216 protein-coding genes and 5 tRNA genes (2 of these 221 cut by a window edge) are annotated in these 220,690 nt (G+C 66.5%); 105 read left to right on the top strand and 116 right to left on the bottom strand.

The window, feature by feature from the left end; genetic code table 11:
- Positions 1-599, top strand: partial view of a PEP-CTERM sorting domain-containing protein gene (locus ACZ1J6_RS16645; RefSeq protein WP_314465003.1) — the 3' portion only. Its footprint begins 307 nt before the window's first position; only the last 599 of its 906 coding nucleotides appear in the window; the start codon falls outside the window, past its left edge; its stop codon occupies positions 597-599.
- 232 nt (positions 600-831) lie between these two features.
- Here ACZ1J6_RS16645 and acnA read toward each other — a convergent pair whose 3' ends face one another.
- The gene (gene acnA / locus ACZ1J6_RS16640) at positions 832-3,504 is read right to left on the bottom strand and encodes an aconitate hydratase AcnA (RefSeq protein ID WP_132264729.1); all 2,673 of its coding nucleotides are present in this window, start codon (positions 3,502-3,504) and stop codon (positions 832-834) included.
- Between the two features lie 143 nt (positions 3,505-3,647).
- Entirely contained in the window at positions 3,648-4,610 is a 963-nt protein-coding gene (locus ACZ1J6_RS16635; RefSeq protein WP_465127552.1) for a DMT family transporter, read from the bottom strand.
- 189 nt (positions 4,611-4,799) lie between these two features.
- Here ACZ1J6_RS16635 and ACZ1J6_RS16630 point away from each other — a divergent pair, with 189 nt between their 5' ends.
- The 3 genes from ACZ1J6_RS16630 to ACZ1J6_RS16620 all read left to right on the top strand — a co-directional run bounded on the left by ACZ1J6_RS16630 (position 4,800) and on the right by ACZ1J6_RS16620 (position 7,338).
- A complete protein-coding gene (locus ACZ1J6_RS16630) occupies positions 4,800-6,323 on the top strand; it encodes a L,D-transpeptidase family protein (protein ID WP_465127551.1) in 1,524 nt (507 codons plus the stop codon).
- Positions 6,324-6,467: 144 nt separating this feature from the next.
- Positions 6,468-6,833: a hypothetical protein gene (locus tag ACZ1J6_RS16625; protein WP_465127550.1), complete on the top strand. Its 366-nt coding sequence runs from the start codon at positions 6,468-6,470 to the stop codon at positions 6,831-6,833.
- 205 nt (positions 6,834-7,038) lie between these two features.
- Positions 7,039-7,338 carry a hypothetical protein gene (locus tag ACZ1J6_RS16620; RefSeq protein ID WP_465127549.1) on the top strand — a complete coding sequence of 100 codons (300 nt, stop codon included), beginning with the start codon at positions 7,039-7,041 and terminating at the stop codon, positions 7,336-7,338.
- 93 nt (positions 7,339-7,431) lie between these two features.
- On the opposite strand, the gene ACZ1J6_RS16615 is transcribed toward ACZ1J6_RS16620, so the two are convergent.
- Both ACZ1J6_RS16615 and recQ read right to left on the bottom strand, forming a co-directional pair.
- On the bottom strand, positions 7,432-7,887 hold the full coding sequence (locus ACZ1J6_RS16615; protein WP_208324870.1) for a YaiI/YqxD family protein: 456 nt from the start codon (positions 7,885-7,887) through the stop codon (positions 7,432-7,434).
- 77 nt (positions 7,888-7,964) lie between these two features.
- Entirely contained in the window at positions 7,965-9,770 is a 1,806-nt protein-coding gene (gene recQ / locus ACZ1J6_RS16610; RefSeq protein ID WP_207912876.1) for a DNA helicase RecQ, read from the bottom strand.
- Between the two features lie 138 nt (positions 9,771-9,908).
- Here recQ and ACZ1J6_RS16605 point away from each other — a divergent pair, with 138 nt between their 5' ends.
- Positions 9,909-10,823 (top strand): SDR family NAD(P)-dependent oxidoreductase, encoded by a 915-nt coding sequence (locus tag ACZ1J6_RS16605; protein ID WP_314464992.1) that lies wholly within the window; start codon positions 9,909-9,911, stop codon positions 10,821-10,823.
- A 13-nt stretch (positions 10,824-10,836) separates the two neighbouring features.
- Here ACZ1J6_RS16605 and ACZ1J6_RS16600 read toward each other — a convergent pair whose 3' ends face one another.
- From ACZ1J6_RS16600 to ACZ1J6_RS16575, 6 genes are all read right to left on the bottom strand, one after another.
- Complete coding sequence (locus tag ACZ1J6_RS16600) at positions 10,837-12,030, bottom strand: cation:proton antiporter (RefSeq protein ID WP_465127548.1); 1,194 nt, start codon at positions 12,028-12,030, stop codon at positions 10,837-10,839.
- A 253-nt stretch (positions 12,031-12,283) separates the two neighbouring features.
- Positions 12,284-14,971 (bottom strand): methionine synthase, encoded by a 2,688-nt coding sequence (metH, locus tag ACZ1J6_RS16595; protein ID WP_465127547.1) that lies wholly within the window; start codon positions 14,969-14,971, stop codon positions 12,284-12,286.
- A 36-nt stretch (positions 14,972-15,007) separates the two neighbouring features.
- A complete protein-coding gene (locus tag ACZ1J6_RS16590; protein ID WP_132264743.1) occupies positions 15,008-15,535 on the bottom strand; it encodes a GNAT family N-acetyltransferase in 528 nt (175 codons plus the stop codon).
- A gap of 4 nt (positions 15,536-15,539) precedes the next feature.
- Positions 15,540-16,586, bottom strand: coding sequence for a homocysteine S-methyltransferase family protein (locus tag ACZ1J6_RS16585; protein ID WP_465127546.1), 1,047 nt, complete (start codon positions 16,584-16,586; stop codon positions 15,540-15,542).
- Positions 16,587-16,700: 114 nt separating this feature from the next.
- Entirely contained in the window at positions 16,701-17,603 is a 903-nt protein-coding gene (metF, locus tag ACZ1J6_RS16580) for a methylenetetrahydrofolate reductase [NAD(P)H] (RefSeq protein WP_134094668.1), read from the bottom strand.
- Entirely contained in the window at positions 17,600-18,604 is a 1,005-nt protein-coding gene (locus tag ACZ1J6_RS16575) for an ArsR/SmtB family transcription factor (RefSeq protein WP_465127545.1), read from the bottom strand. The genes metF and ACZ1J6_RS16575 overlap by 4 nt, the downstream gene beginning before the upstream one ends.
- Positions 18,605-18,772: 168 nt before the next feature.
- Between ACZ1J6_RS16575 and ACZ1J6_RS16570 the strand changes: the two genes are divergently transcribed.
- Positions 18,773-18,946, top strand: coding sequence for a hypothetical protein (locus ACZ1J6_RS16570; protein WP_021232409.1), 174 nt, complete (start codon positions 18,773-18,775; stop codon positions 18,944-18,946).
- A gap of 312 nt (positions 18,947-19,258) precedes the next feature.
- Here ACZ1J6_RS16570 and ACZ1J6_RS16565 read toward each other — a convergent pair whose 3' ends face one another.
- Complete coding sequence (locus tag ACZ1J6_RS16565; RefSeq protein ID WP_132264751.1) at positions 19,259-19,501, bottom strand: hypothetical protein; 243 nt, start codon at positions 19,499-19,501, stop codon at positions 19,259-19,261.
- Positions 19,502-19,793: 292 nt separating this feature from the next.
- Between ACZ1J6_RS16565 and ACZ1J6_RS16560 the strand changes: the two genes are divergently transcribed.
- The 3 genes from ACZ1J6_RS16560 (at position 19,794) to ACZ1J6_RS16550 (ending at position 22,631) form a co-directional block, all read left to right on the top strand.
- Positions 19,794-19,869: transfer RNA gene (locus tag ACZ1J6_RS16560), tRNA-Ala, on the top strand.
- A 198-nt stretch (positions 19,870-20,067) separates the two neighbouring features.
- Positions 20,068-21,249 (top strand): benzoate/H(+) symporter BenE family transporter, encoded by a 1,182-nt coding sequence (locus tag ACZ1J6_RS16555; RefSeq protein ID WP_465127544.1) that lies wholly within the window; start codon positions 20,068-20,070, stop codon positions 21,247-21,249.
- A gap of 32 nt (positions 21,250-21,281) precedes the next feature.
- Complete coding sequence (locus ACZ1J6_RS16550) at positions 21,282-22,631, top strand: glutamate--tRNA ligase (protein ID WP_465127543.1); 1,350 nt, start codon at positions 21,282-21,284, stop codon at positions 22,629-22,631.
- 85 nt (positions 22,632-22,716) lie between these two features.
- On the opposite strand, the gene ACZ1J6_RS16545 is transcribed toward ACZ1J6_RS16550, so the two are convergent.
- The 3 genes from ACZ1J6_RS16545 to ACZ1J6_RS16535 form a co-directional block, all read right to left on the bottom strand.
- Positions 22,717-23,499, bottom strand: coding sequence for a 3-hydroxybutyrate dehydrogenase (locus ACZ1J6_RS16545; RefSeq protein WP_314464977.1), 783 nt, complete (start codon positions 23,497-23,499; stop codon positions 22,717-22,719).
- Positions 23,500-23,503: 4 nt separating this feature from the next.
- A complete protein-coding gene (locus ACZ1J6_RS16540) occupies positions 23,504-24,694 on the bottom strand; it encodes a patatin-like phospholipase family protein (RefSeq protein WP_431566790.1) in 1,191 nt (396 codons plus the stop codon).
- A 105-nt stretch (positions 24,695-24,799) separates the two neighbouring features.
- Positions 24,800-27,550, bottom strand: coding sequence for a [protein-PII] uridylyltransferase (locus tag ACZ1J6_RS16535; protein WP_132264761.1), 2,751 nt, complete (start codon positions 27,548-27,550; stop codon positions 24,800-24,802).
- Positions 27,551-27,782: 232 nt separating this feature from the next.
- Between ACZ1J6_RS16535 and lgt the strand changes: the two genes are divergently transcribed.
- The 3 genes from lgt to ACZ1J6_RS16520 all read left to right on the top strand — a co-directional run bounded on the left by lgt (position 27,783) and on the right by ACZ1J6_RS16520 (position 30,438).
- Entirely contained in the window at positions 27,783-28,682 is a 900-nt protein-coding gene (gene lgt, locus ACZ1J6_RS16530; RefSeq protein WP_132264763.1) for a prolipoprotein diacylglyceryl transferase, read from the top strand.
- 10 nt (positions 28,683-28,692) lie between these two features.
- The gene (locus ACZ1J6_RS16525; RefSeq protein WP_465127542.1) at positions 28,693-29,760 is read left to right on the top strand and encodes a class I SAM-dependent methyltransferase; all 1,068 of its coding nucleotides are present in this window, start codon (positions 28,693-28,695) and stop codon (positions 29,758-29,760) included.
- Positions 29,761-29,880: 120 nt separating this feature from the next.
- Entirely contained in the window at positions 29,881-30,438 is a 558-nt protein-coding gene (locus ACZ1J6_RS16520; RefSeq protein ID WP_465127541.1) for a DUF2306 domain-containing protein, read from the top strand.
- Positions 30,439-30,502: 64 nt separating this feature from the next.
- Here ACZ1J6_RS16520 and ACZ1J6_RS16515 read toward each other — a convergent pair whose 3' ends face one another.
- The 10 genes from ACZ1J6_RS16515 to ACZ1J6_RS16470 form a co-directional block, all read right to left on the bottom strand.
- Complete coding sequence (locus ACZ1J6_RS16515) at positions 30,503-32,290, bottom strand: bifunctional metallophosphatase/5'-nucleotidase (RefSeq protein WP_465127540.1); 1,788 nt, start codon at positions 32,288-32,290, stop codon at positions 30,503-30,505.
- A 62-nt stretch (positions 32,291-32,352) separates the two neighbouring features.
- On the bottom strand, positions 32,353-32,763 hold the full coding sequence (locus ACZ1J6_RS16510; RefSeq protein WP_134094659.1) for a metallopeptidase family protein: 411 nt from the start codon (positions 32,761-32,763) through the stop codon (positions 32,353-32,355).
- Positions 32,764-32,770: 7 nt separating this feature from the next.
- Positions 32,771-34,714, bottom strand: coding sequence for a M1 family metallopeptidase (locus ACZ1J6_RS16505; protein ID WP_465127539.1), 1,944 nt, complete (start codon positions 34,712-34,714; stop codon positions 32,771-32,773).
- A gap of 74 nt (positions 34,715-34,788) precedes the next feature.
- Positions 34,789-35,358 carry a fasciclin domain-containing protein gene (locus ACZ1J6_RS16500; protein ID WP_465127538.1) on the bottom strand — a complete coding sequence of 190 codons (570 nt, stop codon included), beginning with the start codon at positions 35,356-35,358 and terminating at the stop codon, positions 34,789-34,791.
- Between the two features lie 21 nt (positions 35,359-35,379).
- Complete coding sequence (locus tag ACZ1J6_RS16495) at positions 35,380-36,657, bottom strand: hypothetical protein (RefSeq protein WP_465127537.1); 1,278 nt, start codon at positions 36,655-36,657, stop codon at positions 35,380-35,382.
- A gap of 302 nt (positions 36,658-36,959) precedes the next feature.
- A complete protein-coding gene (gene glnA, locus ACZ1J6_RS16490) occupies positions 36,960-38,369 on the bottom strand; it encodes a type I glutamate--ammonia ligase (protein ID WP_132264777.1) in 1,410 nt (469 codons plus the stop codon).
- Between the two features lie 248 nt (positions 38,370-38,617).
- The gene (locus tag ACZ1J6_RS16485; RefSeq protein WP_008832116.1) at positions 38,618-38,956 is read right to left on the bottom strand and encodes a P-II family nitrogen regulator; all 339 of its coding nucleotides are present in this window, start codon (positions 38,954-38,956) and stop codon (positions 38,618-38,620) included.
- A gap of 561 nt (positions 38,957-39,517) precedes the next feature.
- Positions 39,518-40,441 (bottom strand): N-acetyl-gamma-glutamyl-phosphate reductase, encoded by a 924-nt coding sequence (gene argC, locus ACZ1J6_RS16480; protein ID WP_465127536.1) that lies wholly within the window; start codon positions 40,439-40,441, stop codon positions 39,518-39,520.
- Positions 40,441-40,740 (bottom strand): SH3 domain-containing protein, encoded by a 300-nt coding sequence (locus ACZ1J6_RS16475; RefSeq protein ID WP_134094654.1) that lies wholly within the window; start codon positions 40,738-40,740, stop codon positions 40,441-40,443. The genes argC and ACZ1J6_RS16475 overlap by 1 nt, the downstream gene beginning before the upstream one ends.
- A gap of 117 nt (positions 40,741-40,857) precedes the next feature.
- Positions 40,858-42,279 (bottom strand): leucyl aminopeptidase family protein, encoded by a 1,422-nt coding sequence (locus ACZ1J6_RS16470; RefSeq protein WP_465127535.1) that lies wholly within the window; start codon positions 42,277-42,279, stop codon positions 40,858-40,860.
- A gap of 48 nt (positions 42,280-42,327) precedes the next feature.
- Between ACZ1J6_RS16470 and ACZ1J6_RS16465 the strand changes: the two genes are divergently transcribed.
- The 3 genes from ACZ1J6_RS16465 (at position 42,328) to ACZ1J6_RS16455 (ending at position 45,225) form a co-directional block, all read left to right on the top strand.
- Entirely contained in the window at positions 42,328-43,182 is an 855-nt protein-coding gene (locus ACZ1J6_RS16465) for a DUF4163 domain-containing protein (protein WP_314464950.1), read from the top strand.
- 74 nt (positions 43,183-43,256) lie between these two features.
- On the top strand, positions 43,257-44,087 hold the full coding sequence (gene map / locus ACZ1J6_RS16460) for a type I methionyl aminopeptidase (protein WP_465127534.1): 831 nt from the start codon (positions 43,257-43,259) through the stop codon (positions 44,085-44,087).
- An 88-nt stretch (positions 44,088-44,175) separates the two neighbouring features.
- On the top strand, positions 44,176-45,225 hold the full coding sequence (locus tag ACZ1J6_RS16455; RefSeq protein ID WP_465127533.1) for a hypothetical protein: 1,050 nt from the start codon (positions 44,176-44,178) through the stop codon (positions 45,223-45,225).
- 60 nt (positions 45,226-45,285) lie between these two features.
- Here ACZ1J6_RS16455 and ACZ1J6_RS16450 read toward each other — a convergent pair whose 3' ends face one another.
- The 4 genes from ACZ1J6_RS16450 to lptB all read right to left on the bottom strand — a co-directional run bounded on the left by ACZ1J6_RS16450 (position 45,286) and on the right by lptB (position 50,140).
- Positions 45,286-46,653: a glycosyltransferase gene (locus ACZ1J6_RS16450; protein WP_465127532.1), complete on the bottom strand. Its 1,368-nt coding sequence runs from the start codon at positions 46,651-46,653 to the stop codon at positions 45,286-45,288.
- 260 nt (positions 46,654-46,913) lie between these two features.
- Complete coding sequence (locus ACZ1J6_RS16445) at positions 46,914-47,612, bottom strand: energy transducer TonB (protein ID WP_442044994.1); 699 nt, start codon at positions 47,610-47,612, stop codon at positions 46,914-46,916.
- A 177-nt stretch (positions 47,613-47,789) separates the two neighbouring features.
- Positions 47,790-49,271, bottom strand: a complete 1,482-nt coding sequence (rpoN, locus tag ACZ1J6_RS16440; RefSeq protein WP_465127531.1) for an RNA polymerase factor sigma-54 — start codon at positions 49,269-49,271, stop codon at positions 47,790-47,792.
- 56 nt (positions 49,272-49,327) lie between these two features.
- The gene (gene lptB / locus ACZ1J6_RS16435; protein WP_243654152.1) at positions 49,328-50,140 is read right to left on the bottom strand and encodes an LPS export ABC transporter ATP-binding protein; all 813 of its coding nucleotides are present in this window, start codon (positions 50,138-50,140) and stop codon (positions 49,328-49,330) included.
- Positions 50,141-50,349: 209 nt separating this feature from the next.
- On the opposite strand from lptB, the gene ACZ1J6_RS16430 reads away from it, so the two are divergent.
- Together ACZ1J6_RS16430 and ACZ1J6_RS16425 are read left to right on the top strand one after the other, a co-directional pair.
- The gene (locus tag ACZ1J6_RS16430; RefSeq protein WP_314464939.1) at positions 50,350-50,850 is read left to right on the top strand and encodes a hypothetical protein; all 501 of its coding nucleotides are present in this window, start codon (positions 50,350-50,352) and stop codon (positions 50,848-50,850) included.
- A gap of 104 nt (positions 50,851-50,954) precedes the next feature.
- Complete coding sequence (locus ACZ1J6_RS16425; protein ID WP_465127530.1) at positions 50,955-52,301, top strand: TldD/PmbA family protein; 1,347 nt, start codon at positions 50,955-50,957, stop codon at positions 52,299-52,301.
- 75 nt (positions 52,302-52,376) lie between these two features.
- Here ACZ1J6_RS16425 and ACZ1J6_RS16420 read toward each other — a convergent pair whose 3' ends face one another.
- From ACZ1J6_RS16420 to ACZ1J6_RS16395, 6 genes are all read right to left on the bottom strand, one after another.
- Entirely contained in the window at positions 52,377-54,770 is a 2,394-nt protein-coding gene (locus ACZ1J6_RS16420) for a mechanosensitive ion channel family protein (protein ID WP_465127529.1), read from the bottom strand.
- A 73-nt stretch (positions 54,771-54,843) separates the two neighbouring features.
- Positions 54,844-55,347: an META domain-containing protein gene (locus ACZ1J6_RS16415; RefSeq protein WP_166675275.1), complete on the bottom strand. Its 504-nt coding sequence runs from the start codon at positions 55,345-55,347 to the stop codon at positions 54,844-54,846.
- A gap of 25 nt (positions 55,348-55,372) precedes the next feature.
- Entirely contained in the window at positions 55,373-55,504 is a 132-nt protein-coding gene (locus ACZ1J6_RS16410) for a hypothetical protein (protein ID WP_465127528.1), read from the bottom strand.
- Between the two features lie 185 nt (positions 55,505-55,689).
- Entirely contained in the window at positions 55,690-58,140 is a 2,451-nt protein-coding gene (locus ACZ1J6_RS16405) for an outer membrane protein assembly factor BamB family protein (RefSeq protein ID WP_465127527.1), read from the bottom strand.
- Positions 58,141-58,376: 236 nt separating this feature from the next.
- Positions 58,377-58,604, bottom strand: coding sequence for a DUF2171 domain-containing protein (locus tag ACZ1J6_RS16400; RefSeq protein WP_132264803.1), 228 nt, complete (start codon positions 58,602-58,604; stop codon positions 58,377-58,379).
- A gap of 141 nt (positions 58,605-58,745) precedes the next feature.
- Positions 58,746-59,006, bottom strand: coding sequence for a DUF2171 domain-containing protein (locus ACZ1J6_RS16395; RefSeq protein WP_132264805.1), 261 nt, complete (start codon positions 59,004-59,006; stop codon positions 58,746-58,748).
- 330 nt (positions 59,007-59,336) lie between these two features.
- On the opposite strand from ACZ1J6_RS16395, the gene ACZ1J6_RS16390 reads away from it, so the two are divergent.
- Positions 59,337-60,389 carry a ribonucleotide-diphosphate reductase subunit beta gene (locus tag ACZ1J6_RS16390; protein WP_132264807.1) on the top strand — a complete coding sequence of 351 codons (1,053 nt, stop codon included), beginning with the start codon at positions 59,337-59,339 and terminating at the stop codon, positions 60,387-60,389.
- Between the two features lie 87 nt (positions 60,390-60,476).
- Here ACZ1J6_RS16390 and ACZ1J6_RS16385 read toward each other — a convergent pair whose 3' ends face one another.
- The 5 genes from ACZ1J6_RS16385 to ACZ1J6_RS16365 all read right to left on the bottom strand — a co-directional run bounded on the left by ACZ1J6_RS16385 (position 60,477) and on the right by ACZ1J6_RS16365 (position 62,964).
- The gene (locus ACZ1J6_RS16385) at positions 60,477-60,992 is read right to left on the bottom strand and encodes a thermonuclease family protein (protein WP_243654155.1); all 516 of its coding nucleotides are present in this window, start codon (positions 60,990-60,992) and stop codon (positions 60,477-60,479) included.
- 16 nt (positions 60,993-61,008) lie between these two features.
- Positions 61,009-61,356, bottom strand: coding sequence for a hypothetical protein (locus tag ACZ1J6_RS16380; RefSeq protein WP_132264811.1), 348 nt, complete (start codon positions 61,354-61,356; stop codon positions 61,009-61,011).
- Between the two features lie 85 nt (positions 61,357-61,441).
- Positions 61,442-61,840, bottom strand: coding sequence for a DUF4870 family protein (locus ACZ1J6_RS16375; RefSeq protein WP_465127526.1), 399 nt, complete (start codon positions 61,838-61,840; stop codon positions 61,442-61,444).
- A gap of 167 nt (positions 61,841-62,007) precedes the next feature.
- A complete protein-coding gene (locus ACZ1J6_RS16370; RefSeq protein ID WP_132264813.1) occupies positions 62,008-62,220 on the bottom strand; it encodes a zinc-finger domain-containing protein in 213 nt (70 codons plus the stop codon).
- 174 nt (positions 62,221-62,394) lie between these two features.
- Positions 62,395-62,964: an FMN-dependent NADH-azoreductase gene (locus ACZ1J6_RS16365; RefSeq protein ID WP_134094643.1), complete on the bottom strand. Its 570-nt coding sequence runs from the start codon at positions 62,962-62,964 to the stop codon at positions 62,395-62,397.
- A gap of 120 nt (positions 62,965-63,084) precedes the next feature.
- On the opposite strand from ACZ1J6_RS16365, the gene ACZ1J6_RS16360 reads away from it, so the two are divergent.
- From ACZ1J6_RS16360 to ACZ1J6_RS16345, 4 genes are all read left to right on the top strand, one after another.
- Positions 63,085-63,510 carry a winged helix-turn-helix transcriptional regulator gene (locus tag ACZ1J6_RS16360; RefSeq protein WP_465127525.1) on the top strand — a complete coding sequence of 142 codons (426 nt, stop codon included), beginning with the start codon at positions 63,085-63,087 and terminating at the stop codon, positions 63,508-63,510.
- A 32-nt stretch (positions 63,511-63,542) separates the two neighbouring features.
- Positions 63,543-63,791 carry a hypothetical protein gene (locus ACZ1J6_RS16355; protein WP_465127524.1) on the top strand — a complete coding sequence of 83 codons (249 nt, stop codon included), beginning with the start codon at positions 63,543-63,545 and terminating at the stop codon, positions 63,789-63,791.
- A gap of 82 nt (positions 63,792-63,873) precedes the next feature.
- Complete coding sequence (locus ACZ1J6_RS16350; RefSeq protein WP_465128257.1) at positions 63,874-64,821, top strand: ABC transporter ATP-binding protein; 948 nt, start codon at positions 63,874-63,876, stop codon at positions 64,819-64,821.
- Between the two features lie 37 nt (positions 64,822-64,858).
- Positions 64,859-65,191: a DMT family transporter gene (locus tag ACZ1J6_RS16345; protein ID WP_465128256.1), complete on the top strand. Its 333-nt coding sequence runs from the start codon at positions 64,859-64,861 to the stop codon at positions 65,189-65,191.
- Positions 65,192-65,193: 2 nt separating this feature from the next.
- Here the strand turns inward: ACZ1J6_RS16345 and ACZ1J6_RS16340 are convergent, their stop codons facing one another.
- Positions 65,194-65,376, bottom strand: coding sequence for a hypothetical protein (locus ACZ1J6_RS16340; RefSeq protein ID WP_134094639.1), 183 nt, complete (start codon positions 65,374-65,376; stop codon positions 65,194-65,196).
- 257 nt (positions 65,377-65,633) lie between these two features.
- Between ACZ1J6_RS16340 and nadB the strand changes: the two genes are divergently transcribed.
- The gene (gene nadB / locus ACZ1J6_RS16335; protein ID WP_132264823.1) at positions 65,634-67,262 is read left to right on the top strand and encodes an L-aspartate oxidase; all 1,629 of its coding nucleotides are present in this window, start codon (positions 65,634-65,636) and stop codon (positions 67,260-67,262) included.
- Positions 67,263-67,386: 124 nt separating this feature from the next.
- Here the strand turns inward: nadB and ACZ1J6_RS16330 are convergent, their stop codons facing one another.
- Complete coding sequence (locus ACZ1J6_RS16330) at positions 67,387-68,859, bottom strand: helicase HerA domain-containing protein (RefSeq protein WP_465127523.1); 1,473 nt, start codon at positions 68,857-68,859, stop codon at positions 67,387-67,389.
- Between the two features lie 180 nt (positions 68,860-69,039).
- On the opposite strand from ACZ1J6_RS16330, the gene ACZ1J6_RS16325 reads away from it, so the two are divergent.
- Entirely contained in the window at positions 69,040-69,912 is an 873-nt protein-coding gene (locus tag ACZ1J6_RS16325) for an NTP transferase domain-containing protein (protein ID WP_134094637.1), read from the top strand.
- Between the two features lie 188 nt (positions 69,913-70,100).
- On the opposite strand, the gene ACZ1J6_RS16320 is transcribed toward ACZ1J6_RS16325, so the two are convergent.
- Both ACZ1J6_RS16320 and ACZ1J6_RS16315 read right to left on the bottom strand, forming a co-directional pair.
- Positions 70,101-70,187: transfer RNA gene (locus tag ACZ1J6_RS16320), tRNA-Leu, on the bottom strand.
- Between the two features lie 226 nt (positions 70,188-70,413).
- The gene (locus tag ACZ1J6_RS16315) at positions 70,414-71,358 is read right to left on the bottom strand and encodes an MJ0042-type zinc finger domain-containing protein (protein WP_465127522.1); all 945 of its coding nucleotides are present in this window, start codon (positions 71,356-71,358) and stop codon (positions 70,414-70,416) included.
- 186 nt (positions 71,359-71,544) lie between these two features.
- Here ACZ1J6_RS16315 and ftsE point away from each other — a divergent pair, with 186 nt between their 5' ends.
- From ftsE to ACZ1J6_RS16295, 4 genes are all read left to right on the top strand, one after another.
- Positions 71,545-72,258: a cell division ATP-binding protein FtsE gene (gene ftsE / locus ACZ1J6_RS16310; protein WP_132264831.1), complete on the top strand. Its 714-nt coding sequence runs from the start codon at positions 71,545-71,547 to the stop codon at positions 72,256-72,258.
- Between the two features lie 125 nt (positions 72,259-72,383).
- A complete protein-coding gene (locus ACZ1J6_RS16305) occupies positions 72,384-73,232 on the top strand; it encodes a cell division protein FtsX (RefSeq protein ID WP_243654178.1) in 849 nt (282 codons plus the stop codon).
- Between the two features lie 26 nt (positions 73,233-73,258).
- Positions 73,259-73,810: a YdcF family protein gene (locus ACZ1J6_RS16300; RefSeq protein ID WP_132264833.1), complete on the top strand. Its 552-nt coding sequence runs from the start codon at positions 73,259-73,261 to the stop codon at positions 73,808-73,810.
- On the top strand, positions 73,810-74,505 hold the full coding sequence (locus tag ACZ1J6_RS16295; protein WP_132264834.1) for a lysophospholipid acyltransferase family protein: 696 nt from the start codon (positions 73,810-73,812) through the stop codon (positions 74,503-74,505). Before ACZ1J6_RS16300 ends, ACZ1J6_RS16295 begins: the two co-directional genes overlap by 1 nt.
- A gap of 3 nt (positions 74,506-74,508) precedes the next feature.
- Here ACZ1J6_RS16295 and ACZ1J6_RS16290 read toward each other — a convergent pair whose 3' ends face one another.
- The 3 genes from ACZ1J6_RS16290 to hisC form a co-directional block, all read right to left on the bottom strand.
- Complete coding sequence (locus ACZ1J6_RS16290; RefSeq protein WP_132264836.1) at positions 74,509-75,288, bottom strand: transglutaminase-like domain-containing protein; 780 nt, start codon at positions 75,286-75,288, stop codon at positions 74,509-74,511.
- Between the two features lie 142 nt (positions 75,289-75,430).
- Complete coding sequence (locus ACZ1J6_RS16285) at positions 75,431-76,354, bottom strand: prephenate/arogenate dehydrogenase family protein (RefSeq protein WP_465127521.1); 924 nt, start codon at positions 76,352-76,354, stop codon at positions 75,431-75,433.
- Positions 76,351-77,466: a histidinol-phosphate transaminase gene (gene hisC / locus ACZ1J6_RS16280; protein ID WP_465127520.1), complete on the bottom strand. Its 1,116-nt coding sequence runs from the start codon at positions 77,464-77,466 to the stop codon at positions 76,351-76,353. The genes ACZ1J6_RS16285 and hisC overlap by 4 nt, the downstream gene beginning before the upstream one ends.
- 261 nt (positions 77,467-77,727) lie before the next feature.
- On the opposite strand from hisC, the gene metX reads away from it, so the two are divergent.
- The 3 genes from metX to metW are packed head-to-tail and all read left to right on the top strand — an operon-like array spanning position 77,728 to position 79,876.
- Complete coding sequence (metX, locus tag ACZ1J6_RS16275) at positions 77,728-78,849, top strand: homoserine O-acetyltransferase MetX (protein WP_465127519.1); 1,122 nt, start codon at positions 77,728-77,730, stop codon at positions 78,847-78,849.
- Entirely contained in the window at positions 78,846-79,292 is a 447-nt protein-coding gene (locus ACZ1J6_RS16270) for a GNAT family N-acetyltransferase (protein WP_465127518.1), read from the top strand. Before metX ends, ACZ1J6_RS16270 begins: the two co-directional genes overlap by 4 nt.
- Positions 79,289-79,876 carry a methionine biosynthesis protein MetW gene (gene metW / locus ACZ1J6_RS16265; RefSeq protein WP_465127517.1) on the top strand — a complete coding sequence of 196 codons (588 nt, stop codon included), beginning with the start codon at positions 79,289-79,291 and terminating at the stop codon, positions 79,874-79,876. Before ACZ1J6_RS16270 ends, metW begins: the two co-directional genes overlap by 4 nt.
- A 69-nt stretch (positions 79,877-79,945) precedes the next feature.
- On the opposite strand, the gene ACZ1J6_RS16260 is transcribed toward metW, so the two are convergent.
- Positions 79,946-80,335, bottom strand: coding sequence for a VOC family protein (locus ACZ1J6_RS16260; protein ID WP_465127516.1), 390 nt, complete (start codon positions 80,333-80,335; stop codon positions 79,946-79,948).
- A 286-nt stretch (positions 80,336-80,621) separates the two neighbouring features.
- On the opposite strand from ACZ1J6_RS16260, the gene ACZ1J6_RS16255 reads away from it, so the two are divergent.
- Positions 80,622-81,293 (top strand): glutathione S-transferase family protein, encoded by a 672-nt coding sequence (locus tag ACZ1J6_RS16255; RefSeq protein ID WP_132264847.1) that lies wholly within the window; start codon positions 80,622-80,624, stop codon positions 81,291-81,293.
- Between the two features lie 55 nt (positions 81,294-81,348).
- Here the strand turns inward: ACZ1J6_RS16255 and ACZ1J6_RS16250 are convergent, their stop codons facing one another.
- From ACZ1J6_RS16250 to uvrB, 4 genes are all read right to left on the bottom strand, one after another.
- Complete coding sequence (locus ACZ1J6_RS16250; protein ID WP_465127515.1) at positions 81,349-82,851, bottom strand: S10 family peptidase; 1,503 nt, start codon at positions 82,849-82,851, stop codon at positions 81,349-81,351.
- A gap of 204 nt (positions 82,852-83,055) precedes the next feature.
- Positions 83,056-84,525, bottom strand: a complete 1,470-nt coding sequence (locus ACZ1J6_RS16245; protein WP_465127514.1) for an acetyl-CoA hydrolase/transferase family protein — start codon at positions 84,523-84,525, stop codon at positions 83,056-83,058.
- A gap of 180 nt (positions 84,526-84,705) precedes the next feature.
- Positions 84,706-85,815, bottom strand: a complete 1,110-nt coding sequence (locus ACZ1J6_RS16240; protein WP_465127513.1) for a helix-turn-helix transcriptional regulator — start codon at positions 85,813-85,815, stop codon at positions 84,706-84,708.
- Between the two features lie 349 nt (positions 85,816-86,164).
- Positions 86,165-88,351 (bottom strand): excinuclease ABC subunit UvrB, encoded by a 2,187-nt coding sequence (uvrB, locus tag ACZ1J6_RS16235; protein WP_132264852.1) that lies wholly within the window; start codon positions 88,349-88,351, stop codon positions 86,165-86,167.
- A 163-nt stretch (positions 88,352-88,514) separates the two neighbouring features.
- On the opposite strand from uvrB, the gene ACZ1J6_RS16230 reads away from it, so the two are divergent.
- Entirely contained in the window at positions 88,515-89,129 is a 615-nt protein-coding gene (locus ACZ1J6_RS16230; RefSeq protein WP_465127512.1) for a DUF3617 domain-containing protein, read from the top strand.
- 77 nt (positions 89,130-89,206) lie between these two features.
- Positions 89,207-89,932 (top strand): esterase/lipase family protein, encoded by a 726-nt coding sequence (locus ACZ1J6_RS16225; RefSeq protein ID WP_132265334.1) that lies wholly within the window; start codon positions 89,207-89,209, stop codon positions 89,930-89,932.
- Between the two features lie 44 nt (positions 89,933-89,976).
- On the opposite strand, the gene ACZ1J6_RS16220 is transcribed toward ACZ1J6_RS16225, so the two are convergent.
- The 3 genes from ACZ1J6_RS16220 to ACZ1J6_RS16210 form a co-directional block, all read right to left on the bottom strand.
- Entirely contained in the window at positions 89,977-90,861 is an 885-nt protein-coding gene (locus ACZ1J6_RS16220) for an EamA family transporter (protein ID WP_465127511.1), read from the bottom strand.
- Positions 90,862-90,946: 85 nt separating this feature from the next.
- Entirely contained in the window at positions 90,947-91,894 is a 948-nt protein-coding gene (locus ACZ1J6_RS16215; RefSeq protein WP_465127510.1) for a hypothetical protein, read from the bottom strand.
- Between the two features lie 15 nt (positions 91,895-91,909).
- Positions 91,910-93,418: a YifB family Mg chelatase-like AAA ATPase gene (locus ACZ1J6_RS16210; protein WP_465127509.1), complete on the bottom strand. Its 1,509-nt coding sequence runs from the start codon at positions 93,416-93,418 to the stop codon at positions 91,910-91,912.
- A 163-nt stretch (positions 93,419-93,581) separates the two neighbouring features.
- Between ACZ1J6_RS16210 and ACZ1J6_RS16205 the strand changes: the two genes are divergently transcribed.
- Both ACZ1J6_RS16205 and ACZ1J6_RS16200 read left to right on the top strand, forming a co-directional pair.
- The gene (locus ACZ1J6_RS16205) at positions 93,582-94,406 is read left to right on the top strand and encodes an alpha/beta hydrolase (RefSeq protein ID WP_465127508.1); all 825 of its coding nucleotides are present in this window, start codon (positions 93,582-93,584) and stop codon (positions 94,404-94,406) included.
- Between the two features lie 78 nt (positions 94,407-94,484).
- Positions 94,485-95,702, top strand: coding sequence for an acyltransferase family protein (locus ACZ1J6_RS16200; RefSeq protein WP_465127507.1), 1,218 nt, complete (start codon positions 94,485-94,487; stop codon positions 95,700-95,702).
- A 62-nt stretch (positions 95,703-95,764) separates the two neighbouring features.
- On the opposite strand, the gene ACZ1J6_RS16195 is transcribed toward ACZ1J6_RS16200, so the two are convergent.
- Positions 95,765-96,007, bottom strand: a complete 243-nt coding sequence (locus ACZ1J6_RS16195) for a hypothetical protein (protein ID WP_243654159.1) — start codon at positions 96,005-96,007, stop codon at positions 95,765-95,767.
- 310 nt (positions 96,008-96,317) lie between these two features.
- On the opposite strand from ACZ1J6_RS16195, the gene rpmH reads away from it, so the two are divergent.
- From rpmH to ACZ1J6_RS16155, 8 genes are all read left to right on the top strand, one after another.
- Positions 96,318-96,452 (top strand): 50S ribosomal protein L34, encoded by a 135-nt coding sequence (rpmH, locus tag ACZ1J6_RS16190; RefSeq protein ID WP_086494189.1) that lies wholly within the window; start codon positions 96,318-96,320, stop codon positions 96,450-96,452.
- 214 nt (positions 96,453-96,666) lie between these two features.
- Positions 96,667-97,152: a ribonuclease P protein component gene (rnpA, locus tag ACZ1J6_RS16185; RefSeq protein WP_134094618.1), complete on the top strand. Its 486-nt coding sequence runs from the start codon at positions 96,667-96,669 to the stop codon at positions 97,150-97,152.
- Positions 97,149-97,394 carry a membrane protein insertion efficiency factor YidD gene (gene yidD / locus ACZ1J6_RS16180; RefSeq protein WP_465127506.1) on the top strand — a complete coding sequence of 82 codons (246 nt, stop codon included), beginning with the start codon at positions 97,149-97,151 and terminating at the stop codon, positions 97,392-97,394. Before rnpA ends, yidD begins: the two co-directional genes overlap by 4 nt.
- 58 nt (positions 97,395-97,452) lie before the next feature.
- A complete protein-coding gene (yidC, locus tag ACZ1J6_RS16175; protein ID WP_465127505.1) occupies positions 97,453-99,219 on the top strand; it encodes a membrane protein insertase YidC in 1,767 nt (588 codons plus the stop codon).
- Positions 99,220-99,226: 7 nt separating this feature from the next.
- Positions 99,227-99,868: a ribosome biogenesis GTP-binding protein YihA/YsxC gene (gene yihA, locus ACZ1J6_RS16170; RefSeq protein ID WP_132264866.1), complete on the top strand. Its 642-nt coding sequence runs from the start codon at positions 99,227-99,229 to the stop codon at positions 99,866-99,868.
- 334 nt (positions 99,869-100,202) lie between these two features.
- Positions 100,203-101,354: a DUF47 family protein gene (locus ACZ1J6_RS16165; protein ID WP_132264867.1), complete on the top strand. Its 1,152-nt coding sequence runs from the start codon at positions 100,203-100,205 to the stop codon at positions 101,352-101,354.
- A gap of 16 nt (positions 101,355-101,370) precedes the next feature.
- Complete coding sequence (locus ACZ1J6_RS16160) at positions 101,371-102,372, top strand: inorganic phosphate transporter (RefSeq protein WP_132264869.1); 1,002 nt, start codon at positions 101,371-101,373, stop codon at positions 102,370-102,372.
- Between the two features lie 261 nt (positions 102,373-102,633).
- Entirely contained in the window at positions 102,634-103,296 is a 663-nt protein-coding gene (locus tag ACZ1J6_RS16155; RefSeq protein ID WP_132264871.1) for a glutathione S-transferase family protein, read from the top strand.
- A gap of 15 nt (positions 103,297-103,311) precedes the next feature.
- Here the strand turns inward: ACZ1J6_RS16155 and ACZ1J6_RS16150 are convergent, their stop codons facing one another.
- The gene (locus tag ACZ1J6_RS16150; protein ID WP_132264873.1) at positions 103,312-103,776 is read right to left on the bottom strand and encodes a cupin domain-containing protein; all 465 of its coding nucleotides are present in this window, start codon (positions 103,774-103,776) and stop codon (positions 103,312-103,314) included.
- A 68-nt stretch (positions 103,777-103,844) separates the two neighbouring features.
- Here ACZ1J6_RS16150 and dapE point away from each other — a divergent pair, with 68 nt between their 5' ends.
- On the top strand, positions 103,845-104,993 hold the full coding sequence (gene dapE, locus ACZ1J6_RS16145) for a succinyl-diaminopimelate desuccinylase (RefSeq protein WP_465127504.1): 1,149 nt from the start codon (positions 103,845-103,847) through the stop codon (positions 104,991-104,993).
- Between the two features lie 116 nt (positions 104,994-105,109).
- Positions 105,110-106,429, top strand: a complete 1,320-nt coding sequence (locus ACZ1J6_RS16140; protein WP_314464865.1) for a dicarboxylate/amino acid:cation symporter — start codon at positions 105,110-105,112, stop codon at positions 106,427-106,429.
- Between the two features lie 45 nt (positions 106,430-106,474).
- On the opposite strand, the gene ACZ1J6_RS16135 is transcribed toward ACZ1J6_RS16140, so the two are convergent.
- Genes ACZ1J6_RS16135 through dapB form a run of 3 tightly spaced genes read right to left on the bottom strand, consistent with a single transcriptional unit; the run spans position 106,475 to position 108,284 of the window.
- A complete protein-coding gene (locus ACZ1J6_RS16135; RefSeq protein ID WP_465127503.1) occupies positions 106,475-106,885 on the bottom strand; it encodes a hypothetical protein in 411 nt (136 codons plus the stop codon).
- Between the two features lie 14 nt (positions 106,886-106,899).
- Positions 106,900-107,559 (bottom strand): endonuclease III, encoded by a 660-nt coding sequence (gene nth, locus ACZ1J6_RS16130; RefSeq protein WP_314464863.1) that lies wholly within the window; start codon positions 107,557-107,559, stop codon positions 106,900-106,902.
- Complete coding sequence (gene dapB / locus ACZ1J6_RS16125) at positions 107,556-108,284, bottom strand: 4-hydroxy-tetrahydrodipicolinate reductase (RefSeq protein ID WP_132264881.1); 729 nt, start codon at positions 108,282-108,284, stop codon at positions 107,556-107,558. The genes nth and dapB overlap by 4 nt, the downstream gene beginning before the upstream one ends.
- Before the next feature lie 36 nt (positions 108,285-108,320).
- On the opposite strand from dapB, the gene ACZ1J6_RS16120 reads away from it, so the two are divergent.
- Together ACZ1J6_RS16120 and ACZ1J6_RS16115 are read left to right on the top strand one after the other, a co-directional pair.
- Positions 108,321-109,022 carry an NAD-dependent deacylase gene (locus tag ACZ1J6_RS16120; RefSeq protein WP_314465129.1) on the top strand — a complete coding sequence of 234 codons (702 nt, stop codon included), beginning with the start codon at positions 108,321-108,323 and terminating at the stop codon, positions 109,020-109,022.
- Positions 109,019-109,357 carry a GFA family protein gene (locus tag ACZ1J6_RS16115; RefSeq protein WP_208324868.1) on the top strand — a complete coding sequence of 113 codons (339 nt, stop codon included), beginning with the start codon at positions 109,019-109,021 and terminating at the stop codon, positions 109,355-109,357. The genes ACZ1J6_RS16120 and ACZ1J6_RS16115 overlap by 4 nt, the downstream gene beginning before the upstream one ends.
- Here the strand turns inward: ACZ1J6_RS16115 and ACZ1J6_RS16110 are convergent.
- The 6 genes from ACZ1J6_RS16110 to mutM form a co-directional block, all read right to left on the bottom strand.
- Complete coding sequence (locus ACZ1J6_RS16110; RefSeq protein ID WP_134094612.1) at positions 109,336-110,133, bottom strand: HesA/MoeB/ThiF family protein; 798 nt, start codon at positions 110,131-110,133, stop codon at positions 109,336-109,338. The two genes, ACZ1J6_RS16115 and ACZ1J6_RS16110, sit on opposite strands and share 22 nt — an antisense overlap.
- On the bottom strand, positions 110,130-110,582 hold the full coding sequence (locus tag ACZ1J6_RS16105) for a DUF983 domain-containing protein (RefSeq protein ID WP_465127502.1): 453 nt from the start codon (positions 110,580-110,582) through the stop codon (positions 110,130-110,132). Before ACZ1J6_RS16105 ends, ACZ1J6_RS16110 begins: the two co-directional genes overlap by 4 nt.
- A gap of 98 nt (positions 110,583-110,680) precedes the next feature.
- Positions 110,681-111,535 (bottom strand): GGDEF domain-containing protein, encoded by an 855-nt coding sequence (locus ACZ1J6_RS16100; protein ID WP_132264887.1) that lies wholly within the window; start codon positions 111,533-111,535, stop codon positions 110,681-110,683.
- Between the two features lie 346 nt (positions 111,536-111,881).
- Positions 111,882-113,315, bottom strand: a complete 1,434-nt coding sequence (gene dnaA, locus ACZ1J6_RS16095; protein WP_132265344.1) for a chromosomal replication initiator protein DnaA — start codon at positions 113,313-113,315, stop codon at positions 111,882-111,884.
- A gap of 921 nt (positions 113,316-114,236) precedes the next feature.
- Positions 114,237-114,500, bottom strand: a complete 264-nt coding sequence (gene rpsT, locus ACZ1J6_RS16090; RefSeq protein WP_132264889.1) for a 30S ribosomal protein S20 — start codon at positions 114,498-114,500, stop codon at positions 114,237-114,239.
- 200 nt (positions 114,501-114,700) lie between these two features.
- Positions 114,701-115,513, bottom strand: coding sequence for a bifunctional DNA-formamidopyrimidine glycosylase/DNA-(apurinic or apyrimidinic site) lyase (gene mutM, locus ACZ1J6_RS16085; RefSeq protein WP_465127501.1), 813 nt, complete (start codon positions 115,511-115,513; stop codon positions 114,701-114,703).
- A gap of 112 nt (positions 115,514-115,625) precedes the next feature.
- Here mutM and ACZ1J6_RS16080 point away from each other — a divergent pair, with 112 nt between their 5' ends.
- The 5 genes from ACZ1J6_RS16080 to dut all read left to right on the top strand — a co-directional run bounded on the left by ACZ1J6_RS16080 (position 115,626) and on the right by dut (position 121,014).
- A complete protein-coding gene (locus tag ACZ1J6_RS16080) occupies positions 115,626-116,570 on the top strand; it encodes a DMT family transporter (protein ID WP_465127500.1) in 945 nt (314 codons plus the stop codon).
- A gap of 110 nt (positions 116,571-116,680) precedes the next feature.
- Positions 116,681-117,412 carry a class I SAM-dependent methyltransferase gene (locus ACZ1J6_RS16075; protein ID WP_134094607.1) on the top strand — a complete coding sequence of 244 codons (732 nt, stop codon included), beginning with the start codon at positions 116,681-116,683 and terminating at the stop codon, positions 117,410-117,412.
- Between the two features lie 8 nt (positions 117,413-117,420).
- On the top strand, positions 117,421-118,986 hold the full coding sequence (gene ubiB, locus ACZ1J6_RS16070) for a 2-polyprenylphenol 6-hydroxylase (RefSeq protein ID WP_431567321.1): 1,566 nt from the start codon (positions 117,421-117,423) through the stop codon (positions 118,984-118,986).
- A gap of 71 nt (positions 118,987-119,057) precedes the next feature.
- Positions 119,058-120,560: a bifunctional phosphopantothenoylcysteine decarboxylase/phosphopantothenate synthase gene (locus tag ACZ1J6_RS16065; protein WP_465127499.1), complete on the top strand. Its 1,503-nt coding sequence runs from the start codon at positions 119,058-119,060 to the stop codon at positions 120,558-120,560.
- Complete coding sequence (gene dut, locus ACZ1J6_RS16060) at positions 120,544-121,014, top strand: dUTP diphosphatase (RefSeq protein WP_132264900.1); 471 nt, start codon at positions 120,544-120,546, stop codon at positions 121,012-121,014. The genes ACZ1J6_RS16065 and dut overlap by 17 nt, the downstream gene beginning before the upstream one ends.
- Positions 121,015-121,174: 160 nt before the next feature.
- Here the strand turns inward: dut and ACZ1J6_RS16055 are convergent, their stop codons facing one another.
- Together ACZ1J6_RS16055 and ACZ1J6_RS16050 are read right to left on the bottom strand one after the other, a co-directional pair.
- On the bottom strand, positions 121,175-121,342 hold the full coding sequence (locus tag ACZ1J6_RS16055) for a hypothetical protein (protein ID WP_243654160.1): 168 nt from the start codon (positions 121,340-121,342) through the stop codon (positions 121,175-121,177).
- Positions 121,343-121,516: 174 nt separating this feature from the next.
- On the bottom strand, positions 121,517-122,203 hold the full coding sequence (locus tag ACZ1J6_RS16050) for a DUF4136 domain-containing protein (protein ID WP_134094604.1): 687 nt from the start codon (positions 122,201-122,203) through the stop codon (positions 121,517-121,519).
- Between the two features lie 203 nt (positions 122,204-122,406).
- Between ACZ1J6_RS16050 and ACZ1J6_RS16045 the strand changes: the two genes are divergently transcribed.
- Positions 122,407-123,087 (top strand): MOSC domain-containing protein, encoded by a 681-nt coding sequence (locus tag ACZ1J6_RS16045; RefSeq protein WP_465127498.1) that lies wholly within the window; start codon positions 122,407-122,409, stop codon positions 123,085-123,087.
- 46 nt (positions 123,088-123,133) lie between these two features.
- On the opposite strand, the gene trpS is transcribed toward ACZ1J6_RS16045, so the two are convergent.
- The 3 genes from trpS to secB all read right to left on the bottom strand — a co-directional run bounded on the left by trpS (position 123,134) and on the right by secB (position 126,695).
- A complete protein-coding gene (gene trpS, locus ACZ1J6_RS16040) occupies positions 123,134-124,165 on the bottom strand; it encodes a tryptophan--tRNA ligase (protein ID WP_132264907.1) in 1,032 nt (343 codons plus the stop codon).
- A 309-nt stretch (positions 124,166-124,474) separates the two neighbouring features.
- Positions 124,475-126,043: a murein biosynthesis integral membrane protein MurJ gene (murJ, locus tag ACZ1J6_RS16035; protein ID WP_465127497.1), complete on the bottom strand. Its 1,569-nt coding sequence runs from the start codon at positions 126,041-126,043 to the stop codon at positions 124,475-124,477.
- A gap of 139 nt (positions 126,044-126,182) precedes the next feature.
- Positions 126,183-126,695: a protein-export chaperone SecB gene (gene secB / locus ACZ1J6_RS16030; protein WP_132264910.1), complete on the bottom strand. Its 513-nt coding sequence runs from the start codon at positions 126,693-126,695 to the stop codon at positions 126,183-126,185.
- Positions 126,696-127,106: 411 nt separating this feature from the next.
- Here secB and ACZ1J6_RS16025 point away from each other — a divergent pair, with 411 nt between their 5' ends.
- The 3 genes from ACZ1J6_RS16025 (at position 127,107) to ACZ1J6_RS16015 (ending at position 129,777) form a co-directional block, all read left to right on the top strand.
- Positions 127,107-127,817, top strand: a complete 711-nt coding sequence (locus tag ACZ1J6_RS16025) for a Tim44/TimA family putative adaptor protein (protein WP_134094601.1) — start codon at positions 127,107-127,109, stop codon at positions 127,815-127,817.
- A gap of 153 nt (positions 127,818-127,970) precedes the next feature.
- Positions 127,971-129,188 carry a murein transglycosylase A gene (gene mltA / locus ACZ1J6_RS16020; protein ID WP_347876955.1) on the top strand — a complete coding sequence of 406 codons (1,218 nt, stop codon included), beginning with the start codon at positions 127,971-127,973 and terminating at the stop codon, positions 129,186-129,188.
- Positions 129,189-129,195: 7 nt separating this feature from the next.
- Positions 129,196-129,777, top strand: a complete 582-nt coding sequence (locus ACZ1J6_RS16015; protein WP_465127496.1) for a Smr/MutS family protein — start codon at positions 129,196-129,198, stop codon at positions 129,775-129,777.
- 60 nt (positions 129,778-129,837) lie between these two features.
- Here the strand turns inward: ACZ1J6_RS16015 and aroC are convergent, their stop codons facing one another.
- Positions 129,838-130,920, bottom strand: coding sequence for a chorismate synthase (gene aroC / locus ACZ1J6_RS16010; protein ID WP_465127495.1), 1,083 nt, complete (start codon positions 130,918-130,920; stop codon positions 129,838-129,840).
- A gap of 200 nt (positions 130,921-131,120) precedes the next feature.
- On the opposite strand from aroC, the gene ACZ1J6_RS16005 reads away from it, so the two are divergent.
- From ACZ1J6_RS16005 to ACZ1J6_RS15990, 4 genes are read left to right on the top strand one after another with little or no spacing between them, the layout of a single operon-like run.
- Positions 131,121-131,426 (top strand): antibiotic biosynthesis monooxygenase family protein, encoded by a 306-nt coding sequence (locus ACZ1J6_RS16005; protein WP_132264919.1) that lies wholly within the window; start codon positions 131,121-131,123, stop codon positions 131,424-131,426.
- A 4-nt stretch (positions 131,427-131,430) separates the two neighbouring features.
- A complete protein-coding gene (locus tag ACZ1J6_RS16000) occupies positions 131,431-131,778 on the top strand; it encodes an arsenate reductase (RefSeq protein WP_465127494.1) in 348 nt (115 codons plus the stop codon).
- 46 nt (positions 131,779-131,824) lie between these two features.
- On the top strand, positions 131,825-132,391 hold the full coding sequence (gene pnuC, locus ACZ1J6_RS15995; protein ID WP_132264923.1) for a nicotinamide riboside transporter PnuC: 567 nt from the start codon (positions 131,825-131,827) through the stop codon (positions 132,389-132,391).
- Positions 132,388-132,891 carry an AAA family ATPase gene (locus ACZ1J6_RS15990; protein WP_465127493.1) on the top strand — a complete coding sequence of 168 codons (504 nt, stop codon included), beginning with the start codon at positions 132,388-132,390 and terminating at the stop codon, positions 132,889-132,891. Before pnuC ends, ACZ1J6_RS15990 begins: the two co-directional genes overlap by 4 nt.
- A 30-nt stretch (positions 132,892-132,921) precedes the next feature.
- On the opposite strand, the gene ubiG is transcribed toward ACZ1J6_RS15990, so the two are convergent.
- Complete coding sequence (ubiG, locus tag ACZ1J6_RS15985; protein ID WP_465127492.1) at positions 132,922-133,671, bottom strand: bifunctional 2-polyprenyl-6-hydroxyphenol methylase/3-demethylubiquinol 3-O-methyltransferase UbiG; 750 nt, start codon at positions 133,669-133,671, stop codon at positions 132,922-132,924.
- Positions 133,672-133,751: 80 nt separating this feature from the next.
- On the opposite strand from ubiG, the gene ACZ1J6_RS15980 reads away from it, so the two are divergent.
- Entirely contained in the window at positions 133,752-135,026 is a 1,275-nt protein-coding gene (locus ACZ1J6_RS15980; RefSeq protein ID WP_132264929.1) for an aspartate kinase, read from the top strand.
- 83 nt (positions 135,027-135,109) lie between these two features.
- Here the strand turns inward: ACZ1J6_RS15980 and ACZ1J6_RS15975 are convergent, their stop codons facing one another.
- Entirely contained in the window at positions 135,110-135,604 is a 495-nt protein-coding gene (locus tag ACZ1J6_RS15975; RefSeq protein WP_465127491.1) for a DUF2239 family protein, read from the bottom strand.
- A 125-nt stretch (positions 135,605-135,729) separates the two neighbouring features.
- Between ACZ1J6_RS15975 and ACZ1J6_RS15970 the strand changes: the two genes are divergently transcribed.
- Positions 135,730-136,056 carry a GIY-YIG nuclease family protein gene (locus ACZ1J6_RS15970; protein WP_442044951.1) on the top strand — a complete coding sequence of 109 codons (327 nt, stop codon included), beginning with the start codon at positions 135,730-135,732 and terminating at the stop codon, positions 136,054-136,056.
- A gap of 111 nt (positions 136,057-136,167) precedes the next feature.
- Here the strand turns inward: ACZ1J6_RS15970 and ACZ1J6_RS15965 are convergent, their stop codons facing one another.
- Complete coding sequence (locus ACZ1J6_RS15965; RefSeq protein ID WP_465127490.1) at positions 136,168-137,463, bottom strand: acetyl-CoA hydrolase/transferase family protein; 1,296 nt, start codon at positions 137,461-137,463, stop codon at positions 136,168-136,170.
- A gap of 217 nt (positions 137,464-137,680) precedes the next feature.
- Entirely contained in the window at positions 137,681-139,225 is a 1,545-nt protein-coding gene (locus ACZ1J6_RS15960) for a catalase (protein WP_465127489.1), read from the bottom strand.
- A 219-nt stretch (positions 139,226-139,444) separates the two neighbouring features.
- Here ACZ1J6_RS15960 and ACZ1J6_RS15955 point away from each other — a divergent pair, with 219 nt between their 5' ends.
- From ACZ1J6_RS15955 to ACZ1J6_RS15935, 5 genes are all read left to right on the top strand, one after another.
- The gene (locus tag ACZ1J6_RS15955) at positions 139,445-140,458 is read left to right on the top strand and encodes an NAD(P)H-dependent flavin oxidoreductase (protein WP_132264938.1); all 1,014 of its coding nucleotides are present in this window, start codon (positions 139,445-139,447) and stop codon (positions 140,456-140,458) included.
- Between the two features lie 11 nt (positions 140,459-140,469).
- Complete coding sequence (gene purU, locus ACZ1J6_RS15950) at positions 140,470-141,324, top strand: formyltetrahydrofolate deformylase (protein ID WP_132264940.1); 855 nt, start codon at positions 140,470-140,472, stop codon at positions 141,322-141,324.
- A 135-nt stretch (positions 141,325-141,459) separates the two neighbouring features.
- Positions 141,460-141,861 carry a VOC family protein gene (locus ACZ1J6_RS15945; RefSeq protein WP_132264942.1) on the top strand — a complete coding sequence of 134 codons (402 nt, stop codon included), beginning with the start codon at positions 141,460-141,462 and terminating at the stop codon, positions 141,859-141,861.
- Positions 141,862-141,959: 98 nt separating this feature from the next.
- Positions 141,960-142,835: a dienelactone hydrolase family protein gene (locus tag ACZ1J6_RS15940; protein WP_465127488.1), complete on the top strand. Its 876-nt coding sequence runs from the start codon at positions 141,960-141,962 to the stop codon at positions 142,833-142,835.
- A 127-nt stretch (positions 142,836-142,962) separates the two neighbouring features.
- Positions 142,963-145,209: a transglycosylase domain-containing protein gene (locus tag ACZ1J6_RS15935; protein ID WP_465127487.1), complete on the top strand. Its 2,247-nt coding sequence runs from the start codon at positions 142,963-142,965 to the stop codon at positions 145,207-145,209.
- Between the two features lie 271 nt (positions 145,210-145,480).
- Here the strand turns inward: ACZ1J6_RS15935 and ACZ1J6_RS15930 are convergent, their stop codons facing one another.
- The 3 genes from ACZ1J6_RS15930 to hflK all read right to left on the bottom strand — a co-directional run bounded on the left by ACZ1J6_RS15930 (position 145,481) and on the right by hflK (position 149,255).
- A complete protein-coding gene (locus ACZ1J6_RS15930; RefSeq protein ID WP_207912900.1) occupies positions 145,481-147,013 on the bottom strand; it encodes a Do family serine endopeptidase in 1,533 nt (510 codons plus the stop codon).
- Between the two features lie 125 nt (positions 147,014-147,138).
- A complete protein-coding gene (gene hflC / locus ACZ1J6_RS15925) occupies positions 147,139-147,978 on the bottom strand; it encodes a protease modulator HflC (RefSeq protein WP_132264948.1) in 840 nt (279 codons plus the stop codon).
- Complete coding sequence (hflK, locus tag ACZ1J6_RS15920; RefSeq protein ID WP_465127486.1) at positions 147,978-149,255, bottom strand: protease modulator HflK; 1,278 nt, start codon at positions 149,253-149,255, stop codon at positions 147,978-147,980. Before hflK ends, hflC begins: the two co-directional genes overlap by 1 nt.
- A gap of 152 nt (positions 149,256-149,407) precedes the next feature.
- Here hflK and ACZ1J6_RS15915 point away from each other — a divergent pair, with 152 nt between their 5' ends.
- From ACZ1J6_RS15915 to ACZ1J6_RS15900, 4 genes are all read left to right on the top strand, one after another.
- Entirely contained in the window at positions 149,408-150,376 is a 969-nt protein-coding gene (locus ACZ1J6_RS15915; protein WP_465127485.1) for an Mrp/NBP35 family ATP-binding protein, read from the top strand.
- The gene (locus ACZ1J6_RS15910) at positions 150,376-152,691 is read left to right on the top strand and encodes a molybdopterin cofactor-binding domain-containing protein (RefSeq protein ID WP_465127484.1); all 2,316 of its coding nucleotides are present in this window, start codon (positions 150,376-150,378) and stop codon (positions 152,689-152,691) included. Before ACZ1J6_RS15915 ends, ACZ1J6_RS15910 begins: the two co-directional genes overlap by 1 nt.
- Complete coding sequence (gene hemH / locus ACZ1J6_RS15905; protein WP_465127483.1) at positions 152,691-153,719, top strand: ferrochelatase; 1,029 nt, start codon at positions 152,691-152,693, stop codon at positions 153,717-153,719. Before ACZ1J6_RS15910 ends, hemH begins: the two co-directional genes overlap by 1 nt.
- 85 nt (positions 153,720-153,804) lie before the next feature.
- Positions 153,805-154,821 (top strand): MarR family transcriptional regulator, encoded by a 1,017-nt coding sequence (locus ACZ1J6_RS15900; RefSeq protein WP_431567306.1) that lies wholly within the window; start codon positions 153,805-153,807, stop codon positions 154,819-154,821.
- A gap of 37 nt (positions 154,822-154,858) precedes the next feature.
- Here the strand turns inward: ACZ1J6_RS15900 and ACZ1J6_RS15895 are convergent.
- The 4 genes from ACZ1J6_RS15895 to ACZ1J6_RS15880 form a co-directional block, all read right to left on the bottom strand.
- Positions 154,859-154,934: transfer RNA gene (locus tag ACZ1J6_RS15895), tRNA-Thr, on the bottom strand.
- A gap of 93 nt (positions 154,935-155,027) precedes the next feature.
- The gene (locus tag ACZ1J6_RS15890; protein ID WP_465127482.1) at positions 155,028-156,788 is read right to left on the bottom strand and encodes a DUF885 domain-containing protein; all 1,761 of its coding nucleotides are present in this window, start codon (positions 156,786-156,788) and stop codon (positions 155,028-155,030) included.
- 69 nt (positions 156,789-156,857) lie between these two features.
- Positions 156,858-157,721, bottom strand: a complete 864-nt coding sequence (locus tag ACZ1J6_RS15885) for a hypothetical protein (protein ID WP_465128255.1) — start codon at positions 157,719-157,721, stop codon at positions 156,858-156,860.
- 65 nt (positions 157,722-157,786) lie between these two features.
- Positions 157,787-159,112, bottom strand: coding sequence for a replication-associated recombination protein A (locus tag ACZ1J6_RS15880; RefSeq protein WP_465127481.1), 1,326 nt, complete (start codon positions 159,110-159,112; stop codon positions 157,787-157,789).
- 90 nt (positions 159,113-159,202) lie between these two features.
- On the opposite strand from ACZ1J6_RS15880, the gene ACZ1J6_RS15875 reads away from it, so the two are divergent.
- Positions 159,203-159,640, top strand: a complete 438-nt coding sequence (locus tag ACZ1J6_RS15875; RefSeq protein ID WP_431567304.1) for a hypothetical protein — start codon at positions 159,203-159,205, stop codon at positions 159,638-159,640.
- A gap of 50 nt (positions 159,641-159,690) precedes the next feature.
- Here ACZ1J6_RS15875 and ACZ1J6_RS15870 read toward each other — a convergent pair whose 3' ends face one another.
- The 3 genes from ACZ1J6_RS15870 to ACZ1J6_RS15860 all read right to left on the bottom strand — a co-directional run bounded on the left by ACZ1J6_RS15870 (position 159,691) and on the right by ACZ1J6_RS15860 (position 162,212).
- Positions 159,691-160,842 (bottom strand): glycosyltransferase family 4 protein, encoded by a 1,152-nt coding sequence (locus tag ACZ1J6_RS15870; RefSeq protein ID WP_132264966.1) that lies wholly within the window; start codon positions 160,840-160,842, stop codon positions 159,691-159,693.
- A gap of 212 nt (positions 160,843-161,054) precedes the next feature.
- Positions 161,055-161,570: a hypothetical protein gene (locus ACZ1J6_RS15865; RefSeq protein ID WP_134095210.1), complete on the bottom strand. Its 516-nt coding sequence runs from the start codon at positions 161,568-161,570 to the stop codon at positions 161,055-161,057.
- Positions 161,571-161,828: 258 nt separating this feature from the next.
- Positions 161,829-162,212: a hypothetical protein gene (locus ACZ1J6_RS15860; protein ID WP_132264970.1), complete on the bottom strand. Its 384-nt coding sequence runs from the start codon at positions 162,210-162,212 to the stop codon at positions 161,829-161,831.
- A 276-nt stretch (positions 162,213-162,488) separates the two neighbouring features.
- On the opposite strand from ACZ1J6_RS15860, the gene ACZ1J6_RS15855 reads away from it, so the two are divergent.
- Positions 162,489-163,364, top strand: coding sequence for an outer membrane protein (locus ACZ1J6_RS15855; protein WP_132264972.1), 876 nt, complete (start codon positions 162,489-162,491; stop codon positions 163,362-163,364).
- A gap of 142 nt (positions 163,365-163,506) precedes the next feature.
- Here the strand turns inward: ACZ1J6_RS15855 and typA are convergent, their stop codons facing one another.
- Positions 163,507-165,336: a translational GTPase TypA gene (gene typA / locus ACZ1J6_RS15850; RefSeq protein WP_132264974.1), complete on the bottom strand. Its 1,830-nt coding sequence runs from the start codon at positions 165,334-165,336 to the stop codon at positions 163,507-163,509.
- Between the two features lie 567 nt (positions 165,337-165,903).
- Here typA and ACZ1J6_RS15845 point away from each other — a divergent pair.
- The gene (locus ACZ1J6_RS15845; RefSeq protein ID WP_314464818.1) at positions 165,904-166,368 is read left to right on the top strand and encodes a DUF805 domain-containing protein; all 465 of its coding nucleotides are present in this window, start codon (positions 165,904-165,906) and stop codon (positions 166,366-166,368) included.
- Between the two features lie 21 nt (positions 166,369-166,389).
- Here the strand turns inward: ACZ1J6_RS15845 and ACZ1J6_RS15840 are convergent, their stop codons facing one another.
- Positions 166,390-168,930, bottom strand: a complete 2,541-nt coding sequence (locus tag ACZ1J6_RS15840; RefSeq protein WP_465127480.1) for an ABC transporter permease — start codon at positions 168,928-168,930, stop codon at positions 166,390-166,392.
- Positions 168,923-169,660, bottom strand: coding sequence for an ABC transporter ATP-binding protein (locus ACZ1J6_RS15835; protein ID WP_465128254.1), 738 nt, complete (start codon positions 169,658-169,660; stop codon positions 168,923-168,925). The genes ACZ1J6_RS15840 and ACZ1J6_RS15835 overlap by 8 nt, the downstream gene beginning before the upstream one ends.
- A gap of 37 nt (positions 169,661-169,697) precedes the next feature.
- Between ACZ1J6_RS15835 and ACZ1J6_RS15830 the strand changes: the two genes are divergently transcribed.
- A complete protein-coding gene (locus tag ACZ1J6_RS15830) occupies positions 169,698-170,408 on the top strand; it encodes an arylesterase (RefSeq protein WP_208324896.1) in 711 nt (236 codons plus the stop codon).
- Positions 170,409-170,465: 57 nt separating this feature from the next.
- Here ACZ1J6_RS15830 and recF read toward each other — a convergent pair whose 3' ends face one another.
- The gene (gene recF / locus ACZ1J6_RS15825) at positions 170,466-171,569 is read right to left on the bottom strand and encodes a DNA replication/repair protein RecF (protein WP_134095213.1); all 1,104 of its coding nucleotides are present in this window, start codon (positions 171,567-171,569) and stop codon (positions 170,466-170,468) included.
- A 67-nt stretch (positions 171,570-171,636) separates the two neighbouring features.
- Positions 171,637-172,491: a queuosine precursor transporter gene (locus ACZ1J6_RS15820; RefSeq protein WP_442046372.1), complete on the bottom strand. Its 855-nt coding sequence runs from the start codon at positions 172,489-172,491 to the stop codon at positions 171,637-171,639.
- Positions 172,492-172,590: 99 nt separating this feature from the next.
- Between ACZ1J6_RS15820 and ACZ1J6_RS15815 the strand changes: the two genes are divergently transcribed.
- From ACZ1J6_RS15815 to ACZ1J6_RS15800, 4 genes are all read left to right on the top strand, one after another.
- Positions 172,591-172,667 (top strand) — tRNA-Arg (locus tag ACZ1J6_RS15815).
- A 129-nt stretch (positions 172,668-172,796) separates the two neighbouring features.
- The gene (locus ACZ1J6_RS15810) at positions 172,797-173,789 is read left to right on the top strand and encodes a bile acid:sodium symporter family protein (protein ID WP_465127479.1); all 993 of its coding nucleotides are present in this window, start codon (positions 172,797-172,799) and stop codon (positions 173,787-173,789) included.
- Between the two features lie 44 nt (positions 173,790-173,833).
- On the top strand, positions 173,834-174,163 hold the full coding sequence (locus ACZ1J6_RS15805) for a PilZ domain-containing protein (protein ID WP_243841130.1): 330 nt from the start codon (positions 173,834-173,836) through the stop codon (positions 174,161-174,163).
- A gap of 188 nt (positions 174,164-174,351) precedes the next feature.
- Complete coding sequence (locus tag ACZ1J6_RS15800) at positions 174,352-175,620, top strand: MFS transporter (RefSeq protein ID WP_132265022.1); 1,269 nt, start codon at positions 174,352-174,354, stop codon at positions 175,618-175,620.
- A gap of 34 nt (positions 175,621-175,654) precedes the next feature.
- Here the strand turns inward: ACZ1J6_RS15800 and ACZ1J6_RS15795 are convergent, their stop codons facing one another.
- The 8 genes from ACZ1J6_RS15795 to ACZ1J6_RS15760 form a co-directional block, all read right to left on the bottom strand.
- Complete coding sequence (locus tag ACZ1J6_RS15795) at positions 175,655-176,449, bottom strand: NUDIX hydrolase (RefSeq protein WP_465127478.1); 795 nt, start codon at positions 176,447-176,449, stop codon at positions 175,655-175,657.
- A 384-nt stretch (positions 176,450-176,833) separates the two neighbouring features.
- Entirely contained in the window at positions 176,834-177,163 is a 330-nt protein-coding gene (gene grxD / locus ACZ1J6_RS15790) for a Grx4 family monothiol glutaredoxin (protein WP_132265026.1), read from the bottom strand.
- A 117-nt stretch (positions 177,164-177,280) separates the two neighbouring features.
- Complete coding sequence (locus ACZ1J6_RS15785) at positions 177,281-177,514, bottom strand: BolA/IbaG family iron-sulfur metabolism protein (protein ID WP_132265028.1); 234 nt, start codon at positions 177,512-177,514, stop codon at positions 177,281-177,283.
- 82 nt (positions 177,515-177,596) lie between these two features.
- Positions 177,597-177,914: a DUF1476 domain-containing protein gene (locus ACZ1J6_RS15780; protein ID WP_132265030.1), complete on the bottom strand. Its 318-nt coding sequence runs from the start codon at positions 177,912-177,914 to the stop codon at positions 177,597-177,599.
- Positions 177,915-178,022: 108 nt separating this feature from the next.
- Positions 178,023-178,622 (bottom strand): 3-isopropylmalate dehydratase small subunit, encoded by a 600-nt coding sequence (gene leuD, locus ACZ1J6_RS15775; protein WP_465127477.1) that lies wholly within the window; start codon positions 178,620-178,622, stop codon positions 178,023-178,025.
- Positions 178,622-178,786 (bottom strand): hypothetical protein, encoded by a 165-nt coding sequence (locus tag ACZ1J6_RS15770; protein ID WP_165921371.1) that lies wholly within the window; start codon positions 178,784-178,786, stop codon positions 178,622-178,624. The genes leuD and ACZ1J6_RS15770 overlap by 1 nt, the downstream gene beginning before the upstream one ends.
- Positions 178,787-178,793: 7 nt before the next feature.
- Positions 178,794-180,227, bottom strand: coding sequence for a 3-isopropylmalate dehydratase large subunit (gene leuC, locus ACZ1J6_RS15765; protein ID WP_314464805.1), 1,434 nt, complete (start codon positions 180,225-180,227; stop codon positions 178,794-178,796).
- A gap of 126 nt (positions 180,228-180,353) precedes the next feature.
- Positions 180,354-180,728, bottom strand: coding sequence for a hypothetical protein (locus tag ACZ1J6_RS15760; protein WP_132265036.1), 375 nt, complete (start codon positions 180,726-180,728; stop codon positions 180,354-180,356).
- A 335-nt stretch (positions 180,729-181,063) separates the two neighbouring features.
- Here ACZ1J6_RS15760 and ACZ1J6_RS15755 point away from each other — a divergent pair, with 335 nt between their 5' ends.
- Positions 181,064-181,579 carry a sterol desaturase family protein gene (locus ACZ1J6_RS15755; protein WP_465127476.1) on the top strand — a complete coding sequence of 172 codons (516 nt, stop codon included), beginning with the start codon at positions 181,064-181,066 and terminating at the stop codon, positions 181,577-181,579.
- Between the two features lie 46 nt (positions 181,580-181,625).
- On the opposite strand, the gene ACZ1J6_RS15750 is transcribed toward ACZ1J6_RS15755, so the two are convergent.
- Together ACZ1J6_RS15750 and ACZ1J6_RS15745 are read right to left on the bottom strand one after the other, a co-directional pair.
- Entirely contained in the window at positions 181,626-181,985 is a 360-nt protein-coding gene (locus ACZ1J6_RS15750) for a YbaN family protein (protein WP_132265040.1), read from the bottom strand.
- Entirely contained in the window at positions 181,982-182,413 is a 432-nt protein-coding gene (locus ACZ1J6_RS15745) for a SufE family protein (protein WP_132265355.1), read from the bottom strand. The genes ACZ1J6_RS15750 and ACZ1J6_RS15745 overlap by 4 nt, the downstream gene beginning before the upstream one ends.
- Before the next feature lie 78 nt (positions 182,414-182,491).
- Between ACZ1J6_RS15745 and ACZ1J6_RS15740 the strand changes: the two genes are divergently transcribed.
- The gene (locus ACZ1J6_RS15740) at positions 182,492-184,540 is read left to right on the top strand and encodes an NAD(+) synthase (RefSeq protein WP_465127475.1); all 2,049 of its coding nucleotides are present in this window, start codon (positions 182,492-182,494) and stop codon (positions 184,538-184,540) included.
- Positions 184,541-184,581: 41 nt separating this feature from the next.
- Here the strand turns inward: ACZ1J6_RS15740 and ACZ1J6_RS15735 are convergent, their stop codons facing one another.
- From ACZ1J6_RS15735 to ACZ1J6_RS15705, 7 genes are all read right to left on the bottom strand, one after another.
- A complete protein-coding gene (locus tag ACZ1J6_RS15735) occupies positions 184,582-184,821 on the bottom strand; it encodes a hypothetical protein (RefSeq protein ID WP_132265044.1) in 240 nt (79 codons plus the stop codon).
- Positions 184,818-185,156 carry a hypothetical protein gene (locus ACZ1J6_RS15730; RefSeq protein ID WP_465127474.1) on the bottom strand — a complete coding sequence of 113 codons (339 nt, stop codon included), beginning with the start codon at positions 185,154-185,156 and terminating at the stop codon, positions 184,818-184,820. The genes ACZ1J6_RS15735 and ACZ1J6_RS15730 overlap by 4 nt, the downstream gene beginning before the upstream one ends.
- A 16-nt stretch (positions 185,157-185,172) precedes the next feature.
- Complete coding sequence (locus tag ACZ1J6_RS15725; protein ID WP_465127473.1) at positions 185,173-185,457, bottom strand: hypothetical protein; 285 nt, start codon at positions 185,455-185,457, stop codon at positions 185,173-185,175.
- Positions 185,454-185,738: a hypothetical protein gene (locus ACZ1J6_RS15720; protein ID WP_132265050.1), complete on the bottom strand. Its 285-nt coding sequence runs from the start codon at positions 185,736-185,738 to the stop codon at positions 185,454-185,456. Before ACZ1J6_RS15720 ends, ACZ1J6_RS15725 begins: the two co-directional genes overlap by 4 nt.
- A gap of 41 nt (positions 185,739-185,779) precedes the next feature.
- Positions 185,780-186,190 (bottom strand): PspC domain-containing protein, encoded by a 411-nt coding sequence (locus tag ACZ1J6_RS15715; protein WP_132265052.1) that lies wholly within the window; start codon positions 186,188-186,190, stop codon positions 185,780-185,782.
- Positions 186,191-186,346: 156 nt separating this feature from the next.
- Positions 186,347-187,246: a phage shock protein PspA gene (gene pspA / locus ACZ1J6_RS15710; protein ID WP_243654164.1), complete on the bottom strand. Its 900-nt coding sequence runs from the start codon at positions 187,244-187,246 to the stop codon at positions 186,347-186,349.
- Positions 187,243-187,452 (bottom strand): hypothetical protein, encoded by a 210-nt coding sequence (locus ACZ1J6_RS15705; RefSeq protein ID WP_442046369.1) that lies wholly within the window; start codon positions 187,450-187,452, stop codon positions 187,243-187,245. Before ACZ1J6_RS15705 ends, pspA begins: the two co-directional genes overlap by 4 nt.
- A 159-nt stretch (positions 187,453-187,611) precedes the next feature.
- Here ACZ1J6_RS15705 and pspF point away from each other — a divergent pair, with 159 nt between their 5' ends.
- From pspF to ACZ1J6_RS15655, 10 genes are all read left to right on the top strand, one after another.
- Positions 187,612-188,694: a phage shock protein operon transcriptional activator gene (gene pspF, locus ACZ1J6_RS15700; RefSeq protein WP_465127472.1), complete on the top strand. Its 1,083-nt coding sequence runs from the start codon at positions 187,612-187,614 to the stop codon at positions 188,692-188,694.
- A 93-nt stretch (positions 188,695-188,787) separates the two neighbouring features.
- Positions 188,788-189,324: a LuxR C-terminal-related transcriptional regulator gene (locus ACZ1J6_RS15695; protein ID WP_132265058.1), complete on the top strand. Its 537-nt coding sequence runs from the start codon at positions 188,788-188,790 to the stop codon at positions 189,322-189,324.
- Positions 189,325-189,417: 93 nt separating this feature from the next.
- The gene (locus tag ACZ1J6_RS15690) at positions 189,418-189,738 is read left to right on the top strand and encodes a hypothetical protein (RefSeq protein ID WP_243654165.1); all 321 of its coding nucleotides are present in this window, start codon (positions 189,418-189,420) and stop codon (positions 189,736-189,738) included.
- 30 nt (positions 189,739-189,768) lie between these two features.
- On the top strand, positions 189,769-190,272 hold the full coding sequence (locus ACZ1J6_RS15685) for a hypothetical protein (protein WP_134095224.1): 504 nt from the start codon (positions 189,769-189,771) through the stop codon (positions 190,270-190,272).
- Positions 190,273-190,301: 29 nt separating this feature from the next.
- On the top strand, positions 190,302-190,619 hold the full coding sequence (locus ACZ1J6_RS15680) for a JAB domain-containing protein (protein ID WP_243654166.1): 318 nt from the start codon (positions 190,302-190,304) through the stop codon (positions 190,617-190,619).
- A gap of 353 nt (positions 190,620-190,972) precedes the next feature.
- Positions 190,973-191,533 carry a ribosome maturation protein RimP gene (gene rimP / locus ACZ1J6_RS15675; RefSeq protein ID WP_132265064.1) on the top strand — a complete coding sequence of 187 codons (561 nt, stop codon included), beginning with the start codon at positions 190,973-190,975 and terminating at the stop codon, positions 191,531-191,533.
- A 3-nt stretch (positions 191,534-191,536) separates the two neighbouring features.
- Positions 191,537-193,156 carry a transcription termination factor NusA gene (gene nusA / locus ACZ1J6_RS15670; protein WP_134095225.1) on the top strand — a complete coding sequence of 540 codons (1,620 nt, stop codon included), beginning with the start codon at positions 191,537-191,539 and terminating at the stop codon, positions 193,154-193,156.
- Positions 193,137-193,865: a DUF448 domain-containing protein gene (locus tag ACZ1J6_RS15665; RefSeq protein WP_132265068.1), complete on the top strand. Its 729-nt coding sequence runs from the start codon at positions 193,137-193,139 to the stop codon at positions 193,863-193,865. The genes nusA and ACZ1J6_RS15665 overlap by 20 nt, the downstream gene beginning before the upstream one ends.
- A 23-nt stretch (positions 193,866-193,888) precedes the next feature.
- The gene (infB, locus tag ACZ1J6_RS15660; RefSeq protein ID WP_465127471.1) at positions 193,889-196,756 is read left to right on the top strand and encodes a translation initiation factor IF-2; all 2,868 of its coding nucleotides are present in this window, start codon (positions 193,889-193,891) and stop codon (positions 196,754-196,756) included.
- 220 nt (positions 196,757-196,976) lie between these two features.
- Positions 196,977-197,507 (top strand): DUF1697 domain-containing protein, encoded by a 531-nt coding sequence (locus tag ACZ1J6_RS15655; protein ID WP_132265072.1) that lies wholly within the window; start codon positions 196,977-196,979, stop codon positions 197,505-197,507.
- 68 nt (positions 197,508-197,575) lie between these two features.
- Here ACZ1J6_RS15655 and ACZ1J6_RS15650 read toward each other — a convergent pair whose 3' ends face one another.
- The gene (locus ACZ1J6_RS15650; protein ID WP_465127470.1) at positions 197,576-197,911 is read right to left on the bottom strand and encodes an RcnB family protein; all 336 of its coding nucleotides are present in this window, start codon (positions 197,909-197,911) and stop codon (positions 197,576-197,578) included.
- A gap of 109 nt (positions 197,912-198,020) precedes the next feature.
- On the opposite strand from ACZ1J6_RS15650, the gene rbfA reads away from it, so the two are divergent.
- Positions 198,021-198,413, top strand: coding sequence for a 30S ribosome-binding factor RbfA (gene rbfA, locus ACZ1J6_RS15645; RefSeq protein WP_132265076.1), 393 nt, complete (start codon positions 198,021-198,023; stop codon positions 198,411-198,413).
- A gap of 9 nt (positions 198,414-198,422) precedes the next feature.
- Here the strand turns inward: rbfA and ACZ1J6_RS15640 are convergent, their stop codons facing one another.
- Positions 198,423-200,024, bottom strand: coding sequence for a DUF1963 domain-containing protein (locus ACZ1J6_RS15640; RefSeq protein ID WP_465127469.1), 1,602 nt, complete (start codon positions 200,022-200,024; stop codon positions 198,423-198,425).
- Between the two features lie 243 nt (positions 200,025-200,267).
- Here ACZ1J6_RS15640 and ACZ1J6_RS15635 point away from each other — a divergent pair, with 243 nt between their 5' ends.
- From ACZ1J6_RS15635 to pnp, 5 genes are all read left to right on the top strand, one after another.
- The gene (locus tag ACZ1J6_RS15635; RefSeq protein WP_132265080.1) at positions 200,268-200,858 is read left to right on the top strand and encodes a thymidine kinase; all 591 of its coding nucleotides are present in this window, start codon (positions 200,268-200,270) and stop codon (positions 200,856-200,858) included.
- A gap of 127 nt (positions 200,859-200,985) precedes the next feature.
- Positions 200,986-201,672 (top strand): site-2 protease family protein, encoded by a 687-nt coding sequence (locus ACZ1J6_RS15630; RefSeq protein WP_465127468.1) that lies wholly within the window; start codon positions 200,986-200,988, stop codon positions 201,670-201,672.
- A gap of 54 nt (positions 201,673-201,726) precedes the next feature.
- Complete coding sequence (gene truB, locus ACZ1J6_RS15625) at positions 201,727-202,659, top strand: tRNA pseudouridine(55) synthase TruB (protein WP_465127467.1); 933 nt, start codon at positions 201,727-201,729, stop codon at positions 202,657-202,659.
- A 6-nt stretch (positions 202,660-202,665) separates the two neighbouring features.
- The gene (gene rpsO / locus ACZ1J6_RS15620) at positions 202,666-202,935 is read left to right on the top strand and encodes a 30S ribosomal protein S15 (protein WP_132265086.1); all 270 of its coding nucleotides are present in this window, start codon (positions 202,666-202,668) and stop codon (positions 202,933-202,935) included.
- Between the two features lie 230 nt (positions 202,936-203,165).
- The gene (gene pnp / locus ACZ1J6_RS15615) at positions 203,166-205,493 is read left to right on the top strand and encodes a polyribonucleotide nucleotidyltransferase (RefSeq protein WP_465127466.1); all 2,328 of its coding nucleotides are present in this window, start codon (positions 203,166-203,168) and stop codon (positions 205,491-205,493) included.
- A 254-nt stretch (positions 205,494-205,747) separates the two neighbouring features.
- Here the strand turns inward: pnp and ACZ1J6_RS15610 are convergent, their stop codons facing one another.
- The 3 genes from ACZ1J6_RS15610 to ACZ1J6_RS15600 form a co-directional block, all read right to left on the bottom strand.
- Positions 205,748-206,989 (bottom strand): sensor domain-containing diguanylate cyclase, encoded by a 1,242-nt coding sequence (locus tag ACZ1J6_RS15610; protein ID WP_431568257.1) that lies wholly within the window; start codon positions 206,987-206,989, stop codon positions 205,748-205,750.
- Positions 206,990-207,272: 283 nt separating this feature from the next.
- Positions 207,273-207,346 (bottom strand) — tRNA-Cys (locus ACZ1J6_RS15605).
- Between the two features lie 72 nt (positions 207,347-207,418).
- Positions 207,419-208,834 carry an RNB domain-containing ribonuclease gene (locus ACZ1J6_RS15600; protein ID WP_465127465.1) on the bottom strand — a complete coding sequence of 472 codons (1,416 nt, stop codon included), beginning with the start codon at positions 208,832-208,834 and terminating at the stop codon, positions 207,419-207,421.
- Between the two features lie 148 nt (positions 208,835-208,982).
- Here ACZ1J6_RS15600 and mobA point away from each other — a divergent pair, with 148 nt between their 5' ends.
- A complete protein-coding gene (gene mobA, locus ACZ1J6_RS15595) occupies positions 208,983-209,519 on the top strand; it encodes a molybdenum cofactor guanylyltransferase (protein ID WP_465127464.1) in 537 nt (178 codons plus the stop codon).
- Positions 209,520-209,546: 27 nt separating this feature from the next.
- On the opposite strand, the gene ACZ1J6_RS15590 is transcribed toward mobA, so the two are convergent.
- The gene (locus tag ACZ1J6_RS15590) at positions 209,547-210,299 is read right to left on the bottom strand and encodes a winged helix-turn-helix domain-containing protein (RefSeq protein ID WP_465127463.1); all 753 of its coding nucleotides are present in this window, start codon (positions 210,297-210,299) and stop codon (positions 209,547-209,549) included.
- A gap of 133 nt (positions 210,300-210,432) precedes the next feature.
- A complete protein-coding gene (locus ACZ1J6_RS15585) occupies positions 210,433-211,632 on the bottom strand; it encodes an LL-diaminopimelate aminotransferase (RefSeq protein WP_134095232.1) in 1,200 nt (399 codons plus the stop codon).
- Between the two features lie 228 nt (positions 211,633-211,860).
- Here ACZ1J6_RS15585 and ACZ1J6_RS15580 point away from each other — a divergent pair, with 228 nt between their 5' ends.
- The 3 genes from ACZ1J6_RS15580 to clpS all read left to right on the top strand — a co-directional run bounded on the left by ACZ1J6_RS15580 (position 211,861) and on the right by clpS (position 215,960).
- The gene (locus ACZ1J6_RS15580) at positions 211,861-213,765 is read left to right on the top strand and encodes a PHA/PHB synthase family protein (protein ID WP_465127462.1); all 1,905 of its coding nucleotides are present in this window, start codon (positions 211,861-211,863) and stop codon (positions 213,763-213,765) included.
- Positions 213,766-214,239: 474 nt separating this feature from the next.
- Positions 214,240-215,337 carry a phasin family protein gene (locus ACZ1J6_RS15575; RefSeq protein ID WP_465127461.1) on the top strand — a complete coding sequence of 366 codons (1,098 nt, stop codon included), beginning with the start codon at positions 214,240-214,242 and terminating at the stop codon, positions 215,335-215,337.
- 167 nt (positions 215,338-215,504) lie between these two features.
- Entirely contained in the window at positions 215,505-215,960 is a 456-nt protein-coding gene (clpS, locus tag ACZ1J6_RS15570; protein ID WP_465127460.1) for an ATP-dependent Clp protease adapter ClpS, read from the top strand.
- Between the two features lie 139 nt (positions 215,961-216,099).
- Here the strand turns inward: clpS and ACZ1J6_RS15565 are convergent, their stop codons facing one another.
- Positions 216,100-216,666, bottom strand: coding sequence for a hypothetical protein (locus ACZ1J6_RS15565; RefSeq protein WP_314464766.1), 567 nt, complete (start codon positions 216,664-216,666; stop codon positions 216,100-216,102).
- A gap of 296 nt (positions 216,667-216,962) precedes the next feature.
- Between ACZ1J6_RS15565 and lptF the strand changes: the two genes are divergently transcribed.
- Both lptF and lptG read left to right on the top strand, forming a co-directional pair.
- A complete protein-coding gene (gene lptF, locus ACZ1J6_RS15560; protein WP_132265104.1) occupies positions 216,963-218,189 on the top strand; it encodes an LPS export ABC transporter permease LptF in 1,227 nt (408 codons plus the stop codon).
- Position 218,190: 1 nt separating this feature from the next.
- Complete coding sequence (gene lptG / locus ACZ1J6_RS15555) at positions 218,191-219,288, top strand: LPS export ABC transporter permease LptG (RefSeq protein WP_314464763.1); 1,098 nt, start codon at positions 218,191-218,193, stop codon at positions 219,286-219,288.
- 93 nt (positions 219,289-219,381) lie between these two features.
- Here the strand turns inward: lptG and ACZ1J6_RS15550 are convergent, their stop codons facing one another.
- Positions 219,382-220,488, bottom strand: coding sequence for a fatty acid desaturase family protein (locus tag ACZ1J6_RS15550; protein WP_465128253.1), 1,107 nt, complete (start codon positions 220,486-220,488; stop codon positions 219,382-219,384).
- 147 nt (positions 220,489-220,635) lie between these two features.
- On the opposite strand from ACZ1J6_RS15550, the gene ACZ1J6_RS15545 reads away from it, so the two are divergent.
- A protein-coding gene (locus tag ACZ1J6_RS15545) for a GNAT family protein (protein ID WP_132265107.1) crosses the window boundary here: on the top strand, positions 220,636-220,690 show its beginning. 1,112 nt of this gene lie beyond the right edge of the window; the window shows 55 of its 1,167 coding nt (coding positions 1-55); its start codon is at positions 220,636-220,638; its stop codon lies off the right edge, out of view.

Raw genomic sequence — 220,690 nt, 5'->3', positions numbered from 1 at the left:
GTGCCCCGGTGGTGGTCGGCGGCGGTGGCGGCGGCTTCGGCGGTTTCGGAGGCGGCTTCTTCGGTGGTTTCTTCGGCGGCGGCGGATCGGGCGGCGGCAACGTCATCATTTCGTCCACCTCCAGCGGCGGCTCCACCTCGGGCTCTTCGTCCACCGGCGGATTGACCACCACCACGACGGGCGGTTCCACCTCGTCCTCCAGCTCGACCGGCGGCCTGACGACCACGACCACCACCGGCGGACTGACCACGACGACCGGGGGCATCACCTCGACGACGACATCGTCCAGCTCGGGCGACGTCTCGACGAGCACCAGCTCTTCCAGCTCGGGCAATGTTTCTACCAGCACCAGTTCGTCCAGCTCGGGCAACGTCTCGACCAGCACAAGCTCGTCCAGCTCCACGTCCTCGTCGTCGAGCAGCTCCAGTTCGACGTCGTCCTCGACCTCCAGCTCTACCTCGACATCCTCGGGCGGCGACAATCCGCCGCCGACCACGCCGCCGACCGACGTTCCCGCCCCGCCGATGCTGATCCTGTTCGGCGCGGCTGCGGCAGCGGTAGTCGGCCGCCAGCGTCTGGTGCGCAAGAAGTCCGGCTGAGGGCAGCCAGCCAGCGCGCCGCGATACGCGGCCAGCTGGAGACGGGGGTGAGCGTCGGGGGGCGCTCACCCCTTTTTCGTGTGCGGACCGGGCGTGTGGAAGCAAGCCGCTTCGCGCGCCGGAAATGCTCTCTGCGGCCTGGCGGGGCGGCCGGACATCTTCTCCCAAAAGAAAACCCCGCCCCGCGCGAACGCGGGACGGGGTTTTTCTCAGCCTTGCGGCTGGCGGCTGTTTAGGCAGCCAGCTTGCGCAGCACGTACTGCAGGATGCCGCCGTTGTTGAAGTATTCCACTTCGTTGGCGGTATCGATGCGGCACAGCGCGGTGAAGGTGAAGGTCGAGCCGTCCGGACGGGTCACTTCCACTTCCACGTCCTGGCGCGGCTTGAGGCTGGCGACGCCCTTGATCGTGAAGGCGTCGTCGCCGGTCAGGCCGAGCGACTGGCGGCTGTCGCCGTCCTTGAACTGAAGCGGAAGCACGCCCATGCCGACCAGGTTCGAGCGGTGGATACGCTCGAAGCTCTCGACGATCACGGCGCGGACGCCCAGCAGGTTGGTGCCCTTGGCCGCCCAGTCGCGCGACGAACCGGTGCCGTACTCTTTGCCGGCCACGACCACCATCGGCGTGCCCTGCTCCTTGTACTTCTGCGCGACGTCGTAGACCGGCAGAACCTCTTCACCGAAGCGGCTCATGCCGCCTTCGATGCCGGGGACCATCTCGTTGCGGATGCGGATGTTGGCGAAAGTGCCGCGCATCATGACTTCGTGGTGGCCACGGCGCGAACCGTAGGAGTTGAAGTCCGCCTTGGCGACCTGGTGCTCCATCAGCCACTGGCCCGCCGGGCTGTCGGCCTTGATCGAGCCGGCCGGCGAGATGTGGTCGGTGGTGATCGAATCGCCGAGGATCAGCAGGGGCTTGGCCTCGATGATGTCGTTCACCGGCGCCGGGGTCATTTCCATGCCCTCGAAGTACGGCGGGTTGGCGACATACGTCGAACCGGCGCGCCACGAGTAGGTGTCCGAACCGACGACGTTGATCGCCTGCCAGTGCTTGTCGCCCTTGTAGACGTCTGCATAGCGGGCCTGGAACATGCCGCGATCGACGCAGGCGTTCATCGTGGTGCTGACTTCGAGGTTGGTCGGCCAGATGTCCTTGAGGAACACGTCCGTGCCGTCCTTGCTCACGCCGATCGGGGTGGTGGTGAAGTCTTCCACCACGGTGCCCTTCAGGGCGTAGGCAACGACCAGCGGCGGCGAGGCCAGGAAGTTGGCGCGCACGTCGGGGCTGACGCGGCCTTCGAAGTTGCGGTTGCCCGAGATCACGGCGCTGGCGACCAGGCCGTTCTCGTTGATCGCCTTCGAGATCGGCTCCGCGAGCGGGCCCGAGTTGCCGATGCAGGTGGTGCAGCCGTAACCGACGAGGTTGAAGCCGATGTTGTCGAGGTGCGACTGGAGACCGGCCTTCTCGAGGTAGTCGGTGACGACCTGCGAACCCGGCGCCAACGAGGTCTTGACCCAGGGCTTGGGCTTCAGGCCCAGTTCGTCGGCCTTCTTGGCGACGAGACCGGCGGCAACCAGCACGCCCGGATTCGAGGTGTTGGTGCAGCTGGTGATGGCGGCGATCATGACGTCGCCGTCACCGATGTCGAAGTCCTTGCCTTCCACGGGAACGCGGGCGGCGGTCTTCTTGTAGGTCTCGGCCATGTCCTTGTTGAACACGTCATCCACGTCGGGAAGCGCGACCCAGTCCTGCGGACGCTTCGGGCCGGCGAGCGAAGGCACCACGGTCGACATGTCGAGTTCGAGGGTCGAGGAGAAGATCGGGTCGGCGGCGGCCGGGTCGATCCAGAAGCCCTGCTCCTTGGCATAGGCTTCGACGAGGGCGATCTGCTCTTCCTCGCGGCCGGTGAGGCGCAGGTAGTCGATCGTCTTGTCGTCGATGCCGAAGAAGCCGCAGGTGGCGCCGTATTCCGGGGCCATGTTGGCAAGCGTCGCACGGTCGGCCAGCGACAGCGAGGCGAGGCCGGGGCCGAAGTATTCGACGAAGCGGCCGACCACGCCGTGCTTGCGCAGCATGGCGGTGCAGGTCAGCACGAGATCGGTGGCGGTCACGCCTTCCTTCAGTTCGCCGGTCAGCTTGAAGCCGACGACTTCGGGGATGAGCATCGAGACCGGCTGGCCGAGCATTGCGGCTTCCGCCTCGATGCCGCCGACGCCCCAGCCCAGCACGCCTAGGCCGTTGACCATGGTGGTGTGGCTGTCAGTGCCGACGCAGGTGTCGGGATAGGCGACCAGCTCACCGTTCTGGTCTTCGCTGGACCACACGGTCTTGGCGATGTTCTCCAGGTTGACCTGGTGGCAGATGCCGGTGCCCGGGGGAACGGCATAGAAGTTGTCGAGCGACTTCGAGCCCCACTTGAGGAAGTCGTAGCGCTCCATGTTGCGCTGGTATTCGATTTCCACGTTCTCTTCGAACGCCTTGGGGTGGCCGAATTCGTCGACCATGACCGAGTGGTCGATCACCAGGTTCACGGGGACCAGCGGGTTGATCTTGCTGGTGTCGCCGCCGAGGGTGGCGATGGCGTCGCGCATCGCGGCCAGGTCGACCACGCAGGGCACGCCGGTGAAGTCCTGAAGCAGAACGCGGGCCGGGCGGTACTGGATTTCCTCGCCCGTGGCAGGGTTCTTCTGCCAGTCGGCAATCGCCTGGATGTCCTTGGTGGCGACGGTGAAGCCGCCGTCTTCGAAGCGCAGGAGGTTCTCGAGAAGGACCTTCATCGAGAAGGGAAGGCGCGAAACGTCGCCGATCTTTTCGGCGGCTTTCTTGAGGGAGTAGTAGGCGATCTGCTTGCCGCCGACTGTCATGGTGCTGCGGGTGCCGAGCGTGTCCTGTCCGACCTGGGTCATTTGGGTATTATCCCCTTCTGTATGGAGCGTGCCACGAGAAGAGCGGCTATTTCGCAACCCACTAGCCCAGGTTCCGAAAATGATCGCCGTGCTGCATCGCGACAAGCGGATTCTTCGGCCCCGCCGATGCGCGCTCGCGGCCCTCAGGTCAAGGGGGGCTTGCGTGGTACCTGGGACTCGACTCTTGCGTTGCGTGCACCTGTCCAGCAGCCGATAACGATCAGTATCGTGCCGGCAACAGTTGCGAGATCAAGGCGCTCTCCGAACATCAGCCAGCCAAGCAGGGCGGCCCAGAAAAAGCCGGTATACTCGATCGGCAGCAGCACTTGCGTCTCGGCGCGGGCATAGCCCCAGGACAGGAACAGCAGCGCGCATGTCGCCAGCACGGCGCCGGCCAGGATCAGCAGCAGGCTGCGGGGATCGGGCATGACCGCAAGCCAGGGCGAAAACACCAGGAAAATCAACGTTACCAGCAGGTTCTGGAACTGCGCGATCTCTACCGGCCTGGCCAGAAGCGCCTGTTTGCGCTGGAGCACCAGGTTCATGGCGTAGAACACGGCCGAGAGCAGGATCGCCGCCGTGCCCGCGATCGCTTCGTCAGAATAGGCGCCCGATCCGAGCCGGCCGGCAGTGATCACCAGCACGCCCAGAATGCCCAGCAGCGAAGCGACGACGGCACGCGGCCGGATCGTCTCGCCCAGGAAAAGCGCTGCGAAATAGAGCGCAATGATCGGGGACACGAAGGAAATGGCGATTCCCTCGGCCATAGGAATTCGTACCAGGCCATAGAAAAAGAGTGCGGCCATGGCCGAAGTGATCGCCGCGCGCAGGGCATGGACCTTCAGCACCGCGCGGGAAGGCAGTGGCCGCCCGGCCGAGAGCCAGAGCGGGAACGTCATGACCGTGCCGAAGAGATTGCGCAGCAGCAGCGCCGTATAGACGCCCACCGCGAGCCCGGCGCCCTTTATCATCGCGTCCATGGCGCTGAACGTGGCGATCCCGGCAATGACGGCCAGCACCGGCAGCGCCGAGTGGCGACCGGCGGGGTGCAGGCCGAGCGGCGAGCCGGGCGAAGACTCTATATCAGGGGCGGCAGGAGCGCTCATCAGGCCCCGGCTCTCGTCTCCCGCGCGGCCCCGCGCAAGCGCCAATGCAAGCAATTCATCGCAGGGACAGGCGAAATCCTTGAAGAAGGCACTATATGGGGGCAAAGCGGCAAGGTCTGCAGCCAGTTATCCTTGGCTGCGTTTCCCTCGATATCATTCCAGCATCACCAAGGGCAGGTTCAGATCACAATGGCGAGTTTCATGAGGTTCGGTTGCAGCGTGCTGGCGGTCATGGCGGCGACGGGTCTTGCAGCGCAGCCGGCTCTGGCCCAGAAGTCGGACGGAAAGACGGATACCAAGACCGCGTCCTCCAAGGCCGATGCGGCGAAGAAGAAGACCGTCTCGGCGCCCACCTCTATTCTGCCGACCACGCAGGCGACCCCCACGCCCACACCAACGCCCAAACCTACGGCGACTGCGAAGCCCGCCGCCAAGACGGCCACGCGCCCGGCAGCGGTGCAGCCGGTGGTCCCGCCTGCCGTGGTTCCCACTGCGATCCCCACGGTTTCGCAGCCGGTGGTGCAGGACGTCGTCGTGGCCGAGCCGGTCATGGCCTGGTCCATGGCGGACGCCAAGGCCCTGCTCGCCACTGTAGAATATATCGGCAAGGAAGGTCTCGTGCCGGCCGACTACCAGCCCTCGGCCTTGCGCGCCGCGATCGCCAAGGGCGAAGGCGACGAGCTTGACGCGCCGGCAAGCCGCGTGTTCGGCTGGCTGATCGAGGATCTGCGCGACGGCCGCACCCCGATGAAGGCCCGCGTGCAGTGGTTTGCGGTAGACCCCGACCAGGACGTGATGCCCACCGCGCAGATCATGGCGCAGTCGCTTTCCGAGCATGATGTGGCCGGCGTGGTGGACAAGCTCGCGCCGACCAACCCCGACTATGCCGCGCTCAAGGCTGATCTCAACGCCACGCCCATGGCCAACAAGGCGCGCCGCGCGCTGATCCAGGCCAACATGGACCGCTGGCGCTGGCTCGCCCGCGACCTGGGCGACGTCTACCTGATGACCAACATTCCGGAATTCCAGCTCCGCCTGGTGGTCAAGAACAAGATCATCCGCAGCTACAAGACCGTGGTCGGCAAGCCCGGCCGCACGGCCACGCCGCAGTTGGCCGAGACGGTGAGCGCAGTGGTCTTCAACCCCACCTGGACCGTGCCGCAATCGATCGTGAAGGGCGAAGGCCTGGGCGCCAAAGTTCTGAACAACCCCGGCTGGGCGCGTTCGGCAGGCTACAAGGCCACCAAGAACGGCGACGGCACGATCACCGTGGTCCAGCAGCCGGGCGCCAACAACTCGCTCGGCCTGATGAAGATCGACATGCCCAACCCCCACGCGATCTACCTGCACGACACCCCGTCGAAGCAGTATTTCAACTCGGACGTTCGCGCCTTCAGCCACGGCTGCATCCGCACCGAGCGCGCCGTGGAACTGGGCATGACCATGGCGATCCTCGGCGCCAAGAAGACCGCCGCCGAAGCCGCCGAGATCTCCCGCTCGGGCGACTATACCAAGGTCGAGATGACGCGGACCTTCCCGGTCTACCTCACCTATTTCACGTATGCCCGCTCGATCGACGGCCAGCTCAAGCCGTTCGACGATCTCTATGCCCGCGACAAGCCGGTGCTCGACAGCTTTGCCGGCCCGCGCCAGCTCAAGACGACCCAGCGTGCCAGCGAGGAAGAGATCATCAAGCTCGACAATCCTCTCTGACCTGCGAAATCCGCGTCGATCGCGGAAAGACGTTCCAGGGCCCCGGTTACCGCGAGAGCGATTGCCGGGGCCTTGCCTCTCTTGGTCCCGGTGGCCACCTAGTCGTCAGGCAACAAGAACCATCCGGGCGCGGAGGACCAGAGCATGAGCGAACAGGCCAGCGAAGAGACCGGCAGCGGCGCCGGCAGTTCCTTGGGCGGCAGCTCCTTGGGTGGCAGCTCCTCGGGTGACGGCGCTCACGGCGATCGTATCGCGGAAGCCACCTCGCGCATTGCCGAGCTGGAAGCCGAACTCGAAGCATCCGGCACCACGACCCGCGAAGCTTCCGAACTCGCACGCGCCAAGGCGTTGCTGCACGCATGGGTGGATAGTGTCGTTGCCGTTGTGGCGACGCCGGGCGTCGGACGGGCCGTCCTGATCCACGACAACGGCACGGAATCGCGCATCGCCTCCCCCGACCTGCCATTCCGCCTGGCCGTGCCGGTTTCCTTCGACGGCCGCGAGGATTAGGCCGTGACCGCATAAGCGGCGCAATCTTGGCGGGCCGTCCGGGTTTGCCCGAAAAGGTCTCTCGCGATGCCGGGAGCCTCTGAACCAACGGGTTATTCCTGCGGCTTACCGCCTGGCGCCGAACCATTTCACCTCAAACCTCGATGGCGCTATTCCTGCGTTCACGACCTTGGACCGGTTCGCGGTTTCCTTGGGGAGGCCGATCATGGTGTGGGATCTGCGGCGGGCGCTGCTTCGCAAGGAAGAGTTCGAATCCGGCCGCCTTACCGATTTCGAATTTCGCGAAACCGTCCGCACCCTCAAGTTGATGGCGCGGGCTTTCGAAACCGATGAAGCGGCGGTGCTGGATGCGCTCGTCGAACACGGATACGAGGCGGCGCTTCGCGGATTTCCCGAAAGGCTGGGCGACGAAGCCCGCGAAGAAGTCTGCCTGCGCCTGCGCAAGGATGCGCGGCAGATGCTGATCCGTGAACGCGGCGATCCCACGCCCTACCGGCTGGGCTAGGCGATCGTTTCCCGGCCTGCGTGCCGTCTGCCCCGCAGCGCGGACCCTGGGCGGGCAGCCGTCTCCCGGTGGTCCGTCATGAGCCCGCGCGGCCTAGAACTGGCGGCGCTGCAATCGCACCAGCGTCTCGTCGAGACTGGAGAGGAAGCGCGATCGGTCGGTCTTGCTGAAGGGCGGCGGGCCTCCCACCACGTCGCCGCCTGCCCTGAGGTCGGCCATGATCGCCCGCGTGGCGATGGCGCTGCCGATCGAGGACGTGGTGAAAGGCTTGCCGTTGGGCGCGACCACTTCGGCGCCGAGCTTGAGGCAGCGGTCGGCCAGCAGGATGTCGGCGGTGATCACGACCGTGCCCGGGCCGGTGTTCTCGACGATCCAGTCGTCAGCGGCGTCGAACGCGTCGCTCACCAGCTTGCGCGAGACCAGCGGGCCTTGCGGAACGCGGATGGGGCTGTTGCTGACGACGACCACCGGCACCTTGTGGCGGGCTGCGACCTTGTAGGTCTCGTCCTTCACCGGGCAGGCGTCGGCATCGATCAATATGCGGATCATGTGGGCCCTTTAGCGCTTTGGGCGGCAAATGGCGACCGGAGCCGTGATCGACCCGGTTCGGCGCGGAACGGGAAGGTTCAGAACTGCCGCAGGACTTCGAGGAAGGCCTCGCCATAGGCTTCCAGCTTGCGGGCGCCGACGCCGCCGATCTCTCCGAGCTGTGCCAGCGACGATGGGCGCGCGGCGGCCATTTCGCGCAAGGTGGCGTCATGGAACACGACATAAGGCGGCACGCCCGCTTCCTGGGCGAGATCGCGGCGCAAGGCGCGCAGGGCATCGAACAGGGGATCGCCGACCGGGTTGGCGCCGCCGTCCGCCGCGCCGCGTCCACCGCGGCGCTTCTTCTCGCGCTTGGGCGGGACGACGATCTGCACCGAAGCCTCACCCTTGAGGATTTCGCGCGCGTCTCCGCCCAGCGAGAGGCCGCCATGTTCGGTCGGCAAGAGGCTGCCGCGGGCCTGGAGTGCGCGGGCCAGCGGCTTGAGCAGTGGCTGCTCTTCCTCGGTGAGAATGCCGAAGACCGAAAGCTGGTCGTGCCCGCGCTGCAGCACACGGTCGTCGCTCGCCCCGGTCAGGACCTTTTCGAGGTGGCCCAGCCCATAGCTCTGGCCGGTGCGATAGACGGCCGAAAGCAGCTTGCGCGCCACTTCCGTCACGTCGATCACGCCTGCCGGCTCCAGGCAATTGTCGCAGTTTCCGCAGGAAGGCGCGGGCGTCTCGCCGAAGTGGCGGAGCAGGACCGCGCGGCGGCATTCGGCGGTTTCGACAAGGCCCGCGAGGGCATCGAGGCGCTGGCGTTCGCTTTGCAGCCGGTGCGGTTCGATCTCGGAGAGGCGCTGGCGGGCGCGGGCGAAATCGTCGGCTCCCCAGAACATCATCGCCACCGAAGGGTCGCCATCGCGCCCGGCGCGGCCGGTTTCCTGGTAATAGGCCTCGATCGACTTCGGAATGCCGGCATGGGCGACGAAGCGCACGTCCGGCTTGTCGATGCCCATGCCGAAGGCGACCGTGGCCACCATGACCATGTCTTCCGAGGCCACGAAGGCGGCCTGGTTGCGGGCGCGCACTTCGGGATCGAGCCCGGCGTGATAGGGCAATACGCGCCGCCCGGTGGCGGAGGCCAGAGTCTCGGCCAGTTGCTCCACGCGGGCGCGGGTGGGGGCGTAGACGATGCCCGGGCCGGGGTTCTCCTCCATCACCGCTTTCAGCTGCCGCATCGCATTGTCGCGCGGGCGGATGGTGTAGCGGATGTTCGGACGGTCGAACCCGGCGACGATCAGCCCTTCTTCGGCAATGCCGAGCTGGGCGAGAATGTCGGTGCGGGTATGATGGTCTGCCGTGGCCGTCAGGGCGAGGCGGGGCACTTGCGGGAAAGCGTCCAGCAGGGGCCGCAGCAGGCGGTAGTCCGGCCGGAAATCGTGGCCCCATTCGGAAACGCAGTGCGCTTCGTCGATGGCGAAGAGAGCGACGCGCGACTGTTCGAGCAGCTCACGGAAATGGGGCTGGCTCGCGCGTTCGGGGGCGATGTAGAGCAGGTCCAGTTCGCCCGCGCGGAAGCGGTCCATGGTGAGGCCGCGATCGGCATCGGCGCTGGTCAGCGTGGCGGCGCGGATGCCGTTGGCAGTGGCCGAGCGCAACTGGTCGTGCATCAGCGCGATCAGCGGCGAAACCACCACGCAAGTGCCCTCCAGCATGACCGCGGGCAACTGATAGGTCAGCGATTTGCCCGCGCCGGTCGGCATCACCGCCAGGGTGGAGCGGCCCGAAAGCGCGCGCGTGACCACCTGTTCCTGCACGCCGCGAAAGGCGTTGAAGCCGAATGTGGCATGGAGCGCTTCGTGCGCGTCAGGCAGGAGATCGGCAAGAGGGTCAGCGTCTGGCACGGGGCGCTTATGGCAGAGCGATGGCAGGTCTGAAAACCGCCGAACCGATGATTTCCTCCGTTTCCGCCCCAATCGCTTGCGGTTTGGCCGCGCGAGTAGTCGAAATGGCGGCAACGAGAAGCGAGAGGAGCGTGAAGCATGGGGTCTGGAGCACAATCAGGGCGCGTGGCGGTGGTGACGGGCGCCAGTTCGGGCATCGGTCTGGAGACGGCAAAGGCGCTGGCGCGGCAGGGTTTCCGGGTGATCGGCGTGGGCCGCGATGCCGGGCGCTGCGCCGAAGCCGCGGCGGCGCTTGCGGCCGAGATCGGCGCCGGCGGCGGCGAAGCGGAGATGCTCCGCGCCGATCTCTCGTTGCTGGCCGACGTGGACCGTCTGGCGGACGAGATCGCCGGCAAGGTCGACCGCGTGGACGTGCTGGTTAACAATGCGGGCGGCATGGCGCGCGAACAGGCCATCACGGCCGAGGGTTTCGAGGCGAACTACGCGGCGAATTTCCTGGGACCTTTCGCCTTGACCGCAAGGCTGCTGCCGCTGCTGCGCCAGGCAGCGGCCAGGAGCGGCGGGGCAGGGGCCGGCAGCGTCCGGATCGTCAACACCGCCTCGGACGGCAGCGAGATGATTCCCGCGATCAATCTGGAAGACCTCCAGAACCTGGACAACTGGAGCCCCGGCGCGGCCTATTGCAGCGGCAAGCTTGCCAATGTGCTGCACGCGCGGGCTTTGGCGCCCCGGCTGGCGAAGGATGGGATCGTCGCGCACTCGGTCCACCCCGGCACGGTGGGCAGCAATTTCTTCTCCCACACGCCGGAGAGCGTCCAGGCCGCCTATGGCGACGCGCCCAAGCTGTCGCCGGCGCAGGGCGCCGATACGGTGATCTGGCTGGCGACGGCGGCAGAACCGGGCGAATCGAGCGGCGATTACTGGTTCGAACGGGCGCGCCGAAAGCCCAATCCCCTGGTCGAGGACGCGGCTTTCGTCGAGGCGTTCTGGCAGGCGGCGGAGAAACTGTCCGGCCGGGAAGGCGTGGGCCAGGTCGTCAACGGCCCGGGGTGAAATCGGCTTCCGGTCAAACGGCCCCGTCCTGCCCCATCCGGGCAAGGCGGGGCTTGACGATGGGCACGGTCAGCATGGTGCTCATGACCGCCATCAGCAGCAGGGCGGTGAACGTCTCGGGCGTGATGATTCGCTTGTCGAGCAGCACGTTGACGAAGATGATCATGATCAGGGCCTTGGTCTGGAGCATCCAGCCGATCACCGTGGCATCGCCCTTCTTCCAGCCCAGCAGGCGCCCGGCCAGATGCACGCCGGCCAGCTTGCCTGCCACCGAGGCCAGCAGGAACAGCAGCGCCGCGCCCATGACCAGCAGGCCGCCCATGCCCCAGTCGGTGCGAAGCCCCGTGCTGAGGAAGAATACCGGCATGACCGTGAGCAGCAGGAATTCGCGGAACAGGTCCAGCTTCTCGCGGCTGAACCAGCGGGCGTCGAGCACGACACCGGCAAGGAAGGCGCCGACCATGAAGTGCAGGCCGGACCAGTCTGCGGCGAAACTGACCAGCGGCAGCCAGATCAGCGACACGAACCACCGGTCCTGCTCGCCCAGGCGCTTGAACAGGGCGCGGACTAGGAACGAGGCCGCCGCGAAAGCGAGAAGGAACAGGCCCTGCCGTCCCACGCGCTCCCAATCGACGAGGATCAGGGCGAGCACGCCCCAGATGGCGATATCGTCCAGGCTGGCATAGCGCAGCAGCCGCTGGCCGAGCGGTTCGCGGAACACGCCCAGCTTTTCCATCAGCAGCACCAGGATCGGCAGCGCCGTGACCGCACAGGCCATGCCCACGCCAAGCACGGCCTGCGGATAAGTGCCCTTCGGCCCGATCCATCCGGGCGTGCGCAGCAGCAGGGCCGCGGCGATCGATCCGAACAGCAGCGGCGTCAGCAAGGCGCAGGCGGCGGTGAGCGTGGTCTCGCCGCGGTGCTTCCAGGCGTCGGACAGATCGAGTTCCACCCCGGCGACGAAGACGAACATCATCACCGCCCACCATGCCACGCCGTTAAGCGCGGTCATGACTTGCGGATTGAAGACGAAGGCATGGAACGCGGGCGCGGCATGGCCGAGCACGCCGGGGCCGAGCAGGATGCCGCCGATGATCTGGACGACGACCAGCGGCGCCCAATGTTCGGTGCGGAGCAGCCGCCATACCAGGTACGGCGCGCCGAGGATGATCGTCAACGCGATCAGATAGATTTCGGTCGTCCCCATCGGGTCCCCATTCCCATGTTTCTTATCGGGGGGATGGATGCCTTGCCCGGTCGGAATGGACAATCGGGACCGCCGGGTTTTTCCGGGAGTTTTCCGGATTGCAATCGAATGAGTGCGTTGCCGGCCGCCCTCACGCCTCATTTCCTGGAGCGTGAGACCCCCTTTTCGTCGGGCGACGAAAAGAAGGTCTCACGCTCATGTAATTCGGGCGATGCCCTACCTCGATGCCTGGCCTCGATGCCCTACCTTGTTGTCAGTCGAGGTTGGGGCGCAGCCAGCGTTCGGCCACGGCAAGGTCCACGTCGCGGCGTTCGGCATAGTCTTCGAGCTGGTCGCGGCCGATGCGGGCCACGCCGAAATACTGGCTTTCCGGGTGGCCGAAGTAGAAGCCCGAGACGGCAGCGGTGGGCAGCATGGCCTGGCTTTCGGTCAGGGTGATGCCTGCATTGTCCTGCGCCTTCAGCAGATCGAACAGCATCGGCTTCAGCGAATGGTCCGGGCAGGCCGGATAGCCGGGCGCCGGGCGGATGCCGCGATATTCCTCGCGGATCAGGGCTTCGTTGGTGAACTGCTCGTCCGGGGCATAGCCCCAGAGCGTCGTGCGGACATGCTGGTGCAGGCGTTCGGCGAAGGCCTCGGCGAAGCGGTCGGCCAGCGCCTTCAGCAGGATGTCCGAATAGTCGTCATGCGCGGCCTGGAAGCGTTCGAGGTGCGGTTCGATGCCGTGGATGCCCACCGCGAAGCCGCCCAGCCAGTCGCCCGCCGGATCGACGAAGTCGGACAGGCAGTAGTTGGCGCGGCCGCGGCTCTTCTTGAACTGCTGGCGCAGGAACGGCAGGCGGACGAAGTCCGGGCCTTCATGGACGCCCTGCTGGATGGCGTCGTAGACGACTTGCGGGTCCATGCCGCCGGCGCCGACGATCACGTCGTCATCCTTGGTCGCGGCGGGCCAGAAGGCGCAGACGCCCTTGGCGGTGAGCCACTTTTCCTCGACGATCTGCGCGAGCATCGCCTTCGCGTCGGCAAACAGGCTGCGGGCGCTTTCGCCCACCACGTCGTCCTCGAGAATGGCAGGATAAGTGCCTGCCAGTTCCCAGGCGCGGAAGAACGGCGTCCAGTCGAACACCTCGACCAGTTCGTCGAGGTCCCAGTCCTCGAAGACATGGAGGCCGGGCTTCACCGGTGCACCCGGCTTCTGCGCGAAGTCGGCGGAGAAGCCGTTGGCGCGGGCGTCGGCGATGGAGAGCAGTTCGCTTTGACCCTTGCCTTCGCGGGCCACGCGGACTTTCTCGTATTCGTCCGCCGTCGCGGTGATGAAGCCGGTGGCCTGGGTGTCGGACAGCAGCTGCGAGGCGACGCCGACCGCGCGGCTGGCGTCGAGCACATGGACGACGGGGCCTTCGTAGGCGGGATCGATGCGCAGGGCGGTGTGGACCTTGGAGGTCGTGGCGCCGCCGATCAGCAGCGGGATGGTCATCCCGGCGCGCTGCATTTCCTCGGCCACGGTCACCATCTCGTCAAGCGAGGGGGTGATGAGGCCCGAGAGGCCGATGATGTCCGCCTCGTGCTCGTTGGCGGCCTCGAGGATCTTGCTCCAGGGCACCATGACGCCAAGGTCGATCACTTCGTAGCCGTTGCACTGAAGCACGACGCCGACGATGTTCTTGCCGATGTCATGGACGTCGCCCTTGACGGTGGCCATGATGATCCGGCCCTTCGCCTTGGTCTTGGCGTCCTTTTCCGCCTCGATGAAGGGGATGAGGTGGGCCACGGCCTTCTTCATGACGCGGGCCGACTTCACGACTTGCGGCAGGAACATCTTGCCCGAGCCGAACAGGTCGCCGACCACGTTCATGCCGCCCATCAGCGGGCCTTCGATGACTTCGATCGGGCGGCCGCCGCGAGCCGCGATCGCGGCGCGGGCTTCCTCGGTATCCTCGACGACATGAGCGTCGATGCCGCGTACCAGCGCGTGTTCGATGCGCTTGACCACGTCCCAGCCGCGCCATTCCTCGGCGGCCTTTTCGGCCACGGCGTCCTTGCCCTTGAAGCTCTCGGCCAGTTCGATCAGCCGTTCGGTGGAGGTCTTGCCATCCTCGCCCACGCCGGGGCGGCGCATCATGATGACGTCTTCGCAAGCCTCGCGCAGGGCGGGGTCGATCTGGTCGTAGACGTCCAGCTGGCCGGCGTTGACGATCGCCATGTCGAGCCCGGCGGGGATCGCGTGATAGAGGAATACCGAGTGCATGGCCCGGCGCACCGTCTCGTTGCCGCGGAACGAGAACGAGAGGTTGGAAAGGCCGCCCGAGAAGTGGACGTGCGGGCAGGCCTTGCGGATTTCGACCACGGCCTCGATGAAGTCCAGCCCGTAGCGGTCATGCTCCTCGATGCCGGTGGCGACCGCGAAGACGTTGGGGTCGAAGATGATGTCCTCGGGCGGGAAGCCGATGCCGGTCAGCAGCTTGTAGGCGCGCGAGCAGATCTCGATCTTGCGCTCGCGGGTGTCGGCCTGGCCGGTCTCATCGAAGGCCATGACCACGACGGCGGCGCCATAATCCATGCACTTGCGAGCCTGGGCCAGGAACGGTTCGACGCCTTCCTTCATCGAGATCGAATTGACGATCGGCTTGCCCGACACGCACTTGAGCCCGGCCTCGATGACTTCCCACTTCGAACTGTCGATCATCACCGGCACGCGGGCGATATCCGGCTCGGCGGCGATCAGCTTGAGGTAGGTGGTCATGGCCTCGACCGCGTCGAGCAGGCCTTCGTCCATGTTGACGTCGATCACCTGCGCGCCGTTGTCCACCTGCTGGCGGGCCACGTCGACGGCGGTGGGATAGTCGCCGGCCATGATGAGCTTCTTGAACTTCGCCGAGCCGGTGACGTTGGTGCGCTCGCCGATGTTGACGAAACGGGCGCCGGAATGAATCGAGGTCATGGTGTGTGGTTCTCGTTGAATCAGTTGGCCAGCGAATCAGTTCGCTAAATTGAGCGCGAGCACGAAATCGTCGTAGGTCTTGCCGCCCACGTCGAAAGTCCGGGTGCCGATCGTTTCGAAGCCGTGCTTGGCGTAGAAGGCGAGGGCGCGGTGATTGTCGTTCTTCACGCCCAGCAGCAGCCGGGAGTGGCTGGTCGCGGCAGCCTCGCGCACGATCCGCATCATGGTGCCGGCCATCATCGAACCCTGGAAGCGCGAGAACAGATAGATGCGCTTGAGTTCGAGGTCGCCTTCACCCGCCAGTTCCAATTCGGGCCGGCAGAGCAGGGCATAGCCGACCGGGGCATGGCCCGGTTCGACTTCGGCCAGCCAGGCCCGCGCGCCATTGGCCAGGTATTTGCGGTAGTTCTCGGCCGAATGCTGCTTGAGGCAATGCGCGACGATGCCCGCGCCGTCGACGAGGCCGGCGAAGCTCTCGAGGAACGTCGCGGCGGCCACGAGGGACAGCGCATCGGCATCGTCGGCGCCCGCCGGGCGAATGCGCCAGATCGGAAATTCGGTCATCCCGTCAGCCGACCATGGTGAAAGGTTCAAGGCCGGCAAGGCGCGTGACCGGGGCCAGGGCGGGCAGCTGGCGCGGGGGCAGGCCCGCCACTTTCCGCGCCATGGCGGCGATGTGGTCCGGCGTGGAGCCGCAGCAGCCGCCCAGCACGTTGACTTGTCCCGCCACGGCCCATTCGCCCACGAAGCCCGCGGTGGTCTCGGGCATTTCGTCGTAGGCACCCAGTTCGTTGGGCAGGCCGGCGTTGGGATAGATCATGATCAGCGTGTCGGCGAGTTCGGACAGCGTCTTCACATGCGGGCGAAGCTGGGTGGCGCCGAACGAGCAGTTGAGCCCGATCGTCACCGGACGGGCATGGCGCACCGCGTGCCAGAAGGCTTCCACCGTATGGCCGGAAAGGTTGCGGCCCGACAGGTCGGTCAGCGTCATGGACATCATGATCGGCACTTCGCGGCCCAGTTCGGCTTCGAGGTGGCGCACGGCCATGATCCCGGCCTTGGCGTTCAGCGTGTCGAACACGGTCTCGATCAGGATGAAGTCCGCGCCGCCTTCCACGAGGGCCGCGGCCTGTTCCTTGTAGACGTCGACCAGCTCGTCCCAGTCGATCTCGCGGTAGCCGGGATCGTTGACGTCGGGGCTGAGCGAGAGCGTCTTGTTCGTCGGCCCGATCGCGCCGGCCACGAAGCGCGGGCGGCCGTCCCTGGCCTGGTACTCGTCGGCCAGGCGGCGGGCGAGCTTGGCCGATTCGACGTTGATCTCGCGCACGAGGTGCTCGGCGCCGTAGTCGGCCTGGCTGATGCGGTTGGCCGAGAAGGTGTTGGTCTCGGCAATGTCGGCCCCGGCCTCGAAATAGGCGCGGTGGATCGATTCCGGCACCTCGGGCTTGGTCAGCGCGAGGATGTCGTTGTTGCCCTTCTGGTCATGGGTAAGGCCGAGGTTGCCGGCATAGTCCGCTTCGCTGAGCTTCCAGCGCTGGATTTCGGTGCCGAAGGCGCCGTCCGTGATGAGGATGCGCTTGGCGGCTTCGGCGAGGAGCTGTTCTCTGGCACTCATGGTTTTCGTCCTTACTCACCCGCACTCGGGGCCGGTTGTTCCGGGTCCGCTTCGGGCCGATCGCGCCTTGCTGCACGAACGGCCCGGAGACAAGTCCGCATGCTCGTCCGCGTTTCAGGCGCCCGGTTTCGGACGCAGGCCGAGGAGCTGGCAGATCGCATAGGCCTGCTCGGCGCGGTTGAGCGTGTAGAAGTGAAGATCGCGCACGCCGCCTTCATAGAGCCTGCGGCACAAGTCGGCAGCGGCGACCGCGGCGACCAGCGCGCGCGGGCCGGGGCGCTCGTCCAGGCCCTCGAACATGGTTTCGAGCCAGCCCGGGATCTCCGTATTTCCCGACATGCGGCGGATCGCGGCGAAGCTCGTCACCGGCATGATGCCGGGCAGGATCGGCGCGGAGATGCCTGCGGCTAGCACTTTGTCGAGGAACCGGAAATAGGCGTCGGTCGAGAAGAAGAACTGTGTGATCGCGCGATTCGCACCGGCATCCAGCTTGCGCTTCAGGTTGTCGAGGTCGGCATCGGCGCTTGCCGCTTCCGGATGGACTTCGGGGTAGGCCGCCACCGAAATGTCGAAATCGTGCCGTGCCTTCAGGCCCGCGACGAGGTCGGCGGCGCCGGCATAGCCTTGCGGGTGCGGGGTGAAGACACCGCCGCTGCTCGGCGGCGGATCGCCGCGCAGGGCAACGATGTGGCGTACGCCGGCTTCCCAGTACTGGTCGGCGATCTCGGCGATCTCGTCCTTGCTCGCGCCCACGCAGGTCAGGTGGGCGGCGGGGACCAGCTGCGTCTCGCGAACCAGCCGGGAAACGGTGGAGTGCGTGCGCTCACGCGTGGAGCCGCCGGCGCCGTAAGTCACCGAGACGAAGCTGGGGTCGAGCGGGGCAAGCTGGGTGATCGCGTCCCAGAGCTGTTCCTCCATCTTCTCCGTCTTGGGCGGGAAGAACTCGAAGGAAACGGAAATGTCGCCCGGCAGGTCCTCGAAAAGCGGGGCTGAGACCGGTCGTTCGGCGAAAGTCATGGGAGTTCGGTCTTTCTGTCTTGAGTCTCGGGGTTCTCGGAGGGTTCGGCAGCGGGCAGGCGCCGCGCCGTCCAGATCTTTACGGTCAGCGCATCGCTGGGCAGCGCCACCGGCGGTTCCGGCGCGAAGCCCGCGTCGGCCAGCAGCGTCTCCATCTGCTCGTCGGCGAAACCGAGGCGGGCGTGGGCGTGGCGCTCGCGCAGATCTTCGCGTTCGTGCGCGGCGAAATCGACCACGGCGATGCGCCCGCCCTCGCGCGTGACGCGGGCGGCTTCGGTCAGGACGATGCCGGGGGCCTGTGCATAGTGGAGCACCTGGTGGAACAGCACGGTGTCGAAACTGGCGGGTACGAAGGGCAGGGCGGTGAAGTCGCCCTGCAGCAATGAAACCTTGTCCGCTGGCAAAGATTGCAACCGTGCACGAGCAATTCGCAACATGTCCGGGCTCTTGTCGAGTGCGGTGACGTGGCCGGCCTTGCCCGCGAGCAGCTCGGCCATGCGCCCGGTGCCGGTGCCGACATCGAGCAGCGCACCCAGCTTCTGGCGTCCGAAAGCGGCGAGCAGTGCCGATTCGACCGGGCCGTCCGCGCCATGAAGCTGGCGCAGCGAATCCCATTCCTTGGCATGGCTGGCGAAGTAGGCCTGGGCGCTGGCCTCGCGGGCCTCGCGAATCGCGGCAAGCTGGCGGCGATCCTCGTTGCAGCGCGCCGAAAAGGCCGGATCGTCGCGTTCGGCAATGGCAAGGAGCTGTGCGGCGGCGGCACCCATCGGCGGCTCGCTTTTTTCCTTCACGGCCGTGCGCAGGAAGACCCAGCTACCTTCCTTGCGGCGCTGGGCGAGGCCCGCGTCGCACAGGATCTTGACGTGGCGGGATACTCTCGGCTGGCTCTGTCCGAGCACTTGCGCCAGCTCTCCGACCGCCAGTTCCATGTGTGCGAGCAGACGCATGATGCGTAACCGCGTCGGCTCGGAAAGAGCCCTCAGAAGGGGGTCGATTTGCATGGTCTGGCATATAAAGATATCTTTATATGTGTGCAAGCCCTAGGATTTCTGCGGATTTCCGGCCCCTTACTTCCCGTTTGCGTTGCACCATTGTCTCGTCTAAAGAATGGCACCGCAGGCTTGCCTGCAAGCGTTGGCCTGTGCGCCAAACAATGCAAGGGGATTCGCATGAAGAAGATTGCTTTTGCCGCGTTCGCGTCGGCTGCCGCTCTGTCGCTCGCTGCTTGCGGTGGCGAAAAGCCCACCGAAGCTGCTACCGAGTCGGTTGAGACCCTGCCCGAGGAAACTCTGGCTGCTACCACCGAAGCGGCTACCGAAGAAGCCACCGCGGCTGCCGAGTAATCGGTTCGGGGGCCGCGCACCGACCTTCTTGGTCTGCCGGCCCCCAGTTGCTTTCCGCCTCTCTTGGAAATCAAGAGGGATCACGGAAAGTCCGTCCGAGACGGAAAAAGCCCTCCCCTCCGGGAGGGTTTTTTATTTGCCCGCACCGCGAAGGCGGGTTTGCCCCGGGCGAGAGGCATTTTGCACAGCATTATTTGCATGGCTGCGCTGCCCGATTCGTGCACGCCTCATTTCCTATCGCCCGATTTTCAGGCCGACGCTCGGGAGCCCGCAGCGAAAAACCCGCCTTGGAAGCTCCCGGCGACATTCAGGTCACGGGCACTTGGTGAACTGACCCTTCTTGGCGCCCGAACTGAAGCGGCACTTGCCGTCCGTGCCCTTGACCACGCCGGGCGTGACTTTGGCGGTGGTGACTTTGGTGGTGGTCTTCTTCGTCGTCACGGTCTTGCAGGGCACGAACTTGCCCTGCGCATCGCGGCAGGAATTGGCTGCCAGTGATGGGGTGGCTGCCAGAACGCCGATTGCCGCGGCGACGGTCATCAACTTGCGAATCATGATCGCTCTCCCTTTCGCACCTTCGCACAATGCCTCTGTACTTGCCTGCGCCGGGCGAGATGTCGCCCGTATGAACCTGGCCATCTGAAGCTTTACGTGCTGCCGGACGGCTGTGCCCGCCCCGCTGCCGGTCGGCGCTTCCGCGCTCTTCGTTTCATGACCATTCGAACAACTTTCGAAACCCGTGAATGTTTCTCTTGTCAGATCGAAAAAGCCGATCTAGAGGGCTGCCTCCCACGCCGCTGCGCGCGGGACCGGATCGCCCGCCCAGGTGCGATCCGCTGAAATGGACGGGGCCTTAGCTCAGCTGGGAGAGCGCCTGCATGGCATGCAGGAGGTCAGCGGTTCGATCCCGCTAGGCTCCACCATTTTCTCGCGACATTCGCGAACTTCCCGATTTATCAGAGAGATGCTGTCAGGCTCATCGCCTGTCCGATGCTCATTGCCTGCTGGCCTGGCGAGAAGCGCGGACGGGGTGCAGGCCATCCCGGTCCGGCAATGGCGCTGCACTGCAGGGCCGGGCCCAAGGTCTTCCCATCCCGGACAAACCTGCCCATAGCACCGTCATGCTTTCCCGTGTTTCTGCGTCATTGCCGCCGCTCGCTTCCTGGACTTCCGCGTTGATCGCCGCCCTGATCGGGTTCGGGGGCACCGTTGCCCTCGTGGTTCAGGCCATGCAGGCGCTGGGAGCCGAGGCCGGGCAGGTCGGCTCGGCGGTGACGGCGCTTTGCCTCGGTATTGCGGTGGCCGGGGCGATTCTCTCGCTGTGGACGCGCATGCCGGTGGTGCTGGCGTGGTCCACGCCGGGTGCGGCCTTGCTGGCCGCGAGCAACGGCGGCGCGGCCTGGCCGGTCGCGATCGGTGCCTTCATGGCGGCGGCGGCGCTGATGTGCCTGCTGGGGCTGGTGCCCGCACTCGGGCGGCTGGCCTCGCGCATCCCCGCCTCGGTGGCGTCGGCCATGCTTGCGGGAGTGCTGCTGCCGTTCTGCCTCCAGCTGTTCCGCACCCTGGAAACCGACGCGCTGCTGGTCGTGGTCCTGCTGCTGGTCTTCGTCATCGCCCGGCAGCGTTTTCCGCTCTATGCCTTGCTGCTGGTGCTCGTCTCGGGCGTGGCAGTCGTACTGACGCGCGGTGATGTTGCCGGATTCGCGCCTCGCTCGCTGATCGGCGGGCTGGAGCCGGTCATGCCCGCTTTCGACCTCAAGGCCGTGGCCAGCATCGGCGTTCCGCTGTTCCTCGTCACACTGGTCTCGCAGAACCTGCCCGGCCTCGTCGTGCTGCGGACCGCCGGTTACGAGCCTCGCCCGCAGCCCCTGCTGCTGGGCACGGGGCTGGCGACGATGCTGCTTGCGCCGTTCGGCGCCCACGGCGTCAACCTGGCGGCCATCACCGCGACGATCTGCACCAGCTCCGATGCTCACCCGGATCAAGCGCGCCGCTGGACGGTGGGGTTGATCTACGCCGGATTCTACCTGGCCCTGGCGCTGTTCTCCGCGCCGCTCGTGCAGTTCTTCCTGACCATGCCCAAGGCCTCCATCGCCGCGTTCACCGGCATTGCCCTGATAGCGCCGCTGTCGGGGGCGATCGAGAACATGCTCATCGAGAAGACCGAGCGCGATGCCGCGATCCTGACTTTCGCGGCGACGGCGTCCGGCGTTTCGCTGCTCGGCATCGGCTCGGCGTTCTGGGGGCTGCTGGCCGGCTTTGCGGCCCTGGCGGCCAAGGCGGTTTTCGCGCGCCGAAATTGACCTCCCGGCCGGCCCGCCGTAACGCGCGGGACATGACCGTAACCCGCTTCGCTCCCTCGCCCACCGGGCACCTCCACGTCGGCAACATCCGCACGGCGCTGCACAACTGGCTGCTGGCACGAAAAGGTGCCGAGGGGCCGGCGGGCGGCCGGTTCCTGCTGCGCATCGACGACACCGACGCCGCGCGCTCGAAGGAGGAATATGTCGAGGGCATCCGCGCCGACTTGTCCTGGCTCGGCATCGCGTGGAGCGGCGAGGAGCGCCAGTCGGCCCGTTTCGCGCTTTACGAGCGGGAATTCGAGAAGCTGAAGGCCGCCGGGCGCGTCTATCCTTGCTGGGAAACGCCGCAGGAACTGGAGCTGAAGCGCAAGGTCCTTCTCGGCCGCGGCCTGCCGCCGATCTACGATCGCGGCGCCCTGGTCTTGTCCGAAGCGGAGAAGGCGGCGCGAATCGCCAGCGGCGACTTGCCGCACTGGCGCTTCCTGCTCGACCGGGACGAACCCATCGTCTGGGAAGATGGCATTCGCGGCCCCCAGAAGTTCGATGCCGCGCAGATGAGCGACCCGGTGATTCGCCGCGCCGACGGTTCCTGGCTCTACATGCTGCCCTCGGCCATCGACGACGTGGACATGGGCGTCACCCAGATCCTGCGCGGCGAGGATCACGTTTCCAACACCGCGGCGCAGGTCCAGATGTTCACCGCGCTCGGCGCGCCGGTCCCCGCTTTTGCGCACGAGGCGCTGCTGGTGGGCACCGAAGGCAAGCTGTCCAAGCGCCTCGGTTCGCTGGGCGTCGCGCATTTCCGGGAAATCGGCATCGAGCCGCAGGCCGTCGTGGCGCTGCTCGGGCGCCTTGGCACCAGCGATCCGGTCGATCCCGCGCTGGATGCGGAGGCACTGGCGGCGGCCTTCGATCTTTCCCGCTTCGGACGCGCGCCCGCCCGTTTCGACGAGGTGGAACTGCAGCGGGTCAATGCCGCCGTGGTCCATGCGCTGCCTTTCGAGGCCGTCTCCGACCGGCTCCCGGATGAAATGGACGCCGGGGCGTGGGAAACGATTCGCCCCAACCTTTCATATGTCCACGAGGCGGCCGACTGGTGGACCGTCGTGATCGGCCCGATCGAGGCGCCCACGCTGGCCGGGGAAGACCGCGCCTATCTGGCCGAGGCCGTCGCCGTACTGTCGAAGCTCGAATGGAGCGACGGGGTGTGGAAGGCGCTGACCGGGGCGCTCAAGGATGCCACCGGGCGCAAGGGCAAGGGGTTGTTCCTGCCGCTGCGCCTGGCGCTGACGGGGATGGAGCATGGACCCGACATGGGCGCGCTCCTGCCGCTGATCGGGCGCGAAGAGGCTCTGGCGCGGCTCAAGGTCGTGGCGGGCTAGAGAAATAAAGAAGGTCTGGGGGATGATCCCCCAGACCCTCGGAATGGGTTCGCCGCGCGCCGCCTGACGCGGTGCGATCCTTGCGTTACTCCATGAACCATCCGTGGCTCGCCACCAGCGACTGCCCGGTGAGCGCGTTGGTCTGGAACCCTGCGAAGAACAGCGCGACTTCGGCGATGTCGTCCACGGTGGTGAATTCGCCGTCGACGGTCTGGCCCAGCATCACCCGGCTGACGACTTCGTCCTCGGAAATGCCGAGTTCCTTGGCCTGTTCGGGGATCTGCTTGTCCACCAGGGGCGTGCGCACGAAGCCGGGGCAGATCACGTTCGAACGGACGCCCTTCTTGCCGCCTTCCTTGGCGATCACGCGCGCCAGGCCGAGCAAGCCGTGCTTGGCGGTGACATAGGCGGATTTCAGCGGGCTTGCTTCCTTCGAATGGACCGAACCCATGAAGATGATCGAGCCGGAATTCTGCGCGTACATGTGCGGCAGCACCGCCTTGGAGGTGAGGAAGGCGCCGTCGAGATGGATGGCCAGCATCTTCTTCCAGTCGGAGAAGGCGAACTGGTCCACCGGATTGACGATCTGGATGCCGGCATTGGAAACCAGCACGTCCACGGTGCCCCAGGCCTCTACCACCTTGGCGACGCCGGCATTCACCTGATCCTCGCTGGTCACGTCCATGGCGACGGCGAGAGCGGCAGTGCCGTACTTGGCTTCGATCTCGTCGGCCGCCTTCTGCGCGGCGTCCATGTTGAGGTCGGCGATCGCCACTTTCCCGCCCTCGGCCGCGTACTTGTGCGCGATGGCATTGCCGATTCCGCTGGCGGCGCCAGTGACGATGCAGGCCTTGTCCTTCAGTTTCATCTACCTACTCCTCGTTGTTCGATCCCTGGGGGTGCCTGGGCCGGCGCTTGCCTGCGAGGTCGAACGTCATGATTTCGTCGGGCTTGAGGCGGCGCCCGGTCCAGCGGCCGTCACGCAGGGAAAAATGCGCGTCCGCCTTGCCGGCTTCCCAGTGCTCGGTCACTGTCATGCGCGAGAACTCGTAGTCCTTCGACATGGTTTCATAGCCGCGCGGGCGGTTGATGAGGTGGAGGACCGCCACCGCGCCGGCGGGGCGGCAGCCCAGCAACTGGCGCAAGTCCGGGTCTTCCTGCAGTTCGGGCGGCAGCTTGTGGCAAAGCCGCTGAGCCGCAGCGCGCATGTCCTGGAGGCGCTTGGACAAGTCCGTGTTCAGGCGCGTGCGGCTGGAGAAGCGGATGTCCTTCTCGCGCTGGGCGATGTCGGCCATGGTCTTGGGCACCGCCCCGCGCGAGGGGAAGAGGTCGACCTGGAACACCGTCATTTCGCAAGGGCTGCGATTGTCGAGCACGTATTGCAGCGGCGTGTTGGAGACGAGGCCGCCGTCCCAGTACCACTCGCCGTCGATCTCCACCGGGGGGAAGCCGGGGGGCAGGGCGCCGCTGGCCATGATATGCTCGGGGCCGATCTTGCGGTCGCTGGCGCCGGATCCCCTGGCATTGTCGAAATAGGCGAAGTTGCCCGTCATCATGTTCACCGCGCCGACCGAGAAGCGGGTCTCGCCGTGGTTGATGCGGTCGAAATCGACGAGGTCGAGCAGGGTCTGCCGCAAGGGGGTGGTGTCGTAGAAGCTGAGACGGCCGATTTCGTCAGGCCATTCCGGCAGAGGCGTGGGAATGCGCGGCGTGAAGAAGCCGGGGACGCCGAACGTCGCGGCCCAGGCGGCCGCAGTCTCGTTGAAGGCGCGGCGGGCGAAGCCATTGCCCACGTCCAGCCGGTAGAGCAGCTCGTGGCTTACCCCGTCCCAGAAGCTGCGCAGTTTGCCGACCCGCTCTTCGGGCGCGTTGCCGGCGATGATCGCCGCGTTGATCGCGCCGATCGAGATGCCGGCTACCCAGTCCGGCGCGTGGCCCTCTGCGGCCAGTGCCTCGTAGACACCGGCCTGGTAGGCCCCGAGAGCGCCCCCGCCCTGCAGGACGAGCACCGACTGCGGGGCGTCGGAAGACGAAGACGAAACGGCAGCGCTTTCGGCATTCATGGGCAGGGTCCTGCGCATGGGGATGTTGCGATGCAACAAGTGGGACCGTTGGGCCGGGCTTTCAATAGTTTATTCGGGGGGGATCTGGTAAGCGTCGCAACCTCGTCACGCCGCCACTTCGCTCAGGCTCCCTTCGCTCGCCGCTTCGAGCAGGCGGCGCTCCAGGGCCTTGATCCGGCTGGATGACGTCAGTTTCTCGCCGAGCAGATCGGTGACGTAGAAGGTATCCGCCGCGCGCTCGCCATACGTGGCGATGTGTGCGGAGTGGACCATGAGCTTCGATTCGAACAGCGCATGGGCCAGCCGGTTGAGCAGCGCCGGACGGTCGCGGGCGTTCACTTCCACCACGGTGAGGCGGTTGGAGGCCTTGTTGTCCACCAGCACGCGCGGGCGCACGTCGAAGGCATCGGCGCGGGGCCGCGCATCGGGACGGGCCACGAGTTGCGGCAGGATCTTGATGCGGTTGGCCAGCGCGTTCTCGATCGAGGAGCGCAGACGGGCGAGCTGGGTCTCTTCCATGAAGGGCCGGCTGAGCGGGTCCTGCACCAGGAAGTTGTCCACCGCGCGGCCGGTGCGCGTCGTGTGGATGCGGGCATCGATGATGTTGCCGCCGGCCAGGTGGATGCCGCCGGCGATGCGGTAGAACAGGCCGGGATGGTCCGAGGCGATGACGGTGACGAGCGTCGCGCCGCGCGCCGGATAGTACTCGGTCGCGATCGAAAGCGGCTCTTCCTGCGAGGCGTGGAACTGCGCCAGGTTCTTGATGATGACGTCTTCGGGTTCGGCGATCCAGTAGGCATCGGCGAACTGGGTGCCGAGTTCGTCGACCAGCGCGGCATTCTCGGCGGCGCTGTCGGCGACGATGGCCTTCTTGGCGGCCACGCGCTTTTCGCGGCCGAACTCGACGTGGCCAAGGCGCAGGCGTTCCTCGGTGGCACCGTAGAGTTCGCCGATGAGCTGGCGCTTCCACGAATTCCAGGTGCCGGGCCCCACCGCGCGAATGTCGACGATGGTGAGGAGCGTCAACTGGCGCAGGCGGTCCACCGATTGCACGAGTTCGACGAAATCGGTGATCGTCTTGGCGTCGGACAAGTCGCGCTTGAAGGCGGTGGCAGACAGGATGAGGTGGTGCAGCACCAGCCAGGACACCAGCTCGGTCTCCTCCTCGTCCAGCCCGAAGCGCGGGCAGAGCTTCAGCGCGATCTCGGCGCCGATCTCGGAGTGGTCGCCGCCGCGGCCCTTGGCGATGTCATGCAGCAGCACCGAGGCATAGAGCGCGCGGCGCGAGCGGACCTTGTGGATGATCTCGTGGCTGAGCGGATGGTCCTGCTTCAGCTCGCCCTTCTCGATGCGGGCGAGCAGCCCGATGGCGCGGATGGTGTGTTCGTCCACCGTGTAGTGGTGGTACATGTCGAACTGCATCTGCGCGTTCACGCGGCCGAATTCGGTGACGAAGCGGCCGAAGACGCCCGCCTCGTTGAACGAGCGCAGCGCCACTTCGGGATTGTTGCGGCTGGTGAGCAGTTCCATGAACAGCTCGTTGGCGCGCGGGTCGCGGCGCACGTCCTCGCGGATGAGGGCGGCATCGCGCGATACCAGGCGCATGGTCTCGGGATGGATCTCCAGGCCTTCGCGATCGGCGATGACGAAGATCTCGATCAGGCGCACGGGATCGGCCTCGAACCAGGTCTCGCCCGGCGCCATGATGCGGCCGCCGAAGACCTTGTAGCCCTTCAGCGTGCGCGGACGGGCGCGGAAGCCCGCCAGCAGCCCGCGCGGCTGGCGCTTGGCGAACTGGTCGTCGAGCTGGGCCAGGAACACGCCGGTGAGGGTGCCGACCATCTTCGCCTGGAGGAAGAACATCTGCATGAACCGCTCGACCGCGCTCTTTCCGGGGCGGTCGGAATAGTTCATCCGCGCCGCGACCTCGCGCTGAAGGTCGAAAGTCAGGCGGTCCTCGGCGCGGCGGGTGATCGTGTGGAGGTGGCAGCGCACCGCCCAGAAGAAGTTCTCGGCCCGGCGGAAGGCGCGGTATTCCTTGTGCGTGAGCAGGCCCACGTCCACCAGTTCGCTGGGGTCGCGCACTTTGTGGATATATTTGCCGATCCAGTAGAGCGTGTGCAGATCGCGCAGGCCCCCCTTGCCCTCCTTCACATTGGGCTCGACCACATAGCGGCTGTCGCCCATGCGCTTGTGGCGTTCCTCGCGCTCGGCCAGCTTCTCGACCACGAACTGGCGCTCGGTCCCGGCGACGACATCCTTCCAGAACCGCGCGCGGACTTCCTCGTAGAGGTCCTGGTCGCCCCAGACGTAGCGGCCTTCCAGCATGGCGGTGCGAATGGTGAGGTCCGAGCGGCTCATGCGGACCATGTCGTCCACCGAGCGGCTGGAATGGCCGATCTTGAGCCCCAGGTCCCAGAGGAAATAAAGCATCGCCTCGATCACCTGCTCGCACCAGGCGGTCTGCTTGATCGGGGTGAGGAAGGCGAGATCGACGTCGGAGTGGGGCGCCATCTCGCCGCGTCCATAGCCGCCCACGGCGATGATCGAGAGGCGTTCGCCCTTGGAGCGGTTCATCGCCGGATAGACGTGCGTGGAGACGTGATCGTGGATCACCCGCAGCAGCTGGTCGACCAGATAGGCCTGCGCTTCGGCCACCTCGTGCCCGGCGGAGGGCTTTTCCACCAGGCGGCGGGCGATTTCGGCCCGGCCCTGCTCCAGCGCCTCGCGCAGGAGTTCGACCACTTGCTTGCGGCCCTTGGCGGCCCCCGGACCGGCAACGACGGCTTCGATGGCCTCGACCAGCGCGCGGCGGTCGATCACGGAACGGGGCGAGGGAATGCGGATTACGCTCATGTCGGGCGATATCTAGACATTCAAGGGCTTGGGGGGAACAGCGACGTGTCGCATCCAGCAGATTTTGCGGCGTCCTGGGGGCGGCGACGCAAAATCCGGCCTACCATCGCCCCGCAGCCTATGCCAGAAGGCGCACAGCACGGGCGCCCAGCATCGCTGCACAAGCACGGGCGCCCAGCACCGCCGAGGCCGTCCGGCCCGGCGACCTTACGAGATTTACGAGGTCGAGCACTTGTCCCTGACAGCACTTGCCGCAGCCGCCGCCGCCGAAGTTCACCAGCCGATCTACTGGGTCAACCTGGGCCTCAAGAACTACCTGTTCCGGATCGGCAGCTTCGAGCTGCGCTGGTATTCGCTGGCCTATCTGGCGGGCATCATGCTCGGCTACTGGCACCTTTCGCGCATGATCAAGGCGCCCGGCGCGCCGCTGGCGCAGCGCCATGCCGACGACCTGTTCTTCTACTGCACGATCGGCATCATCCTGGGCGGCCGCCTGGGCTATGCGACGTTCTACACCGGCGGCGACACCGGCATTCCCAGCCTCTGGTCCGATCCGGGCGCGCTCCTGTCGCTGTGGCACGGCGGCATGAGCTTCCACGGCGGCCTGATCGGCGTGCTGCTGGCGATGGCCTGGGTATCCTGGCGCGGCAAGCTCGATTTCCTGCGAGTGGCGGACTATATCGCGGTCTGCGTGCCGTTCGGCATGATGTTCGGCCGCCTTGCCAACTTCGTGAACGGCGAACTCTGGGGCCGCGTGGTCACTAACCCGAACCTGCCCTGGGCCATGGTCTTCCCCGATGCCGGCCCGCTGCCGCGCCATCCCAGCCAGCTCTATGAAGCCGGCCTGGAAGGCCTGGCGATGATCGTCATCATGCTCACCCTGTTCTGGAAGACGCGGGCACGGTTCCGCCCGGGCCTGCTGGTCGGCGTGTTCACCACCGGCATCGCCTGCGCGCGCTTCACCGTGGAGTTCTTCCGCGAGCCTGACGCCCAGCTTCAGGACTTCGCCGCGCGCACCGGCCTGTCGATGGGCCAGTGGCTGACGATCCCGCTGATCCTGCTCGGCCTGCTGCTGGTCGCCCGCGCCCTGGCGAAGCCGGCGCTGGCGACCGTCCGTCCGGTCACCGCCTGATCCCGGCGCGATGACCGCAGACGATACCGGGGCGAGCGCCGAACCGCTCACGGCCATTTTCCGGCGCCTGATCGGGACTTACGGGCCGCTCTCGCTGCTGCACTACATGGGCGAATCGAACGCCCGGTACTATGCCGACAAGGACCCGCTCGGCACAGCGGGGGACTTCATCACGGCCCCGGAAATCAGCCAGATGTTCGGCGAACTCGTCGGGCTCTGGCTGGCCGACGTCTGGATGCGCGCGGGCAGCCCCGTGCCGGTCCATTATGTCGAGCTGGGTCCGGGCCGCGGCACCCTGGCGCGCGACGCGCTGCGCACGATGAAACGCGTGGGTCTCGATCCGCAGCTGCATTTCGTCGAAAGCTCCCGCGCGCTCAAGGCGCTCCAGGCCCAGGCCGTGCCGCAGGCGCAATGGCACGACGACCTCGGCACCGTTCCCACCGACGCGCCGCTGCTGGTGGTCGGCAACGAATTCCTCGATGCCCTTCCGGTTCGCCAGCTGGTCAGGACGGCCAAGGGCTGGCGCGAACGCATGGTCGACTGGGCGGAGGACCGCTTCCGCCCGGTCGCGGGGGAAAAGCCAATGGACGCCGCGGTTCCGGGCGTGCTGGCCGATGCCGAAGAAGGCACGCTGCTGGAGACATGCCCCGGCGCCGCTGCGGTCATGCAGGAGCTTTCCGGGCGCCTTGCGGCCCAGGGCGGCGCAGCGCTGCTGATCGATTATGGCTATGCCGAGCCGCAGACCGGCTCGACGCTTCAGGCGCTGCGGGCCCATGCCAAGGTCGATCCCTTCACGGCCCCGGGCGAGGCTGACCTTACCTGTCTGGTGGATTTCGCCGTCCTGGCCGAGATCGCGGTGAAAGAGGGCGCGACATGGCAGGGCACCGTGACGCAGGGCGCCTTCCTGCGCGCCTTGGGGATCGATCTGCGCGCCACCAAGCTGGCCGCTGCGGCGCCGTATCATGCCGATACTATTCAAAGGGCGAAGGATCGGCTTATCAGCGATGAGCAGATGGGAAGCCTGTTCAAGGTCATGGGCGTAAGCGGGCCGCAATGGCCGCAAGGCGCCGGATTCTAGAACGCGGCAGTGCTTCGCAGATCCGGCGAAGGGGGATGCCGGGCCGGTGCCTGCCGGGCCCGTCGCTGCCGGGCCCGTCGCGGTGTGAGATCGGAACAGGGGTTCAACAGGGAAACGGTCATGGCAGTGCAGGGGGCAGACATCGGCGAGGCGGCGATTGCGGGGGCAGGGCCTAAGCCTCCCAGAGGCCTGACGCCGCAGGACTTGCGCGGGCCGGACAGGCTGGAACGCGTGCTGGGGCTGCTGGCGCTGGTCATGCTGGGCTTCATCTTCGCTGCTCTGCTGCGCGGCCGGGACGAATGGGCGCGCGTGCCCTCGGTGGTCTGGGTCCATCTGGCCACCATCCTCGTCGCGCTGGTGCTGACGCCGGTGCTGCTGTGGCGCCGCCGGGGAGACGCACGGCACCGCGTCTACGGGTATGTCTGGAGCGGGGCGATGATGCTGACGGCGCTGGACAGCCTTTTCGTGCATTCGGGCGGGCCGGGCCGGTTCAGCCTGATCCACGTCCTTTCCGTGTTCGTGCTGGTCATGGTGCCGGTGCTCGTGCTGGCGGCAAGGCGGCACAACGGCGTCCGTCACCGCCGGACCGTTCGCGGCCTCATCATCGGCGCCCTGCTGATCGCGGGCTTCTTCACCTTCCCGTTCAACCGCCTGCTCGGCCACTGGCTGTTCGGCTGAGAAACGAAAAAGGGAGCAGGCGTGGCCCGCTCCCTCTCGTTTTCCTGGACCCGGCCTCTGCCTCTCAGCGGGCTTCCGGCGTCCGGTCGTCCTCCGGCACCTTGCGCAGCGGCACGGCCGAGAGCCAGTCCTCCAGCGCTTCCAGGTCGATGGCCCCGCGCGTGCGCTCCGTGCCCTGGGCGAAGCCGCTGAAGCCGTCGCCGCCTTCGGCCAGGAAGTTCACCACGCTGACGCGGTAGCTCTTGGCCGGGTCAAGCGGCTTGCCGTCCAGAGTGATGCCGGTGATCCGCGCACCGGAGGGGCGGCGCATGTCGAAGGCCACGCGCATGCCCTGGCTGGGTGCCAGGATCTGCTTGTCGCCGCTATCGTCCAGCCCCTGCTCCAGGGTCGCGCGGATCTGCGCGCCGGTCAGCGACATCGTGACGATCTCGTTGTTGAATGGCTCCACCGCGTAGATCTGGCCGAACGTCACGGTGCCGTCGGCAGCGGGGATCAGCGAGGTGCGGATGCCGAAGGGATTGAGGAAGGCGATCTGCGCGCCGGCCTTGCGGGTGGCGGCAAGCTGCGAATCCGCGATCAGGTTGCCCAGCGCGCCGCCCTTGCCGACGCCGTTTTCCTCTTCCTTGGCGAGCGGGCTGGAAAGGCGGCCGACCGGACGCGCGACCAGATGCAGCGAAGCGTCCTTGTAGCGCTGGATATAAGCGGACACGTCTTCCCGCGGCTGGAACCGGGGGAAGGCGTCGGAATTCGGGACTTCGCCCTTGGCCGACTTATAGGCCGGCGACTGGACGATGAGATTGCTCGCCTGGCGGCCGAGCAGCTTGTGCGTCACCGGATCGAACCGCAGCGTGATGTCGGTCACCAGCTTGCCGTAGACGCCCGCGCTGGTCAGCAGGATCGGGCCGGTCCGGGCATTGGCGCTGTAGTCGCAGACATAGGCCCAATGCGTGTGGCCCGAGACGACCACGTCCACGCCGGGGTTCAGGCGATCGAGGATCGGCTGGATATCGCCGGTCATCTCGTTGCAGCCGTTGGGATCGGGCGTGCCCGCCGTGCGGCCGCCCTGGTGGATCAGCACGACCACGGCATCGGCGCCGGCAGCCTTGAGCTGGCCCGCGGCACGGTTGATGGTATCCGCCTCGTCCGCGAACTTCAGCCCGGCCACCCGGTCGGGCGCGACGAGGGTGGGCACGGACTTGAGCGAGAGGCCGACGAAGCCGACGGTGATCCGGTCCTTGCCTTCTCCGAAAGTCTTCACGCCGGTGGCGGGGAACAGCGGAGACCCGTCGGCCAGGGTGGTGCTGGCGGCCAGGTACTTGTAATTGGCGCCCTTGAACGGCTCAAGCTGGCACGGCTGGAGGCGGGTGTTCTTCTCGCACCCGCCGTTCTGCAGGCGGCGCAGTTCCTGCCAGCCGCGGTCGAATTCATGGTTGCCCACCGCGTTGAATTCCACGCCGACGCGGTTCATCACGCCGACGGCCGGCTCGTCGAGATAGAGCGAGGAGGCGAGCTGCGAGGCGCTGGTGAGGTCACCCGCGGCCACGACGACGTTGTTGGCATGACGGGCCTTGAGCGAATCCACGGCAGAGGCCAGCCAGGCGCCGCCGCCTGCGGGCACCGAGACTTCGTTGCCGTGGCCGTCGGGCGCGTCGACCGACTGGTTCGGCGGTTCGAGCGCGCCGTGGAAATCGTTGATCGCGATCACGCCGACTTCGATCGGCCCGGCCTGCCCGGAGGAGGCTGCCGGAGCGGCGGGCTGGCGGGTTCCGGGCGTGGTGGCGCAGCCGGCGAGCAGGGCGGCCATCAGCGAGGTGGTCAGCAGCGGAAGGCTGCGGGTGAAGGGGAGAGTCATGGCAGCGTCCTATCGGATCGTTTCATGACGGGGCAATGGCTTTTCCTCTCCCGCAGAGCAGATTACGCTTCATCCTCCAGCCCGTGCATGTCCTCGTCCGAAAGGCCGAAATGATGGCCGACTTCATGCACCACCACATGAGTGACGAGGTCTTCCAGCGTCACCCCCGTCTCGCACCATTCGGCCAGCAGCGGTTGCCGGTAGAGCGTGATGCGCGGGCGGAATTCTCCGGCGACCCAGACCGATTCCTCGTCGAGCGGGCGGCCGTGATAGAGGCCGGTCAGTTCCCAGGCGTCCTCCAGCCCCACGGCATGGAGGGTTTCCTCGTCCGCGAATTCCTCGACGTGGACGGTGATGCCTTCGAGGTGCTGGGCGAAGGGCTCGGGAATGCGCGCGAAGGCGGCATGGGCGAGCGCCTCGAACACGGCGGGGCCGGGGGCATTGCCGAAACGGCCCGGGGTGGGAGAAGACATGGCGGGGCTACTCCTGTGCTGCCCCCGCCGCGACGATCCGCGCGATGCCTGCGGCGGTGGAGGGATGGTAGGTCGGCCGGGCTTCCTCGAAGAAGGCGCGCGCCTTCGGCTGGCCCCATTCGTCCTGCTTCATCAGGCCCTTGTAGAGCGGATAGACCAGCAACCCGCGCCCGATCTGCGAAAGGTAGCGGCGCAGGAAGGGGAGGGCAGGATCGTAGCGGTTGGCGATGGCCAGTTCGAACCAGGCCGACTGGATATAGGCATTTCCCGAAGCGGAAAGCCCCAGCGTCTTGTCCAGTTCGGCCAGGCGCGCAGGCGTCTGCCGGCGGTCGATGCCGTTGAGGAAACGCAGCCATTCCTGCGTGGTCCAGCCCTTCGTCTCCACGGCGCTGGCCGGTCCGCCGCCATTGAAGGCCGCCAGCCGCGCGTCGACTTTCGCCAGCGTCTCGCTCCGCACATGGACCGCGTTGTCGGGAAGGCCCGCACCGTAGGACCAGCGGTCGAGCTGGAGCGAGAGTTCCAGCTCCGGCTGGCCCTTCAGCAGGCGTTCGCGCAAGTCGGCGAGGAAGCCCGCGGTGGTCTGGGGCTGGAAGGCGTGGCGGTCGAAATAGGAGGTGAGATAGGCATCCCACTTCGCGCGGCCCACGGTATGCTCGATCATGCGCAGGAAGTTCGAGCCCTTGGTATAGTCCACCTCGCCCGCGCCGGGATCGCCGTGAAGACGAGTGACGGCGCCGGTCTGGCCGCCACCGGCCGCGATTTCGCGGCTCATCACGTCCCAGTCGAGGTCGGCATACGTGGCGGCCTGCTCCTTGCCATAGAGCGACTCCATGATCCGGTTCTCGAAGTAGGTGGTGAAGCCTTCGTTGAGCCAGGAGTCCGACCAGGTCGCATTGGTGACCAGGTTGCCCGACCAGGAATGCGCCAGTTCATGAGCGACGACGTCGGTGTTCGAACGGTCGCCCGTGACGATCGTGGGGGTCAGGAACGTGAGCATGGGATTTTCCATGCCGCCATAGGGGAAGGCTGGGGGCAGCAGCAGCATGTCGTAGCGGCCCCAGCGATACGGGCCGTAGAGCTTGCTGGCGGCGTCGATCATCTTCTCCACATCGACGAATTCCCTGGCCGCCTTGTCCAGCATCGGCGCCTCGGTCCAGACGCCGGAGCGGGGGCCGAGCGCCTTGAACTTCAGGTCGCCCACGGCGAAGGCGATGAGATAGGGCGGCACCGGCTTGTCCATGCGAAAGCGGAAGGCGCGCCGGCCGTCGGGGAGCAGTTCGCCCTTGTCACCCGAGAGCTTTTCCGCGCTCATCACCGCCACGAGATCGCCGGGGACGCGCAAGGTGGCTTCCCAGGTCTGGCGAATGCCGGGGCTGTCCTGCGTCGGCACCCACGAGCGGTTGAGAATGGCCTGGCCCTGGCTGAACAGGAACGGCTTCTTCTTGCCGAAGGTCATTTCCGGCGGCAGCCATTGCAGGGCAGTCGCGCCCGGCATGGAGCGATAGGTTATACGGATCCGGCTGGCCCCGGCGAGTTCGACGGTCAGCGCCGAGCCGATGTCCGCATTGTCCGCGTCCTTGGGGCCGAGCGTCCACTGGAGCGGTTTGCCCGCCTCGTCGGTGATCGCGGAAATATCGAGATCCCGTGCGTCGAGCACGATCCGGGTGGCGCCCGGCGCCGCCAGGATGTCCAGCACGGCGCTGCCGCCCAGCGTCTTCGTCGCGAAATCGACGTCCAGGTCCAGCGCCACATGGGTGACGCGGGCCACTTGCGGCTCGGCATGCGTCCACACGTCCTTCGCCTCGGGCGTGGTGAGGATCGGGGCGGGCGGCGTGCCGGCTCCCGTTACGGTCCCCGACGCCTTCATCGGCGCACCGGCATCCGTGACGGTCTGGGCGAAAGCGGGGGCGGCGGTTCCGGCGAGCAGCGCGGCGACAAGAAGAATACGCATGGCCGCGACTTATGGTCACGCCCATGGCACTGTGCAAGCGAACCTGTCGTGCAAAGGCGCAAAGGCCGAACCTGCTAGAGCTTCTTGAGAACCCCGGTCACGGGAATGGCGATGCTCGATCCCCCGGTTATCGGATCGCCGTCGAAGCTGGCCTGGGTGCCGTCTTCGGCTGAGACGTTGACGATGCCGCCGGCCTGCGTGAAGGTCAAAGTGCCGCCGCCCAAGGTCGAGATCAGGACTTTGCCGTCCTTGCTGGACTTGATGGCGGCGGAGATGTCCTGCGGGGTCATGTAGCCGGTGAGCATGTGGTCCTTGAGCAGCGCCGCCAGTGCGGCGTGATCGTCGGCCTCGGTCAGCTGCTTGCCCGGATCGCCCAGCTTCGCGAAGGCGTCGTCCTCCGGGGCGATCAGGGTGTAGCTGGCCTTTTCCTGGAACACGCCCTCGATGCCGGTTTCCTTGAGCGCTTCGGCCACGGTCTGGAGGCCGGCGGCATTGTCGAGCGCTTGCGGCAGGGTCTCGGACACGGCGGCGGCCGCATCGGCGGTGGCGCTGGCCTGTCCCTCCGGGCTGTTCCGGTCGGAGCAGGCGGCCAGCGAGAGGCCGGCGGCGGCCAGCAGCGTGAGTGCGAGATCGGTCTTGCGCATGAATTCCCCTCCTGACGCCGTTCAGGCGATCAGTTCAATGGCGGCCCGCACCAGGCGTGTGGCGGGTTCGAGTTGGTAGATGTAGCCGTCGCTATATCGATAGAGTGCGTCAGGACCGTCGCGGTACTGGTCGCGGTAGCGGCCGGGGACATTGTAGACGTCGTAGCCGCCCGGCATGGGCTGGCCGATCCGGATCGTCTCACCCAGCAGCAGGGCCGCTATACCGGTGATGGTGGGATCGGCGGCGGCCGCCTCGCCCGCATTCACGCGGTAGATCGTGTTGTCGTAGTAGCGATAGGAGCCTTCGCCGCCGAGACCGTAGTAGAGGGTGTAGTAGCCGGGCAGCGCGACAGGCCGGTAAGTGCCGGGCCATGCGCGGCCCACGGTCAGCGCGCCGCCGAGCAGCGGCGTGTAGCCGACCACGGCGCTGCTTCCGCCGGGGGCGCCGTCACTCGCTCCGCCCAGGCGCAGCAGGTAGCCTTCGCTGTAGCGATAGCGGGTGTCGTCATCGAAATCGCGGGAGAACCAGCGTGGGTCATGCCAGGCCTTTTCCGGCGGGTGCGTGCGGGGTGGCAGGTTGCAGCCCTGGTACTTGCCGGAGATGGCGGCCGGGCAACCCTCGATCGCCTGACCCCTGCCCGGTGCGGTCCAGCTCGCGTCCTGCCGGCCGGTGACCACCTTCACGCGGTCGTTGGTGGGGACGCGGAATTCGTGGCCGCGCCCGTCCCTGTAGCTAACCTGCAGGACATCGCCGCGCGGTGCGGGCGGGGTTAGGCCGGGATCGACGCGGGTTTCATGCGGGCGACCCTCGGGCGAGTCGGCCGGCGGCGTGCTGCCGCGCTCCTTCGGCGGGACCTGAGGCCGATCGGCGCGCCGGGCTTCGGGATCCTGCTGGGCGGGACGGTTCCCCTCTGCCGGCCGATCACCTTGTGTGGACGCACGGCGCTCCCGGTCGCCCCGGTCCTGCTCGCGGCGGGCCGCTTCCTGCTGGCGCTGCTCGCGCTGGGCGGTTTCGCGGTTCTGGGCCTCGGCATGCGGCGGGACGCGGTCGCCGCCCGTCTGACGCTCCGGCTGGGCGCGCCGTGCCTGTTCGGCATGCTGCTGTTCCGAACGCGGCTGGTCGCCCTGGGGACGGCTCTCGCCGGACCGGTCCTGCGCCGCGTGCGCGCTTGCCATGTGGCCGCCTGCGATGCCGATCGCCACGGGGGCGAGCAGGGCGGTTACCCCGGTGACGATCTTGCCGGCGCCTGGCTTGCGGGTACTGGGCTTGCGCGTACTGGGCCTGCGAGTCCTGGGCATCGCTGCTTCTCCTTTGCGGGGGCAACGCGGCGGGATGATAGCTGTTCCTGTCACGATTGTCGCCAAGCGTCGCGGCGGAACGTCGCGCGGCAGGAGCGGGCTGTCCGCCCCCGTTTCGCATTGAGCGCAAAGGTTCTTTTCGTGCGGGGTGAGGCGCGGTCGGTCGAGGGAGCCGGTCTCTGCCTGCTGCGGATGCGCTCGGACGGCCAACGAAAAGGGCGCCCGGATTGCTCCGGGCGCCCCACTCGGCGAACTGATGCTCCTTCCTCCCTTTCCGAAGAAACGGGAGGAAGGAAGCGCGATCAGGCGCTGTAGTACATGTCGAACTCGACGGCCGACGGCGTGGTTTCCCAACGCAGCACTTCCGGCCACTTCAGTTCGAGGTAGGATTCGATCTGGTCCACGGTGAACACGCCGCCTTCGAGAAGGAAGGCATGGTCGGCCTGGAGCGAGTCGAGCGCTTCACGCAGCGAACCGCAGACGGTCGGCACTTCGGCGAGTTCGGCCGGCGGCAGATCGTAGAGGTTCTTGTCCATGGCTTCGCCCGGGTGGATCTTGTTCTTGATCCCGTCGAGGCCGGCCATGAGCAGCGAGGCGTAGCAGAGATAGGGGTTGGCCATCGCGTCGGGGAAGCGGAATTCCACGCGCTTTGCCTTGTCGCCCGCACCGTAAGGGATGCGGCACGAGGCCGAGCGGTTGCGGGCCGAGTAGGCCAGCAGAACCGGGGCTTCGTAGCCCGGCACCAGACGCTTGTAGCTGTTGGTGGTCGGGTTGGTGAAGGCGTTCAGGGCCTTGGCGTGCTTGATGACGCCGCCGATGAAGTACAGGCACATGTCGGAAAGACCGGCATAGCCGTTACCGGCGAACAGCGGGTTGCCCTTGTCCCAGATCGAGATGTGGGTGTGCATGCCCGAGCCGTTGTCCTTCATGATCGGCTTCGGCATGAACGTGGCGGTCTTGCCATAGGCCTGCGCGACCATGTGGACGACGTACTTGTAGATCTGCATGCGGTCGGCGGTGGTGACCAGCGTGCCGAAGGTCAGGCCGAGTTCGTGCTGGGCAGCCGCCACTTCGTGGTGGTGCTTGTCGCAGGGCAGACCCATTTCGAGCATGGTGGTGACCATCTCGCCGCGGATGTCGACGGCCGAGTCGACCGGAGCGACCGGGAAGTAGCCGCCCTTGGCGCGCGGACGGTGGGCCAGGTTGCCCGTGTCGTACGACTTGTCCGAGTTGCCCGGCAGTTCGATGTCGTCCAGCTTGAAGCCGTTGCCTTCGTAGCCGTCGTAGAACTTCACGTCGTCGAACATGAAGAATTCGGCTTCGGGGCCGACATAGACGGTGTCGCCGAAACCGGCCGACTTGACGAAGGCCTCGGCGCGCTTCGCGGTCGAGCGCGGATCGCGGGCGTAGAGATCGCCGGTCGAGGGTTCCACGATGTCGCAGAACAGGATGAGCATCGGGGTGGCCGAGAACGGATCGACATAGACGGCGTCGAGGTCGGGCTTGAGGATCATGTCCGACTCGTTGATGGCCTTCCAGCCTTCGATCGACGAACCGTCGAACATCAGGCCGTCTTCCAGCTCGTCCTCGCCGAGGATCGAAGCGACCATGGTGAGGTGCTGCCACTTGCCCTTGGGGTCGGTGAAACGCAGGTCAACCCACTCGATCTCTTCGTCCTTGATCCTCTTGAGGACGTCCTTTGCACTAGCCATTAGAGTAGTCTCCAGTGATGCTCTTCCGATCCCGAAAGAGGCTTTGGTGTTGCATTGTCCACGGGAAGACCCGGCCCCCGCCGGTTCGTCCCGATCCGGCCCGGAGGATCATTTCGATCCTGCCGAAGCCGGGCAATCGAATTCCGGCACACGCCGGCTTGGATGCGACAGGCGGCGGGAAAGCCCGCCCTTCTGGTCCTGCGCTCTCGAAAATCCTTCGCGGGCGAAGCCTTTTCGCTTCCCGTGATTTACAGGGCGTCGTCGTCCCGCTCGCCGGTGCGGATGCGCACGGCGGTTTCGACCGGCACGACGAAGATCTTGCCGTCACCGATGCGTCCCGTTTGCGCGGCGTCGGCAATGGCTTCCACCACGCGTTCGGCCAGTGCGTCGGGAACGACCACTTCGAGCTTCACCTTGGGCAGGAAGTCGACGACGTATTCGGCGCCGCGATAGAGTTCGGTATGGCCCTTCTGGCGGCCGAAGCCCTTGGCTTCCGTGACGGTGATGCCCGAAACGCCAACTTCGTGCAGTGCTTCCTTCACTTCGTCCAGCTTGAACGGCTTGATGATAGCTTCGATCTTTTTCACGCCTGTGTTGACCCCTGCATGGTCCCGGATCTTTTTCCGAAGACAATTCCGGTCCGGGAACCAGATGCCTCGCGCGCGATTCCCATCAAGAATCGTGCCAATGCGGATGGCCCTCTCGTAGGCCAACTGTGCAGCCGCGAAAAGACCGGAATCGTAGGTTTCGACATCCCAAATGCTCTGAGTCATGCGAGCGGCGCCGGGTTGGCGACATTATGTGTTCAAGTTTCGGGCACGCCCTGCCTCAAAATTGTGCACGGGTGCTGTGGGGGCGAGGGAAGGCTTGCTTCGAACCCGTCACCCCCGTGCTGGCCCATGCCTACCTGCTCTGCGAGTGCAGCACCCACCTTCGTCATTGCGAGCGCAGCGAAGCAATCCAGAGTCGCGCCGCGCCGCCCTGGATTGCTTCGCTGCGCTCGCAATGACGAAGAGCTGGAGGAACGCACGGGCGAACGAATGGGGGAGGGGGGCAGGCGAAAAGCGAGGCCCGTAAGATAACGCAAGAAGGCGCCGGAAACCGCTGGGGCTTCCGGCGCCTTCTTTGCGCGGTCGATGTATTGGGGTTTAGAGTCTCAGCCCGGCGGTCTCGGGGAGGCCCGCCATGAGGTTGAGGTTCTGCACTGCAGCGCCGCTCGCGCCCTTGCCGAGATTGTCAAGCATGGCGACGAGGCGCGCCTGCGATCCGTCCTGCGCGCCGAGCACCCGCAAGGTCAGCGTGTCGACCGGGTCCATCGAGGCGCGCAGCAGCAGTTCGTCGGGCTGGTCGTCGATCACGGAGACGATCGTGCTCTCCGCATAGAAATCGGCCAGGGCGGCGCGAAGATCGGCCGGCGATCCTGCCTTGGGCATGGCGGACAAGTGCAGCGGCACTTCCACCAGCATGCCGCGATGCGCGGGGACGACGGCCGGCGCGAAGATCGGTTCGATCGAGAGGCCGACATGCGCCACCATCTCAGGCACATGCTTGTGGCCGAGCGCCAGGCCGTAGGCGCGGAAGGCCACGTCGCGGTCTTCCTCGAAACGGGCGATCAGTGCCTTGCCGCCGCCGGAATAGCCCGAGACGGCGTGGCAGACGTAAGGCCAGTCGGCAGGCAGCAGCCCCGCCTTCACCAAGGGCGCGACAAGGCCGATGAAGCCGGTCGGGTAGCAGCCCGGATTGCTGACGAAGCGCGCGGCGGCCACGGCGTCGCGGCCGATCACTTCCGGGAAACCGTACGTCCAGTCCGGCGCCACGCGGTGCGCCGAGGACGCATCGATCACGCGGGTGGTCTCATTGCGGATCATGCCCACGGCGGCCTTGGCGGCTTCGTCGGGCAGGCAGAGGATCACGAAGTCAGCCGCGTTCAGCGCTTCGGCGCGGGCCGTGTCGTCCTTGCGGCGCGCTTCATCGAGGACGACCAGTTCGAACTCGGCGCGGCCGGCAAGCCGTTCGGCGATCTCGAGGCCGGTGGTTCCGGCGGCGCCGTCGATGAAGACCGTCTTCGTCATCAGCTATGTGCCTTCAATGCGTCGAGCGCGACATAGCCGACTTGGCCATCTTCGCCCAGCTGGCCCCAGGCCCAGTTGCCCGCCATGTCGAGCACGTTGAACGTGTCGCCCGAGGGCAGGTCGCGAATCGCTTCGGCATCGGCGCGGCTCATCACCCGCAGCACGGCGCCGTCCAGCACCACATGCGGCATCGGCACCGCATAGTGCGGCACGAAGTAGAGACCGGCCAGCTTGATGTGCGCCAGATCGCCGCGCACGGGAAGGCATCCGGGATCCGCGGTCACACTCGGTCCGGTCATGGCCAGCAGTCCATCGATCCGGGGAGGGCGGGTATAGGAATCCTCAGTGGCCAACGCGGGTGCTTCTCCAAATGCAAAGATGCGCGCGCTTAGCGGGGGCATGGCCAAGACGCAAGTTCAGCGGCCCTCGCCGGTGTAGCGCCGCTGCAACATCAGCCACGCCGCCCGCAGACCGAGGGCGTCTCCACCCTTGGGACGGCCGGGCTTGGCGGCGGGGCGCCAGGCGAAAGTGTCGAAGTGGGCCCAGTCCATGCCCTTCGGCACGAAGCGGTCCATGAACAGCGCCGCCGTGCTGGCCCCGGCGAAGCCGCTGGAGCCGGCATTGTTGATGTCGGCAATGTCGGACTTCAGGTATTCGCGGTAGCCATCGTAGAGCGGCAGGCGCCAGCAGGGATCGTCCACGGAAAGCCCGGCATCGAGAATGTCCTGCGCGGTCTTGTCGTCGCGGGCGAACAGGGCGGGCAGGTCCGGGCCGACGGCGACGCGCGCGGCGCCGGTGAGCGTGGCGAAGTCGATCACCAGTTCAGGCTCCTTCTCGCCGGCGCGGGTCAGCGCGTCGCCCAGGATCAGGCGGCCTTCGGCATCGGTATTGCCGATTTCCACGGTGATGCCGGCGCGGCTGCGCAGCACGTCTCCCGGGCGGAAGGAATTGCCGGCGATGGCGTTCTCCACCGCCGGGATCACCAGATGCAGGCGCACCGGCAGGTTCGCGCCCATGATCAGGCGGGCGAGGGCCAAGGCGTGCGCGGCGCCGCCCATGTCCTTCTTCATCAGCAGCATTCCCGCGCCGGGCTTGATGTCGAGGCCCCCCGAATCGAAGCAGACGCCCTTGCCGACGACGGCGATCCTGGGATGCTTGGGGTCGCCCCATTCCAGCTCGATCAGGCGCGGTGCATGGGCACGACCAGCTGCACGCCCGACGGCATGGACCATCGGGTATTCACGCTCCAGCATCTCTCCGCGGGTGATCTTCACCTCCGCACGGAAGGCCTTGGCGAGCGATTCCGCCTCGGTTTCGAGCTGGCCCGGGCCCATGTCCTCGGCCGGGGTATTGACGAGATCGCGGACCAGCTCGATCGCCTCGCCCTCGGCGATCATCGCGTCGATCGCCTTGACCTCGGTGGTCAGGAGAATGCGCGGACCTTCCTCGGACGGCTCGGAGCGGTAGCGATCGAAACGGTATTGCCCGGCGATCCAGCCCAGCGCGGCCTTGCCGATCTCGGCCTTGGCGCCATCGGCGCCAGCGCGGCGATAAGTGCCGGCGGGCAGGACATCGGCCAGCTTCGCCAGGCACCAGGTGGTGAGTCTGGCCGGATCGGATACGCCTGCGGCCACAAGCCAGCCGTCGCCATCGGGAAGGATCGCATGGCTTCCCGCATCGCCCACGAACTTCTGCGCTTCGAGCGCGGCGCGCTGCGAAACCGACAGGCCCTTGATGAATTGTTCCAGTCCATCCTTCTCCCCGTCCTTGGAAACGAGGTGGATGGCGACGGCCTTCTGGCCGCGATCGGGCTGAATCAATGCGTTCTTGTCGGTCATGGTCCCATTCTCTAGCCTTGCTGCGAGCATGAGCCGAGAGGAAAAATGATGCGATCTGGTGCCTGGTGTCTTGTCTCCGCTGCAACTGCGGCCCTGCTGCTGAGCGGCTGCAAAGGCGAAAAGTCCGCTCCTGCCCCGTCGGAAACCGCATCGGCCGGGATTTCGGCCCAGACCGAGAGCGCTACCGAAACGACGACGGAGACCAGCACCGAGGCCGGTGACGTCGTCGTGGGCGGCGGCCGCGCGGAGAAGACCGAGAACGATCTTTACGAATTCTCCTATTCCTATCCCGATGCCGCAGGCGCGATTCCGGGGCTCAAGGCCAATCTCGACCAGCAGCTCGACACGTCCCGCGCGGATCTGGTGAGCAGCGCCAGAGAAGGGCAGGCCGAAGCGAAGAAGAACGACTTCCCTTACCACGCCTACAGCTACGGCGAGGACTGGAAGGTCGTGACCAGCCTGCCGGGGTGGCTCTCGCTGTCCTCGGAATCCTACGTCTATTCGGGCGGCGCTCACGGCATGACCGCTTTCGACGGGCTTCTCTGGGATCGCCATGCCGAAACCGCGCGCAAGCCGATCGACCTCTTCACCAGCAAGGAAGCCCTGTCCAAGGCGCTGCGCACCGCGTTCTGCGCCGCGCTCGACAAGGAGCGCGTCAAGCGCCGCGGCGGCCCGATCGACAAGAGCGACGAGATGTTCTCCGAATGCATCGATCCGGTGGAGCAGGTGGTGATCCTGGGCTCGACCAACCGGCAGACGTTCGACCGCATCGGCCTGCTCGTGCCGCCCTACAATGCCGGCCCTTATGCCGAGGGCAGCTATGAAGTGACGGTGCCGGTGACGGGCGCGGTCATGGCCGCTCTCAAGCCGCAGTACCGATCCAGCTTCTCGGTGGCGAAATAGCAAGGCGGAAAAGGCAATAGCGCGCGCTCACGCGTGATCTCGCATTTTGCGCGCGCAATTGTTATGTAGCCCTCATGACCGAATACCAGACCGTCGAACCCGGAAGCGAAACCGTCCTGCGCGACGGCACCATCAAGCTGCACGGCCCCGAGGGCTTCGAGGGCATGCGCAGGGCCGGCCGCCTTGCCGCCATGATCCTCGACGAGATCGCACCGATGGTGCAGCCGGGCGTGACCACGGCCGCCATCGACGACAAAGTGCGCGAACTTACGCTGGACGGCGGCGCCGTGCCCGCCACCCTGGGCTACCGCGGCTATGCCCATTCGTGCTGCATCTCGATCAACCATGTGGTCTGCCACGGAATTCCCTCCGACAAGGCGATCAAGGACGGCGATATCGTCAATATCGACGTTACGCCGCTGCTGGACGGCTGGCACGGCGACACCAGCCGCATGTACCTGGCGGGCGATGTCTCGCTGAAGGCGCGTCGCCTGGTCGAGGTGACGTACGAATGCCTGATGATCGGCATCGAGCAGGCCCGGCCCGGCAACCGCGTGGGTGACATCGGCGCGGCGATCCAGGCCTATGCCGAGTCGTTCCGCTACGGCGTCGTGCGCGAATTCTGCGGCCACGGCCTCGGCCGCCTGTTCCACGACGCACCCGAAGTCGTGCATGCCGGCCGCCCCGGCACCGGGCCGCTGCTGAAGCCCGGCATGTTCATGACCATCGAACCGATGATCAACCTGGGCAAGCCGCCGGTAAAGCTGCTGTCCGACGGCTGGACGGCAGTGACGCGCGACAAGTCGCTGTCGGCGCAGTTCGAGCATTCGATCGGCATCACCGAAACCGGCTGCGAGATCTTCACCACCAGCCCCCAGGGTCTTCACAAGCCGCCCTACGCCTGACGAGTCATCGCCCCGGCGTACGCGCCCGGGCGTGACCTGACGTCTTCGCCATGACAGCCTCCTTTCCCGACACAGGGAAGGGAGAGCCATGGCCACCGCAGCATTCGATCTTACCGGCGGCGTCCCGGAAGAACGCGAGTTCGTCGTCGCGGAGAAGCCCGATGACGGGCTGCGCGATGCCGTGAACGTGTGGATCGAGGAGGAGAACGGCCTCTTCGCCATGCGGATCGGCGTCGAGGCGGTCGGCAATGCTTGGGACAGGCACGAATTCTGGCTCGACGTTGCCTTTGCCGATGGCCGCCTGCTCTCGAAACGCGGGGACGGAGCGGTTCATGCACCTTACGGTGCCGATGGCCGCCCGACCGTGCGCGGCACCGGCCCCGTCCGCTTCGAATGCGAGGACCCCTTCCGCCGCTGGACCGTCTCCTACCGGGGGCAGGCGGCGGAGACTTCGGCACAGGCCATAATCGACGATCCCGATTTCAAGGAAACCCGCTGGAGCGACCTGGAGATCGCGGCCGAAATGGACATGGCCGCGCCGCCCTGGGTGCCGGGATCGCTCCTGCCCGAAGCGGCCGCAGCGCTTGGCGGCGAGCAGGGCAGCTTCATGAGCCCGCGCTACGAGCAGCTCTTTCGCTGCAGCGGCACGCTCACCGTCGACGGCGTGGCCCGCCCGTTCAAGGGCAACGGGCTGCGCATTCGGCGCACCGGCTTTCGCGCCTTCGCCGGCTTCTGGGGCCATTGCTGGCAATCGGCGGTCTTTCCCGATGGCCGCGCCTTCGGCTTCAATATCTATCCCCCGCGCGAGGACGGCGAGCCGAACTATGCCGAGGGCTGGATCATCGATGCCGACGGTGTCCGCACCCCCGCGCGCCCGGTGGAAGTGCCGTGGCTGCGCCGCTTCGTCACCGGCGGTGAGGATGTGTCCTGCGTGCTCGAAACCGTCGACGGCCGCCGCGTGGCGATCGCGGGCACGACATTCGTCAATGTCCGTTCGCGCGGCGGGTTCGCCAAGCCGGTGGATTGGCCCGCGGACTTCCCGCTCGTCCAGCAGAGCCACGCCTTCTATACGTGGGACGGGCAGAGCACGACCGGCATGATCGAGCGCTCTAGCAAGCCGAGTGTGATGGAGTCGTAGAGACGCATCAAGGCGGCGTGTCGCGGCTCTCGGCCGAGGGTTGCGGCCCCCGGGCTTCGCTCACGGCGGCGCGGCCTGCACTGGCTTGCTCAGAAGCGCGAGGAGCGAGATGCGGTTGAAGAACCACATCCGCTGCAATTCCAGGCCGCTGTATTTCCGCAGGGTATTGGCGAAAGTATAGGGCGTATACCAGACGTTGTGATCGGGGTGGACGGCTTCCAGGAACGTCTCGGTTTCGGCCACGTAGTCGAAATGGCGCGACCGGCACTGGAAGGCGTCAGGCACGGAAATGAGGAAGAGATTGGCGTCCACCGCCGCGATCTCACCGAGGAATGCCTCGACGTCCGCGACATGCTCCATGACTTCGGGAACGAGTACGACATCGTAGCTGTCCGTGACTTGCGCGAAGTCGGTGAACAGCCGTCCTGTCACGAACGGCCGCAGCTGTTCGAGCGCCTCGCCATGGGGATCGAGCCCATCGAGTTGCCGGCAATGCGCTTCAAGCTGGACATGAAGCGAGGTTCGCGGATCGGTAATCGGCCAGTCCGCGCAGCCCACATGCAGCACCCGCTGACCGGCGAGCAGGCTGGCGAGAACCTCCATCCTGCCGAGCGAGGCCAGTTCGGCGCCCACTTGCACGCGCTGCAGGAAGTAAGGGGCGTGGATGCCTTCGAGCGGAGATGCGCGCGGCGGGGGTGATGGCGATGGCGTTGCCGGAGTGGGTGCTGTCACTGCCGGCGCCGATGAAGGCGCCGTTTCCGGGGGCTGCCGGGACTGGCTGGCCATGGCGCCGATGTCGGTCCTGTGCATGTCCTCGTAAGTGCGCAGGGTGGAGCCCCAGAGTTGATGGGCATAGACCGGGTCGCTGCCGCCATACGTCACGCCCGTGAAGTGGCGCGGGATGAACATGTGGCTCGGGTAGATGCGCAGCGGGGTATAGGCGAACTTGCGGTAGCAGTCGGTCAGGCGCTGTGGACCCACGGTTTTCCAGGCCATGTCGCCGATGACCGAGGGGCTGGCAGCGATGTCCTCGACGATTTGCCGCACGAAGCCATTGCCGGCCTCGCATCCGAAATAGCCGGCGGCGATCAGGCCGGGGCGGGCGATTTCGCTTTCCCAGCAGGCGAACGCCTCGCAGTCGAGCAGGGCTTCGTCGAGCGGGCGCAGGCAGATCGAATCGGCATCGAAAACCAGGCCGCCATGTTCGACCAGGATTTCCCAGCGCATCATGTCTGCCACGCCGTTGAGTTCGCGCGGGGCCATCTGCCGCATGTGAGCCGCATTCACCCAGTTCCGCCCGTCCAGTTCGGCATTGCCCCAGAGGCGGAATTGCCAATCGGGATGGGCAGCGCGCCAGGTCTCGATGCAATTGTCGGGGCGACGGGCCTCATCGCCTACCCAGATGAAATGGAAGCTCTTCGGAATCATCAGGCGGCTCCCGGCGGAAGAGGGCGTTCCTGCCGAGAGCTAAAGCGATGCGGTGTATCAAGTCCGAAGGGGGGCTAGGGAATTGTCCCGAGAAGGACCGATCCGGGCCATGAGAGAAGCGGGTCAAGCAAGAAGCGGGCCTGCTCCGCGATATGCGAAGCAGGCCCATCCCCCACCGAGGGCGGGAGCATCAGCCGGAGCGGCACACAAAGTGCGGAAGCGGTGCCGCTCCGGGCGGGTGACCTCTGGGGGTTTCGAGGTCAGTCCCGCGGGATGATCCAGCGGATCGTCCCCAGGTAACTGCCGGAGGCGGCCTGGCCTTCGGCATTGGTGGCCGGTTCGAACCGGGCACGCCTGCTGACGTATTTGCAGGTGGCCTCGTCGAGGCCGGTGAAGCCGCTCGACGCGACGATGGCGCATTGGCTGACGCGCCCGCGCGCATCGATGTCGAGCCTGAAACGGACGCTGCCCTGGTGTTCGGCGCGCAAATCCGCGGTGGGGTAGTCCTGCGTGGTGACCCAGCCCGATGCGGCATTGCTGGGAAGCGCCCCGCGCGGCTGGAACCGGGCCGGGGTCTCGGTTGGCGTGGGCAGCGCCACCGCGACTCTCTCCGTGGGTTCGAAGGAACTGGGCGTGGCCGTGGGCACCGTGGTGGAGACCTGAACCGGATCCTGGGCAGGAAGCTGGATTCGCGGCGTCGGGGCGGTCAGCAGCGGCTGGTCCACGGGCCTATCGGGCTGCGCCTGGGGTTCGGGAGGAGGTGGAACCGGGATAGGTTCCAGCCTGATCTGGGTCGCTTCGGGGTTCTTCGGGGGATCGCTCCTGAGCAGGGTGACCGCGAAACCGTTGACCAGGGCGAGGACGAGCCCACCCTGTATCAAGGCCACGATGCCGCCGGTGAGCGCCTTCTGGCTTCCGTTGGCCAGACTTTTTGTGGAATGTCGATCGACGTAGGACATCGGCAATCCTTTCCATGGGTACACCGCGTTCTTGCGACGTCACGAGCTTGCGGTTGGTCGCAAGTCCGGTGCACTTCATGGAAAGAAGGCTATCACGAATCGAAACAATTCAAATAGAATTATACTAAGCACAACAAGCATTTAACATGTCTTGTTTATCATCTGCTTGCTTAGTTCTTACCGCACCGCAGCAATAGCCTTCTGGCGGCGGCGCTGCACGGAACTGCCCAGCCCGATGGCCTCGCGGTACTTGGCGACGGTGCGGCGGGCCAGTTCGAAGCCTTTGTCCTTCAGCAGGTCCACCAGGGCATCGTCGGACAGGATGGCTTTGGGATCTTCGGCGTCGACAAGACGGCGGATGGCCGCCTTGACCGCTTCGGCCGAGGCGCCTTCGCCGCCGGTGGCGGCGACGCCCGAGGTGAAGAAGAACTTCAGTTCGTAAGTCCCGCGCGGACAGCTGAGATATTTGTTCGAGGTGACGCGGCTGACGGTCGATTCGTGCATGCCGATCGCCTCGGCCACGGTGCGCAAAGTCAGCGGCCTGAGCTGCGATATGCCGCCGCTGAAAAAGCCCTCCTGTTGCTTCACCAGTTCGCTGGCGACTTTCAGGATGGTCTTCTGCCGCTGATCCAGCGCCTTGATCAGCCAGTTCGCATCCGCCAGCTTTTCCGAGAGCCAGGCGCGCGAGCCCTTGTCGGCGCATGTGCCTTTCAATTCCACATAGTAGCTGCGGTTGACGATCAGGCGCGGCAGGCTGGCCCGGTTGACGGCGACATTCCAGCCGCCGTCGCTGCGCGGCGTGACGAGGATATCCGGGGTGACCGCGGCGCTGGGTTCGCCGCCGAAGCGCAGGCCGGGTTTCGGGTCGTAGCCGCGCAGCTCGGACAGCATGTCGGCGAAATCCTCGTCGTCCACGCCGCAGATGCGCTTGAGCCGGGCCAGTTCGCCGCGCGCGAGCAAGTCGAGATTGTCGATCAGCCGCGCCATCAGCGGGTCGAGGCGGTCGGCCTCCCGCGCCTGGAGAGCGATGCATTCGGACAGGGTTCGCGCGCCGACGCCGGTGGGATCGAGCGAATGGACGACGGCCAGTGCCGCCTCCGCCTCGGCCGGATCGACGGCGAGGTCTTCCGCGATTTCCGCGAGCGCGACCGGCAGGTAGCCCGCTTCGTCCAGTTGCCCGATCAGGTAGCGGGCGATCCCGGCCAGCAGAGGGTCGCCGGTGGCAGCGCCGACTTGCGCTTCGAGGTGCTCCACCAGGGTCGCTTCGCCCCGGCCGCGTTCCTCGATGGCGGGCAGTTCCTCGCCGCCGCCGAGGCGCAGGTCGGCGGACCATTCCCCGGTGTCGCGGTCGCGGTCGAGCGCGGAAGCGTCGATATCGAGCGGGCGGTCGTCCTCTCCCCGTCCTTCGCCGATGAGCCGGTCCACCGGCGATTCCTCAAGCGTGGTGCGGCGCGCTTCCTCGGGCACGTCGACGGTTTCGGAGGCCGATGCAGCCGGTTCGCCGCCCACGTCGAGCAGGGGGTTGGCCTCCAGCGTTTCGCCGATGAAGGTTTCCACTTCGAGGTTGGACAGCGCCAGCAGCTTGATCGCTTGCTGGAGCTGCGGGGTCATGACCAGCGACTGGCTTTGCCTGAGGTCCAGGCGCGGTCCCAGGGCCATGGCCTAGCGGGCCTGCGTGAGCGGGCCTTTCGACAGGCATGAGCCTGCCGCGAGGGTCACAGCGTGAAGCCTTCGCCGAGGTAAAGCCGGCGCACGTTTTCGTCCGCCACCAGGGCTTCGGGGCTGCCGGCGAACAGGACCTGGCCGCCGTAGATGATGCAGGCACGGTCGACGATGTCGAGCGTCTCGCGCACGTTGTGGTCCGTGATGAGCACGCCGATGCCGCGCGTCTTGAGATCGCGCACGAGGTCGCGGATGTCGGAGATGGACAGCGGGTCGATGCCGGCGAACGGTTCGTCCAGCAGCATGATCGAGGGCTTGGCCGCCAGCGCGCGCGCGATTTCGCAGCGGCGGCGCTCGCCGCCCGAAAGCGCCATGGCCGGGCTGGAGCGCAGGCGGGTGAGGCCGAATTCGTCGAGCAGGCGTTCCAGCTCGCTGGCGCGGACGTTCTTGTCGGGCTCGTTGAGTTCGAGCACGGCGCCGATGTTCTGTTCCACCGTCAACCCGCGGAAGATGGAGGTTTCCTGCGGCAGGTAACCGAGGCCGAGCACGGCGCGGCGGTACATCGGCAGGCGCGTCACGTCGACGCCGTCCATCAGGATACGGCCCGAATCGGGGCGCACCAGGCCCATGATCGAATAGAAGCAGGTCGTCTTGCCGGCGCCGTTGGGGCCGAGCAGGCCGAGAACCTCTCCCTTGGCGACGGACAGCGAGATGTCGGTAAGCACCGCGCGCTTGTCGTAGCTCTTGGCGATCGAGATCACTTCGAGTCCGCCGGCTTCGGCGACGGTTGGCACGTGGTGGCCTGCACCTTGGCGGTCCGGCCCGGAGTCAGCCGGGTGCGGGGGGAGTTCGGTGGTTCCGGTCATGTTCAGAGCGGTTTACGCATGCCCCCGTTGCTCGGCAAGCGGGCAATTCCCGGATATGGAGGCAAATGGCAGGTTTCCTGCATGGTTCGGCGCATTTGCGGAACCGGGCAAGATTGTTGCGGGTTGTAGGGTAAACTTGAAATCCACGCGCTCAAGTGATCTAGTGGGTTCCAGGATAGATCAAAGGTCGCAGACAAGACGGGACAACCATGATGGACAGGATCGGCAAACAAGATACGGCGCCTCGCACCGGGATCCTGCCCCGGAACCGAACCCTGGATGCGCGCGGTTCCCTGCCCGATCCGCTTGCCGCATCGCGCGGCGGCCATCTTCCCGACAAGCCCGTGGCGCCCGAAGGCGGTTCCCTGCACGACTGGTCGAAAACCGACTGGCGCCGCAAGATGAGCGACAACATCGCCTATGCCCTGCTGGTCTACACCGCATTGCAGATTTTCGTGACGGTGGGCGCGCTCAAGGCCCACGGCGAATCGCTGCTGCCCTATCTTGCGCTGGTGATCCTGGTGGTCGCGATCATTCCGGCCTGCCGCCGGTTCGAGGCGCGCTGGAACCGGCTGGACGACGAGCAGGCCCACGATCCCGCGCTGGGCCCCTATTTCCGCCGCGACCGCATACTCCTGTGGGTGCTGGCGATCGGGCTTCCTTTCGCGATCACCGGGCTGTTCAAGGGCCTTTCCCTGCTGACGGCGTGAACGATCCTCACGCGAGATTTGCGCTCGGCCGCCGCGGAGTTTAGGGCTGCGCTCCCCCTGTGCCGGTATCGCGCCGGTCTCGCAGGGCATGGAGACCCGAAGAGATGCTCAGCCCCCAGGAAGCGCTCGACCGCGCCCAGGACCTCGCCGACCGTGCACGCAAGGCCGGCGCCGATGCCGCCGACGCCGTGTTCGGTGCCAGTTCGTCCGAGGGGATCCAGGTGCGCCTGGGCAATCTGGAAGATGTCGAAAGGTCCGAAAGCGAGCATATTTCCCTGCGCGTCTTCGTCGGCAGGCGTTCGGCCAGCATCGGATCCTCCGATCTTTCCCCCCAGGCGCTCGACGAACTCGCCGCCCGCGCCCTGTCCATGGCCAAGGCAGCGCCCGAAGACGCTTTCGCGGGGCTGGCGCCTGAAGACCTGCTGACCCGCGCGCCCTGGCCCGAACTCGACCTGCTGGACCCGGCCGAGCCCAGCCCGCAGGCGCTGCGCGCCGCCGCGCTGGAGGCGGAGGAAGCCGCCCGCGCGATTGCCGGCGTCTCCAACTCCGATGGCGCCACCGCCAGCGCCGGCAGCGGTGTCTTCGCGCTCGCCACCAGCCATGGTTTTGCCGGCGCCTATGGCTCGACCAGCCACTCGGTCAGCGTGTCGATCGTGGCGGGAGAAGGTTCGGCCAAGCAGCGTGACTATGCCTGGCGCTCGGCACATCACCGCGAGGATCTGCCGCCGCCCACCGAGATCGGCGCGCTGGCCGGCGAACGCGCCGTGGCCCGCCTCAATCCGGGGCGCATGGCCAGCGGGCCGATGCCGGTCGTCTTCGACCCGCGGGTGGGCGGCTCGCTGATCGGTCATCTCACGGGCGCCATTTCCGGCAGCGCCATCGCGCGCCGCTCCAGCTTCCTGCTCGACCGCCTGGAAGAGCAGATCTTCGCGCCGGGCATCGTCCTGGTGGAGGAACCCCACACGCGGCGCGGCCTGCGTTCGCGCCCGTTCGACGGCGAGGGACTGGCCACGCGGACGCGCAACCTGGTGGAAGACGGCCGCCTCACCGGCTGGCTGCTGGACAGCGCCTCGGCCCGCCAGCTCGGCCTTGCGCCGACCGGCCATGCCGCGCGCGGCGGCGGCGGGGCGCCGGGCGTCTCGGTGGGCAACCTGCATCTCCAGCCCGGCACGGCGACGCCGGAAGCGCTGATGGCGGACATCGAGGACGGGGTCTACATCACCGAACTGATCGGCCACGGCGTCAACGGCGTGACCGGCGATTACAGCCGGGGCGCTTCCGGCTTTCGCATCGTCGGCGGTCAGATTGCAGGACCGATCGCGGAGTTCACGGTGGCGGGCAACCTGCTGGCGATGTTCGCGGGCCTCAGCGCCGCCAACGACCTGGAATGGCACCGCGCCATCAACGTGCCGACCTTGCGCGTCGACGGGATGACCATCGCTGGAGATTGAGCGGGCCGCGAGGCGCTTTCCCGGCGCTGCGCGGCACTTGCCCGGCGCTGCGCAGCTGGCGCCCGTCGCGGCGGGCTAGGCGTCCCGATCCTTGCGGATGTGGATTTCGCGCTGGGGGAAGGGCATCTGGATGCCCTCCTTGCCGAACCGCTGGGCAATCGTGAAGCGGAGCTGCGAGGCGATCGCGGAACCATCCGTCGCATCGGGCACGAAGACGAGCAGGCGCAAGTTGACGGCGCTTTCCGCAAAGCCGTCCAGCGTCACCGTGGGCGCGGGCGATTGCAGCACGCCCGCATGGGTGGCGGCGATGTCTAGCAGGACGATGCGCACGTTCTCCAGGTCCGAGCCGTAGGCCACGTTCACCGGCACCACCACGCGGGCCAGAGCCGCGCCCAGGCTCAGGTTCTTGACGCTGCCGGTGATGAGCTGGGAATTGGGTATGATGATCTGGTGGCGGTCGAAGCTCTCCAGATGGGTGGACCGCACCGAGACCTTGCGCACGATGCCCGAGAAATTCCCGACCTCGATCCAGTCACCCTCGCGGATCGGCCGTTCGACCAGCAGGATGATCCCGCTCGTGAAGTTCTCGACAGTGGACTGGAGGCCGAAGCCCAGCCCGACCGAAAGCGCCCCGGCCACGAACGTCAGGCTCGACAGGTCCAGCCCGGTACTGGCGATGGCGAGCACGGTGGCGAGGACGACGCCGACATAGCCGATCATCGTCACGATCGAGGCCTGCGAGCCGCGGTCCAGCCCGAACTGCGGCAGCACCGTCAGGTCCAGCACGCGCTTGAGCCAGCGGGTGATCGCGTAACCGCCCAGGAAAACGAAGAAGAAGGTCAGCACGTCTCCGGCAGAGAGGTTGACGCGGCCGATGGTCACGCCGCTGCGCAGCGCCACGATGCCGTCGCCGATCTCGCGGCTGTTGTAGCCCCAGGTCACGGCCAGCAGCGGCAGCGTGCCGAGCGTGAGCAGCAGTCCCGTCACCATCGGGATGATGTGCAGGGTGCGGTGATAACGCTTGAGCCGGCCCTGGGCGAGCATGTCCAGCACGGCGGAGATCAGGCGGTGGAGGAAGATGGCGATGGCGATGATGGCGATGGAGGCAACGACGTCGGAAAAGATCTCGCGCGCGAGCACGATGTAGCCGATCGCGGCGGCGCTCACGCTGCCGATCACCAGGAGCTTCAGGACACGGCTGAACGGGGCGGCGAAATCGAGGGCATCGCCTACGGTGTGCTTTTCGTGCGCCTCTTCCTGGCGGCCGTCGCGCAGCAGGTTGGCCAGGGTCCAGATCAACCAGCCTCCGCCGATCAGCAGCAGGGCGGAGATCAGGTCGATCACGGTGCCGGAGGCGAAGCCGCCCTGTTCCAGCCCCTCCACCACGGCCTCCAGCGCCATGACGATGCCGATCCAGCGGACGGTCGAAACGCCCTTGTCCACCAGTTCCGGCCGCAATTGCACCAGTCGCAGTTCCGTGAAGGGGGATCGCAGCGTGCTGCGGCCCAGCCAGTGGGCGACGGCGACCATCAGCGCCGCCAGCACCAGCAGCACGCTCAGCGTGACCAGCGCGGGCATGGCCATGAACGGCTTCAGGACGAGGACGAAAGCGCCGATGGTGCAGCCGATGCCGAAGAACAGCACGATCGCGCCGGTCACGTCCTCCAGCACGACGAGAGGCAGGCGGCTTGAAAGCTGCTGGCTGGTGGGAATGCGCTTTTCCAGCGCGCGGCTGCCCGCGCGCAAGGCCCAGGTGGAGGCGAACGGCCCGAGCAGCACCAGCGCTGCGGCGCCCAAGAGGCGGCCGACCAGGCCGCCGAAGCCTTCCCTGGCGTAGGCCCCGGCCACATTGTGAGCCACCAGGCTCATGCCGCGCGACACGTCCCAGGCAAAATCCACCCACAGCCGCGGGTCCAGCACCGAGCGGGCACGCTCGCCCTTGCGCAGGCGTTCGATGGTAGAAATCCGGTTGTCGAGATCGGTCACCAGCGTTGCCGCGCGCGCCTGTGCCTCTCGGGCGCGCAGCACCGGGGCGAGCGCCACGGAGAGCTTTGCGTCCAGTGCCTTGCGCTGCTGGGTAATGGCCGAGGCCTCCGTCTTGCCGGTTTCGGGCAGCGGGCCGAGGGCATTGATCTGGGCCTGGATGATCCGCGCGTCCAGGTTGCTGCGATCGGCCAGTTCGCGCGCCAGGTCGCGGTCGGCGGCCAGACGGTCGCGCAGCAGGTTGAGCTTGTGCACTTCGTCGTAATCGAAGCGGCTGGGGGGCTTGCGCAGGATGGCCTTGGCGCTGGCGGCATCGGCCTCGAAGCCGGCGGTGAGGGCGGGGTCGGAGGCGTCGTCGGCTTTGGGCGGCGGAGGGGGCGCGTCCTTCTGGCGCACGGCGGGGACGGCCGAGGCCAGCACTTCCGGGACGGAAGGGTGCTGCGGCGGCGCGGCACCGACGAGACAGCAGGCTGCGGCCAACGCCATGCAGATGCGCGCCAACCAGGCTCGGCCCTGTCTGCGGTCGGTGCCGAAAGTGCGGGATGTCACGCCGGGCGGCTCAGAGCGGCGCGAGTTCGAAGATGCCGCCATCCATCTTGAGGGCAAGGAACAAGTGGCCGCCGCGCAAAGTATAGCTGGCCACGTCGGGCAGGCGGGCGGCAAGGGTCTGGCCGATGTCCGGCTGCGGGCAGAGTGCGCGCGTGGAGGCGACCGGACCGATCGACAGGGTGCCGCCTTCGCCGCTGGGCGCCGCCGTGTAAGTGGCGCGCCCGCGATTGCAGTCCAGCTGCATCCCCAGCGCGCCGTCGGCGGCGAACTCCAGGGTATAGCTCCGACCCTCCCCCGGCGTACTGGTGCCCTGGGCGTCATCCGAGGACTGGAACTGCACGAGTTTCCAGGAGGTGCCGGCCAGAACGGCGGGGCTGGCAGAAGGCGTGGGGGCCGGGCCTGCAGACGGCGGCGGGGCGCCGTCTGCCGCGCAGCCGGCGAGCGTGGCCAGCCCGGTCGCGAGGGCAAGGGCCAGGGCGGCGGTTGGGGCGGTAACGGCGGTAAACCTGTTCATTGCCTGGCTCCCGGTGCTGTTGCGGTCAGTTGGTAAGGCCGATGTTCCAGCGAATGCCCAGACGGCCGACGAAGCCCTTGTAGTCGCGGGTCGGCACGTTGGAATCGATATGGGTATAGCCTGCAAAGCCATAAAACGAGAAGCGCTTGTCAATCACGTGTTCCAGCCCGCCCGGAACGTCTTGCGGTTCGGGGGCGGCTGTTGATCGGAAACGTCCGTACCGATTCCCGTGTGTGCCAAGGTGCGGGCCACGGAAGAAGGCTCAGGAGAGCAGCGCGCGCCGCTCCGGGGCCTGTCGTCCCGCCGGCAAGAGCCAGGCCCTCCGCCCTTCTATGGCCCCGGCTACCGCGCCTGGGGGCGCGTGCCGGCGAGGGGGAAGCTGCCGAAGGGGCCGTTGGCGTTTTCGCCGCTGAGCTTGCCGTCGCGCACCGTGACGTCGTAGCTCACGGTGATCGGCATGGGCATCGAGGCCTTGCCCTGGAATTTCGCGCGGCCGTCCTTCACGCCCCCCGCGACTTCCACCGTGCCCTGGTCGGCGCTGACTTTGCCCGTCACCACATTGCCCGCCACCTTCAGGACCATGACCGCCTTCTGCGCGCCGACCGGGGTCTGGATCACGATGTTCCAGGTGCCCGCGAAGTCCTGCGGCTTTGCATGGCTGGCTTGCGCGGTCCTGGCCTTGTCCAGCAGCGCCTTCTGCTCGGCCGGGGCGGCCTGGGCCCTGGCGCGCAAGTAGAAGCGCATGGTTTCCAGTTCCTCGTCGGTGAAGGCGGGGAACGGCGGCATGCCGTTCATCTTGAGGGCGCCTTCCTTCACCACCTGCCGGAACGTGGCCGCATCGGTGATGATCGGGGAATAGCGCAGGTCCGGCGCGGCACCGCCGCCCACGGCGTTCCAGCCGTGGCAGACCAGGCAGGCGCGCGTGCCGAACAGCATGGCGCCGGCCTGGGCGCGGGCGAGGTCCGGCTTGAAGTCCGGATCGGTGGGCGGGACGAGGTCCGGCATGACGAAGGGCGGAATCGTGTCCTGGCCGTCCAGCGTGAAAGTGAGGACCCGGCGCGGCAGGCGATAGTCGGTACGGAAGGCGGCATTGCCGGGCGAATTGATCCCCGCGCCGTTGCCCCCGCTGCCGGTGATGACGGTGACGTACTGCCGCCCGTTCATGCGATAGGTGATCGGTGCGCCCACGATCGGGCTTTCGGTCTTGAACGACCAGAGCTGCTTGCCGGTCCTGGCGTCCCGCGCCACGAACCTGCCGTCGATCTGGCCCTGGAACACCAGGCCGCCGGCACTGGCCATGACGCCGCCCGGCCAGTTGCCCGGCAGCTCCACTTCCCAGGCGAGCGACTGCGTGACGGGGTTCCAGGCGCGCAGGAAGCTCTTGTGGCTGCCCGGCAGGTCCACTTCGGGGATCAGCGTCACGCCCATGCCTGCCGTGATCTCGCCGCCGCCCTTCTGGCCGTCGCCGATGAGCGCGCCCTGTTCGATGACCGGGAGATAGACCAGCCCGGTGAGCGGACTGTAGGCCTGCGGCATCCAGGAGTGCGCCCCGGTCGGCCCGGGCCAGAGTTCGAACAGGCCGGGCTTGCCGGCATAGCGGATTCCGGGATTTTCCACCGGGCGTCCGGTCTTGCCGTCGACATGGTCGGCCCAGGTGACCTTGGCGATCTTCTGCGCCGAGATGAACTGGCCGGTCGCGCGGTCGATCACGTAGAAGAACCCGTTCTTCGGCGCCTGCATCAGCACCTTGCGGTCCTTGCCGTCGATCTTCAGCGTGGCCAGCGTCATGTCGGTGGTGGCGGTGCAGTCCCACTGCTCTGCAGGGCAGACCTGGTAGTGCCACTTGTAAGCGCCGGTCTTCACGTCCACCGCCACGATCGAGGCGAGGAACAGGTTGTCCCCGCCGCCGGGGCTGCGCTTCGCCTGATTATAGGGAAAGCCGTTGCCGATGCCGAGGTAGACGAGGCCGAGTTCGGCATCGTAGCTGAAGGCGTTCCAGGCCGTGCCACCGCCGCCGCGGCGGGTGCCGTCGGGGTTTGTCCAGCCGCCGGGCCAGGTCTTGCGCATGACCGCTTCGGCTTTTTCGTTCCCGGGCGTCACCGGGTCTCCCGGCGTGGTGTAGAACCGCCAGGCGAGCTTGCCGGTTCGCGCATCGTAGGCGGAGACGAAGCCGCGCGCCGGGCTGATGTCCGCACCGCCGAAGCCGACGATCACCTTGCCGCCGAACACGCGCGGGGCGCCGTTGGAATTGCGCGGGGAATCGTCCGGGAAGTCGTATGTCTTCCAGACTTCCTTGCCGGTTCTTGCATCAAGGGAGATCACGTAGCCGTCCGTGGTGACAAGGAAGACGTGGCCCGCCCCGTTTTCGCCGGCCTCATAGGCGATGCCCTTGTTGCCCCAGGACATCTGGAGCGCCGAAGTCGCGCGCTCGCGCGTGCCGCCGTCGTATTCCCAGAGCTGCTTGCCGGTCACGGCATCCAGCGCGCGGATGTGGGAGTGGCCGGACGTGAGGAAGACCTTGCCCTCCGCCATGAGCGGCGTGCTGGCGGTATAGCCGGGTTCGAGGTCGAAGTGCCAGGCGAGCTTGAGCCGGCCTACCGTGTCGGTGTCGATCGCATCGAGCGGGGAATAATGGGCTTCGCTGCCGGTGCGGCCCCAGCTCGGCCATTCGTCCGGGTCAGTGACCATGGCCTGTTCGATCGGCTGGGCCGGCTTGTCGCAACTGGTCAGGGCGAGCGGCAGCAGGGCCGCGATCAGGAGCCGCAGCGCGGCAGTGCTTGGGCGTGCAATCACGGCTCTTCCCCCGTTACCTGTTATTCTGGCCCGTCTTCTGTTCTTGTTGCACGGGCTATCAGCCGCGCGCGGGCTTGGGAAGAGTTGCTAGCCTTTGTGTATCATAACTTGCGCGCCCATCGCCCGAGCGAAGAGCGGCGGCAGACGCAGGAACCCCGGCCGTCCGGGGGCGGGAGGCCGGGGTTCCGTCGGGAAGCGGGCGCGCTTCCCTTATCTGTCATCCAGGGACGAAGGCGTCAGTTGGTGCCGGCGCCCATGGGGATCGGCGTGCCTTCCTTCAGGTAGACGCGGTTGTCCTCGATGCGGTCCACGTTGTCGAAAGCGATGAAATGGTGGGCGCCATCGGAACTGTCGGACCGGGTGAGCTTGAGCTGGTCGTCCTTGACCTCGTCGATGGTCCCGACATGCTTGCCGGTATAATCGGTGACTTCCATGTGCTCACGGATGCGAAGCTTCTCGAACATGAGGGGTTCTCCTGTGCGGTTAAGAGTATCTGCCTTTCTAACGGCCCGCTTCGGCGCTTCGTTCCGGCATTTGGTCCCGCAGGCAAAACGGCTCGTGCGAGGCCGCGGCAGGGCGGATCAGGGTTCCCGCGCCCGGCGCGCTCAGGGCTCGGCCCCTAGTCCGAAGGTGGCATCGCCGCGCGGGGAGAGGAGGATCCGGTCGCCGTCGACGCCGTCGATCTCCGACACCGCGATGAAGGACGAGCCTTCGCCTTCCAGCACCACTTCCTGCCCGTCGACATGATCGACCGTGCCGATCGCGCTGCCGTCCGCCGCGATCACCGTCATACCTTTTTTGACGACGCCCGATTCGGTGGGCCAGGAGGTCTGGACGGGGTCGAAGTCCGATGGTGAAGGGGGCATGGCTTATTCCTCCGTGAAGGGCGGGACGGGCTTGTCGATAAGGGAGAAAGCGCTGCAAACCGGCCCGGTTCCACGATTCGCCACTTACCGCTGGCCCACAAGCCCTTGCGTCCCCATATTGGTCAAGGCGCAAGATGTGCCTTTTTGCTGTGCAAACTTTTGCCAACCCGCTCCAAAAACGATCAAATTTGGGTATCGTGGCGGGCATCGGCCCCGGAGCTTGCTCCGGGCCTCCAAGATCATGCGCCGGGAAAGGCGCGAAAGGCCGCATACCGGCCTTTCGAATCGCCCGGCGCCCCATGCGAATCGAACCCCCGGAGTTGTCCGCCCATGTCCCTTCTCGAAGCCCGCAAGACCTACAAGCCCTTCGAATACCCCTGGGCTTACGACTTCTGGAAGACGCAGCAGCAGATCCACTGGCTGCCCGAGGAAGTGCCGCTGGGCGAGGATTGCCGCGACTGGGCGCAGAACATCTCGGAGCATGAGCGCAATTTGCTCACCCAGATCTTCCGCTTCTTCACCCAGGCCGACGTGGAAGTGCAGGACTGCTACCACGAGAAGTACGCGCGCGTCTTCAAGCCGACCGAGATCAAGATGATGCTCACCGCCTTCTCCAACATGGAGACGGTGCACATCGCGGCCTACTCGCACTTGCTCGACACCATCGGCATGCCCGAGAGCGAATACGGCATGTTCCTCGAATACGAGGAGCTGAAGGCGAAGCACGATTACCTGCAGAAGTTCGGCGTCGACAATGACGAGGACATCGCGCGCACGCTGGCCATGTTCGGCGGCTTCACCGAGGGCGTGCAGCTCTTCGCCAGCTTCGCGATGCTGATGAACTTCCCGCGCTTCAACAAGATGAAGGGCATGGGCCAGATCGTTTCGTGGTCCGTGCGCGACGAATCGCTGCACTGCGAAGGCATCACCCGCCTGTTCCACGCCTTCGTGCAGGAGCGTAACTGCCTGACCAAGGCCGTGAAGGACGACATCGCCGACCAGTGCCAGACCACGGTTCGCCTGGAAGACGCCTTCATCGACCTGGCCTTCGAGATGGGTCCGGTCCCCGGCATGACCGCCAAGGACATCAAGAAGTACATCCGCTACATCGCCGACTGGCGCCTCAGCCAGCTGGGCCTGAACCCGATCTACCTGATCGAGGATCACCCGCTGCCCTGGCTCCAGCCGCTGCTGAACGGCGTGGAGCACGCGAACTTCTTCGAAACCCGCTCGACGGAATATTCGAAGGGCGCGACGCGCGGCAACTGGAACGACGTGTGGTCGAACTTCGATTCGCGCCGCAAGGTGAAGGCCAACGACGAAGTGCTCGTGGCCGACGGTACCGAACCCGACATGTTCGGTGCGACCGAAGCGGCCGAATAAGCCGGTTCACAAAGAAACAGGAAAGGGCCCGGGAGCAGCGCTTCCGGGCCCTTTTCCATGCCGGTCCGTTTCCTGGCGGTGTGCCGGTCAGCACCAGCTGCGGCGATGCCCCTGCCACTGCTCCGCCAGGCCTTCCTCCACCAGCGTCGCGCCCAGGCTGCGGCCTTTGCGGGTGACGATGCGCAGGGCGCGGCCGTAGCGGTCCTTGTCGCGGCCATCGCCGCCGGGCTGGAGCGTGAAGGGACCGGCGTTCAGCAGGGCGATCAGGCGGCGCGTCGCTTCCGCGCCGAGTTGCGCCTCGTCCCGGCACTCGGGCGTGCTGGTCTCGGGGGTGTTGATGTCGGCGATGCGGATCTTGGTGCCCTGGTACCAGAAGGTGTCGCCATCGACGACGCAGGTCTTGCGCACCGGACCCGAGCAATGGGCGAAGCGCGCGGTTTCGGTATCGGGCGCGGCGGGAAACAGGCCGCCGCCCAGCGTGGGCGCGCCACTGCGCTGGTCGTGCCAGAGATAGAGCCCGGCCACCAGAACGAGGGGCAGCAGCAGCCAGATCGAAGCCGGGTGCCAGCGCCGGTGCGAGGGCCGGCGGTAAGGTCTTGGCATGGGGGAAGAAGTGTCCTCAGGTTCCGTATTCGCGCGCATCTGGGGCGTCGAATTCGCCCCGGCAAGTGCGAATCAGCCTGTCCAGCTCATGATGGTGGAAAGCGCGCAGGAGACGGAAGCCCAGCGTGCCGTTGCCGCTCCAGCGCACCCGCGCCTCGAACGGCTCCGCGCCATCCGGGGCGATGAGCAGCACTTCGCCGTTCTCGATGGGGTCGGGCAGCAGGTCGGCAGGCATGACGCAGCCGATCCGGCAGCCTTCCTGCGACACTTCCACAAGAAGCCCGGTGCCGATCCGGCGTGACCCACGCAGGATGCTCGCTTCGCGGCGAAGGGCATAGCGCTGATGCGCACGTATTCTGAGCATGTTCACAGGCAGTCGCCCCCCGGCATCCCTTTAAACGATATATGGCGTATCATTCTTATCATTCGGTTACCGACGCCGGCGGCGTTCAGATCCACAAAGTCGATGGATCGGGCATGGGCTCGTGCTTCTGTGCATTGAGCAGGCTCATCACGCTGCGCGCGATCACCAGCACGGCCACGGCCATGAGCACCAGGAAGCCGATCACCACGACCAGGAGCAGCACGCCCAGGACCGAGCCGACCAGGCCGATCCAGAAGGTGTTGATCTGGTACTGGTAATGCGATCGTTCCCAACCACCCCCGGCTTCTCCGCGCCAGACGTAGGCAAGGACGACGCCCACGATCGCCGTGACGCCGGTGATGCAGGACGCCAGATAGAGCAGGCTGATGATCGTCGGGTGATTGAATTCGAAGCCGGGAGTCGTGCCGGGACCCCGTTCGGTATCCGGGCCGGAATTCGCCTTCATGCGGTCCAGGTCGTCCATGGCTTTCCTCCATGCTGTTCCCGGACCGGGATGCTGCCCGGTTTATGACAAGCGTGCAAGACTTGGATTTTCCCGCGTTCCCCGGCTGGGAGGACGCAAGTAGCTGGAAGAGGAAGGCAGGTTCGGGCGCCGGGCCGCCATGGGCCCGGTCGCGCCCGGAATGCGAATCAGGCTGCGCGCTGGTCGGCGGGGCCGTTCTTCAGGACGAAATGGCGGTCGCAATAGCCGCAGTCGACATAGCCCTTCTCGTCGATCTCCAGCCACACGCGCGGGTGGCCGAGGGCGGCGGGCACATAGTTGCCGGCGGCGCGGATGTCGGTGGCCCCGTCGCAGGAAACGCGGTGGGAATCGGTGTAGACGGTTTCGGGCTGCGTGCTCATGGATCGGCCGATTACCAAGCCTTCACGGGAATTTCCAGCGAGTCTTTGCTTGGTGGGCTCATCACTTCCGAATGGCTTGCGGCACCGGCCCGGGTCAAACCCGGGCCGGTGCCGCTCAAAAACGGGCGGGCGCCCGTTTGTGCCCGACCGCGCGGCCGGAAGATGCCTTGGATGTCAGGCCGGGACAGCCAGGGTCCCTGCTTCGGCAAGGGCGTCGGCAAGCGCCTTTTCACGAACGTCGGGGCCGATGGCGATGCCTTCGGCGAGCACGAAGATGGGATCGGTGATGCCGATGAAGCCCAGGACCGCGCGCAGATAGCTCTCGGCATGCTCGACCGCGGCGCCGGGCTGGCCTTCGCCGTAGTAACCGCCGCGCGAAAGGGCGATGTAGACCTTCTTGCCGCCGGCCAGGCCCTGCGGACCTTCGGCAGTGTACTGGAAGGTCTTGCCGGCCACGAGCACGCGGTCGAACCAGGCCTTGAGCTGGCTGGGGATGGTGAAGTTGTACATGCCCGCGCCGATCACGACCACGTCGGCAGCCAGGAATTCGGCCAGCTCAGGCGTGCCTTCAGGATTGCCGAGCACGTCGAGGGTGAGGTGCGGCAGGGCCTCGGCGGCGAGATCGCGGTAGGAAACCTCCAGCGAGGGATCGGCCTTGGTCAGCGAGGCGGTGATCGCGGCCGAAACGGCGCGGCTGACGGAGTTTTCGCCGAGGATGCTGGAATCGAGGTGGAGAAGCTTCATGACGTTTGGCCTTTCTGGAAGGGCAGTCTGGAAAATGGCGTTGGTCTGGAATAATGACTGGCTCTAGCTATGTTGCACTGCGAAGAACGCCAAGAGCGCATTTTTTCAGGACCAGGTACCATGAAGATGACTACCCTTGAGAAGCAGGTTCCCGCTGCGCCGGTCTCCGCCGCCGGGCCGGACATGGTGCATTCCGCCGGCGCCTGCCGGGTGATCGGGGATATCCTCAGCCGGGTGGGGGACAAGTGGTCGATGCTGGTGGTCATGACGCTGCTGGAAGGCGACCGTCATTTCAACGAATTGAAGCGCGCGATCGACGGCATCTCGCAGCAGATGCTCTCGCGCACGTTGCGGGCGCTGGAGCGCGACGGGCTGGTGCTGCGCACCGTTCATCCCAGCGTACCCGTGCGCGTCGAATATGCGCTCAGCGACCTCGGCCGCTCGCTTTCGCTGCCGGTGAAGGAACTGGGAGCCTGGGCCTTCGCCAACCGTCCGGCGATCGAGGCGAGCCGCAACTTCTTCGATAGCCGCAGCGCGGACAGCTGATCCGGGCGCCGAGGGCAGGACAAGGGGGCACCATGGAAGCGTTCGTCGTCCTGGGCACGGCGCTGGTTCTGCTGATCGCCATGCCGGCGCTGATCGGCCGGATGATGCGGCGCGCGCGGCGCAAGCGCAAGGACCGTGCGATCGGCATGGGGTTCGAGGGTGCTTTCGATGTTTTCGATCCTGCCCGGGCCCGCGCCTTGCAGACGATCCGGCAGCACCAGGAAATCGGCGAGGCGGACGAGGGCAACCAGGGCGAACTGATCGACCCGCCCCGGCACTGAGCGGCCGTTTTTCGGAACTTGAAGGGCCGGGGAGCGCATGCCGGGCCTTTACTGGGACGCCGTCCTGCCCCACATGCGGGCCATGACCAGCACGACGTCCGCCGCCATCTCGATCCGCGACCTCAAGAAGCGCTACGCCCCCGCCGGAAGCGGAGAGGGCAAGCTGGCGCTCAAGGGCGTTTCCTTCGACGTTCCGGAAGGCGGGATCTTCGGGCTGCTCGGCCCGAACGGCGCGGGCAAGTCCACGCTGATCAACATCATGGCGGGGCTCGTGCGCAAGACTTCGGGCTCGATCGATATCTGGGGCTTCGATATCGACAGGAACCAGCGCAACGCCAAGCGCTCGATCGGCATCGTCCCGCAGGAAATCGTGTTCGACCCGTTCTTCACGCCGTTCGAAGTGCTGGAGAACCAGGCCGGGCTCTATGGCATCACCAAAGTGCTGCGCCGCTCGGAAGAGCTGCTGCGCGCGGTGCACTTGTCCGACAAGCGCGACGCCTATGCCCGCACGCTTTCGGGGGGCATGAAGCGCCGCCTGCTGATCGCCAAGGCGCTGGTCCATCAGCCGCCGGTTCTGGTTCTCGATGAGCCGACCGCCGGCGTGGACGTGGAACTGCGCCGCCAGCTCTGGGAACTGGTGAGCGAACTCAACCGCGAAGGCGCGACCATCGTGCTCACCACGCATTACCTCGAAGAGGCCGAGGAACTGTGCGACCGGATCGCCATCATCAATCACGGCGAACTGATCGCCAACAGGCCGACCCGCGAACTGGTGGGCATGGCACGCGAGAAGATCCTGGTGCTGACGCTGGACCGCGACGTCTCGGCGCTGCCCAGCCACCCCGGCTTCCTCAAGTGCGAGATGACCGGGGAGCGCGTTCTCCAGATCACTTACGACAAGGACCGCAGCAACGCGGGCGAGATTCTTTCGGCCGTACAGGCGCAGGGCTTCGCCATCATCGACGTGACCACGCGCGAGGCGGACCTGGAGGACGTCTTCGTCAGCCTCACCAGTTCGGTCGCGGCGTGATCGCGCCGCTGGTAGGGTGCTGCCGTCAGGGATCGGCCTGGTGAGCTACCTCTACCTGGCGGTCGCCATCGCCGCCGAAGTGATCGCCACGTCGTTTCTCAAGCAGTCGAACGGGTTCACCCGGCTGGTGCCGACGCTGATCATGGCGGCGGGCTATATGGTGGCGTTCTATTGCCTGTCGCTGGCGCTGCGCGGCATGCCGACCGGCGTGGCCTATGCGATCTGGTCCGGCGCGGGGATCGTGCTGATTGCCGGGATCGCGTGGATATTCCAGGGGCAGAAGCTGGACTTGCCCGCGATCCTGGGCATGGCGCTGATCATTGCCGGGGTGATCGTGATGAACCTTTTTTCCCGGGCCGCAGCGCACTGACCTCAGGCGCGGCCTTCGGGGAATTCCTTCCAGACCCTGTGTGCATGGCGGCGGATCGTCCGGCTGCAGAGGCTGCAGATCGCCGCGTAATGCGTGCCGTCCCAATGCACGGAATCGCGGTCCGGCGCGTGCCGGTCGAAATGGCAGAACATGGTCTGGAGGGGGTGTCGGTAAAAGGCAGTCATCCCGGCATGCTCCCTGCAGAAGCTTCTTGAAGAATGCGGGTCCGAAAAACGCGGGCCCGAAGAAGCTGACCTTGAAGAAGTCGGTCGAGAAACGGTCCGGCTTTCTCTGCGCGGGCCGGTTTGGGGCGACGTTACCCTCTTAATGAATATCCGGCGAGTTTAGAGACTGTAACGCTGCACTGCAACATGATTGCGGGCGGGCTTGGCGGGCAAAGCTAAATATTGCGTGACGCGCCCAGTCCCGGCATGGAGCCGGAATGGTTACGAATATTGATCCCGTCCCCGCGCAAGACCCTTCCCCGTCCGATTGGCCGCAACACGATGTGATCGTGATCGGCTCCGGCGCGGCCGGGCTGACCGCGGCGCTGGAACTTGCCGACAAGCTGAAGGTCCTGGTCCTGGCCAAGGGCGGGCTGACCGGCGGCTCCACGGCCTGGGCGCAAGGCGGGATCGCCGCGGTGCTCGATGCGGGCGATACGTTCGACGAACATATCGAGGATACCATGGTGGCCGGCGCGGGCCTCAACCGGCGCGAAACGGTGGAGTTCGTGATCGAGCGCGCACCCCATGCCATCGAGCGGCTGGTCGAACTGGGCGTGCCGTTCAACACCGAGGGCAGCGAGCTTCACCTCACGCGCGAGGGCGGCCATTCGCATCGCCGTATCGTCCATGTCGCCGATGCTACCGGCTGGGCGGTGCAGAGCGCCTTGCTCAAGGCCGCGGAAGACCATCCCAACATCACGCTGCTGCCCGGGCAGTCGTGCATCGACCTGATCACCGGCCGGCACGAACTGCGCTATTCGGGTTCGGGGCGGGTCTGGGGCGTCTACGCGCTCGACGAGAAATCCGGCCGGGTCGCGGCGCATACCGCCCGCGCGACGATCCTGGCGACAGGCGGCGCGGGACGCGTGTACCAGTTCTCCACGGCGCCGCGCGGGGCCACGGGTGACGGCATCGCCATGGCCTGGCGCGCGGGTGCGCGCGTCTCCAACATGGAGATGATGCAGTTCCACCCCACCTGCCTCTACAATCTGGAGGTCAAGAACTTCCTCATCACCGAGGCCGTGCGCGGGGAGGGCGGGCACCTGCTCCACCCGGTCACCGGCCATCGTTTCATGCCCGACTACGACGAGCGCGCCGAACTGGCCCCGCGCGATGTCGTGGCCCGCGCCATCGACGACCAGATCAAGCGCTCCGGGCTGGACTACGTTCACCTCGATATCAGCCACCAGCCCGAGGAATTCATCCGCGAGCACTTCCCGAACATCTACGAGAAGCTGCTGGGCCTGGGCATCGACATGACGAAGGAGCCGATCCCGGTCGTGCCCGCCCAGCACTACACCTGCGGCGGCGTGCTGATCGACCTTGACGGCAAGACCGACCTGCCGGGGCTCTATGCAGCGGGCGAATGCACCGAAAGCGGGCTTCACGGCGCCAACCGGCTTGCGTCCAATTCGCTGCTCGAATGCTTCGTCTTCGGCGAATCCTGCGCGGCCCATATCCTGGACCACTGGGACGCGTTCGACAGTCCGCCCCCCGTCCGCGCCTGGGACGAAAGCCGGGTGATCGATTCCGACGAGGAAGTCGTCATCAAGCAGAACTGGACGGAAATCCGCCGGTTCATGTGGAACTACGTCGGCATCGTGCGCACCACCAAGCGGCTGGAACGCGCCATGCACCGCATCCAGATGCTCAACGGCGAGGTCGAGGAATATTACCGCCACTTCCGCGTCTCGACCGACCTGATCGAGCTGCGCAACCTGCTTCAGACGGCGGAACTCATCGTCCGCTCGGCGCTGCACCGGCACGAGAGCCGGGGGCTTCACTTCACGCTGGACTATCCCCGGGCCGAGGCCGAGCCACACGATACCGTGCTGGTGCCCTGAAGCGGCAATTCCGGCATGCCATGAACCGCGGGTCAGGACGAGAAAGCGGCGCGGAAACGAGCCGGCCAACGCCGTTTTTCCGCGGAGCAAGGGGCCTGCACCTCCTGCAGGCGGTCCTGGACCTTCAGCCCTCGACGGGTGCCGTCGTGACGCCAAGGTCGGGCAGGCCGACCGAGCGCTTGCCGGAGAAGTCCGTGCGGACCACGATCAGCCCATCCTTCTCCAGATAGTCGAGCAGGCGCGCGACGCGGCGGGGGCTGCTGGTGCCGTAGATCCGGGCCAGGGTCATGTCATCCGGGCAGGGCAACCCGTCCATCGCGGCGCGGGCGATCATGTAGAACGGCGCCAGCGCATCGTCGGGGACGTGCTTGGCAAGGTTCACGAGATCGAACCAGCGCTCGTCGTCGGGATCTGCGATACCGGCCATGGCGGCCGCGAAGCCGCGGCGGAACATTGTGGCGTCCACCCCGCGCACCGAGATGCCCTTCATGCGGCAGCGGATCGTGAAGTCCTGGAACAGCGTGGTCGAGGACTGGAACGTGCATTCCGGGTCCTGGGCCATGGTGTTGAGGATTTCGAGCATCGCCGCGCGGTTTTCCTCGGGCTCGGGTTCCGGGCGTTCGAGGCGCGGGGGCGCCGCGGCGGATGCCGGCTGGCCATGGGCGATCGTTTCGCTCAACGCGTCGACGTCCACTGCCGGGCGCGGTGCCGGGCGGGCGAATTCGGGGCGGTCCGGCTCGACGTGCAGATTGTCGTGCAGCAGTTCGCGCAGCTCGTCGGTCGAGGCGGTGGGCAGCGGCATCAGGCCGGGCGTGACCGACTTCGCGCCGGTCAGCACGGAGCCGATGTTGACCGCCACCGGGCGGCGGCTGATCGCCGGGCCGAGGCCGAGGAACTGGCCGCGTGCGAGGTCGCGGATCGATTCCGCCTGGCGCCGTTCCATGCCCAGCAGGTCGGCCGCGCGTACCATGTCGATGTCGAGGAACGTGCGTCCCATCAAAAAGTTCGAGGCTTCGGCCGCCACGTTCTTGGCCAGCTTGGCGAGACGCTGGGTGGCGATCACGCCGGCCAGCCCGCGCTTGCGTCCGCGGCACATCAGGTTGGTCATGGCCGCCAGGCTGACCCGGCGCGCTTCTTCGGAGACTTCGCCGGCCGCGGCGGGCGCGAACATCTGCGCTTCGTCCACCACCACCAGCGCGGGATACCACTGCTCGCGCGGGGCATCGAACATGGCATTGAGGAATTGCGCCGCGCACTTCATCTGCTGGTCGATTTCCAGCTCGTCCAGCGCCAGGACGACAGAGGCGCGGTGCTCGCGGATGCGCGCGCCGAGGCGGACGATCTCGCTTTCGGCATAAGCGGCGCCGTCGATCACGACATGGCCGAATTCCTCCGCAAGGCTGACGAAGTCGCCTTCCGGGTCGATCACCACCTGCTGCACGACCGAGGCGCTCTCTTCGAGCAGGCGGCGCAGCAGATGCGACTTGCCGGACCCGGAATTGCCCTGCACCAGCAGGCGGGTCGCGAGTAGTTCCTTGATGTCGATCTCGATCGACTCGCCCTGCGGGGTCTGGCCGATCACGATATTGGCGCTCACGTCTGCTGCCTTGGGCAAGCGGGCGGCGAGAGGCAAGCCGAAGCGGGCGCGTTATCCATAGCTTGAACATGCGGCGGCCGATCCGCCTGCGAGAATCGCGGAGTTCTGCGCCCGGCACGCGGCAGGGCGGTGGCCGAAGTCACGGCGCTGTCACAAGTACGGGGCATAGCGTCAGGGATCATGACTCCTCCGGTTTCTCCCGATATCGACGACATCGAACACCCACCCCTCCGCCTGGTCGTCCTGGCCGGTCATGGGCTGGGCCCGGCGGGCGTCGACCCTCTGGCGGAACGCTTCGGAGAGAAGCACCGCTGCCTGATCCCCTTGGCGGGTCGGCCGCTGATCGCCCATGTGCTGCAGACCGCCGCGCAGCATCCGCGCGTCGCCAGCCTGGCCGTCTGCGTCGAGCGTGAGGCGTTCGATCCGATCTGGGACGTGCTCACCCGCCTGCCGGGCAGGGGCACCATTGCGCTGGTCGAAGCGAAAGAGGACATTGCCGAAAGCGTGCGCGCCGCGGCGGAAGACTGGGACGGGCCGCTGCTCGTCACCACGGCCGATCATGCGCTGCTCAGCCCGGAATCGATCGATGCCATGGCCGACATGCTGGAGGGCTGCGACGTGACGTTCGCGCTTGCCCGGCGTGATGCGGTAGAGGCGGCGCATCCCAGCGCCTTGCGCAACTATATCGCGCTGCGCGACGGCGAGTTCGCGACATGCGATCTCTACGGCATGGCGGGGGCCCGCTTCGTCGATGCCGTGGACGTGTTTCGCGGCGCCCGCATCGGCGGACGGGAAAGCGCACGCATCCTGCGGGCGATCGGCCTGGTCGGGCTAGTGATGATCAAGTTGGGCATGGAATCGCTGTCGGGCGCCGTCGTGCGCGCGTCGCGCCGCATGGGCCTGCGGGTGCGCGCCGTCATCATGGCCGACGGCACCCAGGCCATCGATGTCGACAACGACCGGACTTACGCGATCGTGCGCGATCTGCTGGGCGACAGCACGCCTGTCTCTCCCGACGAACTCGGCAAAGGCGTGGCGCGCGCCGTCGCCTGAGGCATCCTGCTGCACTGCGGGCAGCGGCGCCGCGATCTGCTTTCAGAGATGGAAATGGAAGCCTGGACGGGCAGTCCGCCATGTCGGCTGCGGGGCGGGCGAGGCAACGATTCTCAGGAGCCCAAACGACTTTCGGGCCCCCTTGCGGGGGCCCGAAGGCTTTGTCCAATCTTGATCTTCAAGAGTGATGGTGCGGTCAAGAAGACTCGAACTTCCACGGGCTTTCGCCCACAACGACCTCAACGTTGCGCGTCTACCAATTCCGCCATGACCGCTAAATCACCGGGGGGCTTCGAAGCCGCCCCTTGGCAGGAGCGCGCCACTAGCAAAGGGTTCCGAACCCGGCAAGTGGCTTCCGCCAATTATTTTCAAAAAGATCGAATTATTTTGCAGGTCACCGATTTTGTGGCGGATTCGCGTGACCATGCAGAAACGCGCCCAGGCCTTGCGGCCGGGCGCGCTGTAAAGCCGGCAGCGGAGTGCCGACCGATGCTGCGGAAATTATTCGGGCTTCCAGCCGATTTCGGCGGCGGCGGCGGCCTTGGGAATGTCCGTCAGGGCCTCGTTGACGGTGATCGCTTCTCCGGGGGCCAGCTTCCGCTTGGAAGGGACCACTTCCTTTTCGTAGACGATGCGGTCCCGCTTGTCGCGCAGCACCACCAGCAGGGAGGGCACGTTGCGGGCCACGCTGCCGATATTGCTGATCGTTCCGCTGACCGAGAAGAACTCGGTGCCGTCGGGCAGGGGCTTGCGGTCTTGCCGCTTGCGCGGAAAGTCCAGCTGGAGATCGGGCTGGGCCTGCGAAAAGGTCTGGTGCGGGATCGGCAGCCAGTCCGGCAGGCCGCCCCAGGCCACTGCGCCCGTCAGCCCCAGGGCGACGACGGCAAAGAGCGCCGAGCCGAACGTGGCGATCCGCGTCCAGTTGCGGCGCGGGCGGAACGGCGGGGCGAAGTCGAAACTGGAATGGCCCTCGTCCGCATAGTGGACGGCGGTGGTGTCGTCGTAGACCGCGCCGGACTTGCGGGTGCTCCGTTCGCTGTCGCCGGCAACGGCGGCGGGCGGCGATACCGGTTCGGTCTCGCGGGTAGCCTCGCCCTGGGGGCTTGCCGATGTGGGGGCCGGTGCCGGTTCCGGCGCGGCTTGGGCGGCGGTGCGGCCCGGAACGCGGATCGCTTCGCGCGGCGCGGCCGGCTGCACGGGCACGGCGGGAGCTGGCTGCGCGGCGACAGGCGCGGGTTCCCCGTGCCAGGTTTCCGCGGGCGGCTGTTCAACTGGCGGCTGTTCAACCGGCCGTGGTTCGGCGGGGCGGGGCTCTGCCGCGTAAGTCGGCGCGTCCTGAACCGGGGCGGGTTCGGCTGCAGCCTCGGGGCCTTCCTGGAACCAGCTGTGGCGGCACTTGGCGCAGCGTACCGTGCGGCCGTCGATGCCGATCGCGCTGTCCGGCACGGCATATCGTGTAGAGCAAGCTGGGCAGGCAATGATCATGATAACAAGCTAAAGCACGAGTGACTCTCTTACGACAAGGCATCGACCTGTGGGCACAAGCCGGAACGCCCTTTTTTCCACATTCAATGCTCGCTATAGCGCATCGGGTCGCCCGTTCGGACCAGACGCAGCACAGATTATACGAGCATGATCGCCGACGGGGAAATCGTTCATTTCGACAATGTCGGCTTGCGCTACGGTACGGAGCGCGAGGTGCTGTCCGATTTGACCTTCACGCTTTTCGCGGGGCGGTTCTATTTTCTCACCGGGGCGAGCGGCGCGGGGAAGACCTCGCTGCTGCGGCTGCTCTATCTGGCGCAGCGCCCCTCGCGCGGGGCGATCCGCATGTTCGGGACCGACGCCATAACCCTGCCGCGCAGCCGTCTGCCGGGGCTGCGGCGGCGGATCGGCGTGGTGTTTCAGGATTTTCGCCTGATCCCGCATCTCTCGGCCTTCGATAATGTCGCCTTGCCGCTGCGTGTCGCCGGCCATCAGGAGCGCGACATCGGCGGCCCCGTGCGGGACATTCTCGAATGGGTCGGCCTGTCGGACAAGATGGACGCCCGCCCGGCGACGCTTTCCGGCGGTGAGCAGCAACGCGTGGCCATTGCCCGCGCGGTGATCGCGCGCCCGGCGATCCTGGTGGCGGACGAGCCGACCGGCAACGTCGATTCCGAGATGGCGCTCAAGTTGCTGCGCCTGTTCGAGATGCTCAACCGGCAGGGCACGACCGTCGTCGTCGCCACGCACGATCTCGACTTGCTGCGCAAGGTGCCGGACAGCCTGATCATGCGGCTGGACCGCGGGCGCCTGGCCGATCCCACCGGCGCCTTGCGCTATCCCCCACGGCGGCCGTCATGAGCGGGGACGACATCTCCGGGGCGGGTCGGTCCCGCCGAGGGGCCGAACAGGGCGCGGGCTCCCGTTGGCGTTGGGGCTGGCGGCGGCTGGGCGTGCGCGGCGCGGAGCTGATCCCGCAGACGCGCATGTCCGGGCCGATGCCCTGGGTGATCGCGATCATGGTGGCGATGACCGCCATCGCGCTCGCGGCCGGGCTTGCGCTCGGCAATGCGATTTCCTCGGCCCGGGCCGAGATCGAGGGCGGCGTCACCATCCAGGTGATCGAGCCGCGCGACGATATTCGCGCAAGGGAAGCCGCCGCGGCGGTGGAGGCGATCAAGCGCCTGCCGCATGTCGCGGGCCTGCGCCAGGTGCCCCAGGCCGAGCTGGACGCCCTGATCGAACCCTGGCTCGGCACCGGCATTGCCGCTGCCACCGGCGCGGCGATTCCCGTGCCTTCGCTGATCGACGTGCGCCTCAAGGGGCCGGCGACGCCGCAGCAGCTCGGCGCGATCGAACAGGCCATCGCGCGGGTCGCGCCTTCGGCCAAAGTCGATGCCCAATCCACCTGGCTGAAGCCGGTGTTCGACGCGATGGTATCTTTGCAGGTGCTGTCGATCTCGCTGGTCGTGCTGCTCGCCGGCGCCCTGGCCGCGGCGGTGTTGCTGGCAGCGCGCTCGGCGCTGGGCGCCAATCGCGACGTGATCGAGATCGTCCACTTGCTGGGCGGAACGGATACCCAGGTCGCCCGCGTGTTCCAGCGCTCCATCGGCTATGACGCGGCGGGCGGCGGTACCGTGGGACTGGCCCTGGCGATGGTGGTGATCCTTTCGCTGGGCCGTCGTTTCGCGAGTCTCGGCGCCGGGCTGGTGGACAGCGGCGCCCTGGTCTGGAGCGACTGGCTGCTGCTGGCGCTGGTCCCGCTGCTCTCCACCCTGCTCGCAATGCTGACGGCACGCCTGACGGTGCTGCACGCATTGCGCAAGATGCTATAGTCTACGCAAGTCGCTATAGATCGCTCATGTTCCGTCGCACCGCCGCCTTCCTCCTGCTGATCTGGCTTTTCGGGTTCCTCTGGTTCGCGGTGACGCTTCCGGGGCCGCTGGACGATGCCGTGCGCACGGATGCCGTGATCGTGCTGACCGGCAGCAAGGGGCGCATCGAACGGGCGCTGACCGTGCTCGACGCGGGCCGCGCGCCGCGCCTGCTGATCTCCGGGGTCGACCGCGAGGTGAAGCCGCGCGAACTGGCGGCGGAGTTCCGTATCCCGGACCGGCTCATGAAATGCTGCATCACGCTGGGCTACGAAGCCTATGACACGCGCTCGAACGCGGTGGAGGCGGCGAACTGGCTGGCCCGGCGCAAAGCGCGTTCGGTGCGGCTGGTCACGGCCGACTGGCACATGCGCCGCGCCGCTTACGAGCTGGCGCGCGAACTGCCCGACCATATTGCCATTCTCGAGGATGGGGTGCCCTCCCGTCCTAGCCTGAGCACGCTTTTCCTCGAGTACCATAAGTATTTTGGGCGCATGGCACTCGACCTCTGGAACCGGCCCCCCTGGAAAGCCAATTGATGCGCGCTACCCCGCTCGACGTCGTTCGCAGTCTTCTGTTCTACCTGGTGTTCTATCCCGGAACCCTGTTCTTCGTCACCGGAGTGGGGCTGACATCGCTGATCGGCACCGAGCCGATGCGCCGCACGGTGCGCGGCTGGAGCCAGTTCCACCGCCTCTGCTGCCGGTACCTGCTGGGGATACGGCTCAGGATCGAGGGCACGATGCCCGAGGAAGGCGTGCTGGTGGCATTGAAGCACGAGAGCTTCTACGAGGCGATCGACTTGCCCGCGCTGATGAACTTCCCGGCGCCTTTCCCGAAGGCCGAACTCGTCGGCCTGCCCGGCTGGGGCTGGGCGGCGCGAAAGTACGGCGTGGTTTCGGTGGAGCGCGACCAGGGCGCCAAGGCCCTGCGCGCCATGGTCAGTTCCGCGCGCGGCTTCGCGGCGCTGGGGCGGCCGCTGGCGATCTTCCCCGAAGGAACGCGCATTCCCCATGGCGAGCAGGCCCCGCTCCAGTCTGGCTTTGCCGGGCTCTACAAGCTTCTGGCCCTGCCCGTGGTCCCCGTGGCGGTGGACAGCGGGCGGCTCTATCACCGCCTCTGGAAGAAGCCGGGCACGATCGTCATGCGCGTCGGCCAGAGGATCGAGCCGGGCCGCCCGCGCGAGGAAGTGGAAGCGGAAGTCATCACCGCGATCAACGCGCTCAACACCTGACGTTCAGGGAACCTCGCGCACTTCCACCGACTGGGCCTGCAGCGTGACCGGCTCGTAGCTGGTCAGGAAAGCGACGCCGGCGGCGTCCGGCCCGACGCCGATCTTCGCCATGGCTTCCGGCCGGGTCATTCCGGTCGCGTCGACGAGGTGCCAGGCCCCGTCGAGGAACACTTCGGCCACGGCATGAAAGTCCTGCGGCTCCACGCCCAGCCCGTAGACGCTGACGAAGCGCGCGGGGATGGCGCTGGCGCGGCAGAGACTGATCATCAGGTGGGCATAGTCCCGGCAGACGCCTTCGCCCGAATCAAAGCTGTCCGCCGCCGTGGTCAGGGAATTGCTGGAGCCGGGGACGTAGCGCATGTGGCCGCTCACCCAGTCCCGCATGGCCGCGACCCGCTCGCCGCCAGCAAGCGTGCCGAACATGTCGAGCGTGAACTGCAGGAACGTGTCCGAAGGGCAGTAGCGCGAGGGGAGGAGGTAATCCACCGTCTCGCCGGGCAGCAGGTGCGGCGGCATGGCGGGCAGCCCTTCGATCGGCGCGAGATACCGCCGCGGCTCGACGACGGCCTCATAGCGGACGGTCAGCCGGTCGGTGACGTGCAGCCAGATGCGGTCGCCGATCTGGTCATGGCCCGGCAGGCGCGCGAAATGCTCGAAAGGCGGCAGGGTGATATGGGCGCGGTGCACGATCTGCTCGGGCAGCAGCGCCGCCTCCAGCTGGAGGAGAACGTCGGTAGGACCGGCCAGGGAGTAGTCGAGCAGCGCGGAGATAGAGAGCTTCATGAGGCGTCGGAAGTCCCTTGCGCCGGTTGACGCGTCTGAACGAGGAGTGGTGCCTGAACGAAGATTGGGGTCTGAACGGAAATTCGCGTTCGAACCGCATTTCGATCAAAGCGCGAACCGGGCCTTGGCTCCCGCCCGGTCGTCACGTCTTCTGTTCGCCCTCATGGTCGCCGCGGCCGAAGTCGGGGCGGGAATCGTCCTGGCCTTCCTCGATGATCGAGCGGCGGATGGCCCGGGTGTGCGTGAACTGGTCGAACAGGGCCTGCCCGTCGCCCACGCGGATCGCGCGTTGCAGCGCGGTCAGATCCTCGGTGAAGCGCTGGAGCATCGTCAGCACCGCGTCCTTGTTGGACAGGAACACGTCGCGCCACATCGTCGGGTCGGAGGCGGCGATACGCGTGAAATCCCGGAAGCCGCCGGCCGAATACTTGATCACTTCGCCCTGCGTCACGTCCTCCAGGTCGGACGCGGTGCCGACGATGGTATAGGCGATGAGGTGCGGGACATGGCTGGTGACGGCCAGGACGAGATCGTGATGCTCGGGCGTCATGATCTCGACATTGGCGCCCAGCGCTTCCCAGAAGCCGACGAGTTCGCTCAGCTTGACCAGATCGGTCCGCGCCGCGGGGGTGACGATGCACCAGCGGTTGCGGAACAGATGCGCAAAGCCGGCGTCGGGGCCGGAGTTCTCGGTGCCGGCCACGGGGTGCGCGGGGATCACCATATGATCGGGCAGGGCCGTGCCGAGGGCCTTGGAGATGGCCTGCTTGCTGGAGCCGACATCGCTGACCAGCGCGTTGCGCGGCAGGGCTTCGCGCACTTGTTCGGCGGCGATGCCCATGACGCCCGGCGGGACGCAGAAGATCACCAGGTCTGCCTCGGCCACCGCTTCGGCTGCCGTGTCGCAGACTTTCGCAACCAGGCCGCGCTCGGCGGCGCGCTGGCGGTGGGCGGGGCTGAGGTCGTAGCCGGTGGTCGCCACGTCGGGCAGGTATTCCTGCACCGCAAGGCCGATCGATCCGCCCTGCAGGCCCAGGCCGATGATGGCGACGTTCTGGAAACTCATTGCGCGGCTTCCGCCATTTCGCGCAGGGCCTCGGCGATCGTGTCCATGTCCTGCGGCTTGCCGATGGTGAAGCGCAGCGCCTGGGGCAGGCCCTGCCCCGGCAGCCAGCGAACGATATAGCCGCGATCGGCCAGACCCTCGAAAGCGACTTCGGCCGTCAGCGCGCCTTCGAACAGCACCAGCACGAAATTGGCCTGGCTCGGCAGCGGCCGCAACCCGTGGTTGCCCAGGGTGTCGAGCTTCGCGACGAAGCGGGCGCGTTCGTCCCGGTTGTGGATGCGACTGGCCTCGACGAAGGGGGCATCGCCCAGCGCGGCCAGCGCCATGGCCTGTCCGGTGTTGGAGACGTTGAAGGGCCCGCGGATGCGGTTGAGCGTGGCAACGATGCCCGGCGCGCCGGTCGCCCAGCCGATGCGCTCTCCGGCGAGGCCGAAGATCTTGGAGAACGTGCGCGTCACCAGCACGTTGTCATGCGCTTCGGCCAGAGCCAGCGATCCGTCGTCATCCTCGGGTGCGACATATTCGCCGTAGGCCTGGTCGAGCACCAGCAGGACGTCGGCGGGAAGTCCGGCGTGGAGCCGCGTGATCTCGCCGCGGGGCAGGTAGGAGCCGGTGGGATTGTTCGGGTTGGCGACGAAGACCACGCGGGTGCGCTCGGTGACGAGGGCCAGCAGCGCATCGACATCGGTGCCGTAATCGGCATCCGGCGCCACCACCGGCACGGCGCCGCAGCGGCGCGCGGCGATGTCGTAGACCGAAAAACCGTAGCGGACGTAGATCACCTCGTCGCCCGGACCGGCGTAGCCCTGGGCCGCAAGGTTGAGCAGCTCGTCGGAGCCGGTGCCCATGACCACCCGCGCGGCGGCGAGCCCGTGCTTCGCCGCGATCGCTTCGCGCAGGGCGGTGCTGTCGGGATCGGGATAGAGCGCGGGAGCCTGCGCGCGGGCCGCGAGGGCGTCCTCGCTGGTGCCGAGCGGATTCTCGTTGGCCGACAACTTGATCAACGGCCGCCCGTCCTTGCCCTTGGACTTGCCCGGAACATAGGCATGGATCGCCTCGATCCATGGCTTGGGCTGCGGGGCTTGCTTGCTGGTGATCTGGCTATCGGTCATGACGCGCCGGCCTTAGAGCATTTTCAAGTCAGATGGAATCATCTGACGACTCGGAAAATGCGGCAGAGGGGCGCTGCATTTTCAAGTCAAATGTAATCATCTGACGACTCGGAAAATGCAGCAAAGGGACGCTGCATTTTCTGCCCGGATGGACTCCTCCCGTGATCGTCCTGAGGATCAGCCCGCAGGCCAAGAGTTAACCTCACCGGAGCGGGCACGATTGACAGGTCTGCATCGCTCCCCCACCTCCCTTCCTGCACTATGTCTACCAGCACCGACACCAGCCAGTTCCTAGACCTTGCCCAGCCGCTGGCGCTCGACGGCGGCCAGAGCCTTCCCGGCGTGCGCATCGCCTACGAGACGCAGGGCACGCTCAATGCGGCCCGCGACAATGCGATCCTGATCTGCCACGCCCTGACCGGCGACCATCATGTGGTTTCCGACCACCCCAAGACCGGCAAGCCCGGCTGGTGGGTGCGCATGGTCGGGCCGGGCAAGCCGATCGACACCGACCGCTTCTTCGTGATCTGCGCCAATGTCATCGGCTCCTGCATGGGTTCGACCGGGCCGGCCAGCCTGGCCGGGGACGGCAGGCCCTGGGGCATGCGTTTCCCGGTCATCACCATTCGCGACATGGTGCGCGGCCACGTCGCCCTGCTCGATGCCCTTGGGATCGAGAGCCTCCATGCCGTTGTCGGCGGGTCGATGGGCGGGATGCAGGCGCTGAGCCTGGCCTCCAACTTCGCGGACCGCACCCGCGCGGCACTGGTGATCGCCTCCACCGCGCGGCATTCGGCGCAGAACATCGCGTTCCACGAAGTCGGCCGCCAGGCGATCATGGCCGACCCGGAATGGCGCGAGGGGGCCTATTACGAAGCCCGCGAAAATGGCGGAAAGGGCCCCGAAAAGGGCCTCTCCGTGGCGCGCATGGCGGCGCATATCACTTATCTGTCGGAAGCGGGGCTGACCGAGAAGTTCGGCCGCCGCCTGCAGGACCGCGAGGAAAAGACCTTCGGTTTCGACGCCGATTTCCAGATCGAAAGTTACTTGCGCTACCAGGGGCTCGCCTTCACCGACCGTTTCGACGCGAACTCGTACCTCTACATCACCCGCGCCATGGACTATTTCGACCTGGCCGAAGAGCATGGCGGCCTGCTGGCCCATGCCTTTGCCGCGTCGAAGGCGCGCTTCTGCCTGGTCAGCTTCGATACCGACTGGCTCTACCCCACCGCCGATTCCCGCAACGTCGTCCACGCGCTGAACGCGGCGGGGCTGCCGGTGAGCTTCGTCGAGCTTTCGGCGCCCTATGGGCACGATTCCTTCCTGCTGGATGTGCCCGCGCTGGACCGTGTCGTCGAAGGCTTCCTGGGAGAAGGACATTGAACGCGGCGCCGATCGAACTCAGCGACGACGCTGCGCGTCTGGACATAGCGCGCGTCCACGGCTGGCTGGCGTCCAGCTACTGGACGCCCGGAGTCGAGCGTGCGCAAGTCGAGCGCCAGATCGCCGGTTCGCATTGCCTGGGCGCCTATCTCGCCGATGGCACGCAAGTGGGCTTCGCGCGGGTCATTTCCGACCGCGCGAGCTTCGCCTGGCTGGCCGATGTGTGGGTGGACGAAAGCGTGCGCGGACAGGGGCTGGGGCGCCGGATGGTCAATTGGTTCCTCGATAACCCGGACTATGCGGACATTCGCCGCTTCATGCTGGCCACCAAGGACGCGCACGGCGTCTATGCGCGGCTCGGCTTTACCCCGCTGGTGCGGCCGGACCGGTTGATGGAGAAGCTGTCGGGGCCGTTCGCCGCGATCCTGGAGGCGGGTTCGTGAGCCTGCTGCGGCCCGATCTTGCCGTCATCGCCGCCAATGTCGCCCCTGAATCGCGCGTGCTGGACGTGGGCTGCGGCGACGGCACGCTGATGCTGGCCTTGCGCAACAAGGGCTGCGACGCGCGCGGCATGGAACTCGATTCCGCCAATGTCGGCCTTTGCGTGGGCAAGGGCCTCTCGGTGATCCAGGGCGATGCCGACAGGGACCTTGCCTTCTATCCCGACCAGTCGGTGGACTATGCGATCCTGTCGCAGACCCTGCAGACGACCATGCGACCCGACATGGTGCTGGAGGAACTCCTGCGGATCGGCCGCCGCGCCTTTGTCAGCTTTCCGAATTTCGCGCACTGGCGCGTGCGGCTCTCGCTGCTCTGGGGCGGGCGAATGCCGGTGACGCGCCTGCTGCCGGTCGCCTGGTACGAGACGCCGAACATCCACCACCTGACGGTCGACGATTTCCGGGAACTGGTGCGCTCGCGCGGGATCACGGTGGAGGGCGCGTGGTTCCTCTCGGGCGACCAGACCTGCAGTCCGGCAGCGGCCAATTTCCGCGCCGAGCATGCGGTGTTCCTGCTGACGCGCTAGGCCGGGGGGCGTTCCGACGCGCCGGTCCCGGCCGCGGTCACTTCCGCGGCGCGGTTACCGTCGCCCCGGTCAGCCGCCCATCGTCAGCCCGCAGTAGATGCCGAGCTTGTTGCCGTCCGGGTCGCGCATATAGGCGCCGAAGGCATTCCGGGCCTGGGGCTTGGGTTCCGGCTGGCCCTCGCTGGTGCCGCCATTGGCAAGGCCCGCTGCATGCCAGGCGCGGACGGCGTTTTCGTCGGGCGCCTCGAAGATGATCGTTCCGCCATTGGCATGGGTGGCGGGCTGGCCATCGCGGGCGGGGCCGAGGAGAAATTTGAAGCCGTCGAGGTCCCACAGCACGATCGGATATTCGCTGGACGCGGCGCAGGGCGCGACGCCCAGAGCGGCGAACGTCGCATCATAGAAGGCACGGGCCTTGCCGAGATCGTTGGTGCCGAGGCGCAGGCTCTTCAGGATCATCTTCTTCCTCCTCCGGTTGTCGCACCGAGCCGGGTCGGTGCCGCCAGTTGGGCCTTTTTACCCTGAACTGGCCGTCCGGCCGGCCGCGTCACGATGGGCGCGGTGCAGCGAACGCCCAGGGTGTGGATCGCGGCCCGCGCCCGGTCAATCGCGGCTTCTCCGCCGCCACGATGATTGCGGGCGATGCGGCGAAGGCGGGACTTATCCACGCGTTTCGCCCCCCTCTCCGGGCGGGGCCCATGCTTCGGGTGGACGCTCGAGGGCAGGTTTGGCATTCGAAATCGCCATGTGGCACATCTTCCAGTTTCCGCTCTGCCCCTTCAGCCGCAAGGTCCGGCTGCTCATGGCCGAAAAGGGCATCGCCTACGAACTCCAGACCGCGCGTCCCTGGGAAGGCGAGGACCGGCTGTTCGAGATGAACCCGGCAGGCCGCACGCCGGTGGTCAAGGAAACCGAACGCGGCACCGTGGTCGTCGACAGCCGCGCGATCTGCGAATATTTCGAGGAAACCGTCGATCGTAACCCGCAGATCAGCGGCACGGCCGTCCAGCGCGCGGAAATCCGCCGCCTGATCGCGATGTTCGACGAGAATTTCTACAACGACGTGTCCGGCCCGCTGCTGCATGAGCGGATGAAGAAGCGTCTCGTGCTACGCCAGTCGCCGGATGCCAAGATCCTGCGCGAATCGATGAAGCTGGCGCACGACTATCTCGACTACATCGATTACCTGATCGACAACCGCCCCTGGCTGGCCGGCGCGACCATGACGCTGGCGGACCTCGCCGCTGCGGCGCAGATCTCGGTGGCGGATTACCTGGGCGGGCTCGACTGGTCGAGCCACGAACAGGCGCGGGGCTGGTACCTGGTGATGAAGTCGCGCCCCTCGTTCCGGCCGCTGCTGAGCGAGCGCATGGAAGTGATCCAGCCGCCCAGCCACTACGCCGAAGTGGATGCCTGACGCTTTTTGCTACCGTCGTCCCAGTTCAAGTGCGGGACGACGGTAGAATTACCCCTCAGGACGCGGCGCGGTAGCTTTCCAGAATGTCGCGGCGCAGGGCTGCGCCGCTGTCGGTGCGGGAATAGAACATGTGCCCGCCGGGATAGACGTGCAGGCGCACGCGGTCCGGGCGGCCGAACTGCGGCATCTGCGCCATGATTAGCCGCGAGCCGAAGTAGGGGCACGAAAGGTCGTCCCAGCCGTGGACGATGTCGACGGTCATCTTCGGGTCGATGGAGATCGCCTGGCGCAAGTCCTTGACCGGGTTGTCGCTGTCGTCGCGGGTCCAGGCCTCGTTCACTTCGTAGGACAGCGCATTGTAGCGCGCGTCGATCTTCCAGCCGACCTGGCGGGTCACGAAATCGACCATGGCCGAGGTCGTCGGCGCGATCAGCGTGGTCAGCAGCGGGTCGCTGTACTGCGGACGGGCGCTGGCCGGGAAAGGATCGTAAGCGGTGTAGTTGGAATCGTAGACCGACCCCACGAGGCCCTGATCGCGGCGGATCTCGCGCAAATACGTCGCGATGTCGACGCGGCCGTCCATGCGGCGCACCAGCGCGGGGTCGAGGCCGGTCAGTTCCGCGACTTTGGCGGAAAGACGGTCGGTGGCTTCCTTGTCCTGCGGGCCGGCGAGGAAGTCCTGCACGTATTGCGTGCGGATATACTGCTCGACCGGGGCCATGCTCGCCTCGCTCAGGTTGCCTTGGCGCTCGAAGTGGCCGGCGACCATGGCTGGCAGGTTGATCATCCAGGGCAGGGGCGAGAGCGCATCGTCCTCGCCGATGGCCGGCGGATCGAGATAGGGCGAAACCAGCGTCATGCCCGAAATGCCCACGCCCATCTGCGTCTGGAGATTGTAGGCCAGGCGCGGCACGCGGTAGCCGCCGTAGCTTTCGCCGGCGAGATACTTGCGGCTGGTCAGGCGGCCGTTCTGGTTCAGCCAGTCATAGACCACGCGGCTGAGGTACTTGATGTCGTTCTCGGAGGTGTAGAACGCCTTCTTGGTCGCCTCGGCATCTACGCGGCTGCGCGAGAAGCCGGTGCCGATCGGGTCGATGAAGACGAGGTCGGTGAAGTCGAGCCACGAATTGGGATTGTCCCGCAGCACGGCGGGGTCGGACGGCGCATCGCCCTGCGCGCCGAACTGCACGCGCTTCGGGCCGATGGCGCCGAGGTTCAGATAGACCGAGGCCGCGCCGGGGCCACCGTTGAAGGCGAAGGTGACGGGCCGCGCGGTGGGGGCGCCGGGCACGGTATAGGCGGTGTAGACCACCTCGCCGATGGTCTTGCCCTTCTCGTCCTTGATCGGCAGCGCGCCGACGGTGGCGACGTAGTTGACGGTCTTGCCGCCGATCACCGCGCTCTGCTTGATCGACTTGGCCGCGGGCAGCAGCGGGATTTCGTCGCCCTCCGCGTCCTTCTTCGCTTCGGCGCTGTCGGCAGGCTTGTCGGCAGCGAGGGCCGGGACGGAACAGGCGGCGAGCACCATGGCCAGGCAGGCCAGCGAAACTTTGCGCATGGAAGGAACGACCCCTTTTATCGATGCGTCCGAACGGACGTCAGGGGCGATCAGTAGAACCTTGAAATAGTATACGACAAGGGTCCGAGCGGGAAAAAGGTGCCTGGCCCGTCCTGCCTTCCGGAGATCGGGCCATGGGAATGGTCCATCGGAAGGCAGGGCAGGTCAGGCGTTCGGACGGCTCGGGGGTGCCGCCCGAATTCTTCAAGGCAGCATCGAACCCGTATCGATGAAGCGCTGGTGCCAGGACAGCGCCTCGCCCGGCAGCGAGGGCGACTGCAGGCCGTAGGAGCCTTTCAGCGCGCGGGCGTAGTAGTCTTCCAGCAGCGGGCGATAGTCCGGATGCGCGCAGTTGGCGATGATGACATGCGCGCGCTCCTTGGGGCTGAGGCCGCGCAGATCGGCCAGGCCCTGCTCAGTGACGATCACCTGCACGTCCTGGTTGATGTGATCGACGTGGCTGGCCTGCGGCACGATGGCCGAGATCTTGCCGCCCTTGGCGGTGGAGGGGGTCATGAAGATCGAGATATAGGCATTGCGCGCAAAGTCGCCCGAACCGCCGATGCCGTTCTGGATGCGTGAACCCATGACGTGGGTGGAATTGACCGCGCCGTAGATGTCCGCCTCGATCAGGCCGTTCATGGCGATGCAGCCCAGGCGGCGGATCAGTTCGGGGTGGTTCGAGATTTCCTGCGGGCGCAGGATCATCTTGTCGCGGTAGCGGTGCATGTCGGCATTGACGCGCGCGGCGGCCTCCGGACTGAGCGAGAAGGCAGTGGCGGAGGCCATGCGCAGCTTGCCGGAATCGAGCAGGTCCAGCATGCCGTCCTGGATCACTTCGGTATAGGAGGTCAGGCTGTCGAACGGCGAGTCGACCAGGCCGGTCAGCACGGCATTGGCGATATTGCCCACGCCCGACTGGATCGGCAGCAGCGCCGAGGGCAAGCGGCCCAGCTTCACTTCGTGGCTCAGGAATTCCAAAATGTGGCCGGCGATCGCCCTGGCTTTCTCGTCCGGCGGGCTGAACGGCGCGTTGCGGTCCGGCCGGTCGGTTTCGACGACGGCGACGACCTTGGCGGGATCGACCTTGAGGTAAGGCTCGCCGATGCGGTCATCGGGCTTCACCAGCGGGATCGGCACGCGGCTCGGCGGCAGGGCAGTGCCGTAGTAGATGTCGTGCATGCCCTCCAGCGCCTCGTTCTGCCACGAATTCACTTCGAGGATCACCTTGGAAGCGCGGTCCAGCCAGGTCTTGTTGTTGCCGACCGAGGAGGAGGGGATCAGGCTGCCGTCGGCGCGGATGCCCGAGACTTCGATCACCGCCGTGTCGAGCGGACCGAGGAAACCCTGCCAGGCCATCGGCGCCACCTGCGAAAGGTGCATGTCGAAGTAGTTCATCTCGCCCTTGTTGATGCGTTCGCGGGCGATGGGATCGGAGTTGTAGGGCAAGCGGAATTCGATGCCGTCGGCCTTGGCCAGCGCGCCGTCGAGTTCGGGGCCGGTCGATGCGCCGGTCCACATGCGAACCTTGAAAGCGCGGCCGGCGGCGTGCTCGGCCTCGATCTGCGCGGCCAGAGCCAGCGGCACGGCCTTGGGATAGCCCGATCCGGTGAAACCGCTCATGCCCACGGCGGTGCCGCTTTCGATCAGGCGCGCGGCCTCTTCTGCGGGCATGACCTTTGAACGAAGCTCAACACTCTCGATGCGCATGGCAACCTCATCCTTTCTGACTGACCTTTGCTGCGCCAGTCGGCCTCCGGGGGCGGCGAATCCAGTGCAAAGTCCAACCAGACGGTTGCGGCGGATGCATGACAAAATGGCCCTGCGGCCGATGCTCCGCGCCCTTTTCCGGCCTTATCGCGAGGCCATTTCTATCACCGTTCGGGCGATCGCCACCAGTTCCGCCTCGCGGTTGACGCCGCACTTCTGGAAGATGGTGCGCAACTGCGCGACGACGGTCTGGACGCTGACCTTGCGCATCTGCGCCACGGTCTGGCGCGAATGGCCCTGGGCCAGCAACATCACGACTTCCGCTTCGGCCGTGGTCAGGTGCAGCGCCTCGGCCAGTCTCTGCGCAGGGACGTGGCTGGCAGCAAGCGGTGCGCGCAAGGTGACCAGCACCCGCGGGGCGAAGCCGAAGGACCAGTCCTGCCGCGGCAGGGTGCGCACGTCGATGAGAATCAGGCTGTCCTCGCTCCGCAACCACAGATCGGCGGGGCCGGTGTCCAGACCGGTGAGCGCGGCGGCGATCCGGGCCTGGAGCCGCTGGTCGATATCCTGCCGCACCGCATGGAGCGCGGCGGAGCGGACCTGTAGCGTCCAGGGCCCGAGCAGGGCCTGCGCGGCCGATGTCATGCCGCAGACTTTGCCGACTGCGTCGAGCAGGATGGCCGCGCTGCTCATCGATTCGAGGGAGCCCTTCAACAGCGCGGCGCCCTGGTGCTCGATCGCGTCCTGCAGCCGGATCGCATCGAGCACGGTTGGTCCGATCCGGCGGAATACTTCGCGCTGGGCCTCGGTCGTATGCCCTTCGGCCTGGCCATGAAGCGCGGCAAGCCCGAAGAGCACGCCGGGGCGCTGGCTGAGCACCATCTGCACCCCGAATTCGGCATCGTGGCGGCGCACGTAATCGAGGTAGGCCTCGTTCGTCGAAATGGCGCGTGCTGCGGTGTAATGAACTTCCCAGGTCAGTTCGAGCGGCGCGCGCGTGGTGGCGACCCGGTAGTTAACGTCAGGCCGATATCCCCCGATCGTGTCGAATTCCGTCAGGAATGTGGGATTGGCGTCCGTCACCCAATTGAATGCGGCGTGCCGTTCGCCCAGCGCCAGCAATTGCGCGCGGGCCGAGCCGGTGTGGCTGGCGAGCGCTTTCAGCGCCGTGTCCCAGCCATTGGCCTCGAACGGCGCGCGCGCGAAAAGGCCAACCAGATCGTCCGCGCGCGTCTCGTCCCTGTCCCTGCCCACGAATCCGTCATGGAACGGCCGGGCGTGCTTAACAAGTCCTGTTATCGAACGCAGCTTCCGGGCGGCTACCATGAACATGGTATGCCCTTGATCCGAAACGGGTCCACAACCGAATCGCGACCCGAGGGATCGGCGACAAGCCATCCTGAGATAACTGCCCGAGGCCTGCACCGCAGGTCTCGGGCTTTTCTTTTCGCGGGGACGGGCGCGAGGCCGCCAGATCGGCCGGCCGCGTGGATGGACGGGTGGCAGCGCGGCTTGGGATCGGCATGCCGGGTTCGGCCGAAGCCTTCAGGCGGCCTTTGGCAGCCAGTTCGACATCTGGAGCTGATTTACGCCCGGAAGCCGGCTATTTGCCCCACTTTCGCTGCACTTTCCCATAGCGCGTCTTGCGGGTTCCCGGCTTGCCTTCGTTGCTGCGGCCGACGATCGGCGCTTTCTTGTGCTCGTCGGGGATGCCCAGTTCGCTGGCTTCCATCTTCCTGATCTCGTCGCGCAGGCGGCCGGCTTCCTCGAATTCGAGGTCGGCAGCGGCAGCGCGCATCTTCTTTTCGAGGTCCTCGATATAGGCCCGCAAGTTGTGACCTACGAGGTTGTTCTGGCCCTCTGCGTCGATGTCCACCAGCACGCCGTCGCGGCTGGCGGTGTCTGCCACGATGTCGGCGATGCGGCGCTTGATCGTCTGGGGAGTGATGCCGTGCTGGGTGTTGTATTCTTCCTGGCGGGTGCGGCGGCGGTCGGTTTCCGCGATCGCGCGCTCCATCGATCCGGTCATGCGGTCGGCATAGAGGATCACCCGGCCATCGACGTTGCGCGCGGCGCGGCCGATGGTCTGGATCAGCGAGGTTTCGCTGCGCAGGAAGCCTTCCTTGTCGGCATCGAGAATGCAGACCAGCCCGCATTCCGGAATATCGAGGCCCTCGCGCAGGAGGTTGATGCCCACCAGCACGTCGTAGACGCCCATGCGCAGATCGCGGATCAGTTCGATGCGCTCCAGCGTCTCGACATCGCTGTGCATGTAGCGCACGCGCACCCCGGCCTCGTGCATGAACTCGGTCAGGTCCTCGGCCATGCGCTTGGTGAGCGTGGTGACGAGGGTGCGATAACCCTTCTCGGCGGTGGCCTTGCACTCGACGATGCAGTCCTGCACCTGATCCTCGACCGGGCGGATCTCCACCGGCGGGTCGATCAGGCCGGTGGGGCGGATCACCTGTTCGGCGAAGACGCCGCCGGACTGGTCCATTTCCCAATGGCCGGGCGTGGCGGAGACGGCGATGGTCTGCGGCCGCATCGCGTCCCATTCGTTGAAGCGCAGCGGGCGGTTGTCGATGCAGCTCGGCAGCCGGAAGCCGTATTCGGCCAGCGTGATCTTGCGGCGGTGATCGCCTTTCGACATCGCGCCGATCTGCGGCACCGTCTGGTGGCTTTCGTCCACGAACAGCAGCGCGTTGTCCGGCAGGTATTCGAACAAGGTCGGCGGCGGTTCACCCGGCAGGCGGCCGGTGAGAAAGCGGGAATAGTTCTCGATCCCCGCACAGCTGCCGGTGGCGGCGATCATCTCAAGGTCGAAGTTGGTGCGCTGCTCCAGCCGCTGGGCTTCCAGCAGGCGGCCTTCGGCTTCCAGTTCCTTCAGGCGCTCGGTCAGTTCGAAGCGGATCGCCTCGCTCGCCTGCTTCATCGTCGGGCCGGGCGTCACATAGTGCGAATTCGCATAGACCCGCACCTTTTCGAGCGCCGAGCCCTTCTTGCCGGTGAGCGGATCGAACTCGGCAATCTCCTCGATCTCGTCCCCGAAGAACGAGATGCGCCAGGCGGTGTCCTCCAGGTGCGAGGGAAACAGTTCCAGATTGTCGCCGCGCACGCGGAAGGTGCCGCGCGTGAAAGCGGCGTCGTTGCGCTTGTACTGGAGGGCGACGAGTTTGCGGATGATCTCGCGCTGGTCCTGCGTGTCGCCGGTCTTGAGGTCGAAGATCATGGCCGAGTACGTCTCGACCGAGCCGATGCCATAGAGGCACGAGACCGAGGCGACGATAATCACGTCGTCGCGTTCCAGCAGCGCGCGCGTGGCCGAGTGGCGCATGCGGTCGATCGCCTCGTTCACCGAGCTTTCCTTCTCGATGTACGTGTCCGACCGGGCGACATAGGCTTCCGGCTGGTAGTAGTCGTAGTAGGAGACGAAGTATTCCACCGCGTTCTCGGGGAAGAAGTCCTTCATCTCGGCATAGAGCTGGGCGGCCAGGATCTTGTTCGGCGCCAGGATCAGCGCCGGGCGCTGCAGTTCCTCGATCACCTTGGCCATCGTGAAGGTCTTGCCCGATCCGGTAACGCCCAGCAGCACTTGCGTCTTCTCCCCGTCGCCCGCCGTGGAAACGAGATCGGCGATGGCCGTCGGCTGGTCGCCGTTCGGTTCGTATTCGGAAACGACCTTGAAGGGCCGGCCGGGCATCGACTTGTCGGGTCGCTGCGGCTTGTGGGGGACGAACGTGCCCGAGGTGTCCGGTTCCTCAAGGCCCCGGCGAATGATCAGCTCTGCCATGGCAGAACATATGGGGTATGTGCCACGGGCCCGCAATGGGAGTCGGGTTCTATGGGGATCCGACCCGGCAGTCGGTCGAAAACGGCGGTTCGGCTGTTTTTGTACGGCACCGGCGCGGGCCCCCACCCTGCACCCCCTCCGGTATGGTGGCGGGGACGGGCCGGTGATACGTCTTGCGTCACGAAACGGTGCGAAGGAAGGTGCTGATATGAAGCCATATATGACCCTTGCAGCGATGGGCCTGGCGTTTCTGGCGGCCGGCTGCGGATCGAAGGAGAAGTCCGGCGAGGCGGCGGGCGCACCGGGCAAGTCGCAGGAAGAAGTACGACAGGAAGCCGCCAAGCTCGACAAACCGCGCCCCGGACAGTATGCGCAGACCAGCGAAGTGAAGCAGATCGACGTTCCAGGGCTGCCCAAGCAGATGGCAGACCAGATGAAGTCGACGCTTCAGAAGTCTCAGGTCAGCAACTTCTGCCTGACGTCCGCCGAAGCCGAAAAGGGCTATCGCGACATGTTCCACGATGTGGGGCAGGGCCGGGAATGCACTTATTCGCGCTTCGACGTTGATGGCGGGAAGCTGGATGCCCAAATGGAATGTGCGTCGAAGGAAGGCGGCAAGGCCGTTCTGACGCTCGACGGCACGGTGGCCGAGGACAAATCGGACATCACCGTGAAGATGGATATGAGCGGTGGGCCCCAGATGGGCTCCCAGCCCGGTGGGCAGATGAAGATGACGATGCATGTCACCACGAAACGCATCGGAGATTGTCAGGGATAAGGCCCGGTTTCGGCAGGGCCCGACCGTACAGGAGTTAGAAGGGTAAAGTGAACGGTCAGGCCCCGCGCCAACTCGACATGATGCGCAGCGCCATCGTGCGCCGCGCTGCGCTTGCGCGCGAGCCGCATCCGGAGGGTGTCCGCAAGCCGTCGCTGCGGCTGTTTTTTGCCGAACTGGCCTCGCTGCGCCGGGGCGGCAAGAAGCTGCTCGGGATCGAGACCGCGCTTCACCCGCAGCCCGTCATGCTCCTGCCCGGTTTCGGCGCTCATCCCAACCGGATGAAGCCGATGGCCGAGGCGCTGACCCAGGCCGGGCACGAAGTTCACGAATGGGGCCTCGGTTTCAACTTCGGCCCCAACCAGCACAATTTCGAGTTCCTGATGCGCCGGGTCGGCGCGCTGGCCCGGCGGCACCGCGCCCCGATCACCCTGGTGGGCTGGAGCCTCGGCGGGCTGTTCGCGCGCGAAATCGCCCGCCGGCAACCCGCAAGCGTGGGCAAAGTGGTGACGATGGGCACGCCGTTTTCCGGTGATCCCAGGGCCAACAATGCCTGGCGCGCCTATCAGGTGGTGACCGGGCACTCGGTGGACGCGCCGCCGATCGACTGCGACTTCGCCGAGAAGCCGCCGGTGCCGACAGTGGCGTTGTGGAGCCCGCGCGACGGGGTGATCCACCCGCGCTCGGCCTGCGGCTGGCCGCATGAACGCGACCGGGCCGTGCCGATCCGCTGCTCGCACCTGGGTTTCGCCAGCGATCCGCGAGTCATCGCCGAAGTGCTCCGGCAACTCGACATCGAGGACTGAGCGGGTCGACGCTGGCTTGCGAATGCCCCGATGCGGGCTTCCGTTCAGGCCATCACGTCGTCGCGCGCCTTGGCCACTGGCGCTCTTGCGCCGAGGGAGCACCCGGCGCTTGCCGCGATCATCATCGCCACGGCCAGCCATTGCAGCGCCGTCAGCCGCTCGTCCAGCACCATGAAGCCCACTATGGCGCCGAGCGCGGGGGCCATGCTGCTCAGAAGGCCGACGATTCGGCTGGAGAGCTGCCCCATCGCGCGCATCTCCAGCATGTAGGGCAGGGCGCTCGACAGGATCGCGACAACGATGCCCAGGCCGAGCGCGTGGAGCGGAAGGCTCGCCGGTGCCGAGGCGATCCCGAACGGCACGGTGACGAGGCAGGCCACGGTCATGCCGATCGAGACCGCCGTCGTGCTGCCCACTTCGGAGGCGCGCTTTCCGCAGAGAATATAGAGTGCCCAGCAAGCCGCAGCGGCCAGGGCGAAGCCGATTCCCGCCAGGTCGAGCGGCTGCGCCCGGCCGGGCCAGGGTATCAGCAAGGACAGCCCGCCAAGCGCCAGGGCGAGCCAGAGGAAGTCGCGCAGCGACCGCGAGGTCGCCAGGACCACGGCCAGCGGTCCGCAGATCTCGATGGCGACGGCGATGCCGATGGGGATTCGGCGGAAGGCCCAATAGATCATCAGGTTCATGCCGCCGAGCACGAGGCCATAGACCAGCAGCCAGCGAAGCTGCCGCCCGGTCACGCGGCTGCGCCAGGGGCGGGCCAGGGCCAGCAGGATCACGGCCGAAATCGTCGTGCGCAGGGCCGCGACGCCTTCCGGCCCCACGACCGGAAACAGGCTCTTCGCAAAGGCTGCGCCCAGATTGATCGAGGCTTGCGCCACGACGATGGAGAGGCCGGCAAGAAGTACGGTGCGGTCGGTCGTCGCGGTCATGCCCCGCGCGATGCCTGCACCGGCGACGCGGGGCAAGCTGATAGTGGGGCGGGCTGGATTTCCGCTGCTCTCTTTGTGGTGTTGCCTATCGCTGCTCCGGAGGATCCGTCCGAACTTGAGGCGCAGACCCGTGGACCGATCCCAGCCAGAAAAAGCCGTCAAAGCCTGCTCTCGGCGCTTCTCCCGGAAAGGCTCCCAGTTGCATGAAGGGCGCGCGTTTCAGATCGACGTCGCTTTCGGCGGGATGGTTGCCGCACTCGATCGCGTCCTTGGGAATGGCCTGTCCAGGTTCGAAACGACTGCCGGGCTTGGCAATGCAGTTCCATGCGCTGCCGGCAGCGAAGCGCATTTTCAGGCTGACCACGCGGCCGGTCCGGGCGAGGCGTGCTGCCATCGGGTCGAAGCTCTTCGCGCCTTCGCCGTAAGGAACCGTTTCGGCATGAAACCCGCCGACCAGAACCAGGACGCGGTCATAGCTGCCGCTGCTCGCGGCATCGTGAATATTCTCCGCCTGGGCGGCCTCATGTGGACCTTGCCCCGCAAGATGGGCGAAGCGCTTGCGCTGGGGTTCGTCGCGCGGGCCGTTGAACGCCGCCACGTCGATCGGGCGGCCTGCATCCTTCAGCCGGTGAAGACGAACCAGCATCGCGAACATCGCCTCGCTGGCGACGCCATCCGAGCGCCCCTTCCATCCGAACTTCTGCAAGGCTTGCGCGAACTGGTTCGCAGGTAATCGCCAAGCGTCCTGCAAGGCGGCATCGGCGCCCGAGTCAAATTCGATGGCAAGGAGAACGCGCTGGTCTTGCGCGGCGAGCGCGCACGCCAGATCACCGACGAATGCAGGGCTTTCCTGCGTTCCATGAAGCTCCCCGAAGACGATATAACGCGGCTGCAGATTCGCGATTTCGGCCCAACCTTCCGGCAGCGGGCAGGTCTCGGCAGCAGGTGTGATCGAGGGCGGTTCGCTTCGCCCGGGCGTTGCTCCGAGCGATAGGGCCAGGCAAGAAACCAGGATTGTCGGCATCGAAGGCATGCGTCATCCTCTTGCTCAGCCCGTCGGTGGCCGCCGACGATAGCTGAGCGCCTCCGCAACGTGGATACGCTTTACCTGTTCCTCTCCCGCCAGATCGCCGATCGTGCGCGCAACCCGAAGGATGCGCGTGTAGCCTCGTGCAGAGAGATGCATCGCCTCGGCCGCCTGCATGAGCAGCTTGCGGCCGGCCTCGTCGGGCGTTGCGTATGTCTCCAGAAGGTCGCCGTCGAGTTCGGCGTTGGTGCGGTTCCCTGTTCCCGCCAGGCGTGCGGTCTGGACCGCCCGGGCCTGGCCGACCCTGGCGGCAACTTGCGCGCTGCCCTCGCTGGGCGGAGGAAGCGCAAGGTCTACCGCGCGCACCGGGTCCACTTCCACGTGAAGATCGATACGGTCGAGCAGGGGGCCGGAGACCTTGCTCTGGTAGTCGGCCGCGCACTTGGGCACGCGGGAACAGGCGAGCGCGGGATCGCTGAGATAGCCGCAGCGACAGGGGTTCATGGCGGCGATCAACTGGACCCGGGCCGGATAAGTGACATGGGCATTGACCCGCGCGACGGTGACTTCTCCGATCTCCAGGGGTTGGCGCAGCGAATCGAGCACGGCGCGCTGGAATTCCGGCAGTTCGTCCAGGAACAGCACGCCGAGATGGGCCATCGAGACTTCGCCGGGGCGCACTTTGAGGCCGCCCCCGGTCAAGGCCGCCATCGAGGCGGAGTGATGCGGCGATCGAAACGGCCGGGCGCGGCTGATGCGGCCTTCCTCCAGAGTACCCGCGACGGAGGCGATCATCGAGACTTCGAGCGCCTCTGCGGCCGTAAGTTCGGGCAGGATTCCGGGCAGGCAGGCGGCGAGCAGCGACTTTCCCGCGCCCGGAGGGCCGTTCATCAGCAGGTTGTGCGACCCGGCCGCAGCGATCTCCAGCGCCCGGCGAGCGACCTCCTGCCCTTTGACCTGTTTCAGGTCCGGTCCGCGCTTGGGCGGATCGGCGCGGCCGGGCTCGGGCTGCGGCAGCACTTGCGTGCCCTTCAGGTGATTGAGCAGGCTGACCAGGTTGGGCGCGGCCACCACTGGAATGCCGTCGGCCCAGCGTGCCTCGCTGCCCTGCGCCGCCGGGCAGATCAATCCGAGGTCGCGCTCGCTGGCGTGAAGCGCGGCCAGCAGGACGCCGGGAGAAGGGATCACCCGGCCATCGAGTGCGAGTTCGCCCACCGCCACGAAGTCGGCCAATTGCTCGCTGTCGACGATGCCCATGGCCGCCAGCAGGGACAGCGCGATGGGCAGATCGTAGTGCGAGCCTTCTTTGGGCAAATCGGCCGGGGACAGGTTGATGGTTATACGCTTGGGCGGCAGGGCCAGGCCCATGGCCGTCAAGGCCGCGCTCACGCGCTGGCGGCTTTCTCCCACCGCCTTGTCCGGCAGTCCGACCAGCGCGAAACCCGGCATTCCGGGCGCGACCTGGCACTGGACTTCAACCGCACGCGCTTCCAACCCCAAGTAGGCGACAGTGGAAACGAGAGCGACCACGCAAGCAATTCCTTGATGCAATCGTAATCAGAGCGGCGGTCGTAATCAAAATGTTAATCACGTTGTATAACGAAATTTGACCCAAGTAATTGCAGTTGTCCATTAGGTTAAAGTGTTTTAACCTTAGCTCTAGTGACTTGAGTAAGCAGATGGACTGCATCTCATGGACATGCGCGCATTTGCCTCCATTCCCGCTCTGGCGATCCTCACCTCCGCCTTGTTCGGAGCAGGCCCGGTCGCGGCGCGGGATGGCAGGATTTCCTACGAATTGGTGGAGGCCGGGGCCGGCTCAGGCCCCGCCGGGCTGGTCGATCCCAGCTATGCCGAACAAGTCGCTCTGGCGGCGGCTGACGAGGAACAGGGCCTTGCGCAGGATGCGCAGCAGCAGGCTGCGTTCTGGCAGTCCGCGCCTGCCGGCATTCCGCGCGGGATCGCCCGCTACGGCCCGTTTCGCGTGATCGACGGCACGCATGCCGCACTCGTGGATGCCACGGATTCGCGCAGCCCCGAACAGTTCGCGGCGCTGCTGCGGGACTATCCGAATATCTCCGAACTGGAGATGATTGAGTGCCCGGGGACCGAGGACGATCTTGCCAATCTGCGGCTGGGACGCATGATCCGGGCGCGCGGGCTTACGACTCATGTACCCACCGGTGGGTCGGTGCGATCGGGCGCCGTGGAGCTGTTTCTGGCTGGGCGGCTCCGCTATGCCGATCCGGGGTCGGAATTCGCCGTTCATGCCTGGCTCGACGATACCGGGCGCACCCCGCGCGACTATGCGGCCAATGCACCGGAAAACCGCCGATATCTGGACTATTACCAGCAGATGGGAATGGATCTTCGCGAAGCGCAGGCATTCTACGCGATGACCAATGCCATTCCCTTCGAATCCGCGCGCTGGTTCGGGGCGGAAGAGATGGCGCGCTGGGTCAGGCTGGACCGGACGCGCAGCTGGACCTCCACGCAACTTACCCTGTTGCAACGATAACGGACCTGTCTCCCTTTGGAGGAGAGCTGAGATCCACAGCATGATCGATCCGTTGCGCGGGCGGGGGGCTGGCGCGGAATGCGGGTCGATGCAATGGATTTGGCGGAGAACGGCGCGGGCAACCGACACGGGCAAAAGCGTCTGAACAGGACCGACGCGGCCGATGGCGGCGCTTCGGGTTCGCTGGTCGGGCTTCAGGTGGCAAGGGCGCTGGCCGCCCTGTCAGTCACTTTTCACCATGCTCTGGAAACGTCGAATGGGGTCCCCGGCGCTTTCAGTCCGGACTGGCTCACTACGGGGGGAGCCGGCGGAGTCGACATCTTCTTCGTCATCAGCGGCTTCATCATGGCTCATACCAGCCTTGTTCCAGGGCGCCCCGCGCCTTCGCCAGCCGCTTTCCTGCAAAGGCGCGCCACGCGGATCTATCCGCTCTACTGGCTTGCCTGCCTGGCGATGCTGTCGCTCATGGCCCTGGGGTTCTTCCAATCGCGCACGCTCTCGGCCGGAGACATCGTGGCCGGCCTGGCGCTTCTCCCCGGCGGACAGCCGATCATCGGGGTGGCCTGGACGCTCGTCTACGAAGTGTATTTCTATCTGGTCTTCGCGGTCTGCCTGATGGCGGGCTCTCGCAGGGCCGCGCTGCTCGGGACAGGCGGAATCATCGTCTCGGTCCTGCTGCTGGCTCATGGTCTGCCGGAAAGCGAGATCCGGCGCTTCCTTACCGATCCGATCCCGCTCGAATTCCTGCTGGGCCTGGGTTTGGCGCAGTTTCATTCGGGCCTGATCGCGGGCCTGCGCGCAACCCGACTTGGGGCTTTGCTCGTCCTTTGCGGTTTCGCCCTGCTCTATGTCGCGCCGCTGTTCGTAGCCCACGAGACGACGCATGGCCTCAGCGGATGGGGCAGGGTTGCTACCTGGGGCACGGCGGGAGCGGTGATCGTTGCCGGCCTGCTGGGAGTGCGGGAAAGTGGTGGCCGCGGCTGGTTTGGGCGGGTCGTGCGGCCGCTCGTTGCCTTGGGCAATGCTTCCTACGCCCTCTATCTCTCTCATTTCTTCGTGTTGATGGCTTACGGCCTGGCCCTGAGATCTCCGGAAGTGGCGCGGATACCGCAGTATCTGCTGGTGCTGCCCGTGGTCGTCCTTGCCTGCTTCGTGGGCGGCGTGACGCACCTCATGGTCGAGCGACCCCTGCTGCGATTCTGCCGCCGCCTGACGGGATCTGCAGAAGGAAAGAGGGCAATGCCCTTCTCACGCCGGAGCGAATCGAATCCCTTTGCCCGAGCGCCTTGGCGCTGACCGTTCGCGCGCAAGGGGGCGGATCCGGGCGAATTGGCAGAAGGTGCGGCCTGCGAGGCGTTCTATTTGAAGAGCGAGCCGAGCCAACCGCTGCGCCGCGCGGGCCGCTGTGCCCCGCTGACCTGAAGCAGGTGATTCGCCAGGACCGCGGCCTGGCTGCGGGTCAGGAAGAATCGGGCGTTGTCGGGCTCGTCGCCGGAGTCCCACCCTTCCTTTTCGAAGGTTTGAAGTTCGAGCAGGATGTTCGGGCCAAGGTCGCGCGAGGCCCATCCTACCAGCACGCTGATACGCTCTTCCATCGCCATCGCTTCGCCGCACCCACCGTTTCTGCCGCCGAAAACCGGCCTTCGGCCGCGATGCTAACATGGATGGGGAGGCTCGGGACGTGGCGCTCCAGTAGACGCGCGGGGGCATTGTGGGTAATGGCGAAGGCGATCCAGGCAGGGCAGCCTCGGTGCGCCGGAGGCCTCTTCGGATCTGCCGTTTCATGTGCCTTTGCCTTGACTCTCCCGCACCGGTCCAGTAACGGCGCGCTTCTGTTTTGCGGTCGACCTTCTTTGGGCGGCCCTTTTTGTTCGGGTCCTTCGGGGCCGTATTTGAATTTCGAGGACCGTCATGAAGCGCACTTTCCAGCCCAGCCGCCTTGTTCGCGCCCGCCGTCACGGCTTCCGCGCCCGCACGGCGACCGTCGGCGGCCGCAAGGTGCTTCGTGCGCGCCGCGCTCGCGGCCGTTCGAAGCTTTCGGCCTAAGTCTTCCAGCCTCACGGCTGGATGCGGCACGGCCCGTGCCGCCATCCGAGTTCCCCTGCCTTCGGGGATTCGGGTGGCGGCACGGGCCGCCGCCGTATGGGGCGGCCGCAATCCGGCGCCGCACGCGGCTCACGATCGCCTGTTCTGGCGATCCCTGCCATTTGCGAAGGGTGCCGTTTGTGATCGAGAGCCGTCGCCCCTATCTTCGACCGCAATGACCAGCGCCTATTCCACGATGACCAGAAGGGCCGACTTCGTTGCGGCCAACGGCGGTCTTCGAGTCGCGCGCGCCGGTTTCGTGCTCCTGGCCAAGCCGAATGGTGGGCAGGGCATGCGGGCGGGGATTACCGTCACCAAGAAGATCGGCAATGCCGTCGTGCGCAACCGCATGAAGCGGCGCTTTCGGGCGTTGCTGCGCGAGATGCTGCCGGAGCACGGCCTGGCCGATACCGATCACGTCCTGATCGGCCGCGAAAACGGCGTCGAGCGGGACTTCACCTTGCTTCGCGACGAATTGCTGGCGGCGCTCGGCCGCGCCCAGGCCGGCAAGGGCGATCCGCCCCGCAGCCATCGCGGCCGCAAGCGTGGCCCGGGCGGCAAGGGCAGCCCGCCCAAAGGCGGCCCTGGCAAGATGGGCGGCAGTAACGGGCGCGGCACTGGCGGGGGCTCGGACGCCTCGAACAAGGACGCGCGGCCGTGAAAAGGGCGCTCGCCATCCTGGCTTCCGTGCCTGGGCTCCTGCTGATTCTGGTGGCGCGGGCCTGGCAACTCGGCCCGTCGCGTGTGATGCCGCCGACCTGCCGCTATGCGCCGTCCTGCTCGCAGTACGCCATCGTGGCGGTCCGCAAGCATGGTGCGATTAAGGGTGGCTGGCTGGCGTTCAAGCGTATATTGCGCTGCCAACCTTGGGGTGGGCACGGCTACGACCCCGTCCCTGACTGAATGAAATCGAGGCAGCCCTGGTCGCTGCCGCGGACGCGAATACGACAGGAAAACCTTCGTGGATAAGCAGCGCAACATCATCCTGGCGGTCGTCCTGACCGCGCTCGTGCTCTTCGGCTGGGAAGCCGGGATGGGGTACTTCTATCCGCAGGCCAACAAGCCGGCGCCGGTCGCCCAGAATACTGGAAACCCGACCGATGCGGCCGCCAGTGCCGGCAAGCCCACTCGTGAAGGCGGCCTGCGCGATGCGGCCGACCTGGCGCTGGAGCAGAAGGACCTGAAGACCGCGCTCGCCGCTCCCGGCCGCGTTCCCATCGCCGCGCCCGGCGTCTCGGGCTCGATCAACCTTACCGGCGCGCTGCTCGACGACCTCGTCCTGAATCGCCACCGCGAAACGGTGGAGAAGGATTCCGGCCCGGTCCGCATGTTCTCGCCTTCGGGAACGCCGGCGCAGCAGTATGCCCAGTTCGGCTGGGTCGGCGAAGGCGTGGCCGCGCCGACCGCGCAGACGGTATGGACCGTGGCGCAGGGCGCCCGGCTCACGCCGTCGACGCCTGTCGTCCTCACCTGGGACAACGGCCAGGGCCAACTCTTCTCCATCACGCTCAAGGTGGATGAGAACTATCTGATCACCGCCGACCAGCAGATCCAGAACCGTGGTTCGGGCGCCGTGGCGATCCAGCCCTTCGCGCTGGTGAATCGTACGGACCGTACCGCGGCGGCCTATGCCTGGACGCTGCGTACCGGCGGCGTGGGCGCGTTCGACGGTTCGGTCGCTTTCGGTCCGAAGTATGACGCGCTGGCCAAGGACGGCACGATGCCGCAGCCGGGCAATACCGACTGGATCGGCTTCACTGACGTCTACTGGATGTCGGCCGTCATCCCGGTCAACGCCAAGGCCCAGGGCACCTTCCGTTCGCAGGGCAACGGCATTTTCCGCGCCGACGTCGTCTATGACAAGTCGGTGATCCAGCCGGGCCAGAGCCTGACCCGCGAAACCAAGCTGTTCGCCGGCGCCAAGGAGCACAAGGTGCTCGACGCCTACGAGAAGTCGGGCATCGCCAACTTCGGGCTGGCGATCGACTGGGGCTGGTTCCGCTGGTTCGAAAAGCCGATCTTCTGGCTGCTCACCAAGCTGTTCAGCCTGGTCGGCAACTTCGGCGTCGCGATCATCCTGCTGACTGCGATCGTTCGCGGCATCATGTTCCCGGTGGCCCAGCGCGGTTTCGCCTCGATGGCCGCCATGCGCGCGATCCAGCCGAAGATGAAGGCGATCCAGGAGCGCTACAAGGACGACAAGCAGAAGCAACAGCTTGAGATCATGGCGCTCTACAAGCAGGAAAAGGTGAACCCGCTTGCCGGCTGCCTGCCCATGTTCCTGCAGATCCCGGTGTTCTTCGCGCTTTACAAGGTGCTGATGCTGGCGATCGAGATGCGCCACCAGCCCTTCGTGTTCTGGATCAAGGACCTTTCCGCGCCCGATCCGCTGCACATCCTGAACCTCTTCGGCCTGCTGCCGTTCAACCCGCCGGGCTTCCTTGCCATTGGCGTGCTGGCCCTGCTGCTGGGCGTGACGATGTACTTCCAGTTCAAGCTGAACCCGGCCCAGATGGACCCGGCCCAGCAGCAGGTCTTCGCGCTGATGCCGTGGTTCATGATGTTCGTGATGGCGCCGTTTGCCTCGGGCCTGCTGGTCTACTGGATCACCTCGAATATCCTGACCATTGCGCAGCAGCAGTTCCTTTACAGCCGTCATCCGCAGCTGCGGGCGCAGGCCGAAAAGGACGCGCAGGACAAGGCGCGCACCGCCGGACGCAAGGCCTGAGACTGACATGGAAGAAGAAAACACAGAATTGATGGAGCAGGCGCGCAAGCTCTTTTCGGGACCGGTAACGTTCCTGAAGAGCGCGCCCGCGCTCAAGTTCCTCCCCGATGGCGATTCGCCGGAGATCGCCTTCTGCGGACGGTCGAACGTCGGCAAGTCGTCGCTGCTCAACGCGCTGACCGGCCGCAAGTCGATCGCGCGCACCTCGGTGACGCCGGGGCGCACGCAGGAGCTGAACTTCTTCGAAGTGGGCGAGCCGCTGCAGTTCCGCCTCGTCGACATGCCCGGCTACGGCTTCGCCAAGGCGCCGCCTGCGGTCGTCGAGACCTGGCGGCGTCTGGTGCGCGACTATCTGCGCGGCCGCGTGGCGCTGAAACGCACGTTGCTGCTGGTCGATGCGCGCCACGGCGTGAAGACCGTCGATGCCGAAATGATGAAGATGCTGGACGAAGCCGCCGTCGGCTATCGGATCGTCCTGACCAAATCCGACAAGATCAAGGCGAGCGAACTGGAAAAGGTTCACGCCGAGACGATTGCCGAGGCACGCAAGCACCCGGCGGCCTATCCCGAAGTGCATGTCACTTCTTCGGAGAAGGGGCTGGGCATCGCCGAGCTTCGGGCCGCAGTGCTCTCCGATTCGCAGACCTGAACCGGATGGGCGGGATCGGTGCCTTCACGGCGCCGATCCCGCCCGTTCTTGTCGATACCCCTCTGTCGCCCGGCTTGTTTCGCGGCTGAGGCAGGCGTGATCCGCGGGGCGCAATAGGCGCCCGCCGATGCCCCGGTCCCGTTTCGGGACATGCGGCGATAGCTCCGCAATGACCCTTTTCTCCTTTGATATTCACGGCTTGCCGGGCGATGATCGCTGCGGACCGGACGGACTTGCACGAAGCATCCGGAAAAGTGCGAATGTGACGATTGCGTGACGGTGATGGTTCGCCTAGAGGCGCTCGGTCGCGTCAATGAGAAGAAGGAGTCTCGCCATGCGCCAGATTGCCGTTCTTCCCTATCGCGCCACCGGGCCTTCGGTTGATGCGCCGATTCAGATTCTTCTGATTACCTCGCGCCAGACGCGCCGCTGGGTCATTCCCAAGGGCGGGCTGATGAAGGGCCTTCCTCCGCACGCGGCGGCTGCCGTGGAAGCAGAGGAAGAAGCCGGCGTTCGCGGCGCGGCCTGCCCCATTCCGCTCGGCTCCTATCGCTATCGCAAACGGCGCGCCTCGGGCGCATCGGTGTGGGCGGATGTGGATGTATTTCCCTTTGCAGTCACTGAGGAACTTGACTCCTGGGACGAACAGCATCAGCGCGAACGCCGCTGGTTCTCGATGGCGGAGGCCGCTAAGGCGGTCGACGAAGAGGACCTGCGTGCGCTGATCCGTTCGTTCGGCGCGCGCGAGTTTCGCGCCGCGGCCAGTCCCGCCCGCCTCATCGGCGCGGTGGCTGACCGGATGGCGGACAAGACAGGGATCAATACCATGTTTGCCTGGTTCCAGAAGTTGCTGCCGCAGCAGGGCGACTTCTTTGAGTTGTTCGAGCGGCAGGCCGCCACGCTTGTGGCTGGTGCCGACGCTCTCGCCCGCCTGGCGCAGGGCGGGGCCGGCCGCGCCCAGCACATCCGCGAAGTGGGTGAGCGCGAGCACGATGCCGACGAAATCACCCGCGAAGTGCTCCAGACGGTGCGCCGCACGTTCCTGACCCCGTTCGACCGCTCGTCGATCACCAGCCTCATCACCACGATGGACGATGCCATCGACGAGATGCAGCAGGTGGCGAACGCCGTGAACCTCTATGAGGTCGCGGAGTTCGAACCGGAGATGATCGACATGGCGGCGATCATCGTCGACGCCGCGCGTCTGACGGCAGAGATCATGCCGCTCCTGCGCAAGATCGCGGACAACGGCAATCGCCTGCATGAGCTGACCGAGCGCCTGGTGCGCATGGAAGGCCATGCCGACGAGATCCACGCGGCCGGCCTGAAGCGCGTTTTCAAGGCCGATACCGGCCCCAATGGCGAAAAGGGCGATGCGCTGCACTTCATCGTGCGCCAGGAAATGTTCCGGCGCCTCGAACGCGTGGTCGACCGCTTCGAGGACATCGCGAACGAGATCGACGGTCTCGTGATCGACCACGCCTGACCGGCGGCCTTTCACCATGGATCATACGCTCGCACTGCCGCTGTTGATCGGCCTCGTCGCGCTCGCGCTGGCGTTCGACTTCCTCAACGGCCTTCACGATGCCGCCAACGCCATCGCCACCGTGGTGGCGACGCGCCTGCTGTCGCCGGTCGTCGCCGTGCTGTTCGCCGCTTTCGGCAACTTCGCGGCTTACTGGATCATGGGCCTTCATGTCGCCGAGACGGTGGGCAAGGGCATCATCGACAAGGACGCCGTGACGCCCGCCGTGGTGTTCGGAGCGCTGGTAGGCGCGATGTTCTGGAACGTGCTGACCTGGATCAAGGGCATCCCTTCCTCGTCCAGCCACGCGCTGATCGGCGGCCTGCTGGGCGCCGGTGTGGCGGCGGCGGGGCCGGGGGTCATCGAATCCGAAGGCACGGTGAAGACGGTGATCGCCATCGTCGCCTCGCCTGTGCTCGGTTTCCTCATTGCCATGGCGATGATGTTGCTGACCTCCTGGCTGTTCAAGGGAACCACGCCGCGCGCGTCCAACGGGATCTTCAAGACCCTGCACTTGTTCTCCTCGGCCGCCTATTCGATCAGCCACGGCGGTAACGACGCCCAGAAGACGATGGGCATCATCGCCGTCCTGCTCTATTCGACCGGGCATCTGGAGGGCGGTTTCCACGTTCCCGATTGGGTTGTGATCAGCTGCTACGCGGCCATTTCCATCGGCACGCTCTCGGGCGGCTGGAAGATCATCAAGACGATGGGGTCCAAGCTGACCAAGCTCAACCACCACTCGGGCTTCTGCGCCTCGACCGCGGGCTCGATCGTGGTCTTCGGGGCGAGCGCGATGGGCATTCCGGTTTCGACCACCCATGCCATCACCGGCGCCGTCGTCGGCACCGGCGCCGCGCGCAGGGCCAGTGCCGTGCGGTGGTCGGTCGCGAGCCGCGTGATCGTGGCCTGGTTCGTGACGATCCCGGCCAGCGCGATCGTCGGCGCGCTCTTCTTCGAACTGACGCGGCTGTTCTGACCGGACAGGAGCGGTCCTGGGGGATGACCCCCAGGCGCGCGGAACGGCGTGGCTGCTTGGCACCCGGCGCCGTGGGCCTCTTACGGGGCTGCCGACATGTCCTGCGGTGCAAGGCGCGAGACTAAGGTATTGGCGGCGCAGGAGGTCGGCGATCTCCGGCCGTCATCCTCGCTCTTCTGCGACATCTTGCGACGCCGTTCATCCTCGACTTTGCCAGTCTGAACCGATAGGCCCGATGATCGACCTACGGGGAACTGCGCAGTGAAGCTTATTATCGGCAACAAGAACTACTCGAGCTGGTCGCTGCGCGGCTGGCTGGCCTGCAAGCAGTCGGGCCTGGCCTTCGAGGAGATCACGGTGCCGCTGTTCGGAGACGACTGGGAGGCCAAGCGCAGCTCCGACGATCTCGCGCCCAGTCACGGCAAAGTGCCGATCCTGTGGGACGGCGAAGCCGTGGTCTGGGACAGCCTGGCGATCATCGAATATCTTGCCGACAAGGTCGGCCGCGACCGGTTCTGGCCCAAGGACGATGCCGCGCGCGCCATGGCTCGTTCGATGGTGGCGGAAATGCACTCCAGCTACATGCCGCTGCGCCGGGCCTGCCCGATGAATATCCGCAGCCGGGTGCAGGGCGTCTCGCTGGGCGACGACGTGCGCGCCGACGTGGTGCGCATACTCACGCTCTGGGCCGAGGCGCGCGCGCGGTTCGGCAAGGGCGGTCCCTTCCTGTTCGGCACGTTCGGTGCGGCCGACATCATCTATGCGCCGGTCGTCAGCCGGTTCCTCACGTATGGCATCGGCGTTCCCGGCTTCGCGCAAGCCTATATGCAGGCGGTGTGGGAGCACGAATGGATGCAGCAGTGGATCAACGCTGCCGAGGCCGAGGACTGGGTGATCGAACAGTACGAGAACCCGGTCGAATAGCCGATCAGCGGCCGATCAGCGGGGGCGAGCCGTGCGATACGGCCTGCCGTCCCGGTGATGATAGCCCTCAGCATCGAACGTCATGTCTATGTCCGGATAGGCGCCGGAACCGTCCGGGTTGCCGGCGCTGATGGCCACGAACACGCAGTCCGCGTCGCTCTCGTTGATGAGGTGATGACCGTTGCGGACGCCTTTGGGCCAGGCGCAGATCTCGCCCGCGCGGACCGGGGTGCGGCCGCCGTCCTCCACCAGCACGGCTTCGCCGGCGATCATGACCAGAAGCTCGTCCTCGTCTTCGTGCCAATGGCGCTGGCTTGACCAGGCGCCGGGCTTGAGCACGACATGGCTGGCGCCCATCTCGCTGAGTCCGCCGGCCGGAGCGAGCCGCCGCCACCATCGTCCTTCAACCGCCGCATCGAACGGTTCCGGATATCCGGTACGATTGGACGCGGCGATGGTCTCGACATCGATCTTGGGCATGGCGATCACTCCCCGAAACGGCCGTTCCGCTATGGTCTTGGGCGCGGTCCTGTGCAATGGCCCGCGGCATGACCGAAGCCGTTGAGACCCCCGCGAGTGTCCTGGCACTCACCGAAGCCCTGCTTGCCTGCCCCAGTGTGACGCCTGCGACCGGCGCGGTGTTCGATTGCCTGGAGGGCCAGCTGGCGCCGCTCGGCTTCCACGTCCACCGTTTCCTGGCGGGAGAAGCGCCGGACGGTCCGGTCGAAAATCTCTTCGCGATCCGCAAGGGCCCTGAGGGCTCGCGCCACTTCGCTTATGCCGGGCACCTCGATGTGGTGCCCCCGGGCGAGGGCTGGAGCAGCGCGCCTTTCGCGCCCGAAGTGCGCGGTGAACTGCTCTACGGCCGCGGCGCGGTGGACATGAAGGGGTCGATCGCCGCGATGGTCGCGGCGGCGGCGCAGATCCCGGCGGATGCGGGCACGATCAGCTTCATCATCACCGGTGACGAGGAAGGCCCCGCGCGCTTCGGCACCCTGGCGCTGATCGATCATATGCGCGCGGTGGGCGAAATTCCCGACCTCTGCCTCGTCGGCGAGCCGACTTCGGTCCACCGCCTCGGCGACATGATGAAGATCGGCCGCCGCGGTTCGGTGAACATCTGGCTGGAGGTCGAAGGCGTGCAGGGCCACGTCGCCTATCCGCACCTGGCCGACAATCCGATTCCCAGGCTGGTGGCCATGCTGGCCGAACTCGATGCGCTTGTGCTCGACGAAGGCACCGACTGGTTCCAGTCCAGCAACCTGGAGGTGACCGACCTCACCGTGGGCAACGTCGCCACCAACGTGATTCCGGCCCGGGCCTCGGCGCGTATCTCGATCCGGTTCAACGATCTCCACACTGGCGAGAGCCTCTCCGCCCGCGTGGCCGAGATTGCGGAGCGCCACGGCGGCACCGCGCGCCCGGTGATCTCCGGCGAGGCTTTCCTCACCGAGCCCGGCGCCTTTTCCGCCATGCTCGCCGCAGCGATCCGCGCCGAGACCGGGGTGGAGCCCGAGCTTTCGACCAGCGGCGGCACCTCCGACGCGCGGTTCCTCAAGGACCTATCCCCGGTGATCGAGTTCGGCCTTTCGAACGCGACGATGCACAAGCGCGACGAGGCCGTGGCGATCCCCGATCTCGAAGTGCTCGTCCGCATCTTCCGCCGCGTGACCGAAGCGGCGCTGGCGAAGGGCTGAACGCCGGCTCCTGCGGGACCAGCCCGGTGGCTGGAACTGACGGTAAGTCCGGCCGGCGACGTTGACCGCACGGGTCACGCTGTTAGTCTTGCCAGCAATTTTGTTGCGAGGTGGGAATGGGCAGGCGCCTGACGCTTTATATCTTGGTCGGCATGGTGCTCGGCATTCTCGTGGGCTGGGCGCTTCATGCCACCCTGGCTGCCGACGATCCACGCCTGGTGCAGTGGTCGGACTACTTCCGGCTGCTGCCGGACGTCTTCCTCAAGCTCATCAAGATGATCATCGCGCCGCTGGTCTTCGCCACGATCGTCACCGGCATCTCGGGCATGGGCGACAGTGCGGCACTGGGCCGCATCGGCGGCAAGGCGCTGGGCTGGTTCATCTCGGCCAGCCTGATCTCGCTGGGCCTCGGCCTGGTGCTGGTCAACCTGTTCAAGCCAGGCGTTGGCGCCGGGCTGGATACCGGAGCCGACCTCGGCAAGCTGGACGTGGGCGAACTGACGCTGCGCCACTTCATCCTGGAGATCTTCCCGAGCAGCGCCGTCGACGCGATGGCCGAAAACAACATCCTGCAGATCCTGGTCTTTTCGCTCTTCGTCGGCGTGGGCCTCACGGCCATCGGCGAGCGCGGGGCCATCATCGTCAAGGTGAGCGAAGCGTTGTCCGAGCTGATGCTGCAAGTGACGGACTACGTGATGCGCTTCGCGCCTTTCGCGGTGTTCGGCGCACTGGCCAGCGTGATCGCCACGCGCGGCCTTGGCATCATCGTCACTTACGGCGTGCTGGTCAGCGAATTCTACTTCGCGATGCTGCTGCTGTGGCTGCTGCTGTTCCTGATCGGCGGGATCTTCCTGCGCGGGCGGATCGTCACGCTGTTCCGCTATATCCGCGAGCCGCTGCTGCTTTCGTTCTCCACCGCCTCTTCCGAAGCCAGCCTGCCCAAGCTGTTCGAGCAGCTGGACCGCTTCGGTGTGCCGCGCCGCATCTCGGGCTTCATCCTGCCGCTGGGCTACAGCTTCAATCTCGACGGCTCGATGATCTACATGAGCTTCGCCTCGATCTTCATCGCGCAGGCTTACGGCATCCATGTGCCGATCGGGACGCAGATCCTGATGCTGCTGACGCTGATGGTCAGCTCCAAGGGCATTGCCGGCGTCCCGCGCGCCAGCCTGGTGGTGATCGCGGCCACGCTCACGCAGTTCGGCTTGCCGGTGGAGGGCATCGCGCTGCTGCTGGGCATCGACACTTTCCTCGACATGGGCCGCTCGGCCACCAACGTGGTGGGCAATGCCGTGGCGACGGCGGTTATCACTCGCAGCGAAGGCATGCTGCAGCCCCTGGTCGATCCTGAAGAGGAAATGCCCAGGGCGCCGACGCATTCGTCGTCCGAAGGGCGCCGGGGCCTGAATATCGACCCCGAGCAGTACGAAGGCTGACGGGGCGCGGAGGGACGCGGTTTGCGTCCCCCGCACGTCGCCGGTTTACTGCGCCAGCTTCACCGGGGTGAAGGGTGCCAGTCCGCACCCGGCTCCGCGCTGGAATCCGCCCCCCACGCGGTTGAGCGGATAGACGATGTCATTCCGGCAGAGCTGCGAGAGCGAGGTCGCATACGTAAAGCTGTCGGCCGATTTCAGCCCCGAACAGCGGTTCGGCAGCGTCACCCGCCAGACGCGGTTACCGGCGCCGCCGATGAAATCGATGGTCCAGTCGTCGCGGATGCGGGTGTTGGAGAACTGCACGAGCGACAGGCAGTCCTGCGAAGGGCCGATCGCCTCGGCCGCGGGACTGACTGGCGGCGGCGGTTTGGCCGGTTGCTGCGAGCAGGCGGCGAGGGCGAGCGGCGCGGCGGCGAAAGCGAGGGCAGGGGCAAAGCCAATGCGACGGCGGAGCATGTACGTCCTCCCGATCAGGCAGCCTTGCGAGCGGCTCCCTTTTGCAGAACCTTGTCCTTGTAGTCGCACAAGTCAACGACCGGGCAGCGCCAGCACTCCGGCGTGCGTGCCTTGCAGATGTAGCGGCCGTGCAGGATCATCCAGTGGTGCGATCCCACGCGGAACGGCTGCGGCACGCGCTTCTCCAGCTGCTTCTCCACCGCCAGCGGCGTCTTGCCCTTGGCGATGCCGGTGCGGTTGCCGACGCGGAAGATATGCGTGTCCACCGCGAAGGTCTCCGCCCCGAATGCGCAGTTCATCACGACATTGGCGGTCTTGCGGCCCACGCCGGGCAGTTCGACCAGCGCATCGCGGTCTTCCGGCACTTCGCCGTCATAGCGCGCGACCAGAATCTCGGAGAGGGCGATGACGTTCCTGGCCTTGGAATTGAACAGGCCGATCGTCTTGATGTGCTGTTTGAGGCCTTCCTCGCCCAGCTCGACCATCTGTGCGGGCGTCTTCACCTCGCGGAACAGCGCGCGGGTGGCCTTGTTGACGCCCACGTCGGTGGACTGCGCCGAAAGCACCACGGCGACCAGCAGCTGGTAGTTGTTGCCGAATTCCAGCTCCGTCTCGGGCGAGGGATTCAGCTCGGCGAGACGGCGGAAGAACTCGAAGATCTCGGCCTTGTTCAAAGGTCCAGAACCTCGGGCATGGTATAGCGACCGGCGGGCTTGTCCTTTAGCCACTGCGCGGCCTTGACCGCGCCCTTGGCGAAGATCGTGCGGTTTTCGGCCATGTGCGAGAACGAGAGCCGCTCGCTGTCGCCCAGGAAGTGCACGGTGTGATCGCCTGCCACGGTGCCGCCGCGCAGCGCCGCGAAACCGATGGTGCCGGCTTCGCGCTTGCCGGTGATGCCGTCCCTGGCGCGCACGGCGGTTTCGGCCAAGCCGACCTCGCGGCCCTTGGCGGCGGCTTCGCCCAGCAGCAGGGCGGTGCCGGAGGGGGCGTCCACTTTCATGCGGTGGTGAGTCTCGACGATCTCGATATCCCAGTCCTCACCCAGCTTGCTGGCGGCTTCGCGCACGAGGTGGGCAAGCAGCGTGACGCCGAGCGAGGTGTTGCCGGTCTGAAGCACGGGAATGTGCTGCGCGGCCGAATCGATCAGCCAGTGATGGCGTTCCTCCAGACCGGTGGTGCCCACGACGATGGGAATGCCCGCATCCACCGCCGCATCGAGGTTGGCTTCGAGCGCGACGGGGGTGGAGAAGTCGATCAGCACGTCCGAATGGGCCGACAGTGCGCCGAGGTCTCCGTCGCGGCCGATACCGCCGGAAAGGTTTTCGCCGGCAGCCTCGATGGCCTGTGCGATCGCCTGTCCCATGCGCCCTGCGCTGCCGATAATTCCGATTCGTGCCACTTGCCGTCTCCGTTGAAGGCTGGTCTCATGGCGGGGATGAAGGACATCCGCAACATCGTCATCCTCACCGGCGCGGGCGTGAGCGCCGAAAGCGGCATCGATACCTTTCGAGACGGCGGAGGGCTGTGGGAGCAGCACCGCGTCGAGGACGTGGCGACGCCCGAGGCTTTCGCGCGCGATCCCGATCTGGTGCTGCGCTTCTACGACATGCGGCGAGAGGCGATCCAGACCAAGGAACCCAACGCCGCCCATGTCGCGCTGGCGCGCCTCGATCGCGAGTGGGAGGGCGAACTGCTGATCGTCACGCAGAACGTCGATGATCTGCATGAGCGGGCAGGCGCGAAACGCGTGCTCCACATGCATGGCGAGCATCTCAACGCCTGGTGCACGGCCTGCGACGTGCGCTCACCTTGGACCGGACCACTGCTCGATCGCCCCGCCTGTCCCGAATGCGGCGCGGCGGAACTGCGGCCCGACATCGTCTGGTTCGGAGAAATGCCCTACCGCATGGACGAGATCTTCGAGGCTCTGGAGCAGGCGGACCTGTTCGTCTCGATCGGCACGTCCGGCGCGGTCTATCCCGCAGCCGGTTTCGTGCGCAATGCGCGCGAATTCGGGGCGGAGACGCTGGAGCTGAACCTCGAACCTTCGCAGGGGACCGCTTGGTTCGATGCGGCGCGCCATGGCCCCGCCACCGCACTGGTCAGCGCCTGGGTAGATGAAGTGCTCGGCCTATGACGATGCACAAGGGGAGCTGTCACTGCGGCGCGGTCACGCTGGAACTGGCGGATCAGCCGCACGAGGTTTGCGATTGCAACTGTTCGGTCTGTCATCGGCTGGGGGCGCTATGGTCCTATCACAGCCCCGCGAAAGTGCGGATCGAGGGTCCGCTGGCGGGCTACCAGACCGGCGATAAAGTGCTCACCTTCTGGCACTGCCCGCACTGCGGCTGCACCACGCACTGGAGCCCGGTCGATCCCGCGCAGGACCGGATGGGCGTGAACATGCGCCTGTTCGATCCCGCACTGCTCGCGCAGCTATCGGTCTACACTTACGACGGCAGATCGGCCTGAACGGGCGCTGCGGTCCCGCAGGCGCGGCAGCCGGGATCCTTGGCGATCCTGAGCGGCCGTAGCGAGGGCGCCATGCCGTCGATCAGGTGAAGCGTGCCATATTGCGGAACACCCAGCGCGGCCTTGCCTTCCAGCAGGACGCGCATGGCATGCATGGCCGCAAACGTGCCGACCATGCCGACCATGGCCCCCAGCACACCGTCCGCCGCACAAGTGTCGCAGTCCTGCGCATCGAAGGCATCGCCCACGAAACAGCGGTAGCAGGGCTGCTCCGGCAGGTGGCCGGCGAAATTGGCGACCTGGCCCTGGAATCGGCCAACCGCCCCGCTGGTGAGGGGAATGCCGAGTTTCACACAGGAATCTGACACCAGCAGCCGAGTCGCGAAGTTGTCACACCCGTCCAGTACCACGCTCGCGCCGGAGAGAATCTCTGCCGCGTTGTCACCCCCGAGACGCGTTACGGTCGGCAGGACCTCAAGGCCAAGATCAAAGCGCCGCACCCATTCGGCCGCCGCTTCCGCCTTGGGCTTGCCGATATCAGATGGCGTATAAATCGTCTGACGTTGCAGATTGCTGACGTCCACCGTGTCGTCATCGATCAGTGTCAGCCGTCCTATGCCGGCTGCGGCGAGATATTGAAGGGCAGGACTGCCTATCCCGCCGCAGCCGACAAGCACCACATGCGCCTCCGCCAGGCCGACCTGGCCGGCGCCGCCCACTTCGGGCAGCACGATGTGGCGCGCAAAGCGCTGGAGGCGTTCGGGGGAAAGGCTCATTCGCGGCCTGCTTCGCCGCCGGTCGCGCCGCCCGACACTCCATCGGGCTCGGCCGGGATCGGCAGGGGCTCCGGCCGTTCCTTGCGGAAACCGTGCATGCCGAACCACCACTGGGTAGCGATTACCGCGCCTTTGGCGGGCTGGAGCATGCCGATCATCATCGCCACCGCCAGGGGAATCAGGATCGCGAACATGGCCGCGGGGCCAAGGTGGAAGTCCTTGGACAGGGTGATGATCAGCGGCGCCATCAGGTGGCCGGTGACGATCATGGCGATATAGGCGGGAAAATCGTCCGCCCGCTGCGGCGTCAGATCCAGCATGCAGACCGGGCAGCGTTCCAGCGGCTTCAGCCATTTGCGGAACAGGCGGCCTTCGCCGCAGCGCGGGCAGCGGCAACGCACACCGCGCAGGGCGGCTTGCGAATAGGCTGCGGGAAGGGCGGGGTTCATGGCCGGGGCCTACAGCATCGGGGCCGGGTGGGGCAAGGCGGGCCAGCCTGTATGAAAAGCCTAGCCGGGCCGGCCGCGACCCGGATTTCGCGCAGCGGCTATTCGTCCTTGGAGATCTGCACCCGGTTGCGCCCGCCGTTCTTGGCGGCATAGAGCGCGCCGTCGGCATTGCGCGTCGCCTGGTCGAGATGGGCGAAATTGCGGATCGGGGCGAGCCCGCAGGAGAAAGTCACCGGCCATTCGTCTCCGCGCAAGGTGGGGTCGAGCGCGATGCTGGCGCGCAGGCGCTCCATCACCACGCGCGCTTCTTCCAGCAGGGTATCCGGGAAGAGAATCGCGAATTCCTCGCCGCCCCAGCGTGCCACCACGTCCGACCGCCGCACGCCGTGTTCCAGCCGCAGCGCCACTTCGCGCAGCAGCGCGTCGCCGGTGGCATGGCCGAAGCGGTCGTTGATCGCCTTGAAGCGGTCGATATCGACCATCGCGAAGACCGAATTGCAATCGGCCGCGAGGATCCGCCGCGCCGAATCGAGGAAGCCGCGGCGATTGCGCAGGCCGGTCAGTTCGTCGCGTTCGGAAGCCTCGATCAGGCGCTCGATCCGTGCCGCCGATTCGTTGGCGGCCACGGCCACCCCGTGGAGCAGGCGGCCGACGAGGTCCTGATTGCCCACGGGAACCATGCCCACGCGCTCCCCGGCCTGGATCGACCGGAGCATCTCCGTGGCGGTGGTGATCGGGCTGAGCAGCGCATGGATCGCCGCGATGCCGAACAGGGTACCCAGCAGGGTGGCGGCCAGCAAAATCAGCAGGATCGCCGGCTGCCACTGCCCGGTAGCGGCTTGATAGGCGACGCAGGCGAGCAGCGGAACGTGCACCGCCCCGAAGCAGACGAGGAGGATGCGCCATTCGTAGCGCCGGGGGAACAGGAAAGTCGTGGCCTGATAGAAGCGCATGGGGAGCCTCTTCCGTCGGGCGAAGGCCGCCCGGGTCGCATGGAGACTACATCACTACGCTTATTCAGTGGTTAAATTTTTGCATCCCAGCCGGATAGAGCAGGTTGCGGGCCGAGGACGACAAGTCGGCAGTGCCGCAAGTCAAGACCGGCAGGCCCTTGTCTTCGTGGTTTTACTGTCTTCGTGGTTTTACTTGTCGCTCGTCATCGCCGGGGACATCCGGGTGAGGCAGCGCCTGTGCGTCTTGCAGCGGCCGCCTGTGGGCAAGTTTGCGGACAAGTTTGCGGACAAGCTGGTGAGGCGCCGGGGGAGAAGCCCCCGGCCACCTCTCATGCTTCGGACCGGATCAGGATTCGAGCTGGCGCAGCAGCGAGCGGACGTCGCCGTCCATGTCGGCATCGCGCGTGCGCAGTTCTTCGATCAGGCGCACGGCGTGAATCACGGTGGAGTGATCCCGCCCGCCGAACTTGCGGCCGATCTCCGGGTAGGAGCGCGGCGTCAGCACCTTGGCGAGATACATGGCCACCTGGCGCGGACGCACGACGGCGCGGGCGCGGCGCTTGGAGCTCATCTCGGTCCGGTCGATCCGGTAGAACTGGCAGACCGTGCGCTGGATCTCGTCGATCGTGATGCGGCGGCGGTTGGCCGAGAGGATATCGGTGAGCTGTTCCTCGGCAAGCTGGAGCGAGACGGCCTGCCCGGTGAGCTGGGCATAGGCGATCAGCTTGTTCAGGCCGCCGACCAGTTCGCGCACGTTGCGATTGATGGTGCGGGCCAGGAACTCGATCACATCGGCCGGCACGTCGACCGAGGCGAAGCGGCCAAGGCGGTTTTCGAGAATCGAGCGGCGCAGTTCGATGTCGGCCGGCTGGATGTCGGCGACGAGGCCCATCGACAGGCGCGACAGCAGGCGCGGTTCGACACCGTCGAGCGCCTGGGGCGCGCGGTCGGCGGCGAAGACCAGCCGCTTGCCTTCCTGGAGCAGGGCATCGATCGTGTAGAGCAGTTCTTCCTGCGCCGAAGCCTTGCCGATGATGAACTGGATATCGTCCACCAGCAGCAGGTCGAAGCCGCGCAGGCGCGACTTGAACTCGATCATCTGGTTCTGGCGCAGGGCCTGGACGAATTCGACCATGAAGCGCTCGGCCGAGCAGTAGAAGATCCGCGCGTGCGGGTGGTTCGCCAGATAGGCGTGGCCGATCGCGTGCAGCAGGTGGGTCTTGCCCTGTCCCGTCGCGCCCTTGAGGTAGAGCGGCGAGAACTGCGGCGTCTCGGTGGCGGACATGCGCTGGGCGGCGTTGCAGGCCAGCACGTTGCTCTGGCCGGTCACGAACGAGGTGAAGGTCTGCGAGGCGTCGATGCCGACCGGGCCCTGGCCAAGCGCGGCGAAAGCCTCGCCCTGGAGGACGGCCGCGATCGAATCCGCCGAACCCTGGGCCGAATCGTTGGCCGGCGCGCTGTTCGGGCGGCCGCCGCTGCCGAGGCGCAGTTCGGGCAGCTGCCGGCGACCGGGGTGCACCAGGATGCGGACGTGGCGGACGTCGGGACGGGCGATCTTCCAGGCCAGCGACAGGCGATCGGCAAAGCGATCCGCCACCCAATTGGCCGAGAACTCGGTGGGCAGGTACAGATCGAGCGTACCGGTTTCCTTGCAGTAGTTGCCCGGCTGGATCGGCTTGATCCACTGGCTGTGCGCCTGATGGCCGAGATCCTTGCGCAGGCCCTGGCTGATGTCAGCCCAGTCTGCCGCCAGATTCACGGCTTCCTGATCCTCTTCCATCGCCACTCGTACCGCCTTCGATTTCTTAATCACGCCGTTTGCGCCCTGACTTGCCGGAGACCGACCCGCTGTTGAACCTGACACTGGACCAACTCCCCTCTGTTGGCAGCTACCCCGAATGTGGCCCAGCGGGCCGCGAAAATTGAATGCCATGCGTGGAACCGGTGCCCACGGGAGGTGAATCCCGATGTGAGCCCCCGTACGGAGCCGGAAAACGCGGACAAAACGACCCTCGACTGCAGGAGTGCCTGCAGCAGGAGTCTCGTCGCTGTCGATGTTCCCCAGCCGGTTTCCGCTCCGGCCTGTGGACTTCTTTTAGGAACGGGTTTGGCCGCCGTGCAAGACAGCACTCCCCAAATAAAAAAAAATATGGCGGTTGACTCGGCTTCAGTGCCCAATTTCCGTCATGATCTAAATTATCACATAAAAACAGCTGGTTAGCGACGCGTTGCGATTCTCTTGCATGCGAATCGCAACGTTTCCGCGCCTTTCGCCCGCAAGGCGTGCAGCACCCTGTCAGGGTCCCGAAATGGGGCGCCCATGGCCTCGCTCCAGGCGTTCCTGTTACGTACTCACCGAAGCGGCAAGTCTTGCCGGGCAGGGGGCGAATCGCTCCCGCGAATCCCTTCTGTGACATCCGCACGACTCATGCGGGCGATTCTGGGTCAGCAGATCGGGCCGGCAGATCGGGGGCAGCAGAGTGAGGGCAGCAGTGTGGGTCGGCAGGCCGGTCATGAACTGGCCGGAGGGCGCCTGGGAGGCCTATGACGCTTGCTTTAAGCGCGGGCCGTGCAGGGCCCCCAAACGGGCGCGGCCCGCGCGGCTGCCTGAAATCTCGTCCGGCGGGACGGGAGTTCAGATAGCTGCGCGGGCCGGTGCCGCACGGTGGGCGCGCCTCAGGGGCGCGCCTGCCGGGTATGATCAGCCGAGCGAGGCGACGCGCTTGGTGAGACGCGACATCTTGCGCGAAGCCGTGTTCTTGTGAAGCACGCCGCGAGCCACGCCGCGAGCCAGTTCAGGCTGGGCTTCCTTCAGAGCAGCCGTCGCGGCGCCCTTGTCACCACCGGCGATCGCCGTCTCGACCTTCTTCAGGAAGGTGCGGATGCGGCTGATGCGGTTCGTATTGATCTCCGCGCGGCGCTCGTTACGGCGGATGCGCTTGCGGGCTTGCGGCGTATTGGCCATCGAATTTCCTCTGTCTGGCCCCCCCACAGCGGTGATGGCGGCCCAATTGCCTGATCGAATCTCTAGGCGAGCGGACTCGCCGGAAAGCGCGCCCCTTAACGGTGAAGCGCCGTTCCGTCAACCCGTGAGAGGGGCTGAAAACGGCCCGTTTCCGGGTTTCCGGGCGCGGAAAGGCGCTGTTTGAGCCATGCGGGCCCCGTCTATCTCTGGCAGCGGGCGCACCAGAACGTGCTGCGCCCGCCCTGGGCGAATCGCTGGACCGGGGCGCCGCAGGTACAGTCCTGCCCTTCGCGCCCGTATACCTGCCATGCGGCGGCGAAATATCCCAGTTCGCCGTTGGGCTGCGCGTAGTCGCGGATCGTCGAGCCTCCCGCCGCGATCGATTCTGCCAGGACCTCCCGGATCGCCGGCACCAGCTTGCGCAAGGCCGGCAGGGTGACGAGCCCGGCCTGCTTGTCGGGCCGGATGCCGGCCCGGAACAGCGCCTCGCATACGTAGATATTGCCTAGGCCCGCTACGATCGACTGGTCGAGCAGCATCTGCTTGATCGGCGCAATGCGGCCGGCAAAGGCCGTCTTGAGGTGCGCGGCGGTCAGGTCTTCGCCCAGCGGCTCGGGGCCCAGCGCCGCGAAAGGACCCCAGGTATCGAGCGCCGGGGTGGCCACGAGGTCCACCGAGCCGAACCGCCGGGCATCGTTGAGCGCCAGGACATGGCCGGAGCCGGTTTCCATGACGAGGTGGTCGTGCTTCTCGGCCGTTTCGGGTTCGATGCGCCAGCGGCCGGACATGCCGAGGTGGAAGACCATCGTCTGTTCGCGGTCGGTATGGATGAGGCCGTACTTCGCGCGGCGGCCGAGACCGGTGACCGTGGCGCCGGTGAGCACTTGCACCAGATCGGGCGGAAAAGGACGGCGCAAATCGGCGCGGTTCAGAGTGATGCGGGCGATCCGCTCGCCCTCCAGGTAGCGGGCGAGGCCGCGAACGGTGGTTTCTACTTCGGGAAGTTCTGGCATCGTGGAAGGGAGATAGGGGATGGGGGGAGGAAGAAAAGGGGAAGACCTGCAGGTAAGCACGGTGCCTGCATTTTCCCTTTTCTTCCGTCCGCTTCCGAAGCAAGCCAAGCGCATGGAAAACAACAGGTCTCACACGCGCGCGTTCCTTATGCTGGGGCTGGTCATGCTGTTCTGGGCAGGCAACTCGATCGTGGGACGGGCGGTGCGTGCGGATGTCCCGCCTTTCACCCTGGCCTTCGGGCGCTGGATGATCGCGGTGCTGATCCTGCTCCCCTTCGCGGCGCGCCAGCTCTGGAAAGAGCGGGCCGAGGCGCTGGCCGCCTGGCGCTGGGTGCTGGCGCTCGGCTTCTTCGGGGTCGTGTGCTTCAACGGCTTTATCTACAAAGGGCTGCATTTCACCACGGCCGCCAATGCCCTGCTGCTGCAGGCAGCGATTCCGGCGACGGTCATGCTGCTGGACTTCGCGATCTTCAGGGGGCGTCCGGGGCGGATGCATGTGCTGGGAGTGGTCGTCTCCACGATCGGGGTCGCGGCCATCGTGTTTCGGGGCGATCCGGCGGCACTGGTGCAGCTGCGTTTCGGACCCGGGGACGGGCTGATCTTCTGCGCGGTAGCGGCCTGGTCGCTCTACACCGTGTTCCTGCGCAAGCGCCCGGCGATATCGGCCCCGAGCTTCCTGCTGCTGACGTTCACGATCGGCGCCTGCGCAATGGCGCCGCTGGCGGCGATGGAAACCATGCAGGGGCAGGTCGTGGCCTGGAGCCCGAAAGTCCTGGCCGCCTATGCCTATATCGGCGTGTTCCCATCGGTGATCGCGTACTTCATCTACAACCGCGCCACGCATGAGCTGGGCGCGGCGCGGGCGGGGCAGGCGATCACGCTGATGCCGCTGTTCGGCGCATTGCTCTCGGCCCTGCTCCTTGGCGAGGCGCTGCATCGCTATCATGTGGCGGGCATGGCCCTGATCCTGGGCGGCATCGTTCTTTCGGCTGCCGCCGCGCGTAACGCGGCCATCAAGACCGACCCCGCGCGCAAGAGGGCAATGGCCACCGATTAGGGGTGCCGGGCGGCGCAGCCGGCAGACACCCCGCGCAACCCGGCCCCCTCGGCAAAATAACCAAATCACCGGGTGGCGCAGGCGCGGCCGGACGGCTAGAGGACTGCGCCATGAGCGAAACGGTTTCCTTCGGCTACGAAGAGGTCAGCCCCGACGAGAAGGAAGGGCGCGTCGGCGCCGTCTTCTCCAGCGTCGCACGCAAGTACGACGTGATGAACGATGCCATGTCCGTGGGCATGCACCGGCTCTGGAAGGACAAGTTCGTGCGCCGCGTGAAGCCGCGCGAAGGCGAACAGATTCTCGACATGGCCGGCGGCACGGGCGACATCGCCTTCCGCATGGCGGCGCAGGGCGCCTCGATCACCGTGTCCGACATCAACCAGGACATGCTGGACGTCGGCATCGAGCGTGCGATGGAGCAGGGCATAGATGGCCTGGTCTGGTCGCGCCAGAACGCCGAGGTGCTGTCTTTCGGGGACCGGTTCTTCGACGCCTACACGATCGCTTTCGGCATTCGCAACGTCACGCATATCGACAAGGCGCTGGCCGAGGCGCACCGCGTGCTCAAGTTCGGCGGACGTTTCTTCTGCCTCGAATTCTCGACCACCGAATGGCCCGGCTTCAAGGAAGTCTACGATGCCTATTCGCACCACCTGGTGCCGAAGATCGGGCAGGCCATCGCCGGTGACGCCGAATCGTACCGCTACCTGATCGAATCGATCCGCCGCTTCCCGCCGATGCCGGAATTCGAACGGATGATCCGCGCGGCTGGGTTCAAGCACACCAAGGTCGAGCCGATCATGGGCGGCCTCGTCGCGATCCACTCGGGCTGGAAAGTGTAACCGGACAAGTGACGGGTTCCACGACGCACGTCCTGCGCCTCCTCAAGTGGGGGCGCGTCCTCGCACGCCATGGCGCGCTGCGCGGGATCGAGAACGACCGCAATGCCCCGGCCCAGGTCAAGCGCCTCTCCCGGATCGCCCGCTTCGGCACCCGCCAGCCCGCCGAGCCGGACTATGCCGGCGCCTTCCAGGAAATCGGCCCTGCCGCGATCAAGCTCGGCCAGGCGCTGGCGACGCGGCCCGATCTCGTGGGCGAGGGGCCTGCGCGCAATCTGCTGACCCTGCAGGACAGCCTGCCGCCGGTGGCTTTCTCCGAGATCCGCCAGGTGATCGAGAGCAGCTTCGGCCGCCCGCTGGAGCAGGTCTTCGCCTCGATCGAGGAAGACCCGGTCGGCGCCGCTTCGATCGCCCAGGTGCACCGGGCGATCACGCCTGACGGCCGCACCGTGGCGGTGAAAGTGCTGCGCCCCGGCATTCGCGAGCAGTTCGCCCGCGATGTGGAGACGTATGAATGGGCCGCCGCCCATCTTGAGGCGCTGGGCGGGGAAGCCTCTCGCCTGCGTCCGCGCGCGGTCGTCGCCAACCTCAAGCGCTGGACCCTGCGCGAGCTGGACCTGCGGCGGGAAGCCGCCTCGGCATCGGAACTCTCCGATGCGATGAAGGGCATCCACGGCTACCGCGTGCCGCACATCGACTGGGACCGCACCAATGGGCAGGTCCTGACGATCGAGTGGATCGGTGCCACCAAGATGAGCGACCTCGCCGGTCTGCGCGCGGCCGGGCACGATCTGCCCCGGCTGGCGCACAAGCTGGTGATCACGTTCCTCACCCAGGCGATCTCCAGCGGTTTCTTCCATGCCGACATGCACCAGGGCAACCTGTTCGTAGAGGACGACGGCACCATCGTCGCCATCGACTTCGGCATCATGGGCCGCATCAACCGGCAGGCGCGGCTCTGGCTGGCGGAGATCCTCTACGGCCTCACCACCGGCAACTATCGCCGCGTGGCCGAAATCCATTTCGAGGCGCAATACGTCCCGAGCTACCACACCGTCGAAGAGTTCGCGACGGCGCTGCGCGCGGTGGGCGAGCCCATGCGCGGCAAGCCGGTCTCCGAACTGTCGGTCGGCCAGATGCTCGACGGGCTTTTTGCGATCACGCGCGATTTCGACATGGCGGTGCAGCCGCACCTGCTGCTGCTCCAGAAGACCATGGTCATGGTCGAAGGCCTGGCCACCGCGCTCGATCCCGACATCAACATGTGGGACGTTTCGGCGCCCTTCGTGAAGAGCTGGCTGCGCGACGAACTCGGCCCCGAGGCGGTCATTGCCGACCGCCTGCGCGAGGATCTCGGCACGCTGCTGCGCCTGCCGGCGCTGGTGCGGCGAATCGAGGAGAAATTCCCGCCCAAGGGCGGCGCGCCCGAACAGGCGCCGCTGCCCGATGTCGACCTCATCTGGGAGCGCCGCAGCAAGCACAAGCCCGAGGGCAACCCCTGGCTGGGCCGCGGCCTTGCAGCGGTGCTGGGCGGTGCGGCGGCCTGGGGGCTGACATATTGGGCGCTGATGGGATGATGCGCCGTTTTTGAGGCCGGCATTCCCAAACTGATTGCGCCCTCCGGCGCGGTGTTGCACAAGCCCCGAGCATGAGTGGACCACGCATTCTCCTGGTCGTGGGCGGCGGTATCGCCGCTTACAAGTCCTGCGAACTCGTCCGGCAGATCCGCAAGGAAGGCGGCGAAGTCACTTGCGTCCTGACCGAGGGCGGAGCGCACTTCGTCACGCCCATGGCGCTTGCGGCCTTGTCCGAAAAGCCGGTCTACACCACGCTCTGGGACCTCAAAAACGAGGCCGAGATGGGGCATATCCAGCTCAGCCGGGAGGCGGACCTCGTCGTAGTCTGCCCGGCGACGGCGGATCTGCTGGCCAAGATGGCCTCGGGCATTGCCGACGATCTCGCCACGACCATGCTGCTGGCGACGGACAAGCCGGTCATGGCGGTCCCGGCGATGAACGTGCGCATGTGGCAGCACGCCGCCACCACGCGCAACGTCCAGGTGCTGCGCGATGCCGGGGTGGACGTGATGGAGCCTGACGAAGGCACCATGGCCTGCGGCGAATACGGCCCCGGCCGGCTGCCCGATCCGCTGGCGATCTGGCAGCGCATCGCCTGGGCGCTCGGCCTCGGCCCGGTGGAAGTCGCGCCGTTGCCGGGGGGCGATCCTTTCAGTTGGCAGCCGCAGTTCGCGACGCCTGAGCCCGAGCATTCGGAACCCGACGATATCGGCCTGGGCGGCCTTTCCGGCGGCCTGATCGCGCGCGGGCGGCAGAAGGGCAAGCAGGCCATCACCTTTGGCGACGGCCGGGATGCAGGCCTTGCCGCCAGCCATGAAGATCTCGGTTTCACGCCGGAAGAAGCCGCGCTGGCGGCCCGCAAGGGCGAGGCGCGCGCTGCGCCCGCCACCGATCCCGAAGCGCTGCATCTGGCGCCGGCGCCGTTCGAGGGGCCGCTTTCCGGGCGCCACGTCCTGGTCACTGCCGGGCCGACCTGGGAGCCGATCGACCCCGTGCGCTACATCGCCAACCGTTCCTCGGGCAAGCAGGGCTTCGCGATCGCCGCCGCCGCTGCCGAGGCGGGCGCGCGGGTCACCCTGGTGGCGGGCCCGGTCCACTTGCCCACGCCGCCCGGTGTCGACCGCGTGGATGTGGAAAGCGCCTTGCAGATGGCCGAGGCGGTGAAGCGCTCCATGCCGGCCGACATCGCCGTCATGGTCGCGGCCGTGGCCGACTGGCGCGTCGCCCATACGGCCGACCAGAAACTCAAGAAGCGCGGCTCTGCGCCGCCGGCCCTCTTGCTCACCGAAAATCCCGACATCCTGGCCACACTCGCGACCAGCCCCGAACGGCCACCGCTGGTGATCGGCTTCGCGGCGGAGACGCAGGACGTCATTCGCTACGCCACCGAAAAACGCAAACGCAAGGGTGCCGACTGGATCATCGCCAACGACGTGTCGGGCGATGTCATGGGCGGCGATGTGAATGCGGTCCACATCGTGCGCGCGGACGATGTGATCAGTCTTCCGGAAATGCCCAAGGAGGACGTCGCGCGCGCCCTCGTCGAAAGGTTCGCAGATGCACTCCCCCGCTGACGTCCCCGTCCCCGTCAAGATCCTGCCTCACGGCGAAGGGCTGGACTTGCCCGCTTACGCCACGAACGGCGCGGCGGGCATGGACGTGGTCTCGGCGGAAGACGTGACGCTGGCACCGGGCGGCCGTCATGCCGTTGCCACCGGCCTGGCCATGGCGATTCCGCCGGGCTTCGAGATCCAGGTCCGTCCGCGTTCGGGCCTGGCGCTCAAGCACGGGATCTCGGTACCGAATTCGCCAGGCACGATCGATTCCGACTATCGCGGCGAACTCAAGGTCATCCTGATCAACCACGGCGCGCAGGCTTTCGAGATCCGCCGCGGCGACCGTGTGGCGCAGCTCGTGCTGGCGCCGGTGACGCGGGCCGCCTGGCTGACGGTGGATGAGCTGGAATCCACCGAGCGCGGTGAAGGCGGGTTCGGTTCGACCGGCGGGGTCGTCGCCCTGGGAAGCTGAGGGACGTCCCGGGGGTTATTATCCCCGGACCCTCGATATTTCAACTTTCTTGCGCGTTTGCTGCGGCGTGCCGGTCGGTCCCTGGAGGATGCGATGGGCGCGCCGGCACCCGACTTCGGCCGTTTTGAAGGGGCAGGGGGCAATGCTCCCCAGTTTTCCGTCAATCCTTGCGATCGAGTCGCGCGCGCTTGTCGCGGCGGCGCTTCAGCGAATACCAGCCCACTCCGCCGATCCCGGCGATCGCCGCGAGCCCTTTGGCAAGCGTTGAAAAGGCTGCGGAAAGGGCGCCCACGGTCACGCCCCAGAAGAGCTGCGACATGATGGCCATGAAGGTGTTCATTAGGCGGCGAGCATTCCCGTGCGGTTGGCGGCGGTCAACCGGAGCGGCTGCGATACGGGCCGGACCGGCAAAAAGAAAGGACGGGCCCGCATATTTCAGCGGACCCGCCCCTCGGTGCCTCCCTCTTCGCAGGGGGAGCCAATCAGCTCATTTTTCTAAAGATCACTTCTTTTCCGGCGCGACGGTAATGCGCACGGTCTCGCCCGAGTTCCCGGGGAAATTCGTGAACATCGATTCGACGAGGTTCGGAATGAGGTACTGCAGGTGGTTCGAAGCCGAAACGGCCTCGGCCTTGCCTTCGAACAGGCGCTGGTTGTCGGCCGCACGGTCGATCTTCAGCGTGATGCCGCTGGTGTAGACGGTGTAGGAATCCACGCCGCCATCGAAGAACGGATCGTACCAGCCATAGCGCCACGGGCCGCCCCAGCCCCAGCCGCCGCCCCAGCCGCGACCGTAGTAGCCACGGCCGCCCCAGCCGCCGCCATACCACGGGCCCCAGTAGCCGCCGCCCATTGCGGGCGTCGAACGGACGCGCTCACGGCCGGTGTCGACGCCGTAGTCGAAGCGGGCGATCAGGGTTGCCTTCGAAGGATCGTCCACGGTGGCATAGCCCACCTTCTGCAGGCGATCGCTGACCAGACGGGCGTACGTTGCGAATTCGAGGCCGCCCGCAAGCTTGGGATCGTCCGCCACGACGGCGACGGTCTGGCCGGACGGTGCCGGAAGCTGCGACTGGAAACGCGAAACGTCGGCCTTGAAGGGCGTTGCGCAGGCGGCGAGGGCCATCAGCATGAAAGCCGCGGCTGCTAGCCTCAGCTTTCCGAGATGGGTTCCGGGATGTTCTGTCATCGGTTTCACTCCACGAACCTGCCAGGTCCGAAACGCCCTTCCCAAGCGCGGCCTGTGATTCCTTGCGACTCTGCCTTAATATCAATGCCCTGAATAGCGGTTGAATGGAGGCTAACCGGCGATAAGCCGTTTGATGTGGCCTTTGTCCATTCAGCCGTGAGTCACGGCCTGAGATCAGGGTAATCATGTAGGAAGCGCCGGCGATGTTGAACAGTTCCCCCGAGACGAATTCCATTGCGATTCTCTCCGTGCAATGCGGAAAAGTCAGCTCTTTTCGCGGCGCGGACGAACCCAGCGCCATCGGCAAGCTGGCGGTGGAGGGAGCGGTTCGCGTCCGTCGGCTGGGACTGGAGGGCGACGAGCAGGCGGATCTTGCGGTCCACGGCGGGCCGGACAAGGCGATCCACCACTATCCGCACGATCACTATGCCTTCTGGCGCGACTCGATCGGCGCCCATCCGCTTCTCTCGGCCTATGGCGCTTTCGGCGAGAACATCGCCACCGAGGGCCTGACCGAGGACATGATCTGCGTGGGCGATCGCTGGCGGCTGGGGACGGCCCTGGTCGAGGTGTCGCAGGGGCGGCAGCCCTGCTGGAAGCTCGATCACCGCTTCGACGGCTCGGCCGTCAACGCCGGCGTGGTGAAGTCGCGCCGGTCGGGCTGGTACTACCGGGTTCTGGAGGAAGGCGAAGTCGCCGCCGGGGACCGCATGGTGCTGGCCGAGCGGCCTTGGCCCGCATGGAGCGTCCGCCGCGTCTTCGGCCTACTGATCGCCGGCGAGCACAAGAAGGACCGCGAGGGGCTGGACGCGCTGGGCGAGGTCGACGCACTCGCGGCGACGTGGATGCGGCGCCGGGCGAAGCTCCTGGGACTGGATTCCTGAGCGAAGCGTCGTCCCGGACCGGATCCGGGACGACGCCATGCTGTCCTCAGCGCACCAGGCCGAGCGCCTCGTAAGCCTTGTCCAGCGTCGGCACGGCGAGCGCGCGGGCCTTTTCCGAACCCTTGCGCAAGATGGCGTCGAGCGCGCCGCGGTCGCTGCGCAGTTCGACGAAGCGGGCGTTGATCGGTGCCAGCTTTTCCACCAGCAGCTCGCCCAGCGCCGGCTTGAATTTGCCGAAGCCCTCGCCGCCGAAGTCGGACAGGACCGCCTCCATCGTGGTGCCGGCCATCACCGCATAGATGCCCACGAGGTTGCGCGCCTCGGCGCGGCCTTCGAGGCCTTCCTTTTCGGAAGGAAGCGGCTCGGGGTCGGTCTTGGCTTTCTTGACCTTCTGCATGATCGTGTCGGCATCGTCGGTCAGGTTGATGCGCGCCATGTCCGAGGGGTCCGACTTGCTCATCTTCGACGAGCCATCGCGCAGCGACATGATGCGGGCGGCCTCGGGCGGAATGATCGGCGCGGGCAGGGTGAAGACGGGGACGTCTTCCCCGTTCTCGTCCTTGGGCGCGAAGTCGTTGTTGAACTTCTGCGCGATGTCGCGGGCGAGTTCGAGGTGCTGCTTCTGGTCCTCGCCCACGGGGACGTGGGTGGCCTGGTAGAGCAGCACGTCGGCGGCCTGGAGCACCGGATAAGTGAACAGCGCCACCGAGGCGCCTTCGCGGTTCTTGCCCGCCTTGTCCTTCCACTGGGTCATGCGGTTCAGCCAGCCCATGCGCGCGGTGCCGTTGAGCAGCCATTGCAGTTCGGCATGCTGGGGAACCTGGGTCTGGTTGAACAGGATCGAGCGGTCGGGATCGACGCCGCAGGCGACCAGGGCCGCGACCATCTCGCGCGTGTTGGCGGAGAGGGTGGCCGGGTCGTGCGGCATGGAAATCGCGTGGAGATCGGCCAGGAAGTAGAGGCTGTCACCGCCCTGTGCGGCGACTTCGTCCTGCATCGAGACCCAATTGCGGATCGCACCGAGATAGTTGCCGAGATGCAGGTTGCCGGTGGGCTGGATGCCGGAGACGATACGCATGGACGCGTCCTTCGCGAGTTGTGAGTGGTCGGGGATCTAAAGGTGCGCCCGGGAGGGCGCCGATGCAGGCGGTGTCGGCGCGGCAGGCGCGCCCCGGTTCAGCGCGTCTTGCGCGCAGCGCCCCGCCATCGCCACGAGAGGCGACGGGATTCGGCAGACTTCGTGTGCGAAAGGCCGTGCATGGGCAGGGCTCATAGCACAGCTTTGCCGGGATGGAAGAGGGGGGCTCGGTCCCGGCGCGCCGCTGCTTGCGCGCGGGCGGCGGCGATGGATTCGCGGATGCTGCGGCCGAAGGCGCCCATCGCCGGCTCAGCCAGCCTTGCGGCGGCGCAGCAGGGCGAGATCGTCGCGCGTGAAGGCGCCGGTCGCCAGGGTCGCCAGTGCATAGACCAAGCCGCCCGCCGAAACGAGCGCGGCCAGCGCGAGACCGCGCACCAGCCAGGTGCCGTGGAGATAAGGTGTCAGCAGGTCCTGCCCGAACCAGAGCACCACGCCCATCGCTCCGGCCGCAAGTGCAAGGCGCGGGGCGCGGCGCTTCAGGCGGGCATCGGACTGGAAATGCCCGCGCTTCACCAGCGTCCAGTAGAGCATAACGACATTGGCGGTGGAGGCGATCGCGGTCGCCAGCGGCGGGCCCATGTGCTGCAGCGGCACGATCAGCGCGAGGTTGAGGACGAGGTTCACCGCCATCGACATCATCGCGTAGCGCACCGGCGTTTTCGTGTCCTGCCGGGCGTAGAAGCCGGGGGTGAGCACTTTCACGAGGATATAGCTGGGAAGGCCGATCGAGAAGGCGGCGAGTGCCTCCGCCGTGCGCGCCACGTCCACGGCATCGAACTTGCCGTAGCCGAACAGCGCGGCGGCGATCGGCTGGCCGCAGACGATCAGGGCGACCGCCGCGGGCAGGGTGAGCAGCAGGGCCAGTTCCATGCCGCGGTTCTGGGTGTCCATCGCCGCGGCCTCGTCACCGCCGCCAAGCTGGCGCGAGATCGTCGGCAGCAGCACGGTGCCCAGGCCGATGCCGATCAGGCCGAGCGGCAACTGGTTCAGGCGGTCGGCCATGTAGATGTAAGTGACCGAGCCGTGCGCCAGCAGCGAGGCGGCGAGCGCGGTGGAAATCACGAGGTTGATCTGGACGGCACCGGCGCCGGCCGCCGCGGGCAGGATCAGTTTCATCAGCTGCTTCACGTCGGCATTCCACACCGGCATGCGCAGGCGCATCGACACGCCGTTCGCGCGGCAGGCCCACATCAGCCAGAGCAGCTGGAGCGCGCCGGACACCGAGACGCCGATGGCCTGGTTGCGCGCGGTCACCAGCGCATCGGCGGAATGGAAGCCCAGCAGCGCCACGATCAGCGTCAGGTTCAGCAGGATCGGCGCGGCCGCATTGACCCAGAACTTGTTCAGCGAATTGAGGATGCCGCCCAGAAGCGAGACCAGGCTGATGAGCGCCAGATAGGGAATCGTCAGGCGGCTGAGCTGCACCGCGAAAGCGAACTGCTCCTGCGAAACGCCATTGAAATTGCCCGAAAGCAGGAACGTCACCGGCCAGGCGAACACTTCCAGCACCAGCGTCATCGCCAGCAGGATGGGCAGGAGCACGGCGAGCGCCTGTTCGGCGAAGGCGATCCCGGCGGGCAGGCCCGGACCGTCCCGGTTGGCGACCTTCTGGTTGAACATCGGGATGAAGGCCGAAGCGAAGGCCCCTTCCGCGAAGAGGGCGCGGAACATGTTGGGCAGGCGGAAGGCGATCAGGAAGGCGTCCGAGGCGAAGCCTGCCCCCACGAAGCGGGCGAACAGGCTGTCGCGGACCAGACCGAGCACGCGGCTGGCCAGAGTGAGGCCGCCGACACTGGCGAGCGCCTTGGTAAGGTTCATGCCCGGAACTTCCCGATGATCGCCTTGGTCCCGGTTCCAGAAATGCCGGTCCCGGAAAAACCAACGGCCCACGTCTCCAGGTCGGAGGCGCGGGCCGATAGTGCAGAAACGCGCGTCATGCGCCTTTCAAGCTGTGGCCTCAGGCGTGGCCGACCGGCTCGCCCTGGGCGGCGTCGGCCTGCTGCTGCGCCTGGATCTGCTGGATGTAGAGACCGTTGAAGTCGATCGGCTCCAGCATCAGCGGCGCGAAACCGGCATCGCGCACGGCGTCGGCAACGACGCGGCGGGCGAAGGGGAACAGGATGCGCGGGGCTTCGGCGTAGAGGAACGCGTGGGCCTGGCTCTCTTCCAGGTTACGCATGCCGACGAGGGCGGCATAAGCGAGATCGACCACGAAAGCGGTGCCCTGCGGGCCCTTCGAGGCGCAAGTGATCTTCAGTTCGACTTCATGCACTTCGCCGTCGATCTGGCGGGCGCCGATGTTGAACTGCACTTCGATCTGCGGCTCGTCCTGCCAGGAGAAGCTCTGCGGTGCGTTCGGATTCTCGACCGAAAGGTCCTTGACGTACTGCGAGATGACGCCGGCGGCCGGCGCGGAATCCTCGCCGTTGCCGAGGTTGAGATCGGAGATGACGTTGCCTTCGTCGGCCATTTGGTGATTCCCGATAAATTGGCCCGTTACGGGCGCACGGATTGAAGTCTGGCCGCGCGCCTAAAGCATTTTGCGGGCCGGTGGAACACCCGAGAAGGGGTAAATTGTTGCAAACCGCCCTTGAGCGGGGCTGCAAAGGCACGCCGCCGGCCGATTCGCGGGCATAGCGGCACAACCGGGCATAGGGCGCGCGCGGGGGCGGCGCAGGGAGGACAGGGAACGCTTGCGGGCCGGGGGCGTTGGTCCGGTTGTAGCACTCGTAACGGCGGAAAAATCCCAGATACCGTTGCTCACGCGTTGTTCATTTGAAAACCGTACCTATCTGGGTCTATGATGGCGCCTTCGGGCGGATGGCGTGAAACGCTCCACCCGTATCCCAGAAGCGTCCAACACAAGGATGGACAAAGGAACGTGACACCGGAAATCGTGATCCTGGCCATGATCGCAGCCTTCCTTGGCCTGCGGCTCTATTCGGTACTCGGCCGCCGCGCCGAGCATGAGGAAGAGCCGATCCAGGGGCGCTTCGAAGGCCGCCAGGGCCAGCCCGGTGCGCCGCGCGTCCCTGCCCCCAAGGCGGACGGCAAGCCCGATGCGAAGGGCGATGCCAAGGGAGACGAACGCGGCCGGGTCGGCCAGCCCCAGCGCCTGCGCGAAATGCCGCTTGCGCCGCCCTCCGTGGAGCGCGGCCTGGCGGAGATTTCCGGCGCGGATCGTCGTTTCGACGCTTATGCCTTCCTCGAAGGCGCGCGCAGTGCCTATCGCCTGATCCTGGAATCGTTCTGGAAGGGCGACAAGGCCGAGCTTCGCGCCCTCTGCGAAGGCGATGTGTATGACAGCTTTGCCGCCGCGATCGACGCGCGCCTTGCTGCCGGGGAGACCATGGACAACCGCCTCATCCGTATCGAGGATGTCGCGATCGTCTCGGCCGGGGTGGAAAGCGGCCTTGCCCGCATCACCTTGCGCTTCCGCTCCGATATCGCTGCCGTCACGCGCGACGCCGAAGGCCATGTGATCGCCGGTTCGCTCGACGATGCGATCGAGGCGGTGGACGTCTGGACCTTCAGCCGTCAGCTCAATTCGTCCGGTCCCGACTGGCTGCTCGACGAAACCGACGCCGGTTGATCGCCCCGCGCGGTTGATTTCGCGCCGATGATCCCACAAGGATCGACAGGCCGGGCCGAAAGGTCCGGCCTTGTTGTTATCAGGTTTCGGAGATCGATTTTGCGGGGAGGGAGCGTGTCGCGCCATCGGGAGTCGCGTTTTCCATGGCGCCGTATATCTGCCTTCGTCTTGCCGGCGCTGCTGGCCGCCTGCGTGCAGGTCGTGCCCGGACCCAAAGGGCCTTCGCGTCCGCCCGCACGGCCGCCGGCACAGCAGCCCCGACCGACCGCCCCGGCCCAACCGGCTGTGCCGCAGCCCGTCAGCGCCGTCGCCGCGGGGGTCAAGCAAGGGCCTTCGGTTTCTTCGCTGCCGATGAACGCGACCGATGCCGCCGCGGCGCTGGCCTCGTTCCGCGAAAGCTGCCCGCGCGTCACCGTGCGCACCGATGCGAGCGGGCTGACTCGTCCGGCCGACTGGCGCCAGGCCTGCGCCGCCGCTGCGGCGTGGAGCGGCAAACCGGCCGCGCAGTTCTTCGCCGCCTATTTCGAAACCGCACGCGTGGGTGACGGCAAGGGCTTTGCCACCGGCTATTTCGAGCCGGAGATCGCCGGCTCCCGCTTACCCGTTCCAGGTTATGCCGTCCCGGTCTATTCGATGCCGGGCGATCTGGTGCGCGCGAAGGCGGGCGATGCCGCGCCGACCTCCAGCGGGCGGATGCCGCTGGGTCGCTACGATGTCAGCGGCGTCTTCGTGCCCTATTACGACCGCGCCGCCATCGAACAGGGCGTGCTCGCGGGCAAGGGGCTGGAGATCGCCTGGGTCGCGGATCCGATCGAGTTCTTCTTTCTCCAGGTCCAGGGATCGGGCCGCCTCCGCGCGCCGGACGGCAGCGTGATGCGGATCGGTTATGCCGGGCAGAATGGCCTGCCCTATACCGGGATCGGCGGCGTCATGCGCGATCGCGGCCTCGTTGGTTCGGCGCCGGGGCAATATTCGGGATCGATGCAGGGCATCATCCAATATATCCACGACCGGCCCGCCGATGGCGCGGCGCTGATGCGCGAGAACAAGTCGTGGGTGTTCTTCAAGGAGCTCAAGGGCGATGGTCCGCTCGGCGCGCTGAACGTGCCGGTGCGTGCCCATGCCTCGGTGGCGGCCGACCCCCGCTTCGTGCCGCTGGGCGCTCCGGTGTGGCTGCGGCTGGACCGGCGCGAGGCGACCGGCCTGTGGGTGGCGCAGGACACCGGCGGGGCGATCAAGGGCGCCAACCGCTTCGACACGTTCTGGGGTTCGGGCGAGCAGGCGCGGCTTACCGCCGGCGGCATGAGCGGCCGTGGCGAGGCGCTGATCCTGGTGCCGAAGGGCACCCTGTCGCGCCTCGGCGTGCGGTAGAACGGCGATGCGGCGACCGGGGCGGCGACTGACAGCGGATGAAGCGGAAATCTGGGCGCAAGTCGCCCGGACCGTGACGCCGCTTGAAAAGCGCAGGCCCGTCGCCATTCCCACGGCTCTCATGGCGGCACCGGCGCGGACGGTGGTGCTTCCGCCCGCCTCGCCGCCCAAGAAAGTGAAAGGCCGGATACCGGCGCCCTTGCCGCCGAAGCCGGTTGCGACCAAGCCGAAGGCGGACGCGCCGCTGCACCTCGATGGCTCTTGGGAGAAGCGCATTTCCAAGGGGACGCTGGTTCCCGACTTCAGCCTGGACCTTCACGGTTCCAATCTCGACCAGGCCTATGTGCGGCTGATGCACGGGCTTACGCAGGCGAAGGCCATGGGCGCGCGGGTCGTGCTGATCGTCACGGGCAAGCCCCGGCCGGTCGATGCGATGGACCGCGGCACCGCGCGGGGCGCGATCCGCGCCAAGATCACGGACTGGCTCGCAGCCAGCGACCACGCGCTCGACATCGTCGCCATCCGCGGCGCGCATCGCCGCCACGGCGGACAAGGCGCGATCTACGTCGTTCTCAAGAAACGCAGGTAGCGTTCGCAGGCGGCGTCCCGAGGTTCAGGCCGCCTTCTCAGTGCCGGCAGATCGGCCCGATCAGCCGCATTGGCCCCGGTGCAGCAGCTTGTGATCCGCCAGGACCAGCGCCATCATCGCCTCGACCACCGGCACGCCGCGAATGCCCACGCAGGGATCGTGGCGACCCTTGGTGAGCAGTTCGGTGGCCTCCCCTTCGCGGTTGATCGTCGGCTGCGGGGTGAGGATCGAACTGGTGGGCTTGAAGGCCACGCGCACCACCACCGGCTGGCCGGTCGAGATGCCGCCAGCGATGCCGCCCGCGTGGTTGGCGCTGAATTCGGGGCCACCAACGCCCGGATGCATGGGATCGGCATTCTGCTCGCCGGTCAGGCGCGCGGCGGCGAAACCGTCGCCGATCTCCACGCCCTTTACCGCGTTGATGCCCATCATGGCAGTGGCAAGGTCGGCGTCCAGCTTGCCGTAGAGCGGCGCGCCCCAGCCGGCGGGAACGCCGGTGGCGATGCATTCGACCACCGCGCCGACCGAGGAGCCGGCCAGGCGTGCATCGTCGACGATCTTTTCCCAGCGCTTCGCGGCTTCCGCGTCGGGGCAGAAGAACGGGTTGTTGCCGATTTCCGCGGCATCGAACTGCGCCATGTCGATCGCATCGCCGCCGATCTCGGAGACATAGGCCAGGATCTGCACTTCGGGGATCACCAGCCGCGCCACGCCGCCGGCCGCCACGCGGCTGGCGGTTTCGCGCGCGGAGCTACGCCCGCCGCCGCGATAGTCGCGGAAGCCGTACTTGGCGTCATAGGCATAGTCCGCATGGCCGGGGCGGTAGGCCTTGGCGACATCCGAATAGTCCTTGGAGCGCTGATCGACGTTCTCGATCATCAGGCTGATCGGCGTGCCCGTCGTGCGTCGCACGCCATCCTGGCCCTCGAACACGCCTGAAAGGATGCGGACCTGGTCCGGTTCCTGGCGCTGGGTCGTGAACTTCGACTGGCCGGGGCGGCGCGCGTCGAGGAAGGGCTGGAGCGTGCTTTCGTCTATCGCCAGGCCCGGCGGGCACCCGTCGACGACGGCGCCGATGGCCGGTCCGTGGCTTTCGCCCCAGGTGGTGAAACGGAAAAGGCGTCCGAATGTGTTCACGCTCATGGAGGCGCTTTGTCGCGCAAGGATCGGTTTGTCCAGCCTCGCGGACGCGACAGATGACTTCTCGCGCACGGGCCCAGATCGCTCCTTTCGGATCGTGCCGATCCGGCCGCGGGGGCGAAATTCAGCAGAAGTGGTTGTTCCTGCGCTTGAATGGTGCGGGCGGACGGCTAGGAGCGGGGAAAATCGATAAGGGGTGCGCCATGTTTCTCGTCGTCTTCCGCAACCGAAAACGCGTCGACATCGATGCCGAGGCCTATGTCCACGATGCCGACCATATGGAGGAACTCGCCCGAAACCAGCCGGGCTTTCTCTCCTTCAAAAGCTACCTCAGCGACGACGGGGAAGTGATCGCCATGTCCGAATGGGAAGATGAGCCGTCCGCACGGGGCTGGGCGCGCCATGCCGAACATATCGTCGTGCAAAAGCGCGGCCGGGAAGGCTACTACGAGAGCTATACCCTCTTCACCTGCGATTCGCCGCGGGTGCACCGCTTCCAAAGGACGTGAAGACGTGAGCCTCGAATTCTACGGCATTCCGAATTGCGACACCGTCAAGAAGGCAAGGAACTGGCTGGACGCCCGAGGCAGCGAATACACTTTCCACGACTACAAGAAGGAAGGCGCCGAAGCGGCTCGACTCGAGCGGTGGGTGGCGCAGGCCGGCTGGGAAAAGCTTCTCAATCGCGCCGGGACCACATTCAGGAAGCTGCCCGAGGCCGACAAGGCCGACATCGATGGCGCCAAGGCGGTTGCAATCATGGCGGCCAACCCAAGCTGCATCAAGCGGCCGGTCGTGGAGTATTCCGGCGGACTGCTGGTGGGCTTCAAGGCACCCGATTGGGAGGCGGCGCTGGGCTAACGGGCCGGCGGTGATGACCATGATGCAGGCCGGCTGAAGCGTCGCGATGGATCCGATCGAATGGGCAGCGGCGGCCCTCGGGCTCGCCAATATTGCGCTCCTCGTGCAGCGCAGCGTGTGGAACTATCCGTTCGGCATGGCCATGGTCATGCTCTACTTCGTCGTGTTCTGGGACGCGAAGCTCTACGGAGAAGCGGGGCTGCAGCTGTTCTTCTTCGCCGCGCAGATCTGGGGCTGGGTGCTCTGGGTGCGCGCGGGGGGCGGCGAAAGCCGGGTTCCGGTCCGCCGCCTGGGCAATTTCGCGCGGCTGCTCTGGCTGATGGGCACGGCGGCGCTGGCGCTGAACCTGGGCTGGGTCATGCACAAGTTCACCGATGCGTCGCTGCCCTATGCGGATTCCGCCATCGCCGGGGCCAGTATCGCCGCGCAGATCCTGCTGGGCTTCCGCCGCATCGAGAACTGGGTGCTGTGGATCATGATCGATGTCGCCTCGATCGGGGTCTATATCTACAAGGGGCTTTGGCCGACGACGGCGCTCTACGTGGTGCTGCTGGCGATGTCGGTACTGGGCCTGCGCGAGTGGATCGCGGCCGAGAAAGCCGAAGCGGCGTGATCACCTTGTGCCTCCACGGCGCGGAAAGCACCGGGAAGTCGGTACTGGCGGAGCGGTTGGGCTATCCCTGGGTGCCGGAATACGGCCGCACGTATTGCGAGGAGCACGGCACCGACCTGACGATGGCGGACCTTCTTGCCATTGCCGAGGGCCAGGCCGAGGAAAATCGCAAGGCCATGGCGGCGCGCCCGCCGGTCCTGCTCCTCGATACCGACCAGCTCATGACCGCTGCCTGGGCGCAGATGCTGTTCGGCGAGGTGCCGCCGGCGCTGCTGGCCTATCCCAAGGCGGACCACTACCTGCTCTTCGCGCCCGATGTGCCATGGCGTGATGACGGCACCCGCTTCTTCGGCACGGACGACAGGCGCGCGCGCTTCGCTGCCCTCGCGGAAGAAATGCTGGTGCGCGCAGAGGTGCCCTTCACGCGGATCGGCGGGTCCTGGCAGGAGCGCGAGGCGCAGGCCCGGCTCGCCATATCGGCTTTGGCGAGGACGCTCTAGCCGACATGGCGTCCTCGCCGGAGCGGCCGCCTATATCTTCCGTGCGGTCGCGATGAAGTTCAGCGAGAGATCGTCCGAAAGGTGCAATCCTGCCGTCGGCGACCAGGCAATGCCCTTGGGCTCGCCCAGCACCAGCCCGGCGCCTGCCGCCAGATCGCGCAATTCGTCCGGGGTGGCGAATTCCTTCCAGTCGTGCGTGCCGCGCGGCACTTTGCCCAGCCGCTCGGCCGCCTCGACCAGCAGCAGGCGCGAGGACGGGGTGCGGTTGGGGCAGGAAAGGAACATCAGCCCGTCGTCCGCCATCGCCTCGGCAAGCTGGCCGATGAACAGCGCCTTGTCAGTGACGTGCTCGATCACTTCCAGCGAGCAGACGAGATCGAAGCCCGAGAGGCCGAGCTGGCCGAGTTCGCCGTGCCGGTACGCGATGGGTAGCCCCATGGCTTCGGCATGGCTGCGTGCCGAAGCCACGTTCTCGGCCGCTGCATCCACGCCCGTCACGGCCGCGCCCAGGCGGGCGAGCGGTTCGCAAAGCAGGCCGGCGCCGCAGCCCGCGTCCAGCGCGCGCTTGCCTGCAAGGGGCCGCAGCATGCGCGAGTCGGTGGAGAAGTGGCGGTCGATCTCGGCGCGGATGAAGGCCAGGCGTACCGGGTTGAGCTTGTGCAGCATGGCCGAGGAACCCTTGGGATCCCACCATTCCGCCGCCATCGCGCCGAAGTGAGCGGCTTCCTTCGGATCGATTGTTGCGCGAGAAGGCGTGTTCGAAGCAGTTGCATTATCCATGACTCCCCCCTAACAGCCCGGCCGACTCTTATCCACACGCGCATCTCTCCTGCGCACAACCCGAAGGGGGCAACGGCACCTTGGCACGTATCGTGATGAAATTCGGCGGCACCTCGATGGCCGGCACCGAGCGAATCCGGCGCGTGGCGGGTATCGTCAAACGCCAGCAGGAAGCGGGCCACGAAGTCGCAGTCGTCGTTTCGGCAATGGCCGGCGAGACCGACCGCCTCGTCAACTTCTGCCGCGAGGCGAATGCGCTCTACGATCCCGCCGAATACGACGTTGTCGTGGCTTCGGGCGAGCAGGTCACTTCGGGCCTGCTGGCGCTGACGCTGCAGGCGATGGGCTGCAAGGCACGCTCGTGGCTGGGTTGGCAGCTGCCGATCAAGACCGACGACGCCCATGCCAAGGCCCGTATCGAGGAATTCGATTCGGAAGCGCTGCTGGCCTCGATGGCGGCGGGCGAGATCGCGGTGATCCCCGGGTTCCAGGGCGTTTCGCCGGACAATCGCATCACCACCCTGGGCCGCGGCGGTTCGGACACATCGGCCGTGGCCGTGGCGGCGGCGGTCAAGGCCGACCGCTGCGACATCTACACCGATGTCGACGGCGTCTACACCACCGACCCGCGCATCGTTGCCAAGGCGCGCAAGCTGCCGCTGGTGACCTATGAGGAAATGCTCGAACTGGCCTCGGTCGGTTCGAAGGTCCTGCAGACCCGTTCCGTCTCGCTGGCCATGAAGGAAAACGTGCGGGTTCAGGTGCTGTCCTCGTTCATCGACGAGAATGCCCCGGCCGCCGATACCTTGCCCGGCACGATGATCGTGAGCGACGAGGAACTGGCCAATGCCGAACAAGAAGGAAGCGACATGGAACGCCAGCTGATCACCGGCATCGCCGCCGACAAGAACGAAGCCAAGGTTACCCTTACCCGCGTGCCGGACCGTCCGGGTGCCGTGGCCGCGATCTTCGCGCCGCTCGCGGAATCGAACATCAACGTCGACATGATCATCCAGAACGTCGCCAAGGACAAAGGCGAGACCGACGTCACCTTCACGGTGCCGCAGGCCGATCTCGTCCGCGCGCAGGCGCTTCTGGAAGAACGCAAGGAAGCCATCGGTTACTACCGCATGATCGCCGACAGCAATGTCGCGAAGATCAGCGTCGTCGGTGTCGGCATGCGCAGCCACGCCGGTGTGGCCTCGACCATGTTCAAGACCCTGGCCGACCGCGGCATCAACATCATCGCCATCTCGACCAGCGAGATCAAGGTTTCGGTCCTGATCGACACGGACGAGACCGAACTGGCCGTGCGTGTGCTGCACACCGCTTACGGGCTCGACGCCGCCGCCTGAAGGCCTAGCATGACGGCGCACCCGATTGGGTGCGAGACATCGAACAGGAAAAGGCGGCGCGGCGAGCGCCGCCTTTTTTCGTTTCAGTCTTCGGCGCGCGGCTGGACGAGTTCGAGCACATGGTCCCTGAGGTCGGCAGGCCAAGGCGCGAGCGCTGCGGCCAGTTCTTCCAGCTTGTCCGCGAAGAGCAGGCGTGAGGCTTCCTCGAAGCCGGGCAGGTCGCCGCCAAGCGCGGACATGACGCGGTAGGCCCGCTCCTGCGCTGTGCGGCGCGCGGTACGTCCGCCGTCGGCCTTGCGCGCTTCATCGACGAGACGGCGCAGCGCCTGCGAGGCCCCGCCGGGCTGGCGGGACAGCCAGTCCCACTGGCGCGGCAGCAGGGTCACTTCGCGGGCGGTGACGCCCAGCCTGGGCCGGCCACGGCGCCGGGGCGCTTCTTCCTGCGCAAGCGCGGGAACGCCGCGCCAGTCGAGATCGACGGCCCTGCCATCCGCATCGTCGAACACGAGCAGTCCGTCCTCGCGCCCGCGCAGCGCCGCGACAAGTTGGTCCGGGCTGCCGCGCGCTATGCGGGTCATGCCAAGAAAGGCAGTGCAGTTCCGTGTCATCGAGCCATCCTTAATGATTTTTGCCCGGGTAATTTGATTTTGCGGCCGAGTCAATTTATCCGGGTGAAAATATCAGGACTCGAGGAAGGAAAATCATGGATCGCAAGGCGGCAGTCGCGGCATATCGCCAGCGCAAACCGGAGCGGGGCATCTACGCGGTGCGCTGCGAGGCGGCGGCCCTGGTGTGGGTGGGCCGCGCGCCTGACCTTGCGACGATCGGCAACCGGATTTTCTTCAGCCTGCGCCACGGCGGTTCCCCGCACCCCGGCCTGCAGGCAGCGTGGAATGAGCACGGTGCGGAATCCTTGGTCTTCGAAGTGCTGGAAGTGCTCGACAGCGAGGAAATCGGGCTCGGTTGGCAGCGGGAACTCAAGAGGCGTCATGCGGACTGGATCGTGCGACTGGGCGCGGCGGCGATCTAGGCTCCGGCGCTCCGACATGGCGCTGGATCGAATTCCGCAAACAAGGTCGCGGCGCGGCCGCAGGGCGTCCTGCGGTATAGGCGTCGCCCGCGGCTCTTTTGACGGCTCCCGTCAAAGCGCCTTGGCGAGTTCGTCCCGGAATCGAGGGTCCGCCAGGCCGATCAGCAGCGCGGCCCGTTCGCGCAGGCTCTTGCCGCGCAAGTTGGCGGCGCCGTGCTCGGTGACGATCCAGTGGACGTCGTTGCGGGGCGTCGTCACCGGGCCGTCGAGCCGCGGGACGATGCGGCTGACGGTGCCGCCTTTCGCCGTCGAGCGGCAGGCGATGATCGAGACGCCGCCTTTCGATCCATAGGCGCCGCGCACGAAATCGAGCTGGCCGCCCGCTGCCGAGAACTGCCGCCCGCCCATGAACTCCGAATTGCAGGCGCCTTGAAGGTCGACCTGGATCGTCGCGTTGACGGAGACCACTTTGTCGTTCCGGGCGATCTCGGCGGCGTCGTTCACCACGTCGACCGGCAGCGAGTAGAGTTGGGGATTGCCGTCCATCCAGCGGTAGAACGGCGCGTCTCCCATGGCGAAAGTATAGACGCTGCGGCCGGGATGAGTGGCCTTCAGCCGGTTGGAGACGGCGCCGGCATGGACCAGCCCCGCCATCGCCGGGGTGAGCAATTCGGTATGGATGCCAAGGTCGCGGCGGCTTTCGATGCGGCGGCAGACCGCCGCGGGAAGGTTGCCGATGCCCATCTGGAGGCAGGCGCCGTCGTCGATCATGTCGGCGATGCGCGCGGCAATGGCCTCGTCCTCGGGTGCGGCCGGCGCTTCGCCAAACGATAGCAGCGGGACCGCGTTCTCGACGATGGCGGCAACCTGCGAGACGTGGAGCGGCGTCGAGCAGGCCACGCGGGGCATGGCCGGGTTCACTTCGACGATCACCGTCCGGGCACAGTGCGCGGCAACGGAGGTATAGTCATTGGCCGCGCCGAAGCTGAAATAGCCGCTTTCGTCCATCGGCGAGACAGTGAGCACGCAGGCGTCCAGCGCGCATTCGTCGCGCAGCAGCCGGGGGGACCCGCTGAAGGCGCAGGGCACGAAATCGATGAGCGCTTCCGCCGCGGGATCGGCCTTGACGAGGGCGCGCTCGACCCCGCCCATGAACAGGCAGCGCGGCCGGATCCGGTCGAGCAAGTCGCGGCGCAGGATCGTCGTTCCGGCATGGGTCTGGGAGAGGAGATACCATACCCGCAAGTCGCGCAGCGTTCCGGCTTCGGCGCGCCGGGCAAGCGCGGCGAGGATCGCGGGCGGCTCGGCGACAGCCATACCCATGGCAAGATCGCTGTCGCTGGCGATGGCCAGGACCGCCTCGTCGGCAGAAGTCAGTTTGGCGGCGTAGATCTGCTTGGCGTCCATGATCCCACTCTTTTTTCTATGGGTCCGGGTGTGCCATCGGCAGGAAGCAAGGGGAAGACCGGAAGCGGGGCCTGCGCGCGACCTGGCCGCGTCCCGCCGGGATTGCGTCTCGTTCTGCAGAAGAAAGATCCCGCCCCCTCGGGGGAAAGGGGGCGGGATCGGGGCCATCGCAGGGCCAGGGAGGGCCGGGCGGGGGGAACGTGCGACGGCCGGGAGGTCAGTCGGCGGTTTCGGGTACCGGCGAAAGCGCGGGGTTCACGCTCATGCCCAGTGCCTTGGCGACACCCAGGCCATAAGCCGGATGGCAGCGGGTACAGTTGTCGATGTGCCGCTGCTTGATGAAGTCCGGCGCGTCGCCCATGGCGCGGGCGGTGTTGTCGAACAGGCGCTGCTTCTGGTCGGCGTCGATGAGTTCGAACAGGGCGCGCGGCTGGCTGAAGTAGTCGTGATCGTCCTCGCGGAAGTCCCAGAAGTCGGCCCAAGCACCGCCAGCGCCGTCGATCTTCATGGGCGGCTCGCGGAACTCGGGTTGGCCCTGCCACTGGCCGAACGAGTTCGGGTGGTAATGCGGAAGGCCGCCATAGTTGCCGTCGACCCGGCCCTGGCCGTCGCGGTGGTTGGTGAAGACCGGGCAGCGCGCGGCGTTCACCGGAATCTGGTGGTGATTGACGCCAAGGCGGTACCGCTGCGCATCCGAATAGGCAAAGAGCCGCGCCTGGAGCATCTTGTCAGGCGAGACGCCGATGCCGGGGACGAGGTTCGAGGGCGAGAAGGCGCTCTGTTCCACATCGGCGAAGAAGTTGTCCGGGTTGCGGTTCAGCTCCATCATGCCGACTTCGATCAGCGGATAGGTCTTCTGCGACCAGACTTTGGTCAGGTCGAAGGGATGGAAGCCGCAAGTTGCCGCTTCTTCCTCGGCCATGATCTGGACCATGACCTTCCACTTCGGGAAATCCCCGCGCTCGATGGCGTCGTAGAGGTCGCGCTGGTTCGATTCGCGGTCTCCCGCCACCACTTCGGCCGCCTCGGCGTCGGTCAGGTGGGCGTGGCCCTGCTGGGTCTTGAAGTGGAACTTCACCCAGAACCGCTCGCCCTCGTTATAGAACGAGTACGTATGGCTCGAAAAACCGTCCATGTGACGGTAGCTCTTGGGAATGCCGCGGTCGCCCATGACGTAGGTGACCTGGTGGAACGCCTCGGGCAGCAGGGTCCAGAAGTCCCAGTTGTTGGTGGCGCTGCGCATGTTGGTGCGGGGGTCGCGCTTCACGGCCTTGTTGAGGTCGGGGAACTTGCGCGGATCGCGCACGAAGAACACCGGCGTGTTGTTGCCGACCATGTCCCAGTTGCCTTCCTCGGTGTAGAACTTCACCGCGAAACCGCGAATGTCGCGCTCGGCATCGGCCGCGCCGCGCTCGCCCGCCACGGTCGTGAAGCGCGCGAAGATCTCGGTCTGCTTGCCGGCTTCACCCAGGAACTTCGCGCGCGTGTACCTGGAAACGTCGCCGGTGACGGTGAACGTGCCGAAAGCGCCCGAGCCCTTGGCGTGCATGCGCCGTTCGGGGATCACTTCGCGGTTGAGGTTGGCCAGCTTCTCCAGCAGCCACACGTCCTGCATTAGCAACGGACCGCGCGGACCGGCGGTCAGCGAATTGGAATTGTCCACCACGGGCGCGCCGAAGGCGGTGGTGAGGGGGGTAGGAGTGAGCGAGGTCTCGCCATGGGCAAAGGGGCACTTGCCGCCATTGGGTGGGGTCTCGGTCATGGTCTCACTCCTTGTCTCATCGAAATCGGGTCGATTTTCTCGGCTATGCGAAGGGCTTAACGCCTGCATGGAGATCGGTGAAACTATACGAAGATGTAAGTGTGATCGGTCCAGGCGATTAGTTAGAGGGAAGCGTGCATCGGCGGCGGCGCTTGTGCGCGGCCTTCCGCCCATCTATGGCGCACGCTCATTATGGAATTGCCGGCTATGGGAGCATCGATGGCCACCTCAAAGACCTCCGCACTGATGACGCGCGGACGCGAATTCTTCGGCACCGAATATGCCATCCTGTGCGGCGCCATGTCCTGGGTGTCGGAGCGTAATCTCGTGTCGGCGATCAGCAATGCGGGCGGCTTCGGCGTGATCGCCTGCGGTGCGATGAACCCCGAACTCCTCGACAAGGAGATCGCGGCCACCCGCGCGCTGACCGACAAGCCCTTCGGCGTGAACCTCATCACCATGCACCCGCAGCTGTTCGACCTGATCGCGGTCTGCGCGAAGCACAAGGTCGGCCATGTCGTGCTGGCCGGCGGCATTCCGCCCAAGGGCAGCCTGGAAGCGATCAAGGAATCGGGCGCCAAGGTCATCTGCTTCGCGCCGACGTTGGCGCTGGGCAAGAAGCTGCTGCGCTCGGGCGCGGACGCCCTGGTGATCGAGGGCATGGAAGCTGGCGGCCACATCGGCCCGGTCTCCACTTCGGTGCTGGCGCAGGAAATCCTGCCGGCGCTGGCCGAGGAGCACCTGGTCTTCGTGGCGGGCGGCATCGGCCGCGGCGAGGCCATGGCCGGTTATCTGGAGATGGGCGCTTCGGGCGTCCAGCTTGGCACGCGCTTCGCCTGCGCGAGCGAATCCATCGCCCATCCGGCGTTCAAGAAGGCCTTCTTCCGCGCCTCTGCCCGCGACGCCGTGACCTCCGTGCAGGTCGACCCGCGCCTGCCGGTGATCCCGGTGCGCGCGCTCAAGAACAAGGGCACCGAGGAGTTCACCGCCAAGCAGATCGAAGTCGCCAAGCGCCTTGACGCCGGCGAGGTCGACATGGGCGAAGCCCAGCTGGCGATCGAGCACTTCTGGGCGGGCGCCCTGCGCCGCGCGGTGATCGACGGCGACGTCGAGAGCGGCTCGGTGATGGCCGGCCAGTCGGTGGGCATGGTCAGCAAGGAAGAGCCGGTGACGGAGATCATTGCCGCGCTCATGGCCGAGTCCGAGGCCGCGCTTTCCAACCGTTCCGCCTGAGGACCGGGTCGATGGCCGAACCGCTGATTTTGGCATTGTCCTGCGCCGACCGTCCGGGGATCGTCGCCCGCGTCACGGGCTACCTTGCCCAGACGGGCGGGAATATCATCGAGGCGCAGCAGTTCAACGACCTCGAAGAAGACAAGTTCTTCATGCGCGTGGCCTTCGATCCCGGCTCGGCCGACCGCGAGGCGTTCGGCGAGGGCTTCGGGGCGATTGCCCACGAATATGGCATGGCCTGGTCGATGACGCGCCGCGACCGGCCGCGCCGCGTGCTCCTGCTGGTCAGCAAGTTCGACCATTGCCTGGCCGACCTGCTCTATCGCCAGCGCATCGGCGAAATGCCGATGGAAGTGGTGGGGATCGTCTCCAACCACCCGCGCGAGGCGATCAATTCGCTGATGATCGGGGACTTCCCCTTCCATCACCTGCCGATCACGCGCGAAACCAAGGCCGAGCAGGAAGCACAGATCCGCGCGCTGGTGGAGGAAACCCGCGCCGAGCTGGTGGTGCTGGCGCGTTACATGCAGATCCTCTCGGACGAGATGGCCGCGTTCCTCTCTGGCCGGTGCATCAACATCCACCACTCGTTCCTGCCGGGCTTCAAGGGCGCCAAGCCCTATCACCAGGCCCACGCGCGCGGCGTGAAGATGATCGGCGCCACCGCGCACTACGTGACCGGCGATCTCGACGAAGGCCCGATCATCCACCAGGATGTCGAAGCCGTGACTCACGCGGACACGCCCGAGGACATGGTGCGCAAGGGCCGCGACATCGAGCGCCGCGTCCTGGCCGAGGCCGTGCGCCTGCACCTGGAGGACCGCGTGCTGCTGAACGGTTCCCGCACGGTGGTCTTCCGCAGCTGACCCTTGCGGCGGCGCGCGCATCGGTCGATGGTGTGTGCGTTTACGAGTCTTTGTCCGAAAATGCCCGAGAGGGCCTTTTCGTGGGCGGGTGCCGCCAAATTCGCTTTCGGCGAATTGAAACCAGGGAGAGCGGCCATGCCTGTCAGCGGCGTCGATCACGTCAATATCCTCACTGACGATCTCGAGAAGACGGCCTCGTTCTACGAGCAGGTTCTCGGCCTCACGCGGAGCGACAACCCCACGATCGCCATGGGCATCGCCGGTTACTGGATGCGCGACGGGCAGGGCAGCGCGATCGTTCACCTGGTCGACCGCACGACGGCCGGCGACCGCTACGAGGCCTATCGTCCCGGCCAGCCGACCAATGCGCTCCACCACTTTGCCCTGCGCTGCACCGGCTTTGCCGAGACCGCGGCAAAGATCGAGGAACTGGGCCTTGCTCACCGCGTGAGCGACCATCCGAAGCTGGGGCTGCGCCAGATATTCCTGGTCGATCCCAATGCGGTGAACCTGGAACTCAATTTCCCGGGCGATTGAATCTGTCCCGTCCGGCGTAGCAAATGCTCGCCTTCCCGGTCCCGGTTGGGTAGCCTTGCCGCAACAACCTGATTTTCCAAGGACCGGAGCGCCTTTCGATGTGCGATGACTTCACGGCCGAAGCTGAAGATGGCAACCTCGCGCGCCGGGGATTGAACCGGCGCGAGTTCGCGGCGCTTGGCGCCAGCGCTGCGCTGGCAGGCTGCAGCACCAGCATCATGAAGACTCATCCCGCCAATTCCGTGCAGGAGCGGATGGTCTCGATCACGACGGCGGACGGCGTGGCCGATGCCTTCTTCGTCCATCCCGCCAAGGGTAGCCACCCCGGCGTGATCATGTGGCCGGATATCGCCGGCCTGCGCGAAGCGAAGAAGATCATGGCCCGCACTCTGGCCGCGGAAGGCTATGCGGTCCTTGTCGTGAACCCCTATTACCGCGGAGAGCCCGCCCCGGTGTTCGAGAGCTTCGCCGCATTCCGCACCCCGGAAGGGCAGGCCAAAGTCGAGCCGCTGCGCGCCGCGCTGACGCCCGAGGCGATCTCCCGCGATGCCGCCGCCTATGTCGCCTTTCTCGACGAGCAGAAGGCCGTGGACCGCAAGCGCGGCATCGGCTCGAACGGGTACTGCATGGGCGGCCCGTTCACCGTGCGCGCGGCCGCGGCCGTGCCGACGCGCGTGCGCGCGGCCGCCTCTTTCCACGGGGCGGGGCTGGTGACCGACAAGGCGGACAGTCCGCACCGCCTTCTGGCGCGGTCCCAGGCCTCGTTCCTCTTCGCCATCGCCCGCAACGACGATGCCAAGCAGCCGGCGCAGAAGTCCGAGCTGAAGCAGGCCGCCGCGGCCGCGGGCCGCCCGGCGGAAGTCGAAGTCTATCCGGCCGATCACGGCTGGTGCGTGCCCGATTCCCCGGCGTGGGACCCGGATGCCGCGGACAAGGCCTGGCAGCGGATGCTGGCGCTCTACGCCACGCTGTGAAGCGGCGGCTCCATGGGCGGATGTCCAGATCGTCATTTGCCCGTTAACGCCGGGTTACAATAGGCGCGTCCACGGTGTAGGAAGCGCTCGGGCCGCTTGGCCCGCTTAAGGGATTTGTACCTAGAAAATGGCCAATGATTCCGGCCGGCGCCGCTCCACCAGCGGGCCTTCCTCTTCTGCCAAGAAAAAACCCCTCTGGCGCCGAATCGTTCGCGGCGTGTTGATATGGGGCTGCGCGCTTGTCGTCCTGGGCGTGATATTCCTGGGCACCGCCGTCGTCTTCACGATGAGCGAGCTGCCGGAATACAACGCGCTCAAGAGCAGCCAGAACGGGCAGATGATCGTGGTCCGCGCGCGTGACGGCACCGAACTCGTCTCGCTCGGGCCGAGCTATGGCAAGTGGCTGAGCTACGACCAGATTCCCGAAGTGATGAAAGGCGCCATGGTTTCCGTGGAAGACCGCCGCTTCCATGAACATATCGGCGTCGACGCGCTGGGCCTGCTGCGCGCCGTCTACGTTTCGACCACGACCGGCGGCCGGGCCAAGGCCACCTCGACGATCACCCAGCAGCTGGCGCGCAACGTCTTCCTGAACAACAGCCGCTCCTTCACGCGCAAGGCGCGCGAAGCGGTGTTGGCGCTGGCGCTGGAGCGCAAGTTCAACAAGGACCAGATCCTCGAACTCTACCTCAACAAGGTCTATTTCGGCGGCGGGGCCTATGGCATCGACGCGGCCAGCCGCAAGTTCTTCGGCCACCCGGCCACCGAGCTTTCCACCGGCGAGGCGGCGATCATCGCCGGCCTGGTGAAGGCGCCTTCCAACTATTCGCCGACCGCGGATGTGGAAGCGGCGAAGGATCGCGGCGAAGTGGTGCTGGGCCTCATGGTCAAGAACGGCGCCATCAGCCAGAGCGAGGCAGACCAGGCCGACATCGCCGATGTGAAGGTGGTGAAGGAAAAGGGCCAGAATGCGGTCCGCTACTTCACGGACTGGGCGCTGCCCCAGCTCGACATGCTGCTGCCCGACACCAACGAGCCGATCGAGGTCTGGACCACGCTCGACCCGAAGATGCAGCAGGCCGCGACGAGCGCGATCACCGCCAATGCCCCCAAGGGCGCTCAGGGCGCGCTGGTCAGCCTGGACCGCGACGGCGCGGTGCTGGCGATGGTCGGCGGCACGGACTACGTGAATTCGAACTATAACCGCGCCACCACCGCGCTGCGCCAGCCGGGTTCGGCGTGGAAGCTGTTCGTCTACCTTTCGGCGCTGGAAGCGGGCTACACCCCCGACGACCGCGTGGTGGACGAACCGGTGACGATCGACGGCTGGAGCCCGCAGAACGATGGCCGCAACTTTGCCGGCCAGATCGATATCCGCACCGCCTTCGCCTATTCGAAGAACACCGTGGCCGCGCAGCTCGGCAACGAAGTGGGCTTCGGCACCGTCGCCTCCATGGCGCGCCGCTTCGGCGTGACCACCCCGATCAACACCAAGCCGGCCATGGTCCTGGGCACGTCCGAGGTCCACGTCATCGACATGACCCGCGCCTTCGCGGCGATCTCGGCAGGCGGCACTTCGGTGGAGCCTTATGGCATCGTCAAGGTGACGGCAGCCTCGGGCGACGTGCTCTACGAACACAAGTCCGCGCGCGGACAAGTCCTGGTGCCGCCCAATGTCGCGGCGGGCATTACCGACCTGCTGCAGACCACGGTCGCCACCGGTACCGGCCGCGCCGCGCAGATCGGCCGTCCCGTGGCCGGCAAGACCGGCACCACCAGCTCGAACAAGGACGGCTGGTTCCTCGGTTTCTCCAGCGGGATCACCACCGGCGTATGGATGGGCCGTGACGATGCCCGTCCGGTGCCCGGCCTTTCGGGCGGCCATGCCCCGGCGCGCGCCTTCTCGGACTACATGAAGGTGGCGGTGGCCAAGCGTCCGGTCGAGCAGTTCCAGACGGAAGTGAAGCTTCCCGAATGGCAGCTCGAACCTGACGACGAGGCCATGCAGGGAAATCCCAACGACTATTACTACGTCGATGAGAACGGCAACATCGTGCGCCCGGAAGACGGCGCCGGCGGCCAGGTTCCGGGCGCGACGGGACCGGATGGCCAGCCGCGCTACGAGGATGGCTCGGTAGGACCCGGCGCCGGCCCCGGCCAGCCGCAGATGCCGGACTACGGCCCCGGCCAGACCCCGCCGGCAGCGAATGAGGACTTCCTCGACCGCGCCACCGGCCGTTCGCGCAGCGACGATCCGGGGCTTCGTGCCGGGCAGGGCCTGGGCAATGCTCCGGGGCAGCGGCAGACGGCGCCCGGCGCGCGGCCCGTACCCGCTGGCCCGCGGCCCACGGCGACCCGCACGCCGGGCGACTGACCCCGCTTCCCGTAAGAACGAAAGAGCCCGCCGCGCGTTTCGGCGGGCTTTTTTGTGGCTGCGATGTCTGCCCGCCGGCTCAGGGCATGTCGCTGGAAGGAAGATGGAGCGCGGGCCTCATAGAGCCTGCCATCCGCTGCAGCGTGCTCACCGGATCTGACGCTGCCCTTCCTTCCCCCGAACGAAGCGCCCGAAGGCTGACGCGTCCTGCCCAAGAAAAAGCCCGCCGGATCGCTCCGGCGGGCTTTTCTGTTTCCGGCGGGGCCGGGTCTTAGCGCAGGCGCACCGGGACGTAGGCGGCGGGCTGGCCGCGCGGCTGGACCCGCAGCAGGATCGCGCTGCGACCGTCGGCCTTGGCGGCCTTGATCGCGTTCTCCAGGTCCGCCTGGGTGGTCACCGGGGCATTGTTGGCCGAGAGGATGATGAAGCCGCGGGCAAAGCCCTTCTGGCCGGCATCCGAGCTGGGATCGACGCCGACGATCACCAGGCCACGGGTGCCTTCCGCCGCGCCGATCTGGCGGGCGATCTGCGGCGTCAGCGGGGTGACCGAGAGACCCAGCGACTTCTGCACCGCGCTGTCGGCCTGCTTGGGCGAATTGCCCAGCGGATCGCTGTCCTGGTCGGTGCCCGGATCGAAGGTCTGCTGAAGCTCGTCGTCGGTCGGGCGCTTGGCGACGGTGGCGGTCACCGTCATGCGGCGGCCGTTGCGGATCAGCTCGACCGGGATGCGCGTGCCGGGCGCCGTGTTGGCGACCAGGAACGACAGCGTCTGGTCGCGGGTCACTTCCTTGCCGTTCACCTTCACCACGACGTCACCCGCCTGGATGCCGGCCTTGGCGCCGGCACCATCGGGAACGACGCTCTGGATGAACTCGCCCTTGTTGTGTTCCAGGCCCATCGAATCCGCGAGGTCTTCGTTGAGCTGCTGGATCGTGACGCCGAGATAGCCGCGCTCGATCGCCTGGCCCTTCATCAGCTTCTCGACGATGGGCGAGGCGATCTCGGCCGGGATCGCGAAGCCGATGCCGACGCTGCCGCCGGTGGGCGAGAAGATCGCGTTGTTGATGCCGATCACCTGGCCCTTCATGTCGAACATGGGGCCGCCCGAGTTGCCGCGGTTGATCGAGGCGTCGGTCTGCAGGTAGCGGTCGTAGGCGCCGCCGGCGCCGGTGTTGCGATAGACGGCCGAGACGATGCCCGCCGTGACCGTGCCGCCCAGGCCGAAGGGATTGCCGATGGCGATCACCCAGTCACCCACGCGCGCCTTGGAGCTGTCTCCGAACTTGACGTAGGGCAGGGCCTTGGGGGCGGTGATCTTGAGCACGGCCAGGTCCGACGCGGCGTCCTTGCCGATCAGCTTGGCGGGATATTCCGTACCGTCCGGCATGATGACGGTGATGGATTCCACCTCGCCCTTGCCCTCGGCCGTGATCACGTGGTTGTTCGTGACGATGAAGCCGTCCGCCGACACGATGAAGCCCGAGCCGAGCGACTGCGCTTCACGCGTCTGCGGGGTGGATCCGCCACCGCCGCCGAACAGCCCCTCGAAAGGCGTGCCTGCGAAGGGGTTGGCGCCGCCGCCCGCCACCTGCACGCGCTGGCGCGTGGAGATGTTGACCACGGCAGGCTGAAGCTGCTCGGTCAGGTCGGCAAAGCTGTCCGGCGCGCCGGCGCGGGGCACCACGCGGGCCATCTGGCTGGCTTCGTTCTGGGCAACCTGGGCTCCGGCGGGGAAGCCTGTCACCAAAGTGGCGGTCGCGCCCCCCAGCAGGAGCGCTGTGGTCAGTCCATAAGCGTATCGCACGGGCTTCACGTCCTTTAATTCCTCCGTCTTGGCGGTGCAGCGTCACCATCCGCCGACTTGTTCCGATTGAACCTGTGAGAGCTTAACCGGGTTTGAATAGGCGGCCATTCAGCGCTTCGCGCCGGTCAGGGTTCCCTGAAGTGGTTCAGATAGGCGTTGTCGGGCGAAAGCAGGATGGTCTTCCCGTTGTCGCCCTTGGCGAATGTCACAGAATAGCTCTGCATGGAGCGGTAGAAGTCGTAGAACTGCGGATCCTTGCCGAAGCTGTCGGCATAGATCTTGGAAGCCTGCGCTTCGGCTTCGGCCTGGATGATTTGGGCGTCCTTCTGGCCCTGCGCGGCGATCGTACGCGATTCCTCGGTACGGGCTGCCTGCATGCGGGTGAAGGCGCTTTCCAGCGCGCCCTCGGGAAGGTCGGCGCGCTTGATCCGCACGTCGACGACCTGGGCGCCATATTCGCGGGCCTCGCGGTCGAGCCCGTCGCGGATGTTCTCCATGGCCTTGCCGCGCTCGGCCGTGAGCAGCGATTCGAACGTGCGCTTGCCCAGTTCCTGGCGCAGGACCGAGGAAAGGATCGGCTCCAGCTGCTGCGTGACGTTTTCGGTCGTGCCGGCGGTTTCGACCATCTTCACCGGATCGATGATGCGGTAGCGGGCATAAGCATCGACGTTCAGGCGGAGCTGGTCGGTGGAGAGCACCTGCTGCTGCTGCATGTCCACCGAGAGCAGGCGCTTGTCGATGCGGATCACGCGGTCGACGAGGGGGATGCGGAAATGCACGCCCGCGCCGGTCTGCCCGTAGTCGGCCTTGGGCTTGAAGGGGTTGTAGACGGTGATCGGCCGGCCGGTGCGAACCACCACGGCCTGCTCGGTTTCGGGCACCACGATCATGCTCATCATGAGCGCGACCACGGCCACGCCGCCCAGCATGAGGGGAAGCTTGAAGTCCTGCCAGAAGCTGTTCATCACTGGCCTCCCTTGGTGGCGGGGGTCGCGGAAGCGGCGGCAGGGCCGGCGGGCACGGTCACGACGGTTTCGTCGCTGGCGGGCGGGCGGCGCCGGACTTCGGGCAGGGGAAGGTAGGACGTCATGTTCTTGGAATCGCTGACGACCACGTCGTTGTCGCGCAGCACGCCCTCCATCGTTTCGTAATACATGCGGCGGCGCGTCACTTCGGGGGCGAGCTTGTACTGTTCGTAGACCTTGTCGAACGAAGCCGCGGCGCCTTGCGCGCGGGCCAGGGTCTGCTGCGCCCAGGCGCGGGCCTTGGAGCGGTCGCGGTCGGCTTCCTGCTGGGCGACGTTGACCTGGTCGAAGGCCTCGCGGGTCTTGGCCGGTGGATCGGCCTTCTTCACTTCCACGCCCTGGATCGAGACGCCGGAGCGGTAATAGTCGAGGATGCGCTGGGTGCGTTCGCGCACGTCCTGCTCCACGGTGGCACGGCCGGCGCCCGAGAGCGCCTGGTTCAGCGTGACTTGTGCGATCGAGGCGCGCATCGCCGCTTCGGCCACTTCGCGCACCGTCTCTTCCGGGTCGGCGAGACGATAGCTGTAGTCCTTCAGGTTCTTGATGTTCCAGCGGACCAGGTAGCTGAGGTCGACCAGGTTCTTGTCGCTGGTCAGCATCAGCTTCTCGCCGTCGCCGTCGGGGATCGAATAGACCTTGAAGCTGCGCACGTCACTGACGTCCACGGCCTCGATCGGCCAGGGCAGGCTCAGCGAGAGGCCGGAATCGATGGTCCGCGAATAGCCGCCCAGCCGGGTGACGATGCCCTGGTCCTTGGGGCCGAGCATGTGGACGCTGCTCATGGCCAGCAGCGCGACCACGGCCACGCCGATGCCGAGCGGCAGCCACGATTTGCCGTCGGCGCGGCGCGGAATGTTGGGAAAGCCGCCGCCGGGACCGAACCCGCCGCCGCCACCGCCGCTGGTGCGGCGCGGTTCACGCGGGCGGAAAATGTCGTCAAGACCGGCGGAGCGACGCGGCGGGGTATCGCCGCTGGGAAGCCAGGGGTTGCGCGGGCCCTTCTTGTCGGCCGGACGGTCGGATGGGCGGGGCGGGGTTTCGCCGCGCGGACCTTTCGCCGCTTCGCCGTCGCCAGAGGCGCCCTCATCGGAGCCGCCGTCGTGGCCTTCGCCGGAACTGCCGGCCGGACCGTCGCCGGATCCGCCTTCGGACCCCTCCCGCGGGCCGTCGCCCGAGTTCCCGCCGTCACCGCCCCAGGGGCTTTGACGCCCGCTCATGGCAAGACCTTCGGGCGAGATTGCATCACCAATAGCTTTCATGCCCTTATCTATAGGTGCGCTATTCGCACAAAAACAGTGCCTCTCTTGCCCTTTTTCGCCCAGTGCTCCACCTGAACCGCAAATTCCCCCAAGCTTTGGAAAAGGATGAGATGACAAGTCCGGACGCCGATCGACTGAAAGCGCTCCTGCCGGCCGAGGTCGCCCAACGCGTCCAGTCGCTGCGGCTGGCCGAGGGCACGGCCAGCGTCGTGATCGATGCCACCGGCCTTTCGGTGCAGGACCGCGCCGGGCTGGAAGCCCGCGTCGCAGAGGCGCTGCAGGGCGCTCCCGGCGTTGCCGACGTGCGGGTGGCGGTGATGGCGGACAAGCCCTCGCGGCGCATCCTGGCGGTGGGATCGGGCAAGGGCGGGGTCGGCAAGTCGACCCTGGCCGCCAACCTCGCGGTCGCGCTGTCCCGCATGGGCCGCAAGGTCGGCCTGGTGGACGCGGATATCTACGGTCCTTCGCAGGCCCGGTTGCTCGGCACCGAGGGGCAGCGGCCCGTGGCCCATGAAAGTCGGCTGGTGCCGGTGGCCAGCGCGTTCGGCGTGCCGGTGCTGTCGATGGCCAATCTGCTGGAGCCCGGCCAGGCGATCGCCTGGCGCGGGCCGATGGTGGCCGGGGCGCTGACCCAATTGCTGGAAGGCCACTGGGACAATGCCGAGATCGTCGTCGTCGACCTGCCGCCCGGAACCGGCGACGTCCAGCTGACGATGCTGCAGAAGTTCAAGCCCGCCGGCGCGGTGATCGTCTCTACGCCGCAGGACTTGGCCCTGATGGACGCAACCCGCGCGATCGAGCTGTTCGAAAAGAGCGGCGTGCCCATCGTCGGGGTGGTGGAGAACATGGTGGGCTATGCCTGCCCCCATTGCGGCGAAGTGAGCGATCCCTTCGGTGCGGGCGGGGCCGAAGCGGCCGCGCGGGACATGGGCCAGGCCTTCCTGGGCCGCATCCCGCTCGACATCGTCATCCGCCGCGACAGCGATGCAGGCACGCCCCCGGCGGCCGGAAACGGACCGCAGGCGGAGGCGTTCGCCGCGCTTGCCGCGCGCGTTTCGGATTGGCTGGACAGCCACTGATGGCCGGGCCGCGCCTCTCTGTTTCCGGGGGGCATGCTTCCGAGCGCTCGGTGTCCGGCGCGCGGATCTCGCGCCGGGGGATCCTGATCGGCGCGCTCGCGGGCGGCGGGCTGGCGGTGGGCTACCTGCTGCGCCCCCGCCGCTTTCCGCTACCGCTCGAACCCGGCCGCGACGAATATGCCTTTGGCGCCTGGATCAAGATCGCGGCGGACGGCGTGGTCAGCGTGGCGGTGCCGCAAGTGGAGATGGGGCAGGGTGTCACGACGCTGCTGCCGCAGATCGTCGCGCACGAACTCGGCGCGGACTGGCGGCAGGTGGCGGTCGAACCCGCGCCGGTCAGCGCGCTTTATGCCAATGCCGTGCTGGCCGCGAAGTGGGCGCCCTTGTGGATGCCCGCCATGCCCGCGCTGGCCGAAGCGCCGGACAGCTTCGCCGCGCGCCGCTGGGCCGAGGATCACCGCTTCAACGCCACGGCAGACGGTACCGCGGTTGCCGCCTATGAAGGCCCCGCCCGCGCCGCTGCCGCTTCGGCCCGCGCCTTGCTGGTCCAGGCCGCTGCCGCGCGCTGGAACGTCGCGCCCGAGGCGTGCGAAGTGTTCGGCGGCCTCGTCCTGCACGAAGGCAAGCGCCTGAATTTCGGACCATTGGCAGCGGAAGCGGCGACTTTCTCGCCGCCTGACCCGCCCCCGCTGCGGGCCGAGGCCATGGCCGAGAAGCCCGGCGAATTCCTGCCCGGCGCCCCCTTGCGCTACCCGCGGCTCGACCTTCCCTCGAAATTGGACGGATCGTGGACTTTTGCCGGCGACGTCCGCCTGCCGGACATGGTCCGCGCCGCGATCCGTCAGGCGCCGATCGGGAAGGCGAGCCTCTCGGGCCTGGACGATGGCGCGGGCAAGGGCCTGCGCGGCTTCCTCCGTTTCGTCAAAGGGCCGGACTGGGTGGCGGCGCTGGCCGAGGACTGGTGGACGGCCGAAACGGCGCTGACCCGCGCCAGCCCCCATTTTCGCGTTGCCCGGGGCAGCGACAGCGGCGATGTCGACAGTGCGTTGGACGAGGCGATGGCGATGGGCTCGCCCAGCCGCCTCCATATGGTGGGCGATGCGGCGGCCATCGCGGGCGCGCTGCCGGTCCAGATCCGCTACGAGGTCGCTCCCGCCGTCCATGCCACGATCGAGACGGCCAGCGCGACCGCGCGTTACGAGAATGGGCGCCTCGAACTCTGGATCGGCACTCAGGCGCCCGAGGCCGCCCGCGTGGCTGCGGCCAGTGCGCTGGGTCTGCAGGCGGCCGATGTCGTGCTCTATCCGATGCCGATCGGCGGCAGTTTCGACCGGCGCCTGGAATGCGCCCATGCCGCGCAAGTCGCGGTTCTGGCCCGCGAGGCCGGGCGGCCGGTTCAGCTTACTTTCTCGCGGCGGCAGGAGCATTTCACCACTATGCCGCGGGCGCCGGCCGTTGCGGTCATGGCTGCCCGCCCCGATGCGGAAGGGCGGCCGACCGGCTGGCGCGCAAGGATCGCCGCGCCGGCCACCGCGCGCGCGTTCGGTCGGCGCTTCTTCTCGGGAGAGTCCGCGTTTGATGCGCTGGACGCCGTGGCCGAGGCTGCCGATCCGATGGCGGTGGAAGGGGCGGTTCCGGCCTATGCGGTACCGAACCTGGCCGTCGACCACATTCCGGCCGCGATCGACCTGCCGACCGGCCGGATGCGCGGCAATGCCCATGGCTACACCGCGTTCTTCAACGAGAGCTTCGTGGACGAACTGGCGCACCGGGCCGGGCGCGAGCCGCTGTCGTTCCGCATGGCGATACTGGGGCATGACCCGCGCCTGGCCGAATGCCTCCAGCGCGCGGCGGGCCTGGCGCAGTGGGGCGGCGGCGGCGACAACAGCGGGCAGGGCATCGCCTGCCACGTCATCGGCGATGGCCGGATCGCCGTGGTCGCCAGCGCCCGGCGCGACGAGAACGGCGTGCGCGTGGACCGGCTGAGCGCCGTGGCGGACATCGGCCGCATCGTGAACTACGATGTGGCCCGCCAACAGGTCGAGGGCGGGCTCGTCTTCGGCCTGGGCCTCGCGCTGGGATGCAGCCCCAACTATGCGGGCGGCCGGCCCGATGGGGAGCGCCTGTCCGATCTTGCCTTGCCGACCCTTGCCGATTGCCCGGCGATCGAGGTCGACTTCATCGAGAGCACGGAAGACCCCGCCGATCCGGGCGAACTGGGGGTTGCCGTGGTTGCCCCTGCGGTGGCCAATGCTCTCTTTTCGGCGACGGGGCTCCGCTTCCGCCGCCTTCCGCTCTTTGCCGAGGATATGTAATGGCCACCAGAGACCGGCAATCGGCCGAACCGCGCCGCGCCGAACAGGCCGATGGCGGGATCGGCGTGCTCCTCGTGAACCTCGGCACGCCGGATGCGCCCACTGCCCCAGCGGTGCGGCGCTACCTGGCCGAATTCCTGTCCGATCCGCGCGTCGTGGAGATCCCGGCCATCGCCTGGAAGCCGATCCTCCACGGCATCGTCCTGCGCACCCGTCCGGCCAAGTCCGCCCATGCCTATCAGCAGGTCTGGACTGCCGACGGCTCCCCGCTGGCCGCGATCACCCGGGCCCAGGCCGGGCGGTTGCAGGAGCGGCTGGGTGCGCGCGCGCGCGTGGACTGGGCCATGCGCTACGGCAATCCGTCCTTGTCCTCGCGGCTTGAGGCGATGACGCAGGCCGGCTGCGAGCGCATCCTGATCGCGCCGCTCTATCCGCAATATTCCGGTGCGACCACGGCCTCGGTGATGGACAAGCTGGGCGAGGCGCTGGGCACGATGCGGGCGCAGCCCGCGATCCGCACCCTGCCGCCCTATTTCGACGACCCCGCCTATATCGATGCCCTGGAGGCCGACCTGCTGGGCCAGGTGGAGGCGTTGGACTTCCGGCCCGAAGTGCTGTTGCTCTCTTTCCATGGCATGCCGCAGCGCACGGCCGACCTGGGCGATCCCTACTATCCCCACTGCCTCGAAACCGCCCGCCTGCTGACCGAGCGTCTGGCCCGGCGCCGTCCGGACTTGCGGATCGAGACGAGCTTCCAGTCCCGCTTCGGCCGCGCCCGGTGGCTGGAACCCTCGACCGAAGACGTGCTGGCGGCCGAAGCGAAGGCGGGAACACGGCGCCTTGCGATAGCAGCGCCCGGCTTCTCGGCAGACTGCGTGGAAACGCTGGAGGAACTGGCGATTCGCGGGCGCGAAGTCTTCGAGGAAGCGGGTGGGGAGACGATGGCCGTGCTCGGCTGCCTGAACGACGGGGCCGCGGGCATGGACATGCTCGAAGCCCTCGTCAGGCGCGAGCTATCCGGCTGGTAACAAGGATTTAACCTTAGTTCGCGTTGACTCCCCCGGGCTTCGACCTACCCGTTGTCGGCAGGTTTCGGAGCGGGGGCGAACGAAGATGCGGGATAGGGACTTCGCCGATTTCACCTATGGCGGGCAGCAGGACGCATCCGGCGGCCGGGCGGTCTCGCTGGCGATCTTCGCGGACCGACCGCATCTGCGCGCGACCATGCGCGAGGATGCCGTGGGCGCCGGGCTCGATGTTGCCGTGGCCGCCCCTCTCGATGCGCTTCTCGGCAATGCAGGAAAGCCGCAGGCCGACGTGGTCCTGCTCGATTGTCCCCTGGTCGATGCCGCTACGATGGCGGCGCTCGCCCGGCTGGACATGCAGGCGGCCGGCGGGGGCACGCGGCTGATCGTCTCGACCTCGGTGGACGCGCTCGACGACGTCTTTGCCTGCATGGACATGTCGGCACCGCTGCTGCTGGTCGACCCCAACCGCGCCGAGCGGGTGATCGCGCTGGGGCAGGTCCTGGCCGGTTTTCCCGCCGCGCGCCTGAGAGAACTGTCCGAAGACGACCGGCTGATGCTGCTGCGCCTGACCGAACAAGTGGGGCAGATCGCCGGTCATATCGACCGCCTGGCCCCGCGCGAGGCCGAATCGCCTTTCGCGAGATCGTCCGGTTCGGCGGGCGCCGTCACCGCGCCGCGCGGCGCGGCGCCGTCGGGCCAATCACCGCGCGACATGGCGGCAGGACGCGCGATCCCCCTTGCCAGTACGGCGGCGCTGCCCGAGGCCCGGTTGATCCGCCGCGTGATCCGCCAGCGCCAGCTGCGTTCGCGCTTCATCGAAGGCGAGTTCTTCGCGGACCCCGCCTGGGACATGCTGCTCGATCTCGCGGCGGCGCGGGTGGAGGGCAAGCAAGTCTCCGTCACCTCGCTCTGCATCGCCTCGGGCGTTCCGCCCACTACGGCGCTGCGCTGGATTGGGGCGCTCGTCCAGGCCAACCTGTTCCAACGCGTCTGCGACGAAAACGATCGCCGCCGCGCCTTCATCGAACTCACGGGCGATGCCGCAGACCGCCTGGCCGCCTACTTCGGCGAGATCGCCTCGATGGGCGCGCTCCCGGTCTGAAGCCGCGGCTTTCGTTGTTTCGAAGGATGTCGGGAAGTGGTGCCGGCTACAGGATTCGAACCCGTGGCCCCCTGATTACAAATCAGGTGCTCTACCAACTGAGCTAAGCCGGCCCGGCGCATCGGCATGGGCGATGCGCGCGACAAGTCCGGCGCCCTTACCGCGAGGGAGGGGCGCCGGTCCAGTTGCTTTTATGAAATATCCGCTCAGAAAATCGCGTGGGGCGCATCTTCCTGCATCATCGCCTGCCGCACGAGGGGGATCGGCGGGCCGCCGTGGCTCAGGAACTGGTCGTGGAACGGCTTCCAGGCCGCGCGGCCACCGCGCGAGGCGGTCCAGTCGTCGCGCAGCTTGCGGATCATCAGCTTGCCCAGCGTATAGTTGAGATAGGCCGGATCGTAAGTGCCGCGCGCGGCCTGCTGCTCGGCGGTGCCTTCGTCCTGATAGCACTCGTCCATGAACATGCGCTTGGACTGTTCCTGCGTCATGCCGCGCGCGTGGAGACCGATGGCCGAGAGGTAGCGGCAGTTGCGCAGCAGCGCGTTCGACAGCTGGCCGACATGGACGCCGGCATCACCCTTGCCCAGGCCCGCGTCCCACATCATTTCCTCGGCATAGTGCGCCCAGCCTTCGGCATAGGCGTAGCCCACCCAGAGGCGGCCCACCCAGGAGGGCGAGCGGTTCGAGTGGAGGAATTGCAGGAAGTGGCCGGGCATGACTTCGTGCACCGAAGTGAACAGCAAGTCGTTCTTGCCGGGGATATAGTCCTGTTGCATCTGCTGCGACCAGGAAGGGTCCGGCGGCGAGATGTAGTAGACCGAGGAAATGCCCTTCTCCAGCGGCCCGGCGGGATCGATATAGGCCGAGTTCTGGCGGTTGTAGGGCGGGCTTTCCTCCACCAGCGCCTGTTCGGTGCCGGGGATCGTGGCGATATCGTGCTGGCGCACGAAGGCGGTCAGTTCCGGGATCTGCAGGCGCGCGGCAGCGACGGGGCCGCCTTCCGGCTTGTCGGCGCGCATCTTGTCGAAGCAGGCCTGGATGTCCTTGCCGGGGGCATATTCGGCGCAGGCGGCCTTGAGCAGGTCCTGGTTGCGCTTGAGATCGGCGCGGCCCACGGCTTCCAACTCGCTGAGCGGGGCATCGACGGCCTCGGTGGCGGCGAGCATGCGCGAGAAGCGTTCGGCGCCCATCGCGAAGTCCTGGGTGGGCGTGGCCTTGCCGAGCCAGTCGGAAAGGTCCTGCATGGCCTTGGCCGCGCTTTCCGAGCTGGCCTTGAACTCGGCCTGGAGCGCGGCGTCCTTCACATCGGCGAAAGCGGTGCGGGCGTCGCCGCGGTAATATTCCGCAAAGCCCGAGAAGCCCGCAGTGCCGAGCTTGATGAAGCTGGCGGGCATCGCCGTCTTCAGGTTGCCGCGGATCTGCGCGGCGGCGGTGGGCACGGCCTTGAAGAAGGCGATCATGGCCTTCATGCGCGTCGGCTTGTCGGCATAGGCGCGGCTGACGTAGACGTTCGGGTCGAGGCCGTTCTCGATGTAGAAGCCGGGATTGTTGTGCGGCTTGTCGGCGTCTTCCAGCCAGAACAGCTGGCCCTTGGCGACTTGCACCAGGTAGTCGCGCTCGAAGCGGTCTTCGGCGGAGAGGCTGACGAAGGCGCCGGCATCGGCGATCACCTTCTTCAGGAAAGCCCCGCGTGCCTTGAGCCCGGCGGGGCTCCAGTCGGGCAGCTTGCCGTCGAACTGGTGCGCGCCCTGATAGACCGCGAAGGAGGGATCCTGCGCCATCCAGCTCTCTATCGTCCGGTTCACGAAGCTCTTCCACGGCGTGGCCGGCTTGCCGAGCGCGACCGATACCGGGGTGGCGGCGGGAGCGGATGGGGGAGCGGATTTGGGCGCGGGGGCCGCATTCGAGACGTGTGCTCCCAGACCGAGAGCAAGGCAGGCGATCCCCGCCAGCAGTGCATGTTTCATAGCCGAACTGTCCCTGTCAGTCATGTTGGAGGCCGGTTGTTCGCGGCCCCGATGGGGACAGGTTCTGGGCTATGGCGCGCCGAAGGTCCAGCCCTCGGTCCTGGCCAGTTCCGGTGTGAGATCAAGGGGTTTCCACAGGTCTTCGCGCGGGGCCGCCGTGCGCAGCCAGGCCGCGGTGAGGAGGGCATCCGCGCTGTGATCGTCGATCGGGCCGGTTCCCCCTGTCGGCGGCGAACCCAGTGCCGCGAGCGCGGTATCGAGCGCGGCATGGTCGGTCATTTTCGCCCGCCCGGCAGAGCGGCCCGCCGCGACGGCGGCAAGCGTGGTGTAGATCTCGGTCACGACCGAGCCGGATACGGGGAGGGGATCGATCGGCCAGACCGGAACCGCGCCGCGCAGGCGGTGCAGCAGGCGCATGCCGGTGAGGCTGGACTTGCCGACTTGCGCGGCGCCCACGAGGTTGAAGTTGGAATAGGGTCTGCACCCGGCGCGGGCCTGCGCCTGTTCGGTCACGCGCAGGCGTCCGCGGCGGTGGCCCGCGCCGGGAAGGTGGAAACGCAGGCCTTCGCGGCCGCCATGACGCCGGAAGTAGGCACTGATTTCGGGATGGTCGACGAAGCTGGCCGCGGCCAGATCGGCGTCTTCGGCGCAGATCCTATCGATCAGTGCCCAGAGCGCGCGGGCGTCCTGGGGACTGGCCGGCCAATCGGGGAAGAAAGCCCCGGCATCGGCGAAAGGCAGCGAGATGCCGAGGTCCAGCCCCACCAGCGTGTCCTGCGGCAAGTCGTCCCGCAGCAGGTGCAACACCGCCTCACGCGACCAGTGGCGATGATCCGCAGGGTGCAACAGCCGCGGCGCGCCCTCCAGTCCGCAGAGGGCGACGGCGATGCCCTTCTGGCGCGGGCCGAGGGCGCCAGACCAGTCGATGGCCATGAAGTGCCGGAAACGGGCCGGGGCGCCGGACAAGTGACGGGGCAAGGCCTAGACCCGTTCGTTCATCAGCTCTGCCCCTGCCGCTCGGCCCGCTTGCGGTCCCACCATTCGAGGCGCTTGCGAATCTCGCGTTCGAAGCCGCGCTCGACCGGCTCGTAGAAGCGTTGCGGCTCCATGTCCTCGGGCCAGTAGTCGTCGCCGGAGAAGCCGTCCGGCGCATTGTGGTCGTAGGCGTAGTCCTTGCCGTAGCCGATGTCCTTCATCAGCTTGGTCGGCGCATTGAGGATATTGGCCGGCGGCATCAGCGAACCGGTCTCGCGCGCCGAGCGGGCCGCGGCCTTCCAGGCCGCATAGGCGGCATTCGATTTCGGCGCGGTGGCGACGTAGAGGCAGGCCTGCGCGATCGCCAGTTCGCCTTCGGGCGAGCCGAGGAACTCATAAGCCTGCTTGGCCGCCAGGCATTGCGCGAGGGCCTGCGGATCCGCCAGGCCGATGTCCTCGCTGGCCATGCGGACGAGGCGGCGCAGCAGGAACAGCGGCTCCTCGCCCGCGGTCATCATGCGTGCCAGATAGTAGAGCGCGGCCTGAGGGTCCGATCCGCGCACCGCCTTGTGAAGCGCCGAAATCAGGTTGTAGTGCCCGTCGCGGTCCTTGTCGTAGACGGCCACGCGCCGCTGCAGGAACTGGCCGAGCCCGGCCGGGTCGAGCGGCTCCGGGATCTGCGCGGCGTAGAGTGTCTCGGCCTGGTTGAGCAGGAAACGCCCGTCGCCGTCGGCAGAGGCGACCAGGGCCGCGCGGGCGTCGTCATCGAGGGGCAGCGGGCCTTCCAGCGCCTCGGCCTTGCCGAGCAGCGTGTTCAGCGCCTCTGCGCCGAGGCGGTGCAGGATCAGCACCTGGGCGCGGCTGAGCAGGGCGGCGTTGAGCGCGAAGCTGGGATTCTCCGTCGTCGCGCCGACCAGGGTGACGGTGCCGCGCTCCACGAAGGGCAGGAAGCCGTCCTGCTGGGCGCGGTTGAACCGGTGGATCTCGTCCACGAACAACAAGGTCCGCTGGCCGGCGCGGGCGGCCAGGTCGGCCTCGGCGAAAGCCTTCTTGAGGTCGGCCACGCCCGAAAACACCGCCGAGACCGCCGTGAAGCGCATGCCCACCGCATCGGCCAGCAGCCGCGCGGTGCTGGTCTTGCCCGTGCCGGGGGGACCCCAGAGGATCATCGAGGAAAGCCGCCCCGCCGCCACCATGCGGCCGATCGGGCCTTCCGGCCCGGTGAGGTGCTCTTGTCCGACCACGTCCTCCAGCGTGCGCGGGCGGAGGCGATCGGCAAGCGGGGCATCCTCCCGCGGGGTGTCGGGCGTGGGGGACGGGGGAAGGTCGTCGGCAAAAAGGTCGGCCATGGGACCTATCTAGCCATTGTCCCGCAGAATTGCATCGTCTGGCCGAGGCGCGTATCCTTGCCGGCTTGAAGCAGGCAGGGAGGCACAGCGATGATCGGAACCTTGCGCGTCAGGGCCCCGCGCCACCTGTGGATCGTCGGCGTGCTGGCGCTGGTGTGGAACGCCTTCGGTTGCACCGATTTTTCCATGACGGTGACGCGCAATCCGGCATGGATGGCGCCGCTTTCCCCCGAGATGATCGACTGGCTGGACGCTGCGCCGAGCTGGACCGTGGCGACCTGGGCGCTGGGGGTCTGGGGCGGACTGGCGGGATCGCTGCTGCTGCTCCTGCGTTCGCGCTGGGCGGTGGCGGCGTTCACGATTTCACTGCTGGGGCTGGCGGTGAACCAGATCTATCCCTTCGTCTCCCGGACGCCCGCCATGCTGACCAGCCCCGCCAGCATCGGCATTACCCTGGCGATCTGGGCGATCGCGGTGTTCCTGCTCTGGTACGCGATCCGGCTGCGCCGGATCGGCGTGCTGCGCTGATAGGGCGAGCGGAAAGAGGCTGAGCGGAAAGAGGCTGGCCGGGGACGCGCTCAGCGGCGCAGGCGCTGGCGCACGAGGCGCAAGTAGGTATCGGCCACGTCCTGGTTGATGCGGTCCCAGCTGAAATCGAGCGCCCGGTTTTCGCCTGCCAGGCCGTTGCTGGCGCGCAGGGCCGGGTCTTCGATATAGGCTTTCAGCGCTTCGGCGAACTGGTGGATGGCGCCCGGCGGGATCAGCCTGCCCGAGACATGGTCGTCGACCAGGCTCTGGCTGCCGGTGGCCGCGGCCGCCACCACCGGGAGGCGGCATGCCATGGCCTCCAGCGTGACATTGCCGAACGTCTCGGTGACGGAGGGGTTGAACAGCACGTCCATGCTCGCAACCGCGCGGGCGAGGCCCTCGCCTTGCTGGAAGCCGACGAAGGCCGCCTGCGGCAGGCGGGCCTGGAACCATTCGCGCGCCGGACCCTCGCCCACGACGAGGACCCGGTGAGCGACATTGCGGCGGCGCAGGTCGTCCAGCGTGTCGGAGAAGACGTCGAGGCCCTTTTCCATGACCAGGCGGCCCAGGAAGCCGACGACCACTTCATGGTCCGCGATTCCCTGTGCGCGGCGCCAGGCCAGATCCCGGCGTTCGGGATGGAAGATGTCGCGGTCGACGCCGCGCGACCAGATCGAGACGTCGTAGTTCATGCGCTGTTCGCGCAGGAGCTGGGCCATCGATTCCGAAGGGGCGACCAGGGCGTCGCAGCGGCGATAGAAGCGGCGCAGCATCGCTTCCACCACCGGTTCGCCCCAGGCCATGTTGTAATAGCGCAAGTAGGTTTCGAACCGGGTGTGGACCGAGGCGAGTACCGGCAGGTTGCGCGCACGCGCCCAGGACACGGCCTGATGGCCCACGGGGTCGGGCGAGGATACGTGGACGACATTCGGCGCGAAGGCCTTCAGGTCGCGCCGCGCCTTGAACGAGATGGCCAGCGGAACGCGGTATTCGGGGCGGTTGGGGATCGGCAGCGAATGAATGCCGATCAGGTCTCCGGTCGGCTCGAACGCGGGCTTCTTCACCACTGGCGCATAGACGCGCACCTGGGCGCCCTGGCGCAGCAGATAGCCGACGAGGCGGTTCAACGCCTGGTTGGCGCCGTCTCGGACATAGTTGTAGTTGCCCGAAAACAGGGCAATGCGCAGGTCGGCGGTTTCCATGGTGGGCAGCCCCATAGCGTTCCCCGCCGAGATTGGCGAGTGGGCTTCACAGATGCCGCGCCGTTCCTGAGGAAAACCGCTGCTTCGGCGCGCCGGATAAGCGCAGACGGCCGATAAACGGTCTTCTGCGCCGAAGGCAGGACGCCGCCGGACTGCGGTTCGGCAGTCCGGCGGCATCCCCTGGTGGATGGTCCCGTCTTCGGGGTCAGCCCTTAGCGACGCCAGTCACGGCGGTGATCATCGCGCCGGTGGTCGTCACGGCGGTAGTCGTCATGGCGGCGATCGCCGCGCCAGCCGTCACGGCCGCGGTCCCACCGGTTGCGGTCGTCGCGCCAGCCACGGCGGTCGTCGCGCCACGCGTGGCGGCCATCGCGCCAGCGGTCGCGGCCGCCCCAGCGCTCGCGGTAGTAGGGCGCATAGTACCGGTCGTAGTAGCGATCGCGGTAGTAGCGGTTCGGCGCGCCCTGGTAATAGTAGTAGTAACCGGGCCGGTCACGCACGGTGACGTAGCGGCGGGAGCCGTAATAGCCGCGATCGTAGTAGCGGCCGTCGTCGCGGTCTGCGAGCGCGGCGCCGAGCGCCAGGCCGATCACGCCTGCACCGATGGCGATGGCGGCATCGTTACCGCCCCGGTCGTAGTAGTCCCGCGCCATGGCAGGCGCGGATGCCGTAAGGGCCGATGCGGCCAGAGCCGTCGCCAGCCCCAGGGACTTCCAGTTCAGTTTCATCTTATCGCACTCCTATCCGGGCCAACCAAGTTACGGCGGAATCGGCGGGCATGTCGGACCCCGAGATTTCGCCCTGGCCAGTGAACTTCGCGTGAACTTGACGTCACATGCGACGAGCCGCGCGGCGCCGTCGCCATGATGCTGCCGCCGAAACAAGGACGCCCGGCCGTAGGGGTGGCCGGGCGTCTCGGTTTCCCGATTTCCCGGGGCGGAGAGGGGTTTATCCGCGAGGCCCCGATCGTCGGGGGCTTTCAGCGATCAGTAGCCGCGGCGGTAGTCGCCGCGATCGTGGTCGTAGCCGCGGCGATAGTCGCCGCGCTGGTAACGGTCGTAGTCGTCGCGGCTGTGGCGGCCGCCATTGCCGTCCCAGTACCAGCCGTCGCGGTACTGCCAGTTGCTGCTATAGGCCGGACCGTAAGAGTAGCCGCTGTTGTAGTAGCGATCGTCGTTGCGATAGCGGTCGTTGTTGCTGCTGGAAGCGATGATCGCGCCCAAGGCCACGCCGATCACGCCGGCGCCGATGGCGACTGCGGCGGTATTGTCGTTGTGGCGATAGTGGTCGCGGGCCATGGCCGGCGTTGCCGTGGCGAAGGCGGTGGCAGCGAGGGCAGTGGCAAGCGTGGCGTTGCGGAAGAATGTCATTGTACGAAACTCCTTGCTGGGCAGGGGCTCCGGTGGGGCCGGGGTCTCGTCCCTTGTTGAGTTTCTTCTACGCCTGCCTGGCTGAACCGCATCGAAGCGACATCGGCAGATTCCGTTCAGGTTTGTACGACTTTGTATGAATCGATCGGAACGCCCGGGCGCCTTCTGCTCGGCCCATCGGAAAGCGCTCCTCACTTCATCGCAGAAAAGGAAACAAAAACGGCAGCTTGGACTTCGGGGAGGGCCAAGTACGAAATTTGACAGGGAAATTACCAAATGAACACTGCCCGCCTCCTCTCGTCGGCGATCGGCCTCGCGGTCGCCGTCGCGGCCTTCCCGGCCATGGCGCAGGACAGCGATGCTCCCATCGCCACCGACACCCCCGCCCGCGACAGCCACTTCGACGGCCCCTATGTTCAGGCCTTCGGCGGCCTGTCCACCCGCGGCAACGATGGCGGCGACAGCCTGCGCTTCGATACGGACGGAGACGGCCGCTACGACAACACCGTGAACACCGCAGCCGGCGCCAATGCCTTCAGCCCCGGCTTCTGCAACGGCCGCGCCCTGGGCGCCACGCCGGACGGTGGCTGCCGCAGCGACAAGGACGGCGCCGAATACGGCGTGCGCTTCGGCTACGACAAGCGCATGGGCAACAACTTCGTGCTCGGCGGCCTCGTCGAAGGCGTGAAGAGCGACGCCAAGGACGCGACCTCGGGCTACAGCACCACGCCTGCCAGCTACACGATCCAGCGCAAGCTGGACTACGGCCTCTCGGCCCGCGTCCGTGCCGGCTATACCCCGGGCGGCGGCGCGCTGTTCTATGTGACCGGCGGCGGCGGCGTGGCCAAGCTGGACCACAGCTTCCTCACCACCAACACCGCCAATTCCTTCGATCCCCAGCGCAACAACAAGCTGGTCTGGGGCTGGCAGGCCGGCGGCGGCGGCGAGATCATGGTGGCCCGCAACGTCAGCCTCGGCCTCGAGTATCTCTACAACCGCTACAACGACAACAAGTACAACGTGGAAGTCGGACCCGGCACCGCACCGGCGACCAACCCGTTCCTGATCGATTCGGGTTCGACCAACATCAAGGGTTCGAACAAGGACTTCTCGTATCACTCGCTGCGCGCGACGGTGGGCTTCCAGTTCTGACCGCGCATCCTTGAGATTGCCCGAGATTGGGAGAGGGCCGGCACAAGGCCCCACATAGAGAAAGGGCGGCAACCGCGAGGTTGCCGCCCTTTCCATGTTCGTCTCAAGAGAGCCTGAACTGCGGCGCCGAAGCGCCGAGGGATCAGGAATCCTTCTTGCGGCTCTGCTTCTTGCGCTCGTTCGGGTCGAGGAAGGCCTTGCGCAGACGGATCGACTGCGGGGTCACTTCGACCATTTCGTCGTCGTCGATGTAGGCGATCGCCTGCTCCAGCGTCATCACGCGGGGCGGGGTGAGGCGAATGGCGTCGTCCTTGCCGGTCGAACGGAAGTTCGTCAGCTGCTTCGACTTCATCGGGTTCACTTCGAGATCGTCGGGCTTGGCGTTTTCGCCGATGATCATGCCCTCGTAGATCTTTTCCTGCGGCTTCACGAACAGGATGCCGCGATCTTCAAGGCTGTTCAGCGCGTAGCCGACGGCTTCACCGGTGCCGTTCGAGATCAGCACGCCGTTCTGGCGGCCTTCGATCGGACCCTTGTGGCTGTCGTACTTCTCGAACAGGCGGTTCATGATGCCGGTGCCGCGGGTGTCCGAAAGGAACTCGCCGTGGTAGCCGATCAGGCCGCGCGACGGGGCCGAGAAGGTGATGCGGGTCTTGCCGGCGCCCGAAGGACGCATGTCGGTAAGCTCGGCCTTGCGGCGCTGCATCTTCTCCACGACGGTGCCCGAGAACTCGTCGTCCACGTCGATCACGACGGTTTCGTACGGTTCGGTGCGGCCACCGTTTTCATCCTTGCCGAACAGCACGCGCGGGCGGCTGATGCCCAGCTCGAAGCCTTCGCGGCGCATCGTTTCGATCACGACGCCCAGCTGAAGTTCGCCGCGACCGGCGACTTCGAAGCTGTCGCGGTCGGCCGATTCGGTGACGCGGATGGCCACGTTGGTTTCCGCTTCGCGCATCAGGCGGTCGCGGATCATGCGGCTGGTCACCTTGTCGCCTTCACGGCCCGCGAGCGGCGAGTCGTTGACGGCAAAGCGCATTGCCAGGGTCGGCGGATCGATCGGCTGGGCCTGGATCGCCTCGGTGACCGAAGGATCGGCGATGGTGTTCGACACGGTGGCCTTTTCGAGGCCGGCCAGCGCGATGATGTCACCGGCGCGGGCTTCTTCCACGGGCACGCGGTCGAGGCCGCGGAACGACAGCACCTTGGTGGCGCGGCCGACTTCGATGACCTTGCCGTCCATGTCGATGGCGCGGATCGGGTCGTTGACCTTCAGCTTGCCGGACTGGACGCGGCCGGTGAGGACGCGGCCCATGAAGTTGTCACGGTCGAGCAGGGTGGCGAGGAACGAGAACGGCGCGTCCTGGTCGAGGTCGGGCGCGGGAACGTGCTCGACGATCTTTTCGAACAGCGGCGTCAGGTCGCCTTCGCGGGCGTCCGGATCGTAGCCGGCGTAGCCGTTACGGCCCGAAGCGTAGAGGGTCGGGAAGTCGAGCTGCTCGTCATTGGCGTCGAGGCTGACGAAGAGGTCGAACACTTCGTCCAGCACTTCGGCGTGACGGCCGTCGGGACGGTCGATCTTGTTGACGACCACGATCGGCTTCAGGCCGAGGCCCAGAGCCTTGCCGGTGACGAACTTGGTCTGCGGCATGGCGCCTTCAGAGCTGTCCACCAGCAGGACGACGCCGTCGACCATCGAGAGGATGCGTTCGACTTCGGCGCCGAAGTCGGCGTGGCCGGGGGTGTCGACGATGTTGATGCGGTAGCCGTTCCACTCGATCGAAGTCGGCTTCGCGAGAATCGTGATCCCGCGCTCCTTTTCGAGGTCGTTCGAGTCCATGGCGCGCTCTTCGATGCGCTGGTTGTCGCGGAAGGTGCCGGACTGGCGGAAGAGCTGGTCGACAAGAGTGGTCTTGCCGTGGTCGACGTGCGCGATAATCGCGATATTGCGCAAGGGAAGCGGGGCGGACATGCAGTGCCTATCGGTTCGAGGAGTTGGCCAGCGGCGCATGCTGCACCGCAAAATTGGCGCGCCATTAGCCGATCTATGCAAATCCGGCAAGCGCGGAGCGGCCCTGCGCAATTGTTGCGCCTGTGTCACAATCGAACGGGAAGCGGAGGATCAGCCGCATGAGTGATTGTTTTGCCCGCTTTATCCTTTTAGGGTCGGCTTCGTAATCAGGGTGAGACGGTGACCGAAAAGAGCACCGCCGCCGGGAGAGGAATGCCGAAGGCTCCCCAAGCAAGGGCGGCTTCGCCAGACCGACGATAAAGAATCCAGCTGCGCCTCTACGGGCGCGGCGGCGCGTTACCGGCACACAGCCGGAGCGTGACAAGGCGAACCCGCGCGGCAGGGAGGAGACGCAAGGGAACGCAAACTCAGCCAGGGGCGCCGGGTCTTGCCCGAGCGCCCCTTTTCCTTTGGCGTTCCTTGACCGCAGCGGCTGTTCGCAGGGCCTGCCATGCGCGGCTTGCCGTCCCGAAGCGGGCGTCTATAGTGCAAGTCCTTGAACACGCTGTCGAACCTGAGGGGGAAAACATGTTCGAATACATGATCATGCCATTCAAGCGTTATGCCGACTTTTCGGGCCGTTCGCTTCGCATCGAATACTGGGGCTTCGCCTTGCTCAACTTCATCGTCTTCGCGGTGATCTTCGGCATCTCGATGGGGCTCGGCCTGTCCTTGGGCGCTTTCCAGCAGATCGAGCAGGGCGGCGATCCCTCGTTGCTGTTCGGCACCGGATTTTTCGTCCTGATCGGCCTGGCCGGTCTCTACAGCCTTGCGGTCTTCATTCCGAGCATCGCCGTTGCCGTGCGCCGATTCCACGACCGTGACATGAGCGGCTGGTGGTATCTCGGCTTCATCGTGCTGGGGCTGATTCCCTTTGTGGGCTGGATCGCGACCATCGCTTCTTTCGTAATCACCTGCCTGCCCGGCACGGCCGGTCCCAACCGTTTCGGCATGGATCCCCGCGATCCCACCGGCGCCGAAGTCTTCGCCTGAGGCGGCGCCGGTCGTCCGGCGCTAAAGCTCCCTCAGGGCCCGTGCCGGTTTCGCTCGCAACAGCGGCAGCGAGCCGGCCAGGGCGAAAGTCAGGATCACGACCAGGCCGGTGCCCAGCACCATCAGGATGCGCGGCCAGTCCGGCAGCCAGTCGAACTCGAAGAGCTTGACGATCACCGCCCAGGCCATGGCGCTGCCCGCGGCCAGCGCCACAAGGGCCAGCACGGCGGCGATCAGGCCGTATTCGGCAAGCTGGAGCAGCAGGAGCTGGCCCCGGCTCGCGCCCAGCACGCGCAGGATCACGTTGTCATAGGTCCGGCTGGCGCGCGCCGCGGCGATGGCGCCGAACAGCACGGCCAGCCCGGCCAGCACCGCCACCGAAGCGGCCGCGAGGATGGCCAGGGTCATCTGGTCCAGCAGTCCGCGCGCATCGCGCAGCAGGGTGCCGGTTTCGATCACCGAGCTGGACGGGAACGCACGGGCCAGCCGTGGCAGCAGCCCGCGCGTGGAATGGCCCGGCGGCACTTCGATCGTCGCGGCCAGGTTGTGCGGCGCCCCCGCCAGGGTGTTGGGCGAGAAGACCAGCACGAAATTGAAGCCCAGGGTGTCCCAGTCGATCCGGCGCAGTGCAGCCACCCGCGCGGTCCGCTCGACACCGAGCACGCCCACCGTCACATAGTCACCCACCTTCAGCCCCACGGTCTGGGCGAATTTCTCGTCGAGCGACACCAGCGGCTCGCCGCGGTGGATCTCGGGCCACCACCGGCCGGACGTGACGGTGCTGCCTTCAGGCACGCCGACCGAATAGGTCAGGCCCCGCTCGCCCTTCAGCGCCCAGGCGTCCTCGGGGATCTCCTTCAGGTCGGACACGCGCGTCATGTGGTCCCGGGGGCCATAGGCGAGGATGCGGCCGCGCAAGTTTGGAACCATTTTCACAACCGCGCCGGGAACCTGCTGCGCGACGATGTCCTGGAATGCTCCGGCTTTGTCCTTGGGCACGTCGAGCACGAAGAAGTCTGGCGCGCGGGCGGGCACGGTCTTGCGGATATTGGCGTCGAGGCTGGTCTGGACGGCGGCGATCAGCACGAAAGCGGAGAGGCCGAAGCCGAGGGCCGTCACCAGGGCGCCGGTCTGGGCGCCGGGGCGATAGAGGTTGGCGAGGCCGGCGCGCAGCATCGGGTCGCGCGGCCTGGGCAGGTGCGCGGCGGCCCGGCGAATGCCCAGGCCGATCAGTGCGAGCAGGCCGAGCATGAGCGCGGCGCCGCCGAGGAAGCCCAGCGTCACCAGCGGCTGCGCGGCATTGAGCAGGGCGAGGGCGACGATGGCGGCGAGTCCCAGTCCGACGGGTAGCAACCAGGTCCGGCGCGGGGCCATGAGCGGCGAGACTTGCGCGCGCATCAGCGCCATGGCGGGGAAGCTGCGTGCACGGGCCAGCGGCGGCGCGGCGAAGACGAGCGCGACCAGCAGGCCGTAGCCTGTCGCTGTCAGCAGGGCCGCAGGAGAGACGGTGAAGCCCGTGTCGACAGGCAGGAGCGCGCCGAGCGAGCGCGCCAGCAGCGGGGTTACCAGCACGCCTGCCAGCAGTCCGGCCAGGCTGCCGACCAGCGCCGCCGCGCCGACTTGCAGGAGGTAGATGCGGGCAATGTCGCGGCTCGTCGCGCCCAGCACCTTGAGGGTGGCGATCGAGGCGCGCCGCGCTTCGAGATAGGATGACACGCCGCCGCCGATGCCGATCCCGGCGATGACGAGCGCGGCCAGACCGACAAGCGCGAGGAACTGGCCCATGCGGCTGACGAAACGCTGGGTGGAGGGCGAAGCGGCCTTGCGGGTGCGGGTGTCGAAGGCATCGTCGCCGAAACGCTTCTTCAGTGCATCGACCACGGCGTCCGGGTCGCGCATCGCATCCGCGAACCGGACGCGCGTGGCGCTGCGGTACATGGCGCCGGGGTCGGTTAGCCCGGCGCGCGAGGGCAGGTCGAGCGCGGAGATCGCGGTGTCGCCCAGCGCGAAGCCTTCCGAAAGCTTCTCCGGGTCGCTGGCGATCACGCCGCCCACCCGCTGCTCCACGCCGCCGATCGAGACGCTGTCGCCCCGGCTTACGCCCAGGCGCGCGGCGGTTCCTTCCGAAAGCCAGACCGATCCGGCAGGCGGTGCGCCGACCTTGCGGCCGTCCTGGAGTTCTAGCCGCCCATAGAGCGGCCATTTTGCGTCGACGGCCTTCAGCGCGACCGGGGCCGTGAGATCGCCCTTGCGGGCTATGGCCTGAAGGCGAAAGCCCGGCGAGACCTGGCCGTAGCGGGAAAGCGCATTCAGTTCCTTGTCCGAAAGGCTGCGCTGCCAGGTCTTCAACTCGATATCGCCGCCCAGCACTTCGCGGCCGCGCGTCGTCAGTTCGCGCTCGATCGAGCCGGTGAGAGTGCCGATCGCCGCGATCGCGCCAACTCCCAGGAACAGGCAGACGAGCAGCAGCCGCAGGCCCTTGAACCGCGCCGAAAGGTCGCGGCGGGCGAGGGTCCAGGCGGTGCGCCAGGGCAGCGTCGGCGCGGAGGCGGGGTCAGGCAAGACCAGCGCTCGCGCCTTGCGCCCGGAACCGGTCGCTGGCGATCCGGCCGTCCGCCAGCGTCACCACGCGTTCGCAATGGTCGGCAAGGCTTTCATCATGAGTGATGATGAGCAGGGTGGCGCCCGCTTCCGCGCGGCGGGCGAAGAGCAGGTCGACGATGGTGGCGCCGGTGGCAGCGTCGAGATTGCCGGTCGGCTCATCCGCGAAGACGAGCGAAGGGCGCGGCGCCAGCGCGCGGGCAATGGCCACGCGCTGCTGCTCGCCGCCGGAAAGCTGGGCCGGATAGTGTGACAGGCGGTGCCCCAGCCCGACCGCGGCCAGTTCCGCCTCGGCGCGTTCGCGGGCATTGTCCATCCCGGCGAGTTCCAGCGGCGTCGCCACGTTTTCAAGCGCCGTCATCGTCGGCAGGAGATGGAAGGCCTGGAGCACGACACCAATCCGACCGCGCCGGGCGCGGGCGAGGGCGTCCTCGTCCATGGCCGAAAAGTCCTGCCCCGCCACGCTCAGCGAACCGCTGCTGGCACGCTCCAGCCCGGAGAGCACCGACATCAGCGAAGACTTGCCCGAACCGGACGGGCCAAGCAGCGCCAGGGTCTGTCCTTGGGGCACGGAAAGGTCGATGCCCTTCAGGATTTCGACGGCGCTGTCGCCGCTGCCAAGGGTCAGGCGCAGGTCCTGCGCAAGAATTGAGGGGGCGGGGGGCTGGGAAGGATTGCTCACCGGTCCCATATGGGTGGGCAAAGCCCCGTAGTTCAAGGAGAAAGCCTTGCGCGTTCACGCGAAAGCCCTGCTCGTCCCTTCGCTCTTGCTGCCATTCCTGCTCGGCGCCTGCGACAAGGCCGCGCCGCCCGCGCCTGACCGGACGCAGAGCGCCGTCGATGCGCCGCCGCCGATTCCGGCCATGGGCCCGGAGCGGCCGATCCTCGCCTTCGGGGATTCGCTGCTGGCAGGCTATGGCCTGGACGACGGCGAAAGCTACCCGGACCGGCTGGAACAGGCGCTGCGCGTGCGGGGCGTCAACGCGAAGATCGCCAATGCCGGGGTCTCCGGCGATACCACCGCGGCGGGACTGGAACGGCTGAACTTCACGCTGGAAAGCCAGTCTCCCAAGCCGGAACTGGCCATCGTCAGCCTGGGCGGCAACGACATGCTGCGCTCGCTGCCCCCGGCGGAGACGCGCAGGAACCTCGAGGAAATCCTGAAGCGCCTGAAGGGCGACAATATCCGCGTGGTGCTGCTTGGCATGATGGCGGCGCCCAATCTGGGCAAGGACTATGCCGCGACCTTCAACCCGATCTATCCGCAACTCGCGCAGAAATACGGGGCGACGCTGGTGCCGTTCTTTCTCCAGCCGGTGATCGACAAGCCGGACCTGATGCAGAAGGACCACGTCCATCCCACTGCGCTGGGCATCGATGCCATCGTCAGCGCGACGGTGGACGACGTGGTGGATGCCTTGCCGAAGCAGGGCGGCTGACGATACCCGCAGTGCAAGGGGCGGGGCTATTCCCGCGGGGGGCTATCCCAGCAGGGGCTATCCCAGCCGGTGCACCGCGCCCGAACGCACTTCCCAGACGGCGGCCTCGCCGGCGATGGCGTCGAAAGGGGCGAGTTCGGTACCGGTCAGCCAGACTTGCGCCGAGCCCGCGCGCAGGCGGTCGAACAGGGCTTCGCGGCGCACGGGATCGAGATGGGCGGCGACTTCGTCCAGCAGCAGCAGACGGGGACGCTGTTCGGCCCCGGTTTCCAGCAGCTGCGAATGGGCCAGCGTAATCGCGATCAGCATCGCTTTCTGCTCGCCGGTGGAGCATTCGGCGGCGGCCTGGCCCTTGCCCGGCCCTTTGCCGGCCATGGTCACCAGGATCTCGTCGCGATGCGGGCCGGTCAGAGTGCGCTGCGCGGCGCGTTCGCGGGCGCGGCCTTCGCGCAGGGCACGGGCGAGGCCCTCGGAAGAGATCGGTCCACCCGGCTGATAGGCCAGCGAAGGACGCGCGAAAGGCGAATCGGGCAGGGCGGCAAGGGTCTGCTCCAGTCGCTCGACCAGTTCGGCGCGGGCGGCGGCGACCATCGATCCGGATTCCGCCAGTTGCAGCTCGATTGCGTCCAGCCAGCGCGGATCGGGCGGCATGTCGTCCGAGAGCAGGCGATTGCGTTCGCGCAGCGCGTTTTCCAGCCGGGTGGCATGGCTGGCGTGGTCCGGCCGCACGGCGAGCACCAGCCGGTCGAGGAAACGCCGCCGGGCGCCGGCCCCTTCCACGAAAAGCCGGTCCATGGCCGGGGTCAGCCAGCCGATCGACATCCATTCCGCCAGGCGCACGGCCGGGGCTTCGGCGCCATTGATCTGGACCAGGCGGCGGCCGGGACGCTCGGGCAGGACGCCGGTTCCCAGCTGCACAGGCTCCTCGTCCGCCACGAGCAGGGCCGCGCTCACCGCGAAGCCGCCGTCGAAATCCTGCCCCGGCATGTCGGCAAGCCCGGCACGGCGAAGACCGCGGCCAGGCGAAAGCAGCGAGATCGCCTCCAGCACGTTGGTCTTGCCCGCGCCGTTCTCCCCCACCAGCAGGTTGAACTGCGCCGTGCCTTCCACCGCGGTCTCGCGGTGGTTGCGGAAACGGGACAGGAGGATGCGATCGAGCATGGTCGCCGGCGGGCCTACCGGCGCGGGCCGGTCATGCCAAGCGGGAGGCGCGGTTTATTCGGAGCCTTTATTCGGCGTGTCCCGCCGCCCTGCGGGTCTTGGCGAAAGGAGAGAAGTCCACGTTGCTGTCGAACACATCCACGCCTTCGCGCCGCTTCAGCCAGCCGACGACCAGGTACGTCACCGGGGTGAGCACCACTTCCCAGCCGGTCTTGATCAGCCACTGGGTCAGCGCGAGCAAGGCGATCGAGTGCGGGGTGAAGCCGGCCACGCCGAGGAAGGCGAGGGGGTAGAACAGCGCGCTGTCCACGCCTTCGCCGAAGATCGTCGAGCCGATCGTGCGGGTCCAGAGATGCTTCCCCTGGGTCATGATCTTCATGCGCGCCAGGACGAAGGAGTTCACGAACTCCCCGGCCCAGAAGGCGCAGACGGAAGCGAAGACGATGCGCGGGGTCTGGCCGAAGATCGCGTAGTAGGCCGCCTGGTTCGGTGCGGTCACCTGCTTGCCGGCAACGGTGTAGGTGGCGGAGGCGAGCGCCCAATCCGGGCTGGCAGGAATTTCCACCACGACCACGCTCATCACCACCATGAACAGCAGCGCGAAGAAGCCTGCCCAGATGCAGCGGCGGGCATTGGCATAGCCGTAGACCTCCGTCAGCACGTCGCCGATGATGTAGGAGACCGGGAAGAACAGCACGCCCGCGCCGAACGTGACCGGGCCGATGACGGGGAAGGAGACCTCCGCCTGCTTGGCTGCGCCGATCAGGTTGGAGAGCAGCAGGATGACCACGAAAGCCACCAGCATATAGTCGAAATAGCGGAAATGACGCCGGGCGCCGGCCATCCCGTCGATACGCGAGAGGCCCGCATCGGAAAATGCGGGGCTGGAAGAGGCTGGGCTGGAAAGGTCTGCTTCGCTCATCGGCTGTGCGTAACCTGCCGCCGCAACGGGGCAAAGCACAAGTTGCGTCCATAGCGCGGTTTGCCTCTGCGGCGAACCGCGCTATGGGGAGCGCGACGCGCGCCCGTAGCTCAGCTGGATAGAGCACGAGCCTTCTAAGCTTGGGGTCACAGGTTCGAACCCTGTCGGGCGCGCCAATTCCTCCCTCTTCACGCATGCCTTGCCGGGGTCAGGCCGGTACCAGGGGAGCGTTCTCAAGTTTTTGTGCGTCCACGGCGCACTCCGGGGGCTTTTGCCGCGCGGCCTGCCGCCCTAGAGAGGGCGGCATGAACCGCCTTCTCGCCCGCCTGAACCTCGACCCCTATCTTCTCATGCTGCTTGCGACCGTCGGCCTGGCCTCGGTACTGCCGGCGCGCGGCATCTGGGCGGGCATTGCCGGCGGCGTTGCCGACGCGGCCATCGCGCTGCTGTTCTTCCTGCACGGCGCCAAGCTTTCGCGGGAAGCGATCCTCGACGGCGCGCGGGCGTGGAAGCTGCACCTGACCGTGGCAAGCCTGACGTTCGTGATCTTCCCGCTGCTGGGTCTGGGCATCCGCGCCATTCCCGGCCTGGAGCCTTCCCTGGCGACCGGCGTGCTGTTCCTGACGCTGCTGCCCTCCACCGTGCAGTCCTCGATCGCCTTCACGGCCATTGCGGGCGGCAATGTGGCGGCGGCCGTGTGCAGCGCCTCGTTCTCGAACCTGGCGGGTATCTTCATCACGCCGGTGCTGACGGCGCTGCTTATCACCGGCAAGGCGCAAGGTTTCTCCACCGACCCGATCGTCTCGATCTCGCTGCAGCTCCTTCTTCCCTTCGTGGCAGGACACTTGCTGCGGCCGTGGATCGGCGGCTTCGTGCAGCGGTACAAGAAGATGCTGGGCTACACCGATCGCGGCTCGATCCTGCTGGTGGTCTATACCGCTTTCGGCGCCGCGGTGCTCGACGGGCTGTGGCAGAAGGTGACGCTGGGCGAACTGGCCCTGATCGCGCTGCTGTCGCTGGCCCTGCTCGCCGCGATCATGGTGATCGGCAACCTGCTGGGCCGGATGCTGGGCTTTTCGCACGAGGACCGGGTGGTGATCCTGTTTTGCGGCTCCAAGAAGAGCCTGGCCACCGGCGTTCCGCTCGCGGGCGTGCTGTTCCCGGCCGCCCAGGTCGGCGCGATCATCCTGCCGCTGATGTTCTTCCACCAGATCCAGCTCATGGTCTGCGCCGTTCTCGCCCGGAGACTGGCGGCGCAAGGGCAGGAAGAAAAGCGCGGCGTCGAGGCTCCGGCCTGAGGCGATTTAAGGGTTGATCAACCGGTTTGCGCCATAACCGGATGATGAACCGCCCCTTCCTGCAGCGCCGATCCACACGACAGCCGATCTCGCTGGCAGCACAATGCCGCACCGCCAATGGCTTGCGTGACGAGGGCGAGATTTCGGACATCACGGCAGAGGGCTGCTGCGTGGCGACGACGGGGCTGCTTTTCCGCGTGGGCATGCGCGTGGTGATTCGTCCGCAGGCGCTGGAAGGGCTGACCGGCATCATCCGCTGGATCAGCGGAGACTGCGCCGGCGTCGAGTTCGACCGGCCGCTCCACGGGCCGGTGGTGGACCATCTGGTGCGCCTGCACGCCACTTTCACGCCGGAGTGGCGCGCCGTCGGCTAGCCGCCGCTTTTACCCTCGCCGCCCTTTTCCGACTGTCTCCCTTCAAACGGGCAGGCCATCACCTTTTCGCCGGGGCGGTATTTCCTGGCGGCGCGGCCAATCTCCTCGCCAGCGTCCCGCACCCACGTATCCTCCCGGTAAAGACATGCACGGCGAAAAGCCGGCACTTCGCCATCCGGGAGAGAACCATGGCCCATGCAGCCGGCAACACGCCGGATATTCCCAACCACCCCAAGGCCGTCCGAATGGGCGTGATCGCGGGGGTTTCGCATAATCTGGTGATCGGCACCGTGATGGGGTCCTTCGGCATCCTGCTGGCGTCGGTCGAGCAGCGCCTGGGCGTCAGCGCAGAGGCGGCGGCGGCGGGGATTCCGCTGGTCCTGGTCGGCTCGTCGATACTCGCGCCTTTCGTGGGCGTGCTGATCGCGAAAGTCTCGCTGCGGCTGCTCCTGCTGGTGGGCGCCCTGCTGACGGTGGGCGGCTATCTGCTGCTGGCCTTCACGCAGAGCTATGCGCTCTACCTCGTCGCTTACGGCCTGTTCTTTGGCCCCGCCCTGAGCCTGGCCGGATCGGTGGGCCCGGCCACCCTGGTGACGCGCTGGTTTCACCGCAATCGCGGACTGGCGCTGGGCGTGGTGCACTTGCCGGTGGTGATCGCGATCATGCCCTGGCTGCTCCACGAGACGCTCGACGGCGTGGCGCCCACCACCATCTACCTCGCGATCGGACTGGTGGCCGCGGCGGTCATGATCCCGCTCAGCCTGATGACCATCGACCATCCTCCCAGCGGGGAGACCGCCGCGCCCGCGGCCGGCAGCCGGCGCACGTCGGACGGCTCGCTCAGCGTGGCGCAGCTTCTTGCCAGGCCGCGCTTCTGGGCGCTGTGTCTTGCGGGAATCGCCAGCATGACGAGTTCGGTGATGCTGGGTTCGCTGCTGGTGCCCATGGGCGAATCCTGGGGCTTCACCCGGGCCGAGTCGGCACAGCTCCAGTCGATCATGTCGCTGGCCGGGATCGCCGGATCGGTGATGTTCGGCTGGATTGCCGACAAGCTGGGCGGCGGTCGCTCTCTGGCGCTGATCGGCTTCGATTGCGCGCTGCTGTGGCTGGTCCTGCTGCTGCACCCGCCTTTTGCGATGACCGCGGTGGTGGTGGCGCTGATCGGCATGCACGGCGTGGGCGCGATCCCGACGCTGGGCCGCGGCTTGTCAGACAGTTTCGGCCAGGCCAGCTACAGCCGGGGCTTCGGGCTCAACACGCTGATCGGGCTGCCGTTCATCGCTTCGGCGGTGATCGGTTCGGCCAAGGCCTTCACACTTACCGGCAGCTACGATGCCGCGATCAAGGGCATGGTGGTGTTCTTCGCACTCGCGGTCGCTTTCGGGCTCTACGGAGCGACCGGCCCGAAAGTCGAAGGCCCGCGCGCCTCGCTGGAACCCGAGCCGGAGCTGGCCTGAGCCTGCCTGAACCCGGCCTCTCGCCGATCGCGGATCAGCCGCGGTCGGCAGCGGCTTTGAGTTGCCCGCGCACCGGATAGCCGTGGCCGTCGGGGATCATCAGCCATTCCTCGCCCTCGATCGTTTCGACCCGGGGGTGGATGCGCTCCACGGGATGGCGCCGGATATCGGCCAGCGCGTCCGCGTGACTGGCAAAGCGGGCAAGGCGCTCCAGGTTGCGGCGGGTGGGAAAGATCACCGCAATCTCGCCGCGCGCAGTCATGTCCAGCGCCTGCGCCGCGCTCGTCCAGAACAGGCGGGTATTCTCCGTGGCATCGACCGTGACGTCCACCGCGCCGGTGCCGAGGTCGGTGACGAAGAAGCGCGTGTCGAAGCCCTTGTCCCAAGGCGGGCACCAGTGCGCGTAGAGAACGAGGCGTTCCGGGGCGAGGTCCCAGCCGAAATGTTCCAGCACCGGCGCCAGCGTGCCGCGTTCCAGCAGGAGCAGACGGCCCTGCGCGGCTTCCTCGGCACTGACGGGCCGGTGCGTGGCGACCATCAACCCGGTCTCTTCCAGGGTTTCGCGAATGGCGGCGATGCGCGCGGAGGCGAGTTCGATGGGTTCTGAGGGCAGGAGCGCGGCGGCCAGTTCGCGGTCGGCCGGGTCGACGCGGCCGCCGGGAAACACCGCGGCCCCTCCGGCGAAACGCATTTCGCGGGCGCGCTGGACCATCAGCAGTTCCGGTGGGCCGCCGTCGGCCGCGTTGCGGAAGATCACCAGGGTCGCTGCCGGCACCACTTTGGGGCCATCCGCCGGCATCGGATCATTGCTGGGAGCATAGAGAGTCATGCCCGCGAGTTTGCGTGCCCTAGGCGGAGAGGCAAGCGGAATTGTCATGCCGGCCTTGCGCGACGATCCGGCCGCAGACTGTCGGGAGGCTTTACACTTGCAGGGTTCCTGGAAGGCGCGGGTGCATGGCCATTGGCGGAAAACCGGGAGATTTGCCATTTGGCATGGCTCATGCTTATAGGATAACGTACCCTCGAGTAGTCTCGAACGAGACGGGGCCGAATGTCTCCCGGCCCCGTCTCCCCGAGCCCTCCACCCCCCGAAATCGCCCCTCCGAAGTTTGCACGCCCTAAGCTGGGTGCATCTGCATCTGCGAAGGGAGGGCGCGCACGAAAAAGCGCCCGGAGTTGCCCCCGGGCGCCTTGGCATTCGATCGATCCGGGATCAGCCCTGGGTGGCGAGGCCGGTATCGATGAAAAGCTGGTGCAGTTCGCCAGCCTCGTACATTTCCATCATGATGTCGCTGCCGCCGACGAATTCGCCCTTTACGTAGAGCTGCGGGATTGTCGGCCATTCCGAATAGGCCTTGATGCCCTGGCGGATGTCCATGTCCTGCAGCACGTCGACGCTCTCGTAAGGCGCGCCGAGCTGTTCGAGGATGGCGATCGCGCGGCTGGAAAAGCCGCACTGGGGGAACAGTGGGGTGCCCTTCATGAACAGGACGATGTCGTTGTTCTTTACAATCTCGTCGATGCGCGCGTTGACGTCGGACATTTCAATAAACCTTCAGACTAGACCATGAACGTATCATGCTCTGCGTTTCTTTTGTTCGCCGCATTTTCCGGGCCGTCGGGTGATTTCACCTGACTTGAAAATGCTCCGATGCCGGCTTCAGTTGGGGACGGCGGTGGTGAGTTGCAAGGCGTGGAGCACGCCGCCCATGCGGCCGCCCAGGGCTTCGTAGACCATCTTGTGCTGGGCCACGCGGGGCTTGCCCGCGAAAGCGGCGCTGGTGACGCGCGCGGCATAGTGGTCGCCGTCACCGGCAAGATCCGTGATCTCGACCGATGCGTCGGGCAGGGCGGTGCGGATCATGGCTTCGATTTCGCTGGCGGACATGGCCATGGCCTGGTTCCTTTCGTTCGGCTCTTGGCCGGGGCATCTTCAGGCCGGACCGGAATGTCCGGCGCGGCCCGAAAACGACTGTTCAGCCCAGGAAGGCGCGGCGCGCCTCGACCTGCTTGGCTTCGAGTGCAGTGCGGATTTCGTTTTCGGACGCGTCCACACCGGCAGCAATGAGATCGCCCAGCAGCTTGCGGATCACGTCCTCGTCGCCGGCTTCCTCGAAGTCGGCCTGGACGACGGCCTTGGCGTAAGCCTCGGTCTCGGCGGAAGAAAGCCCCATGCGCACGGCGGCCCATTCGCCCAGCAGGCGGTTGCGGCGCGCCTGGATGCGGAACTGGGTGTCTGCGTCATGCACGAACTTGGCCTCTTCGGCGCGTTCGCGGTCCTGGAAACTCGTCATCGGATAACCTCGATCTAGGGCTTATCCTGCCGATAGGGCGCGAAGCGGGTCGGGGCAATGGCGATTTGCGATGCGTCGTCCCGGACCGGGTCCGGGACGACAGCCGGTTCAGGCGCTCGCCGGAGTCTTCGCCAGGAACGGCAGGTCGCTGCGCGCCCTGGCCTCGTGGGCCGAGATGGCATCGCCCTGCGCCATGGTCAGGCCGACTTCGTCGAGCCCGCCCAGCAGGCAGTGCTTGCGGAACGGGTCGATCTCGAAACCGTAGCGATCCTGGAAGCGCGTGGTTACGGTCTGGGTTTCCAGGTCGATGTAGATCGGATCGGTCTGCGCCACTTCCATCAGCCGGTCGATCGCCGCCTGCGGCAGCGCCACGGTGAGGATGCCGTTCTTGAAGGCATTGCCCGAGAAGATGTCCGAGAAGCTCGGCGCGATCACGCAGGTCACGCCCATGTCGAGCAGCGCCCAGGCGGCATGTTCGCGGCTGGAGCCGCAACCGAAGTTGTCGCCCACGATCAGGATCGGCGCGCCTGCGAACTCGGGGTCCGCAAAGACGTTGTCCGGTTCCTTCTTCACCGCCTCGAACGCGCCCTTGCCAAGGCCTTCGCGGGTGATGGTCTTGAGCCAGTGGGCCGGGATGATGACGTCGGTGTCGACGTTCTTGCGGCCGAACGGGATGGCCCGTCCGGCGACGTGGGAAATGGCCTGCATCAGTCGGTCTCGGGCGCCTGTTCGGGGTGCAGCGGCTTTTCGTTCGCGCGGGCCTTGCGGCGCTTCACGAAGAGCAGGGCCGCGGCGATCGCGGCCGAGCCGATGGCGGCACCGGCTGCCAGAGCGGCGCGGCCGGCGAGGTTGTTTTCGGAATCGTTGGACATGTCGTTCTTATCCTACCAGTTCGCGCACGTCGGTGAGCTTGCCGGTCACCGCGGCGGCGGCGGCCATGGCCGGGCTCATCAGGTGGGTACGGCTGCCGGGGCCCTGGCGGCCGGTGAAGTTGCGGTTGCTGGTCGAGGCGCAGCGTTCGCCTGCCGGCACCTTGTCGGGGTTCATGGCGAGGCAGGCCGAGCAGCCCGGTTCGCGCCATTCCAGGCCCGCTTCGATGATGATCCTGTCGAGCCCTTCGGCCTCGGCCTGGGCCTTCACCAGGCCCGAGCCGGGGACGACGATCGCCCACTTCACGTTGTCTGCCTTGTGGCGGCCCTTGAGCACGGCGGCGGCGGCGCGGATATCCTCGATGCGGCTGTTGGTGCACGAGCCGATGAAGACGTTCTGCACTTCCACTTCGGTGAGGCGGGTGCCGGGGGTGAGGCCCATGTAGTCGAGGCTGACCTTCACCGCGTCACGCTTGGAGGCGTCGGCGAAGTCTTCCGGCGCGGGAACGACGCCGCCGATGGCCGACGTGTCCTCGGGGCTGGTGCCCCAGGTGACGGTCGGCTGGATATCCTCGGCGCGGATCGAGACGGTCTTGTCGAACGTCGCGCCTTCGTCGGTCGTCAGGTTCTTCCACCAGGCCAGGGCCTTGTCCCAGTCATCGCCCTGCGGGGCGTAGGGGCGGCCTTCGACATAAGCGAACGTGGTCTCGTCCGGAGCGATCAGGCCGGCGCGGGCGCCGCCCTCGATCGCCATGTTGCAGACGGTCAGGCGGCCTTCGACGGACATTTCCTCGAAGACGTTGCCGCGGAATTCGATCACGTAGCCGGTGCCGCCGGCCGTGCCGATCACGCCGATGATGTGGAGCACCACGTCCTTGGGAGTGATGCCCGCGCCCAGCTTGCCGTCGACGCGGACTTCGAAGCTCTTCGACTGCTTGAGCAGCAGGGTCTGCGTGGCGAGGACATGTTCGACCTCGCTGGTGCCGATGCCGAAGGCCAGCGCGCCGATGCCGCCGTGGCAGGCCGTATGGCTGTCACCGCAGACGATGGTGGCGCCGGGCAGCGAGAAGCCCTGCTCGGGTCCGACGACGTGGACGATGCCCTGTTCGGCATCGGTGGCGTCGATATAGCGAATGCCGAATTCCGGCGCATTTCTCTTGAGCGCGGCCAGTTGCTGCGCGCTTTCGGGGTCGGCGATGGGCAACACATGCCCCTGCGCATCCTTGCGCGCGGTGGTCGGCAGGTTGTGGTCGGGAACCGCAAGGGTAAGATCGGGGCGCCGCACCGGGCGGCCGGCCACGCGTAGGCTTTCGAAGGCCTGCGGGCTCGTCACTTCGTGGACGAGGTGCCGGTCGATGTAGATGAGGCTGGTTCCGTCGTCTCGCGTGTCGACGACGTGGGCGTCCCAGATCTTCTGGTAGAGGGTGCGCGGTTTCGTGGTCATGGTGAAAGCGCGATTAGGCCCGCCCGCCCCGCAATTCAAGGGGAACGGGCGTGCCTTTTCGCGCAACATTATTCGCTAAGCGGTTAACCGGGGCTTCTCGCCCCGGCTGTCTGCGCGTCGCGGTCCTCAGCGGCGGTGGCCGTTGCGGTCGTTGCGTTCGGCATGGAGCGCGGCGTGGACGCGGTCGATCCGGCCCTGCAGGGTCTGCATCTCGCGCGGGCTCAGGCCGCCGCGGGCGTAAGTCGAATGGAGGCGCTGGATCTGGACCGCGTCGTTGCGCAGGCCGGTGGCTTCACGCTGGCTGATCGTGCGGCGGGCGGCAGCGCGGTCGATCTCGCCGCGCAGTCCGGCGATGTCCGAGCGGATCTTCGCTTCGCGATTGGGCGTGATGCGCGCGGCTTCGCGGTGCGGCGCGGCCGCTTCGGCAATGCCCGGCGCGACGGCCGAGAAACCCAGGGCCGCGACGAGGGCGGGAGCGATGAAACGGGTGATCTTGCGCATGGGACTTTCCTTCTTTTTCCGGGATTTGTTCCGTGCATTCAGATTTAGAAGTCTCAACATGAACGGCAGAAGACTCACCGGTCACAGTCCTGTCGGCATTTGTAACTAAGTGTCGCAGCCACGAGACTGTAGACGGCCTCTGCGACCCGACGGGAGAGGCCGCCTGAAAGATAAGGAATGCAGGGCAGCCGTACCGGCCCCGCGCCGCTGCGGCTGCATCTGCATTCCAAACTTTCCCCTCCTGGCTGCCCACCGCGCGGCCCATTCTGCCGACACCGTCATTTGACCATCCTCGGCACCTGACAAGGCGCAGCCAAGCGACTAGAACGAGGATCATGTCGTTTCTCTCTGCCGCCCTGATCGTGCTCGCTTCTGCCGCAGCGATGGAATTCGTCGCCTGGGCGAGCCATAAGTACATCATGCATGGGTTCGGCTGGGCCTGGCACCGCGACCATCACGAGCCGCATGACAACCTCCTCGAAAGGAACGATCTCTACGCGCTGGTCGGCGCGGCGATCAGCATTTCGATGTTTGCGCTGGGTTCGCCGCTGGTCATGGGCGCCGGGGCATGGGCGCCGGGAACCTGGATCGGGCTGGGCGTACTGCTTTACGGCGTGATCTATACGCTGATCCACGACGGCCTCGTCCATCAGCGCTATTTCCGATGGGTGCCCAAGCGCGGCTATGCCAAGCGGTTGGTCCAGGCGCACAAGCTGCACCATGCGACCATCGGCAAGGAGGGCGGGGTGAGCTTCGGCTTCGTGGTCGCGCGCGATCCGGCCGTGCTGAAGCAGGAACTGCGCCGCCAGCGCCAGCAGGGAATCGCCGTGCTGCGGGACGCGGTGGAGTAGCGCTGCGAGCCCCTCTTCCCGGATCAAGTCCAGGGCGACGTCGTGGTTATTCCGCGCGCGTCCAGATCCAGGGGCCGATCACCAGCAGCACTCCGGCCGGGATCAGCACCCAAGGCCAGCCCACCGTGAACCATGTGAAGGGTATCGAAGCGCTCATCGCCAGGATCGCGGAGACCTTGCCCTTGCGGCTGATCGCGCGCCGGTCGCGCCAATCGCGCAAGTGGCGACCGTGGGTAGGGTGGTTGTAGAGCCGCTCGGCCCATTCGGGATGGCTCTTGCCGAAGCACCAGGCCGCCAGCAAGTAGAACACCACGGTCGGCATGACCGGGAGGAAGATGCCGATCGTTCCAAGCGCGACGAAGAACAGCCCCGCTGCCATCCAGAGCGGGCGGCTGGCCTTCTTCAAGTCGTGCTGCCTGCGTTCTGTCCGGAGGCGTAGCGGGCGGCCGTCTCGCGGATCAGCGCGATCATGTTCGGCACGCCCTGCGTCCGGTTGGACGAGAGCTGGTTCTTGAGGTCGAACGGCGCCAGGGCGGCGGCGATGTCGGTTTCGGCGACTTCGGCGGCGGGGCGGTCCTGCACGGCGGCGATCACCAGCGAGACGATGCCCTTGGTGATTGCCGCATTGCTGTCCGCCAGGAAGTGCAGCGTGCCGTCCTCCCGCGCCATCGGATAGACCCAGACGCTGGCCGAGCAGCCGCGCACCTTGGTGGCGTCCGTCTTCAGCGCGTCGGGCATGGGATCGAGTTCGGCGCCAAGGCCGATCAGCAGGCGATAGCGTTCATCGCCTTCGGAAAACTCGTATTCTTCGCGGATGTCGTCGAGGCTGCGCATCTCTCGCCATTTAAGCGCGGCACGGGGGAGGGCAAGGGGAAGTTGCCTCACGTCGCGGTTCCTGTCAGGGATTTGCCCATGAGTGCACATCCTTTCTACGCCCTGCACGAACACGGCTTCGTGCGCGTCGCCGCCTCCACGCCCAAGGTCCGCACTGCCGATGTCGCCTTCAATCGCGATGCCGTGCTGGCGGAGGCGCAGCGCGCGCATGAGGCGCATGTCGACCTGGTGGTCTTCCCGGAACTTTGCATCTCCTCCTACGCGATCGACGACCTGCACTTGCAGGGCGCGATGATCGAGGCGGTGGAAGCGGCCGTGGCAGAGATCGTGCGGGCAAGCGCCGATCTCTCCCCCGTGCTGCTGGTCGGCGCGGCGCTGCGCAACAAGGGGCGGCTCTACAACTGCGCGCTCGCCATCGCGCATGGACGGCTGCTGGGCGTGGTGCCCAAGTCCTACCTGCCCAATTACCGCGAGTTCTACGAAAAGCGCTGGTTTGCCAGTGGCAAGACGATCAAGGGCCAGACCATCCGCGTGAACGGGCAGGACGTGCCCTTCGGCGTCGATCTCGTCTTCGCGTCCGAAGTGCTGCCGAACTTCCGCTTCGCCGTGGAGATCTGCGAGGATATCTGGGCCGCCACCCCGCCAAGCTCGCTGGGTGCGCTCGCCGGGGCGACGATCCTGTGCAACCTCTCCGCCTCCAACATCGTGATCGGCAAGTCGGACGAACGGCATCTGCTCTGCCGCTCGCAGTCCGCCCGCGCGACGGCGGCCTACATCTATTCCGCTGCCGGGCATGGCGAGAGCACGACCGACCTGGCGTGGGACGGGCAGGGCATCGTCTACGAACTGGGCGACCTGCTGGCAGAGAGCGAGCGCTTCTCGCTGGAAGCGGAACTCTGCATCGCCGATGTCGATGTCGATCGCATCATGATGGACCGCATCCGCGTACCCACGTTCAACGACGCGGGTGAAGTGGCAGGCCGGCCGGACGAGACCTTCCGCACCGTGCCCTTCCGCCATGCCCCGGCGGGCGGCGATATCGGCCTGATCCGTCCGGTCTCGCGCTTCCCTTTCGTGCCTTCGCGCGCCGACAAGCTCGATGCCGACTGCTACGAGGCGTTCAACATCCAGGTGGGCGGATTGATGCGCCGCATCGAGGCGACGGGCGCCAGGTCGATGGTCATCGGCATCTCTGGCGGGCTCGATTCGACTCACGCGCTGATCGTTGCCGCGCGCGCCTGCGACCGGCTGGGCCTGCCGCGCACGTTCATTCGCGGCTACACGATGCCCGGTTTCGCCACCAGCGAGGGCACCAAGTCAAACGCCTGGACGCTGATGAAGGCGGTGGGCATCCACGCCGAAGAGATCGACATTCGCCCCGCCGCCACGACGATGCTCAAGGACATCGGCCATGCCTTCTCGAATGGCGAGCCGGTCTACGATGTGACGTTCGAGAACGTGCAGGCGGGCCTGCGCACCGATTACCTGTTCCGCCTGGCCAACCAGAACGACGGCTTCGTGATCGGCACCGGCGACCTCTCCGAACTGGCGCTGGGCTGGTGCACGTACGGCGTCGGCGACCAGATGAGCCACTACACGGTCAACGCCGGCGTGCCCAAGACGCTGATCCAATACCTGATCCGCTGGTGCGCCACGACCGACCAGTTCGGCGCAGAGACCGAAGAGGTGCTGCTGGCGATTCTCGGCACCGAAATTTCGCCCGAACTCGTGCCGGCCGGGGCGGACGGCGCGATCCAGAGCACCGAGGCGAAGATCGGGCCTTACGAACTCAACGACTTCTTCCTGCACCACATCGTCCGCTTCGGGCAGAAGCCGTCGAAAGTGGCGTTCCTGGCGCTCCACGCCTGGCGTGAAGCGGCGGCGGGCACCTGGCCTGCGGGCTTCCCGGACGATCGCAAGAACGCGTACGACCTCGCCACGATCCGTTCCTGGCTGGAGAAGTTCCTGCGCCGCTTCTTCGCGTTCAGCCAGTTCAAGCGCTCCGCCGTGCCGAACGGGCCGAAGGTGTCCTCCGGCGGTGCGCTGTCTCCGCGCGGAGACTGGCGCGCGCCGTCCGATGCCAGCGCGGCGGTGTGGCTGGCGGAACTGGATGCGAAGGTGCCGTAAAAGAAGGCGTCGTCCCGGCCTTGATCCGGGACGACGTCATCTCAATCCCGCAGCGACTCGATTTCGCGTGCGAGATCCTTTTCGCGGCGCTCGTCGGTGGCGATGCGTTCGAGTACGGCGATGCGCTTGCGCAATTTCTCGACTTCGGTTTCCAGTTCGTGCTCGCGCTCGCCATGGCCGTCCAGTCGGAAGCCCGGCTTTTCTCCGCGCAGTTTCTGGGCACGGAGCCAGGTTACCGCGGCGATCGCGAAGATGACGACTACGGCAGTCCAGAAGCTCATTGGGTCACCTCGCGGCGGGCATCGTGGCGAGCCCCTCGCAGGCTCTCGATCTGACGGGCTACATCATAACCCTGATCCGTGACAATCCGCTCGACGCTGGCGAGGCGGTCCTTGATCGCGCCGATCTCTGCGCGAAGCTGGGCGTTTTCCTGGGTGATCAACTGGACACGGGCCTGCGCTTCGGCGTCGTCCTTGGGATAGACGGCCTTGCCCCAGGAATTCTCCAGCGGATAGCCGTGGCGCATGCGCAGCCAGTTGTTGAAGATCCAGCCGCCGATGCCCAGCGCCGTAGCGGCAACCAGCAGGGGCGAGAGCATTTCGAGAATGTGGTCCATGTTCTTCCGGCCCCCGTCAGTTCGCGCGCGTCTCGCCATCCGGCGCGCGCAGCGATTCGATCTGGCGCGCGGTGTCCCAGGCGCCGTCGGTGATGATGGTTTCCAGCACGCGCAGGCGGTTCTCGATCGCGGCATTGGGGGCGGCGTGGCGGGCGGCCTTTTCGGCCGTTTGCCCCGCCGCGATCTCCAGCTTGCGTTCGAGGAAGGCGAGGCGGCGTTTGTAGGCCCCGGCCAGGATCGCCGCTATCGCGACCATCCCGCCCATGAAGGTGGCCAGCCCGACGAAGTCCCCGAAGCTCATTGCCGGGTCGCCTTGTCTGTGGGGGCCTTTTCGGTTTCGCGCACGTCGCGCAGGGCCTCGATCTGGAGCGCGGTATCGTAGCCGCCGTCAGTGATGATCCGTTCCAGCACCCGCACGCGCTCTTCCAGCTCGCGGGAGTGGGAGGCGTATTGCGCGGCCTTTTCGGCGGTGGCCGTCACCTGCAGTTCGGCCATGCGGCGCTGGTGCCGGGTCCAGATCGCGAAGCCCGCAATCATGAACGGGGCCAGCGGGATGAGGAGGGCGAGAGTGTGAGAATCCATCTTGGGCTAATCCCTGTTACCCGGTGTTGGCAGCCTGCGTATCAGCGCAGGCTGTCGATTTCGGCGGCGAGGCGCGAATTGCTGCTGGTGTAGTGCGCTTCCATCTCGGCGACGCGGCGGTCGATGTCCGAAAGTTCGCTGCGCAGGCGACCGGAACGGTTCGGTGCCGAGCGCATCAGGTTGTGTCCGAAGCCCTGGCGATTTCGGCGGCGTTCCATGCGGCGCAGCAGGCGCTCTTCCTCGTCCTCGCTGTAAAGGCTCATCGGCCGCTTGTCCGCCATGAAGGCGACGGCGATGTAGATCGGGATCGTCACGAAGGAGACGAAGAAGGTCAGCAGCACGGCTGCGATGCGAATCCAGAGCGTGTCGACGCCGGTATAGTCCGCAATGCCGGAGCAGACGCCGGCCAGCTTGGCGTTCGACTTGTCGAGATAGAATTGTCCGCGTGACACTGGTTGTTCCCTTTCCCTCGGGCTGCCCGGCGTTGATCCGGGCTTGCCCGTTATGACAGTGGTCGGGTCGGCAGACCCGGGTTCCCGGTCATGGCCCTTCGCGGGCGGCATGTACGTTTCGGCAAGGCACCTGCCGGGATGTCAGGTGTGCCGCTGTCATTCCGGCGTCGACTGGCCTGCGGTCGGCTGGCCTGCGGTCGATTGGCCATTCCCCATCGCGCGCTTCATCTCGGCGAGTTCGGCGTCGATCGTATCGCCGTCCTGCAAGGCGGCGATTTCCTCGGCGAGCGTCGGCTGGCGGCTGTCGCCCAGGCTCATCGCCTCGGCACGGCCTTCGGCATAATCGACGCGCCGCTCAAGCTGGTCGAAGCGCACCAGGGCCTCGTCCACGCGCTCGCTCGACAGCAAGGTCCGCAGTTTGACGCGATTCTCGGCGCTCTGCAAGCGAGCGGCGATCGAGGACTGGCGGCTGCGGGCCTCGCGCAGGCGGTTCTGCAGCTTTTCGATGTCCTCCTCGTAGGCGCGCAGGGCATCGTCGAGCACGGCGATCTCGGCACGAAGCTGCTCGGCCATATCGCCGGCCTTCTTCTTTTCGAGCAGGGCGGCGCGGGCCAGGTCCTCGCGGTCCTTGCTGAGCGCGAGCTGGGCCTTGTCGCCCCAGTCGTGCTGAAGCTGGTCCAGCTTGCCGACATGGCGGCGCAGTTCCTTCTGGTCGGCAATGGTGCGCGCGCTGCTGGTACGCACTTCGACGAGGGTTTCCTCCATCTCCAGGATGATGAGGCGGATCATCTTCCCGGGGTCTTCGGCCTTGTCCAACATGTCGTTGAAATTGGCGGCGATGATGTCGCGGGTGCGGGAGAAGATACCCATCCTGGCGGTTCCTTTGATCGAGGTGGGATTGAACTTGCGGGCCTGGCTGAAGCGCGGCTCCCGGAAGAAGGAGCCTTCGCCCGAACCGGAGGCGGTGTCGAACGGGCGGGCGCGCCTTTCCTGAAAGCGAGGAGCGTCCTGCTCCGATGCTTGCAGGATTTCGATTTCCGCGTCGAGCCTGCTCACTGCAGCGGTGCTCCGCAAACGGGAGCGGCATGGGCCGGCGGGGCGATGCGGTCGCTCATGGCGAAGAGGTTCAGCGTGCCCATGGCGAGCACGGCAGCGATGATCGCCCAGTCGAGCTTGCTGCGTTCCCGCCCATTGGCCTGGAAGCTGGCCGGCTGCTTGCTTGGGTGGCTGCTGGCAACGATGCTGGCGTTCTGGAAGGACATCCTGGTGTTCCTCTGTCGGATCTCGTGAATTTGCCCATGTCATCGCAAGGGGCGTGCCAAACTCGAAAACATGCGGATTTCTGCGATTTCAGACGCTTGGTGGGGGAGGGCGCAAAAGATGAATTGCCAATGAATGGTGAAATTCGCTAAGAGTTGGGAATGGAGCGAGACGTTCAGTTCATCGGTCAATCCACCGCCTTCCTCGACGCGGTGGAACGCGCCAGTCGGGCTGCGGCGGTGCGGCGTCCGGTTCTGGTCATCGGCGAGCGCGGGACCGGCAAGGAGCTGATCGCCCAGCGGCTCCATCACCTCTCGCCGCGCTGGGGCGAGCCGCTGATCACCATGAACTGCGCCGCCCTGCCGGAAACGCTGATCGAAGCGGAGCTGTTCGGGCACGAGGCCGGGGCTTTCACCGGCGCGGTGCGGGCAAGGGCCGGCCGGTTCGAGGAAGCGGATCGGGGGACGCTGTTCCTCGACGAGCTGGGCACCCTGTCGATGGCCGCGCAGGAGCGGCTGCTTCGGGCCATCGAATATGGCGAGATCGCGCGAATCGGTGCCTCGCGCCCGGTGCAGGTCGATGTGCGCGTGGTTGCCGCCACCAATGCCGACCTGCCGCGCATGGCCGAGCAAGGCACGTTCCGCGCCGACCTGCTCGATCGCCTGAGTTTCGAGGTCATCAACCTGCCGCCGCTGCGGGCGCGGGAAGGCGATGTCTACGAACTGGCCGACTACTACGGGCGGCGCATGGCGAGCGAGCTGGAGTGGGATACCTGGCCCGGTTTCTCGCCGCAGGCCATGGCGGTGCTGGAGGCGCATGACTGGCCGGGCAATGTGCGCGAGCTGCGGAACGTGACGGAGCGCGCAGTCTATCGCTGGGCGAACGAGCACGCGCCGATCGCCGAAATCGTCTTCGATCCTTTCGAGAACCCGTGGATGCCCGCCGCCGCTGCCGAGCCTTCCTCCGCGCCGATTCCGGCGGCCGCCGTTCCGGCAAGGCCGGCGCCGGCTGCGCCCGTGGAAGCGGGCGCCGGGCTGCGGGCTTCGGTAGAGGCTTACGAACGCGGGCTATTGGTCGAGGCGCTCGACCGGCATCGCTGGAACCAGCGCCGCGCGGCGTCGGCTATGGGATTGTCCTATGACCAGTTGCGCCATTGCATGAAGAAGCACCGCCTGTCGGAAGGCGGGCAGGCGCCCTCCGCGCCGCCATCGGCCCAGTCACGGCCGCGAAATCTCGGTGAATAACAAGCATTAAGCGGCCGTTTAGGAAAGTCTGTCTGCCGTTTTGCTTTAATTTTCCCTAGTGGGATTTGCCGTTATAGTGCACGGAAGGCGCGAATGAGGGCCGATGTGCAAGAGATAACCGACATTTCCGAAGCAACAGGGTTGTTGGAAAACTTGACGTCCAAGCAGGTCGAAGTTCTCGACCTGCTGCTGATGCACCGTACCACCAAGGAAATCGCCCGCGAGATCGGCATCGCGCCGAATACGGTGGACCAGCGCATCAATGCCGTGCGCGACAAGTGGGGAACCCTCAACCGCAAGGATACGGCGCGCCTTTATGGGCAGCTCGTGGAGCTATGTGGCAAATCCACATATGGCTTTTCCCGTATCGACGCGGGGTCGGGAGAGGGGGATGAGAGCGATCAGGATCTGACGGCGGATCCGGTCTTCGTCCTCTCCGATGCACGGCCCATGGCACGGCATCCCGATTGGTTCGATGCCCGGGTTGCCGAGCCGGCAGGCCTGGAGGCATTCGATGCAAGGTTCGGAAGGGCGGGGCGCGTAGGGGCGGTTTTCTTGCTGGCGTTGATCATGGCGGTGACCCTTGCGGCCACCCTGGCGATCGCCGAGGCTCTGGAAAAACTGCTTTAGCGGCGCGCTGGTCCACCGATCCGGTCCACCGACCCGGTGGTCTTTCTTGCCGGATGCCTTCGATCTCGGAATTCCCCGTGGGAGGCGACGAATATGACACCGGATATTGTCGGAATGCGGATCACCCGGAGCATCCAGTCGGTCGAGAACGACATGGATGAGCTTCTCGCCAAGGCCAGCGAACTCATGGCGGAAATCGCTCGCGGCCGCCTTGCGATCGTCGATAACGCCCATAGCACCCAGCGCCCGATGGCGCGCGTTGCAGCCATGCAGCGCAGCCTGATCGAGGCCCGCTCCGAACTGGTGCGTGCGCATAGCGACCTGTCGAAGCTGGCAGAGACGATGGATATTCCGGTCCGCTGCCCGGACAAGGCCGAAGGCGAGCATCAGCCGCTCGCCGAAATCGCGGCCTGATCGGGGACTCGTTCGAAATGGGGAGCGTCCTTGGGAAACTCTGAACAGCTTGCTTTCTTCCTGCTGCTGGTCGTCGCCGTGGCGCTGGCCTTCTGGCAGGGCGGCGCGCCCGAACGGTGGGGCGCCGCGATCATCCTGGCGATGGTCCTGCTGCAAGTCGGCGGAGAAAGCCTGCTGCCCAGTCGTTTCAGGAGCGTGGATCCCACGTCGCTGCTGACGGATGCCGTGGGAACGGCCGGTTTCGGCTATCTCGCGCTCCAGGCCCGAAGGATTTGGCCGCTATGGGCAACCTCGTTGCAGTTGTTGAGCCTCAGCGCGCATTTCGCACGATGGGCGGACATCGGAATTCCGCCAACGGTCTACGCCGTGATGCGGGGGACGCCCACGTTCCTGGCGCTTTCGGCGATAGCGATCGGTACGATCCTGCATGTCTGGCGCAAGCAGCGGCTTGGCAACGATCCCTCGTGGCAGGACTGGTCCCGGGTTGCAGTCGCATCCGGCCGCTCTCGCGAAGTCTCCTCGAAACGCTGGTAACCCACCTGGGCTGCCTTCGCCGCGAGGTGATGCTTGAACTGCCTTTCGATGCCGAAGGGCGGCTGGTGGGACAAGTGGCCTGCACGACAGGCTGCGAGGCCACGATCAGGGCCGGCTCCCGGTCGCTTTTGCAACGTGTGCTGGAGCATCGGGCCGTCGGCCTGGTGCTGGTGCACAACCACCCTTCCGGCGATCCGCTGCCCAGCCGGGCGGACGTGATCGCCACGCGCCGGCTCTCCGCGTTGTGCGAGACCGCGCGAATCGAGCTCCACGACCACCTCGTGGTCGGAGGACGCAGCGCGGTCTCCATGCGACGGGCCGGGCTGATGAGTCGCGCCGTGACGTGACTCCCAACTTACCGGCGGGCGGCCCTCCCCCGCTGGACGCAGGCCGGGCGAGCCCCCCCCCACCCGAACACTCGCCCGGCCTGCACTTTTTAATCGACCTTCCGATCGGCAAGAACGGGCGTCCGTCCGTTTTCGAGCGGCGCCGGCCCACGCCCCGGCAATGCCTTGGCCCGAAGCCGCGGACATCGGTTTCGCCCGACCGGCAGACCGGAATCCTCTCTCTTGCTTTTTACCGGCGATGCGCTTATCTGCGCCTCATCCCGACATTGGTGACACAAGGTTCGGGCTGGCGCCGGAAGGGGCCGGCGCGAAACTGCGTTGCCGAACAGCACGATTTTTACCGGAGATACGGCTTGGCCGACATTGCACGCATTACCGAAGTCATCGAACCTGAGGTCAACGCCCTCGGTTTCGACCTGGTGCGCGTGCGAATCTTCGGCAAGAGCGAAGTGGGCGACGATGAGATCGCCCTGCAGATCATGGCCGAGAACCCGGCCACCGGCCAGCTCGTGCTGGATGACTGCGTGAAGCTTTCGCACCGCATCTCCGATCGCATGGACGCGCTGGAAGAAGCCGGCGAAACGCTGATCGAGGAAGCCTATCGCCTCGAAGTCAGCTCGCCCGGCATCGATCGTCCGCTGACCCGCCCGAAGGATTACGCCAACTGGGCCGGGCACGAAGTGAAGGTAAGCCTGACCGCACCCGTGGAAGGCAACCGCAAGGGGCTGACCGGTGATCTGGTCGGCATCGACGGCGATCAGATCACGATCGACGACAAGAAGTCCGGCCGGGTGACTTTCCCACTCGGCGACATTCATTCCGCAAGGCTGGTCCTCACGGACAAGCTGATCGCAGCAACCCGCCCGCTGGATGACAGCGGGGCCGACGAGATTGTCGAGGAACAGGAAGACTAAGCCATGGCCAGTGCGATTTCCGCCAACCGCGCCGAGCTGCTCGCGATCGCGAACTCCGTCGCTTCGGAGAAGATGATCGACAAGTCGATCGTCATCGAGGCGATGGAAGAAGCCATCCAGAAGTCAGCCCGCAACCGTTACGGTGCGGAAAACGACATTCGCGCGAAGCTCGATCCGCGCACCGGCGACCTGCGTCTGTGGCGCGTCGTCGAAGTGGTCGAAGAAGTTGAGGACTACTTCAAGCAGGTGGACCTCAAGCAGGCCGACAAGCTTCAGAAGGGCGCGGCCCTGGGTGACTTCATCGTCGACCCGCTGCCCCCGGTGGACCTCGGCCGCATCGACGCGCAGTCGGCCAAGCAGGTGATCTTCCAGAAGGTCCGCGATGCCGAGCGTGACCGCCAGTACGAAGAATTCAAGGACCGCGCCGGCGAAGTCATCACCGGCGTGATCAAGTCGGTCGAATTCGGCCACGTCATCGTCAATCTCGGCCGCGCCGAAGGCGTGATCCGCCGCGACCAGCAGATCCCCCGCGAAGCCGCCCGCGTCGGCGAGCGCGTTCGCGCGCTGGTCATGCGTGTCGAGCGCCAGAACCGTGGGCCGCAGATCTTCCTTTCCCGCGCGCACCCGGACTTCATGAAGAAGCTCTTCGCGCAGGAAGTGCCCGAAATCTACGACGGCGTGATCGAGATCAAGGCCGCCGCCCGTGACCCGGGTTCGCGCGCCAAGATCGGCGTGATCAGCCACGATCACTCGATCGACCCGGTCGGCGCCTGCGTCGGCATGAAGGGCAGCCGCGTTCAGGCCGTCGTGCAGGAACTGCAGGGCGAAAAGATCGACATCATCCCCTGGAGCGAAGACACCGCGACTTTCGTGGTCAACGCCCTCCAGCCCGCGACCGTCAGCCGCGTCGTCATCGACGAGGAAGAAAGCCGCATCGAAGTCGTCGTGCCCGATGACCAGCTTTCGCTGGCGATCGGCCGCCGCGGCCAGAACGTGCGCCTTGCCTCGCAGCTGACTGCCTCGCAGATCGACATCATGACCGAGGCGGAGGCTTCGGAGAAGCGCCAGAAGGAATTCACCGAGCGCTCGAAGATGTTCGAGGAAGAGCTCGACGTGGACGAGACCCTTTCGCAGCTGCTGGTGGCCGAAGGCTTCAGCGAGCTTGAGGAAGTCGCCTATATCGACCTCAACGAACTGGCCGCCATCGAAGGCTTCGACGAAGAACTCGGCCAGGAACTCCAGAGCCGTGCCCAGGAAGCGCTCGAGCGCCGCGAAGAAGCCTCGCGCGAGGAACGCCGCGGTCTCGGTGTCGAGGACGCCCTGGCCGAACTGCCGCACCTCACCGAGGCGATGCTGGTGGTTCTCGGCAAGGCCGGCATCAAGACGCTCGACGACCTGGCGGATCTCGCCACCGACGAGCTGATCGCCAAGAAGCGCTCCGAGCAGCGCCGCCGCGACGGTTCGGTGAACCGCCGTGCGCGTGACGAAGACAAGGGCGGCGTGCTCGGCGAGTACGGCCTGAACGAAGAACAGGGTAACGAAATCATCATGGCAGCCCGCGCTCACTGGTTCGACGAAGAACCGCAACCCGAGGAGGCCGCCGATGCGGAATCCTCGCAATGAGCGCGTAAGCTCCGACATCGACGGCGCCGGGCCGGAGAGGAAATGCATCCTCTCCGGGGAGGTCGGTGCGCGTGAAGACTACATCCGTCTGGCGATCTCGCCGGACGGACTCGTTCTTCCCGACATCCACGCGCGTGCCCCCGGGCGCGGCGCGTGGATCGGCGTTTCTCGTGACACTCTTGAAAATTCGCTCGAGAAGGGCAAATTAAAGGGAGCGATGGCGCGCGCCTATAAAGGTGCCGCGCTCACGATCCCGGAAGACCTCGCCGAACGGATAGAACAGGCGCTGATCCGCGCACTGACTCACCGGCTGGGCCTCGAACTGAAATCGGGCAAGTTGCTTATGGGCTCCGACCGTATCGCGCAGAACGCGCGAGAGGGCCGGGTCACATGGCTTGCCCATGCCGCCGATGCGAGCGAAGACGGCTCGCGCAAGCTCGACCAGGCCTGGAGAGTCGGGAGCGAGGCGGAAGGAAGCGGTCTCAAGGGCACACGCTTGCCTCTGGACCGAGAGACGCTGTCTGTGGCATTGGGCCGCGACAACGTCGTTCACTTGGCGCTGAATGATCGTGGCGCGGCTCAACGAGTCGCTTCGCTGCTGCAGCGCCTTCTGCATTTCCAGGGGCAGCCCCGCACCGAGACGGACGGGGACGGTATGGATGGTAGCAACGGGCCGGCACGCAGCGCCGCGCCCGAGGCGACGAATTGAGACTGAAGGGCACGACGAGAGATATGAGCGAGACCGACAACAAACCGACCCTGGGCCGCAAGCCATTGGGGCTTAAGCGTTCCGTGGAAGCGGGTGAGGTCAAGCAGACCTTCAGCCACGGCCGCACCAACAAGGTGGTGGTCGAGGTGAAGCGCCGCAAGGTGCTCGGCAAGCCGGGCTCCGAAGGCGCTGTCGAGGCCGCTCCCGCGCCCCAGGCTCCCGCCCCGGCTCCGCAGGCCGCTGCCCCGGCCCCGTCGGCTCCACAGCCCGCACCGCAGCGGGCTGCGCCGCCGCCGGCCGCGCCCCGCAAGCCGATTCCGTCGAACGAGACGCCGCAGGAGCGCGTCGCCCGTCTTCAGCGTGAGGCCGAGGAAGCCCGACTCGCCTCGCTTGAGGAATCGAACCGCCGCGAGCACGAGGAAAAGGTGCGCGCGATGGAAGAAGAAAAGCGCCGCGCCGAAGAAAACCGCGCCCAGGAGAGCAAGCGCGCCGAAGAGGAAGCTGCCAAGGCTCGCGAAGCCGAGGCTGTCCAGAACGCTCCGGCCCAGAACGCTCCGGCCCAGGATACTGCGGCTCCCGTGCAGGAAGCGCCTGCCGAGACGCCCGTCGCTGCCGAACCGGCTGCGCCTGCCGCCGAAGCGTCGGCTCCGGAAGCCGCCGCGCCTGCCGCCAAGGCGCCTGAAGCTGCTGCGAAGCCGGTTGCTGCCGCGCCCGTGGCCGCTCCGGCTCCCGCGCCGCGCCGCTTCACCCCGGTTGCACGTCCTCAGCCCCGCAAGCCCGAGGCTCCGGCCGCCGCCGCCGGCAACGCTGCCGCAGGCAACGCCGCCTCTGGCAATGCCGGCAATGCAGCTGCCGCAACCACCGGCAATGCCGGCCCCGCCAGCAGCGGCACTGCCGCCGCACCCAAGGGTCCGGCTGCAGCCAAGAAGGGCGCTCCGCCGCCGCCGCCGCGCAGCACGCCGGATCGCGACCGCAAGGGCGGCGACCGCCGCCAGTCGGGCAAGCTCACGGTCAACCGTGCGCTCAACGACGACGAGGGCGCCCGCGCCCGTTCGCTCGCCGCGCTCAAGCGCGCCCGCGAGAAGGAACGTCGTGCCCACTTCGGCGGCCAGTCGCAGCAGCGCGAGAAGCAGGTCCGCGACGTGATCGTCCCCGAGGCGATCACCGTTCAGGAACTCGCCAACCGCATGGCCGAAAAGGGCGCCGACCTGGTGAAGGCGATGTTCAAGATGGGCATGATGGTCACCGTCAACCAGACGATCGACCAGGATACCGCTGAACTGCTCGTCACCGAATTCGGCCACAACATCCAGCGCGTGTCCGAAAGCGATGTCGACATCGACACCTCCATCGACGTCGATGCCGAAGAGACGCTGAAGCCGCGTCCCCCAGTCGTCGCCATCATGGGCCACGTCGACCACGGCAAGACCTCGCTGCTCGACGCGCTTCGCGGCACCGACGTGGTGCGCGGCGAAGCCGGCGGCATCACGCAGCACATGGGCGCGTACCAGATCAAGACCAAGGGCGGTGACCTCGTCACCTTCCTCGACACGCCTGGTCACGCGGCCTTCACCCAGATGCGTATGCGCGGTGCGAACGTCACCGACATCGTGATCCTGGTGGTCGCTGCCGACGACGGCATCATGCCGCAGACGATCGAGGCCATCAATCACACGAAGGCCGCGGGCGTGCCGATGATCGTGGCCATCAACAAGATGGACAAGCACGAGGCCAATCCGCAGAAGGTGCGCGAGCGCCTGCTGGAGCACGAAGTCATCGTCGAGGCCATGTCGGGCGATGTCCAGGACGTGGAAGTCTCGGCCAAGACCGGCGCGGGTCTCGACGATCTGATCGAGAAGATCCTGCTCCAGGCCGAACTGATGGAACTGAAGGCCAACCCCGACCGCGAGGCCGAGGCGACCGTGATCGAAGCCAAGCTCGACAAGGGCAAGGGTCCGCTCGCGACCGTGCTGGTCAACCGCGGCACCCTGAAGGTCGGCGACATCTTCGTCGTCGGCACCGAGAGCGGCCGCGTGCGCGCCATGCTCGACGACAAGGGACGCCAGGTGAAGGTCGCTCCGCCCTCGATGCCGGTGGAAGTCCTCGGTATCGGCGGCGTGCCGATGGCCGGTGACCTGCTCAGCGTCGTGGACAGCGAACAGCGTGCCCGCGAGGTTTCGGCCTACCGTCAGGAACAGGCGACTGCCAAGCGCACCGCCATGGCGCCGGCCAGCATCGACACGATGTTCTCGGCGCTTGCCGCCAAGCAGAACGTCATCGAGTACCCGGTCGTGGTCAAGGCGGACGTGCAGGGTTCGGTCGAAGCGATCAACGCCGCGCTCCATGCCCTCTCGAACGACGAGATCAAGGTGCGCATCCTGCACTCGGGCGTCGGTGCCATCACCGAGACCGACGTGGCCCTGGCTTCGGCCTCGGGCGCGCCGATCGTGGGCTTCAACGTCCGCCCGAACGCCAAGGCGCGCGAGCAGATAGAGAAGACCAAGACCCCGATGATGTACTACGACGTCATCTACGAGCTGACCGCCGAGGTCGCGAAGCAGATGGCCGGCATCTGGGGTCCGGAGCGCATCGAAACCGTGGTCGGCCGCGCCGAAGTCAAGCAGGTCTTCCCGGCCGGCAAGCGCGACAAGGCCGCCGGTCTGCTGGTCGTCGAAGGCTTCATTCGCAAGGGTCTCAGCGCGCGTCTTACCCGCAACGACGTCATCGTTTCGGCAACGACGATCTCCTCGCTGCGCCGCTTCAAGGACGACGTGGACGAAGTCCGCGCCGGTCTGGAGTGCGGTGTGGTCCTGGCCGACACCAACGACATCAAGGCGGGCGACCACCTCGAAGTCTTCGAAGTCAGCCACCGCGAACGTACCGTCGGCTGATATCCGCCGGTTTCGGTTGAAAGACCATGAAACGGCCATCGTCGGGGAAACCCGGCGGTGGCCGTTGCCGTTTGGGCCGCCTGGCCGGACGACGGCGCCCTGCGGCGACAGATGGCGGCTCGCGGGATGACTTGCAGCCTCTCCGCGGCTCGTGCAGGTGAGGAAGCGCCGGGCAGACATGCCCCGCAGCCATTCAGCTTATGGAATCGATGACCCTGCCATGACCCGCTATTGCGCCTTTTTCGAGTCCCTGATCGTGGGCGGCGATCGTCTGTCGATGGCGGACTTGCGCTACGCCTTCGCGCGCGAGGAACTGGAGAATGCCGAAACGGTGATCTCCAGCGGCAATGTCCTGTTCGATTACGAGGACCGTCCGACCGAGGGCCTGGAAGACCTCCTGGCCTACCTGATGCGCGATCGCTTCGACATGGGCGCCTTCGTGGCGGTGCGCAGTCGCGCGGAGATCCGCGCGGCCGTGGAGGAAAACCCGTTCGTGGGCAGCGAGGACACTTTCGTCCATAGCGTGCTGCTGGAGCGGCAACCCACCAAGCAGCAGTTCGGCCGCCTCGTGGGCGACCACGGCAGCATCGGCGCCGAGCGACTGGCGCTCGGCGATCGCTGCCTTTTCGTGGATTTCGGCGGGCCGATGAGCGAAAGTCCGCTGACGATGGCCTTCATCGAAAAGCGCCTCGGCAGCCGGGGTGCGGCGCGCAATGTGCGAACGCTGGCGCGGATCGTCGCGAAGATGTGATGCGCAAAGGGCGCCGCGCTCCGCCAAGCGCGACGCCCCATTGGCCGGTTTCGTCTATCCGGGAGGGATCAGCGGAACATGCCGCTCGTCACGGCGGCAACGATGCCGCTGGTGATGCCGACGAGCAGCAGGTCATTGCCCGAACGCACGTAGTGATAGCCGCGCGGCGGGGCCTTCACATTGCGGTACTTGCGGTAGTCCACGGCCTGGTAGTGCGTGGCGCGGCTCTGGTCGAACTTCTCGCCCTTGCGGAACTGGTGCGGGCCCGTGTCGGCATGGCCGTTACCCGAATGAGAAGTGTCCGCATGCGAAGAGGTGTGGCGGTCCGGCGCGGCCATGGCCGGTGCGGCGACGGTGGGGGCGACGAGCGCCGCAGCAAGCAGGGTGGCGGTGAACTTGTGCATTTCCGGTTCCTCGAAATGGTGGTTTCACAGGGCTAAACCACACAAATGAGCCTTGGAGCCGTAATCAATTGTTGCAAATTGTCGTCGTCCGCCCACATGGAACAAAGCCATGGTACGCCAGCAAGTCACATCCGAACAGCACTCCGTCCGCCTCCTGAAGGTGGGTGAGCAGGTGCGCCACGTCCTTTCCGAGATCCTCACGCGCCAGCAGGTTCACGACGATACGCTGAGCACGCATTCGGTCTCCGTCACCGAAGTGCGCATGACGCCGGACCTGCGCATCGCCACCGTCTTCGTGAAGCCCCTGCTTGGCGAACATGAGGAAATCGTGCTGAAGGCGCTGCAGACGCATACCGCGTTCTTCCAGCGCGAAGTGGCACAGCGGCTGAAGCTGAAGTTCGCTGCCAAGATCCGTTTCCGCACCGATGATACTTTCGAAGAGGCGAGCCGGATCGACGCGCTGCTCAACGATCCGCGGGTCAAGCGCGACCTCGAGGACTGATCCGCCCGGTCAGCCGGGTTCGAACGTCAGCGAAACCCGGTCCCACCGGCGCCGCGCCAGATCGGGCGGGCTGATCCAGAACTGGTAGAGCCCCGAGACTCTCCCCGTATCGCCCCCCGACTCTCTCCCCGATTCTCGCCAATGCCATCCCATCATGTCGTCGCTGGCGAGCTGCAGCAGCAGGATCTCGCCCCGATGGTCGTCGCGCGCCGCACGGTGGCAGCCGCCGGGGCCGAACACTTCGTGCTGATGGGCATTGGCGAGCCGGTAGCCGGCATTGATCCGCGCGAGTTCCGCATCGGACATTTGCGCCAGAGCCTCCGGCGGCCCTGAAACCATCGCCCGCAGCGAGAATGCGGAGAGTTCCGCCATCGTCGCCGGCGCGCGGTTCCGCACCAGGTCGGCGCAATCGCGGGCCACATGAGCCAGGACGTCCTGAAGCACGGCGAATTCGTCGTGGGTCAGCGGCGTCCAGGGATCCCGCTCGCTGGTGAAGCCGTCCATGGCCTGCGTGACTTGCGCAAGCGCGGCCTGCTGCTCGCATGTGGCGTGGAGTTTCGCGTCCTCCCGGTCGAAGGCGCGCTGGGCGGCTTCCAGGCGCAGCGACGTCGTGCCCGGATCGGCGCCCAGCAGTTCGACATCCTCGCGCGCGTCGGCGGTCCTGTCGGTACGTCTGTCCACCAGACGCGAGGCTTCGTCCAGGGCGGCATGGAAACGCGCGGCCAGGTGGATCGCGCCATGCCACCAGACCCGCTCCACCGGCTCGCGCACGGTCAGCGGCCCGTCGCGCAAGGGATAGCGCATGGCGAGCCACTCGGTCATCGCCTGTTCGACGGCTTGCTCGTTGCCCAGTTCGTGCCGGTCGCGCTGCTCTTCGGGCAGCGGGACGGCAAGGGCTTCCACCGGCCAGAAGGGATAGAACGCGTCATCCGGGGCCCGGTCCGCCGCGGCCAGCGACAGGCCGCCCTCGCTGCCTGCGGGAGGATCGGTGAACTCGTGCGCTCCGGCCGGGACCGGCACGACGGCGCCGGTCCCAACGAAGAAAGCCAGGGAGCCGGACTTCGGCAGCGGCGTCTCCGGGCAGGCGGCGGAGATTTCGGCCAGGTCGATCTGCGCGGCGAAAGGCAGCGCCGCACCGCCGCTGCCGCGCGGCCAGGGAATGCCGGCCAGCTTCGGCAAACCGCCGAGCCAGCTGGCATCGCCGAACCAGTCCCGCGATCGCGACCGGGCCTTGCGGATCAGCACGACCGGGCGGGGTAGGGGCGCTTCGGGGTCGAACATGTCGGGTTCGCCCGTCGGCTGTTCGACGCTCAACGGGTCCGCGGTCAACGGCTCGGGCCGCCAGACCGGGCCGGGGAGCGCCTTGAGCGCCGGCGTTCGGGGCCAGAGCAGCAGTATCGGCGCGCAGAGCAGGGCGCCCAGCACCAGCGGGGCAGCGATGGCGCCGCCGCGTCCCAGAGCGGCGACCAGCGCTGCGGCGGCGCTATCGAACAGGGCGGCGGTCTGTCGGGAGGAGGCGGCGACGTGCGGGGCGAAGGGGGCATCGACGACATATCCGGCCGCCGCTCCGGCCAGCGCGATGATCACGACCAAGGCGATCCATCTCTTCATGCCCAACTCCCTGCCTAGAACTTCGGGCCTCTCGAACTTCGGGGCCTTCTAACTTCGGGGCCTGTCTAACTTCGGGGCTGTCTAACTCCAGCTCAGCCTGTTTCCGGCCCTGCCGAGACTCCAGATGCCCGGACGCCGTTTTCGGCTGACGGGATTAGATAACGGCAGGGGCTTTCATTCAAGCGGGGACAATCGCGAGGGACGCCGTGCGGGCGGCCGAGGGGCATGTTATCCCCAACTCCGATGGCTAAACTCTATTTCTACTATGCCAGCATGAATGCCGGCAAATCGGCGACTTTGCTTCAGGCCAACTTCAACTATCACGAGCGCGGCATGCGCACGATGTTGTGGACTGCGGCGATAGACGACCGCAGCGAGTCCCGCGGCGGTGACCATGCGATCGAAAGCCGCATCGGCCTGCACGCATCGGCGCACCGTTTCCTGCCCGATACCGACCTCGTCTCGCAAGTGAGAGCGGCCCATTCGGTGGAGCCGCTGTCCTGCGTTCTGGTGGACGAAGCGCAGTTCCTCACCCCGGCGCAGGCCTGGCAATGCGCCCATGTTGCCGACCGGGAAAACATCCCCGTGCTCTGCTACGGCTTGCGCACCGATTTTCGCGGGGAGCTGTTCCCCGGGTCCGCTGTCCTGCTGGGCATTGCCGATGCCCTGATCGAGCTGAAGGCGGTGTGCCACTGCGGCCGCAAGGCGACGATGAACTTGCGCGTCGATGCTGCCGGAGCGGCGGTGCATGAAGGGGCGCAGACGGAAATCGGCGGGAACGATCGCTATGTCGCGCTCTGCCGCAAGCATTTCGGCGAAGCCATGGCCCGGTGATGCCGGGGCCCCGAAATGGCTGGGCGAGATGGCCTGCACAATGCCCTTGCGGGATTTTCGTAGCGGCATCCGCCTCGCCCGGGCCTGCTCCATTGCAGGCGGGGGCGCTCGCCCCTAGATCAGCGCCATGAACCAGACCCTGCTGCAGGCCGCGGCGCTCATCATCCCCCTCATCATCGCCATCGTCTTCCACGAGGTGGCGCACGGATGGACTGCTCTCGCGCTCGGCGATCCGACCGCGCAGGAGCAACGGCGGCTGTCGCTCAACCCGCTGCGGCACGTCGACCCCATGGGTACGATCGCGCTGCCGGGGTTCCTGGCGCTGACCGGGCTGCCGATCTTCGGTTGGGCCAAGCCGGTGCCCGTCAACCGCTGGCGGCTCAACGATCCGCGCCGGGGCATGATGGTGGTCGCCGGCGCCGGACCGGGCACCAACCTGGTGCTCGCCGCTGTCGGCGCTTTGCTGCTGGGTCTGCTGGTGCGCTTTGCCGGGAACGCCGAAGGCGCCGGACTGACCTTTGCGGCGATGAACCTCAACAACTTCATCACCATCAACGTCTTCCTGGCCCTGTTCAACTTGCTGCCGATCCCGCCGTTCGACGGATCGCACATCGTCGAGGGCCTGTTGCCGCGCGCCGCAGCGGCGCAATACGAGCGGTTCCGGCCCTACGGTTTCCCGCTGCTGATCGTGCTCCTGCTGGTGGTGCCCTACTTCTTCCCGCAATGGGGCGTGGTGCGGCGCCTGGTCCTGCCGCCGGTGATCTGGGCGACCGATCACTATTACGCACTGGCGCAGTTCGTGGCCGGGGCCTGAGCACCCGGCTGTCCGGGCGTTGACAAACCGGCCTCGCGGGCCTTGGGGGATGCGATGAATTCCACCGTTCCTCCCCGCCCGGCCCCCCATGGCTGGATCGTCCTCGACAAGCCGCTCGGCCTTGGCTCCACCCAGGCCGTCGCCGCCGTGAAGCGCAACTTGCGCGAGGCGGGTTACGGCAAGAAAGTGAAGGTCGGGCATGGCGGCACGCTGGACCCACTGGCCACGGGTGTGCTGCCGATTGCGCTGGGCGAGGCGACCAAGCTGGCCGGACGCATGCTCGATGCCAGCAAGAGCTACCTCTTCACCGTGCGCTTCGGCTCGGAAACGGACACGCTCGACCTCGAAGGCAAAGTGATCGCGACCAGCGACGTGCGCCCGGACCAGGCCGAAGTCGAAGGCGTGCTGGCGCAGTTCACCGGCGCCATCGAGCAGGTGCCGCCGATCTATTCCGCCCTGAAAGTGGACGGCGAGCGCGCCTACGACCTCGCCCGCGCCGGGCAGGAGGTGGAGATGAAGACGCGCGCGGTCACCGTGTTCGAGCTGCGTCTGGACCGATTCGATGTGGAGGAAGGGGCGACCCTGCTCGCCCACGTCTCCAAGGGCACCTACATCCGTTCCCTGGCGCGGGACATCGCCAGGGCCCTTGGAACCTGCGGAACCGTGACCCTTTTGCGCCGCGTGAAGGCCGGCCCGTTCGACCTGTCCCAAGCGATTTCGCTGGACAAATTGAACGAAATCGGCAAGGGCGCGACGCTTGAACAGATACTCTTGCCACTGGAGGTGGGGCTGGACGACATCCCGGCCATCGACCTCGGTTCGGAGCAGGCAAGGGCGGTCCGACAGGGCCGCGTTCTGACCGAACTGCCCTACGATGACGGGCTCTACTGGGCGCGGGAGGGAACCATTCCCGTCGCGCTGGTGGAGCTTTCGAGCGGAGAAGTCCGCGTTGTCAGGGGGTTCAACCTATCGGATGTCGCGGAGTAAAGTACTATGTCGGTTACCGCTGAAAAGAAGCAGGACATCATTTCGGACAACGCACGCGTCGCTGGCGACACGGGCAGCCCGGAAGTTCAGGTCGCGATCCTCACCGAGCGCATCCGCAACCTGACCGAGCACTTCAAGGCTCACCACAAGGACAACCACTCGCGTCGCGGTCTGCTGGCCATGGTCAACAAGCGCCGCTCGCTGCTCGACTACCTTAAGAAGAAGGATGTCGCGCGGTACAACTCGCTGATCCAGAAGCTGGGTCTGCGTAAGTAAGAACTGACGGGAAGCGGCCCCTAGCGGGCCGCTTCTTGCATTAGAGCGTCTTCCAATCGGGTGGGATCACCTGATGACCCGGAAAACGCGGTAAAACAGAACCAAGGGTCCGTCCGCAATTCGGCGGCAGACCCAGGAGCCCCGAAACGGCTCCACACCGGACCGGGACGGCATACCCGGCAGTAAACCCCGCTGTTGCAATAGGGCCGGCGGGCTGAGGAAAACCTCTTATGTTCGACGTCAAAACCGTAAGCATGGAGTGGGGCGGCAAGACGCTCACTCTCGAAACCGGCCGCGTGGCCCGTCAGGCCGACGGCGCCGTCCTTGCCACCTACGGCGAAACGGTCGTGCTCTGCGCGGTGACCGCCGCCAAGTCGGTGAAGGAAGGCCAGGACTTCTTCCCGCTGACCGTACACTACCAGGAAAAGTTTTCGTCCGCAGGACGCATCCCCGGTGGCTTCTTCAAGCGTGAACGCGGCGCCACCGAAAAGGAAACGCTGACCAGCCGCCTGATCGATCGCCCGGTCCGCCCGCTGTTCCCCGAAGGTTTCTACAACGAAATCAACGTCATCTGCCAGGTCCTGAGCTATGACGGCGAAACCGAGGCCGATGTCGTTGCGATGATCGCCGCTTCGGCCGCGCTCACCATCTCGGGCGTGCCCTTCATGGGCCCGATCGGCGCCTGCCGCGTCGGCTTCGTCGACGGCGAATACACGCTGAACCCGAAGCAGAACGCTGCTCTCGAAGACGGCCGCCTCGATCTCGTCGTCGCCGCCACCGGCAACGCCGTGATGATGGTGGAATCGGAAGCCAAGGAACTGACCGAGGAAGAGATGCTCGGCGCCGTCATGTTCGCGCATGACGAATGCCGCAAGGTCGTCAACCTCGTGATCGACCTGGCCGAGCAGGCCGCCAAGGAACCTTGGGAAATCGACCTGTCGGACAACACGGCCGACATCAAGGCGAAACTCAAGAAGGCCGTCGGCAAGGACGTTACCGCTGCCTACAAGCTGACCGACAAGTCGGCCCGCTCGAACGCGCTGAACGCAGCCCGCGCCAAGGCCAAGGAAGCCTTCTCCGGCGAAACCCCGCAGCTTCAGATGGTCGCCATCAAGACCATGAAGAAGCTGGAAGCGGAAATCGTGCGCGGCGCCATCCTCAAGGACGGCAAGCGTATCGACGGCCGCAAGCTCGACCAGGTCCGCCCGATCGAATCGATGGTCGGCTTCCTGCCGCGCACGCACGGTTCGGCGCTGTTCACCCGCGGTGAAACGCAGGCGATCTGCACCACCACGCTGGGCACCAAGGACGCCGAACAGATGATCGACGGCCTCGAAGGCCTGTCGTACTCGTCGTTCATGCTGCACTACAACTTCCCGCCCTACTCGGTCGGCGAAGTGGGCCGCTTCGGCGCTCCGGGCCGCCGCGAAATCGGCCACGGCAAGCTGGCATGGCGCGCGCTGCACCCCGTGCTGCCCGCCAAGGAAGACTTCCCCTACACCATCCGCATCCTGTCGGACATCACCGAGTCGAACGGCTCGTCCTCGATGGCGACGATCTGCGGTGGCTGCCTTTCCATGATGGACGCGGGCGTTCCCGTGATCCGTCCGGTTTCGGGCATCGCCATGGGCCTGATCCTGGAAGGCGAAGACTTCGCCGTTCTCTCGGACATCCTGGGCGACGAGGATCACCTCGGCGACATGGACTTCAAGGTGGCTGGCACCGAACTCGGCATCACCACGATGCAGATGGACATCAAGATCGCCGGCATCACCAAGGAAATCATGGGCAAGGCGCTCGAGCAGGCCAAGGCCGGCCGCGCGCACATCCTGGGTGAAATGACCAAGGCCCTCGGTTCGGCTCGCACCGAACTCTCGGCCCACGCTCCGCGCATCGAGACGATCCAGATCGACAAGTCGAAGATCCGTGACGTCATCGGCACCGGCGGCAAGGTCATCCGCGAGATCGTCGCCGAAACCGGCGCCAAGGTCGACATCGACGATGAAGGCGTGATCAAGATCTCGTCGTCCGACATCGCCCAGATCGAGGCCGCCAAGAAGTGGATCCTCGGCATCGTCGAGGAAGCGGAAGTCGGCAAGATCTACGACGGCAAGGTCGTCAACATCGTCGACTTCGGCGCTTTCGTGAACTTCATGGGCGGCAAGGACGGTCTCGTCCACGTCTCCGAAATGAAGAACGAGCGTGTCGAAAAGCCGACCGACGTCGTCAAGGAAGGCCAGCTGGTCAAGGTCAAGGTCCTCGAGATCGACCCGCGCGGCAAGGTTCGCCTGTCGATGCGCGTCGTCGACCAGGAAACCGGCGCCGAGCTGGAAGACACCCGTCCGGCCCGCGAACCGCGCGAACCGCGCGGCGATCGTGGTCCCCGTGACGATCGTGGCGGCGACCGTCGCGGCCCGCGCCGTGATGGCGGCCGTGGCGGCAACGATCGTGGTCCGCGCGGCGAAGGCCGTGGCGATCGCGGCCCCCGCGGTCCGCGTGACGGCGGCAACGGTGGCGGCGATCCCGACCACCTGCCGGCCTTCCTCAAGGAAGACTGATCGGCTCGGGTCTTGCAACCTGAACGAAAAGAAGAAGGGGCCGCAGCGATGCGGCCCCTTTTTTCGTGCGGTCTATGATCCGGTGCGGGGGTGAGGTGGCGGGCTGCCATCGATCGGCATGGCGTCTTCCTCGTTCTTGTAGGGCCTCGTTCGCGCCAGGCGTCGCCATGTGGAGGCGCGACGAAACCATCCCGCGCGGTCAGACACGACACTGGATGGCAATGACCGGAAGCTGGAAGGCTGTCCCGCTCGTCCTAGCGCCCGGCAGCGGTGAGCAGCGGCATGGCCTTGTCGTCGCTGCGGGCACGGCGCGGGGCGGTGACCACGCGGTTCTTGCCAGATTGCTTTGCGGCATAGAGCGCGCTGTCCGCCATCGCCACCACGTCGCCTGCGCCGGTCGCGGTCTCGGGCACCGTGGCGATGCCGAAGGAGGCGCTGACCGGGGTGCCGTGCGCGGCCGAGAGCGCTTCCACCCGCTGGCGCAGCAGTTCGGCCTTGGCCGCGGCATGGTCGAGGCTGCACTTGGGCATGATGACCAGAAGCTCCTCGCCGCCATAGCGCGCGATCACGTCGGAGGGGCGCAGGGTTTCCACCAGCTGGCCCGCCACATCGCACAGCACGGCATCGCCCTTGGCGTGGCCGTGATCGTCGTTGAGGCGCTTGAAGTTGTCCAGGTCGATCATCAGCACCGAGATCGGCGTGCCGGTGCGCTGGGCCAGATTGATGTAACGCTCCAGCGCGTCTTCCATGTAGCGCCGGTTGTAGAGCCCGGTCAGCGGATCACGCAGGGACTGGGTGCGCAGCTTCTCGCGCAGGGCGATGTTGGACAGGGCCAGCGACATCGAATCCGCCAGGGCGCGGACCACCCGCGTCACGTCCAGCAGCCTTGCCGAGGCATCTTCCGCTTCGCTGGCGATGACGAGCAAGCCGAACACCTGCCCGCGCGCCATCATCGGGACTTCGATGGTGGAAGCGCCGCCGATCGCGTGCTGGCAGCACAGCGATCCTCCCAGCCTGTCGTTGACATGGGGCTTGCCGCGCTTGAGCGCCCAGCAGCTCCCCGGGAACAGCGTGGCGGGCGGCGCGAAGCCATCCTTCCGGCTCCACGACCGCGCGAGGTCGAGCCGGTCGCGCGAATTGTTAAAGACATAGAGTGCGCCGTCGAATTCCGGCAGCAGCCGTTCCGCGCTGGCCATCAGCACGGCACCGGCATCCTCGTGGTCGTCTGCGGCCTGGAGCATGTCCGCCATCGCGAAGAGTTCTTCGACTTGCGCGCGGGCGGCGCCCGTCTGGGCGACCAGTGTGAGATGCCCGTCGAGTTCGGCCACCGCGCGGCGTCCGTAGCGGATGCCGACGCCCAGCGTGAACAGCGCCGTTGCCGCTGCCATCCCCGCCAGGATGCGGGCGGTCGTGCCCTCTGCCAGAACGCTGGACACCGCGCAGACGGCGCAGCAGGCCTGAACGGCATGGACCGACAGGCGCCGTGCTGCTGTCATCGCCTTGTTCGGCGAAAGTATACTATCGCGCTTCTGCATCCGCACCCTGCTTCGTCGAAACACGCAAGCTAACGCGTGACGACTAAGGAAGCGTAACAAACACCATTAAGATGGCGTTATTGCCCATTAACTTGAAGTAATTACGTGGAAAAACCGGCAATGCGATCCGGTGCGCCCCGGCAGCGTTCCCGCAACATGCGCAAGGACGCCCGCCTTGCCGCAGCAAGTGGTGAAAAGTGCGGGATCTGGGAGGATGCTGCGCCTGGATAACCAGGGAGCAAGATGGAGGCCCGAGCCGGAATCGAACCGGCGTGCAAGGATTTGCAGTCCTCTGCGTCACCACTCCGCCATCGGGCCATCCGTGTGGAGAACCGCGCCCCTAACAACGGATCGGGACTAGCGCAACGCCCATTTTCCGATCCGGCGAATTTAATCGACAAGTTCGAAGGACAAGGCGCCCTCGGCCGGGTCGGCGCGGACGAGACGCAGGGTGACCGGGCTTCCGGGAAGCACAGCGGTGACGGGGGCAGGGGGGATGGAGATCGAGGCGATCACCGGCAGTTCGCAAAGCTGCACTTGCGCCTTCTTGTCCCGCACATCGGTGATCACGGCCGGGAAAGCGGTGCCTTCCTGGCCGTGAAGCATGGTCGCTTCGGCCAGATCGATCACCGAGCGGTCGACCTGGGCATCGCGGGAAGCGGCCCGGGCCATGACGCGGGGGATCTCCGGGAAGGCGGAAAGCACTGCTTCGGGCACGGCCTCGCCCTGTGCAAGGGCCAGCACGGTGCGCAGGACGTAGCGGTCGGCCAGGCGGCGCAGCGGGGCCGTGGCATGGGCGTAGGGCGCGGCCACGGCGGCGTGCCATGGCAGTTCCGCCTGATCGGCCCTGGATGGGTCGTAAGGGCGATAGCTCGCGCCGGAGCCCGAGCGGCGGATCGCCAGCATGAATGCCGCTTCGGCGGGCCTGCGCGGATCGAGCCGCCGCTGGAACTGCGCGAGCGGCATGGTGGCCGGCCATTCCAGCCGCAGGGCCAGGGCCGTCGCCCGCAGGCGTTCCTCGGCCCTGGCATCGGGCATGGCCATGACGCGGAACAGCCCGGTCTGCGCGTTGAGCATGGTTTGCGCCACCGCGAGATTGGCGGCGAGCGACAGGGCGGCATTACAGCGTTCGGAGGGGAGCTGCGGACGGAAGCCGAGCGAGAAACGACCTGCCGCGTCCCGTTCCACGACCTGCTCGGGCGGATCGACGCGCTGGGCGCCGCGGCGGTCCTCGGCCCGCTCGATCCGGCGGGCGATCTCCAGGAAGCCGTCCGGAAGATCCTCGTCCCTGACCGTCTCGTAGGCGAGCTTGGCCTGGCTGCGGATCACGGCGCGCTCCACGCCGTCGAGGCGCGAGAGGCCCGCCGGGTCGATGCGAACACTGAGAACGACCGCGGGGCGATCGACGTTCGGCAGCAGGCTGGCGCCGCCTTCCGACAGGACGGGCGGATAGAGGCTGGCCTTGCCGTCTGGCAGATAGGTCGTCGTCCCCCGGCGCCAGGCTTCCTTGTCCAGCGGATCGTCGTCGGCGACGAACCAGGCGACATCGGCAATGGCATAGTGCAGCAGCCAGTCCGCTCCGCTCGCCTCGATGGCGAACGCCTGGTCGAGATCGGTCGAGCTTGCCGGGTCGAGCGTCACGAAGGGCAAGGCAGTGCGGTCGGCATGGCGATCCGGCGGGCGCCTGACGGCCTTCTCGGCGGCATCGAGCACTTCGGGCGGAAAGGCTTCGGGGATGGCGAAGCGGGTGCGCAGACGGGCGAGGCCCTGGTCCAGCAGGCGATCGGGATCGACAAGCGTCTTCATCGGGCGGATTGGAGGGCAGGTTGCCGCGAATTGCAAGCGGCGCGGCCCTCCGCCATCATACCCGCGAAACGACCGCTTGCCCGAGGGTAGCGGAACGCGTCCAGGCGAGGATCGTTAGTCATTCCCGATTGTTCGAAAAGGTCACAGCATGATTCTCGGAGCCGTTCTTGCCGGTGGACTGTCCAGCCGGTTCGGAAGCGACAAGGCCCTGGCCGAATTCGGCGGGCATACGCTGATTTCGCTGGCAGTGGACGCGCTCTCGGGCTGGTGCGAGAAAGTCGTGGTGGTCGGGCGGGAAACCGCGCCGGCGCCCACCCTTCCCGACTGGCCGCGGCCGGGCATGGGGCCGCTGGGCGGATTGGCGGCTGCTCTGCATGCCGCCCTCGACGAAGGCTATGACACGGTGCTGACTTGCGGCGTCGATGCGGTGCTGCTGCCGGATGACCTGCCGGGCCTGCTGGGACCGGCCCCGGCCTGTCTGGCGCAGCAGCCGGTGATCGGTATCTGGCCCAGTTCGGCCGCGACGGCGCTGGAGGCGCTCCTCCACAGCGATGAGAGCCATTCGGTGCGCCGCTTCGCCGAAAGCCTGGGCGCGCGTCTGGTGGAGATCCCGGCGCTGGTCGCCAATGTGAACACCCCCGGCGATCTGTCCGCGCTCGCGGGCAGGCGCCCGGTCCGCGACTAGCGGAACCGGGGCCGGTTCGGGGAGGGGCTAGTGCGCCAGAGAGGCGTTACGGCCATCCCCCGAGCGAGGGGGCGAGGAGTCGGCGGTAAGCAGGGTCCGGTCCGCCAGCGGCACCTCGTCCGGCATGTGGAGGCGATAGCCGCCGGTGGGCGAGGTCTCGATGATCCCGGCAAGCCCCACGAAGGCCAGCTTGCGGCGCAGGCGCGACATATGAACGGCCACGCTGTTGGTTTCGGGCACAAAGCCCATCCGCCAGACATCGTAGATGAGCGCCTGCTTGCTGACGAACTGATCGATGGAATCCGCCAGGCGCCAGATCAGCGCGAATTCGCGCGGATTGAGATTGAGCGGCTTGCCATCGCCGAACGCCTCGCGCGAAAGCAGGTCCAGCGTCAGGCGGCCGACGCGGCGGGTGCGGGGCAGCCAGTCGGTGAACTGCGCGAGGCGACTGGCGCGTGCACCGAGTTCCTCGATCCCGATCCGCTCGGTAACGACGTCTCCGAATCCGATCTGCAGCAGCGACGTGCGATCCTGCGCCTCGCCCACGCCGGCCACCAGGACGCAGCGCCGCGCTTCTGACGGCAGGAAGGACAGGACCTGCATCCACCCCACGCTGTCGAGATCGGCAGCGTCGATCAGGCCGACGCAGTTCGTGGCCGGCACGCCTTCCGGATCGAGGATCCAGCCGCAGCGTTGCAGGTCAAGCCGTTCGGACATCTTCTCGGGTGCCAGCCATCGAAACCGTGGTGCGTGGCACTCGCTCTTTCCCAGATAGGTCATTCCCCCCCCAATCTGTTTCGCCAGTGGTGAAAACATGGCCTATATACTGGGACATCCCCCCTAGGGGACAACACCTAAATTCTTACAGGCGGGCTATGAAATGTCTGTAATAGCCCGCCTGGAAGCCTGAATTTTACCCCGCAGGCGTATTCACGCCCTTGGAAACGAGGAAGCGCTTGATGTTACGGGCGGCCTGACGAAGGCGCTGTTCGTTCTCCACCATGGCGATGCGCACGTAGCCTTCGCCGTCCTCGCCGTAGCCCACGCCCGGTGCCACCGCGACTTCGGCCTCGGTCAGCAGCTGCTTCGAGAATTCCAGGCTGCCCATTTCCTTCAGCGCGGGGGGCAGCGGCGCCCAGGCGAACATCGAGGCCTTGGGGCTGGGGATGTCCCAACCGGCGCGGCCGAAAGCTTCCACCATCACGTCGCGGCGCTTCTGATAGAGCGCGCGGTTCTTCTCGACGATGTCCTGCGGGCCGTTGAGCGCAGCACAGGCCGCGGCCTGGATCGGCGTGAAGGCGCCGTAGTCGAGGTAGGACTTCACGCGCTTCAGCGCCGCGATCAGCTTGGCATTGCCCACCGCGAAGCCGACGCGCCAGCCGGCCATCGAGAACGTCTTCGACATCGAGGTGAATTCCACCGCCACATCCTTGGCGCCCGGCACTTCGAGGATCGAGCGCGTGGGGTTGCCGTCGAAATAGAGTTCCGAATAGGCGAGGTCCGACAGGATCCAGACCTTGTTCTCCTTCGCCCAGGCGACGAGGCGCTCGTAGAAGGCCAGGTCCACCGTCTCGGCCGTGGGGTTCGAGGGGTAGTTGACGATCAGGATCGAGGGGCGCGGCACCGTGAAGGCCATCGCGCGGTCCAGCGATTCCCAATAGCGTTCGTCCGGCGTGGTCGGCACCGAGCGGATCGTCGCGCCGGCGATGATGAAGCCGAAGGTGTGGATCGGGTAGCTGGGGTTGGGCGCCAAGACCACGTCGCCCGGCGCGGTGATCGCGGTGGCGAGGCTGGCAAGCCCTTCCTTCGAACCCATGGTCATCACCACTTCGGTCTCGGGATCGAGATCGACGTTGAAGCGGCGGCCGTAGTAGTTGGCCTGGGCGCGGCGGATGCCGGGAATGCCGGAGGAGGCCGAATAGCCGTGGGCGTCTTCCTTGCGGGCCACTTCGCACAGCTTGTCGATGACGTGTGCGGGCGGCGGCAGGTCGGGATTGCCCATGCCGAGGTCGATGATGTCCCTACCCGCCTGGCGTGCCGCATGACGCATCGCGTTGACTTCGGCGATAACGTAGGGCGGCAGTCGCTTGATGCGGTAGAACTCGTCTTCCATGACCTCTGTGAATCCATAAAACACGCGGCGAAAGTGCCGCGCGGGTTCCTGTAGGGGAATAAAGCCCGAGCGCAAATGGCCGATGCGCAATTGTGAGAGGCGCGCGCGGTGGAATGCGCAACTTTTGTCTGGTTGGCGATTGCCCGGGCAGTCGATAGGAACGAGGCAATAGGAAAAGGGAGCGGGGATTCGTCCGGCTCCCCTACACGCAGCGGAGTTGCACTGCCCATGGCGACCGATGCCACCGAACTGTTCACCGAAATGTTCCGCAACCAGTCCCAGCAGGTCATGGGCCAGACCATGGAGCAGATCACGGGCCTGTTCGGCCAGTTCGTTCCCGGGAAAGGGTCTCCCGAGGCGGAAAGCGCGGTGCAATGGGCGCAGATCGCCAGCCGGATGCACACGATCTGGACCGAGTATCAGGTCGAGCAACTCGGCAAGACTCAGGAGAGCCCGCCGCACTATGCCGATCCGATGAAATGGATCGCCACGGGCGAAGGGGTCATGCGGCAATTGCCTTTCGCCAGTCCCGAAGTGCAGCAGCGGCTGTGGAACGGGATTTCCGCCCTGATCAACACGGTGCTGGGGCAGTATGGCCTGGGCCCCCAGGCCGGCCTGCAGGCCGCTGCGGGCGATACTTCCGAGGCCGGACCGCAGCTGCCGCTGCGCGACCGCCGCTTCGCCGATCCCGAGTGGCGCCGCCAGCCGTTCTTCGCGGTGCTGCATCAGGTCTATCTGCTGCTCTCGGCCGAGATCATGGGCCTGGCCGAAGCGACCGAGGGGCTGGAACCCGCGAAGAAAGCGCAGCTTCTTTTCGCCACGCGCGCCATCGTCGATGCGCTGAGTCCGGCGAATTTCCCGCTCACCAACCCGGTGGCGCTGGAAGCGGCGAACCGCACCCGCGGCGAAAGCCTGGTCCGCGGCTTCGAGAACCTGCTCGACGACATGCGCAAGGGCCAGCTCACGCACACCCGCCCCGGCGCCTTCGTGCTGGGCGAGAACATCGCCGTGACGCCCGGCAAGGTGGTGTTCGAAACGCCGCTCTATCAGCTCATCCAGTACACGCCGACCACCGACAAGGTGCTGGCGACGCCGCTGCTCATCTTCCCGCCCTGGATCAACCGTTTCTACATTCTCGACCTCAACGCCAAGAAGAGCTTCGTGCGCTGGGCCGTGGAGCAGGGGCTGACGGTGTTCATGGTCTCGTGGAAGTCCGCCGATGCCTCCATGGCCGACATCGTGTGGGACGATTACATCGCCGCGCAGATCGAGGCGATCGACGCGGTTCGTGCGCGGCTGAACGTGCCTTCCGTGCATACCATCGGCTACTGCGTCGCCGGAACGACGCTGGCGGCCACGCTCGCCGTGCTCGCGCGCAAGGGCGAGGCGGACAAAGTCGCCAGCTCCACCTTCTTCACGGCCCAGGTCGATTTCGAGGAAGCCGGAGACCTCAAGAACTTCGTAGACGACCAGCAGATCGAGACGCTCGGCAAGCTCTCTCCCGAGGGTTATCTCGACGGGCGCTACCTCGCGGCGACGTTCAACGTGCTGCGCGGCAACGACCTGATCTGGAGCTACGTCGAGAAGAACTACCTCAAGGGCGAGGACTATCCGGCCTTCGACCTGCTCCACTGGAACGGCGACGTCACCAACCTGCCTGCGCACTGGCATCGCGCCTACTTGCGCGATCTCTACCGCGATAACCGGCTGGTCGTGGCGGATTCCATGCACGCTTGCGGCGTGCCGATCGACCTGCACCGGATCGCCACGCCGGTCTACATCCAGGCCGGGCGCGAAGATCACATCGCGCCGCCGCAGAGTGTGTGGAAGCTCACGCATTATCTGGCCGGGCCATGGACGTTCCTGCTGGCCGGTTCCGGGCACATCGCCGGCGTCGTCAACCCGCCCAGCTCGAACAAGTATCAGTACTGGGTCAACGACGCCCGGCTCGACAGTCTCGATGCCTTCGTGGACGGTGCCAAGGAGCATGCGGGAAGCTGGTGGCCGCATTGGGCGGAATGGATCCGCAAGCTCGACGCTGCCGAAGTGGCGGCGCGGGGCAAGCGGCGGCCCGGCGGCCGCGGCGACAAGGTGATCGAGGACGCCCCCGGCCGCTACGTCGCCATGCGTTGAACCCGGCAATACTTGCGCCGAAAATCTGTCTCCGGATCGGTGGTTTCCAAACGGCCGATCCGGACATGACGCAGGCCATGGAGGGCCTGCGTCCGCACCCGGCGCGAGGCGCCGGTGATTTCGCGACTGCCGCAAGAAGGGCAGGCGCCTTCAGGTTTTTCCGTATTTTCCGGAACTTCCGCAAGCGCTAAGGCGTTGGGGGAAAGGGGCGCTACCTCTTTCGGGAAGGATGGCCGTCACGGCGCGCAAGCCTTGGTTTGCGGCAGGAGGAGCGCTTGCTCGCTTATGTTGCAGTGCAGCATAAGCCCGTTGACTTCGCTTCTGCAAACCCATATTGTGCATCGCAGCAAAGACGAATTCCGAATCGCAGACGGGTGGGGATGAACTGAACGCGGAACGACAACGTCCGCTCGTCCCCCTGCCCAGCCTGCGATCCGCCCGAGACACGATTGCCAGCAGAAAGCAGGAAGTCACATGGCCGGCCAGGAAGAAACGAAGGACGAAGCGCTCGCTGAAAAGGCCTATGAGGCTGCAGCGGCGAAAACCCCGGTTGCACCCCTCAAGGCTGCCGACGCGAAGGCGGACGACGCGGCTGAAAAGGCCTCCGATTCCAAGCCCGCCGTCGCTGCGGCCAAGCCGCTTCCCGGCCTGCCGCAGCCTGTGAAGGCTTCGGCGCCGGCTGCCCCGGCTCCCGTATCCAAGCCGGCCCCGATTTCCACGCCGTCGGCCAAGCCGGCTGCCGGCAAGTCGATCAAGCCCAAGGTCGCCCAGTCGGCGATCAAGCCGGCGATCAAGTCAGCTCCGGCCGCCAAGGCTCCCGAGGTCAAGGCACCCGTGGTCAAGACCGCCGCGCCCAAGGCCGCCGCACCGAAGGCCAGCGTAGCCAAGGCGCCTGTCCCGGCCGCCAAGCCGCCGGTGATGGCCAAGCCCGCTCCGGCTGCGAAGGCAGCCAAGCCGGTGCCGGCCAAGAAAGTTGTTCCAGCTTCTTCCGTCTCGGCCAAGGCTGCCACGGCGAAGCCGGTCATCGATGTTGCCACGCCTGCCGCGGCAGCCATGAAGGCGGCAGAAAAGATCGCCGACCCGAAGACGAATACGTTTGCAGGACTGTTTAATCCCTTCATCCTCGAGGAAAAAACGATGGACATTAGCGCTAACTTCGCCGGTTTCCAGGGTGCCGTGACCGAAGCCCAGGCCAAGGCCAAGGCCGCTTTCGAAAAGAGCTCGGTTGCATTCGGCGAAGCCGGCGATTTCGCCAAGGGCAACGTGGAAGCGGTTCTCGAATCGGGCAAGATCCTTGCCGAGGGCCTTCAGGGCTTCGGTTCGGAAATGGTGACCGAAGGCCGTACTGCCTTCGAAACCTTCACCGGTGACATCAAGGAACTCGCAGCGGCCAAGTCGCCGACCGACTTCTTCAAGCTCCAGGGCGACATCATGCGCAAGAACTTCGACAGCGCCGTCGCTTACGGTTCGAAGAACAGCGAAGCCGCTCTCAAGCTCTTCAGCGACACGATGGCGCCGATTTCCGGCCGCGTCAGCGTTGCCGTCGAGAAGGCCCGTCACGTCGCGGCCTGAGCCGCACCGGACGGTCCTGACGGACTTTCCTGACGTCTAGCAGACGGCCGGGTGGATCTCCCACCCGGCCGTTTTGCCGTGGTCGGGACCTGTTCCGTCCTCAAAACTACCCCCGATCTGGACAGGGCATCTTGTTTCCAGGCGCTGCAATACGATATTCTGTCATCATGCTATCTCTCGCTGCCGATTCCAGACTGCCCCGTCCCCTGCTCGCTCGAAGCGCATATCCGTGCCTGTCGCAGGCTCCGGATGCTTCCATCCGTGCGGCTGGCGACCAGGATTCCGACGATGGGGGCAGCCATGGCAACGACGGCGGAACCGATGGCGACGACCAGCTCGGTGTCGCCACAAAGACCCGTGCCAAGCCCAAGAAGCCCAGCCAGTTCAAAGTGTTGATGCTCAACGACGACTATACGCCGATGGAATTCGTCGTCCTCGTGCTCAAGCGCTTCTTCCATATGGATCTGGAGCAGGCGACGCGCGTGATGTTGCACGTCCACCAGAAGGGCGTCGGCGTCTGCGGGATTTTCCCTTATGAAATCGCGGAAACCAAGGTGAACCAGGTGATGGACTTCGCCCGGCAGAACCAGCACCCGCTGCAGTGCACGCTCGAAAAGGCCTGAGCGCTAGCAGATGATCGAGGCCGCCATCGCGGCCCGCACTGCTAAAGGCTTGGACCGAGCCTAGGCCAATGCGCGATCTCTATATCGCACCAGGGCCATAGGGTTCGAACCTCGAGGGCAGCGGCCGTGAATTCGCGCCTCAGCGCTGAATTTCAGACTCTTTCGCCCGCTCGTCGTTCCCGTTCACGGCCTCGCCAAGCCGGATGGCTTGCGCAATGGCTTGCAGCTGTGCGGAAACCAGCGCCGCGGCGATGGAATGGGCGGTCGCTTCGGTCCTGATGCCCAGTTGAGGCACCGTCACACTTGCCCAGTCATGCAAGGGGCTGAGAGTCTCGACCTCATAAGTGACGCCGCGCGGCAGCAGCGTGACCGCGGCGCGTCCGCAAATCCCGTCGTTCAGCAATTGCGTGGCCCGCTCTTCGCGCGCCTGCCAGCAGCAGGCATCGATCGCGCGACCCCAGCGGCCAAGGACCAGCAGTGCCTCGCGCACGATCCTGGGGGCTTCGCCGCGCGTGGCGGCGCGGGCGCGACGGGCGAAGCTCAGCAATTCCCGTTCGAGCAGCGGATCTGCGAAATCGGCGATATTCCGGCAGGCAGCCAGCAGCGCCTGCGCATCAGGTTCTTCCAAGAGGGCAATCTTCTTCGAGGGAGCCAGGGTTTTCGGGGGGCCGAGGCTTCTTTCGGGGGGAGGGTCCGGCGCCCGCATTCGGTGTTCGCGCCATGTGACCGTCTTTCGCCATGCAGGACGCGGCGCCGGGAAGGCAATGGGTGCACGGCGCATGTAACTGTGACATAGGGTGAAACGGCGGCGGTCCCTCAGCCTGGGCCTCCGGTCATTCCCGCAGCTTTCGGCGCGGCCCGGCTCCGGCTGGTCGTTTTGCCGGGGATGACTTTCGCGCAAGGTGGAACCCGGCAAGACAATTCGCTTTGCCCCTAGGCGCCAAGCCGTTAAGGGCTTGTGGAGCACGGTTTTATGACGACGCCCCCGGTGAACCTTTCAGCGTGAAATTCCTCAGCGCCATCGATCGCTACATCTTTCGCCTCGTGCTGATGCCGATGCTCGGCATCTTCGTGCTCGCGGCGTCCCTGCTCGTGCTCGACAAGATGCTGCGGCTCTTCGACTTCGTGGCGACGGAGGGCGGGCCGATCGGCGTCGTCTTCAAGATGCTGGCCAATCTCCTGCCGGAATACGCCAGCCTGGCGATTCCGCTGGGCCTGATGCTGGGAATCCTGCTCGCCTTCCGCAAGCTGGCCACCTCCAGCGAGCTGGACGTCATGCGCGCCGTTGGGCTCAGCTACACGCGGCTCCTGCGCGTGCCCTATATCCTGGCGATCCTGCTGGCGGGGCTGAATTTCGCGATCGTCGGCTATCTCCAGCCGCTGGCGCGCTACTATTACGAGGAACTCAACTACGAGCTGAAATCGGGTGCGCTCGGCGCCTCGATCAAGGTCGGGGAGTTCACCTCGCTCAAGGACCGCATCGCCCTGCGCGTGGACGAAAGCCGCGACAATGGCCGCAGCCTGATCGGCATTTTCGCGCGCGTCGCGAACGAGAAGGGGCAGGTGCTGTCCATTTCCGCGCGGCAGGGGCAGTTCCTCGCGCTCAAGGGCGCGCCGGACACGATCATCCTGCGACTCGACCAGGGCCAGATCATCCAGGACATGCCGGGCAAGCAGCCCCGCGTGTTGTCCTTCACGCGGCATGACCTGCCCATCGAGCTTCCGCAGATCGAGAAGTTCCGCAAGCGCGGCGGCACCGAGCGCGAATATCTGCTGCCCGAACTTGCGAACCTGGGCTGGAACAAGAACCTGCCCAAGGAAGAGCGCATTTCGAGCCAGGCGAATTTCAATTACCGCATGGTCGAAGTCATCATGATGCTGCTGCTGCCGCTGATGGCGGTGGCGCTGGCGATCCCGCCCAAGCGGTCGACTTCGGCGCTGGGCCTGTTCGTCTCGATCGTCATGGTCGTCGCCTATCACAAGGTGAACCAATACGCGGCCGACGTGGCCTCGCTCGGCAAGATGAACCCGATTCTCGGCTTGTGGGGACCTTTCTTCGTCTTCGCCGCGCTGATTCTCTGGATGTACTGGCGCGTCGCCTACGTTCCGGGCGGCCAGGCAATCGGCTGGCTGGAGAAGGGCGCAGAGATCGTCGTGAAGCGTTTCAAGTCGCTGCTCAAGCGCAGCAAGCGCGGGCCGCTCCTGCCCGAACCGGCGGACCCTTCCTGAGATGCAGTTCGAATTCTTCCCTTCGCGCACGCTGACCTGGTATCTCGCGCGGCTGTTCATCACGCGCATCCTGGCGGTGCTGCTGATGCTTGTCCTCGTGCTCCAGATGCTCGATCTGCTGGGCGAAAGCGGCGACATCCTCGCCTATCCCGGCAATGGCCAGGAGCAGCTTCTCTACTACGTGACCTTGCGCGTGCCGCAGCTGATCGCGCGGTTCCTGCCCTATTCGGTGCTGCTGGCGACGATCATCACTCTTGCCACGCTGAACCAGAATAGCGAAGTCATCTCGATGAAGGCCGCGGGGCTTTCGGCGCATCAGGTGCTGGCGCCGCTGATCCTGACGGCGCTGGCGATCTCGCTGGCCAGCCTCGCCTTCAACGAGCGTGTCGTCACCCGGTCCACCGCCACCCTCAATGCCTGGCAGGCGGTGAAATACGGGCCGATCCCAAAGGACCCCGGCGTCAAGGCCAACCTCTACCTGGCGGACGGGCGGGACCTGCTGTTGGCCTCCAGCCTGGAGGGCCAGAACGACCGCATGGTGCTACGCGGGGTGACCTATTACCGCCGCGATGCCAACGGGATCATCGTCGAGCAGCTGCGGACCGACCGCGCGGCCTTCGCCAATCCGGGCTGGCGCTTCGAGAATGCCACCCGTTTCGACGTGGCGACCACGAGCACCACCAAGCTGGTATCCGCCACGGTCGCCCCCGGCATCACGCCGGCGAAGATCATGATCTCGAACGTCGATGCCGATTCGGAGAACCTGTTCCAGCTTTCATCCTCGATCGAGGCGATGAAAGTGGCCGGGCGGCGTACCAGCGAACTGGAGGCGGCATGGTGGCACAAGCTCTCCGGGCCGTTCTCCTCGATGCTGATGCCGCTACTGGGCGCGGTTGCGGCCTTCGGCCTGGCGCGTTCGGGCCAGCTTCTGATTCGCGCCGTGATCGGCATGGCGCTGGGCTTCGCCTACTTCGTGCTCGACAATGCGGCGCTGGCGATGGGCAATTTCGGCGGTTATCCGCCGCTGGTCGCGGCCTGGGCGCCTTTCGTGCTCTTCGCCCTCATCGGCGAGACGGTGCTGATCCGCACCGAGGAATAGACCCCGGGATCGCGATCCGCTCTTCCGGACAAAACAAAAAAGGGCCTGCGTTTCCGCAGGCCCTTTTTTGTTGTCGAATTGTCGTGGGCGCCGTCAGCGGCTCCGCATGGTGCTTTCGATCAGGCGGCCGACCAGCGGCAGGAGGCCGGGGTAGTTGGCCTTGGCATATGTCGAATCGGTGCCGAGATGCCGGGCAAGGCGGCGGTGAGCCTCTGCCAGCGAGTGATAGGGCACTGATGGCAGCAGGTGGTGCAGCGCGTGGTAGCGCAGGCCCACGGGGGCCCAAAGCTCCGAGAAACGGGCCGGCGGGGGCACGTTCACCGAATCGAGGTACTGCGCCGTCACCGTCATGGCGTCGCCGTCGTTCTCCCAGAGGTGAGCGACGAGGGTGCGGACCTGGTTGAGGAAGGCGGTGAGCGAAACCACGCAGAGCGCGATCAGCAGGGGCCGCCAGCCATAGGCATAGCTCGCCGCGAGCACCGAGATCGCCCAGACCGAGCAGCCCAGTTCCTGCCAGAACACCATGCGGGCGAAAGCGCCTTCGGGCGGACGGCGGCTGAACTGGGGGTTGATGGCCAGCGCCGAGGCGCGGCCCCATACGAGCTTGCGCAGCGGCGGGATCACGGCGCCGAGCGGTATCAGCACGGCCGAGCGAATCAGCAGCGCCACCGGCAGCAGGATCGCGGTGAGCGCGAAGACCGGCAGGCTCCATGGCTTCATGAGCGCCAGGGGCAGGTATTCCGGGTCTTCCACCGTGCCGTAGCGGGTGCGGGTGTGGTGGATCGTGTGAACCCCCTCATACATCAGCGAAGGGATCAGCATGGGAATGCCGACCAGCACGTTCCAGGCGAAGCGGAAGCCGGGCAGGGCATCGCGGTGGATATGGGTCAGTTCGTGGATGAACAGCAGCGCGCGATAGAGCGCCAGGGCCGAAAGCAGGCCGAAAGCCGCGCTGGCCCAGACGCCGTCGACGAGAATCGCGGCCGCCAGCGCGGCATAGCCGACCGCGGCCGAGGCCAGCATGTCCGGCCAATAGATTTCCGGACGGGCGTGCGAGATGTCGCGCGTCAGTTCCACCGCGGCGCGCAGCATCGCCTTGTCGTCGGGAATGTCCGACGAACGCGGGCGAGCCGCTTCTCTGGCGAAAGCGGCCGGACGGGTCGCCGAGGGCGACAGATCGATGGCTTCCTGGGCAGTCATACTCTTCAAGTCCAAAGTCCCCGGGCATAAACGGCCCGCTGCGTGTGTTGTGGGCGGCCCTGCCACGCGGTCCGGCTTGACAAGGTGCCGGGACCGACCGCAGGTCGCGATCCAGCAATTCCCATAAAGCGGAACAAAGGCAGGATCGTGGCCAAAGCCGAACTAGTCATCACACCCGTGTCCAGCAAGGCCGACAGGAGCG

This window comes from Novosphingobium sp. BL-S-21 (assembly GCF_055521655.1).
Note: the sequence above shows the minus strand (reverse complement) of the source record. Positions and strands in the feature narration are given on the sequence as shown.

Excerpts from the sequence above, each read along its gene's own strand:
- acnA (WP_132264729.1), bottom strand. The coding sequence starts at position 3,504 with ATGACCCAGGTCGGACAGGACACGCTCGGCACCCGCAGCACCATGACA.
- ACZ1J6_RS16635 (WP_465127552.1), bottom strand. The coding sequence starts at position 4,610 with ATGAGCGCTCCTGCCGCCCCTGATATAGAGTCTTCGCCCGGCTCGCCG.
- ACZ1J6_RS16630 (WP_465127551.1), top strand. The coding sequence starts at position 4,800 with ATGGCGAGTTTCATGAGGTTCGGTTGCAGCGTGCTGGCGGTCATGGCG.
- ACZ1J6_RS16625 (WP_465127550.1), top strand. The coding sequence starts at position 6,468 with ATGAGCGAACAGGCCAGCGAAGAGACCGGCAGCGGCGCCGGCAGTTCC.
- ACZ1J6_RS16620 (WP_465127549.1), top strand. The coding sequence starts at position 7,039 with ATGGTGTGGGATCTGCGGCGGGCGCTGCTTCGCAAGGAAGAGTTCGAA.
- ACZ1J6_RS16615 (WP_208324870.1), bottom strand. The coding sequence starts at position 7,887 with ATGATCCGCATATTGATCGATGCCGACGCCTGCCCGGTGAAGGACGAG.
- ACZ1J6_RS16605 (WP_314464992.1), top strand. The coding sequence starts at position 9,909 with ATGGGGTCTGGAGCACAATCAGGGCGCGTGGCGGTGGTGACGGGCGCC.
- ACZ1J6_RS16600 (WP_465127548.1), bottom strand. The coding sequence starts at position 12,030 with ATGGGGACGACCGAAATCTATCTGATCGCGTTGACGATCATCCTCGGC.
- metH (WP_465127547.1), bottom strand. The coding sequence starts at position 14,971 with ATGACCTCGATTCATTCCGGCGCCCGTTTCGTCAACATCGGCGAGCGC.
- ACZ1J6_RS16590 (WP_132264743.1), bottom strand. The coding sequence starts at position 15,535 with ATGACCGAATTTCCGATCTGGCGCATTCGCCCGGCGGGCGCCGACGAT.
- ACZ1J6_RS16585 (WP_465127546.1), bottom strand. The coding sequence starts at position 16,586 with ATGAGTGCCAGAGAACAGCTCCTCGCCGAAGCCGCCAAGCGCATCCTC.
- metF (WP_134094668.1), bottom strand. The coding sequence starts at position 17,603 with ATGACTTTCGCCGAACGACCGGTCTCAGCCCCGCTTTTCGAGGACCTG.
- ACZ1J6_RS16575 (WP_465127545.1), bottom strand. The coding sequence starts at position 18,604 with ATGCAAATCGACCCCCTTCTGAGGGCTCTTTCCGAGCCGACGCGGTTA.
- ACZ1J6_RS16570 (WP_021232409.1), top strand. The coding sequence starts at position 18,773 with ATGAAGAAGATTGCTTTTGCCGCGTTCGCGTCGGCTGCCGCTCTGTCG.
- ACZ1J6_RS16565 (WP_132264751.1), bottom strand. The coding sequence starts at position 19,501 with ATGATTCGCAAGTTGATGACCGTCGCCGCGGCAATCGGCGTTCTGGCA.
- ACZ1J6_RS16555 (WP_465127544.1), top strand. The coding sequence starts at position 20,068 with ATGCTTTCCCGTGTTTCTGCGTCATTGCCGCCGCTCGCTTCCTGGACT.
- ACZ1J6_RS16550 (WP_465127543.1), top strand. The coding sequence starts at position 21,282 with ATGACCGTAACCCGCTTCGCTCCCTCGCCCACCGGGCACCTCCACGTC.
- ACZ1J6_RS16545 (WP_314464977.1), bottom strand. The coding sequence starts at position 23,499 with ATGAAACTGAAGGACAAGGCCTGCATCGTCACTGGCGCCGCCAGCGGA.
- ACZ1J6_RS16540 (WP_431566790.1), bottom strand. The coding sequence starts at position 24,694 with ATGAATGCCGAAAGCGCTGCCGTTTCGTCTTCGTCTTCCGACGCCCCG.
- ACZ1J6_RS16535 (WP_132264761.1), bottom strand. The coding sequence starts at position 27,550 with ATGAGCGTAATCCGCATTCCCTCGCCCCGTTCCGTGATCGACCGCCGC.
- ACZ1J6_RS16525 (WP_465127542.1), top strand. The coding sequence starts at position 28,693 with ATGACCGCAGACGATACCGGGGCGAGCGCCGAACCGCTCACGGCCATT.
- ACZ1J6_RS16520 (WP_465127541.1), top strand. The coding sequence starts at position 29,881 with ATGGCAGTGCAGGGGGCAGACATCGGCGAGGCGGCGATTGCGGGGGCA.
- ACZ1J6_RS16515 (WP_465127540.1), bottom strand. The coding sequence starts at position 32,290 with ATGACTCTCCCCTTCACCCGCAGCCTTCCGCTGCTGACCACCTCGCTG.
- ACZ1J6_RS16510 (WP_134094659.1), bottom strand. The coding sequence starts at position 32,763 with ATGTCTTCTCCCACCCCGGGCCGTTTCGGCAATGCCCCCGGCCCCGCC.
- ACZ1J6_RS16505 (WP_465127539.1), bottom strand. The coding sequence starts at position 34,714 with ATGCGTATTCTTCTTGTCGCCGCGCTGCTCGCCGGAACCGCCGCCCCC.
- ACZ1J6_RS16500 (WP_465127538.1), bottom strand. The coding sequence starts at position 35,358 with ATGCGCAAGACCGATCTCGCACTCACGCTGCTGGCCGCCGCCGGCCTC.
- ACZ1J6_RS16495 (WP_465127537.1), bottom strand. The coding sequence starts at position 36,657 with ATGCCCAGGACTCGCAGGCCCAGTACGCGCAAGCCCAGTACCCGCAAG.
- glnA (WP_132264777.1), bottom strand. The coding sequence starts at position 38,369 with ATGGCTAGTGCAAAGGACGTCCTCAAGAGGATCAAGGACGAAGAGATC.
- argC (WP_465127536.1), bottom strand. The coding sequence starts at position 40,441 with ATGACGAAGACGGTCTTCATCGACGGCGCCGCCGGAACCACCGGCCTC.
- ACZ1J6_RS16475 (WP_134094654.1), bottom strand. The coding sequence starts at position 40,740 with ATGACCGGACCGAGTGTGACCGCGGATCCCGGATGCCTTCCCGTGCGC.
- ACZ1J6_RS16470 (WP_465127535.1), bottom strand. The coding sequence starts at position 42,279 with ATGACCGACAAGAACGCATTGATTCAGCCCGATCGCGGCCAGAAGGCC.
- ACZ1J6_RS16465 (WP_314464950.1), top strand. The coding sequence starts at position 42,328 with ATGCGATCTGGTGCCTGGTGTCTTGTCTCCGCTGCAACTGCGGCCCTG.
- map (WP_465127534.1), top strand. The coding sequence starts at position 43,257 with ATGACCGAATACCAGACCGTCGAACCCGGAAGCGAAACCGTCCTGCGC.
- ACZ1J6_RS16455 (WP_465127533.1), top strand. The coding sequence starts at position 44,176 with ATGGCCACCGCAGCATTCGATCTTACCGGCGGCGTCCCGGAAGAACGC.
- ACZ1J6_RS16450 (WP_465127532.1), bottom strand. The coding sequence starts at position 46,653 with ATGATTCCGAAGAGCTTCCATTTCATCTGGGTAGGCGATGAGGCCCGT.
- ACZ1J6_RS16445 (WP_442044994.1), bottom strand. The coding sequence starts at position 47,612 with ATGTCCTACGTCGATCGACATTCCACAAAAAGTCTGGCCAACGGAAGC.
- rpoN (WP_465127531.1), bottom strand. The coding sequence starts at position 49,271 with ATGGCCCTGGGACCGCGCCTGGACCTCAGGCAAAGCCAGTCGCTGGTC.
- lptB (WP_243654152.1), bottom strand. The coding sequence starts at position 50,140 with ATGACCGGAACCACCGAACTCCCCCCGCACCCGGCTGACTCCGGGCCG.
- ACZ1J6_RS16430 (WP_314464939.1), top strand. The coding sequence starts at position 50,350 with ATGATGGACAGGATCGGCAAACAAGATACGGCGCCTCGCACCGGGATC.
- ACZ1J6_RS16425 (WP_465127530.1), top strand. The coding sequence starts at position 50,955 with ATGCTCAGCCCCCAGGAAGCGCTCGACCGCGCCCAGGACCTCGCCGAC.
- ACZ1J6_RS16420 (WP_465127529.1), bottom strand. The coding sequence starts at position 54,770 with ATGGCGTTGGCCGCAGCCTGCTGTCTCGTCGGTGCCGCGCCGCCGCAG.
- ACZ1J6_RS16415 (WP_166675275.1), bottom strand. The coding sequence starts at position 55,347 with ATGAACAGGTTTACCGCCGTTACCGCCCCAACCGCCGCCCTGGCCCTT.
- ACZ1J6_RS16400 (WP_132264803.1), bottom strand. The coding sequence starts at position 58,604 with ATGTTCGAGAAGCTTCGCATCCGTGAGCACATGGAAGTCACCGATTAT.
- ACZ1J6_RS16395 (WP_132264805.1), bottom strand. The coding sequence starts at position 59,006 with ATGCCCCCTTCACCATCGGACTTCGACCCCGTCCAGACCTCCTGGCCC.
- ACZ1J6_RS16390 (WP_132264807.1), top strand. The coding sequence starts at position 59,337 with ATGTCCCTTCTCGAAGCCCGCAAGACCTACAAGCCCTTCGAATACCCC.
- ACZ1J6_RS16385 (WP_243654155.1), bottom strand. The coding sequence starts at position 60,992 with ATGCCAAGACCTTACCGCCGGCCCTCGCACCGGCGCTGGCACCCGGCT.
- ACZ1J6_RS16380 (WP_132264811.1), bottom strand. The coding sequence starts at position 61,356 with ATGCTCAGAATACGTGCGCATCAGCGCTATGCCCTTCGCCGCGAAGCG.
- ACZ1J6_RS16375 (WP_465127526.1), bottom strand. The coding sequence starts at position 61,840 with ATGGACGACCTGGACCGCATGAAGGCGAATTCCGGCCCGGATACCGAA.
- ACZ1J6_RS16370 (WP_132264813.1), bottom strand. The coding sequence starts at position 62,220 with ATGAGCACGCAGCCCGAAACCGTCTACACCGATTCCCACCGCGTTTCC.
- ACZ1J6_RS16365 (WP_134094643.1), bottom strand. The coding sequence starts at position 62,964 with ATGAAGCTTCTCCACCTCGATTCCAGCATCCTCGGCGAAAACTCCGTC.
- ACZ1J6_RS16360 (WP_465127525.1), top strand. The coding sequence starts at position 63,085 with ATGAAGATGACTACCCTTGAGAAGCAGGTTCCCGCTGCGCCGGTCTCC.
- ACZ1J6_RS16355 (WP_465127524.1), top strand. The coding sequence starts at position 63,543 with ATGGAAGCGTTCGTCGTCCTGGGCACGGCGCTGGTTCTGCTGATCGCC.
- ACZ1J6_RS16350 (WP_465128257.1), top strand. The coding sequence starts at position 63,874 with ATGACCAGCACGACGTCCGCCGCCATCTCGATCCGCGACCTCAAGAAG.
- ACZ1J6_RS16340 (WP_134094639.1), bottom strand. The coding sequence starts at position 65,376 with ATGACTGCCTTTTACCGACACCCCCTCCAGACCATGTTCTGCCATTTC.
- nadB (WP_132264823.1), top strand. The coding sequence starts at position 65,634 with ATGGTTACGAATATTGATCCCGTCCCCGCGCAAGACCCTTCCCCGTCC.
- ACZ1J6_RS16325 (WP_134094637.1), top strand. The coding sequence starts at position 69,040 with ATGACTCCTCCGGTTTCTCCCGATATCGACGACATCGAACACCCACCC.
- ftsE (WP_132264831.1), top strand. The coding sequence starts at position 71,545 with ATGATCGCCGACGGGGAAATCGTTCATTTCGACAATGTCGGCTTGCGC.
- ACZ1J6_RS16305 (WP_243654178.1), top strand. The coding sequence starts at position 72,384 with ATGTCCGGGCCGATGCCCTGGGTGATCGCGATCATGGTGGCGATGACC.
- ACZ1J6_RS16300 (WP_132264833.1), top strand. The coding sequence starts at position 73,259 with ATGTTCCGTCGCACCGCCGCCTTCCTCCTGCTGATCTGGCTTTTCGGG.
- ACZ1J6_RS16295 (WP_132264834.1), top strand. The coding sequence starts at position 73,810 with ATGCGCGCTACCCCGCTCGACGTCGTTCGCAGTCTTCTGTTCTACCTG.
- ACZ1J6_RS16290 (WP_132264836.1), bottom strand. The coding sequence starts at position 75,288 with ATGAAGCTCTCTATCTCCGCGCTGCTCGACTACTCCCTGGCCGGTCCT.
- ACZ1J6_RS16285 (WP_465127521.1), bottom strand. The coding sequence starts at position 76,354 with ATGAGTTTCCAGAACGTCGCCATCATCGGCCTGGGCCTGCAGGGCGGA.
- hisC (WP_465127520.1), bottom strand. The coding sequence starts at position 77,466 with ATGACCGATAGCCAGATCACCAGCAAGCAAGCCCCGCAGCCCAAGCCA.
- metX (WP_465127519.1), top strand. The coding sequence starts at position 77,728 with ATGTCTACCAGCACCGACACCAGCCAGTTCCTAGACCTTGCCCAGCCG.
- ACZ1J6_RS16260 (WP_465127516.1), bottom strand. The coding sequence starts at position 80,335 with ATGATCCTGAAGAGCCTGCGCCTCGGCACCAACGATCTCGGCAAGGCC.
- ACZ1J6_RS16255 (WP_132264847.1), top strand. The coding sequence starts at position 80,622 with ATGTGGCACATCTTCCAGTTTCCGCTCTGCCCCTTCAGCCGCAAGGTC.
- ACZ1J6_RS16250 (WP_465127515.1), bottom strand. The coding sequence starts at position 82,851 with ATGCGCAAAGTTTCGCTGGCCTGCCTGGCCATGGTGCTCGCCGCCTGT.
- ACZ1J6_RS16245 (WP_465127514.1), bottom strand. The coding sequence starts at position 84,525 with ATGCCCGCAGAAGAGGCCGCGCGCCTGATCGAAAGCGGCACCGCCGTG.
- uvrB (WP_132264852.1), bottom strand. The coding sequence starts at position 88,351 with ATGGCAGAGCTGATCATTCGCCGGGGCCTTGAGGAACCGGACACCTCG.
- ACZ1J6_RS16225 (WP_132265334.1), top strand. The coding sequence starts at position 89,207 with ATGATGCGCAGCGCCATCGTGCGCCGCGCTGCGCTTGCGCGCGAGCCG.
- ACZ1J6_RS16220 (WP_465127511.1), bottom strand. The coding sequence starts at position 90,861 with ATGACCGCGACGACCGACCGCACCGTACTTCTTGCCGGCCTCTCCATC.
- ACZ1J6_RS16215 (WP_465127510.1), bottom strand. The coding sequence starts at position 91,894 with ATGCCTTCGATGCCGACAATCCTGGTTTCTTGCCTGGCCCTATCGCTC.
- ACZ1J6_RS16205 (WP_465127508.1), top strand. The coding sequence starts at position 93,582 with ATGGACATGCGCGCATTTGCCTCCATTCCCGCTCTGGCGATCCTCACC.
- ACZ1J6_RS16200 (WP_465127507.1), top strand. The coding sequence starts at position 94,485 with ATGCGGGTCGATGCAATGGATTTGGCGGAGAACGGCGCGGGCAACCGA.
- ACZ1J6_RS16195 (WP_243654159.1), bottom strand. The coding sequence starts at position 96,007 with ATGGCGATGGAAGAGCGTATCAGCGTGCTGGTAGGATGGGCCTCGCGC.
- rpmH (WP_086494189.1), top strand. The coding sequence starts at position 96,318 with ATGAAGCGCACTTTCCAGCCCAGCCGCCTTGTTCGCGCCCGCCGTCAC.
- rnpA (WP_134094618.1), top strand. The coding sequence starts at position 96,667 with ATGACCAGCGCCTATTCCACGATGACCAGAAGGGCCGACTTCGTTGCG.
- yihA (WP_132264866.1), top strand. The coding sequence starts at position 99,227 with ATGGAAGAAGAAAACACAGAATTGATGGAGCAGGCGCGCAAGCTCTTT.
- ACZ1J6_RS16165 (WP_132264867.1), top strand. The coding sequence starts at position 100,203 with ATGCGCCAGATTGCCGTTCTTCCCTATCGCGCCACCGGGCCTTCGGTT.
- ACZ1J6_RS16160 (WP_132264869.1), top strand. The coding sequence starts at position 101,371 with ATGGATCATACGCTCGCACTGCCGCTGTTGATCGGCCTCGTCGCGCTC.
- ACZ1J6_RS16150 (WP_132264873.1), bottom strand. The coding sequence starts at position 103,776 with ATGCCCAAGATCGATGTCGAGACCATCGCCGCGTCCAATCGTACCGGA.
- dapE (WP_465127504.1), top strand. The coding sequence starts at position 103,845 with ATGACCGAAGCCGTTGAGACCCCCGCGAGTGTCCTGGCACTCACCGAA.
- ACZ1J6_RS16140 (WP_314464865.1), top strand. The coding sequence starts at position 105,110 with ATGGGCAGGCGCCTGACGCTTTATATCTTGGTCGGCATGGTGCTCGGC.
- ACZ1J6_RS16135 (WP_465127503.1), bottom strand. The coding sequence starts at position 106,885 with ATGCTCCGCCGTCGCATTGGCTTTGCCCCTGCCCTCGCTTTCGCCGCC.
- ACZ1J6_RS16120 (WP_314465129.1), top strand. The coding sequence starts at position 108,321 with ATGAAGGACATCCGCAACATCGTCATCCTCACCGGCGCGGGCGTGAGC.
- ACZ1J6_RS16115 (WP_208324868.1), top strand. The coding sequence starts at position 109,019 with ATGACGATGCACAAGGGGAGCTGTCACTGCGGCGCGGTCACGCTGGAA.
- ACZ1J6_RS16110 (WP_134094612.1), bottom strand. The coding sequence starts at position 110,133 with ATGAGCCTTTCCCCCGAACGCCTCCAGCGCTTTGCGCGCCACATCGTG.
- ACZ1J6_RS16105 (WP_465127502.1), bottom strand. The coding sequence starts at position 110,582 with ATGAACCCCGCCCTTCCCGCAGCCTATTCGCAAGCCGCCCTGCGCGGT.
- ACZ1J6_RS16100 (WP_132264887.1), bottom strand. The coding sequence starts at position 111,535 with ATGCGCTTCTATCAGGCCACGACTTTCCTGTTCCCCCGGCGCTACGAA.
- dnaA (WP_132265344.1), bottom strand. The coding sequence starts at position 113,315 with ATGGAAGAGGATCAGGAAGCCGTGAATCTGGCGGCAGACTGGGCTGAC.
- rpsT (WP_132264889.1), bottom strand. The coding sequence starts at position 114,500 with ATGGCCAATACGCCGCAAGCCCGCAAGCGCATCCGCCGTAACGAGCGC.
- mutM (WP_465127501.1), bottom strand. The coding sequence starts at position 115,513 with ATGCCAGAACTTCCCGAAGTAGAAACCACCGTTCGCGGCCTCGCCCGC.
- ACZ1J6_RS16080 (WP_465127500.1), top strand. The coding sequence starts at position 115,626 with ATGGAAAACAACAGGTCTCACACGCGCGCGTTCCTTATGCTGGGGCTG.
- ACZ1J6_RS16075 (WP_134094607.1), top strand. The coding sequence starts at position 116,681 with ATGAGCGAAACGGTTTCCTTCGGCTACGAAGAGGTCAGCCCCGACGAG.
- ACZ1J6_RS16065 (WP_465127499.1), top strand. The coding sequence starts at position 119,058 with ATGAGTGGACCACGCATTCTCCTGGTCGTGGGCGGCGGTATCGCCGCT.
- dut (WP_132264900.1), top strand. The coding sequence starts at position 120,544 with ATGCACTCCCCCGCTGACGTCCCCGTCCCCGTCAAGATCCTGCCTCAC.
- ACZ1J6_RS16055 (WP_243654160.1), bottom strand. The coding sequence starts at position 121,342 with ATGGCCATCATGTCGCAGCTCTTCTGGGGCGTGACCGTGGGCGCCCTT.
- ACZ1J6_RS16050 (WP_134094604.1), bottom strand. The coding sequence starts at position 122,203 with ATGACAGAACATCCCGGAACCCATCTCGGAAAGCTGAGGCTAGCAGCC.
- ACZ1J6_RS16045 (WP_465127498.1), top strand. The coding sequence starts at position 122,407 with ATGTTGAACAGTTCCCCCGAGACGAATTCCATTGCGATTCTCTCCGTG.
- trpS (WP_132264907.1), bottom strand. The coding sequence starts at position 124,165 with ATGCGTATCGTCTCCGGCATCCAGCCCACCGGCAACCTGCATCTCGGC.
- murJ (WP_465127497.1), bottom strand. The coding sequence starts at position 126,043 with ATGAACCTTACCAAGGCGCTCGCCAGTGTCGGCGGCCTCACTCTGGCC.
- secB (WP_132264910.1), bottom strand. The coding sequence starts at position 126,695 with ATGGCCGACGAAGGCAACGTCATCTCCGATCTCAACCTCGGCAACGGC.
- ACZ1J6_RS16015 (WP_465127496.1), top strand. The coding sequence starts at position 129,196 with ATGCGGCGACCGGGGCGGCGACTGACAGCGGATGAAGCGGAAATCTGG.
- aroC (WP_465127495.1), bottom strand. The coding sequence starts at position 130,920 with ATGAGCGTGAACACATTCGGACGCCTTTTCCGTTTCACCACCTGGGGC.
- ACZ1J6_RS16005 (WP_132264919.1), top strand. The coding sequence starts at position 131,121 with ATGTTTCTCGTCGTCTTCCGCAACCGAAAACGCGTCGACATCGATGCC.
- pnuC (WP_132264923.1), top strand. The coding sequence starts at position 131,825 with ATGGATCCGATCGAATGGGCAGCGGCGGCCCTCGGGCTCGCCAATATT.
- ubiG (WP_465127492.1), bottom strand. The coding sequence starts at position 133,671 with ATGGATAATGCAACTGCTTCGAACACGCCTTCTCGCGCAACAATCGAT.
- ACZ1J6_RS15975 (WP_465127491.1), bottom strand. The coding sequence starts at position 135,604 with ATGACCCGCATAGCGCGCGGCAGCCCGGACCAACTTGTCGCGGCGCTG.
- ACZ1J6_RS15970 (WP_442044951.1), top strand. The coding sequence starts at position 135,730 with ATGGATCGCAAGGCGGCAGTCGCGGCATATCGCCAGCGCAAACCGGAG.
- ACZ1J6_RS15965 (WP_465127490.1), bottom strand. The coding sequence starts at position 137,463 with ATGGACGCCAAGCAGATCTACGCCGCCAAACTGACTTCTGCCGACGAG.
- ACZ1J6_RS15960 (WP_465127489.1), bottom strand. The coding sequence starts at position 139,225 with ATGACCGAGACCCCACCCAATGGCGGCAAGTGCCCCTTTGCCCATGGC.
- ACZ1J6_RS15955 (WP_132264938.1), top strand. The coding sequence starts at position 139,445 with ATGGCCACCTCAAAGACCTCCGCACTGATGACGCGCGGACGCGAATTC.
- purU (WP_132264940.1), top strand. The coding sequence starts at position 140,470 with ATGGCCGAACCGCTGATTTTGGCATTGTCCTGCGCCGACCGTCCGGGG.
- ACZ1J6_RS15945 (WP_132264942.1), top strand. The coding sequence starts at position 141,460 with ATGCCTGTCAGCGGCGTCGATCACGTCAATATCCTCACTGACGATCTC.
- ACZ1J6_RS15940 (WP_465127488.1), top strand. The coding sequence starts at position 141,960 with ATGTGCGATGACTTCACGGCCGAAGCTGAAGATGGCAACCTCGCGCGC.
- ACZ1J6_RS15935 (WP_465127487.1), top strand. The coding sequence starts at position 142,963 with ATGGCCAATGATTCCGGCCGGCGCCGCTCCACCAGCGGGCCTTCCTCT.
- hflC (WP_132264948.1), bottom strand. The coding sequence starts at position 147,978 with ATGAACAGCTTCTGGCAGGACTTCAAGCTTCCCCTCATGCTGGGCGGC.
- hflK (WP_465127486.1), bottom strand. The coding sequence starts at position 149,255 with ATGAGCGGGCGTCAAAGCCCCTGGGGCGGTGACGGCGGGAACTCGGGC.
- ACZ1J6_RS15915 (WP_465127485.1), top strand. The coding sequence starts at position 149,408 with ATGACAAGTCCGGACGCCGATCGACTGAAAGCGCTCCTGCCGGCCGAG.
- ACZ1J6_RS15910 (WP_465127484.1), top strand. The coding sequence starts at position 150,376 with ATGGCCGGGCCGCGCCTCTCTGTTTCCGGGGGGCATGCTTCCGAGCGC.
- hemH (WP_465127483.1), top strand. The coding sequence starts at position 152,691 with ATGGCCACCAGAGACCGGCAATCGGCCGAACCGCGCCGCGCCGAACAG.
- ACZ1J6_RS15900 (WP_431567306.1), top strand. The coding sequence starts at position 153,805 with ATGCGGGATAGGGACTTCGCCGATTTCACCTATGGCGGGCAGCAGGAC.
- ACZ1J6_RS15890 (WP_465127482.1), bottom strand. The coding sequence starts at position 156,788 with ATGAAACATGCACTGCTGGCGGGGATCGCCTGCCTTGCTCTCGGTCTG.
- ACZ1J6_RS15885 (WP_465128255.1), bottom strand. The coding sequence starts at position 157,721 with ATGGCCATCGACTGGTCTGGCGCCCTCGGCCCGCGCCAGAAGGGCATC.
- ACZ1J6_RS15880 (WP_465127481.1), bottom strand. The coding sequence starts at position 159,112 with ATGGCCGACCTTTTTGCCGACGACCTTCCCCCGTCCCCCACGCCCGAC.
- ACZ1J6_RS15875 (WP_431567304.1), top strand. The coding sequence starts at position 159,203 with ATGATCGGAACCTTGCGCGTCAGGGCCCCGCGCCACCTGTGGATCGTC.
- ACZ1J6_RS15870 (WP_132264966.1), bottom strand. The coding sequence starts at position 160,842 with ATGGAAACCGCCGACCTGCGCATTGCCCTGTTTTCGGGCAACTACAAC.
- ACZ1J6_RS15865 (WP_134095210.1), bottom strand. The coding sequence starts at position 161,570 with ATGAAACTGAACTGGAAGTCCCTGGGGCTGGCGACGGCTCTGGCCGCA.
- ACZ1J6_RS15860 (WP_132264970.1), bottom strand. The coding sequence starts at position 162,212 with ATGACATTCTTCCGCAACGCCACGCTTGCCACTGCCCTCGCTGCCACC.
- ACZ1J6_RS15855 (WP_132264972.1), top strand. The coding sequence starts at position 162,489 with ATGAACACTGCCCGCCTCCTCTCGTCGGCGATCGGCCTCGCGGTCGCC.
- typA (WP_132264974.1), bottom strand. The coding sequence starts at position 165,336 with ATGTCCGCCCCGCTTCCCTTGCGCAATATCGCGATTATCGCGCACGTC.
- ACZ1J6_RS15845 (WP_314464818.1), top strand. The coding sequence starts at position 165,904 with ATGTTCGAATACATGATCATGCCATTCAAGCGTTATGCCGACTTTTCG.
- ACZ1J6_RS15835 (WP_465128254.1), bottom strand. The coding sequence starts at position 169,660 with ATGGGACCGGTGAGCAATCCTTCCCAGCCCCCCGCCCCCTCAATTCTT.
- recF (WP_134095213.1), bottom strand. The coding sequence starts at position 171,569 with ATGCTCGATCGCATCCTCCTGTCCCGTTTCCGCAACCACCGCGAGACC.
- ACZ1J6_RS15820 (WP_442046372.1), bottom strand. The coding sequence starts at position 172,491 with ATGAGCGAAGCAGACCTTTCCAGCCCAGCCTCTTCCAGCCCCGCATTT.
- ACZ1J6_RS15810 (WP_465127479.1), top strand. The coding sequence starts at position 172,797 with ATGAACCGCCTTCTCGCCCGCCTGAACCTCGACCCCTATCTTCTCATG.
- ACZ1J6_RS15805 (WP_243841130.1), top strand. The coding sequence starts at position 173,834 with ATGAACCGCCCCTTCCTGCAGCGCCGATCCACACGACAGCCGATCTCG.
- ACZ1J6_RS15800 (WP_132265022.1), top strand. The coding sequence starts at position 174,352 with ATGGCCCATGCAGCCGGCAACACGCCGGATATTCCCAACCACCCCAAG.
- ACZ1J6_RS15795 (WP_465127478.1), bottom strand. The coding sequence starts at position 176,449 with ATGACTCTCTATGCTCCCAGCAATGATCCGATGCCGGCGGATGGCCCC.
- grxD (WP_132265026.1), bottom strand. The coding sequence starts at position 177,163 with ATGTCCGACGTCAACGCGCGCATCGACGAGATTGTAAAGAACAACGAC.
- ACZ1J6_RS15785 (WP_132265028.1), bottom strand. The coding sequence starts at position 177,514 with ATGGCCATGTCCGCCAGCGAAATCGAAGCCATGATCCGCACCGCCCTG.
- ACZ1J6_RS15780 (WP_132265030.1), bottom strand. The coding sequence starts at position 177,914 with ATGACGAGTTTCCAGGACCGCGAACGCGCCGAAGAGGCCAAGTTCGTG.
- leuD (WP_465127477.1), bottom strand. The coding sequence starts at position 178,622 with ATGCAGGCCATTTCCCACGTCGCCGGACGGGCCATCCCGTTCGGCCGC.
- ACZ1J6_RS15770 (WP_165921371.1), bottom strand. The coding sequence starts at position 178,786 with ATGTCCAACGATTCCGAAAACAACCTCGCCGGCCGCGCCGCTCTGGCA.
- leuC (WP_314464805.1), bottom strand. The coding sequence starts at position 180,227 with ATGACCACGAAACCGCGCACCCTCTACCAGAAGATCTGGGACGCCCAC.
- ACZ1J6_RS15760 (WP_132265036.1), bottom strand. The coding sequence starts at position 180,728 with ATGCGCAAGATCACCCGTTTCATCGCTCCCGCCCTCGTCGCGGCCCTG.
- ACZ1J6_RS15755 (WP_465127476.1), top strand. The coding sequence starts at position 181,064 with ATGTCGTTTCTCTCTGCCGCCCTGATCGTGCTCGCTTCTGCCGCAGCG.
- ACZ1J6_RS15745 (WP_132265355.1), bottom strand. The coding sequence starts at position 182,413 with ATGCGCAGCCTCGACGACATCCGCGAAGAATACGAGTTTTCCGAAGGC.
- ACZ1J6_RS15740 (WP_465127475.1), top strand. The coding sequence starts at position 182,492 with ATGAGTGCACATCCTTTCTACGCCCTGCACGAACACGGCTTCGTGCGC.
- ACZ1J6_RS15735 (WP_132265044.1), bottom strand. The coding sequence starts at position 184,821 with ATGAGCTTCTGGACTGCCGTAGTCGTCATCTTCGCGATCGCCGCGGTA.
- ACZ1J6_RS15730 (WP_465127474.1), bottom strand. The coding sequence starts at position 185,156 with ATGGACCACATTCTCGAAATGCTCTCGCCCCTGCTGGTTGCCGCTACG.
- ACZ1J6_RS15725 (WP_465127473.1), bottom strand. The coding sequence starts at position 185,457 with ATGAGCTTCGGGGACTTCGTCGGGCTGGCCACCTTCATGGGCGGGATG.
- ACZ1J6_RS15720 (WP_132265050.1), bottom strand. The coding sequence starts at position 185,738 with ATGGATTCTCACACTCTCGCCCTCCTCATCCCGCTGGCCCCGTTCATG.
- ACZ1J6_RS15705 (WP_442046369.1), bottom strand. The coding sequence starts at position 187,452 with ATGTCCTTCCAGAACGCCAGCATCGTTGCCAGCAGCCACCCAAGCAAG.
- pspF (WP_465127472.1), top strand. The coding sequence starts at position 187,612 with ATGGAGCGAGACGTTCAGTTCATCGGTCAATCCACCGCCTTCCTCGAC.
- ACZ1J6_RS15695 (WP_132265058.1), top strand. The coding sequence starts at position 188,788 with ATGAGGGCCGATGTGCAAGAGATAACCGACATTTCCGAAGCAACAGGG.
- ACZ1J6_RS15690 (WP_243654165.1), top strand. The coding sequence starts at position 189,418 with ATGACACCGGATATTGTCGGAATGCGGATCACCCGGAGCATCCAGTCG.
- ACZ1J6_RS15680 (WP_243654166.1), top strand. The coding sequence starts at position 190,302 with ATGCTTGAACTGCCTTTCGATGCCGAAGGGCGGCTGGTGGGACAAGTG.
- nusA (WP_134095225.1), top strand. The coding sequence starts at position 191,537 with ATGGCCAGTGCGATTTCCGCCAACCGCGCCGAGCTGCTCGCGATCGCG.
- ACZ1J6_RS15665 (WP_132265068.1), top strand. The coding sequence starts at position 193,137 with ATGCGGAATCCTCGCAATGAGCGCGTAAGCTCCGACATCGACGGCGCC.
- infB (WP_465127471.1), top strand. The coding sequence starts at position 193,889 with ATGAGCGAGACCGACAACAAACCGACCCTGGGCCGCAAGCCATTGGGG.
- ACZ1J6_RS15655 (WP_132265072.1), top strand. The coding sequence starts at position 196,977 with ATGACCCGCTATTGCGCCTTTTTCGAGTCCCTGATCGTGGGCGGCGAT.
- ACZ1J6_RS15650 (WP_465127470.1), bottom strand. The coding sequence starts at position 197,911 with ATGCACAAGTTCACCGCCACCCTGCTTGCTGCGGCGCTCGTCGCCCCC.
- rbfA (WP_132265076.1), top strand. The coding sequence starts at position 198,021 with ATGGTACGCCAGCAAGTCACATCCGAACAGCACTCCGTCCGCCTCCTG.
- ACZ1J6_RS15640 (WP_465127469.1), bottom strand. The coding sequence starts at position 200,024 with ATGAAGAGATGGATCGCCTTGGTCGTGATCATCGCGCTGGCCGGAGCG.
- ACZ1J6_RS15635 (WP_132265080.1), top strand. The coding sequence starts at position 200,268 with ATGGCTAAACTCTATTTCTACTATGCCAGCATGAATGCCGGCAAATCG.
- ACZ1J6_RS15630 (WP_465127468.1), top strand. The coding sequence starts at position 200,986 with ATGAACCAGACCCTGCTGCAGGCCGCGGCGCTCATCATCCCCCTCATC.
- truB (WP_465127467.1), top strand. The coding sequence starts at position 201,727 with ATGAATTCCACCGTTCCTCCCCGCCCGGCCCCCCATGGCTGGATCGTC.
- rpsO (WP_132265086.1), top strand. The coding sequence starts at position 202,666 with ATGTCGGTTACCGCTGAAAAGAAGCAGGACATCATTTCGGACAACGCA.
- pnp (WP_465127466.1), top strand. The coding sequence starts at position 203,166 with ATGTTCGACGTCAAAACCGTAAGCATGGAGTGGGGCGGCAAGACGCTC.
- ACZ1J6_RS15610 (WP_431568257.1), bottom strand. The coding sequence starts at position 206,989 with ATGACAGCAGCACGGCGCCTGTCGGTCCATGCCGTTCAGGCCTGCTGC.
- ACZ1J6_RS15600 (WP_465127465.1), bottom strand. The coding sequence starts at position 208,834 with ATGAAGACGCTTGTCGATCCCGATCGCCTGCTGGACCAGGGCCTCGCC.
- mobA (WP_465127464.1), top strand. The coding sequence starts at position 208,983 with ATGATTCTCGGAGCCGTTCTTGCCGGTGGACTGTCCAGCCGGTTCGGA.
- ACZ1J6_RS15590 (WP_465127463.1), bottom strand. The coding sequence starts at position 210,299 with ATGACCTATCTGGGAAAGAGCGAGTGCCACGCACCACGGTTTCGATGG.
- ACZ1J6_RS15585 (WP_134095232.1), bottom strand. The coding sequence starts at position 211,632 with ATGGAAGACGAGTTCTACCGCATCAAGCGACTGCCGCCCTACGTTATC.
- ACZ1J6_RS15580 (WP_465127462.1), top strand. The coding sequence starts at position 211,861 with ATGGCGACCGATGCCACCGAACTGTTCACCGAAATGTTCCGCAACCAG.
- ACZ1J6_RS15575 (WP_465127461.1), top strand. The coding sequence starts at position 214,240 with ATGGCCGGCCAGGAAGAAACGAAGGACGAAGCGCTCGCTGAAAAGGCC.
- clpS (WP_465127460.1), top strand. The coding sequence starts at position 215,505 with ATGCTATCTCTCGCTGCCGATTCCAGACTGCCCCGTCCCCTGCTCGCT.
- ACZ1J6_RS15565 (WP_314464766.1), bottom strand. The coding sequence starts at position 216,666 with ATGCGGGCGCCGGACCCTCCCCCCGAAAGAAGCCTCGGCCCCCCGAAA.
- lptG (WP_314464763.1), top strand. The coding sequence starts at position 218,191 with ATGCAGTTCGAATTCTTCCCTTCGCGCACGCTGACCTGGTATCTCGCG.
- ACZ1J6_RS15550 (WP_465128253.1), bottom strand. The coding sequence starts at position 220,488 with ATGACTGCCCAGGAAGCCATCGATCTGTCGCCCTCGGCGACCCGTCCG.